At 47.2% G+C, this 230,686-nt stretch carries 190 protein-coding genes and 1 other RNA gene (2 of these 191 running past the window's edge); 94 read left to right on the top strand and 97 right to left on the bottom strand.

Annotated features, from left to right (window positions below; translation table 11 throughout):
* From htpG to ACZ5PW_RS04045, 3 genes are all read left to right on the top strand, one after another.
* Nucleotides 1–86, top strand: partial view of a molecular chaperone HtpG gene (gene htpG / locus ACZ5PW_RS04055; protein WP_464558183.1) — the 3' portion only. It extends 1,813 nt beyond the left edge of the window; only the last 86 of its 1,899 coding nucleotides appear in the window; its start codon lies beyond the left edge, outside the window; it ends in the stop codon at nucleotides 84–86.
* Between the two features lie 195 nt (nucleotides 87–281).
* Nucleotides 282–647 (top strand): Hpt domain-containing protein, encoded by a 366-nt coding sequence (locus ACZ5PW_RS04050; protein WP_464558181.1) that lies wholly within the window; start codon nucleotides 282–284, stop codon nucleotides 645–647.
* 107 nt (nucleotides 648–754) lie between these two features.
* Nucleotides 755–1,120 carry a response regulator gene (locus ACZ5PW_RS04045; protein WP_464558179.1) on the top strand — a complete coding sequence of 122 codons (366 nt, stop codon included), beginning with the start codon at nucleotides 755–757 and terminating at the stop codon, nucleotides 1,118–1,120.
* Between the two features lie 163 nt (nucleotides 1,121–1,283).
* Here the strand turns inward: ACZ5PW_RS04045 and purE are convergent, their stop codons facing one another.
* The 8 genes from purE to ACZ5PW_RS04005 form a co-directional block, all read right to left on the bottom strand.
* Nucleotides 1,284–1,778 carry a 5-(carboxyamino)imidazole ribonucleotide mutase gene (gene purE / locus ACZ5PW_RS04040; protein WP_464558177.1) on the bottom strand — a complete coding sequence of 165 codons (495 nt, stop codon included), beginning with the start codon at nucleotides 1,776–1,778 and terminating at the stop codon, nucleotides 1,284–1,286.
* Nucleotides 1,775–3,046, bottom strand: a complete 1,272-nt coding sequence (purD, locus tag ACZ5PW_RS04035; RefSeq protein ID WP_464558175.1) for a phosphoribosylamine--glycine ligase — start codon at nucleotides 3,044–3,046, stop codon at nucleotides 1,775–1,777. The genes purE and purD overlap by 4 nt, the downstream gene beginning before the upstream one ends.
* Nucleotides 3,047–3,308: 262 nt before the next feature.
* Nucleotides 3,309–4,985: a methyl-accepting chemotaxis protein gene (locus ACZ5PW_RS04030; RefSeq protein WP_464558173.1), complete on the bottom strand. Its 1,677-nt coding sequence runs from the start codon at nucleotides 4,983–4,985 to the stop codon at nucleotides 3,309–3,311.
* 80 nt (nucleotides 4,986–5,065) lie between these two features.
* On the bottom strand, nucleotides 5,066–7,600 hold the full coding sequence (locus tag ACZ5PW_RS04025) for a [protein-PII] uridylyltransferase family protein (RefSeq protein WP_464558171.1): 2,535 nt from the start codon (nucleotides 7,598–7,600) through the stop codon (nucleotides 5,066–5,068).
* Between the two features lie 121 nt (nucleotides 7,601–7,721).
* A complete protein-coding gene (locus ACZ5PW_RS04020; protein ID WP_464558169.1) occupies nucleotides 7,722–8,060 on the bottom strand; it encodes a P-II family nitrogen regulator in 339 nt (112 codons plus the stop codon).
* A 138-nt stretch (nucleotides 8,061–8,198) separates the two neighbouring features.
* Nucleotides 8,199–9,401: an ammonium transporter gene (locus ACZ5PW_RS04015; RefSeq protein WP_464558167.1), complete on the bottom strand. Its 1,203-nt coding sequence runs from the start codon at nucleotides 9,399–9,401 to the stop codon at nucleotides 8,199–8,201.
* 518 nt (nucleotides 9,402–9,919) lie between these two features.
* Nucleotides 9,920–10,678: a TIGR03943 family putative permease subunit gene (locus tag ACZ5PW_RS04010; RefSeq protein WP_464558165.1), complete on the bottom strand. Its 759-nt coding sequence runs from the start codon at nucleotides 10,676–10,678 to the stop codon at nucleotides 9,920–9,922.
* On the bottom strand, nucleotides 10,675–11,592 hold the full coding sequence (locus tag ACZ5PW_RS04005) for a permease (protein WP_464558163.1): 918 nt from the start codon (nucleotides 11,590–11,592) through the stop codon (nucleotides 10,675–10,677). Before ACZ5PW_RS04005 ends, ACZ5PW_RS04010 begins: the two co-directional genes overlap by 4 nt.
* Nucleotides 11,593–11,669: 77 nt before the next feature.
* Between ACZ5PW_RS04005 and ACZ5PW_RS04000 the strand changes: the two genes are divergently transcribed.
* Nucleotides 11,670–12,587, top strand: a complete 918-nt coding sequence (locus ACZ5PW_RS04000; RefSeq protein WP_464558161.1) for a metal ABC transporter solute-binding protein, Zn/Mn family — start codon at nucleotides 11,670–11,672, stop codon at nucleotides 12,585–12,587.
* A 98-nt stretch (nucleotides 12,588–12,685) separates the two neighbouring features.
* On the opposite strand, the gene ACZ5PW_RS03995 is transcribed toward ACZ5PW_RS04000, so the two are convergent.
* The gene (locus ACZ5PW_RS03995) at nucleotides 12,686–12,916 is read right to left on the bottom strand and encodes a hypothetical protein (RefSeq protein ID WP_464558159.1); all 231 of its coding nucleotides are present in this window, start codon (nucleotides 12,914–12,916) and stop codon (nucleotides 12,686–12,688) included.
* A gap of 305 nt (nucleotides 12,917–13,221) precedes the next feature.
* Between ACZ5PW_RS03995 and ACZ5PW_RS03990 the strand changes: the two genes are divergently transcribed.
* The 3 genes from ACZ5PW_RS03990 (at nucleotide 13,222) to ACZ5PW_RS03980 (ending at nucleotide 17,960) form a co-directional block, all read left to right on the top strand.
* Nucleotides 13,222–14,766: a sigma-54-dependent Fis family transcriptional regulator gene (locus tag ACZ5PW_RS03990; protein WP_464558157.1), complete on the top strand. Its 1,545-nt coding sequence runs from the start codon at nucleotides 13,222–13,224 to the stop codon at nucleotides 14,764–14,766.
* Nucleotides 14,767–14,963: 197 nt separating this feature from the next.
* A complete protein-coding gene (locus ACZ5PW_RS03985) occupies nucleotides 14,964–16,628 on the top strand; it encodes a hydantoinase/oxoprolinase family protein (protein ID WP_464558155.1) in 1,665 nt (554 codons plus the stop codon).
* 12 nt (nucleotides 16,629–16,640) lie between these two features.
* Nucleotides 16,641–17,960 carry a histone deacetylase family protein gene (locus ACZ5PW_RS03980; RefSeq protein WP_464558153.1) on the top strand — a complete coding sequence of 440 codons (1,320 nt, stop codon included), beginning with the start codon at nucleotides 16,641–16,643 and terminating at the stop codon, nucleotides 17,958–17,960.
* A gap of 346 nt (nucleotides 17,961–18,306) precedes the next feature.
* Here the strand turns inward: ACZ5PW_RS03980 and ACZ5PW_RS03975 are convergent, their stop codons facing one another.
* The 23 genes from ACZ5PW_RS03975 to ACZ5PW_RS03865 form a co-directional block, all read right to left on the bottom strand.
* Entirely contained in the window at nucleotides 18,307–19,884 is a 1,578-nt protein-coding gene (locus ACZ5PW_RS03975; protein WP_464558151.1) for a methyl-accepting chemotaxis protein, read from the bottom strand.
* Nucleotides 19,885–20,335: 451 nt separating this feature from the next.
* Nucleotides 20,336–21,220, bottom strand: a complete 885-nt coding sequence (locus ACZ5PW_RS03970; RefSeq protein ID WP_464558149.1) for a 4-hydroxybenzoate octaprenyltransferase — start codon at nucleotides 21,218–21,220, stop codon at nucleotides 20,336–20,338.
* Nucleotides 21,221–21,252: 32 nt separating this feature from the next.
* Nucleotides 21,253–21,696: a DMT family transporter gene (locus ACZ5PW_RS03965; protein WP_464558147.1), complete on the bottom strand. Its 444-nt coding sequence runs from the start codon at nucleotides 21,694–21,696 to the stop codon at nucleotides 21,253–21,255.
* Nucleotides 21,697–21,988: 292 nt separating this feature from the next.
* On the bottom strand, nucleotides 21,989–23,260 hold the full coding sequence (gene tyrS, locus ACZ5PW_RS03960) for a tyrosine--tRNA ligase (RefSeq protein ID WP_464558145.1): 1,272 nt from the start codon (nucleotides 23,258–23,260) through the stop codon (nucleotides 21,989–21,991).
* Nucleotides 23,261–23,366: 106 nt separating this feature from the next.
* Nucleotides 23,367–24,155, bottom strand: coding sequence for a TIGR00282 family metallophosphoesterase (locus ACZ5PW_RS03955; RefSeq protein ID WP_464558143.1), 789 nt, complete (start codon nucleotides 24,153–24,155; stop codon nucleotides 23,367–23,369).
* A 390-nt stretch (nucleotides 24,156–24,545) separates the two neighbouring features.
* Nucleotides 24,546–26,102 (bottom strand): ribonuclease Y, encoded by a 1,557-nt coding sequence (gene rny / locus ACZ5PW_RS03950; RefSeq protein WP_464558141.1) that lies wholly within the window; start codon nucleotides 26,100–26,102, stop codon nucleotides 24,546–24,548.
* Between the two features lie 197 nt (nucleotides 26,103–26,299).
* A non-coding RNA gene (ssrS, locus tag ACZ5PW_RS03945) (6S RNA) lies at nucleotides 26,300–26,483 on the bottom strand.
* 37 nt (nucleotides 26,484–26,520) lie between these two features.
* Nucleotides 26,521–26,769 (bottom strand): cell division protein ZapA, encoded by a 249-nt coding sequence (locus ACZ5PW_RS03940; RefSeq protein ID WP_464558139.1) that lies wholly within the window; start codon nucleotides 26,767–26,769, stop codon nucleotides 26,521–26,523.
* A gap of 81 nt (nucleotides 26,770–26,850) precedes the next feature.
* Nucleotides 26,851–27,027, bottom strand: a complete 177-nt coding sequence (locus tag ACZ5PW_RS03935; RefSeq protein ID WP_464558137.1) for a hypothetical protein — start codon at nucleotides 27,025–27,027, stop codon at nucleotides 26,851–26,853.
* A 31-nt stretch (nucleotides 27,028–27,058) separates the two neighbouring features.
* A complete protein-coding gene (glmU, locus tag ACZ5PW_RS03930) occupies nucleotides 27,059–28,441 on the bottom strand; it encodes a bifunctional UDP-N-acetylglucosamine diphosphorylase/glucosamine-1-phosphate N-acetyltransferase GlmU (protein WP_464558135.1) in 1,383 nt (460 codons plus the stop codon).
* A gap of 289 nt (nucleotides 28,442–28,730) precedes the next feature.
* Entirely contained in the window at nucleotides 28,731–29,159 is a 429-nt protein-coding gene (locus ACZ5PW_RS03925) for a F0F1 ATP synthase subunit epsilon (protein WP_464558133.1), read from the bottom strand.
* Nucleotides 29,160–29,173: 14 nt separating this feature from the next.
* Complete coding sequence (gene atpD / locus ACZ5PW_RS03920; RefSeq protein WP_464558131.1) at nucleotides 29,174–30,577, bottom strand: F0F1 ATP synthase subunit beta; 1,404 nt, start codon at nucleotides 30,575–30,577, stop codon at nucleotides 29,174–29,176.
* A gap of 17 nt (nucleotides 30,578–30,594) precedes the next feature.
* Nucleotides 30,595–31,473, bottom strand: coding sequence for a F0F1 ATP synthase subunit gamma (locus ACZ5PW_RS03915; protein WP_464558129.1), 879 nt, complete (start codon nucleotides 31,471–31,473; stop codon nucleotides 30,595–30,597).
* Nucleotides 31,474–31,488: 15 nt separating this feature from the next.
* Nucleotides 31,489–32,997, bottom strand: a complete 1,509-nt coding sequence (atpA, locus tag ACZ5PW_RS03910) for a F0F1 ATP synthase subunit alpha (RefSeq protein WP_464558127.1) — start codon at nucleotides 32,995–32,997, stop codon at nucleotides 31,489–31,491.
* A 4-nt stretch (nucleotides 32,998–33,001) separates the two neighbouring features.
* Nucleotides 33,002–33,553, bottom strand: a complete 552-nt coding sequence (locus tag ACZ5PW_RS03905; protein ID WP_464558125.1) for a F0F1 ATP synthase subunit delta — start codon at nucleotides 33,551–33,553, stop codon at nucleotides 33,002–33,004.
* Nucleotides 33,550–34,107, bottom strand: a complete 558-nt coding sequence (gene atpF, locus ACZ5PW_RS03900; protein ID WP_464560483.1) for a F0F1 ATP synthase subunit B — start codon at nucleotides 34,105–34,107, stop codon at nucleotides 33,550–33,552. Before atpF ends, ACZ5PW_RS03905 begins: the two co-directional genes overlap by 4 nt.
* Nucleotides 34,108–34,152: 45 nt before the next feature.
* The gene (locus ACZ5PW_RS03895) at nucleotides 34,153–34,569 is read right to left on the bottom strand and encodes an ATP synthase F0 subunit B (protein ID WP_464558123.1); all 417 of its coding nucleotides are present in this window, start codon (nucleotides 34,567–34,569) and stop codon (nucleotides 34,153–34,155) included.
* Nucleotides 34,570–34,711: 142 nt separating this feature from the next.
* Nucleotides 34,712–35,080, bottom strand: coding sequence for a bactofilin family protein (locus tag ACZ5PW_RS03890; RefSeq protein ID WP_464558121.1), 369 nt, complete (start codon nucleotides 35,078–35,080; stop codon nucleotides 34,712–34,714).
* A gap of 54 nt (nucleotides 35,081–35,134) precedes the next feature.
* Nucleotides 35,135–36,250: a rod shape-determining protein RodA gene (gene rodA, locus ACZ5PW_RS03885; protein WP_464558119.1), complete on the bottom strand. Its 1,116-nt coding sequence runs from the start codon at nucleotides 36,248–36,250 to the stop codon at nucleotides 35,135–35,137.
* Nucleotides 36,251–38,059, bottom strand: a complete 1,809-nt coding sequence (gene mrdA, locus ACZ5PW_RS03880) for a penicillin-binding protein 2 (RefSeq protein ID WP_464558117.1) — start codon at nucleotides 38,057–38,059, stop codon at nucleotides 36,251–36,253.
* Nucleotides 38,046–38,507, bottom strand: coding sequence for a hypothetical protein (locus ACZ5PW_RS03875; RefSeq protein ID WP_464558115.1), 462 nt, complete (start codon nucleotides 38,505–38,507; stop codon nucleotides 38,046–38,048). Before ACZ5PW_RS03875 ends, mrdA begins: the two co-directional genes overlap by 14 nt.
* A 2-nt stretch (nucleotides 38,508–38,509) precedes the next feature.
* Nucleotides 38,510–39,391: a rod shape-determining protein MreC gene (mreC, locus tag ACZ5PW_RS03870; RefSeq protein ID WP_464558113.1), complete on the bottom strand. Its 882-nt coding sequence runs from the start codon at nucleotides 39,389–39,391 to the stop codon at nucleotides 38,510–38,512.
* A 218-nt stretch (nucleotides 39,392–39,609) separates the two neighbouring features.
* Nucleotides 39,610–40,650 carry a rod shape-determining protein gene (locus tag ACZ5PW_RS03865; RefSeq protein WP_464558111.1) on the bottom strand — a complete coding sequence of 347 codons (1,041 nt, stop codon included), beginning with the start codon at nucleotides 40,648–40,650 and terminating at the stop codon, nucleotides 39,610–39,612.
* Nucleotides 40,651–40,945: 295 nt separating this feature from the next.
* Here ACZ5PW_RS03865 and mnmL point away from each other — a divergent pair, with 295 nt between their 5' ends.
* Nucleotides 40,946–41,905: a tRNA modification radical SAM protein MnmL/YtqA gene (gene mnmL / locus ACZ5PW_RS03860; protein WP_464558109.1), complete on the top strand. Its 960-nt coding sequence runs from the start codon at nucleotides 40,946–40,948 to the stop codon at nucleotides 41,903–41,905.
* Between the two features lie 129 nt (nucleotides 41,906–42,034).
* On the opposite strand, the gene pstA is transcribed toward mnmL, so the two are convergent.
* The 3 genes from pstA to ACZ5PW_RS03845 all read right to left on the bottom strand — a co-directional run bounded on the left by pstA (nucleotide 42,035) and on the right by ACZ5PW_RS03845 (nucleotide 45,307).
* Nucleotides 42,035–42,985: a phosphate ABC transporter permease PstA gene (pstA, locus tag ACZ5PW_RS03855; RefSeq protein ID WP_464558107.1), complete on the bottom strand. Its 951-nt coding sequence runs from the start codon at nucleotides 42,983–42,985 to the stop codon at nucleotides 42,035–42,037.
* A 36-nt stretch (nucleotides 42,986–43,021) separates the two neighbouring features.
* Nucleotides 43,022–43,885 (bottom strand): phosphate ABC transporter permease subunit PstC, encoded by an 864-nt coding sequence (pstC, locus tag ACZ5PW_RS03850; protein WP_464560481.1) that lies wholly within the window; start codon nucleotides 43,883–43,885, stop codon nucleotides 43,022–43,024.
* A 603-nt stretch (nucleotides 43,886–44,488) separates the two neighbouring features.
* On the bottom strand, nucleotides 44,489–45,307 hold the full coding sequence (locus ACZ5PW_RS03845) for a PstS family phosphate ABC transporter substrate-binding protein (protein ID WP_464558105.1): 819 nt from the start codon (nucleotides 45,305–45,307) through the stop codon (nucleotides 44,489–44,491).
* 223 nt (nucleotides 45,308–45,530) lie between these two features.
* Here ACZ5PW_RS03845 and ACZ5PW_RS03840 point away from each other — a divergent pair, with 223 nt between their 5' ends.
* The 5 genes from ACZ5PW_RS03840 to ACZ5PW_RS03820 all read left to right on the top strand — a co-directional run bounded on the left by ACZ5PW_RS03840 (nucleotide 45,531) and on the right by ACZ5PW_RS03820 (nucleotide 50,076).
* On the top strand, nucleotides 45,531–46,880 hold the full coding sequence (locus ACZ5PW_RS03840; RefSeq protein ID WP_464558103.1) for a protoporphyrinogen/coproporphyrinogen oxidase: 1,350 nt from the start codon (nucleotides 45,531–45,533) through the stop codon (nucleotides 46,878–46,880).
* Between the two features lie 10 nt (nucleotides 46,881–46,890).
* On the top strand, nucleotides 46,891–47,967 hold the full coding sequence (locus ACZ5PW_RS03835; RefSeq protein ID WP_464558101.1) for a M24 family metallopeptidase: 1,077 nt from the start codon (nucleotides 46,891–46,893) through the stop codon (nucleotides 47,965–47,967).
* Nucleotides 47,968–48,065: 98 nt separating this feature from the next.
* Nucleotides 48,066–48,341 carry a DUF4911 domain-containing protein gene (locus ACZ5PW_RS03830; protein WP_464558099.1) on the top strand — a complete coding sequence of 92 codons (276 nt, stop codon included), beginning with the start codon at nucleotides 48,066–48,068 and terminating at the stop codon, nucleotides 48,339–48,341.
* 312 nt (nucleotides 48,342–48,653) lie between these two features.
* Entirely contained in the window at nucleotides 48,654–49,463 is an 810-nt protein-coding gene (locus ACZ5PW_RS03825; RefSeq protein WP_464558097.1) for a ParA family protein, read from the top strand.
* 130 nt (nucleotides 49,464–49,593) lie between these two features.
* On the top strand, nucleotides 49,594–50,076 hold the full coding sequence (locus ACZ5PW_RS03820; RefSeq protein ID WP_464558095.1) for a methyltransferase family protein: 483 nt from the start codon (nucleotides 49,594–49,596) through the stop codon (nucleotides 50,074–50,076).
* A 106-nt stretch (nucleotides 50,077–50,182) separates the two neighbouring features.
* Here ACZ5PW_RS03820 and ACZ5PW_RS03815 read toward each other — a convergent pair whose 3' ends face one another.
* The 3 genes from ACZ5PW_RS03815 to ACZ5PW_RS03805 all read right to left on the bottom strand — a co-directional run bounded on the left by ACZ5PW_RS03815 (nucleotide 50,183) and on the right by ACZ5PW_RS03805 (nucleotide 53,490).
* Nucleotides 50,183–50,941, bottom strand: a complete 759-nt coding sequence (locus ACZ5PW_RS03815) for a class I SAM-dependent methyltransferase (RefSeq protein WP_464558093.1) — start codon at nucleotides 50,939–50,941, stop codon at nucleotides 50,183–50,185.
* A gap of 51 nt (nucleotides 50,942–50,992) precedes the next feature.
* Nucleotides 50,993–51,733, bottom strand: coding sequence for a 4Fe-4S binding protein (locus tag ACZ5PW_RS03810; RefSeq protein ID WP_464558091.1), 741 nt, complete (start codon nucleotides 51,731–51,733; stop codon nucleotides 50,993–50,995).
* A 227-nt stretch (nucleotides 51,734–51,960) separates the two neighbouring features.
* Nucleotides 51,961–53,490 carry a YifB family Mg chelatase-like AAA ATPase gene (locus ACZ5PW_RS03805; protein WP_464558089.1) on the bottom strand — a complete coding sequence of 510 codons (1,530 nt, stop codon included), beginning with the start codon at nucleotides 53,488–53,490 and terminating at the stop codon, nucleotides 51,961–51,963.
* 139 nt (nucleotides 53,491–53,629) lie between these two features.
* Between ACZ5PW_RS03805 and ACZ5PW_RS03800 the strand changes: the two genes are divergently transcribed.
* Complete coding sequence (locus ACZ5PW_RS03800; protein ID WP_464558087.1) at nucleotides 53,630–54,745, top strand: EAL domain-containing protein; 1,116 nt, start codon at nucleotides 53,630–53,632, stop codon at nucleotides 54,743–54,745.
* Nucleotides 54,746–54,868: 123 nt separating this feature from the next.
* Here ACZ5PW_RS03800 and ACZ5PW_RS03795 read toward each other — a convergent pair whose 3' ends face one another.
* A complete protein-coding gene (locus ACZ5PW_RS03795) occupies nucleotides 54,869–55,285 on the bottom strand; it encodes a bacteriohemerythrin (RefSeq protein ID WP_464558085.1) in 417 nt (138 codons plus the stop codon).
* A gap of 211 nt (nucleotides 55,286–55,496) precedes the next feature.
* Here ACZ5PW_RS03795 and ACZ5PW_RS03790 point away from each other — a divergent pair, with 211 nt between their 5' ends.
* Nucleotides 55,497–56,483 carry a glycosyltransferase gene (locus ACZ5PW_RS03790; protein ID WP_464558083.1) on the top strand — a complete coding sequence of 329 codons (987 nt, stop codon included), beginning with the start codon at nucleotides 55,497–55,499 and terminating at the stop codon, nucleotides 56,481–56,483.
* Nucleotides 56,484–56,547: 64 nt separating this feature from the next.
* Here ACZ5PW_RS03790 and lepB read toward each other — a convergent pair whose 3' ends face one another.
* The 6 genes from lepB to ACZ5PW_RS03760 all read right to left on the bottom strand — a co-directional run bounded on the left by lepB (nucleotide 56,548) and on the right by ACZ5PW_RS03760 (nucleotide 63,175).
* Complete coding sequence (gene lepB / locus ACZ5PW_RS03785) at nucleotides 56,548–57,150, bottom strand: signal peptidase I (protein ID WP_464558081.1); 603 nt, start codon at nucleotides 57,148–57,150, stop codon at nucleotides 56,548–56,550.
* 53 nt (nucleotides 57,151–57,203) lie between these two features.
* Nucleotides 57,204–59,009, bottom strand: coding sequence for a translation elongation factor 4 (gene lepA / locus ACZ5PW_RS03780; protein ID WP_464558079.1), 1,806 nt, complete (start codon nucleotides 59,007–59,009; stop codon nucleotides 57,204–57,206).
* A 257-nt stretch (nucleotides 59,010–59,266) separates the two neighbouring features.
* Nucleotides 59,267–59,662 carry a GtrA family protein gene (locus ACZ5PW_RS03775; RefSeq protein ID WP_464558078.1) on the bottom strand — a complete coding sequence of 132 codons (396 nt, stop codon included), beginning with the start codon at nucleotides 59,660–59,662 and terminating at the stop codon, nucleotides 59,267–59,269.
* 5 nt (nucleotides 59,663–59,667) lie between these two features.
* Nucleotides 59,668–61,167: a glucosyltransferase domain-containing protein gene (locus tag ACZ5PW_RS03770; RefSeq protein WP_464558077.1), complete on the bottom strand. Its 1,500-nt coding sequence runs from the start codon at nucleotides 61,165–61,167 to the stop codon at nucleotides 59,668–59,670.
* 20 nt (nucleotides 61,168–61,187) lie between these two features.
* Complete coding sequence (locus ACZ5PW_RS03765) at nucleotides 61,188–62,120, bottom strand: glycosyltransferase family 2 protein (protein WP_464558076.1); 933 nt, start codon at nucleotides 62,118–62,120, stop codon at nucleotides 61,188–61,190.
* A 635-nt stretch (nucleotides 62,121–62,755) separates the two neighbouring features.
* On the bottom strand, nucleotides 62,756–63,175 hold the full coding sequence (locus ACZ5PW_RS03760; protein ID WP_464558075.1) for a hypothetical protein: 420 nt from the start codon (nucleotides 63,173–63,175) through the stop codon (nucleotides 62,756–62,758).
* 274 nt (nucleotides 63,176–63,449) lie between these two features.
* On the opposite strand from ACZ5PW_RS03760, the gene ACZ5PW_RS03755 reads away from it, so the two are divergent.
* The 4 genes from ACZ5PW_RS03755 to ACZ5PW_RS03740 all read left to right on the top strand — a co-directional run bounded on the left by ACZ5PW_RS03755 (nucleotide 63,450) and on the right by ACZ5PW_RS03740 (nucleotide 68,538).
* Complete coding sequence (locus ACZ5PW_RS03755) at nucleotides 63,450–64,286, top strand: sulfide/dihydroorotate dehydrogenase-like FAD/NAD-binding protein (RefSeq protein WP_464558074.1); 837 nt, start codon at nucleotides 63,450–63,452, stop codon at nucleotides 64,284–64,286.
* Nucleotides 64,279–65,694 carry an NADPH-dependent glutamate synthase gene (gene gltA / locus ACZ5PW_RS03750; RefSeq protein WP_464558073.1) on the top strand — a complete coding sequence of 472 codons (1,416 nt, stop codon included), beginning with the start codon at nucleotides 64,279–64,281 and terminating at the stop codon, nucleotides 65,692–65,694. The genes ACZ5PW_RS03755 and gltA overlap by 8 nt, the downstream gene beginning before the upstream one ends.
* A 356-nt stretch (nucleotides 65,695–66,050) precedes the next feature.
* Entirely contained in the window at nucleotides 66,051–67,064 is a 1,014-nt protein-coding gene (locus tag ACZ5PW_RS03745) for a sensor domain-containing diguanylate cyclase (protein ID WP_464558072.1), read from the top strand.
* A 367-nt stretch (nucleotides 67,065–67,431) separates the two neighbouring features.
* Nucleotides 67,432–68,538 carry a tetratricopeptide repeat protein gene (locus ACZ5PW_RS03740; RefSeq protein ID WP_464558071.1) on the top strand — a complete coding sequence of 369 codons (1,107 nt, stop codon included), beginning with the start codon at nucleotides 67,432–67,434 and terminating at the stop codon, nucleotides 68,536–68,538.
* Here the strand turns inward: ACZ5PW_RS03740 and ACZ5PW_RS03735 are convergent.
* Nucleotides 68,535–68,900 carry a cupin domain-containing protein gene (locus ACZ5PW_RS03735; protein ID WP_464558070.1) on the bottom strand — a complete coding sequence of 122 codons (366 nt, stop codon included), beginning with the start codon at nucleotides 68,898–68,900 and terminating at the stop codon, nucleotides 68,535–68,537. The genes ACZ5PW_RS03740 and ACZ5PW_RS03735 overlap by 4 nt on opposite strands.
* A 193-nt stretch (nucleotides 68,901–69,093) precedes the next feature.
* Here ACZ5PW_RS03735 and ACZ5PW_RS03730 point away from each other — a divergent pair, with 193 nt between their 5' ends.
* Nucleotides 69,094–71,751: a cobyric acid synthase gene (locus ACZ5PW_RS03730; protein ID WP_464558069.1), complete on the top strand. Its 2,658-nt coding sequence runs from the start codon at nucleotides 69,094–69,096 to the stop codon at nucleotides 71,749–71,751.
* A 15-nt stretch (nucleotides 71,752–71,766) separates the two neighbouring features.
* Here ACZ5PW_RS03730 and ACZ5PW_RS03725 read toward each other — a convergent pair whose 3' ends face one another.
* The 4 genes from ACZ5PW_RS03725 to ACZ5PW_RS03710 form a co-directional block, all read right to left on the bottom strand.
* Complete coding sequence (locus tag ACZ5PW_RS03725; RefSeq protein ID WP_464558068.1) at nucleotides 71,767–72,201, bottom strand: N-acetyltransferase; 435 nt, start codon at nucleotides 72,199–72,201, stop codon at nucleotides 71,767–71,769.
* Complete coding sequence (locus ACZ5PW_RS03720) at nucleotides 72,198–72,938, bottom strand: WecB/TagA/CpsF family glycosyltransferase (RefSeq protein WP_464558067.1); 741 nt, start codon at nucleotides 72,936–72,938, stop codon at nucleotides 72,198–72,200. The genes ACZ5PW_RS03725 and ACZ5PW_RS03720 overlap by 4 nt, the downstream gene beginning before the upstream one ends.
* A gap of 30 nt (nucleotides 72,939–72,968) precedes the next feature.
* Entirely contained in the window at nucleotides 72,969–73,793 is an 825-nt protein-coding gene (locus ACZ5PW_RS03715; protein ID WP_464558066.1) for a TatD family hydrolase, read from the bottom strand.
* Nucleotides 73,794–73,885: 92 nt separating this feature from the next.
* Nucleotides 73,886–74,869, bottom strand: coding sequence for a glycosyltransferase (locus tag ACZ5PW_RS03710; RefSeq protein ID WP_464558065.1), 984 nt, complete (start codon nucleotides 74,867–74,869; stop codon nucleotides 73,886–73,888).
* Between the two features lie 137 nt (nucleotides 74,870–75,006).
* Between ACZ5PW_RS03710 and ACZ5PW_RS03705 the strand changes: the two genes are divergently transcribed.
* The 7 genes from ACZ5PW_RS03705 to nhaB all read left to right on the top strand — a co-directional run bounded on the left by ACZ5PW_RS03705 (nucleotide 75,007) and on the right by nhaB (nucleotide 82,567).
* A complete protein-coding gene (locus ACZ5PW_RS03705; RefSeq protein WP_464560479.1) occupies nucleotides 75,007–76,371 on the top strand; it encodes a sigma-54 interaction domain-containing protein in 1,365 nt (454 codons plus the stop codon).
* A gap of 2 nt (nucleotides 76,372–76,373) precedes the next feature.
* Nucleotides 76,374–76,724, top strand: a complete 351-nt coding sequence (locus ACZ5PW_RS03700) for a NifB/NifX family molybdenum-iron cluster-binding protein (RefSeq protein WP_464558064.1) — start codon at nucleotides 76,374–76,376, stop codon at nucleotides 76,722–76,724.
* 246 nt (nucleotides 76,725–76,970) lie between these two features.
* Nucleotides 76,971–77,336, top strand: coding sequence for a response regulator (locus ACZ5PW_RS03695; RefSeq protein WP_464558063.1), 366 nt, complete (start codon nucleotides 76,971–76,973; stop codon nucleotides 77,334–77,336).
* A 40-nt stretch (nucleotides 77,337–77,376) separates the two neighbouring features.
* Nucleotides 77,377–77,922, top strand: a complete 546-nt coding sequence (locus ACZ5PW_RS03690; RefSeq protein ID WP_464558062.1) for a CBS domain-containing protein — start codon at nucleotides 77,377–77,379, stop codon at nucleotides 77,920–77,922.
* Between the two features lie 28 nt (nucleotides 77,923–77,950).
* The gene (locus ACZ5PW_RS03685; RefSeq protein ID WP_464558061.1) at nucleotides 77,951–79,432 is read left to right on the top strand and encodes an SLC13 family permease; all 1,482 of its coding nucleotides are present in this window, start codon (nucleotides 77,951–77,953) and stop codon (nucleotides 79,430–79,432) included.
* Nucleotides 79,433–79,569: 137 nt separating this feature from the next.
* Nucleotides 79,570–81,009, top strand: coding sequence for a transferase (locus ACZ5PW_RS03680; RefSeq protein WP_464558060.1), 1,440 nt, complete (start codon nucleotides 79,570–79,572; stop codon nucleotides 81,007–81,009).
* Between the two features lie 67 nt (nucleotides 81,010–81,076).
* A complete protein-coding gene (gene nhaB, locus ACZ5PW_RS03675) occupies nucleotides 81,077–82,567 on the top strand; it encodes a sodium/proton antiporter NhaB (RefSeq protein WP_464558059.1) in 1,491 nt (496 codons plus the stop codon).
* Nucleotides 82,568–82,711: 144 nt separating this feature from the next.
* On the opposite strand, the gene ACZ5PW_RS03670 is transcribed toward nhaB, so the two are convergent.
* The 10 genes from ACZ5PW_RS03670 to ybaK all read right to left on the bottom strand — a co-directional run bounded on the left by ACZ5PW_RS03670 (nucleotide 82,712) and on the right by ybaK (nucleotide 97,338).
* Entirely contained in the window at nucleotides 82,712–85,024 is a 2,313-nt protein-coding gene (locus tag ACZ5PW_RS03670) for a methyl-accepting chemotaxis protein (RefSeq protein WP_464558058.1), read from the bottom strand.
* A 427-nt stretch (nucleotides 85,025–85,451) separates the two neighbouring features.
* Entirely contained in the window at nucleotides 85,452–87,767 is a 2,316-nt protein-coding gene (locus tag ACZ5PW_RS03665; RefSeq protein ID WP_464558057.1) for a methyl-accepting chemotaxis protein, read from the bottom strand.
* A 268-nt stretch (nucleotides 87,768–88,035) separates the two neighbouring features.
* Nucleotides 88,036–88,266 carry a hypothetical protein gene (locus ACZ5PW_RS03660; RefSeq protein ID WP_464558056.1) on the bottom strand — a complete coding sequence of 77 codons (231 nt, stop codon included), beginning with the start codon at nucleotides 88,264–88,266 and terminating at the stop codon, nucleotides 88,036–88,038.
* A 174-nt stretch (nucleotides 88,267–88,440) separates the two neighbouring features.
* Nucleotides 88,441–90,504, bottom strand: coding sequence for a ribonucleoside triphosphate reductase (locus tag ACZ5PW_RS03655; RefSeq protein ID WP_464558055.1), 2,064 nt, complete (start codon nucleotides 90,502–90,504; stop codon nucleotides 88,441–88,443).
* Nucleotides 90,505–91,086: 582 nt separating this feature from the next.
* Nucleotides 91,087–91,497, bottom strand: a complete 411-nt coding sequence (locus ACZ5PW_RS03650) for a MarR family winged helix-turn-helix transcriptional regulator (RefSeq protein ID WP_464558054.1) — start codon at nucleotides 91,495–91,497, stop codon at nucleotides 91,087–91,089.
* A gap of 20 nt (nucleotides 91,498–91,517) precedes the next feature.
* Nucleotides 91,518–92,261, bottom strand: coding sequence for an urease accessory protein UreH domain-containing protein (locus tag ACZ5PW_RS03645; RefSeq protein ID WP_464558053.1), 744 nt, complete (start codon nucleotides 92,259–92,261; stop codon nucleotides 91,518–91,520).
* A gap of 295 nt (nucleotides 92,262–92,556) precedes the next feature.
* Entirely contained in the window at nucleotides 92,557–93,678 is a 1,122-nt protein-coding gene (locus ACZ5PW_RS03640; RefSeq protein WP_464558052.1) for an amidohydrolase family protein, read from the bottom strand.
* A gap of 141 nt (nucleotides 93,679–93,819) precedes the next feature.
* Nucleotides 93,820–95,217 (bottom strand): outer membrane homotrimeric porin, encoded by a 1,398-nt coding sequence (locus ACZ5PW_RS03635; RefSeq protein WP_464558051.1) that lies wholly within the window; start codon nucleotides 95,215–95,217, stop codon nucleotides 93,820–93,822.
* Nucleotides 95,218–95,521: 304 nt separating this feature from the next.
* Nucleotides 95,522–96,433, bottom strand: a complete 912-nt coding sequence (locus ACZ5PW_RS03630; RefSeq protein ID WP_464558050.1) for an AraC family transcriptional regulator — start codon at nucleotides 96,431–96,433, stop codon at nucleotides 95,522–95,524.
* Between the two features lie 434 nt (nucleotides 96,434–96,867).
* Nucleotides 96,868–97,338, bottom strand: coding sequence for a Cys-tRNA(Pro) deacylase (gene ybaK, locus ACZ5PW_RS03625; protein WP_464558049.1), 471 nt, complete (start codon nucleotides 97,336–97,338; stop codon nucleotides 96,868–96,870).
* 490 nt (nucleotides 97,339–97,828) lie between these two features.
* Here ybaK and ACZ5PW_RS03620 point away from each other — a divergent pair, with 490 nt between their 5' ends.
* Together ACZ5PW_RS03620 and ACZ5PW_RS03615 are read left to right on the top strand one after the other, a co-directional pair.
* Nucleotides 97,829–99,337, top strand: a complete 1,509-nt coding sequence (locus tag ACZ5PW_RS03620) for a sodium-dependent transporter (RefSeq protein WP_464558048.1) — start codon at nucleotides 97,829–97,831, stop codon at nucleotides 99,335–99,337.
* Between the two features lie 3 nt (nucleotides 99,338–99,340).
* Entirely contained in the window at nucleotides 99,341–99,436 is a 96-nt protein-coding gene (locus ACZ5PW_RS03615; RefSeq protein ID WP_464558047.1) for a MetS family NSS transporter small subunit, read from the top strand.
* Between the two features lie 203 nt (nucleotides 99,437–99,639).
* Here the strand turns inward: ACZ5PW_RS03615 and ACZ5PW_RS03610 are convergent, their stop codons facing one another.
* From ACZ5PW_RS03610 to ACZ5PW_RS03550, 13 genes are all read right to left on the bottom strand, one after another.
* The gene (locus tag ACZ5PW_RS03610; protein ID WP_464558046.1) at nucleotides 99,640–101,616 is read right to left on the bottom strand and encodes an HD domain-containing phosphohydrolase; all 1,977 of its coding nucleotides are present in this window, start codon (nucleotides 101,614–101,616) and stop codon (nucleotides 99,640–99,642) included.
* Between the two features lie 77 nt (nucleotides 101,617–101,693).
* Nucleotides 101,694–102,938 carry an HlyD family type I secretion periplasmic adaptor subunit gene (locus tag ACZ5PW_RS03605; protein ID WP_464558045.1) on the bottom strand — a complete coding sequence of 415 codons (1,245 nt, stop codon included), beginning with the start codon at nucleotides 102,936–102,938 and terminating at the stop codon, nucleotides 101,694–101,696.
* Nucleotides 102,939–102,997: 59 nt separating this feature from the next.
* Entirely contained in the window at nucleotides 102,998–105,373 is a 2,376-nt protein-coding gene (locus tag ACZ5PW_RS03600) for an ATP-binding cassette domain-containing protein (RefSeq protein ID WP_464558044.1), read from the bottom strand.
* Between the two features lie 10 nt (nucleotides 105,374–105,383).
* Nucleotides 105,384–106,331, bottom strand: coding sequence for a hypothetical protein (locus tag ACZ5PW_RS03595; protein WP_464558043.1), 948 nt, complete (start codon nucleotides 106,329–106,331; stop codon nucleotides 105,384–105,386).
* A 38-nt stretch (nucleotides 106,332–106,369) separates the two neighbouring features.
* Nucleotides 106,370–124,957 (bottom strand): Ig-like domain-containing protein, encoded by an 18,588-nt coding sequence (locus ACZ5PW_RS03590; protein ID WP_464558042.1) that lies wholly within the window; start codon nucleotides 124,955–124,957, stop codon nucleotides 106,370–106,372.
* Between the two features lie 2 nt (nucleotides 124,958–124,959).
* On the bottom strand, nucleotides 124,960–126,459 hold the full coding sequence (locus ACZ5PW_RS03585; protein ID WP_464558041.1) for a TolC family protein: 1,500 nt from the start codon (nucleotides 126,457–126,459) through the stop codon (nucleotides 124,960–124,962).
* A 59-nt stretch (nucleotides 126,460–126,518) separates the two neighbouring features.
* The gene (locus ACZ5PW_RS03580; protein WP_464558040.1) at nucleotides 126,519–127,556 is read right to left on the bottom strand and encodes a hypothetical protein; all 1,038 of its coding nucleotides are present in this window, start codon (nucleotides 127,554–127,556) and stop codon (nucleotides 126,519–126,521) included.
* Nucleotides 127,557–128,324: 768 nt separating this feature from the next.
* Nucleotides 128,325–131,009 (bottom strand): adenosylcobalamin-dependent ribonucleoside-diphosphate reductase, encoded by a 2,685-nt coding sequence (locus ACZ5PW_RS03575; protein ID WP_464558039.1) that lies wholly within the window; start codon nucleotides 131,007–131,009, stop codon nucleotides 128,325–128,327.
* 390 nt (nucleotides 131,010–131,399) lie between these two features.
* Nucleotides 131,400–132,317, bottom strand: a complete 918-nt coding sequence (locus ACZ5PW_RS03570) for a transporter (protein WP_464558038.1) — start codon at nucleotides 132,315–132,317, stop codon at nucleotides 131,400–131,402.
* A 31-nt stretch (nucleotides 132,318–132,348) separates the two neighbouring features.
* Nucleotides 132,349–133,275 carry an NAD(P)/FAD-dependent oxidoreductase gene (locus ACZ5PW_RS03565; protein ID WP_464558037.1) on the bottom strand — a complete coding sequence of 309 codons (927 nt, stop codon included), beginning with the start codon at nucleotides 133,273–133,275 and terminating at the stop codon, nucleotides 132,349–132,351.
* Nucleotides 133,276–133,343: 68 nt separating this feature from the next.
* Nucleotides 133,344–135,227, bottom strand: coding sequence for an aryl-sulfate sulfotransferase (locus ACZ5PW_RS03560; RefSeq protein WP_464558036.1), 1,884 nt, complete (start codon nucleotides 135,225–135,227; stop codon nucleotides 133,344–133,346).
* 16 nt (nucleotides 135,228–135,243) lie between these two features.
* The gene (locus tag ACZ5PW_RS03555) at nucleotides 135,244–135,552 is read right to left on the bottom strand and encodes a thioredoxin family protein (protein ID WP_464558035.1); all 309 of its coding nucleotides are present in this window, start codon (nucleotides 135,550–135,552) and stop codon (nucleotides 135,244–135,246) included.
* A gap of 35 nt (nucleotides 135,553–135,587) precedes the next feature.
* A complete protein-coding gene (locus ACZ5PW_RS03550; protein WP_464558034.1) occupies nucleotides 135,588–137,003 on the bottom strand; it encodes an SLC13 family permease in 1,416 nt (471 codons plus the stop codon).
* Between the two features lie 290 nt (nucleotides 137,004–137,293).
* Here ACZ5PW_RS03550 and ACZ5PW_RS03545 point away from each other — a divergent pair, with 290 nt between their 5' ends.
* Nucleotides 137,294–138,199 (top strand): LysR family transcriptional regulator, encoded by a 906-nt coding sequence (locus ACZ5PW_RS03545; RefSeq protein WP_464558033.1) that lies wholly within the window; start codon nucleotides 137,294–137,296, stop codon nucleotides 138,197–138,199.
* 265 nt (nucleotides 138,200–138,464) lie between these two features.
* On the opposite strand, the gene glmS is transcribed toward ACZ5PW_RS03545, so the two are convergent.
* The 3 genes from glmS to ACZ5PW_RS03530 form a co-directional block, all read right to left on the bottom strand.
* Complete coding sequence (gene glmS, locus ACZ5PW_RS03540; protein WP_464558032.1) at nucleotides 138,465–140,288, bottom strand: glutamine--fructose-6-phosphate transaminase (isomerizing); 1,824 nt, start codon at nucleotides 140,286–140,288, stop codon at nucleotides 138,465–138,467.
* A 43-nt stretch (nucleotides 140,289–140,331) separates the two neighbouring features.
* On the bottom strand, nucleotides 140,332–140,940 hold the full coding sequence (locus tag ACZ5PW_RS03535) for an XTP/dITP diphosphatase (protein ID WP_464558031.1): 609 nt from the start codon (nucleotides 140,938–140,940) through the stop codon (nucleotides 140,332–140,334).
* 101 nt (nucleotides 140,941–141,041) lie between these two features.
* Entirely contained in the window at nucleotides 141,042–142,496 is a 1,455-nt protein-coding gene (locus ACZ5PW_RS03530) for a two-component system sensor histidine kinase NtrB (protein ID WP_464558030.1), read from the bottom strand.
* A 190-nt stretch (nucleotides 142,497–142,686) separates the two neighbouring features.
* Here ACZ5PW_RS03530 and rimO point away from each other — a divergent pair, with 190 nt between their 5' ends.
* The 5 genes from rimO (at nucleotide 142,687) to ACZ5PW_RS03505 (ending at nucleotide 146,843) form a co-directional block, all read left to right on the top strand.
* Nucleotides 142,687–143,997, top strand: a complete 1,311-nt coding sequence (gene rimO / locus ACZ5PW_RS03525; RefSeq protein ID WP_464558029.1) for a 30S ribosomal protein S12 methylthiotransferase RimO — start codon at nucleotides 142,687–142,689, stop codon at nucleotides 143,995–143,997.
* 179 nt (nucleotides 143,998–144,176) lie between these two features.
* Complete coding sequence (locus tag ACZ5PW_RS03520) at nucleotides 144,177–144,410, top strand: hypothetical protein (RefSeq protein WP_464558028.1); 234 nt, start codon at nucleotides 144,177–144,179, stop codon at nucleotides 144,408–144,410.
* A gap of 171 nt (nucleotides 144,411–144,581) precedes the next feature.
* Nucleotides 144,582–145,343 (top strand): glycosyltransferase family 2 protein, encoded by a 762-nt coding sequence (locus ACZ5PW_RS03515; RefSeq protein ID WP_464558027.1) that lies wholly within the window; start codon nucleotides 144,582–144,584, stop codon nucleotides 145,341–145,343.
* Complete coding sequence (locus ACZ5PW_RS03510) at nucleotides 145,340–145,768, top strand: sugar 3,4-ketoisomerase (protein ID WP_464558026.1); 429 nt, start codon at nucleotides 145,340–145,342, stop codon at nucleotides 145,766–145,768. Before ACZ5PW_RS03515 ends, ACZ5PW_RS03510 begins: the two co-directional genes overlap by 4 nt.
* Entirely contained in the window at nucleotides 145,746–146,843 is a 1,098-nt protein-coding gene (locus ACZ5PW_RS03505; RefSeq protein WP_464558025.1) for a DegT/DnrJ/EryC1/StrS family aminotransferase, read from the top strand. The genes ACZ5PW_RS03510 and ACZ5PW_RS03505 overlap by 23 nt, the downstream gene beginning before the upstream one ends.
* 109 nt (nucleotides 146,844–146,952) lie before the next feature.
* Here ACZ5PW_RS03505 and ACZ5PW_RS03500 read toward each other — a convergent pair whose 3' ends face one another.
* The 4 genes from ACZ5PW_RS03500 to ACZ5PW_RS03485 form a co-directional block, all read right to left on the bottom strand.
* Nucleotides 146,953–147,435: a hypothetical protein gene (locus ACZ5PW_RS03500; protein WP_464558024.1), complete on the bottom strand. Its 483-nt coding sequence runs from the start codon at nucleotides 147,433–147,435 to the stop codon at nucleotides 146,953–146,955.
* Nucleotides 147,436–147,535: 100 nt separating this feature from the next.
* On the bottom strand, nucleotides 147,536–149,383 hold the full coding sequence (locus tag ACZ5PW_RS03495; RefSeq protein ID WP_464558023.1) for a C25 family cysteine peptidase: 1,848 nt from the start codon (nucleotides 149,381–149,383) through the stop codon (nucleotides 147,536–147,538).
* Nucleotides 149,383–150,438, bottom strand: a complete 1,056-nt coding sequence (locus ACZ5PW_RS03490; protein ID WP_464558022.1) for a glycosyltransferase family 9 protein — start codon at nucleotides 150,436–150,438, stop codon at nucleotides 149,383–149,385. Before ACZ5PW_RS03490 ends, ACZ5PW_RS03495 begins: the two co-directional genes overlap by 1 nt.
* 26 nt (nucleotides 150,439–150,464) lie before the next feature.
* Nucleotides 150,465–150,863, bottom strand: a complete 399-nt coding sequence (locus tag ACZ5PW_RS03485; protein ID WP_464558021.1) for a YidH family protein — start codon at nucleotides 150,861–150,863, stop codon at nucleotides 150,465–150,467.
* 167 nt (nucleotides 150,864–151,030) lie between these two features.
* Here ACZ5PW_RS03485 and ACZ5PW_RS03480 point away from each other — a divergent pair, with 167 nt between their 5' ends.
* Entirely contained in the window at nucleotides 151,031–151,270 is a 240-nt protein-coding gene (locus ACZ5PW_RS03480; protein ID WP_464558020.1) for a hypothetical protein, read from the top strand.
* Nucleotides 151,271–151,357: 87 nt separating this feature from the next.
* On the opposite strand, the gene glpX is transcribed toward ACZ5PW_RS03480, so the two are convergent.
* Nucleotides 151,358–152,341 (bottom strand): class II fructose-bisphosphatase, encoded by a 984-nt coding sequence (gene glpX / locus ACZ5PW_RS03475; protein ID WP_464558019.1) that lies wholly within the window; start codon nucleotides 152,339–152,341, stop codon nucleotides 151,358–151,360.
* Nucleotides 152,342–152,627: 286 nt separating this feature from the next.
* On the opposite strand from glpX, the gene ACZ5PW_RS03470 reads away from it, so the two are divergent.
* On the top strand, nucleotides 152,628–154,370 hold the full coding sequence (locus ACZ5PW_RS03470) for an N-acetylmuramoyl-L-alanine amidase (RefSeq protein WP_464558018.1): 1,743 nt from the start codon (nucleotides 152,628–152,630) through the stop codon (nucleotides 154,368–154,370).
* Nucleotides 154,371–154,398: 28 nt separating this feature from the next.
* On the top strand, nucleotides 154,399–154,869 hold the full coding sequence (locus tag ACZ5PW_RS03465) for an HAD family hydrolase (protein ID WP_464558017.1): 471 nt from the start codon (nucleotides 154,399–154,401) through the stop codon (nucleotides 154,867–154,869).
* 57 nt (nucleotides 154,870–154,926) lie between these two features.
* On the opposite strand, the gene ACZ5PW_RS03460 is transcribed toward ACZ5PW_RS03465, so the two are convergent.
* The gene (locus ACZ5PW_RS03460) at nucleotides 154,927–156,183 is read right to left on the bottom strand and encodes a response regulator (RefSeq protein WP_464558016.1); all 1,257 of its coding nucleotides are present in this window, start codon (nucleotides 156,181–156,183) and stop codon (nucleotides 154,927–154,929) included.
* Between the two features lie 126 nt (nucleotides 156,184–156,309).
* Complete coding sequence (locus ACZ5PW_RS03455) at nucleotides 156,310–156,606, bottom strand: hypothetical protein (RefSeq protein ID WP_464558015.1); 297 nt, start codon at nucleotides 156,604–156,606, stop codon at nucleotides 156,310–156,312.
* Between the two features lie 788 nt (nucleotides 156,607–157,394).
* Between ACZ5PW_RS03455 and ACZ5PW_RS03450 the strand changes: the two genes are divergently transcribed.
* From ACZ5PW_RS03450 to fliM, 3 genes are all read left to right on the top strand, one after another.
* Nucleotides 157,395–157,781 (top strand): Ros/MucR family transcriptional regulator, encoded by a 387-nt coding sequence (locus tag ACZ5PW_RS03450; protein ID WP_464558014.1) that lies wholly within the window; start codon nucleotides 157,395–157,397, stop codon nucleotides 157,779–157,781.
* Between the two features lie 151 nt (nucleotides 157,782–157,932).
* Complete coding sequence (locus tag ACZ5PW_RS03445; RefSeq protein ID WP_464558013.1) at nucleotides 157,933–158,763, top strand: M15 family metallopeptidase; 831 nt, start codon at nucleotides 157,933–157,935, stop codon at nucleotides 158,761–158,763.
* A gap of 154 nt (nucleotides 158,764–158,917) precedes the next feature.
* On the top strand, nucleotides 158,918–159,898 hold the full coding sequence (gene fliM, locus ACZ5PW_RS03440) for a flagellar motor switch protein FliM (protein ID WP_464558012.1): 981 nt from the start codon (nucleotides 158,918–158,920) through the stop codon (nucleotides 159,896–159,898).
* Between the two features lie 211 nt (nucleotides 159,899–160,109).
* Here fliM and mnmM read toward each other — a convergent pair whose 3' ends face one another.
* Genes mnmM through ACZ5PW_RS03390 form a run of 10 tightly spaced genes read right to left on the bottom strand, consistent with a single transcriptional unit; the run spans nucleotide 160,110 to nucleotide 167,364 of the window.
* On the bottom strand, nucleotides 160,110–160,682 hold the full coding sequence (gene mnmM / locus ACZ5PW_RS03435) for a tRNA 5-(aminomethyl)-2-thiouridylate-methyltransferase MnmM (RefSeq protein ID WP_464558011.1): 573 nt from the start codon (nucleotides 160,680–160,682) through the stop codon (nucleotides 160,110–160,112).
* A gap of 6 nt (nucleotides 160,683–160,688) precedes the next feature.
* Entirely contained in the window at nucleotides 160,689–161,435 is a 747-nt protein-coding gene (locus ACZ5PW_RS03430) for a hypothetical protein (protein ID WP_464558010.1), read from the bottom strand.
* 8 nt (nucleotides 161,436–161,443) lie between these two features.
* Nucleotides 161,444–161,944 carry a type II secretion system protein GspM gene (gene gspM, locus ACZ5PW_RS03425; RefSeq protein ID WP_464558009.1) on the bottom strand — a complete coding sequence of 167 codons (501 nt, stop codon included), beginning with the start codon at nucleotides 161,942–161,944 and terminating at the stop codon, nucleotides 161,444–161,446.
* Between the two features lie 34 nt (nucleotides 161,945–161,978).
* Nucleotides 161,979–163,097, bottom strand: coding sequence for a hypothetical protein (locus ACZ5PW_RS03420; RefSeq protein ID WP_464558008.1), 1,119 nt, complete (start codon nucleotides 163,095–163,097; stop codon nucleotides 161,979–161,981).
* Between the two features lie 59 nt (nucleotides 163,098–163,156).
* Nucleotides 163,157–164,125: a type II secretion system minor pseudopilin gene (locus ACZ5PW_RS03415; protein ID WP_464558007.1), complete on the bottom strand. Its 969-nt coding sequence runs from the start codon at nucleotides 164,123–164,125 to the stop codon at nucleotides 163,157–163,159.
* Nucleotides 164,112–164,696 (bottom strand): PulJ/GspJ family protein, encoded by a 585-nt coding sequence (locus ACZ5PW_RS03410; protein ID WP_464558006.1) that lies wholly within the window; start codon nucleotides 164,694–164,696, stop codon nucleotides 164,112–164,114. Before ACZ5PW_RS03410 ends, ACZ5PW_RS03415 begins: the two co-directional genes overlap by 14 nt.
* Entirely contained in the window at nucleotides 164,696–165,058 is a 363-nt protein-coding gene (locus tag ACZ5PW_RS03405) for a type IV pilus modification PilV family protein (RefSeq protein WP_464558005.1), read from the bottom strand. The genes ACZ5PW_RS03410 and ACZ5PW_RS03405 overlap by 1 nt, the downstream gene beginning before the upstream one ends.
* Before the next feature lies 1 nt (nucleotide 165,059).
* Nucleotides 165,060–165,488, bottom strand: coding sequence for a pilus assembly FimT family protein (locus ACZ5PW_RS03400; RefSeq protein WP_464558004.1), 429 nt, complete (start codon nucleotides 165,486–165,488; stop codon nucleotides 165,060–165,062).
* Nucleotides 165,489–165,502: 14 nt separating this feature from the next.
* The gene (gspG, locus tag ACZ5PW_RS03395) at nucleotides 165,503–165,964 is read right to left on the bottom strand and encodes a type II secretion system major pseudopilin GspG (RefSeq protein ID WP_464558003.1); all 462 of its coding nucleotides are present in this window, start codon (nucleotides 165,962–165,964) and stop codon (nucleotides 165,503–165,505) included.
* A gap of 32 nt (nucleotides 165,965–165,996) precedes the next feature.
* Entirely contained in the window at nucleotides 165,997–167,364 is a 1,368-nt protein-coding gene (locus tag ACZ5PW_RS03390; RefSeq protein WP_464558002.1) for a WD40 repeat domain-containing protein, read from the bottom strand.
* A 195-nt stretch (nucleotides 167,365–167,559) separates the two neighbouring features.
* On the opposite strand from ACZ5PW_RS03390, the gene ACZ5PW_RS03385 reads away from it, so the two are divergent.
* From ACZ5PW_RS03385 to ACZ5PW_RS03250, 28 genes are all read left to right on the top strand, one after another.
* Complete coding sequence (locus ACZ5PW_RS03385; RefSeq protein ID WP_464558001.1) at nucleotides 167,560–168,813, top strand: ATP-binding protein; 1,254 nt, start codon at nucleotides 167,560–167,562, stop codon at nucleotides 168,811–168,813.
* Nucleotides 168,813–169,721: a response regulator gene (locus ACZ5PW_RS03380; RefSeq protein WP_464558000.1), complete on the top strand. Its 909-nt coding sequence runs from the start codon at nucleotides 168,813–168,815 to the stop codon at nucleotides 169,719–169,721. The genes ACZ5PW_RS03385 and ACZ5PW_RS03380 overlap by 1 nt, the downstream gene beginning before the upstream one ends.
* Nucleotides 169,722–169,801: 80 nt before the next feature.
* Complete coding sequence (locus ACZ5PW_RS03375) at nucleotides 169,802–170,578, top strand: PDZ domain-containing protein (protein ID WP_464557999.1); 777 nt, start codon at nucleotides 169,802–169,804, stop codon at nucleotides 170,576–170,578.
* Nucleotides 170,579–170,592: 14 nt separating this feature from the next.
* Complete coding sequence (locus tag ACZ5PW_RS03370) at nucleotides 170,593–171,804, top strand: type II secretion system F family protein (RefSeq protein ID WP_464557998.1); 1,212 nt, start codon at nucleotides 170,593–170,595, stop codon at nucleotides 171,802–171,804.
* A 7-nt stretch (nucleotides 171,805–171,811) separates the two neighbouring features.
* Entirely contained in the window at nucleotides 171,812–172,810 is a 999-nt protein-coding gene (locus tag ACZ5PW_RS03365) for a KpsF/GutQ family sugar-phosphate isomerase (protein ID WP_464557997.1), read from the top strand.
* 132 nt (nucleotides 172,811–172,942) lie between these two features.
* Complete coding sequence (gene asnB, locus ACZ5PW_RS03360; protein ID WP_464557996.1) at nucleotides 172,943–174,901, top strand: asparagine synthase (glutamine-hydrolyzing); 1,959 nt, start codon at nucleotides 172,943–172,945, stop codon at nucleotides 174,899–174,901.
* Between the two features lie 101 nt (nucleotides 174,902–175,002).
* Nucleotides 175,003–176,112, top strand: coding sequence for a glycosyltransferase family 4 protein (locus ACZ5PW_RS03355; protein WP_464557995.1), 1,110 nt, complete (start codon nucleotides 175,003–175,005; stop codon nucleotides 176,110–176,112).
* Nucleotides 176,113–176,212: 100 nt separating this feature from the next.
* On the top strand, nucleotides 176,213–176,818 hold the full coding sequence (locus tag ACZ5PW_RS03350) for a sugar transferase (protein WP_464557994.1): 606 nt from the start codon (nucleotides 176,213–176,215) through the stop codon (nucleotides 176,816–176,818).
* 111 nt (nucleotides 176,819–176,929) lie between these two features.
* On the top strand, nucleotides 176,930–177,565 hold the full coding sequence (locus ACZ5PW_RS03345) for an acetyltransferase (protein ID WP_464557993.1): 636 nt from the start codon (nucleotides 176,930–176,932) through the stop codon (nucleotides 177,563–177,565).
* Between the two features lie 212 nt (nucleotides 177,566–177,777).
* Complete coding sequence (locus tag ACZ5PW_RS03340; protein WP_464557992.1) at nucleotides 177,778–178,788, top strand: pyruvate kinase; 1,011 nt, start codon at nucleotides 177,778–177,780, stop codon at nucleotides 178,786–178,788.
* Between the two features lie 2 nt (nucleotides 178,789–178,790).
* The gene (locus ACZ5PW_RS03335) at nucleotides 178,791–179,330 is read left to right on the top strand and encodes an adenylyl-sulfate kinase (protein ID WP_464557991.1); all 540 of its coding nucleotides are present in this window, start codon (nucleotides 178,791–178,793) and stop codon (nucleotides 179,328–179,330) included.
* 7 nt (nucleotides 179,331–179,337) lie between these two features.
* The gene (locus tag ACZ5PW_RS03330; RefSeq protein ID WP_464557990.1) at nucleotides 179,338–181,062 is read left to right on the top strand and encodes a sulfatase-like hydrolase/transferase; all 1,725 of its coding nucleotides are present in this window, start codon (nucleotides 179,338–179,340) and stop codon (nucleotides 181,060–181,062) included.
* A gap of 134 nt (nucleotides 181,063–181,196) precedes the next feature.
* Nucleotides 181,197–182,336 carry a DegT/DnrJ/EryC1/StrS family aminotransferase gene (locus ACZ5PW_RS03325; RefSeq protein ID WP_464557989.1) on the top strand — a complete coding sequence of 380 codons (1,140 nt, stop codon included), beginning with the start codon at nucleotides 181,197–181,199 and terminating at the stop codon, nucleotides 182,334–182,336.
* 2 nt (nucleotides 182,337–182,338) lie between these two features.
* The gene (locus ACZ5PW_RS03320) at nucleotides 182,339–184,210 is read left to right on the top strand and encodes a polysaccharide biosynthesis protein (RefSeq protein ID WP_464557988.1); all 1,872 of its coding nucleotides are present in this window, start codon (nucleotides 182,339–182,341) and stop codon (nucleotides 184,208–184,210) included.
* 11 nt (nucleotides 184,211–184,221) lie between these two features.
* Nucleotides 184,222–185,607, top strand: coding sequence for an MBOAT family O-acyltransferase (locus ACZ5PW_RS03315; RefSeq protein WP_464557987.1), 1,386 nt, complete (start codon nucleotides 184,222–184,224; stop codon nucleotides 185,605–185,607).
* 2 nt (nucleotides 185,608–185,609) lie between these two features.
* Nucleotides 185,610–187,481, top strand: a complete 1,872-nt coding sequence (locus ACZ5PW_RS03310) for a hypothetical protein (RefSeq protein WP_464557986.1) — start codon at nucleotides 185,610–185,612, stop codon at nucleotides 187,479–187,481.
* Between the two features lie 46 nt (nucleotides 187,482–187,527).
* Complete coding sequence (locus ACZ5PW_RS03305) at nucleotides 187,528–188,055, top strand: winged helix-turn-helix domain-containing protein (protein WP_464557985.1); 528 nt, start codon at nucleotides 187,528–187,530, stop codon at nucleotides 188,053–188,055.
* A 31-nt stretch (nucleotides 188,056–188,086) separates the two neighbouring features.
* The gene (locus ACZ5PW_RS03300) at nucleotides 188,087–189,244 is read left to right on the top strand and encodes a DegT/DnrJ/EryC1/StrS family aminotransferase (protein ID WP_464557984.1); all 1,158 of its coding nucleotides are present in this window, start codon (nucleotides 188,087–188,089) and stop codon (nucleotides 189,242–189,244) included.
* A 13-nt stretch (nucleotides 189,245–189,257) separates the two neighbouring features.
* Entirely contained in the window at nucleotides 189,258–190,406 is a 1,149-nt protein-coding gene (locus tag ACZ5PW_RS03295; RefSeq protein WP_464557983.1) for a glycosyltransferase, read from the top strand.
* Nucleotides 190,406–191,575: a glycosyltransferase family 4 protein gene (locus ACZ5PW_RS03290; protein ID WP_464557982.1), complete on the top strand. Its 1,170-nt coding sequence runs from the start codon at nucleotides 190,406–190,408 to the stop codon at nucleotides 191,573–191,575. The genes ACZ5PW_RS03295 and ACZ5PW_RS03290 overlap by 1 nt, the downstream gene beginning before the upstream one ends.
* Complete coding sequence (locus ACZ5PW_RS03285; protein ID WP_464557981.1) at nucleotides 191,568–192,527, top strand: NAD-dependent epimerase/dehydratase family protein; 960 nt, start codon at nucleotides 191,568–191,570, stop codon at nucleotides 192,525–192,527. The genes ACZ5PW_RS03290 and ACZ5PW_RS03285 overlap by 8 nt, the downstream gene beginning before the upstream one ends.
* 9 nt (nucleotides 192,528–192,536) lie before the next feature.
* Nucleotides 192,537–194,300 carry an ABC transporter ATP-binding protein/permease gene (locus tag ACZ5PW_RS03280; RefSeq protein WP_464557980.1) on the top strand — a complete coding sequence of 588 codons (1,764 nt, stop codon included), beginning with the start codon at nucleotides 192,537–192,539 and terminating at the stop codon, nucleotides 194,298–194,300.
* Between the two features lie 172 nt (nucleotides 194,301–194,472).
* Nucleotides 194,473–195,144, top strand: a complete 672-nt coding sequence (locus ACZ5PW_RS03275; RefSeq protein WP_464557979.1) for a TylF/MycF/NovP-related O-methyltransferase — start codon at nucleotides 194,473–194,475, stop codon at nucleotides 195,142–195,144.
* 43 nt (nucleotides 195,145–195,187) lie between these two features.
* Nucleotides 195,188–196,186 carry an NAD-dependent epimerase/dehydratase family protein gene (locus ACZ5PW_RS03270; RefSeq protein ID WP_464557978.1) on the top strand — a complete coding sequence of 333 codons (999 nt, stop codon included), beginning with the start codon at nucleotides 195,188–195,190 and terminating at the stop codon, nucleotides 196,184–196,186.
* The gene (locus tag ACZ5PW_RS03265; protein ID WP_464557977.1) at nucleotides 196,187–197,353 is read left to right on the top strand and encodes a LegC family aminotransferase; all 1,167 of its coding nucleotides are present in this window, start codon (nucleotides 196,187–196,189) and stop codon (nucleotides 197,351–197,353) included.
* 4 nt (nucleotides 197,354–197,357) lie between these two features.
* Nucleotides 197,358–198,071 (top strand): pseudaminic acid cytidylyltransferase, encoded by a 714-nt coding sequence (gene pseF, locus ACZ5PW_RS03260; protein WP_464557976.1) that lies wholly within the window; start codon nucleotides 197,358–197,360, stop codon nucleotides 198,069–198,071.
* Nucleotides 198,068–198,964 carry a glycosyltransferase gene (locus ACZ5PW_RS03255; RefSeq protein ID WP_464557975.1) on the top strand — a complete coding sequence of 299 codons (897 nt, stop codon included), beginning with the start codon at nucleotides 198,068–198,070 and terminating at the stop codon, nucleotides 198,962–198,964. Before pseF ends, ACZ5PW_RS03255 begins: the two co-directional genes overlap by 4 nt.
* Nucleotides 198,952–200,004, top strand: coding sequence for an N-acetylneuraminate synthase family protein (locus ACZ5PW_RS03250; RefSeq protein WP_464557974.1), 1,053 nt, complete (start codon nucleotides 198,952–198,954; stop codon nucleotides 200,002–200,004). Before ACZ5PW_RS03255 ends, ACZ5PW_RS03250 begins: the two co-directional genes overlap by 13 nt.
* Here ACZ5PW_RS03250 and ACZ5PW_RS03245 read toward each other — a convergent pair whose 3' ends face one another.
* Nucleotides 200,005–200,373, bottom strand: coding sequence for a hypothetical protein (locus ACZ5PW_RS03245; protein WP_464557973.1), 369 nt, complete (start codon nucleotides 200,371–200,373; stop codon nucleotides 200,005–200,007).
* A gap of 194 nt (nucleotides 200,374–200,567) precedes the next feature.
* On the opposite strand from ACZ5PW_RS03245, the gene hisF reads away from it, so the two are divergent.
* The 25 genes from hisF (at nucleotide 200,568) to ACZ5PW_RS03120 (ending at nucleotide 225,708) form a co-directional block, all read left to right on the top strand.
* Nucleotides 200,568–201,311: an imidazole glycerol phosphate synthase subunit HisF gene (hisF, locus tag ACZ5PW_RS03240; RefSeq protein ID WP_464557972.1), complete on the top strand. Its 744-nt coding sequence runs from the start codon at nucleotides 200,568–200,570 to the stop codon at nucleotides 201,309–201,311.
* A 4-nt stretch (nucleotides 201,312–201,315) separates the two neighbouring features.
* Complete coding sequence (gene hisH, locus ACZ5PW_RS03235) at nucleotides 201,316–201,924, top strand: imidazole glycerol phosphate synthase subunit HisH (protein ID WP_464557971.1); 609 nt, start codon at nucleotides 201,316–201,318, stop codon at nucleotides 201,922–201,924.
* 12 nt (nucleotides 201,925–201,936) lie between these two features.
* A complete protein-coding gene (locus tag ACZ5PW_RS03230) occupies nucleotides 201,937–203,157 on the top strand; it encodes an N-acetyl sugar amidotransferase (protein ID WP_464557970.1) in 1,221 nt (406 codons plus the stop codon).
* 56 nt (nucleotides 203,158–203,213) lie between these two features.
* A complete protein-coding gene (locus ACZ5PW_RS03225; protein ID WP_464557969.1) occupies nucleotides 203,214–204,239 on the top strand; it encodes a nucleotidyltransferase family protein in 1,026 nt (341 codons plus the stop codon).
* Nucleotides 204,226–205,641 (top strand): capsular polysaccharide export protein, LipB/KpsS family, encoded by a 1,416-nt coding sequence (locus tag ACZ5PW_RS03220; protein ID WP_464557968.1) that lies wholly within the window; start codon nucleotides 204,226–204,228, stop codon nucleotides 205,639–205,641. The genes ACZ5PW_RS03225 and ACZ5PW_RS03220 overlap by 14 nt, the downstream gene beginning before the upstream one ends.
* Nucleotides 205,641–206,504: a polysaccharide deacetylase family protein gene (locus ACZ5PW_RS03215; protein WP_464557967.1), complete on the top strand. Its 864-nt coding sequence runs from the start codon at nucleotides 205,641–205,643 to the stop codon at nucleotides 206,502–206,504. Before ACZ5PW_RS03220 ends, ACZ5PW_RS03215 begins: the two co-directional genes overlap by 1 nt.
* A gap of 80 nt (nucleotides 206,505–206,584) precedes the next feature.
* Nucleotides 206,585–207,754 carry a pyridoxal phosphate-dependent aminotransferase gene (locus ACZ5PW_RS03210; RefSeq protein WP_464557966.1) on the top strand — a complete coding sequence of 390 codons (1,170 nt, stop codon included), beginning with the start codon at nucleotides 206,585–206,587 and terminating at the stop codon, nucleotides 207,752–207,754.
* 2 nt (nucleotides 207,755–207,756) lie between these two features.
* A complete protein-coding gene (locus tag ACZ5PW_RS03205; protein ID WP_464557965.1) occupies nucleotides 207,757–209,586 on the top strand; it encodes a beta/alpha barrel domain-containing protein in 1,830 nt (609 codons plus the stop codon).
* A 1-nt stretch (nucleotide 209,587) separates the two neighbouring features.
* Nucleotides 209,588–210,544 (top strand): aminopeptidase, encoded by a 957-nt coding sequence (locus ACZ5PW_RS03200; protein WP_464557964.1) that lies wholly within the window; start codon nucleotides 209,588–209,590, stop codon nucleotides 210,542–210,544.
* Between the two features lie 12 nt (nucleotides 210,545–210,556).
* Nucleotides 210,557–212,791 (top strand): AMP-binding protein, encoded by a 2,235-nt coding sequence (locus tag ACZ5PW_RS03195; protein WP_464557963.1) that lies wholly within the window; start codon nucleotides 210,557–210,559, stop codon nucleotides 212,789–212,791.
* A 149-nt stretch (nucleotides 212,792–212,940) separates the two neighbouring features.
* Nucleotides 212,941–213,783: an AAC(3) family N-acetyltransferase gene (locus tag ACZ5PW_RS03190; protein ID WP_464557962.1), complete on the top strand. Its 843-nt coding sequence runs from the start codon at nucleotides 212,941–212,943 to the stop codon at nucleotides 213,781–213,783.
* Nucleotides 213,764–214,978 carry a methyltransferase domain-containing protein gene (locus ACZ5PW_RS03185; protein WP_464557961.1) on the top strand — a complete coding sequence of 405 codons (1,215 nt, stop codon included), beginning with the start codon at nucleotides 213,764–213,766 and terminating at the stop codon, nucleotides 214,976–214,978. The genes ACZ5PW_RS03190 and ACZ5PW_RS03185 overlap by 20 nt, the downstream gene beginning before the upstream one ends.
* 7 nt (nucleotides 214,979–214,985) lie before the next feature.
* The gene (locus ACZ5PW_RS03180) at nucleotides 214,986–215,198 is read left to right on the top strand and encodes an acyl carrier protein (RefSeq protein WP_464557960.1); all 213 of its coding nucleotides are present in this window, start codon (nucleotides 214,986–214,988) and stop codon (nucleotides 215,196–215,198) included.
* Nucleotides 215,199–215,286: 88 nt separating this feature from the next.
* On the top strand, nucleotides 215,287–216,300 hold the full coding sequence (locus ACZ5PW_RS03175; protein ID WP_464557959.1) for a hypothetical protein: 1,014 nt from the start codon (nucleotides 215,287–215,289) through the stop codon (nucleotides 216,298–216,300).
* 25 nt (nucleotides 216,301–216,325) lie between these two features.
* On the top strand, nucleotides 216,326–217,057 hold the full coding sequence (locus ACZ5PW_RS03170) for a GDSL-type esterase/lipase family protein (protein WP_464557958.1): 732 nt from the start codon (nucleotides 216,326–216,328) through the stop codon (nucleotides 217,055–217,057).
* Between the two features lie 2 nt (nucleotides 217,058–217,059).
* Entirely contained in the window at nucleotides 217,060–217,875 is an 816-nt protein-coding gene (locus ACZ5PW_RS03165; protein WP_464557957.1) for an NAD-dependent epimerase/dehydratase family protein, read from the top strand.
* Nucleotides 217,868–218,404, top strand: a complete 537-nt coding sequence (locus ACZ5PW_RS03160; protein WP_464557956.1) for an acyltransferase — start codon at nucleotides 217,868–217,870, stop codon at nucleotides 218,402–218,404. Before ACZ5PW_RS03165 ends, ACZ5PW_RS03160 begins: the two co-directional genes overlap by 8 nt.
* Before the next feature lie 4 nt (nucleotides 218,405–218,408).
* Complete coding sequence (locus ACZ5PW_RS03155; protein ID WP_464557955.1) at nucleotides 218,409–219,155, top strand: polysaccharide deacetylase WbmS family protein; 747 nt, start codon at nucleotides 218,409–218,411, stop codon at nucleotides 219,153–219,155.
* 12 nt (nucleotides 219,156–219,167) lie between these two features.
* Complete coding sequence (locus tag ACZ5PW_RS03150) at nucleotides 219,168–220,130, top strand: hypothetical protein (RefSeq protein WP_464557954.1); 963 nt, start codon at nucleotides 219,168–219,170, stop codon at nucleotides 220,128–220,130.
* A 9-nt stretch (nucleotides 220,131–220,139) separates the two neighbouring features.
* Complete coding sequence (locus tag ACZ5PW_RS03145; protein ID WP_464557953.1) at nucleotides 220,140–221,246, top strand: glycosyltransferase family 4 protein; 1,107 nt, start codon at nucleotides 220,140–220,142, stop codon at nucleotides 221,244–221,246.
* 1 nt (nucleotide 221,247) lies between these two features.
* The gene (locus tag ACZ5PW_RS03140) at nucleotides 221,248–221,970 is read left to right on the top strand and encodes a class I SAM-dependent methyltransferase (RefSeq protein WP_464557952.1); all 723 of its coding nucleotides are present in this window, start codon (nucleotides 221,248–221,250) and stop codon (nucleotides 221,968–221,970) included.
* Nucleotides 221,971–221,982: 12 nt separating this feature from the next.
* The gene (locus ACZ5PW_RS03135) at nucleotides 221,983–222,597 is read left to right on the top strand and encodes an acyltransferase (RefSeq protein WP_464557951.1); all 615 of its coding nucleotides are present in this window, start codon (nucleotides 221,983–221,985) and stop codon (nucleotides 222,595–222,597) included.
* Nucleotides 222,598–222,600: 3 nt separating this feature from the next.
* A complete protein-coding gene (locus ACZ5PW_RS03130; protein WP_464557950.1) occupies nucleotides 222,601–223,596 on the top strand; it encodes a Gfo/Idh/MocA family oxidoreductase in 996 nt (331 codons plus the stop codon).
* A gap of 5 nt (nucleotides 223,597–223,601) precedes the next feature.
* The gene (locus ACZ5PW_RS03125; protein ID WP_464557949.1) at nucleotides 223,602–224,558 is read left to right on the top strand and encodes an NAD-dependent epimerase/dehydratase family protein; all 957 of its coding nucleotides are present in this window, start codon (nucleotides 223,602–223,604) and stop codon (nucleotides 224,556–224,558) included.
* Nucleotides 224,559–225,018: 460 nt separating this feature from the next.
* Complete coding sequence (locus tag ACZ5PW_RS03120) at nucleotides 225,019–225,708, top strand: transposase (RefSeq protein WP_464560477.1); 690 nt, start codon at nucleotides 225,019–225,021, stop codon at nucleotides 225,706–225,708.
* Between the two features lie 181 nt (nucleotides 225,709–225,889).
* On the opposite strand, the gene ACZ5PW_RS03115 is transcribed toward ACZ5PW_RS03120, so the two are convergent.
* The 3 genes from ACZ5PW_RS03115 to ACZ5PW_RS03105 form a co-directional block, all read right to left on the bottom strand.
* Nucleotides 225,890–227,896, bottom strand: a complete 2,007-nt coding sequence (locus tag ACZ5PW_RS03115; protein WP_464557948.1) for a hypothetical protein — start codon at nucleotides 227,894–227,896, stop codon at nucleotides 225,890–225,892.
* Between the two features lie 146 nt (nucleotides 227,897–228,042).
* Nucleotides 228,043–230,151, bottom strand: coding sequence for a hypothetical protein (locus ACZ5PW_RS03110; protein ID WP_464557947.1), 2,109 nt, complete (start codon nucleotides 230,149–230,151; stop codon nucleotides 228,043–228,045).
* A 43-nt stretch (nucleotides 230,152–230,194) separates the two neighbouring features.
* A protein-coding gene (locus tag ACZ5PW_RS03105) for a GspE/PulE family protein (RefSeq protein WP_464557946.1) crosses the window boundary here: on the bottom strand, nucleotides 230,195–230,686 show its 3' portion. The gene runs 990 nt beyond the window's last position; 492 of the gene's 1,482 nt are visible here — the last part of the coding sequence; its start codon lies beyond the right edge, outside the window; its stop codon occupies nucleotides 230,195–230,197.

The raw sequence follows: 230,686 nt of genomic DNA, 5'->3' as shown, positions 1-230,686 counted from the left end.
ACGATCCTCACGCCCTTGTAGGCCGCATTCAGAGCCTGCTCACCAAAGCCGGTGGCTGGTACGCAGAACTTGAAAATAAAAATTAATCATCAAAATCAAATAATAAGACAAGAAAAGCCCCGGATGTGACATTCATCCGGGGCTTTTCTTATGCTTTTTTTAAAACCATCATTGAATCAAAAGTCTCTATAGGCTAAGATGAAAATTAGCCTTGAAAGTATATGGACACCCAAAAACACAAAAACAATTTATCAGCTATTCCAAAACAATCCGGAGAAACAATGAACTTGAATGATAACTCTGCACGCTTTGACATAGCCGGGGCGCTGAAAAGGTTCTCCGGCGATGAAGAGTTACTTGAGGAGGCAATAGCTATTTTCAGAACCGAAGCTCCTATACACATTGAGAAAATAAGATACTCCTTAACGGAAGGAAGAACCGCAGACATAGTTCCCCAAGCCCATACACTCAAAGCCGAATGTGGTGCTGTCGGCGCTGTGACAGCACAATTCATAAGCGACTCTCTGGAAAAAGCGGCCCGTAACAACGATCTTGCAGCATCAAAGGAACTATTCGAAAAGGTGGAAGAAGAAGTAGGTAAAGCTATCAGCGAACTTCCCGGAAACAGTGAGGCGCAAAAAAGATAATCATAGAAGAGCTCTATAACCCCATTAATATTGCTGATTAATCCTTTTCGAGGCATCTTGGGCTAAACAAGCGGTAGAAACAACTTTAACCAGAGTAAAGATTTTATATGAAAACAGTCCTTATTGTAGATGATGATCCCAAAATGCTTGATCTGATCAAGCATTACCTGCGTAATGAGCAGTTGAACATACTTTCCGCCATGGACGGTGAGGAAGGTATGACCCTGTTTGATGACAACCCGGTTGACCTGATCATACTGGATATATTCATGCCCAACATGGACGGAATCCAGACAATAATGGAAGTAAAACAGAAACAGCCCTCAAGTAAGATTCTGGTCATTTCCGGTGGCGGAGAATTCACAGGTCTGGAATACCTCAAACAGGCCAAAGCTCTTGGTGCGGCTGAAGCCCTTGTGAAACCATTTTCGCAGCAGGATTTTCTTAACACCATAAATAATATGCTCAACTAAACCAACTCCCTGTTACCGCCCAAAAACGCCACCCGAATAAGAAAACTGTTCGCCATATTTCAGTCACAGTCCTCCTGAAAAATATTTAAAAAGCCGTGGCCGATTAAAATCGACCACGGCTGGCATTCAACATAATACAGATACAGAGAGTAGTTAGAAGACTCTAATTGCTCTCCAATTCCGCGGCTGCTTTTTCAACGGAATCAATGAACCCCTGACGGGCTTCCCTGATTTTACCCGCCACCTCTTCATTGTGAAGAGCAATAATCTGGGCCGCGAACCATGCGGCGTTCCGTGCTCCGACCTTATCAAGAGCAACTGTGCCTACAGGAAATCCAGGAGGCATCTGCACGGTTGCCAGCAGGGCATCCATCCCGCCGAGAGCGGAACCGCAGATCGGCACGCCGATTACGGGTTTGATTGTTTTAGCTGCCACAGCTCCGGCAAGATGGGCTGCAAGCCCCGCTGCGCAGATAAATATTTCACAACCTTTTTCTTCCAGTTCCTTGACCAGCTTAGCTGTGCGCTCCGGTGTACGGTGTGCGGAAGAAACAGTAAAAACGTGGGGGATACCAAGTTTGCTCAGCAGATCAGAGCAAGGCTGCATTGTGTCCTTGTCGGAAATGGACCCCATGAAGATAGCTACTTTTGCACTCATTTTTTAAGACCCTTGTCACCGATATCGCGACGGAAGTAGGCTTTATCAAAAGAGATATGAGCCACGGCTTCGTAAGCCTTTTTCTGAGCCGCTCCAAGATCCGCCCCCAGAGCAGTAATACCCAGAACACGCCCGCCGCTGGTTAATGTTTTACCCTCGTCATAAGTGGTTCCGGCCTGAAAGACTTTGACGCCTTCCACTTTTTCAGCTTCCTCAATACCTTTAATCTCCGCCCCTTTATCATAGGAACCGGGATAACCGCCGGCAGCCATGACGACACAGAGAGTAGTCTCGTCCTTAAGCTTTACTTCCACTTCGGGAAGGCGGTTTTCCACACATGCGAGCATGATCTCAACCAGATCGCAGTCCAGACGCATGAGCAGAGGTTGACACTCAGGATCGCCGAAACGAACATTATATTCAAGAACAGACGGACCGTCTGCAGTATACATCAGTCCGGCATAAAGAATACCGGTAAACGGCTCACCGCGGTCGGAAAGGAGTTTGAGGATAGGCTTGATCACAAGCTCCGCGGTCTCTTCATATTTTTCGCGAGGCAGAATCGGGGCCGGACTGTATGCGCCCATGCCTCCGGTGTTGGGTCCGGTATCGCCTTCGCCGACGGCCTTATGATCCTGGGCGGAAGGAAGAAGTGCGTAGTCTTCACCGGCACAAAAAGCCAGAAAAGAAGCTTCTTCACCTTTGAGAGCCTCTTCAACCACAACCCGCTCACCTGCGGAACCGAAAACTTTCTTAACCATCATCTCGTCAAGAGCCTCAAGAGCCTCTTCAACGGTAGAAGCAACAACCACGCCCTTGCCCGCAGCAAGACCGTCAGCCTTAACCACGATAGGAGCGCCTTTTTCTTCCACAAAAGCCCTGGCCTGCTCATATTCATCAAAAACCTGAAAAGGTGCGGTGGGAACACCGGAATCGCGCATGGTCAACTTTGAGAAAGCTTTGCTGCCCTCAAGGTTTGCCGCATAAGCTCCGGGACCGAAGCAGGGAATCCCCTCTTTCTCAAGGGCTTCCTTGATGCCCAGCACCAGAGGCAGCTCGGGTCCTGCAACAACCAGATCAATCTTATTATCCTTGGCAAAATTGACCAGTCCGGGCAGATCGTCGTCCTTTATGGGTACGTTGGTTCCCTCAAGACGGGTTCCGCCGTTACCGGGTGCAATGAAAATTTCCGAAACCTTGGGACTCTGACCGATTTTCCAGGCCAGAGCGTGTTCTCTTCCACCAGATCCAACAACAAGTATTTTCATGAGACCATCCTCTTCATAGATTAAGCTAGGCTTCCCTTAGAAAAATATCGCCATTTTGGCAAGAAAATGCGTACAGACAAGTGCTTTCCGCTACCCTGATTACAGTGTTTCCGGAAAACCAGATAAAGATATGCCCCGGTGTCAAAATGAACCGGGGATTGGAAATTTAAATGTATATCAAATACTAAATATTCTCAAACTGCGTACCATGACAATCTAAACCAAGCAGTATAGTCTGAAATATTTATAAAATATGAATGGTCTAGCCGCTGATTCTGACATCTGCCGCGATAACTCCGATCAGCCTTCCGCTGGAATTAAAAAAAGGACCGGACACGGTAATGCAATTACCCCCGGTTGCGCTGGATTTATAGACATCCGAAATAAAGATGGTCTGGTCCTCAACCACTCCCCTGAACCATTCACGGCTGCTCCAGTCATTTCCGTATGCGGACTTGTCTACCGAGTAGTTGTCCCACTGACCGCTGATATTACTCACCGTCTGCTTTCCGGTATGGTCTGTCACATAAAGCAATTCGAGAAAGCTGTTATTCCGGACGACACTGCGCATAGCCCTTTCCTGCAATTCACGGTCGAGGGAGAGAATATCCGAAGACTTTGCCAGTGAATCAATTACCTCCTGGACCTTTCCATTGCCCACAAGCTTGAAAACCCCGACCATATCATCCAGATCAGTGATCCGCGCTCCGAGATCGACAACCGCCTCATCCGCTCCATTCATGGCCTGACCGGTTTCATCCGATATCATGTGAACTTCTGTCACGGCCTCGCGCACACTGTTGCTGGCCTCGGCCTGTTCTAAAGCCTCCCGGGCGATATGCCTTACACCTTCTGAACTTTTGGCTGCAAGTTCGACAATTTCACCTAAAGCCTGCCCTGAACGAGAAGCAAGTTCCGAAGCATCACCAGCCAATCCGGTGATATGGTTGACCCCGTCAACAGTCTTGAGCACATGCTCCTGAATCCTGCCTATCTCTGTACCGACATCACGGGTGGCTTCCATAGTTTTTTCCGCAAGATTCCGAACCTCATCAGCAACAACCGCGAATCCTCGTCCGGCGTCACCGGCTCTTGCAGCCTCAATCGCGGCATTAAGAGCCAAAAGATTGGTCTGATCGGCAATGTCTGAAATTACACTCATTATGCTGCCTATCCCTTCGGCCTGCTTACCGAGGGTTTCAACACGATCATTAAGCTCATTGGTGTTATTCATTACAGAGTTAATGGATTCAATGGTCTGATCAAGTACCAGCTCTCCTTCTCTGGCCTTTTCAGCTGCCTGCTCAGCTTCCACTGCCGCGGACTCGGCACGCTCTACCGAATTGCGTATGGAAACATCTATCTGCTCCATGGAAGAAACGACTGAAGAAAGATACTCCTGCTGCCTTCCCGCCCCTTCGTTGGCCCGGGTTGAAGCTTTGTCAAGAAAAGAGGAACTGCTGCGGATTCCCTCCACTGCGTTCTCAAGTGTACCGGCCGCAGACAGAAGCCCTTTACAACGGGCCTGTTCGCCATGCATTCTTGCTTCATCAGCAAGCTTGTAGGCTTCAAGCTGTTTGGCTATTTCTATTTCGCACTGTTCACCAGCCTCACGGAGCTTTACACTCAGGGATTCCATATGCTCCTCAAGAGCGGCCGAAGCAGGAAGATGGGTTCTCAAATCTTTAATATCACCTTTGAAAGACTTTTCTGTAACAAGACTTTCAAGCCATTCGCCAGTAGCTTTGCTGAAGTTTCCGACTTTCCGGGACGCCAGAAAAGAAGAAATTCCCAGCAGCAATGCCGCAGAACCGAACAGCCCGATTATCGGAACCGGATTATTCCCCGCGAAAGTTTCAGGCATCAAAATCATGAGCAGGCACAGAAGTAAAATAACTAAAATTTCTAATACCAGATGAATCATAAGCCTCGAAGACATAAGTCGACTCCTTAAAGAAAAGCACGTTGGCAGGGAAAATTGTAATGTACTGCGTTAGACAGTACTGAATGAATCAATATTCAAGAGGATGAAAGAGTATACTCCAGCGCACTGACAATTTCAGCGGCATGGTCCTTATCAATAATTTTACCTCCTTCAGGCCCTTCAACATGGAAAACATCAAAGACGCTCTGTCCGGTGGTTGAAATTCTGGCCATTTGCAGATTCACATTCATGCGGGAAAAAAGCGCGGTTATATCATAAAGGAGCCCTGAACGATCCTGCGTAATGACTTCGATTATAGAACACGTGTCACTTGAATCATTATCCAGAGAAACTCTTGTCGGGACCCGGCTGGGGACATTACGACAATAAACTGAGCTGCGTTTTTTGTGTAAACGGTAATCCAGGGCAAGCCTTCCGGTTAGAGCATAGAGGATGGTCCTTTCGACTCTGGCCCATATATCGGAAGGAGCATTTTCAGAGGGAGCTTCTACCAGAAATGTGTTAACAGCAGTACCATCAGCCCATGAAAAAATTTCAGCAGACAGGATATTGACCGAATGCAGGGACAAAGCACCGCTTTGAGCTGCAAATAGAAAGTACTGATCACGGGCGGTGATTACCAGCTTTATACGCCTTTCATCTTCAGTGGGGAAGCTGCGGACAATATTGATCCCCATTCCGCCTCTTCCAGAAGGCTTGCGGACCAGATCCCTTTCATACAATTTGTTAAAGTCCAGAACCTGCTTCATATGCAGAACCATCTCGTCAGGGTCCTCAACAAGAAGATAGCGTTCAGGCATGACGGATATCATAGCCTCTACCTTCTGCGATTCAAACCTGTCAGACGCGGCAAGCCAGAGCTTGCGGACAGCATCGGCCAGTATATCTTCACTCTCAAGTTCCGAGTAACTATCGTCAGTCAGCACCAGTTCGAGTCCGGCATAAATTTCACGAAGCAAAGCTTCACTCCATGAATTCCAGACCCTCGGTCCCGTGGCCATGGAGTCCGCCATGGACAGGATGAAAAGCATCCGCAGACGGCGGGCGGACCTTACAGTTTCGGCAATTGCGCGCAGAGCCTCTATTGAACTTAAATCAATGGCTCTTGAAGAACGGACCAGCAAAAGATGCTCCCGCACCAGAAAAATAACATCTTCCTTGAAACGATTCGGCAATCCAGTGCGGAAAAGAATATCTTCGACCATCTTTGCTCCGCGTTCACTGTGGTTCGGCTTCCCCTTTCCGATATCGTGAAAGAGTGCGGCAAGCACCAAAGCATCGAAATCCTGCCCGGAGATGCACTTTCCTCCTTCAGCAAATTCATCACGAAAAATGTCGCAGCATTTATGAACGGTCAGGAGAGAATGCCGCCCGGGGGGGTACTGATGGTAGCCATCGTAAGGAACAAGCTCCGCGACTTCTGCGAATTCCGGCAGAAAAGATTTGAATAAACCGCTGTCAAGCATTTCCAGCGAGGCACGCCAGCCGTACTCGCCTTTCAGAATATCAATCAGGCTGATCAAAGCCTTTTCAACACTTACTCCGGCCCCGCTTTCGATCTTTGATACAGCTCTTCTGGCGTCACGGGTTAACGGTTCGCCTGTCCGGGATTTCGTTTTGAAAATCTGCAGAGCTTCTTCAATCCCTAAAGGATCTTCCCCGCCAATAAAACTTTGAGAGCCGGGAGCTATCGATTCCCTGTAAAGGGCATCCCCCATGGACCTGATGCGAACCATGGCCTTGTGTATCGAGGCAAGCAGGTCATTGCCTCTCTTGGCGGGATTATAGCCCTTCACTCCGCAGAGCGAAGCTACGTCAGGCAGAACCTCCAGAATAAGTTTATCCTGCTTACGCTTTCTGGTCAGATGAACGGCACAGCGTGCACGCATAATCAGAGATTCATCGCGGCATAGATCCACAAGATCCTCCTGATTCAAAGGATAGAACCCTCCTCTGACATCCGCGCACCACTTGATGAACTGAACATCCCGCAGCCCTCCCCAGCCGTTTTTGAGATCCGGTTCGAGAACGACGGAATCCATTCCCACGCCCATCTTGCTGCGGTTTTCCCACAGGGTGTGGCAGAAGGAATCTCCGGCTTGCGGCAGGACCTTTTCCCGAAACCCGGCAAAAAGCTTTCTGAACGGCTCTTCTTCTCCGGCAATAAACCGAAGATCAAGCAACGAGGCAAGAACCTTGCTATCCGACTTTGCCAGCTCAAGGTTGTCATTGACCGTCCGGACACCGTGACCGATATCAAACTTGAGATCCCACAGAGGATGAAAAAGAAACCCTGAAAGCTCTTCAAGCCCTGAACCGGACATATGATCAGACAGGATCAGGACATCCAGGTCGGAAAAAGGTGCAAGATGTCCCCGTCCATAACCGCCTACAGCCACTATCGAAAGCTTCTCGTCAACTGAGATGATCCTGTTATCTACGGCCTCGGCCACCCGTTCCCGGAAATAGGTGTCCACCAGTGCGGACATCTGCTGCGGGAAATCCCGCGGCATGCTCCTGGAGCATGCCGCAAGAAGGATTTCCCGTCCGGCAAGCAGGTTATCTATTGAACCTCTTAGAGAGGTTTCGGGGGCTGTGTCCTGATTCATGCTTTGAATATGATTTGCTTTCCGCTTTTATGATCTTGCAGGAGCATCCAGCGCACCGGATGCTCCCTTACGTGAAACGAAAAGCTTCATCAGTTTGAATTAACAGGTATAAACGCTGAATCTAGATCGCTTCAGGACCGGTTTCACCGGTACGAATGCGCACTACTTCTTCTACGGGAATGACAAAGATCTTACCGTCACCGACCTTACCGGTCTTTGCAGCAGCGCTGACAGCCTCAATGACTTCAGGAACACGCTCTGCATCAACAACGATTTCAACCTTGGTTTTGGCCAGAAAATCCACCTGATACTCTGCACCGCGGTAAACTTCCTTATGTCCGCCCTGACGACCGAATCCTTTGACATCGGTCACTGTCATTCCCTTTAAGCCCAGCGAAGCAATGGCTTCCTTCACATCGTCAACCTTGAAAGGTCTGATTATTATTTCAATCTTTCTCATCAGATATAAACCTCATTCTTTAAATTTTATTCTATCCAGGAGTGCAGAGAGGCCCAACCTTTCTACCACCGGAGGAAAAACATGACCAGTCAGCAGTTCCAGCAGGCTTGAATCAAATCCAGTGCCCGCCGGGACAACTTAGATCTGATACCCGGCTTCACTGTGTTCGGAAACGTCAAGACCGGCGACTTCATCCTCTTCAGAAGGTCTGAGTCCATAAAACTTGTCAATAAGTTTGAACAGTATCCAGCTTACCGCAAAGCAGTATGCCCAGGTGGCAATACAGGACTCAATCTGAATCCAGAGCTGTCCGGGGTTACCATAAAGCAGTCCCTCAGCACCGATGCTGGCAAAAACACCGGTTGCGATCGCACCGAAAGTTCCGCCGATACCGTGGATGCCGACAACGTCAAGGGAGTCATCATAGTTCAGTTTGGATTTAAGCAGCACGCCACCATAGCATATTGCTCCACCGCCGAAACCGATAACAATTGCAGCCATGGGAGTTACAAAACCCGCAGCAGGGGTGATGGCAACCAGACCGGCCACAGCACCGGAAGCAGCGCCGAGAGTTGTAGGTTTGCCGCCATGGATTGTTTCAACAAGCAGCCAGCCCAGAACAGCAGAAGCGGCAGCCATGTGGGTAGTAACAAAAGCGTTGGCAGCAAGACCGTCAGCAGCAAGGGCGCTACCGGCATTGAAACCGAACCAGCCGAACCAGAGGATACCGGCACCAAGCAGAGTCATGGGCAGGTTATGCGGGATAAAAGGTTCTTTACCATATCCTTTACGCTTACCCATAACCAGACAGGCGGCAAGAGCGGCTGAAGCAGAACTCATGTGAACAACAGCACCACCGGCAAAGTCGAGGGCTCCGTCACTTCCCATCCAACCGCCACCCCAGACCCAGTGGCACATGGGGGAGTATACAAAAATCACCCAGAGGGTGGAAAAAATCAAAAGTGCGCCGAATTTCATCCGCTCGGCAAAAGCTCCGGTGATAAGTGCCGGAGTAATTACTGCAAACATGCACTGGAAAATCATGAAAAGAAGATGGGGCAGGTTATCAGCAGGACTTCCGGCAGTATCCATCCCCACACCGTTGAGTGCGAAAAAGTCCATTCCACCGATGAGACCGCCGATGTCGGTACCAAAAGCAAGAGTGTAACCGATTACAGCCCAGACGATTGAGACCAGTCCGAGCATGATAAAGCTCTGCATGATAGTGGCAAGCACGTTTTTGCTGCGCACCATGCCGGCATAGAAAAGGGCCAGCCCCGGAGTCATGAACATGACCAGAGCCGCACAAACAAGAATGAAAGAAGTATCCGCCGCATTCATTTTATATCAACCCCCGTTGATTATCTTTTTTACAATTTTGTCGCCAACTGCAATTCTAAACCAGTTCTTTTTTGCAAATTTGCAAATTTTGTCCTTCAAAAATGAATATTCAATACCTACTAAGCACAGTTTGTGCCAAAAACGGTCAATACCTAACCCAAAACAAGGTAAAAATATACCTAAAATACATATTTGAAATTTTCATATAAATACAAAGCGCATAAATGAGACAAATAAACATTTAAATAAAAAATGCAGCACTAAATTTAGTGCTGCGTCCTTCATTATATCCTAAAAACAGAATTTTATTATCTTAAGAAGTCAACGAACAAACAAGTTCACACCAACAGACCTGCACGCCAAACAAGGCAACAGAGAAGCCGAAAACCCAAGAACAAGGCTAAGCGTGAAACAAGAAGACAAGGAAGACACTCTACTCTCTATTCCGGAACACCCTCTTAACTAAAAGTGAGAACCAAGCTTCCCTCCGGTTTGACAACTCAAAAGAGCATGCAACCTTAATAGGCGAAGGGCTCGGCATCCCGAAACTCAAAAATAAAAGGAACTGAGGGAACACCACATTTCTCGATATGATCCACTGCAAGCAGATAATCAGGTGGAACAACAGCAGCCACAACCCCGGGCAATTCAAATGAAGGATTGCCGGAAGCAGACTCAACAAGCCTGCCGTAAACTTTGACCCATTGCCCTTCCGGCACCGGCAGATTACCCTCCAGCACAATACCGGCTCCGACAGCATCAGCAAGGCAGCAGACAATGGCGACGCGGGATAAAACCACGTAAAAACTGCCATCCGGACCTTTTCCTTCAAGCAACATTCCCCGCAGAACCACATCCTTTGCAATCTGCCCTCTACCTGACTGTAATATAGAAAAAGCCTCTGCCACATTCATTCGGAGATACTCTTTTCCATCGAAACTCTCACGGGCAACCACTTCCTCGACACGGGAACTCCTTGAAACATCAGAGAAAGAAAGATCCTCCTCCATATCCACCACAGAATTACCGGACACCGACCACAGACATAGCCCCGTAAAGCACAATGCAATAAAGCTTCTGGACACCCCGTGCCCATGGCTATGCGCGAACAACCGGACACCCCCAAGAAGCAGCAGAACTGCCCCACTGAAGGCCGTCAATAATTCAAATCTGGGATTCAGATAATGCCAATAAGGACCAGAAAGCGGAAGCCAGACCATGAATCCACCAAGAAACACGAGAGCCAAAGCATCAAAAAGGCAATAAATCATACTCATATCAGCCCCAGCCCCCCTAAAACAACAGACATGGCAAAAACCGTGAGCAACGGAACAAGAATAATCCACATAGCGACCCGCCCCTTGAAGACAGCCAGAAACATCACGGCCAGCTTAATATCAAGCATGGGCCCAAGGGCAATAAATGAGACCAGCGACACCTTTGGAAACATAGAAAAAGAAGCAGCCACAAAGGCATCGGCCTCAGAACAGACACAAAGAACAACAGCCAGTCCCATCATTAATATAATAGAAGGGAGCAATTCCCCCGAAAAAGAAGTGACGACATCTGCGGGAACAAAAGTTTTGAACAATGCAGCGGCACAGGCCCCAAGAATCAGAAACTTTGACATTTCCAGAAACTCACTCCCTGCATGGGATAAAAGAGTGGACAAGCCGGAACCGGAAACACTCTCACAACCGCAGGAGCAACCAGAATCTGCAAACCCTCCTATGGGAACCAGCCCTTTCAGCAGATCATGCGCTACGACCCGCTGAAACATCAACCCCAGCACTGAAGCAGGAACAGCCACGAAAAGGACCCGCCACCCAAGCATGGCCCAATCCCCCCGAAAGGCCACATAGGTGGAAACCAACACCACCGGATTTACGACCGGAGCCGCCAACATATATGGTATGGCAACTGAAGCGGGGACTCCCTTTCCCATCATGCGCCTTACAATTGGGACCACACCGCATTCACAGGTCGGCAACAAAGCCCCGGCTGTTATACCGCAGAGAATACGCGCCGGAACAGATTTCGGGACATACTTTTCAATATTATCCCTGCTCATATAAACCTCAAAAGCGGCCCCAAGAAGAGACCCGAGCAGCAGAAAAGGAGCGGCCTCCAGAACAATTGCCACTGCAATTGAACTGAACATTATGAAATTTTCGATAAACAGTTCTGACATACTCTGTTGACTTCCGTTAATATATAATGAATAAGATGAGAATTGAATATCAATATCATCACTGCGAGGTTAGATTTATGAAACCACTACTATGTATACTGTCAGCCTTGACCTGCATAATGCTACTTGCCGATGCTGCGCTGGCCTCTCCCCTAAAGGTCACGGTATCGATTGTTCCACAAAAATATTTCGTGGAAAAAATCGGGGGAGAACTTGTAAGCGTCAATGTAATGGTCCGGCCGGGCAGTAGTCCGGCTACATACGAACCACAGCCCAAACAAATGGCCCAGCTGAGCGAGTCGGACATATACTACGCAATAGGCGTTCCTTTTGAAAGAGCCTGGCTGCCCCGATTCAAGTCCGCCAATCGCAACATGGAATTCATAGACTTAAGCGACTCCGTGACCAGAATGGCAATGGGAGCACACGCCCATCACGATGAGCACGAAGAGCATGCCGAACACCACGGACACAACCATGAAGGACATGATCACCACGAGAACTTCATTGCAGACCCGCATATATGGCTTTCTCCTCCTCTGGTCAGAATAATAGCCATGGAAATACGAGACACCCTGACAGAGAAAGACCCTGCAAACGCTCAGACATACAACGAAAACTATTTCAAGTTTGCACAGGAGATCAACAATCTTGATCAGAAAATTTTAAATCTTTTTGCAGGCAATGCAGGGAAAACAAGTTTCATGGTCTACCATCCCTCATGGGGGTATTTCGCTGAAAGCTATGGATTAAGGCAGATCCCCATAGAAGCGGAAGGGAAAGACCCCAGCCCAAGAGAACTGGCAGAACTCATCAAATTTGCCAAAGACAATTCTGTCAAAGCTATTTTCATACAACCACAATTTTCCCGCAAAAGTGCCGAAGCCATTGCCTCCTCCATAGGAGCAAAAGTACTCGTCGCTGACCCTCTTGCAGAAGACTGGATTACGAACCTCGAAAAAACTGCTGAATCATTTTCAAGCGACTCCAAATAACAGACTCAGACACATACAAGAAAACCGCCTCTCATGATGAAAGGCGGTTTTTATTCGGCAGTTATCCAACCTAATAGGCGGCAAACACAAAATTTTGATTAATAGCTCAATACTCCGAGCAGAAGAAACATAAAGGCCACAGCCCCGCGAAACACTGAGGAGGAAGTCCTTGAAGGCATTTCAGCACTCAACTGGCTTCGCAGTTCGTTAAGCGCGTGATCCAGTTCGCGTTCACTGGTTTTTCTTTCTCTGCGAGCCAGACGGGCCTGCTCCCGCAACGCACTCATCTCCTTACGATGCATAGATATTAACGATTCTACACCTGTCATTAATCTCTCTCCATGTAATATTGGATAACTGCGGCCGAAGTGTGTTAAAAATTTATGGACCGGGAGCCCGGAGGGGTCGGGGAGGTGGAGTGGGCTACCCGGTCCATACTTGACTAACAAGCTAACCTTTTCTTAGCATCAAACGTGCCAAAACAACTTTAATCCCTAACTACCTTTATTCAAAGGGCTCTTGCTGCAACCAGATCGATAAGACTCTCTTTTATTTGCTGGACTTTGTTGATTATACATAATATTAACGACATTTCATAATATATCTTAAATAGCGGTAACCTCTAATAATTATCATGACCCTATCAATAAACGACTACAAAGCACTTTCCCAGGAACTTGATCCGGAAAAACTGCAGAAGACCATACTGACCTTACTTCTAAAGCTTCAAAATGTTGAACGAGGTTCGCTCTGGCTGAAAAAGGAAGGGAAGTACGAGTGTGTTGAAGCCCTTGGCAATAAGAGCGAAAGCGTAAAGGGTGTCCGACTTTCCCCTGCCGATAAAAGTATCGTGGGCTGGGTGATTGAAAGGGGAAGAATGACCATCGCCGAAGCCGGAGATGAGAGACATCACAGTATCATCGAAGAAAACTTTAAGATTAAGAGCAAACTTATCCTGTGCTTTCCCCTGCTGGTTAAAGGAAAGGATGTCTACGGGGCGGTTCAGGTTATCGATACCAGTGCTTCGGGGGACCGGCTGAACCTCGACCCCTCATATCTTACAATGCTTCAGGACCTTGTGGATATTGGAGCAATAACTCTGAGCAACTCAATCGAATTTCAGAAGCAGCAGCGTAAATATGCACAACTGAGCCTTACCTTGAACAACATTCGAGGACAGAAAAATATTGTCGGCAAAAGTCCCTCAATAAACAAGGCATTAAAACAGGTTCAGAATTTCGGCGCAACGAATTACCCGGTACTTCTTTACGGTGAATCCGGCACTGGTAAGGAACTCTTTGCAGAAGAAATCCACGCGCAAAGCTCCCGGGCTGGCAAACCCTTTTTAACTCAAAACTGCAGCGCAATCCCCGAGAACCTGCTTGAAAGTGAATTATTCGGTTATGTCAAAGGAGCTTTCACCGGTGCGAACAGCAACAAGGCCGGGCTGTTTGAAGCAGCTGACGGGGGAACTGTATTTCTCGATGAGATCGGCGACATGGATATCAACCTTCAAGCCAAACTGCTGCGGGTTCTGCAGGAAAATGAAATCAAACCCCTCGGTGGGACACAGTCAAAAAAGATTGATGTCCGCATCATATCCGCAACCAACCGGAACCTTGAAGAGGACGTGCGCTCAGGAAGGTTTCGTGAAGACCTTTACTACCGGCTGAATGTATTGCCGCTGAAACTTCCGGCCCTGAGGGAAAGAAAGGACGACATCCCTTTGCTGACCGAATACTTCCTGAACCGTGAAGCTGCCAGCAATCACATGCTTCCCAAAAAAATGGACTTAAGGTCCATGGAGTCCATGGAAAAATACTCATGGCCGGGAAATATCCGTGAACTGGAGAATATGGTCAAACAGTTTCAGGCTATGGTCCCGGGAGACACCATTCACATAACCGATCTGCCTGCCCACATTGCAACGCCGGGTATAGTTTCGGAAAAAAGAATCAAGGACAGACAGAAATCACCCCGAAAAGCAGAGACTTCTGCCCCATTGAGTCCACTGTCTCTTACAGAGATGAGTTGGAAAGAAATGGAACATACATATATTTTACAACTGCTCGAAAAATATCGCTGGAACATAAGTCAGGCAGCCCGGGCTGCACAGGTTAACCGCTCGACTTTCGATTCGCGCATGAAAAAACTCGGCATAACCAAAACTCCAGTCTGAACCGTTCACAGGCTGGTAATGACCGCTTACGGTAAAAGCCCTTTACTCCGGCAATGACGAGGTGCTAGTTAAATGAATGTCTTAAAATCCGGATAATGCGCATTGCACTCAATTGCATTCTACCGGATTCCACCGTTTAGCACGGTCCGCTCAATACCCGGAACAATTATACCGGATAAATTTCAAGGATTTACCAGATGCTCCTTCTCGGAATTGACGTGGGAGGAACCCACACAGACGCGGTAGCCATCGGCCCGGACGGGATTGAGGCGCAGGTCAAGGTTGCCACCGAGCACGACAACCTGCTCTCATCTATAAAGAACGGTCTGGGGGCGATTGTACGCGAAACAGACTCCGCGCGAATAAAACAGCTCAACCTGAGCACCACCCTTTCAACCAACGCGATTGTTGAGGGCAACTTCGAAGACGTTGGAGTTATTGTCTCAGCAGGTCCCGGACTGGACCCTCATTCTTTCATGGTCTGCAAAGACTTCCATGTCATCCCGGGTTCACTCGACCACCGAGGCTCGGAGACAAAAAGGCTTGATAATCTGGCCCTTGAAGAAGCCATTGCTTCCTGCCGAAAATCAGGTGTCAAAGTATATGCGGCCATTACCAAATTCTCTCCACGTAACCCGGCACATGAAAAAGAGATTGAACTGGCAGTGGGAGACAATGCGGACTTCATCACTCTGGGTCATCAGCTGACCGGGAGGCTCAACTTTCCGCGCCGCATTTCCACCGCGTTCTACAACTGCGCCGTCTGGAGAATATTTAATGGATTCGCCGACGCCATTGCCGACACCCTTGAAGAGATGGGACTGGGGCATATCAAAGTAAATATTCTGAAGGCCGATGGCGGGACAATGCCGCTGCCTCTCTCACGCAAGATCCCCGTACAGTCCATTTTCTCCGGACCTGCAGCGAGTGTCATGGGTATTATCGCCCTCTGCAACATCACCCACGACTCCATAATTTTCGATATCGGCGGAACCACCACCGACATAGCAATTTTCGCTGGTGGAAGCCCCCTTATTGAACAGGAAGGAATCAACATCGGATCTCACCCTACACTGGTCAGGGCTCTTAAGGTCCACTCCATCGGTATCGGAGGGGACTCGGCTGTTTCGGTAATGGATAAAACTGTACGGGTCGGCCCCAACAGGCTGGGGCCGTCAATCGCCTTCGGCGGTGAAATCCCGACCCTTACTGATGCACTGATCTGGAAAGGATCCTGTGAATGCGGGAACATGGACAAGTCCAAAGCGGGATTCGCAGGATTTGCCGCTAAAAACGGTCTTGAAGCTGAAGAACTTGCTGACAGGGCCATTGATTATGCAGTGGAAAAAATCCATTCCTCAACCCGTGAACTGGTGGACGAAATCAACCAGCAACCGGTATACACCATCCACGAATTGCTGGAGAACAGGCGGATTATACCCCGCAAAATTTATGTAATGGGTGGTCCTGCGCAGGCCATGAAAATGAATCTTTTCCGCAAATTCCGTCTTTCAACCGAAGTACCCAAAAACTACGATGTGGCAAACGCCATCGGCGCGGCCCTGACCCGCACTACCACAGAACTGGAGCTCTTTGCCGATACCGAAAGGGGAATGATGTTCATTCCCTCACTCGGACACAGGGAAAATATACCCCGTTCCTACAAGCTTGAAGACGCTGAAAAAGACGCCATGAACCATCTGCTCGCCCACCTGGGTGAGATGCACGTGGCTTCCGACGGTTCAAACGCCCAGATCACCTCTTCCTCTTCATTCAACATGGTCAACGGCATCAGCAAGGTAGGTCGAAATATCAGGGTAAAATGTCAGATCAAACCCGGCGTGGTCCGGACATATTCTTAACACGGAGTCAACATGCTCAAGGCTGAAAACAGTCTGGGAATTATCTTTTTCCCCGCTTACGACTGGGCCATTTCCCCCACCCACCCTGAACGAGAAGAGCGGCTGCTCTACACACAGGACCAGTTGCGGGAAGAAGGCCTTTTCGACATAGAAGGTATTCGCGAATACAAGCCGGAAGTTGCTTCCACTGAAGATATAGAACGGGTGCATTTCTGTTTTCCCGAGGCCGAGTCAGTGGCCACACGTTCGCACTTCATTTCAGCCGGAGGCGCCATAAAAGCCGCCGAACTGGTAATGGAAGGAGAAAGAGACCGCTCATTTGCACTCATACGCCCGCCGGGGCATCACGCCATGAAAACAGTTCAGGGCTCCCGTGGTTTCTGCGCCATCAACATTGAAGCTATAATGTGCGAGTATATCCGCGAAAAATACGGCCCGAAACGTATTGCCATTGTGGATACAGACTGCCACCACGGAGACGGAACACAGGATGTATACTGGCATGACCCCGACACCCTTTTCATCTCAATGCATCAGGACGGGCGCACCATTTTCCCCGGAACGGGATTCCCCAAAGAGGCGGGCGGACCGAAAGCACTCGGGCGCAACATCAATATCCCCCTGCCGCCCGGTACTGCGGACGCTGGATTCATGATGGTAATGAAAGATCTGGTCATGCCTATTCTTGATGACTTCAAACCGGACCTGATCATCAACTCAGCCGGGCAGGACAATCATTTCACCGACCCCATAACAAACATGAACTTCTCAGCGCAGGGTTACGCAGCTCTGAACTCCATGCTCAAACCGGATATAGCTGTTCTTGAAGGCGGGTATGCCATTCAGGGAGCACTTCCCTATGTTAACCTCGGTATCAGTCTGGCTATGGCCGGAGTGGATTACTCCCACGTCCGGGAACCGGGATTCAATCCCGATACCCTGCGCGAATCTGATGAAATCATGGATTACATTGCCAAGATATGTGACGGAGTCAGAGATATTTATTTTAATCCGCCATCAGAAAGCAGCGAAGGGGTAATAAGCGGCAAATGGTCTGTCAGGCACCGCAATATTTTCTACGACACTGAAGGCTTCACCGAATCACAGACTGAATCCCTGCTCCTTTGTGATAACTGCCGGGGGCTGCTCAAAGTGGAAACTCAACGAGAAAACGGGCCGATGGGCTTTGGAGTCGAAATACCGGCAGCAGCCTGTGAAAAATGCCGCAACACCGGATACTCCATACTTGAAGAAGCCCAGGTAAAAAGCCGCTACCGCTACATGCAGATGATAAACCGCAAAGACAAGGATTATCTCCGTTACGGATTCTGACCCAAAAAGAAAAAAATCCTCAAGTTGTGAGGAAAAAGATCGCTCTCGGAATCTGCCGGAAACCGGAAGTGAGGGGCCTCCTATTCAAAGAACCTGAGCGGCCTTTCTATAACAAGGACAACGCAGGCTCTCCGGCAAATCTCACAAAAAGTATAGCCCGAATCAAAAAAACACAGGCCTTAACGCAATCAAGCACGTTAAGGTCTGTGTTTTTTGATGTTTATCTAAGCGTCTTCGCGGTACGTTTAAAAGAGAGACTGCTCTATAAACGGCAGTATTTCTTTAACAGATAATCTGCAGCGACAGTTTCAATATCCTGATACTATTCATTATTAACGATTAATTATCACTGCATCTCCCTGATAATCCTTGAAAGTTCATCAGCAAGACTGGTGAGTTTATCAATCGCTTCAGCAGACTGAACCATTGCCTGTTCGGTCTCACTCGAAATACGGCTGACCTCAATCGTTGACTGGTTAATCTGTTCACTTGCAGCCGCCTGCTGTTCTGCAGCTGTAGCTATTGAACGGATACGATCCGCGGTTGAGTCCGAAATTGATACAATCCCTTCCAGAGCTTCACCGGACCGTCCTGCAAGCTCGGTACTTCTCTCAACAGAAGCGACAGCTGCCTCTGTAGCAAGTACATTGGCCTTGGCCCCCTGCTGAATTCCTGAAACGGCCTTATGCACTTCAGTGGTAGCCTGCACCGTCTTCTCGGCAAGCTTACGGACTTCATCCGCCACAACGGCAAATCCCCGTCCGGCCTCACCGGCACGGGCAGCCTCAATCGCAGCGTTAAGTGCGAGAAGGTTAGTCTGGTCGGCAATATCCTCAATAACACTGAGAACATTGCCTATATCCTCAGATTTCTTATCGAGTTCTTCCATGGATTCTTTAAGAGTGGCAGCCTGTCCGGCAACCTCATCAATAGCCTTAACAACTCCAGTCACGACTTGTGCCCCGTCCTGGGCCTGATGTTTGGCGCTGTCGGCATCTCCGGCAGCTTCCTGAGCATGGCGGGCAACCTCAAGAACTGTGGCGTTCATCTCTTCCATGGCTGTTGCGGCCTGTCCGGACTGCTCGGTCTGAACAACCGCGCCGCTACGGGCTTCATTTACCAGACCGTGAAGCAGACTTGCGGCTTCACCCAGATCACTTACCACACTGTTGGCCTGCTCAGCAGCGTTAGCAATACGCTCATTCTGGCTTATAATGTGAGATTCCCGCTTTTTGAGCTCGGTAGTATTGATATAGAGGCAACATCCGCCGATCACATTGCCCACCACGTCATGCAGCGGAAACAGATTGGCAAGAATATTAATATCACTGCCATCAGTATGCTTGAAAATAACCTCACGGTTCATGACCCGGTTGTCATCATCCATACAGTATCCAATGAGGGACTTGCGGTCATCATTATAGAAAATCTGGGAGATCATGCGCCCGTAGTATGACTGCGGAGACTCACTGGAACCGATCATGTCCATACATTCCTGATTAAGAAATGTTATCTTCTCAGAAGTATCCACAATGCAGCAGGCAATAGGCAGGCCTTCCAGTATACTTCGACTGAATCCCAGCCTTTCCTTGTACCCTTCTCCTAGCTTCGTTACCGCAAGCCGCAGTTCATCAAGCCCCGGAGAAGTACACTTATCCGCTTCAGTGTATTCGCCGCTAAGAACCTTACCGGAAAATGCGGTTATGCAATTGACCGGGCGAAGCACTCTGGCATTCAACTGGTATAGCAATCCAGTGCCGAGGACAGCAAAAAAACTGATCAGAATCACTACAAAACTGCCGGCAAGTGAAAGGTCATCACCGGACATAAAAAAATAAAGACCGCAGGCCAGAGCAACTGCGATCAGACTTCCAAAATAGATCCATGCGAATAAACGCAGGAACTTTACATTTCCCCTGTTCATGACAGCTCTCCTTGGTATTCCTCATGACCGACTCAGGCCACGTCTCCTGTTCACTGCGACTTCCCATTCGATACTGCCTTGATCAATTTCATTCCGATCACTGAAAAGGACAGAGACCGGTATGAAAGGCAGAACGCCCGCAGTGAGTTCCAATTCAAGCCTCCAAACCGAAAAACCTTCTATATTAAACCTCGCGGAAAGAAGCTAAGCAGTTTGTAAAATGATGTCCACCCATTTTTAACAATCACGTAACAATGTGACACTCATGAATTAGGCTAGGCAACACAGACCACTCAATTGCATTTCATAACTGAAGTTCAACTTTATTTACTCTATTGTTCCAACAGCATAAGCTGACTCTGTTGTACGCTTAATTACTTTTGATATTCAGTAATAAAAGAGCCGCCTGAAAGGCGGCTCAAAACTTCAACTGGTAAATAGTCTCTATTTTTTACAGAAAAATATCGGCCATAGTACCAACAAAAAGAAGGACTGATATCACCCCGTTCAAAGTGAAGAAAGCCATATTGACCTTGCTCATGTCATCGGCTGAAATCACCTGATGTTCAAAAAGGAGTATTCCGCCCACAACGGCCACAGTGCTGAAGTAAACCCACCCCAGTCCAGCGGAAAGTCCTGCCAGCAAAAAGAAGATAACCGTGTTCACATGACTGAAAGTTGAAACAGTCAGTGACTTGTGCAATCCCAGACTGGCGGGAATGGAGTGAAGGTCACGGGTACGGTCGAACTTGCGGTCCTGAGTAGCGTAGAGGATATCGAAACCTGCAACCCAGAACATCACCCCGCAGAAAAAAAGCAGCGCGGTAAGTGAGAATTCTGGCTTCACGCAGAGCCAGCCTGCCACAGGAGCAAGACCGAGCACAGAACCCAACACGTAATGGCACAGATAGGAAAACCGTTTGGTCAAAGAATAAAATGCTGACCAGAAAAGCGCAAAAAAGGAAAGTTTGTAACAGAGTTCGTTCATACCTTTACAGGCAAAAACGAATACCACGGCGCAGACTACAATAAAGAAAAAGGTAAAGAGCGGGGTAAGTTCACCGGTAACTAACGGACGGGTCCGAGTCCGGGGATTTTCACTGTCTATATTGATATCAAAAAGTCTGTTTACAGCCATGGCAAAGGAGCGCACCGCAATCATCGCGACTGTCAGCAGCAGAAAAGGAACCCAGCCCGGCCAACCGCCACCGGCAAGGAACAGGCCCATATATGCAAAAGGGAGAGCGAAAATTGAGTGCTCGATCTTGATCATGCGACAGACCAGCACTGTATTGTCCCAAAGAGTTTTAAAATTATTACGCAGAATATCCAGCAAGATCCCACTCCTTCATTCTCAGATTTGTTCAACTAAAATTTTTCTATCAGCACCGCACCGACAATTACCATAAGTGCCCCTGCAATACGCACCGGGGATGCCTCACGCACGGCATAACCTATGAGTCCATAGTGGTCCAGAAGAATAGAAGCCACCATCTGTCCGGCAACCATCCAGCACATCATGGTCCCAGCTCCAAGAACCGGGGCCACGATAACGGCCGAAGCAACAAAGAAAGCCCCCATGAATCCACCGGTCCACATCCACCACGGCCCCTTGAGCACAACAGATGCTCCGGGGATCGGCACACGCATAACAAGTATATACGAAAGTAGCACCAACGCCCCGACACCGAAGGAAATCAGTGCGGCTAGAACAGGGTCTCCCACAAAACCGCGCAACTTAAAGTTGACTCCGGCCTGAGTCGGGGCAAGTGCCCCGAATAAAAAAGCCATCATTATAAAGAACAAGCGCATGAAAATCCTCCGGCAGTAAATACAATCGAAATAAAGCCTATGGCTTCATTCCTGTACTGCCCTTTCAACACCAATTTAAGAGCTTTGCTACGTTAACGGAAAACCTCCAAAAATAAAACCGCACTGTCCACAGAAGAACAGTGCGGTTTTTTAATTCGATTATGATATTTCAGTGAAAGATAAAATCAATCCTGCTAAAGAAGAACTTATCTTACCTGAAAGTTCAACGTCACTTGAATCTGGATTATGTATTTAACTGACTAATCCGGGACTAGGTGCAGGCCACAAAGAGTTACGAGGTAACACTCACCAGACCGTAATTCTTTTTACCCTTGCGGATAAGCATGCATTCGCCATCAATAAAATCGCTCTCAGCAGGAACGTAGTCAAAATCAGATACGCGTTCATTGTTAATGTAAAGCCCACCGCCCTTGATATCCTTACGGGCCTGTCCCTTGGACTTGACCATTCCGAGATCAAGGAGGATCTGCGGAAGATCGGGCAGTTCAGCTTTAGCGTATTCGATCCCCGGTGCAGCTTCCATAGCACCGCGCAGGGTCGTGGCGTCAACTGACTTAATATCACCTTTGCCGAAAAGAGCAGCTGTTGCGGCCTGAACTTTTTCAAGTTCCTCCTTGCCGTGAATCATGATGGTGGTTTCTTCAGCAAGGCGTTTGTGGGCTTCACGCAGGTGCGGAGCCTCTTCGTGCTTTTTCTCAAGCTCGGCAATTTCTTCCTGAGTAAGGAAAGTGAAATACTTCAGAAAACGAACAACATCCCGGTCATCGGTATTAATCCAGAACTGATAAAATGTGTAAGGTGAGGTCATCTCGGGATTGAGATAAACAGCATTCCCTTCACTTTTACCAAACTTCTTGCCGTCAGCGGTTGTGATCAGCGGAAAAGTAACAGCAAAGCCTTCACCATGAGCCTTGCGGCGGATGAGTTCACATCCGGCGGTGATATTACCCCACTGATCGCCGCCGCCGATCTGAAGCTGGCAGCCTTTCTCCTTATAAAGATGGTAATAATCATATCCCTGAAGGATCATGTAGCTGAATTCGGTGTAGGAAATACCCACATCATCCCGGCCGAAACGGCCTTTGACGGACTCTTTGGCCATCATCCAGTTGATGGTGAAATGCTTGCCGATATCACGCAACATTTCAAGGTAGGAGACACCTTTAGTCCAGTCGTAGTTATTTACAACCTCGGCTTTCTCTCCGGTATTTTTCTCACAGAACGCCTCGATCTGATCTTGGATATTCTGAGCCTGAGATTCAATTTTTTCTTCGGAAGAAAGTTCGCGTTCCTTATCCTTTCCGCTCGGATCACCGATGCGCCCGGTAGCCCCCCCGAGAAGGAACAGCGGATTGTGCCCTGCTCTCTTCATCCGGACGAGGCACAGCAAAGGAACAAGGTTACCGATGTGCAGGCTGTCGGCAGTGGGGTCGAAGCCGCAATACATGGTCTGACCGGGAGTATCCAGATACTCGCGTACCTTCTCTTCGTCAGAAACCTGATTGATCAGCCCTCGCCACTTCAGTTCATCGTAAATATTCATGGTTAAAACCTCTTTATAATTATTTTAGCCTGCATAGGCTTTATTGGTCTTTTTGTTTTCCCATACCCTTTCGCTATAAGAGCCTAAAGTCGGGATGAAATTTTTTCTACAAAACCATTTCGCCCGATTTCCATGCTTCAATGAACGTGGTATTTCCTGACTCTTCATCTATTTCCATGAGCACACCCTGCAGTTCAACCGGGCCTCCCGCGACTTTCCACTTCTGATGCAACCCGGTAACAAATCTCTTAATCACGGGCTTCGGAGTCAGGCCTAAACAGGAGTCTGTCGGTCCGCACATACCTGCATCGGTCATAAATCCAGTCCCTTCGGGCAAAATCCGGGCATCATTGGTCTGAACGTGCGTATGCGTTCCGATAAAAACACTGACCCGTCCATCAAGGTATCTGCCAAGGCACTGCTTCTCTGAAGTTGCCTCGGCATGAAAATCCACAAAGATTATCTTAAAGTCTGGATCAAGCTGTTCAAGAATACGGTCAGCGCATTTAAACGGGCAGTCGGACGGACTCATAAAGGTTCGCCCCTGCAGGTTCAAAACAGCAACAGGCACTTCACCATGAACTTTAAAAACAGTCCAGCCCTTTCCCGGCGCACCTTCAGGCACATTCGCCGGCCTCACAATGCGCTCGGATGTATTCATATAGGAATAAAGATTTGAATACTTCCATATATGATTACCCGAAGTAATCACATCGACTCCATACTCGTGAAGTTCACGGGCATTTTTGGCGGAAAGACCTATCCCCTGTGATGCATTCTCGCCATTGGCGATGATCATATCCAGCTTCAGTGAACGGCGCAGTTCACCAAGCCTTAAGGCAACCCCCTTGCGTCCGGGCCTGCCCACTATGTCACCAAGAAAGAGAATCCGCATAACTCACCTTATTGTTAGCCAACCTTACAGATTACCCCATCAGCGAACTGATCAAAACAGGCACATACGGTAAACCACCCGACCTATCCGTCACAAAAGCGTAAGCCCGACAGGTTGTCTTATGTACAACATCCACCCCACTCAGTACATCCGCAAGCCTCAAGCAAGGAATTCCCGGTTAACGGCTATGAACTTTCAGCCGCCGGAAGAGAAATAAAATAATCTAAAGCGCGAAGCGCATCAAAAGAAAAAAGGCTGCAAACAGCCAGCCTGTGGAGAAAGGTTCGAGTGCTATACACGATATGTCGGAGAGAGGGCAGTCGGGCCTTTATCGGCAGTCTGGCGGGGATAAGCGGCCCGGAAGGTTCCGGGCCGCAATATTATATCTATCTATTTCGCATAACCTACGGAACGGCGTTCGCGGATAACGGTTACACGGATCTGACCGGGATAGGTCATGTTGTTTTCAATCTTGGTGGCAATGTCTTTACAGAGCATATGTGTGTTGTCATCGGAAACGCGTTCCGCATCAACCATAACCCTGATCTCACGACCGGCCTGAATGGCGTATGCCTTGGACACACCATCAAACCCTGTAGCAACGTTTTCAAGTTCTTCAAGACGCTTGACATAGTTCTCCAGAAGCTCCTTACGGGCTCCGGGACGGGCTCCGGACAGTGAGTCGGCAGCCTGAACAAGCGTTGCCAGAACGGACTTGGGTGGAACGTCTTCGTGGTGAGCCTGAATAGCGTGGATGATCTCTTTAGCTTCACCGTGCTTTTTGGCCAGATCAGCACCGATAACAGCATGGGGGCCTTCTATTTCATGGTCGACAGCCTTACCGATATCGTGCAGCAGACCTGCCCGTTTTGCGATCTTCTCGTCCATACCAAGCTCAGCAGCCATGATTCCACACAGAAATGCGACTTCAAGGGAGTGCTGCAGTACATTCTGAGAAAAACTGGTACGGTACTGAAGCTGACCGATAAGCTTCACAATCTCAGGATGGATGCCATGCACACCGACATCAAAAGTAGCCTGTTCACCTATTTCACGAAGCTTTACGTCCATCTCCTGCTCCACCTTGTTGACAATGTCTTCAATGCGGGCGGGATGAATTCTACCATCGTTGATAAGACGCTCAAGAGCCTGCTTTGCCACTTCCCTTCTAAGAGGGCTGTAAGCTGAAAGAACTACAGTTTCCGGAGTGTCATCGATAATAAGGTCAACACCTGTTGCTGCTTCAAGAGCACGGATGTTACGACCCTCGCGACCGATAATGCGGCCCTTCATATCTTCTGAAGGAAGGGTCACGGCGGTTACGGTCTGTTCGTTGACATAGTCTCCGGAATAACGCTGAATAGCCAGGGCAAGAATTTTCCTGGCTTTGCGGGTTCCTTCTTCCTTGGCTTCCATTTCGATAGCACGAACCATCTTGGCAGCCTCATGGCGGGTGCGGCTTTCGATTTCAGTCATGAGCTTTTCACGAGCTTCCTCTGCGGTCAGCCCGGAGACTTCCTGAAGTTTGCGCTCATGCTCATCTTTACGTTTTTCGAGATCCTCATGAAGCCCCTCGAGCTTTTTCTCTTTCTTGATCATGCGCTTTTCAAGAGCCACAACCTCTGACTCTTTATTAGCAACTTTCTCAAGCTTCTGCTCAAGACGCTCTTCTTTTTCCTGGAGACGCTCTTCCTGTTTTTTCAGGCCGCGCTCCATTTCCTTGTACTCATTTTCCTGCTCTCTTTTAAGAGCATATACTTCGTCCTGACCCTGAAGCTTGATTTCCTTCTTCATTGCTTCAGCTTCTTTACGGGCCTCCTGAACGATCCTATCCGCCAACCCTTGCGAGTCGGCCAGGCGCTTGGAATTCACATACCGGTGCAGGGCATAGCCGCCTGCGGCACCCAGGGCCATTCCAAATAAAATCAGAAAAAAATCCCCAAACATGCCATTCTCCTTTTATAGTGACAGGCCTCTCCGGACCTGATTTTTAATTACCGATCATAACAACCGGACATGATTGCAATAATCTTCAAATGGAGAATTGAGAATAGACAGGGCTGAAGAAGAGGATAGCTGGAAAGAATGGCGGGACCAAAACCAAATAAGTTCTTTCATTTTCCTGATGGAAAATATTCCCGCCCGGGGACCCCGGAGATGCCGTGTTGCCGTACTTGTTAGAACCGAGTCTAACTAGGTGGGCGCTGCCCCCGAAGTTTCAGGCTTCCCGGTATATTCCGGGCTTGCACACCACTCCGGCGATGCTTGCTCCCTTACTTTCTATATTGGTTCAAAAGCCATATGACAACACGCACTCCCCAGGGAAATTCAGTATATCTTAAAATGTCGTGCAATGCACAACTTATCACTTCTCTAACAGCGCGTTAATTTTCTCTTCCATCGTTTCTAGCTTTCGGCTGTTCTCAAGGTAATCATCAGCCAGGCTGAGCGCCAGACATGTCAGGAGCTTTTCCTTACTCACGTCCTTGCCTCCCCGCATGAGCTCGTTGAATCTTTCTTCAAGAACATCTTTTGCGGCTTCTATTCTTTCTTTATCCGCATCGGTCTTGAAAGAAATTTCAAGACCGAGAACGGGTATTGTATAACGGGGCATGGCGCTTTAAATACCATCATCCTGTAGAATTTTACAAGTAACCTGTAGGACTTATAAGTCCGGTCAGGCTGTTAAAAACTCTTATTCGAGATTACCTTCAACCTTGCTAAGGAGAACCTCTATGCGACCACGGACTTCGTCCTTTCGCTGCTTCTCCTGTTCCAACTCTTCAAGAAGAAAGGCATTTTCTTCTTCAAGCTGCTTTATTTTCTGCAACATTTTATCGAAACGTTCTTCCAATTGAGCGATTATTTCCATAGTTTTAACCTAATACCTTATCTTTACAAAATCAAGACTTCTTAGGAGTCCGGGATATGTTGACCTGCTTGCCTCTTGCAACTCCCAGGTCTCCATCATTTACGTTTTTAGTAATGGTTGAACCGGCTCCGATCAAAGCACCCTTACCGATAGTCACAGGCGCAACCAGCGCTGTGTTGCTACCGATAAAGGCACCATCGCCTATTACAGTTTTATGTTTGTTCTTACCATCATAATTGCAGGTGATGGTTCCTGCTCCTATATTGACCCCTGCCCCGATTTCACTGTCACCGAGGTAAGTCAGATGGCTAGCCTTGGCTCCTTCGCCCAGCACAGCCTTTTTCATTTCAACAAAATTTCCAACCTTGGCGCCTTTTTCAAGAACAGCACCAGGACGCAGCCTTCCGTAAGGACCGACCATACACTGGGGCCCAACATCGGCATCTTCAAGATGACTGTAAGCCTTGATAAGGGCGTCGGCGGCAATCGAACAGTTCACCATTCGAACATGCGACTCAATAACAGCCCCTCGGCGGATTACAGTTTTTCCGTAAATTTCACAAGGACCTGTTATCTCGACCCCGGGTTCTATTTCAACACCCGGACCGACAATCACAGACTCCCAGTTATGCAATGTGACGCCGGACTTAAGCAGTTGCACGGCAGTCCGCTCGCGTAAAGCAGACTCGGCATGCGCAAGTTCGTAAGGGCTGTTTATCCCCATCAAATCGATAGAGTTACCGCAATTAACAGCCGTAACGTTCATGCCACAATCCACAGCAAGGTCAACTAAATCTGTGATATAATACTCGCCGCTCTTATTATCGTTGGTCAGCTTGCTAAGGAGTCCGTCAACTGCCGAGACTTTCAGGCAGTATATCCCGGCATTGACTTCACCGCTTACCGGACCATGAATCTCTTCATCGTAATCCTTGGCCTCGACTATAGCGGTAACCTGCCCGGCTTTGTTCCGGGTAACACGACCGAACTGACACGGATCTTCAGGTGTAATAGTAACAAAGGATATATCGGCCTGATCTTCCTTAACAGCTTCAAGAAAATCGCTTACGGCCTTATCACTTATAAGCGGGGTATCACCATTTATAACGAGACAGTATTCCCTGTCACATTTGCTGATGCTTTCCCAGCCCATCTGAAGCGCATGGCCTGTTCCCAGTTGCTCAGCCTGAAGGACAAAACGGTCCTTCATTTCAGGAAAAGCAGCTTCAACATAGTTCGCCCCGAATCCCACAATGGTGAAAATATCTTCGCCAAGTGAAGGAGTCAAAGCCTTATATACGTAGTAAAGCATTGATTCGCCGAGCAGGGTCTTGAGAACCTTGGGCTTATCTGAATGCATACGGGTTCCCTTGCCACCGGCCAGAACCAGGGCGCAGGCAAATGATTTTTCCATATCGACTAGTCTCCAAAATAAGTTGCTCGAGACTAGTTAACAGGTTGAAGCTTCTGAGTAAATGCGTAAACTTAAAAACGCCTTTTTATTTTTCCCTGTTTTTTCAGCACCCTGCTTTGGCACTTTAATAATTATTTCACATAATCCTAACCGTAATCATTTATTCTGGATCAACCCTGCCAACATGCTCTGTAAATAATTTCAAATTCGGATTTAAATAAAAAAAGGAGCAGACTGTTAAAACAGTCTGCTCCCTGATAGCCATGGGGCTTTAAGGCGAAACTAAGCTCTAGTGAGTGGTAGTCCCGGCCTTCTGGGCCGCATCTTTGCAGCTAAGGCGTGCAAGTGCTCTCTGGAGAGCGGCCTGCGCGCGAGCGGATTCAATGCGATCCTGTGCTTTAGCCAAACGAGCCTTCGCTTTTTCCTGAGCTTTTTGAGCCCGAGCGATGTCGATCTCAACGGCCTTTTCAGCAACTTCGGCGAGAATGGTCACTTTATTGTTTCCTACTTCGGCAAAGCCGCCGGAAACAAAAATGTAGTGAGTTTTGGCACCTTCTTTAAAATAGAGGTTGCCTACGCCAAGAGCCGAAAGAAAGGGTATGTGATTGGCCATAATACCAAACTCACCCTCAATCCCTGGAGCGCCGACATAGTCGACTTCCTGGGAAAGGACCTTGCGATCAGGAGTAACGATTTCCAAAAGGAGCTTACTAGCCATAATCGCGTCCTATGCTATTTGTTTTTCTCTTTTTCAATGGCTTCTTCGATTGCGCCAACCATGTAGAAAGAGTTTTCAGCCATGTCATCGTATTTACCGTCGAGGATTCCTCTGAATGCCTTGATGGTATCCTCGAGCTTTACGTAAACGCCGGGGGTACCGGTGAAAACTTCAGCAACGTGGAAAGGCTGGGAGAGGAAACGCTGGATGCGGCGAGCACGTGCAACAGTCTGTTTATCTTCATCGGACAGTTCATCCATACCGAGAATGGCGATGATGTCCTGAAGGTCTTTATATTTCTGCAGAACCATCTGTACTTCACGGGCAGTCGCGTAGTGCTCAGCACCCAGAACATCTGGAGCGAGAATACGGGAAGTGGAGTCAAGAGGGTCAACCGCAGGGTAGATACCAAGCTCTGCAATCTGACGGGAAAGAACGAGAGTACCGTCAAGGTGAGAGAAGGTGGTAGCAGGTGCGGGGTCAGTCAAGTCATCCGCAGGTACGTAAACAGCCTGAACAGAGGTAATGGAACCTTTGTTGGTGGAGGTAATACGTTCCTGGAGTCCACCAAGGTCAGTACCCAGAGTAGGCTGGTAACCAACAGCGGAAGGCATACGACCGAGAAGTGCGGATACCTCGGAACCTGCCTGGGTGAAGCGGAAGATATTATCAATAAAGAGAAGAACGTCTTCACCTTCAACATCACGGAAGTACTCAGCGATGGTCAGAGCTGTCAGTGCAACACGAGCACGCGCTCCCGGAGGTTCGTTCATCTGGCCGTATACGAGAGCAGACTTCTCCAGAACGCCTGCGTCTTTCATTTCGTGGTAGAGGTCGTTACCTTCACGGGTACGCTCACCAACACCTGCGAAGCAAGATTTACCACCGTGCTGTTTCGCAATGTTGTTGATCATTTCCATCAGAATAACGGTTTTACCAACACCTGCGCCGCCGAAGAGGCCCATTTTACCACCCTTGGGGAAGGGTACGAGTAGGTCAACAACCTTGATGCCGGTTTCGAGCAGTTCAACTTTGGTGGACTGCTCAGTGAATTCCGGAGCTGGACGGTGAATAGGCATGGAATCTTTAGCGTCAATGGGACCCATTTCATCAACGGGACGGCCAACAACGTTAAGGATACGACCCAGTACGCCTTCACCAACAGGAACGGAGATGGATTCACCGGTTGCTACAACTTCCATGCCGCGAACGAGACCTTCGGTAGCGTCCATAGCGATGGTACGAACAACGTTATCACCGAGGTGCTGTGCTACCTCACACACCAGGTCAGGTGCGTCTGTGTTGTTCGGGTTGTCAATCTCGACCGCAGTCAGAATGTTGGGCAATTGCCCTTCAGGAAATTCGACGTCAACTACCGCGCCGATAACCTGAACAATTTTACCTGTAACTTTACTCATCAGAGTAACCCCCTATATTATCCTTTCAGCGCTTCTGCGCCGCCGACAATGTCCATAAGATCCGCAGTAATAGCTGCCTGCCTGGTCTTGTTGTAAAGCAGTGTCAGAGTTTCGGTCATATCGTCGCATGCTCTGGAAGCGTTATCCATGGCAGCCATACGTGCAGCGTGTTCACTGCAGGATGTGTCGAGAAGACCGCGGTAAACCTGAACCTTTACAAAACGGGGCAGAAGCTCTGCGAGAAGACCTTCAACAGAAGGCTCGTAAATATATTCGCTGGAAGCACCGGACTCTGCTTCTTCTCCTGCTGCCTCGGAAGACATGGGCAGGATCTGAAGGGTGGTCGGGGGCTGGCTTGCGACGTTTACGAACTTACCGAATACAAGGAAAACCTCATCAAGATCTTCAGCAAGGTAAGCATCGATAACTTTGTTACCGACGTTGATGGCCAGGTTGAAGTCGAAAGAGCTCATGTCATCGTTATATGCTTCAACGAGTTCATGCTCAGTCTTCTTAACAGCGGCAGCACCTTTTTTACCTACGCAGTAGAACTTTACAGCTTTGCCTTCAGCCTTCTTTTCTGCAGCCAGTCTAAGGGCTGCATTTATCATATTCGTATTAAAACTACCGCAAAGTCCGCGATCGGAAGTCGCAAGCACGATGCCTACGCTTTTAATCTCTTCGTGGACTTCAAGCAGCGGATGGACTGAGGAGTCGGCACCTGCTGCCAGATCGCCAAGCATTTCATAGAATTTGTCAGCATAGGGGCGAAAGCGCTCAATACGATCCTGAGCACCGCGCAGCTTAGCCGACGCAACCATGTTCATGGCTTTGGTAATCTGCTTAGTCTTTTTAATACTGACTATCTGGTTCTGGACATCCTTAAGAGAAGCCATCAGTACCTCCCTGGATTAAGCTGTGAAACCTTTATTAAACTCTTCCAGAGCGGCCTTCAGCTTGCCTTCGATTTCGTCGTCAAGAGCACCTTTGGTCTTGATACCTTCCAGAATTTCAGGCTTCGCGTTAGCGATGAACTCCTGAAGTTCGTCTTCGTATTTACGTACTGCGGAAACAGGAACTTCATCCATGTAGCCGCGGGTACCGGCGTACAGAGAGATAACCTGTTCCATTACGTTCATGGGCTTGTACTGAGGCTGCTTGAGAAGCTCAACCATGCGGGCACCGCGGTTCAGTTTCTGCTGGGTGGCCTTATCAAGGTCGGAACCGAAAGCTGCGAATGCAGCCAGTTCACGATACTGAGCAAGGTCAAGACGCAGAGTACCTGCAACCTGTTTCATAGCTTTAATCTGAGCAGCACCACCAACACGGGATACGGAAAGACCTACGTTAACAGCAGGACGGATACCGGAGTTGAAGAGGTTGGGCTCAAGGTAAACCTGACCGTCGGTAATGGAAATTACGTTAGTCGGAATGTATGCGGATACGTCACCGGCCTGAGTTTCAATGATGGGCAGTGCGGTCAGAGAACCTGCACCGAGGGAATCATTAACCTTGCAGGAACGCTCAAGAAGGCGTGAGTGCAGGTAGAAAACGTCACCGGGGAATGCTTCACGTCCCGGAGGGCGACGCAGCAGGAGAGACATCTGTCTGTAAGCAACTGCCTGCTTGGAAAGGTCATCGTATGCGATAAGAGCGTGTTTGCCGTTATCACGATAGTATTCAGCCATGGTGGCACCGGTGTATGCAGAGATAAACTGCAGAGGTGCAGGCTCAGAAGCAGTTGCAGAAATGATTGTGGTGTATTCCATTGCACCGTGCTTACGGAGAATATCGGCAACCAGAGCAACAGATGCTTTTTTCTGACCGATAGCTACGTAGAAGCAGTGAATGCCGGAATCTTTCTGAGCGAGGATAGCGTCAACGCAGATAGCGGTTTTACCGACCTGACGGTCACCGATAACCAGTTCGCGCTGTCCACGTCCGATTGGGGTCATGGCGTCAATAGCCTTAAGACCGGTGTACATGGGCTCATGTACGGATTTACGAGCGATGATGCCGGGAGCTTTGAGCTCAACGGGGCGCTCTTCTTTCGCTTCGATGGGGCCGAGACCGTCAATGGGCTCACCCAGAGGGTTGACAACGCGTCCCATAACAGCGTCACCAACAGGTACGGAGAAGAGTTTGCCGGTACGTTTTACCGGGTCACCTTCTTTAATTCCGGTATCGTCACCAAGCAGTGCAACACCGACGTTATCTTCTTCGAGGTTGAGAACCATGCCCATCAGGCCGCCGGGGAACTCGAGAAGTTCCATAGCCATTGCGTTCTCAACACCATGAACACGAGCAATACCGTCACCCACGTACAGTACGGTACCGGTTTCGCTCATCTCGACCTTAGACTCATAATTCTGAATCTGATCTTCAATGATTTTGCTGATTTCTTCCGCTTTAATCTGCATGGCCCTATACACCCCTTTTAATCTGTTCTTTCATCATTTGCAGCTGTGCGCGAATGCTTGCATCAAGAACCTTGTCGCCAACCTGAAGGACAACACCGCCGAGGATGTCTTTGTCCATTGCGAACTCGAGTTCGAGCTTGCACTTCAGCTGTTCTTCAAGACGAGTCTGGATTTCTTTCTGCCGCTTGACAGCCAGTTTGACTGCAGTCACGAGCTTGCCCCGGACGACACCCTGGACGTCATCCAGCATTCCGGCGAAATCGCTTGCGATTTCAGGAAGTACCGGAAGGCGTCCCTTGTCGGCCAAAAGGCTGCAAAAGTTTTTCACCACAGGTCCTGCCGAGGTCTTCTCAAGCAGTTTTTCAAGCACGGCTTTCTTTTCATCCGCACTGAAAACAGGATTCTGGAAGAGCCTCAGGGCCTCCGGGGATTCTTCCAGGATCTGGGACAACTCGGACAGTGCCTTACCAAACGCCGCGAGGTCTTTCTCTCCCTGCTTCTGGCCAACAGAGAACAGTGCCTTGGCGTATCTGCGTGAGACTATGTTCCCGGTCAATTGAGCACCACCTTAGTTAAGTATTCATCCACGAGCTTCTCATGCTGAGCTTTGGTCAGTTTGCTCTTGACGATTTTTTCAGCTGCTTCGATAACCTGATCGGCCATTTCTGCGCGCATTTCGTCGAGTGCAACGTTGACTTCCTGTTCAGCGGAGACCTTGGCCTGAGCTTTGATCTGCTCTGCAGTCTGCTCTGCCTTCTGGATAATTGCTGCCTTCATGGCCTCGCCCTGAGTCCTGGCTTCGGAAAGGATAGCATCCTTTTCCTGCTCCAGATTGGCAATACTGGACTCAACGTCGCGGAGTTTCTGTTCTGCTGCTTCCTTACGGGACTGCAGATCATTCAACTCCTGCTTGATTCCTGCCTGACGGCCTTTAAACAGACCGGCAATTTTATCACCGGCGAATTTATAAAGGATACCGATAACAAGAATCAGGTTAAGTACACGCCAACCGAAGTTTGCCCAGGGAATCTCGTGTGCCCCTTCACCACCGCTAGCATAGGCTGCGCCTGCTGCAAGCAGTACGGAAAGAGCGGCTGTTGCCATGATCATGTTTTTCCGCTTCAAGGCTAAACCCCCCTTCGATATTGATTAGGCCTAGCCAAGAACCTTGGCTGTAACCTTCTGAGCAAATGCTTCAACTTCGCCACCAAGAACTTTCATTGCTGCACCCTTGTCGGCTGCAACTTCCGCACGAGCTTCCTTCACAGTTGCGGATGCAACTTTTCCGGCCTCTGCGAGCAGAATCTGTTCCTGAGCGGCTCCCTGTTCTTTGAAGTCATTCCGGATGTCCATGCCCTCTTTGCGGGCACCGTCCAGAGCAGCTTCGTAATCCTTGACCTTTGTGTCGGCCAGCTCGGTGAAGTTTTCAACTTTAGAGAGCTGATCGCTCATAAGCTCCGCACGCTTGCGAATGATTTCGCGGATCGGACGAAACATGAGAAGGTTGAGAACAAGAAGGGTGATGATGAAGTTCGCTAACTGGATAAAAAAGCTAATATCTAAATCAATCATGCCTGCTCCCGAAAAGGTTGTGAATTTTTGTCCAAAGTCAGTCGCGGTGTAGCTAATTTTAGAGGTTGTGTCAAAGGGTTTTTCAATTTGAACTGCTTACTTTTCCCTTTTCAACCCGCGTGAATACTGGCTTGTTATTTTTTTAACTAATTTCTTGAGTTTCTGTTTCAACTGCTTCCGGAGTCGGAGAAGTCATGGTCACACGGCCTTCAAGCACAGCTCCTTCCTCCACAACCAGCACAGGGGTAATCAGGTTCCCCTGAAGATTGGCAGTTTTATGAAGAACGGCTTTCTCACTTGCGTACACCTCACCGGTAACCTTGCCGCTCAGAACCAGTTGTCCAACCTTGAGAACACCCTCCACACGGGCTTCCTTGCCGACAACCAGAGTTCCTTCAGACTCTACTTCACCATTGAAGTTGCCATCAATGCGCACAGCTCCCTGAAAATTGAGTTTCCCCTGATAATCGGTACCACTGCCTAAAAACGCATTTATTTCATCTTTTGCCATTTGAGCTCCTTTCTCCCCTGAGCCGTTTTTTGAAAATCCGAACATACGGCTTTATTACCCCTGTTTAAATACATAACGCCTCATGGAAACGTTCAGAACGAGTCCCACGAGACAAAGATTGACTACGGTGCCGCTGCCCCCGTAACTGATGAATGGTAAAGGAATTCCCACTACGGGCATTAGTCCGAGGACCATACCCATATTGATCAGGATTTGCCAGAAGAAATAAAAGAACACGCCTGCCGCAAGGTAGCTGCCGAACAGGTCTTTGGCCTCTCTGGCAGTCACCACCATCTGGTAAAGAAAAACACAGAACATGGTCAGCAGGGACAGTGCCCCTACAAAACCCCATTCCTCGCCGAAAACGGCTATTGCGAAGTCTGTGTGTTTCTCCGGAAGAAATCTTAATTGCGACTGAGTTCCGCCCAGAAATCCCTTGCCCCATATCTGCCCTGAACCGATGGCAATTTCCGACTGGATAATGTGATAACCGGCTCCAAGCGGATCGCTTGCAGGATTCATAAACGAAATAATTCTACGCTTCTGATAATCGTGAAGGAAAAGCCAGCCGACCGGGATCAGGCAGGGGCCGACTATTGCCAAAGTTTTGAAAAGTCTGGGCGTTAGCCCTCTGTAGAGTATCATCCCTCCCAGAATAAGAAGGATGTTCAACCCCGAGCCCAGATCCGGCTGAGTTATGACCATACCTGCCGGGATAAGCCCCACCCCGACGACATAAGCCAGTTTTTTGATATCCAGTGGATCATTACTAAGTGAAAGTATTTTGGCCCCGATGACGAGGATAGTTATTTTGGCCATCTCACTGGGCTGAAAATTGAAAAAGCCCAGATCGAGCCACCTGCGGGCCCCGTAAATGGTCTTGCCAACAAAAGGAACAGCCAGCAGCAGTGCCACAGTGACCAGAAACAGGGGCCAGGCAATGGTTTCCAGATGCCGATAATCAAACAGCATGAAAGTTATCATACCGGCAAACCCCATAAGTCCCCAGATCAGCTGTTTCTGATAAAAGGAACTTACACTCATTCCCTCTTCAAGACGGAAGCCGCTTGCGGAATAAAGATTGAGAACACCAACCAGAAAAAGCATAGCCGCCAGCCCCAGCAGGAACCAGTTCATATGAGTCAGCAATCTTCTGTCTATGGGCGACATTTATTTCCTGTCCTTTTTTTCGGGCTTTTTATCTTTGAAAATATAGTCATAAATGGCTTTCACGATCGGTCCGGCTCCGGAGCCTCCGTGCAGCCCGTGCTCCACCATGCACACCACCACATAGCGCTCGGTCCCTTTTTCCGCAAAACTGGCCATCCAGGCATGGTCGCGGTATTTGTAAGGGATATCCTCATCCTTCATTTTTTTGAGTTCATCGGTGAGCTTGACAACCTGAGCGGTTCCGGTTTTTCCACCGATAACCACCCCTTTCATCCGCAGCCTGCGGGCTGTTCCACGCTGCCCGTCGACAGTTTCAATCATGGCTTTACGGATAAGCTCACGCTGAGCATCTGTAAGTGGTATCCGCCCCTGCTCTTCAGCCGGTTCACCGGCCAGAAGCTGAGGCCTCAGCAGTCTGCCCCCGTTAATCAGAGAAGCAATTGATCTTGCTACCTGCAAAGGGGTCACCAGTGTGTATCCCTGGCCGATTGAAAAGTTCAGGTTCTCCCCGGGGTGCCAGATTTCTCCGAACCTTTTGCGTTTCCACTTACGGGTTGGAATAAGACCTGATTTTTCATGGGGAAGGGAAATACCTGTAGTTTTGCCATACCCGGCTTTGAAAGCGTATTCACTGAGCCTGTCCACTCCAAGTTTCATGCCCAGCTTGTAGTAGTAGACATCACACGACTGAACCAGTGATTTCTCCAGATCTGTTTCACCGTGTCCGCCCCGCCGCCAGCAGCGGAAAGTATATTTACCGAGTTTAGTATAGCCGGGACAGTAAACAGTATCCTCAGGGGTGATAACCCCATAATGAAGCCCGGCTCCGGCAACAGTCATCTTGAAAACCGAGCCCGGAGGATAAACAGACTGGATAACCCTGTTTTGCAGCGGGGTGCGGGGATCATCCCGCAAAGCAACCCACTGCTTCTTGCTCAGACCGGTGGTAAAGGCGTTATTGTCATAAGACGGAGCACTCACAAAAGCCAGTATCTGTCCATTATCAGGGTTCATCACCAAAACCGATCCGGCCTTACCTTCCAGAAGTTTTCCGCCCAGCTCCTGAATTCCAAGATCAATAGACAGGTCAATATCCTCACCGGCAACAGGAGGAGTAAGAATGCGTTCCTTAAGCCTTCTGCCCGTGGCATCAACCTCTCCCTGCCGGCGGCCTTTGATTCCCCGGAAACGCTTCTCAAGAACATACTCAAGGCCCTGTTTGCCGACATAATCCCCCACGGCGAGATCCGGGTCTTTTTCAAGTTCCTCTTCGTCGGCCTCCGCCACATACCCCAGAACGTGGGAAAGAAGCGGCCCCTGAATGTATCTGCGGCGCGGCCTGACCACAATTTCAAGTCCCGGCCAATGCAGGGAGTTAGCCTCAATCAGGGCTACTTGTTCAAACGTAAGGTTGGGAACAAGAATCAAGGGTTCAAATGGCTTCACCCGGCGCCTCGATTTCGTAAAAGTCTTCTCAACCTTTGCCAGTTCAACACCCGTCCATTTGGAAACAGTCTTCAAGGTGGCATCAAGGTCCTTGCAGTCTTCACGAACGAGACCAAGCGCATAAGCCGGCTCATTCACCGCCAGCAACTGGCCGTTCCGGTCACGAATCAGTCCGCGGGGAGCATAGAGGCTATCCTGTCTGAGCTGGTTGTTACGGGCCTGCTCGGCAAAATAATCTCCCTTGTGAATCTGAAGATACCAGAAACGCAGGGCAAAAATGCAGAAAAGGAGAAGAATCAGCCCCTGCAAAAGCAGCAAGCCGTTTTTAGGCGGGTTCTGTTTCCTCGATTCATGAAGACTCATGCCGTACCTCTGCCGGGTAAAAAGACTTCAACAACAGCCATTCGAACGGGAAAATCACAGCCTGAAGAATTCCTTCATAAATGTACCGATCCGGGACAAAAGCCATATCCGCCAGCAAAGACATCATCATGGTCAACCCCGGATGCAGAACACCCAGCAGGCATCCGCAAAGCAATGCGAACATGATCGAGTGCACATCAAAGAACATTTCTCCTCCGCGGTAGAGGACGAGAATGGAAAGATACCAGATAATTGAATAGCCGAATGGCAGTCCGCCTATGCCGTCCTGGACAAGGGACCAGACCAGTATCAGCCAGAAAACATGAGTTTTCTTGTTCAACTGAACACACAAAAGAATCCCGGGAGCCAGAAAGTCAATTCCCGGCACCATTTTCTGGGCCCACAGCCCTGCAAAAGTGAATGCAGCCCACCAGAGGATAGAAGACATGTTTATTTTCCCTCAGGGCCTGTGGAATTAACAGATATAGTGGAATTGACTGAGACTGTGGAATTAACAGGCAAGACTCTTTGCAGGAGCAGCACCTCTTCGGTATTCTTCATGTCAACAAGAGGCAGGGCCTCCACTTTCAGGAACAGGGAAATATCGGACCGCTCTACAGAAAGTACCCGCGCGACAGGCAGACCGGGAGGGAAAATCCCAGCCAGACCGGAAGTGACAAGGATCTCTCCATCGTCTACGGGAGCGTTCAGCTTCATATATTTAACACTCAACGGCTCCCCGGCTCCATTACCGATAAGAAGCCCGGCAGATCTGTTGAGCTGTCCTCGGACCGAGATCCTGCTGTTGCGGTCGGTAAGGAGTATAGCCTGTGAAGCCGTAAATCCCGGCTCGACCACGCGCCCCATAATACCGTCAGGCGTCATCACCGGGGTATCGTAAATCACCCCGGAAAGGCTGCCCTTGGCGAGAATCACCGAATCCAGTGCCGCAGAAGGTCCCATGCGATGGCCTATTATCCTTGCACCTTCAGTCTTCCACCCCTGCACAGGCTGCATTCCTAGGAGTTTTTCAAATCGCTCGGCTTCAGCAGCCTGTTCGCGCAGCTTCATTATTTCCAGCCGCATAAGACTGTTTTGTGAACTGAGATTGTCATTAAGCTCTCTTAGGCCGACAAGATAGATATAACGATCCCAGAAAGAAACAGCCTGATCGTGAACCCACTCACCAGGCCAGAGAACCCACTTGACCACCTCCAGCCCGGTAAAGCCGGAAAGACGGTCAAGCTGTCCCGACCTGAGGTTCCACGAGTACAGGCTTAGGTAGATAAAAAGGCCGATAATTACGGCGATAGCAGCACGCTTGAGTTTCACAGTGAATCCTCTGGGTAGCAGGAATCAACAAAAAATAGCTGAGTCAGTAAATGAAAAACCATAACACACAAAAAAAGGGCCGCATGGACATATCACCAAGCCCCGCCCCCTTTTAGAACCGGACTTCTGAGGACATAGCTTTTTCCAGACAGAAAGTCCGGCAAAAACTATGCCCTCAGCCGTAACCGGTGCACTCGATTCCTCCGCGGCAAGCGGAGTTAATCAATAGTTACGTCTTTATAGATGTTTATTTCATCTAAAGCTTTACCTGAGCCGATAACGACAGCATCCAGAGGCTGATCCACCACGGTGATCGGCAGATGCGTTTCCTGACTCAAAAGCTGGTCCAGACCCTTGAGCATGGCACCGCCGCCGGTGAGGACGATTCCGCGGTCGACAATATCGGCTGCGAGTTCAGGCGGAGTCTGCTCAAGAGCAACACGGACTCCCTGCACAATGGAATCCACCTGTTCGGAAATAGCTTTCCTGATCTCCTCGGAAGTGATCAGGATATTCTGGGGAATCCCGGTAACGAGATCCCGCCCTTTGACTTCCATTTCAATTTCCTCTTCCAGCGGGAAGGCGGAACCGATCTTGATTTTAATGGATTCAGCAGTTGATTCACCGATGAGCATTGAGTATTTGCGTTTAACGTGCTGCATGATGGCTTCATCCATTTTATCTCCGCCGACACGAACCGAGCGGGCATAAACAATACCGGACAGAGAGATAACTGCGATCTCGGAAGTACCGCCGCCGATGTCAACAACCATGTTGGAGGTCGGTTCCGTAATGGGAAGATTAGCTCCGATAGCCGCAGCCATGGGCTCCTCAATGAGGTAGACCTCTCTTGCTCCTGCGCTCTGGGCACTTTCCTTGACGGCCCTTTTTTCGACCTGTGTGATTCCCGTAGGAACACAGATCATAATTCTGGGTCTTACAAGACGGCGCATATTATGGACTTTTGAGATGAAATGCCGCAACATGGCCTCAGTAACCTCAAAGTCGGCGATAACACCGTCTTTCATGGGTCTGATCGCAACGATATTGCCGGGAGTTCGGCCAAGCATTCTCTTGGCTTCCAAACCGACAGCAAGAACCTTGCTGCCCCCGTTGACATCACGCTTGACAGCAACCACAGAGGGCTCACTGAGCATAACACCTTTACCTTTCACATAGACCAGGGTGTTGGCTGTACCAAGGTCAATTGCGAGGTCACTGGAAAACGAACCGAGTATCTTATCGAAAATTGAAGCCATATTTATCCGGGAACTCCAAAAAAAAGTGATTCTGAAATAAAAACGGGCCGCGATTGGACGGACGCTTGTCTATCAAAAGAAATTACTAGGTGTTAACTAGCAGAAGAAGCAAGTACAGGCAACATATTACACGACTTGTTCAGCCACACTTTTTTAGTGGCTCCCAACATCTCCCTGGTCCGATCATGAAGCTCGTCATACTCTGCCCGGAATAGTTAGCGGGCGCAAAAGAGGTCGCCTTTCAAAGGCGGATTTACATTTTTTAATCAAACATAAATAAAATCGAAGGTAAATAATGTATCGCTTTTACGGCCTTGCAGCCCGGCTGAGACAGACATTCGGTGAACGGGTGCAGAAGATTCCCCTTGATTTCGGCTTCACCTGCCCTAACAGGGATGGTAAAATATCCCGAAGAGGCTGTATATTCTGCAGCCCTCAAGGTTCCGGTTCCGGTCTCCATGCCCTTGAAATGTCCATCCCCGAGCAATGGGGCCACTGGCAAAAAAAACTGTCCGGACTTTATAACGCCAGGCTTTACCTAGCTTATCTCCAGTCGTATTCCAACACCTACTGTTCAGCCGAGGAGCTCAAGAGTGCTCTGGACCAACTGCACGGACTTGAAGGACTTGCAGGAATATGTATAGGTACGCGCCCGGATTGTCTTGATTCTGAAAAACTGCAACTGATTCAGAATCTCAATCTCCCCGAAGTCTGGCTTGATCTGGGTCTGCAAAGCTCCGATAACCAGACTCTCAAGACAATAAACCGCGGCCATGATTCCGACTGCTTTGCCAAAGCAGTCCACCTGTCAGACAAACACAATATTCCTGTCTGTGCACATGTCATTGCCGGACTGCCGGGTGAAGGAGAGGAGGAGTTTATAAAATCGGTTGAATTTCTTAATTCACTGCCCATTCATGGAATCAAATTCCATAACCTTTTTGTCGGCAAAGGAACTCCGCTGCACTCCATATTTGAAAATGGACGTTACTCTCCCATAACTCAGGACGAGTATATTTCCATGCTCATTAGAGCCATCTCCATTTTACGCCCGGACATAGTTATTCACCGCCTGAAAGCGGATGCTGTACCCGGTGAGCTTATTGCCCCCGGGTGGGTGCAGAAAAAAAGATTGGTTCTCAACGAGATTGAAAAGGCTATGAAGGCGGGAGGCATATGGCAGGGGTGTGCAAGACCCGATGCTGGGAACTGTCCGCCGGACTGGTTCAGTCCTGATTTCCCTTCTCCGTTTTAAAAATTCCAAATAACGCACAACATGCGTTACAAAACCGGGTAACCGTTCATATCAAACAGGAAACGGCCCGCATCCGGGGTAGGAGCGGGCCGTTTCGAGCACGGTCAAGAGGGTGAGGATGTTAAATATCTACTTTGCTATTCTCTGCTGCATCTTTGCGCGGATGTAAATAGCAATCATGTTCATACCCAGAACCAGAGTAATAAGGACCAATGATGTTCCATACTGGATATGTCGTGTCTTTTCAATTTCAGTACCTGCAGTGGCAAGTACATAAATATGATAGGGAAGAGCCATAACATCGTCAAAAATGGACTGCGGCATTTCCGGAGTGAAAAATACAGCCGCGGTAAACATGATAGCAGCGGTTTCACCTGCAGCTCTGGACAATGTCAGGATGGACCCGGTGAGCATACCGGGCAGCGCAGCTGGAAGCACAACCTTATAGATGGTCTGCCACTTGGTGGCCCCAAGCCCCAGAGAAGCTTCGCGGTAAGTCTGCGGAACAGACTTGAGAGCTTCCTCAGATGCACCGATTACGAGAGGAAGTGCCAGCGCGCCGAGAGTGCAGACTCCCGCCATGATACTTACGCCCATGCCCATAACCGTAACGAACAGAGACAGCCCGAAAAGTCCGAAAACAACTGACGGAACCCCGGCAAGGTTGTTGATCCCGAGGCGGATAATACGCACCAGCTTGGGCGAGGTGGCGTACTCATTAAGATAAATAGCAGTCGCCACACCCCAGGGAAGCGCAATTAGCAACGCACCGTAACTGAGAACAACTGTTCCCACGATACAGGGCAGAATCCCACCCTCTGTCATTGAATTTCTTGGGGCCTCGGTAAGAAATTCCCAGCTCATGGCCGGAAGGCCGTAGTAAAGCACGAATCCGCAGATAATCAGCAGGGCTAAACCATTTATGGCTGCAGCCCCTTTGAACAGCAGAAAAAACAGCTTCTGTATTTTTTCCCTTGTGGAGTGGTTGCTGTGTCCCGGATCGATCAAGGTCTCAGAGACCTGCTCATTAGTTTCCATCATTGAATTTACTTGCTCTATGGTTTCAGCGGAATTGTTCATTTTCATTCCCCGGTGGTTTTACGTCCATGTACCTGGCTACAGGGTGGCAGAACCGACCTGTTTATACTTGTGGGAGACATAATCGGCCACAAGGTTGAAAGCCATTGTGAAAAGAAAGAGCACCATGCCGATGGCGAAAAGTGCGTAATAGTGTTCACTGTGGTACGGAGCCTCGCCCATTTCAGCAGCGATAGACGCGGGCATGGGGCGTACCGGATCAAAGATCGAAGTAGGCAGAAGTCCGGCTCCACCGGCGACCATGAGCACAACCATGGTTTCCCCGATCGAGCGGGCCATTCCAAGAATAACCCCGGTTGAGATACCGGACAGGGATGCGGGGACCATCACTTTGTAAATAGACTGCCAGTGGGTTGCTCCCAGTGCCAGAGAAGCTTCCTTCAATTCAGCAGGCACTGAATAAAGAGCGTCCTCTGAAATACTTGTGATAGTGGGAACCGCCATGAACGCCAACATGACAGAAGCGTTGAAAAGGTTGAGACCGACAGCGATATCAAAAGTATTCTGCAGAAAAGGAGCGACAACAACCATCCCGAAAAAACCGATAACGACTGAGGGCAATGCGGCCAGCATTTCCACAGCAGGCTTTACGATATTACGAATTTTAGGAGACGCGATTTCAGCGAGGTAAATGGCTGTCATTACGCCCAGGGGTATGGCGATGAGAGAGGAAAGAAGAGTAACGGCACCAGAACCGACAATAAGAGGCCAGATACCGAGTGCCGGGGGCTCATCAGTCGGATACCACTCAAACCCGAAAATAAAGTCGGTAAAGGAAACAGAGTGGAATACGGGAAGCCCTTCGACAAAGAGAAATACCATAATCAGGAAAAGAACCAGAACCGAAGTGAATGCCGTGACCAGAAAAAAAGAATGAATCATGCGCTCTATTGTGCGGCGGCCAAGGTCAAGTGAAGACAGAGTATAGATAATCACGCCCATAAGCCCGAGTATTCCACTGAAAACATACCAGCCTGTGGAACGGGAGGAAACCATATTCTCTGCACTGTCTTTGATGAGTTGCAGGGTTTCTTTGTCTCCTTTATTCTTACCCATGACTTCGGAGTCGGTGCGTACAAAGGTATAAATCCTGTTCAACTCGGAATTGAGCTCCTTGACCCGGAGTTCCTTTTCAGCAGCTGTAATCGAGGACTCTTCCGTGCTTTCAGCTACTTCATGAGTGGAAAGCATCATGACTTTCTTAAGAGCACCAACGGCACTCATAGAATAGTCTCCCCTCTGCTCCACCTTCTCGACAGCGGAAATAAAGATCTGTTCAGCTTCGGACCTGGTACCGAGTTTATAGGCATAAACTCCGGTAACAACTGCGAGTATGATGAGAAGTAAACAGATGTTGCGGGACGTGATCACGACTTTTCCCCTGATAAATTTTATTTTGTTCTAATTAGCGTAAAATCTCCGGGAGGCTCCAGCCTCCCGGAGTATTCTATTATATCGGACCCGGTTTTCCGTTCATCCCGGATACTATTTTACGGGAATGAAGCCGGTGTCAGCAGCAAGTTTCTGGCCTGCGGGGCTCATCATGAAATCAAGAAGAGCTTTTACTTCACCGGAAGGCTTGCCGGGGGTGTAGAGGTTCAGACCGCGGGAGATGGGGTAGGAACCGTCTTTAGCTGTGGCAACAGAAGCGGATACACCATTAACAGTAACGCTTTTGAGCTCCTTGTTCAGATAAGCGAGACCAACGTAGCCAACTGCTTTTTTGTTCTTTGCGACAGCCTGAGCTACAGCACCGTTGGAAGCCTGGAGCAGTGCACCGGGGAATACACGATGTTTCTTACCGTCTTTCTTCATGATTTTGCTTTTCCAGCAGTCGTAGGTACCGGAGGAAGTGTCACGGGAGATGACAACAACTTTTGCATCTTCGCCGCCAAGTTCTTTCCAGTTTGTGATTTTGCCGGTGTAGATGCCGAAGAGCTGGTCTTTGGTCATTGCGCCAACAGAGTTCTCGGGGTTAACAACGGGGACGATGCAGTCAAGGGCAACGATGAACTGTTCAGGAGCGCGACCGTTGTCTGTAGCTTTCTGAACTTCAGCGGCTTTCATGTCGCGGGACATCATGGCGATGTCAGTGGTACCGTCGATGAGTGCCTTGGCACCGTTGGAAGAACCACCGCCGGAAATAGAGATGGAAACGTTGGGGTTGGCTTTCATGAAGGCTTCAGCAGCTTTCTGCATAAGAGGCAGAACAGTGGTGGAACCTTTAACCTGGATGGTTCCTGCAAATGCGGAACCTGCAAATGCCATTACCATTACAGCAACAAGAGCGATAATTTTTTTCATTATTTCCTCCAAAATGTGGAATTTGATTTCAGACCCAGATTCACCGTGTCCGTTTTCTGTCACCGAGAAACTGTCTATCTGAGATTGGTTACAAACCTGTTACGAAGAGAAGAAAGGTCAGTGACATAGTCATTTTATCGCTATTTCGTGGTTAATTGAGCTGGTGGCACACCCCTTGCTTTGAATTCACAAAAGCTAATAAACGCAAGGCGGAGAATACCCCATGAAAACCAGATATGCCATTATCGGCGCAGGTCCAACGGGACTTGGCGCAGCGAGGAGACTTACCGAACTGGGTGAAAAATCTTTCATCGTACTGGAAAAAAATTCCTGGGCTGGAGGACTTGCCTCAAGCTTTACCGATGACAAAGGATTCACATGGGACATAGGCGGACATGTCGCCTTCTCACATTATGAATATTACGACAGACTTCTCGATGAACTACTGCAAGGTGACTACATAGAGCATCTGCGGGAATCATGGGTAAGATCCTGCCGCACCTGGGTCCCCTACCCCTTTCAAAACAATGTGCGCTACCTTCCGAACCAGGAACGATGGGAGTGTGTGCGAGGCCTTCTGCCCGGAGAGAGAGCCGAAGAGGAACCGGAAAACTTCGAAGAATGGATTAACAAAATATTCGGAGCGGGCATCGCCAGACATTTCATGATGCCGTACAACTATAAAGTATGGGCAACCTATCCCCGGGATATGGCCTTTTCCTGGATCGGTGAACGGGTCAGCGTCATTGACCTTCGGTCAGTGCTCAAGAACATCCTTCTTGAGCGGGACCAGCTTTCATGGGGACCTAACAATAAATTCAGATTCCCCCTGAAAGGCGGAACCGGAGCGATTTTCCGGAGGCTGGCTGAAACAGTTTCCGGACACATAAAATACGACACAGAAATTGTTTCAATCGACCAGCAGAATAAGATCATCAGGGACAGCAAAGGCACCTCCTATGAATACGATTACCTGCTCAACACCGGCCCAGTGGATATTTTGACCACGCGCTGGCTGCAAAACGCTGATCAAAAACTTATAAATGCCGCAGATATGCTCAAACACAACGGAGTTATTGTCACGGGAATAGGTCTTTCATCCTCCAAACCGGACTCCCGCTGCTGGATGTATTTCCCTGAAAACGACAGTCCGTTTTACAGAGTTACAAATTTCCACAACTACTCACCCAACAACACACCTGTTCCCGGGAAGGGACGTGCTCTGATGTGCGAAGTCTCCTACTCTAAGGATAAGAAGGTGGACGAATCAAAAGTGGTTCAGGAAGTCGAAAGCGGTTTGGTAAACACAACCATGCTTGAAGAATCAGACCGCAGGGACATTATCTCCCGCTGGTCCATAAATGTGGATTACGGCTACCCCATCCCTTGCCTGCAACGCGATGAAGCGTTACAGATTTTACAGCCTGCTCTTGAATCCATGGACATATACTCCCGGGGCCGCTTCGGTGGCTGGAAGTATGAGGTCTCCAACATGGATCATTCGGTAATGCAGGGTGTAGAATGGGCTGAAAGGATGGTTAACGGTCAGCCTGAAACCACATACAGGATCTAAAGTTACACACATGACAATTCCAGCTTCCACCTATGAAAAAAGGCGGGAGAATGTTCGCAGAATCCTCAAGGATCGCGGCCATCCCCCGCTTTTAGTCAATTTTGCAGCCAACAGGTACTACCTGAGCGGCTTTGAACTCCACGACCCCCAATGCAACGAGACTGCCGGATGGCTCATAATCAATCCGGACGGACGTGACTTCCTGCTTACCGACCCCAGATACCATGACGCGGCCCTCAGGGTCTGGAATGAAGAGGATATTTTCATATATTCCGGACGAAAATATGATGCCTTACGCGATTTTTTCAAAGCCAACGGCTTCAGCAAACTTGCATACGACCCAAAATCCATAAATATTTTTGAACACGAAAAATTAACAGAACTCTGTGAACTCAAACCGGTTTCCGGACTGGTTGAAGATCTCCGCCTGATCAAGGATGAAGACGAAATCAGACTCATGGAAGAATCCTGCGCTCTGAACCATAAGGTTTATGAACTGCTTCAGCCGAAACTCAGGGAAGGGATGACCGAGTATGAAATTTCCTGGGAAGTGGAACAGCTGTTTCGCAATAACGGAGCATCCGAGCTTTCTTTTCCTACCATTGTAGGAATCGGCCCCAACGCCGCTCTTCCCCACGCTATTCCGGGCAATGATAAGCTCAAGGAAGGGGATCTCGTTCTGATTGATATGGGTGGAAGAATGGGCGACTACTGCTCCGACCAGACCAGAACTTTCTGGATCGGCGATAAACCCTCTGAAAGGTTTCTGACCGTCCGCGAACAGGTTCAGGAAGCTCAGATGGCCGCAATCAATACCTTGCGTCCCGGCCTGCCCATCCAGCACGCCTATCATACCGCCAAGGCAGTTTTTGAAAAATACGGAGTTGAAAAATACTTCACACATTCATTGGGCCACGGCATAGGGCTTGAGACACATGAAATGCCGAGCGTAAGCCCGATTGCCAAAGGAGAACTCAAACCGGGAATGGTAATTACCATAGAACCCGGACTCTACTATCCCGATTGGGGTGGAATTCGCTGGGAATACATGGTCCTCATAACCGAAGACAGCTGCAAAATTATGTAATATTCTGTGCTGAGTCTTTTTGAGAAGCTATGCTCAGCACACCTGTGTGCCCCCTGATTATACGGGGGCACAGTTAACCCTTCAAGCCTAGAAGTATTATGGCCCGCAGAAAAAGAAAACCACGTCCGCGCCCGCTTCCCCCGCCGCCGGAACAGTCAAAGCGTATTTATATTCAGATCAAACCGTCAGACATAGCTATTTTCCGTTTTCTCATGGAGGCCGCGGATAATCTGGCACTCTTCACCATTGCAGACAGATTCAAGGGAATTCTTCTCATTCGCTACAGCCCTCATCAGGAGCGGGAATTTTTCGAATTTATCGCGGGGATGAAGGAAGAGATTGAAATAACTTTTGTTCACACACCTCTTAAGTGATCAAAGCCTGCAGGTTGCAAGACACAGCAGTTTCGAGAGCCTTAACGAACGGGATCCTGAATCTTCAGGATCCCGTTTTTTGTATTTTATCCAAAATTAACTTTAATGCACATCAACGTCTTTGAATTGTTTTGCAAATTAGGCTAAGAGTAAACTAAAGATCACAGAAGATACTTTTCAAAATGTATTCATGTGTTTTGGACATATCCATTTTCGTAAAAATATACCTGCAAAACAGATGTTACAAAATCTCACTGGTGTCCAATTCCAAACAGTAAGAAGATAACAAACATCGCAAAGTGGTGCCAAGTTATGAAAACAATAGCATGTTACAACATGAAAGGCGGAGTCGGGAAAACAACATCGGCAGTTAATCTTTCATATTTAAGTGCCGCTAACGGCTACCGGACCCTGATCTGGGACCTTGACCCGCAGGGAGCTGCGACTTTTCATCTTGGGGTTGAGCCTTTACAAAGCACTAAACTTAAGAAGATTATCAAAGATAAAAAGCTTATCAAAACTCTGGTTGAACCTACTCCTTATGAGAACCTGTCGATACTGCCCGCTGGATTCGAGTACAGAAATATGGATCTTGTGATGGATGACAGCAAAAAATCACGCAAAAAAATGGGCAAGATAATGGAAGCATTCAGTAATGATTTCGATCTTTTCATTTTTGACTGCCCGCCCAGCATATCAAACCTGTCCGATGCAGTTTTTACCACTACAGATTATATTGTCATGCCGCTTATCCCGGCTGTCCTTTCGAAACAGACTTTCCTCAAGGTGACCGAGTACATGCAGAGCCTTGCCGACTCAACCGCGGAAATCATCCCGTTTTTCAACATGGTAGACCGCCGCAAAAGCGGTCATCGTATGCTGGTGCTTAAAACAAAACAGGAATTTCCCGGAGTCTTTTGTGACAACGTCATCCCCGCCCGGGCAAATGTTGAGAGAATGGGGGTGGAACGCTCTCCGTTACACGTTTTCGACCCCAAATCCGATGCGGCAATATCCTACTCTGCCCTATGGCGGGAACTGGAACGCAAAACCGGATTAAAAACCAATACTGCTCACCAGAAAACTTCACCCAAACCTTCCAAAATTATAAGCTCAAAATGAATCTACAGTTGTTCCGCTCTCCGGTTTTTGTTGACAAAATAAGTTATCTTATTCAAATTTATATAAGTATCTGAAACATTATCAAACAAGCGACAACTGTGACTGAAGCATCAAAATACAGGGGAGTTAAATGGAAGAGAAAAAGAAGATTCTATTCGGTGTTGGTCCCAAGATATTCAAACCGACCATAATTTACTGTGTGGCCTGCCTGATTATCACACTTATATTTCCCAGGATATTCCTGATGAGATTCCTCCCGGGAGCGGCTTTCAACATCACCGGCGGTATTCTGCTTGGCATCGGTATAGCCTTTCTGTTTATATCCGGAACCGCCGTGAAGAAGGCAGTGCAGAAAAACCGCCTCGAAAAATCCGGAACTTTTGCGATAGTTCGCAACCCACTCTATTTTGCGTGGATATCGTTCATATTCCCCGGTGCCGCATTTGCCTCACAGGCATGGCTGTTATTCGGAATGAGCTTTTTGGCTTATTATAAATTTCTGCAATTCATTCCGGAAGAAGAAGAGCAGTTGGAAGAAACCTTTGGCAGGGAATATATTGATTACAAAAAAGAAGTTCCAGCCATCGTGCCCAACCTGAAAGAACTGCTCTAGCAAGACTGGATTCAAATAAAGTCAATTAGAAAGCCTCCGGCAGATCTGCCGGAGGCTTTCTAATTATTTCTTATTTTGCGCTTCAACTGAAACGGCAGAAAAATTATCATGTAGCTCCGGGACAGGGACTCGGAGCAGAAGACCGATTCCGGGCCAAAGGCTCATTACGCGCGCCGATCGAAGCAAAAGTAGGACCGAATCTATTCGAGGTCTTTTCCATAACAACGCTGAAAAGATCCCTGGGCAAAGCTCCTTCACTCATTCTTTCGATGCTGTGGATTTTAAACCCGCTGGCAAGTCCCCTGATTTTCTCTTCACTGAAAAAGTGTACAGCAAAATCCCCCACTTCAAAGAGATCCTCGCCAAGATGCTCTCCTGCCCGGTAGTGCCTGTCAAAAATATTTCTTACAGAATACACGGCTAGTCCACCGGGTTTCAGAACGCGGTGAAGCTCGCTCATGAGGCAGGATATTTCACAGTTGGTCAGTTCCATACAAAGCATCATGTGCGAAAAACAGGCATCAAAACTTTCGTTTTCAAAAGGCATGCACATGCGTACATCGAAAAACCTTGGATCAACATAGGTAGCAAGCTCTTCAGAACCGGCCCGGGACTCAATTTCAGCCAAAGCTGCTCGTGAATAATCCAAAGCCGTAACCCTGATCCCGTCCCTTGCGAAAAGAAAGGTATCACGCCCCTGACCGCATCCAGTCTCAAGCACCGAACGAACGCTATGTTCCCTGAAAAGGGCGAGTGCCTTCTCACCCAGCAGGCTGGGCTGATCACCGAAGTAAGCCTGAGATTCGGTAAAAACCTTATCCCAGAGCTCCTGCTGCTCAGTAGCGGTGTTCATGACAGACTTCATTACCCCTCCTGTTTACAACCTGTTTGGTAGGTAATATTACACTAACCGGAACTAATCAACCGCCGATACAGGGCAAACGTTGACACACTGGCCGCAAATAATACACTCCGTGGACCTTACAGGCATACCGCTACCGATCATACTCATTACATCTACATCCATAGGGCATATTTCATTGCATTTTCCGCAATTGATACAGTTATTGCCTGTAGGCTTTTTCCGGATCAGAGTAAAACAAGTTCCCGGTTTCATCACCAGCGAAACCGGACACATAATTTTGCAGAAAGCTCTTTTCTTACGATAGATAAAAGCCAGAAAAACGGCGGATGCATAGTAGAACAGATTACCGGCGATAAACCACAAAAGCTGCCCCTGCTTGCCTTGCGCGGTATCAATGTGAAGTCTTTGATAGTCATACCCTGCTATCAAAAACAGAACGGGGACAAGCAGTGAAATTAAAAGAACGGGCCAGCGGAGAAAGATCATTTTCCGAGGAATCGGCCTGTTTTCAGCAATTGGCAGCCAATCCAGAACCGCTGCAGTCCAACATGCCCATCCGCAGAAACCTCTTCCCCAGATCAGCGGGCCACCGATTTTGGCAACGGCGTAATGAATGAGCACACGGGTGAAAACTCCACTGCTCAGAAAAAAAGCCGCATAAAAAACGGTTTCCTCAATTTGAAGATTCTCTCGCTGTATCAATCCAAGAAAGATCAGAAACACCGGAGAGATGGACAGGATTGCAATTTTACGCCCCAGATCTTTATCTTTCCCCCTCAAACAGGAGGACACAATTATTCCGGCAGATATACACCCGCCGATGTAAGGAAAAATCAATAGAAATCCCCACCAACCGATTGCGAGATAAAGAACTCCACCAGCAATTGAGCCAATCACAAACGGCAGAAGGAATCTTATACTAAAATTGCAATTCTTGATTTTAAACATAAACAGAACATATCTGAGAAACTGTAAGAGACAACAAGATAAGATTCCATTTCTGTTACAACAAGGGACTTCTACCCTGTCTGACGATCCATACTGCGGTAGTTGATCGCTTCAGCCAGGTGCGGAACCTGAATATTCTCATCTCCTCCGAGATCGGCAATAGTCCGAGCGATGCGCAGGATTCTGGTATAGGCCCGGGCGGACAGGCCTAGACTGCGGACAGCCTGCTCCAGAAAAACATGCTCAGGTTCTGTCAGCCTGCAGAACTTCTCAAGTGAAGAACCTGATAGTTCACTGTTAGTCAGAATGGGCATGTCCTTATATCTTTTGGCCTGAATTTCGCGCACTCTTTCAATGTTCGCCCGCATTGTCGCGGAATCAAGTCCGGAAGAATCCCGTAAATCCTTGTAGTCCACTGCCGGGACTTCAATCTGCAGGTCAATACGGTCAAGAAGGGGGCCGGAAAGGCGGGAAGTGTATCTTGCCACTGCCTGTGCCGAACAGGAGCAGGCGTGCCTGTCATCTGTATAGTAACCGCAGGGGCAGGGATTCATGGCCGCTACCAGCATAAAGTCAGCTGGATAGGAAAGAGACATTGCTGCTCGGGAAATTGTAACCTCGCCACCCTCAAGAGGCTGACGCAGCACCTCAAGAACATTCTTCTTGAATTCAGGTAGTTCATCCAGAAAAAGAACTCCCCTGTGAGCCAGAGAAACCTCTCCGGGCTTGGGGTAGGCTCCTCCGCCGATAAGACCTGCATCGGAAATTGTATGATGGGGTGAGCGGAACGGACGTGTGACAAGCAATGATTTGTCCCGGTCCAGCTGTCCGGATACACTGTAAATTTTCGTAACTTCGAGGGCTTCCTCAAAAACAAGAGGGGGAAGCACTGTGGGAATACGCTGGGCCAACATGGTTTTTCCACTTCCGGGAGGGCCGATGAAAAGCAAATTATGATTTCCCGCAGCACCGATTTCAATGGCACGCTTGGCGTGTTCCTGCCCCTTTACTTCTGAAAAGTCCTTTGCATGGCTGCAACGTCTCTCCCAAAGAATTGAAGTATCAAGCTCTGCCGGAGCAAGCTGAATCTCTCCGGTAAGAAAATCGACCAGCTCCGCTAGAGTGGGGATACCATAAACATCAAGCCCCTCTACCACTGCCGCTTCATTCACATTTTCAGGGCTTACAATCAGCCCGTTTGCTCCCTTGCGGCGAGCTTCTATCGCCAGTGGCAGGATGCCATGCACAGGCTTTACACCGCCTGAAAGTGAAAGCTCTCCTGCCAGAAACCAGCCATCCAGTTTATCCTGATCAACAATTCCCGCCGCTCCGAGCAATGAGACGGCCAGAGGCAAGTCATAAGCTGAACCGGCCTTGCGGATATCTGCCGGAGCAAGGTTGACAGTTATCCGGGAGGGTGGAAGCCTGTAGCCGCTGTTTTTCAGTGCGGAAAAGACCCGCTCTTTACTCTCCTTTACCGCGCCCTCGGCAAGGCCCACCATGGTAAACGCAGGCATTCCCTGCCGAGTAAGATCAACCTCCAGATCAACCTTGAACGCATCAATACCCATAAGAGCTGCACAGGAAACCTTCGCTATCATAACCGGCCCACTTCCCTTGATTATTTATGAAAAGAATAAACGTGCCCTTGATATAAGTTTTATGGAACCATTGCAAGAAATTAGGTAGACGGTTACATTCCAAGTTAAAGAGGCTCAAGGTTGACCAACTGCGATATTTATGAATAATTCAAATATGATCGAAATTGATAGAATTTCCACGAATAAAGGCTGCTCAAGATGTGAAAGTCTTCCTGCACCGATACCTGAACAGGGAACCCTCTTCATTGCTCCCCCGGTTGCCCCTACCTCAAATGCAATTATGGGTTACCTCAAGCAAATGGGAATGGACTACTACACCCTGCATGAAGGTATCTTCGCAGTCAGATTCAAGTGTGAACAACTTAACCGGTTATGTAATGAGTTTCTGGTTGAAGTCAGTGAACTTGAGCTTAAAGACACAAAATGCCTCATCCTCGCTGACAAGGAAGAACTGACATTTCACCATCTCACACAAATGCAGCCCCTGCAGAGCATATTGGCCAGAGTACAGGGCAAATGGTTATTTGAAACTCTTCAGGAAAAAAGGGTATACAGTCATTTCCAGCCGATTGTCGAAGCCGGAAACCCTTCCTCTGTTTTCGCTTATGAATGCCTTGCCAGAGGAAAAAGCGCAGATGGAGAAGTGATCAGCCCTGTAATTATGTTCGATATCGCGGCCAAGGCCGATCTACTTTTCAACCTTGACCGGGCGTGCCGGATGTCTGCAATAGAAGGTTGTGTAAAATTCGGCCTGAAAGAAAATATTTTCATAAACTTCACCCCCGGAACAATCTATAATCCTGAGTATTGTCTGCAGACGACAATGAGGGCTATAAACAAAGCCGGAATCTCACCGGAACAGATTATATTTGAAGTTGTTGAAACTGAAAAAATAACAAATGTTGAACACCTGTTAAGTATACTGGAATATTACAGGAAGAATGGTTTTAAAGTAGCCTTGGACGACCTCGGTGCCGGATATTCGTCACTGAATCTGCTGACCAGACTTAAACCTGATTTTGTAAAAATAGATATGGAACTGATCCGCAATGTTGACAGCGACCCCTATAAAGCCGTGATAACTGAAAACCTTATTAACATGGCCAGAGAATTAGGGACCAGAACAATTACAGAGGGAGTTGAAACTCTTGAAGAGTGGAATTGGGTCAGGAATAAAGGAGCGGATTATGTCCAGGGATTTCTTTTCGCAAGGCCTGCTGCACCCCCGGAATCCATTCATGTTCCGGCAGAATAAGAAAAAGTATGAAGTAAAGCAGTAAAGATCTTCTGAGCACATCAAATTCCTCTAATCCAGATTCTGCAACATACAAATGCGCGAAAATTAAATAACCGCATCACTGCCACAGGCTGGAAAAATTTACTTTTTCCAGCCTCCTCCCTCAGACTTGGCATATTGGGCAACTTTATAATCTTCACGCAGAATATGCTCAATCAACCATGTGGACAGCAACTCTTTTACCTCATCCCACGAGACATCTTCTTTTCTGAACCTTGATGACTGAAAATACTTCACGCGATCCTTGAGCTGCTTGTGTATCTGTTTATGCTTCATCAATTCGGGGTAATCAATTTTCTCCATGAAACTCTCCTCCGCATTGAAATGATGCACAGCATATTCCCGCAGTTGTGCAAGCAGACTGTCAACAACAGCATCACTGCCACTTTTTTTGACCTGCTCAAGAACATCGTTAATGATTGAGATAAGTTCTTTATGCTGGCTGTCTATTTCATCAACTCCGAGATTAAGGCCGTCATGCCATTCAATCCTACCCATATGCCCCTCACCTTTAATTATAAGAACAGAGTAAAAGTGCTATGATTATGCATCATCTGCATGATTGTTACAACTTATGCCGGAACACAAGACACATACAATTTCGATTCTTCAACGCTGGTTGCTTTTAAAATATATCAGGGTTAGAAATATCAAGGAATATAAATATGTATCAAGATTATGACCCACCCATTCTTCGGAGCCCGGACTAATGCCACAATTCCTGCCCAAAGGGAAAGTATGCATCGCAGTAACCGCACATAACAGGAGTGCGCACACCCGCAGAACTATAGATACTATTTGTAAATATGCAGGATGCGACTTCACACTATGTGTAGTAGACAATGCCAGCACCGACGATACATGGGAAGTACTGACAGAACTCCTCGACCAAGGGAAAATTAATTTTGCATACAGGTTCACCAAGAACATGGGACCTGCAGTTGCGACAAACTACATCTGGTCACAGTTCGATGCTTCCAGCTATTTAAGACTAGATAACGATATCTTTTTTTCTAAAGAGGGCTGGCTCAGGACCATGTGTGAGATGATCGAGAAACACAAGGATGTCAGTGCTCTTTCATACCCCATTTTCTATACCCCTGCCCACTATAAGATAATCAGGACCGAGTTTGGTGAAGAACTGCTGGATAGAGCGGACAGGAACGGATCTCATCCGGGTGGCCTATTTATGATGGACAACCGCTCATTCAAGGAAACAGGGGGATGGAACGAAGACTATGGTTCATATGGAGCAGAAGACGGAGATTACAGTTTAAGACTGGATTTATTGGATAAAAAAAGACTCTACATTAATTGTTTCGATTGGGGCACTCATGATGACTTCACTGCAGAGGACAATGATGCATACATCAAAGCAAAGCATCTCCGCCAGAAATCGCACACCCAGTACGGAGGCTTATTTCAAATCAATACTTTGATGTATCACTACAAATTAAGATGTCTGAAAGTCGGCAGAAAATACATCCCATCCTCAGACGGACATGAAGTTTCCTTTAAATTGAACAGCGATTACACCAACCGCATAACGAAGATTCAGTCTGAAATACGAAAAGCCCTACGCAAAACAGATGAGCTGAACATCACCATCGACAGGATAAACAAGAAAATTCTTACCCAGCTGGTTAAGCTTGTAAACCCGGAATCAACCATAGACTGCCTGGACGACACTTACTGAAAAACTAAAGCCCCGGCACATGAAGTACCGGGGCTTTCTTATATCCAGATTTCAACCTGCTGAGCTAATGTATCAAATCTCCAATACGCTCCCAGCGAACGGTCTTGGGACCACCCCATGACCAATAGATTATCCACGCCTTTCCTAAGATATTCTCACGAGGCACATTGCCCCAGAACCGGGAATCATTGGAACCGTCACGGTTATCCCCCATAACGAAGTACTCGTCTTCAGGAATTACCCGCGGCGGCATATTGTCGCGCATAGTTGAAACGTGGGCATTGTCAGTATACTGCACGTAAGGCTCATTCAGCTCTTTGCCGTTCACGAAGACCTTTTTGTTCTTGATCTCCACAGTATCTCCAGGCACACCGATGACCCTTTTGATATAATCCTTACTGGGATCACCTGGGTACTTGAAAACAATAATATCCTTGTACTCTGGATCTCCCACCGGAAGTACTATCTTTCCGGTAAAAGGAATCTTAACCCCGTAGGAAAATTTGCTTACAAGCAAATGATCGCCAATCTGCAGAGTCTGCAGCATGGAACCTGAAGGGATTTTAAAAGCCTGTACAACAAAAGTTCTTATTACAAGGGCCAGCAGAAGCGCGATAAAAAGCGCTTCGATATATTCTTTGACAGTGCTCTGCCATCTGGGATTCATGATAATATCCTTCTATTCGCCTGCGTAATTTTCGCAGGGAGTAGCATTTTTATTTATTCTTCGCCAGCCTTTAATACTGCCATAAACGCTTCCTGCGGAATCTCGACATTACCCATCTTTTTCATGCGCTTTTTACCTTCTTTCTGTTTTTCAAGCAACTTGCGCTTACGGGTAATGTCACCGCCGTAACATTTGGCTGTAACGTTTTTGCGGAAAGGAGCAACCCTTTCCTTGGCGATAATCTTACGGCCTATTGCAGCCTGAATCACAATCTCGAACATCTGCCTCGGGATGGCCCTCTTAAGCTTGAGAGCAAGCGAACGCCCGAAGGGATAAGCGGAATCCTTGTGCACAATAGCCGAAAAGGCGTCCACAGGATCTGTATTGATCAGGATATCCAGTTTCACAAGATTGGACTCACGGAAGTCAATAATTTCATAGTCAAGCGAAGCGTATCCCTTGGTATGAGATTTAAGCTTATCGAAAAAGTCGTACATTATTTCCGCGAAAGGAACTTCGTAAGTAATGATAACCCTGGAAGATGTCAGATAACGCATATCCTGCTGAATACCGCGCTTCTCCTCGCAAAGCTTCAGAACGGCTCCCACGTAATCGTTGGGAACGTGGATCTCAAGACGGCAGTAGGGCTCGGCAAGGGATTCAAGATCTCCGCCTTCAGGCATCTTGCTGGGGTTGTCAATTTCAAGAACCTCACCGCTGTTCAGCTTTGCACGGTAAACAACAGATGGAGCAGTAGCAATAAGCTTAGCCTGAAATTCACGCTCCAGACGTTCCTGAATAATTTCCATATGCAGCAGACCCAGAAAACCGCAGCGGAAACCGAATCCGAGAGCAGTTGAGGTTTCAGGCTCAAAGGAAAAAGCGGTATCGTTCAGCTGCAACTTTTCCAGCGCGGCTTTAAGGGGCTCATATTCAGCCGGCTCCACGGGATAAAGACCGCAGAAAACCATCGGCTTTACTTCCTGAAAACCGGGAAAAGGTTCCTCTACCGGGTTGGAAGCAAGAGTTATGGTATCACCAACCGGAGCATCATTGAGTTCCTTCATGCTTGCGCAAAGAAATCCTACTTCCCCGGCAGCAAGCGACTTAACCTTGTTCGGTTCGGGAGTGTAGACACCAAGCGTGGTAACATCAAAAGTACGCCCGGTTGAATGAATCTGGATTCTGTCCCCTTTACTAAGGGTTCCATCCAGAATCCTGAACAACACGACCACTCCCTGATAGGAATCATACCAGGAGTCAAAAATCAGGGCCTTGAGGGGAGCCTCGGGGTCACCAGCCGGTGGAGGAAGATCGGTTACAATAGATTCAAGGACCTGATCAACGTTCAATCCGGTTTTAGCACTGATCATAAGCGGTTCAGAGCAGTCCAGACCGATAACTTCTTCGATTTCCTGAGCCACGCGCTCACAGTCCGAGCTTGGCAGATCGACTTTATTAAGCACCGGGACAATTTCAAGATCGTGATCCAGTGCCAGAAATACGTTGGCAAGAGTCTGGGCTTCAACTCCCTGAGTAGAGTCAACTACCAGAAGTGCACCTTCGGAAGCAGCCAGACTCCGGGAAACTTCATAGCTGAAGTCAACATGACCGGGGGTGTCAATGAGGTTGAGAATATACTCCTCACCATCCTGAGCTTTGTATGGAATACGGACAGTCTGGGCTTTAATGGTAATACCGCGTTCCTGCTCCAGTTCCATTTTGTCCAGATACTGGTCTTTTTTCTCACGATCGGAAACCAGCCCGGTAAGTTCAAGAATACGGTCCGCAAGTGTGGACTTCCCGTGGTCAATGTGTGCAATAATGCTGAAATTTCTTATATTTTCTAATTTTGCCATATTAATAACTGTCGGCGGACCTTAAGCGTCCGTCGGCTTATGGTTATTTGTAATTTTGGTTAACAACCCAGAACAAAGGTTAAGGGACTTCTTATTACGGTATTTGTCCGTATCTGTCTAATAGCTTTTACTCTCTACGCCAACGGATCGCTGCGGCTAAAAAACCTTGATTTAACAGCACAATCCACCAAGAAACCAGCTGCCTCAGGATAGCTTACAAAATAATCACAGCATCGGGCAGTCGGCAGAGACAGGCATCATTGCTGCTGCTTAACCCGGAACGTAAAAAAGCGGTTAACCGTGTACTGAGCGGCAACAACAATACCCAATGCAATAAATTTCGCCAAAAGACTGTTAAGCCCCAGGTAGCCGATAAGTCCCAGCAGGATAAAATTGGAAACAACAATCCCACTCAAACCGATGGCGAAGAACACAGCACACCGTCTGGCAAAATTATCGTTAACTTTGAAATTGAATTTATAATTCATGACGAAATTATTGAATATTCCGAGACACGAACTGACGGTATTCGCAGCCAGATAGTTGACCTCAAAAACTGAGTCCAGAATAAAGAAAGACCCGAAATCTACAACGGCTCCCCACAAACCAATAAGTATATATAGCCAGAAATGGCGGTCAAAGATATTTCGCATGGCAACTAACGTTTTTTGAACTCCAGCAGAAAGTCAGAGTTGTACCTGTAAAGTGTATAATAAAAGCTGTCGGCAATGACAGGCAGAGAGGCACGATCAACCGAGGAATACATGGCATCATCACTGATATCACGATAATTGTTAACCGCGCATCCGTAATAAGGGAGCTTATACTTGACGCTCCACGAACTGCCGGTATCCAGGCTGTGTATCAGCGGAAACGTGTCCTCCAGACGATAATAGTATTTTGAGTGGGAAAGACCACCGGAATAATAAACAATATTATCTCTGTGTGGGTTACTGTCATTTATCTTTTCGACAATTGATGCAAGCTGCGGCTCATGAAAGTCCGCTTCAATTTTGACCAGATTACCCATGATGTAGCTGAAACCGAAAGCTGAAATCAAAACAGGAGCCAGCACACAGTAAGTCTTTATTGAACTGCGGAACAACCACCCCGGAACCAAAAACATGAAAGCAAAAAGACCGCAAAAGGAAGTTAAAACCTGAAGATTGAGAGCAGCAGAATCTTTCAGCAGAGCCATATGCACAAAGGAGAACAGAAAAAGAATCACCGGAGCGAAAGGAACGACCAGAAGGGCCATCTTTTGCAGTGCCTTCAGATCACTGCCTAAAACCGCCCTTTTGTAAAGCATAATGCAAAAAACAATGCAGACCAGAAACAACAGCGAAAATAAAATAATCTGCTGCTGACTGAGAGCATCGAAAACCGAGGATACGATCACCACGGAATTATCTACAAGCTGCCCGAATCCTTCCGCTGAAAAGGAAACAGTCTCTGCCCCGGAAGCACGGCGCGCGATATTGGCAATAAAAAACAGCTTCAAAAACAGTTTGTAAGCCACAAAAGCTGAAATCAACTGGAGAATTCTGTGAAATAAAAATTCAATCGCCTCGACAGACCTGCCGCGACTGACATTGTGGACAAGCTCTATCACAGCTAAAGACATGAAAAATCCCAACGATGCCTGATACGAATTCAAACTCAGAAACAGGCATAAAGAACACTTCAAATAATAGTACAGAAGCTGTTTCCTGCCGCTTTCCGGCATGACGACAGCATATGGGACAAGCAGTAGAACAAGGCTCAAGGCAAGCCCGAGACTGTCCAACTGATAGGGGAACAGGCAGATCAGAAATGGATTCACAATAAATCCGAAAGAAATAATCCCGGACAGATAAGGATCACTAAGATCCACAAAAAGCCTGCGGACAAGCAGTCCGCCAAGTACGAAAATCGGAACTGACAACAACAAGGGGAGAGGGGCGGGGCTGTATATGGTTGTGGCGTGGTTCAGGAGACGCACAAGAATGGATGGCAGCAGACGCCCGTCGTCATCCCATGAATTACCTATGATGATCCTGCTGAAGTCATCGTTGTATGGAGTGTTGGATATGATGGTCGGCAGAATATATAAAAAAGTCATTCCGAACAGGATATAAACTGTTTTCTTTTCTTCAGGTGAAAGTCTCAAATTCAACATAATTTCTCCGGATATTTTCCCTATAAAATTCTTCGGACTATGTATACAGGTCTGTGTTTCGACTCCATATAAGTTCTCCCCAGATATTCCCCGATGATCCCGATCCCTATAAGCTGCAGACCACCCAGAAACGAAACCGTGACCATAAGAGAAGCATAGCCGGGAACATCAACCCCCAGAAACAAAACCTGAAACAATATCTTAAGGGTCAGGAGGAATGAGATTCCGGCAACAGCGGCCCCTATGTAAGTCCATATACGCAACGGAACCGTCCCGAAACTGGTGAGCCCTTCCAAAGCGAAATTCCAGAGCTTCCAACCATTGAACTTGGATTCTCCGGCCGCCCTCTCGGGGCGCACATAGTCGATCTGGGCTGCCTTGAACCCCACCCACGCAAAAAGGCCCTTCATGAATCTCTTGCTTTCGGGGAGACTGTTCAGAGCATCCACAACCGGACGGGACATCAACCGGTAATCACCTACATTATCCGGTATAGGCGGGTTGGAAATCATGTTGTTCACTTTATAGAAATATTTCGCGGTCAACCTTTTCAGAAAAGAATCGCTGTCCCTGTTACTTCTGCGGGCGAGCACCACGTCAAAGCCATCACGCCAGAGTGCTATCATATCGGGTATGAGTTCGGGCGGGTCCTGCAAATCAGCATCGATAGGTACGGCAATATCACCGGCAGCATGTTCAAGCCCTGCAGTAAGAGCGGCTTCCTTACCGAAATTGCGACTGAAATCTATAATCTTTATTTCAGGATGGATTTCTTTGAGCCTGAGGAGTTCCGCAAGAGTGTTATCGGTACTTCCGTCATTAATAAAAAGGTATTCCACCCTGACATCAGGGACTGTTTTCATCACCCCTGAAACCCTTTCCATAAATACATCAAGGACCTGATCTTCATTATGAACAGGTACGATAATTGACAGAAGACTGCTTTCACTCACTAAAATACTCCCGGTCTGTTCTGCTGCAAATGCCTTTGTAACCGCAGCCTGTTTTGAAACTGAATCCAAGTCAAGCCGATGGTTTTTTATAATCCAATGTCTTTAAAAAGCCAGTAACACATGCCCTTTTTTGAATTTAGCAGCAAGAAAAGACTTGAGATCCGGTTGTTGATAAAACTCCATCTGCAATATGCAGTGAAATCCCGGTGGACATTAATATATACAGCAAACTATGCCGAAAAGGATCTAACCTCACGATTTCACATACACTTCATCTAAGAATTACTTTTAATTTTTACATCGGATACTATCCCATCATTCTTCAGAGATATAATTTATCTGCAAAGCAGTATGCAGCAAAGAGCGTAAGAAACTATAATCTATCAAAAATGCCGATAAAACCTGAAAAAAATCACTTCAGAAACATTTGTTTCATTTTTATTACAAAAACGATTGATTGACCCATCAAATTATATTACGTCAAAAGGAAGATTTTATACAAATCTGCACACTACTGCACAGTTTCAGAAGTGGACTGCTAACTTTTCCCGTTAGTTACGGAGAGATAGAAGATTAAAGTCCGTGCAAGATTAAAGCTACTGCTTTGGCAGACTATTTCTGGATGTTCTTTGGAATCAGACTTTGCCCAGCGCGCTACCCGGAAGCGCATAATCAAGAGCTGCGGCCTGCTGAGAATAAGCGTTAACCGCTCTTGTTCGCATGTAGCCGGCACTCCCGGGACTGAATGTGGCGGAGTCCTCCGAAAGAGTCGCCTGCGTCAGCGCCAACTGTTGATAAACATTTTGGACGTGTCGCTCTTCGCTCTGGGTTCGAGGATAGGTTTTTGAACGGAATTTCTGTGAAGCCTTCTGGGCTTCACCCGGCTCAAATTCGAGGTCCTTTGCAGTGAAGTTTACGCCCAGCTTACCAATTCGAAAACCGAAACTGCGCGTTTTTACACGTGCGGTTACCCTTTCGACTTCCTTTTCCGTCTGCCCGGACCACATTTTCATATTTTCAGCGTATCTGCTGATACCCTGCGCCGCTATTTTCATTATTTACCCCATCGGAAAAACCGCTCCCCACGCACAAAAAAAGGCCGACCGCCACATGTGGCAATCCGCCGTATCTGCAAATGTTATGCAATCATCCCTGAAGGATACGCGGGAGTTACGGCTTCCATCCATGGAAGCTCATGAAAATAAAGAAATGTTAAGTAATGTTAAATATAATACTACTTGGCATGTTTGGCAAGTGCAGAAGACTAAGTCTTGCTTTCCGGGGGCCAAAGAATTAACTTCCCCTTAAACTTAAGCAGTGTAGGAGATTATGAGCAACAAAATTCTGACTAAAAAGGCACTTATCCCCGGCCAGACAAGCATGCTGGTCATTGACTGTCCTCAAATTGCCGTCAAGGCTAAACCGGGTAATTTCGTCATTCTGCGTATCCATGAAAAAGGTGAAAGAATCCCCCTCACAATTGCTGACACTGACCCGGAAGCAGGCACCATCACTATTGTTTACCTGGTTGTAGGTAAAAGTTCCGCCCTGCTTGAAACACTTAATGAAGGCGACACCATCCTTGATGTATGCGGTCCGCTGGGCAAGCCCACACACATTGAAAAGTCCGGCACTGTTATCTGTGTCGGCGGCGGAACCGGAATCGCAGCCATGCATCACATTGCCAAAGGCCACCACGAGGCCGGCAACCATGTCGTCGCCATTGTAGGTGCGCGCAGCAAGGACCTGCTCCTTTTCTGCGATGAACTGGGCGGCTTCTGCCCCGAACTCCTTATAGCCACCGATGACGGAAGCACCGGCCATAAAGGCTTTGTTACCGATGTTCTGCGCGACCGCCTTGAAAAAGACAAGGACGTTTCAGAAGTTGTGGCTATCGGCCCTGTTCCCATGATGGAAGCGGTGGCGAAAGTGACCAAACCTTTCAGAGTAAAAACCACTGTCAGCCTGAACTCTATCATGGTAGACGGTGTGGGTATGTGCGGAGCATGCCGCTGCAATATCGGCGGAGAAACCAAATTCGCCTGTGTGGACGGCCCTGAATTCGACGGACATGAAGTCGACTTCAATGAACTGAGAATGCGCCTCGCCCAATACAAAGAGCAGGAGAATGTCTCAATGGACCTGTTCAGGAGGGATCATGGTTAACAAACAGAACTTCACCCCCACCCGTACCCCCATGCCGGAACAACCGGCGGATGTCCGAAACAAGAACTTTCAGGAAGTTGCCCTGGGCTACTCCAAAGAAGAGGCCATGGCTGAAGCGGCCCGCTGTCTGCAGTGTAAAAAGCCGCTCTGCCAGAAAGGATGTCCTGTTGAAATCGACATCAAAAGCTTCATAAAGCATCTGGCCGACGGCGATATTCCTTCCGCCTACCGTGTAATCAAGGAAACCAACTCCCTGCCTGCTGTCTGTGGCCGGGTCTGCCCGCAGGAAACCCAGTGCGAGGGCGCCTGTATTCTCGGCAAAAAATACGAACCGGTGGCAATCGGCCGTCTGGAAAGATTTGTAGCCGACACTTTCGACAGTGATTCCGCCTGTGAAATGATCACCGGCCACACTGCATGCAGCCTGCCCAACGATCAGTTCAAAGTAGCCTGCATCGGTTCCGGACCTTCTTCACTGACTGTTGCCGGATACCTTGCAGCCAGAGGTGTTCCCGTTACTGTATACGAAGCGCTGCACGAAGTCGGGGGAGTACTTGTTTACGGTATCCCGGAATTTCGCCTTCCCAAAAACATCGTTGCCCGCGAAGTAGGCGCTTTGTGGTCCAAAGGTGTTACCTTCCTGCCCAACTATGTGGGTGGCAAGACCGTAACTGTTCAGGATCTGCTTGATGACGGTTATGACGCTGTTTTCATAGGAGTCGGAGCCGGGCTGCCATGGTTCCTCAATATTCCCGGAGAAAACCTTGTCGGTGTGTACTCATCCAATGAATACCTTACCCGTATCAATCTGGGCCGCGCATATGACTTTCCAACATACGATACTCCCGCTCCAAGACCACGCAATGTAGCCGTAATCGGTGGTGGTAACGTGGCCATGGACGCCGCCCGCACCGCTCTGCGACTGGGAGCCGAAAACGTATACATTACCTATCGGCGCACTCAGGAAGAAATGCCTGCTCGTGTCGAGGAACTGCATCACGCCATTGAAGAAGGAGTGCAGCTTGAACTGCTGACTTCCCCCATTGAGATCAATGGAGATGAAAATTCTCATGTAAAATCCATGACCCTGCAAATTATGGAACTCGGCGAGCCGGATGATTCAGGACGTCGCCGCCCGGTTGCTGTTGAAGGCAAGACCAAGGAACTGGAAGTGGACATGGTTATCCTCGCAGTAGGAACCGGAGCCAACCCCGTTCTGCTTGAAGCCACTCCAGGTCTTGAAACCAACAAATGGGGTTATATCGTTACCGATGCGGAGACCGGAGAAACTTCAATCTCCGGTGTATATGCTGGAGGTGATATTGCTGGAGGGTCCGCAACTGTTATCTCCGCCATGGGCGCAGGACGACGGGCCGCGAAAACTATTGCCGAAAAGCTTGGGGTCTAATGCATCCTTGATGCTTTATATCTTTGAAACACTCCCTGCAAGGCGACTTGTCCTTAAGGAATAATAATTCCGCGCACGGGCTGTTCCCGGACTCAGTCGCCAGTTGAGTCATGGATAGCAACACTTTCCTGAGTGTCGGCGCGAAGGGATTCAAAAATCCAGAAACCTGCTGAAAACAGTATTACATTACACGAGCTCTTTGGAATCTGCTTTTGAAATGTACGGGCGAGGTTGAACTTTTGTTCAACTTCGCCTTTTTCATGTAACAGTTTAGGCCATTCATTTTGATAGACAGATTTATTTTCTGATTTTAAAATCAAACTTTTCCACCCGATCCCTAAAAGGCATCACCCACCATGAGCATAGATAAATTCGATTTTGACGCGACCCTGCTGACTGTCAATTTTGCCACCAGACTCCTCACCATGGAAGTTGACCGGGACGTTCTCATCGACCGTGCCATTGAAGCTTTTTGCGACCTCGGCTCCTGTGAAGACGCAACTTTGATGATGTATGATGAATACAAGCAACTCAAAGGAGTTGCTGCATCATTTCAAAAGAGAAGGATGATCATCAATGAAGAAATCCCCCTCAATAAAGCCATGATCGAAGCTGCTCAGTCGCTCAAGCCGGTTGTGCGCCCGGTATGTGATGAATCCATATACCCTCTCCCCGCTGACTGCTGTGATTCTGATAAGACCTGCCTGTGCGTGCCCCTGATAGGCTCTCGCGACCGGGTCAGGGGCTTTGTAACTCTCTACCGGGAGAAGGAACGCCAATGGGAGCTGGCGGAAATTTTCCAGCTTGGTATCATTTCAGCGGTTGCAGCGATTTCTTTCGAAAACTCGGAGCTGTTCCGCCAGACCATAGAGGACAGTCTGACCGGATTGTACATGCGCCGCTACCTGTTCATCAGATTGCGGGAGGAAGTACAGCGATATAAAAGAAGGGGCGGACCGTTATCACTGATTATGCTTGATGTGGATCACTTTAAAGATGTCAATGACAAATACGGGCACGCTACCGGAGATACCGTGTTGCGTTCAGTCGGGCAGGTTTTGCAGGAATCCAGCCGCAGGGGGGTGGATATTCCGTGCAGGTACGGAGGAGAGGAATTTGTAATCCTGATGCCCGGTTCCCATAAAGATGAAGCTGAAATTGTGGCTGAAAGAATCCGTACCACGTGCGAAGAAAAGGTCATCAGCTCCCCGGAAGGTCAAATCAGAATCACCATGAGTTCAGGAGTTGCTTCCATTGAGGAATGCGGAACACCTGATGCGGATGAACTTCTTTCAAAGGCGGACAAAAGACTTTACCGGGCCAAACAGTCAGGACGTAACCGCATTGTCTGTCTTGACGGCCAGGATTAAATCAGCCCTGTTGGAAAGCCCCTTTCCCGCTCTGCCGCTTCCTGCGTGATCTTCGACTTTGCCAGAGCTCAAATTGCACCCTATCTTTTTAGGAACTTATTCAAGAAATTCGCATAATTTCCCATATTAACCCCAAGTATAAACTACAATGCCCGATCGAATCCCAATAACTTCTGGAAATTTGGTAATGCAGGAAAAAGATAGAATCGATTAACAGGAGTCCTTTTCAGGCAACAAAGATATTTAGTCAGTCTTTCATGAAAAGATTTAACTCTTGATAATACCAGAAGAAGCTTTGTATCGACCGCTGCCTATGATATTGTTCTGAGACATGCCTATAAAAGATCAAAACCAACAGAGGCACATCATGAAACAATATGAAAACAATCATCGTCTAAAATCAACCTTCTTTGTGTTTGTTTTCTCCGGCATTCTACTTTCCGCAACCATATTGGAGGCGGCTACAGCTCCAGCGGACTCCCATCAGAAATGGTTTGATGCTCTGCCCCCCGAAACAAAAACCCTGATTGCAGGGGTTGCCCTCGTTGGGATAGCTGTCCTGGTGGGCTTCGCAGCTACCCGCAAATACCGGATACCATCATCAGAAGAAGCCAGGTTTACACTCGATAAATACGAGCAGGAACTGAAACGCAAAATAAACGAGCTCAAAATTGAACTCAAAAATATTGCAGATGCAGAGTCACCTGAAAAACGCAAAGTATCCGCCGCGCTGAAAGAAGCGGAGGAACGACTTGCTTTCATTGAATCCGGCTACGAAAAGGCGGTGAAGGGAATGGCCGGTCTGGCGGGAGAGCTGGAGGTTCTTAGGGGATGGATTTCTGAAACAGAAATTGAATCGGCAGAAACCATGCTCGCCGCGGGCAGCACACAGGAAGCAAGAGCGATATGGGATAACATAGCCAGAGAATCGCGAGTCAGGAAAGAAGCCTATGCCAGAAGGGAGGCGGATGCATGGTTCCACCTGGGGCTTCTCGCCAGAGCCGATCTTGATTACAAGGAATCCATGGAGGCATTTATAAACAGCATCGAAACAGGTAAAGCCGGCATCGTCCACATTGCTGAAGCAGCACACATGGCGATCAAGATAGGGGACTACCGCAACGCGGAAGGCCTATACCGGGAAGCTTTGAGTACGGCAGTGGGCTGCGATGAATGCACCCAGGACACAATCCGCAACTGCCAGACAGGCCTCGCAGACATCTACATGCACTCAGGTAAACCAACCGAGGCACAGCCCCTTTACAAAACAGCACTTGATACATGTCTTGAGATATACGGAGAGCAAGCGACTCCGACAGCTGACATTTACGTAAAGCTAGCCCGTCTTCACAAATCACAGGGACAGGAGGAAGAGTCTGCCGAATACTGCAACAAGGCCATGAATATTTTCAGTCAGCTGCTGCCTTCCGGGCATCCCAAGGTTGTTGAGATCAATAAAATGTGCGGAAGCTAAATCCAGACATCGTTTTCGGCAGTAAGTTCACCGCCACTCGCTCCGGTATTCACAACCCCGCGCGGTTCAATGAGCATGACTTTACATTCATTCTCCGCAACGGGTTTGTGAGAGACCCCTTTGGGAATAACAAACATTTCACCGGATGATAACTCGACCTTCCCGTCCTCGAATTCAATAACCAGATTTCCCTCAAGGACTATGAAAGTCTCATCGGTATCCTTATGATCATGCCAAACGAACTCCCCTTTGAGTTTAGCAAGCTTGAACTGATAGTTATTCATTTCCGCGACTACCCGCGGAGACCAGTGTTCGTTGAATCCTGCCAGCTTATCCTTGAAATTAATCGGATCATATTTCATCGCAGTCTCCTGAATTTAAGTATTGTTTATCTCCGTAATCAGATTGCCTGAGCAGAGTCACTAATATACTTAACCACCTCTAAACTAGTATAAAGTTGCTGCCAGCTAAAATTATATCAATATTTGAATCAAATTCTATTTATCGCTATAGAGTTTGTATAAAAATTTCCTACACTCTTTGGAGAGAAAGCGTATGAAGTCCTTAAAAGAACAATCACTGCAGGATCAGCTGGCTGAGATGGCTAAGGAGAACAGCAGGTTCGCCCATGGCGGAAACCTGCGCAAACTCGCGGAAAGAGCAGGCTGCCCTTCTTCCGAAATTGTGGACTTTTCCGCAAATATCAATCCGCTCGGTCCTCCGGCATGGCTCCAGCAGGAAGTTGTCAAAGCCCTCAATGAAGTGGAGCGCTACCCTGACCCCGAATGTTCAGAGCTGACGCTGGCTGCCTGCCAGAAATACTCAGTATGGCCAACAGAGTGCGTTGCCGGGAACGGGGCCTCCGAACTCATTGCCGCTATTGCCCGCATCGGCGGATTCAAAAGAGCCGTAATACCTGTTCCATGCTATGTCGACTATGAACGCTCCTGTAAACTTGCCGGACTGAAAACCGAACAGATCCCCCTTGACCCACAGAACAATTTCGCACCGGATTTCGATACCCTCTCAACTTTTCTTGAAGCTTCCCCGGCTCTGGTCTTTCTGGCCCAGCCCAACAACCCTACCGGAACAGCCTTTGATCCGGCTGAATTGAAAGTCCTGGCCCGCCGCCATCCTGATTCACGCTTTATTGTGGATGAATCGTTTGCCGATTTCGTACCCGGCCTGGAAAGACTCACCGGAAAACGTCCTCCAAATGTCATAACTATTGTTTCATTGACCAAATTTTACGCAATACCGGGACTTAGACTCGGTCTGGCCTTTGCGTCCCCGGACATCATAATGGAGATCAGGAATGTACTTCCCTGCTGGTCGGTCAACATTCTGGCCCAGAAAGTGGGACTGCGCTGTATCCGTGATGAAGAATACGAGCTACAGACAATCGAGGAAACAACGCGGCTCCGGGAAAAACTGGTAAAAGACCTTGGACAGATTCCGGGATTACGGGTTCTCCCCTCACAGGCCAACTTCATGCTCTGTCAGGTACAGCGGGTAGGAATGGATGCTAGCGGTCTTATTGAGCACCTGCTGAGCAGAAGAGTGGCGGTGCGCCATTGCGATAATTTCGATGGACTGGATTCAACATATTTCCGCATTGCCGTTCGTACCGAGGAGGAGAACCATGCCCTCATCAACGGTTTGCGTTCTTTCACCGGAATGGAGATAAGCGAAGAAAAGCTGCCAAAAACTCCCGCCCTTATGATTCAGGGTACATGCTCCAATGCGGGGAAATCCATTCTGGCTGCCGCTTTCTGCCGTATTTTTCTGCAGGACGGTTTCAAGGTAGCCCCTTTCAAGGCCCAGAATATGTCCCTTAATTCATTTGTGACTGACGATGGACTTGAAATGGGCCGGGCACAGGTCACCCAAGCCGCGGCCTGCAAAATGTCTCCGGACGTGCGCATGAACCCTGTGCTGCTCAAGCCATCCACGGATGTCGGTTCGCAGGTGATTGTAATGGGAAAATCCGTTGGAAACATGAAGGTGCAGAACTATGTGAAATACAAACCCAAGGCTTTTGAGGCGGTGAAACATGCATACGACTCACTGAGTGCTGAAAGCGATATAATGGTTATCGAAGGCGCGGGCAGTCCGGCGGAGATAAATCTCAAACAGCACGATATCGTCAACATGGCCATGGCCAAATATGCGGAAGCAAAAGTGCTTATCACCGGAGATATTGACCGCGGAGGAGTATTCGCCTCTCTGGCCGGGACCATGGATCTTCTGGAAGCCAAAGAGCGCGAACTGGTCTGCGGATTCCTGCTCAACAAATTCCGCGGGGACGCTTCGCTGCTTACTCCGGCTCTGGATTTCACTCTCAGCCATACCGGAAAACCAGTTCTGGGAACCATACCTTATATCAATCATCTAGGCCTGCCCGATGAGGACTCTGTCTCATTCAAAGAAGATCTTGCGAAGTCCGGAAGCAGGGGCAAACGCAAAGACTGCGTGGAAATTGTCTGTATAGACCTGCCCCGTATTTCAAATTTTACTGACCTCGATGCTCTCAAAAATGAACCGGACGTTAACCTGCGGGTGGTGGACAGACCAGACGATCTGGGAACTCCGGACGCCATAATCCTGCCCGGAAGCAAGTCCACAATTTCCGATCTTGAACACCTGAAAGAAACCGGGCTGGATGATGCCGTTAAAGCACTGCGCGATAAATCAGTGATAGTCGGAATCTGCGGTGGATTTCAGATGCTGGGCCAGATCATAGCCGACCCCGATAACATCGAATCCGGGGGCACGGCTGAAGGTCTGGGGCTGCTGCCATTACAGACAAGCCTAGCACCGGAAAAGACACTCACCCGCACAGGGGGTGTCCATTCCCAGAGCAAACTGGAAGTAAGCGGTTACGAAATTCACCATGGCAAAACCGAACCGCTGCTGCCCACTGTGCGTGCGGCAATTGTCCCGCAAGGTGTCCATGGAAGTGTCCCCATTTCCAAAGTGCTAGGTTTTGGAATCAAGTCAGGCATGATATGGGGAACCTACCTGCACGGAATTTTTGACGCCGACGCTTTTAGGCGCTGGTTCATTGATTCATTACGGGAAAAGAAAGGACTGCCTAAACTTGAAAAAATCCAGACTACTTTCGGTATGGAAGAGGCTCTGGACAGGCTGGCTGATGTGGTCCGGCAGAATGTGGACATGAAAGCGATATACGAGGCTTTGGGAGTACGCTGATCAGTTCAACCGGATCTATACGCTCCACTTCATTACATATTCCTGATGAGAAGTGTGCGAATCCCTGCGCTCTTCAGTAATTGAGAATCCGTGCTTTTCATAAAAGGACACAGCCCGGAGATTCTCCCTGTATACTGTCAGTTCCAGTGCCGGCCTCAATTCTTTGGCTTTTCCAATCAGACTTGAGCCAAGGCCTCTGCCCTGCTCAAACGGATCGACAAACAGTGCTGCAAGAACATTCTCTACAAGACTTAAAAAGCCCACCGGGATGCCATTCTTTTCAATCACCCATGTTTCCGATCCGGGCAGGTAGATATCACGCATATCAGCCTTTTTGCTCCCCCAGAAACCTGGTTCGACAAAGTCATGGGCCACAATGGAGGCTTCAAGCCAGACAGTGCAAAGCTGCGGATAATCTTCAGGGGAAGCTCTTCGTATAACTGTTTTCATTTAAAAATTTTGTGTTTCATCAATTTCAAAGCAAAAAGAGTATTGGTGACGAGGTAGCGTTTCCACATACGTCCCGGCTCCTGCATCAGCCTGTAAAGCCATTCCATGCCGCATTTCTGCATAAACTGCGGTGCACGCTTCGACTTCCCGGCCACAATATCGAAAGTACCACCCACGCCCATGACGAATTTCACGCCGAGATGCTCTTTCCAACGGTTGATGAAATTTTCCTTTTTGGGGGAAGTTATAGCCACGAAAAGCATTTTAGCTCCGGACTCGGCTATCTCCTTCACCACTGCTTCTTCGTCATCCCAGAAATATCCGTGATGGTAGCCCGCTATTTTAAGTTCCGGAAATTTATGCTCAAGATTAGAAACGGCTTTTTTCACAATTTCCGGTTTGGCACCGAGCAGGAAGACAGGTTCATTCTTCTCAGCCGCCTTTTTAAGCAGTTCATGGAAAAGGTCGAATCCTGCCACTCTTTCAGGCACATCAAGCCCGAGAAATCTTGTTCCCCACACAACCCCCATACCGTCGATATTAACGATATCGCAACTCTGGACAGATTCACGCAATGAGGCATCACGGTCCATGTTGACCAGTTTCGCAACGTTGACCACTACATGCTGGGTGAACAGACCATACTTCAGGCGGCTGAAAATCTCTTCAACCGTTTCAGACATGGTCCACGCATGCATCCGCACGCCCATGAAATCAACCACCTTGCTTTCAATCATGTAAACCTCACGGGTATTCGGAGATCTGTTTTAAAGGTTGAAAAAGGCGGTTGCATTCTCAGCGCAGGCTTTCCATAACTCATTGACCTCAATCCCTTTCAGTTCAGCCACCTTGGCTGCGGTGAAAACAACAAAGGCGGGCTCATTTCTCTTGCCGCGCCAGGGTTCGGGAGTCAGGAATGGGCAATCAGTTTCAAGTACCATCCTGTCCATAGGGATCACTTTTACTGCTTCCTGTGCAAGCTCATTCTTTTTATAGGTAACAGGTCCGGGGATGGAAATATACCAACCGTGATCAATGATCTTCTTAGCTGTTTCCGCATCACCGCCAAAGCAGTGCCAGAGCAGCGGCCTGCCCGACCATCCGAAATCCTCAAGAACTTCCATTGTCCTTTCATGGGCATCGCGACTGTGAATAACCACAGGAAGATCTAACTCCTCAGCCATAACAAGCTGCTTACGGAAGACGTCTTCCTGGGCATCATAGGGAACACGGTCCCAATAAAAATCAAGTCCGATCTCACCTACGGCTTTCAGACGGGAGTCCCCTTTGAATGCTGTTTGCATCGCTTCAATATCTGCATCAACAAACTTTCCGGAATCATTGGGATGAACCCCGAGCATAAAAAATACTTCCGGATAACCGTCAAAAAGAACCTTGTTCTGCTCATAAGCCTGCGGCCCCAGAAAAACGTTACCGATTCTGCCGATTCCGCATTCCTTAGCACGAGCAATTACTTCGGGCAGGTCTTCGCGGAAATCCTCAAGGTCAAGATGGGCATGAGTTTCCACGCCAGGAATATTAATGCCGACACTCTGAGGGAGCGCCCTTACTTTTTTCTTCTTTTTCGCCATGATTATATTTTCCCGCCGGTATTGCGGATATAGATTTGATGCGCTTAAACGCTATTTGAACAAAGAGATTACTTCGAATTCTTACCGTAAGATCAAAACCTGCTCCAGATATCAAGAACAGTCTGCTCCTGAGCCTTCAAAGAATATGACCGGATGGTTTGTTGCCCCGCATCAAGTGCCGTGTCAAGGGACGGACCGCCTTCATTCCATAGATTTATTGCCTTTTCGAGGTTGAAAGAGGCGTCCAGAACATCCGCATCAGCCGACCAGAAACCGTTGCCCGACCACGGAACTTCACGCAGGGGCCACCAGGGTTTGAACACAGCCCCGTCAAGCTGACGCATGTAATCCCAGCCCCCGAAACCGGAAAAGCCCACCGGGAGACATCCCGAAGCAAGCGCTTCCAGAGGCGGCAGCGGACATCCTTCGGGAAACCCGGAAACCAGAAACACATGACAGGACCTCAAAGTCTCAGCCACACCATTCGCATCCATTCCGGCAATCTCGATCCAGCGGATATCGGACCCCGGATTTCTGGACTCGAAGATAGCCTTGATCTGACTGACCATAGCCTTGTTCTTGCGAGGCATGAACGCTATCCGAATCCTGCCTGACGGCTTTTGGTCCGGAGCATGGAAAAGTTCGGTATCAATTCCGGGCCGAAGAATGGGAGATTGTTGCCCAACGGTCTGCTGCATGAACCATTCTACCGGATGGGAAACAGCAAGAAATGAAACCGGAAGATTACGCCATGAAACGCCCTCCGGCAGAGATGAAAACAGATAAGCCCAGTTCTGGCAGTAAACCAGACATCTAGCCCCTGCATTAAGCCCCGGTGCAAGGCTGTTCACCCAGCCCTCCGGCACAAGCCAGAGATCATCCTGAGTAATCCTTACTTCATCCCAATGTAGAGGCGCGGGATAGCCTTCAGCAATCTGCGGCATCCAACTGCCCGATTCCCGCATTACAAGTTTAACATCGTAACCATTGCGTTCAAGAATGGATGCGATCTGACAAAAGACAGTAATACCGCCGGTGGGCTTACGGACAGGTGGGATGAATATATATGTTTTCATGCTGATTTCCTTTTGTTGAACATACATCCGAATAAAGAGTTTGAAAACACCGGAGACACAGCGCAATTTACCATCCTGCAAAGGCGTGTTATCGAGTGCTTGTGAAGAGTGAGCATACCTACATAGTAAACGGCCTGATGGGCCACCAGTTTTTTCTGCCGGACCTTCTGAACGAAGTTCCTGTTGGTGTCGCAGTCCTTGACCTTGACGGACGTATTCAGGTCGTCAACCGGGCATGGCAGACCGTAACAGGAGCGGAGCCGGACTCCATGCTTGGGCTGAAATGCTACCTTGGCCTGCGTTGCGACTACTGCTTCAAAGGCTGTCCCATCATGGCGGAAAAGGCCGATTTTGAAACGGTCTCAGTTGACGCGGACATAGTGGACCGCGCGAGAACGATAATCCCCATCAGGCTGACCATTGCGCCGGTTTTCAACAGCGAAGGGATTATTTCAGGTTTTGTTGAGACCATTCAGGATATCCGTCAGGTAGCGGAGCTCAGTAAAAGCGCAAGTAATGCATATTCCCTCGGCGGGCTTATCGGAACCAGTCCCCAGATGGCCAAAGTTTTCAGCATGGTTCCGTCAATTGCCGCAACGGACTCGTCTGTGCTGATCACAGGTGAAACCGGAACCGGTAAGGACGTTCTCGCTGAAGCCATTCATAACGCTTCCGACAGGGCCGGCGGACCTTTTATCAAGGTCAACTGCGGGGCACTTCCTGAAACGCTTCTGGAATCAGAACTTTTCGGCCATGTAAAAGGCGCCTTCACCGGAGCCCATGAAGACAGACCGGGCCGCATCAAGCTTGCACACAACGGTTCATTCTTTCTAACGGAAATAGGTGACCTCCCGCTGTCTCTGCAGGTCAAACTCCTCTCCTTTCTTGATGACAAGGTAGTACATCCTCTAGGGAGTTCACGAGGCTTCAATGCCGATGTGAGGGTCGTAGTGGCAACCCACAGAGACCTGAAACAAATGGTTCAGGATAAAACCTTCCGTGCCGACCTGCTTTTCAGACTCAATGTTGTCCACCTCCACCTTCCGCCACTGAGAGAAAGAGGAGAAGACATACTCCTGCTCAAGCAGCACTTTCTAAAAGAATATTGCACCAAACTGAATAAGAAAATCAGGGGCTTTACTAAAAAAGCTGCAAAAATACTCTCCGCCTACAGATATCCGGGCAATGTTCGCGAGCTCCGTAACATAGTGGAATACGCAGCCAACTTCTGCGACCGGGACCTTATAGGAACAAGCCACCTCCCGGCTTATATGACGGAACAGGACATTCTACGACCTGTTTCGGAATCTTCAAGCATTTTTCAGGAAGTCCCTGTTTCAAACGGTTACCGCCAGGCAACAAGCTGGGATGACGCTGAAAAACAGATGATCATGGACACACTGGTAAAATGCGGCGGCCGCAAAGGTGAAGCGGCGAAACTGCTTGGATGGTCCAGATCCACCTTCTGGCGCAAGCTCAAGAAACATTCCATCACAGGTTGATTATGCCACATAAGCTCCTTATCCCCCTGCTGGACGATGAAGTCGCTCCCCGCTTTGATCTGGCCACGGATGTAATGCTGATCAAAATAAGCCGCAGCGCTGAGCTGGAAGAACGCATAATAGTCCTGCCTCAACATTCTGCTGACGAACTCTGTGCCCTGGCTACTTCAGAAAAAACAAATGCCGTGATCTGCGGCGGTATTGATGAAGAGCATTATCAATATCTCAAATGGAAAGGCATTAATGTTCTTGATGATGTGATCGGTCCGGTAGATAAAGTTCTGGATTATTACAAAGCAGATCAGCTTGCCTCCGGGATGAATTTCCATACCGGCTTTTATCTTCTAAAATAATCCTTATAAATCAATAATAACTAGTCTTTTCTACTTATTTTAGTTTCATTATGTTTCATATTGTTTCTTGAGAAACTATTCACAATGGCTCATTATGTTTCAACAAAAAGAAACATATTTTCTTCCTGCAAAGTTAATAATCTGTTATCGTTGGATTAATTTTCATGTGGCACGTCATCTGCTTTTGTAAAGCGGGTGCTGCAAAAACCGAATTCCCGGCCAGCAGCAAAAGACACCTTTCTACACATGAAGATAATGATTGTTGAAAAAGATCCGGAGTTTCGTGAACACCTTGTCCTGCGTCTTGAAGATGAGGGTCTTGATATTTCCGGTGCAGGAACCCTTGAGGAAGCTGAAAGACTCATCAGGGAAAACAGGTTTGACGGCATTGTACTGGGGCTGTCCGGCTTCGGAAGAAGCTCTTTGAACCTCATGGAATTTATTTCAACAGACATTCCTGAATTGAAAGTTGTTTTAATCAACAGGCACAACAAGATCCCGCTTTCCATTGAAGCCATGAATCTTGGAGCATGTGCTGAAATTTCAGTTCCGGTCGACATCGCCGCTCTTGTAAAGACTCTGCGCAGATATTGCGAGGAATCTGCGCACTAAGCGCGGCAAGGCAAACCGGCCAACCGATACAGGGGGAAACGTGAAAAATACTCAAGTCAAAGAACTCATGATTCCGGTGGAAGAATACACCCGGGTCAAAAAAAACACCACTCTGCTTGCAGCCATGCAGGGACTGACCCAGCAGGCCGAAGACGAAAATCTGCCCCATCCTCACCGTGACCTGTTGGTGGAAGACGAGGGAGGCATGGTCATAGGCAAGGTTACCATGCTTGATATCTTCAAGCACATGGAACCCTCATATTTCAAAATGGACAACACCCGCCATCCGAATGCTCTCAGCAAGGATTTTGTCCAGAGAGTCTACCGTGATTTCAATCTCTGGTCTGAACCGTTGACCGACATCTGCCGTAGAAAAGCAGACACAAAAGTTGAAGAAATTATGCATACTCCTCAGAAAGTGGAAATTGTTAATGAGGAGGACAGCATAGACAAGGCTCTGCACGCATTCGTCCTTGGAGTTCACCAGCCCCTGCTGGTTCAGAAAGACGGGAAGATCACCGGTGTCCTGCGCCTTGGGGACGCATTCGAAAAAGTGAAAAATTCTATTCTCGCCTGCGAGATATAAACAGCCGAAATTTTCAAGGAGTGATATAATGAGTGCCGAAACTGCAACCAAACCCGGATTTGACTTCAAGAGGCTGTTCTTCATGCTTCTGGGCCTATCCCTGTTTGCAATTGTCTACTACTGCCCGGCCTGGCCGGATGCCGTTGACCCCGGAGGACAGCATTTTGTCCTTACTCCCGAAGCAAAAGGAGCTATCGGCGTTTTCCTTCTGGCAGGCATATGGTGGGTTTTTGAAGTTGTACCCATCGGTGTAACCTCTCTGGCTATCGGCGTACTGCAGGTAATGTTTTTCATCCGTCCTGCAAAAGTGGCCTTCAAAGATTTCATGGACCCCTCGGTTCTGTTCATTTTCGCCTCCATCATGATCGGTCTGGTTTTCACCAAAACTGGCCTGACCAAGCGCCTTGCCTACAAGATGCTTATGATCGTCGGCGAAAAAACCAGCCGCATATATCTTGGTGTGTTCATTGTAACGGCTCTTCTGACCCATATTATGGCTCACACCGCTGTTGCTGCAACCGTATATCCGCTGCTGCTCGCTATTTACTCCCTTTACGGAGAAGGCGACAAGCCCACCAAGTTCGGTAAAGGCCTTTTCATCGGTATGGCTTACGTTGCCGGTGCAGGCTCTATCGTAACCCTGCTTGGTGCTGCCCGTGGCGCGGTTGCAATTGGTTTTTACAACGAAATCCTTGGCAAGGATGTAACTTTCTTCGAGCTTACCTACTATATGGCCCCGATAGGCTGGGCAATGGTATTCCTGCTCTGGGGCTTCTTCATGATTTTTCTGAAGCCCGAAAAAGATGTCATCCCCGGACTGCGCGAAAAAGCCCGTGACCTGAATGCCCAGATGGGCCCCCTGACCAGAGACGAAATAGTCGCCGCAATTCTGGTCGGCGGTGTAATCCTGATCATGAGCTTGAGATCATTCATTCCTGAACTAAAAGCTATTGATAAAACAGCGATTATTCTGGTGTCCTCAATATCCTTCTTTGTCTTCAAGATCCTGGATATCAACGACCTTGAAGATATCCCCTGGAACATCATCCTGCTCTTCGCCGGCGCCATGTCTATCGGCTTCTGCCTCTGGGATACCGGAGCCGCAAAGTGGATGGCTGTCAACTGGCTGGTACTCTTCCAGGAAGCAAGCGGATTTGTATTCATACTGTCCATCGCCTTCTTCGTAATGATGATGACCAACTTCATCATGAACGTGGCGGCCATTGCCATCTCCCTTCCGGTGGCACTGGTTATCGCTCCATACCTTGGCGTTGCACCTGAAGTAATTCTCTTTGCCGCTCTGGTTGTGGCAGGTATGCCCTTCCTCCTGCTGGTAGGCGCGGCTCCCAACGCCATCGCTTACGATTCCAAGCAGTTCACCACCGGAGAATTCTTTATGTACGGTATTCCCGCCAGTATTCTGCTGATGGTTGTGACCGCAATATTCGTCAAATTCATATGGCCCCTCATGGGCATGCCGGTAGAAGTACTGAAGACCTTGCCCGGTTAGCTAGATGGGGTTATAAGTACCGAATTACAGGGGAGGATGGTCCCGGCGGGCGAGCCGGGACCATCCTGCTTTCATAACCCGCTACCGGTTTCCGCCTACGACTTCCGGTACTAAAAACAAAAAGCGAGAAGGATTTTATGAAACAGCTGGACAGATTGATTGACCATGTTGTCAGCCGTGTAAACATCAACCTGCGAGAACCTCTTGTAGATGTAGGGCCTTACATCAAGGACCTTATCCCCAAAGACAGTTTCGCGCTCTACTACGCGTTCTACGCTCTTACCAACACGCACCCTCTTATGTTCAACTTCCGCCACTCAAGCATCGGCGGAACATACTTCCTAGGAAAATGCAAAGTAAACCACTCCATTCTTTACAAGAGTGATATCCGTGGTGACGAGCTCAAAAGAAAAGGCAGTGTTGTTGAGTGCAAGGGACAGAAAATCAAACTCAGGGATGACGAAGTCATCAAAATCAGGGACAGCTTCCTCATGAAGACCCTGGTCCACAACAACTCCCACGACCCTGAGAACCTTGAATCATTTAAAATCTCAAACACTGTATCCCTGCACTATGCCAACATCCACGGAACTTCCGTAGAAGGTTGCTTTCTTGAGCCGTTTGCATCGGTAGACCTCTCCATCTGCCACGACTGCGCGGTAGGAGCATACTCCTACGTTCAGGCCGGGGAACTCTCCCACAAACGCATCAAAGCAGGAAGAATCTGGGTAAAAGCTGATGGAGCTTTTGAGTTCAACTATCAGTACCCGGAAGAAATCATTGAAAAATATATTCGCATGGAAGACAGCAGACCGAAAGGGATACTCATGGACTTCTTTGATGAACGCAAAGAAGACTTCGTGCCCATCTACTCTTCCGTCAAACCTGAGCTCCTTGTCCAAGTGCCTGAGGGAGCTTCCGTAAGCCCCTATGCAGTCTACAAGGGCGAATGCAAGGTGGATAAAAACGTTCTTGTGGCGCAGCGGGCCTATATCGAAAATTCCGATCTCGGCCCCGGGGCAAACGCCCAGGAAAACTGTTACATCATTAACTCTGTCTACGAAGGCGATGACGTAACCGCACATGGCGGCAAAGTCATTCACTGCCATCTCGGCAAGCAGGTCTTTGTAGGCTTCAACTCCTTTTTAAATGGTAAGGAGGGCTGCAAAATACAAATCGGTGCCGGTTCAATTATAATGCCTCACACTATAATCGACGCCGAAGAGCCCATTAAAATACCTGACAATTCTCTTGTTTGGGGCTACATCAGCAAACAAGAAGATCTCGAAATGCACTCGATTCCTCTCTCTGACTTCGCTGCACTCAAAGGCCAGTTCCGACTTGGAAACATGACCTTTGAAGGTATCGGAGCTAAATTTGTAGATGGTTTCAGGCACCGCATTGAACATATTCTCGAATGCAACGGTGCCTTCTGGGACGGTTCTGACGAAACCGCAGGACATGCCCAGCAAACCCAGGACATTTCCTTCAATATCCTTCAGCCTTATCCCGAAGGTGAATTGCAAGGACTCTACCCGGAACTGTCAATCGACCCGTTGGAGCCCAGTGATCTCTAGTATTGTCTAGTGATCAACTGGATTTCCCTTATGCAGGCTCCAACAAAACGGCAAAAGGAGTAACCCCGTGCCCAAAACAATGTCACAGGCACTACAGAAGAACCTTTTAGGTAATTCTCCCGACTGGTACAAACTTACCATTATCGGATTTCTCGTGCTCAACCCCGTCCTGCTCGCAGTGGCAGGACCGTTCATCACAGGCTGGGTACTGATAGGTGAGTTTATCTTCACCCTGGCCATGGCGCTTAAATGCTATCCGCTTCCCGCAGGCGGACTTCTCGCGATCGAGGCTGTAGCTCTCGGAATGACTACACCGCAGGCAGTTTATGATGAAACACTTCATAACTTCCCGGTAATCCTGCTCTTGATGTTCATGGTCGCAGGTATCTACTTCATGAAAGACATGCTGCAGTATGTTTTTACGAAGATCCTGACCAAAATCAAATCCAAGATAGTCATCTCTTTGCTGTTCTGCTTTGCAGGTGCTTTCCTGTCTGCGTTTCTTGATGCGCTTACAGTTACCGCTGTTATCATCGCAGTGGCCTATGGATTCTACGGAATCTACCACCGCTTCGCATCATCCGGTAAATGTTCTCTGTCAGATGACTCAATGCTGCGTGGAGAATGTGTCGACCATCTTGCAGAATTCCGCGGTTTCCTCAGAAACCTGCTCATGCATGGAGCTGTAGGTACAGCTCTGGGTGGTGTCTGCACCATCGTCGGTGAGCCGCAGAACCTGCTCATCGGTCACATCATGAACTGGGATTTTATCAAGTTCTTTATGGAAGTTGCCCCCGTTTCCATGCCTGTATTTGTTGTGGGTATGCTGACCTGCGTTATGCTTGAAGTAACCAAAATCTTCGGCTACGGGTTTGAACTGCCACAGAATGTTCGTGAAATTCTTGAAGAGGAAGATCGCAAGAACGACGAAGAAATGAGTCTCAAGAAAAAAGCCTCCCTGTTCATCCAAGCCTGTGCTGCGGTTTTTCTTGTTCTGGCTCTTGCGCTGCACATTGCGGAAGTTGGTCTGATCGGTCTTGCTGTTATCGTTCTGCTTACCGCTCTTAACGGCGTGACTGAAGAACACCGTATCGGGCATGCGTTTGAAGAAGCTCTGCCTTTCACCGCACTTCTGGTTGTTTTCTTCGCAATCGTTGCTGTCATTCACTCCCAGCATCTCTTTACCCCGATAATTGAGTATGTTCTCACTCTTGAAGGTAAAGTCCAGCTGGCGGCCTACTATGTTGCCAACGGTGTGCTTTCCATGATTTCGGATAACGTGTTCGTTGCAACCGTTTACATATCCGAAACCCAGCAGGCATTCCAGAACGGCGTTATTGATCAGGCACAGTTCGACCTGCTCGCAGTTGCCATCAACACCGGTACCAACATCCCCAGTGTTGCAACTCCTAACGGTCAGGCTGCATTCCTGTTCCTGCTTACCTCCGCCATTGCGCCTGTCATCAGACTTTCCTACGGCGAAATGGTTAAGCTGGCCTTCCCCTACACTATCACAATGTCACTAACAGGACTCGCCGCTATCTGGTGGATTCTATAAGACCTAAGTCATAGTACAAAAAGAAATCCCCCCGGTCAGATGCCCGACCGGGGGGATTTTTTGCTTCTTTCTACAGGTCTCTATGACCTAATAATCAGGCGACCCCGGATACTCCAGGCAGATTTCCAAACAACAAACTTCACTCTATCCCTGCATACGTGCGATTATCCGGTTCAGTTCCTGAGCAAGTTCGGACATTTTTCCTACTGCCTCAGAGGATTCATTCATGGCCTGTGAAGTCTCACTCGCTATAGAATTAATCTGTCCTGCAGAACGGCTTATCTGCTCACTGGCGGCAGACTGCTCTTCAGAAGCCGTAGCAATTGAGCGGACCTGATCACTGGTTTCCGACACACTCTCAACTATCTCTTTTAATACATCCCCGGACTGATTGATCAGATCGGTGACATCATTAATAGCCTGAGTTGACTTTTGTGTGTTGTCTATATTGGTCCGGGCACTGTTCTGAATAGTCGTTATATACTCACCGACTTCATTTGTAGCGGTCATGGTCTTTTCAGCAAGTTTACGGACTTCATCCGCAACCACGGCAAAACCACGACCCGCATCACCAGCCCGGGCCGCCTCAATGGCCGCATTCAACGCAAGGAGGTTAGTCTGGTCGGCGATATCACTGATAACGCCCATGATGCTACCGATGCCTTCAGCCTGAAGCCCCAGCTCGGACATATCCTTCTGCATCTGCTCTGACTGTTCGCGGACCAGCGAAATGGTTTCAACCGCTTTCGCTACCATTTTTTCGCCTTCGCCGGCTTTCACTTTGGACTCATAAGCTAGATCTGCAGCCGTTGATGCATTGCGGGCAACCTCAAACACTGTTGAATTCATTTCATCCATAGCGGTTGCGGCTTCACTGGCCATCATGGACTGCTCCTCCGCTCCACGGCTGGACTGCTCCACTTGAGCTGCAAGCGCTTCCGAAAAACTCGAAACCTGACTGGAAACTTCAGTTGCGCTGGCCGCGGCCTCGGAAATCATGACATTCTTTTCCTCAATCTGCTGCTGCTGCTGCCGTACTTCGGTCATGTCAAACCACAAGGCCACTGAGCCGAGTAATTCGCCGTCCATGTCATAAAAGGGAGTTGTTGATACGGAGATATGCTTTAAAGTTCCAGACTCGGTCCTGTATTCAGTTTCTTTTCTGATCTGACGCTGTTCTCGGAGAGCTATCTGGGAAAGAGTCTCCTTATTACTATCATTAAAAAAGAACTTTCCGGGATTCATTCCCACAACTTTCTCAGGACTGATCTGACGCTCGATGAGTTTGCACATATGTGTATTAACCCAGAGCATATTGTTATCAGGACCAACGATGGCACAGGGAAGAACCAAACCGTTCAACACTCCTTCTGAAAAACCAAGCTTGTTCTTAAGTTCTTCAACCATAAATCTGATATTCTCGGCCAGATCATTCAACTCACAACTGAACCTGCCGTTAAGCTCCGCCTTTAAATTACCGTGCGCGATTTCGGCGGTATAATCTTTGATCCCGGATATGGGGACAATAATCTGGCGACGGATAGTAAATACAATTATACCGACCAGAACCAGAATCATACAGATTCCCATCCCTACAAGTATGTTTCTCTGTTCTGCAGCTGCGCTGGTAAGATCAGATTCATAGGCGGTCATGCATACAATCCACCCGGTTCTTGGTACAGTCTGAAAGTACTGAACTTTATCCTGCCCATCCCACTTGTAAGAAACAAAACCCTTATGACGGGCTATGGACTCTCTGACAAATTCATGTGAAGAAATATCCTTCCCGATAAGTGCGGTATTCATTTTATGAGCAATAACAACACCTTCTGAATTCATGATATAGGCATATCCCGTTTTGCCTATGGCTATGTCTCCAATAAGTTCACTGGAATATTTATCCCAGTCCAAAGCTATGAAAACACCCCCGAAAGGCTTTCCGGTAGGGTCCTTAACAGGAACCGCCATCATCATGGAGTGGCCGTCTCCATTTTTAGCTTCAAGAATCCCCGACATAGCGAGATTGCTGCCTCCCAGTACCTCGGAGACATACCCTCTGCTGCTGACATTCATTCCGCTCAAATCCCGACCGGCTTTATCTTTGCCGAAGACAATTTTACCTTTTTTATCAAAAGCTGCTATTGCAGTAATTCCGCCGTGTTCGGCGATGCTGATTCCAAGAGAATTAGCGACCTCACTACGGGAGTAGGTATCAAAATAAGCTCTTTTGAACTCTTTGCTGTTTGCAAAGGCTTTCAACTCCCTAATGGATAAATCAAGAAACCTGTCTGTTTCGTGAACAAGCTTCCCGTTCAAGACCTCCATATTCTGCTTCTGAATCCTGAATATGGCACTATTGGTCATACTGCTGACCACAACAATAAATCCTGCAATACAGAAAAACACGATTACAGCAATGAGTATTGCAATTCTTGAATTGATACTTTTAACCAACACTTCCCTTCTCTCCTGCGATTATTTTAATCGACCCTCCCTAAGATAGACTATCCACCTATTATTAGAAAATTCAGATAGCATACTAACTCCCACTCAATTATTATAATTGAGCAACCTTAGTATCTAGTAATCGACCACACACAAACAGACCGCAGTGCATTCGCGAATGAAAGCACAGAAGACCAATGGAGATAGCAGGAAAGATGGACTTTAAAGATCGGAAGAGTTTTGGAATAGAAGTGGCAAGGTCTAACACTAAGCAAAATATAAAATCATCAAACCGTTGATAAAAGGCCAGAAGCCGCCAGCATAATCAATCGAAACTAAACCATAAGCAGAGAAAGCTCAGTATCAGCAGGCTGGGACCGCCCTGAAAGACAGCCCCAGCCTGCTTGCAAACAATAGTAGTCAGGATTTGGAGATATTATTATCCCTGCATCCGTGCGATGATAGTATCCAGCTGCTGTGCAAGATCTGCCATTTTACCTACAGCCTCGGCAGACTCATTCATGGCCTGAGAAGTTTCACTCGCTATAGAATTTATCTGCCCGGTGGAGCGGCTTATCTGCTCACTGGCGGCAGACTGCTCTTCAGAAGCCGTAGCTATGGAACGGACCTGATCACTTGTTTCGGAAATGCTTTTTACTATTTCCTTTAACACATCACCGGACTGGTTGATCATATCCGTAACATCATTGATAGCTCTGGTGGAATCTTCAGTATTTGCGATATTGGTACGGGCACTGTTCTGAATGGTCGTAATGTACTCACCGACTTCATTTGTGGCAGTCATGGTTTTTTCAGCAAGTTTACGGACTTCGTCAGCGACCACGGCAAACCCACGTCCGGCATCCCCTGCCCGGGCCGCTTCAATTGCCGCGTTTAAAGCCAGCAGATTTGTCTGGTCAGCGATATCACTGATTACATCCATGATATTGCCTATTCCTTCAGCCTGCTTACCCAATTCCGCCATGTCACTTTGCATCTGCTCTGAACGTGAACGAATCTGGGATATGGTTTCCACTGCTTTCGCTACCATCTTTTCCCCTTCACCGGCCTTTAACTGCGAATCATGGGCAAGGTCGGCAGCGGTTGAAGCATTGCGGGCTACTTCAAATACTGTGGAATTCATTTCATCCATTGCCGTTGCGGCTTCGCTGGCCATCATGGACTGCTCTTCCGCTCCACGGCTGGATTGTTCAACCTGTGCTGCAAGAGCCTCTGAGAAACTGGTAACCTGATTGGAAACTTCGGTAGCACTGGCCGCAGCCTCGGAAATCATGATGTTGTTTTCCTCAATTCTGCGCTGCTGCTCACGAATTTCGGTCATGTCGGTGATCATGATAAATGCCCCTAGCATCTGATTATCCAGATCATAAAGTGGGGAAGCATTAACCAGAGTATTTCGAACCCGATTACCAGATATAGGCAGATCCACTTCTATATTCCTCTGGGCCGACTTTTCATTCATGGCCTTTCCCGCAACAGTTCTACGAGAAGGCTCACTATAGACTATATCCCCTACCGTACGCCCGAGATACTCTTCAGGAACTCCCGGTTTACCCAGCAGATCAAGCAGTTCCTGATTCATGAAAAGAGATTTCTCATCTGCATCTGCGACAACGCAGGGAATAGAAATACCATTGAGAACCCCCTCAGAGAAACCGAGTTTGTTCTTGAGCTCATCCACCATTTCAGAAATATTGTCTGCCAGTTCTTTAAGCTCACATACGTAACGGCCTTTTAGTTCAGCCTTGAAATTTCCACTGGCGATTTCACTGGTAAAGTCTCTCATATGAGCCATTGGGCCAGTCACCTGCCTGCGAATGGTTACAACGATTGCTCCAACCAGTACCAGAATCATCAACAGCCCCATTCCTATGAGTATATTGCGCTGTTCAGTGGAAGCACGTGTAAGATCCGAATCGTATGCAGACATGCAAACCACCCATCCGGTTGAGGGCACTCTCTGGAAAAATTGAATTTTATCCCTTCCTTCCCAAGTATAGGCTGTTTTACCTTTTGGGGAAGCAAGGCTGTGCTTGATAAAGTCCAGACCCGACAGATCTTTCAAAACAATACTCTGATCGACCTTGTGGGCAATCAGCCTCCCGGAACCGTCTATTATATAGGCGTATCCGTCATCCCCTATGCTGATATCGCCGATCATGGACATTGCGTAGTGCTGCCAATCTACAGATTCGAAAAATCCGCCCAACAAATTTCCCTGACTGTCCCGCACCGGCACCGCCATAACTACGATCAACCTGCCGGTAAGGACAGATTTCAATATTTCAGATACGGCAAAATCTCTGCCATTCAATATCTGCTTCACATACTTGCGGGAACTCAGGTCCGCCCCCGCAGCAGATGAGCCGTCCGCCTGCACGCCGAAAACGACTTTTCCGTTTCGGTCAAAAGCTGCCAGAGTTGTTATCTTTTTGTTAATCCTGAGCTTTGCCCCAAGCTGTTTTGCCAGTTCATCAGCAACCGCTTTATCCTTAAAAGCCCTCTGAACATCATGACTGCTTGCGTAGTCGAGAAGATCAGTTCTGGTAAAATCCAAGAATTGTTCCACATCGTTAACAATTTTATTGTTCAGAACGGCCATGTTCTGTTCCTGAATTTTGAGAACAGCTGAATTGGTCATTGTGCTGACCACAATGACGAAACACACCACAGAAACAGATACAACAGCTGCAATCAGTATTGCCAGACTGGTGTTGATACTTTTAAATTTCACAACTTCGCCCCAATTTAACTATTACAAAAATAATTAGACATGCCAGAATCAGTGACTCCGCTATAACAATTCTTTATTTATTTTGTATTATTTTAGTAAATGGAATGCGAATTTATAATTCAATTATATAATACGCAATGAAGATATCCAGTTTGAAGTCTTAGTGATCAATCACTGCTTTACAATTTACATATATAAATAGAATCAAAAATCAAAAGACCCCGCTCTGTACTTACAGAGCGGGGTCTTTTGAACCATTATAGATTATCTATTTTGATTTATTATAATCTTCCAACAACCCTGACATTCTGTTCAACACCTCTCCGCGCTCCTGCGCCACCTTCTTCCACTTTTTTTTCTCGCTCTTCAAGGCTTCAATGGTGTGGAGAAGGTCCTGAATAGTGTTCGCCGGATAGCCATGTTTGGCAAAATTACCCTTGCGTAACTCCTCATCATTTCTCTGGCGCAAAGCGCGCAACTGGCTGGCGGATAATATCATAGTCTTTTTTTGTTACGGGTTAGCATTACCTGTGAATCTACATCCGGAACTCACCTAAAGCAAGTTCAACCCGGAAGGACAGTCCTCCAGAAACAACAGGCCCGGAGGATTGATCCTCCGGGCCTGTCTACTTTCAAAGATATGTAACTGGTCCTGATCAAATCAGGTCCGGAACTACCTGTCGCAGGAGCATGAATTGTAGCTGTACTCGGTTCTTTCGCGGTACTCTTCCTGCTTACCCTTGTTCCAGCGGTTTACAGGACGGTAGTAACCTACAATTCTGGTATAGACCTCAGCTTCCTTGCCGCACTCGGGGCAGTCAAAGTGCTCACCGTAGATATAGCCGTGGTCCTCGCAGACAGAGAAAGTCGGAGTCACCGAGATATAAGGAATCTTGGTGTTAGTCATGGCTTTGACGATGAAGTTCTTCAACGCGGTGGTGTCGGGGACAGCTTCACCGAGGAAAGTGTGGAATACTGTGCCGCCGTTGTAGAGAGTCTGCAGATCGTTCTGATGCTCAAGAGCGTAAACAACATCTTCAGTCGATCCAACAGGCAGAAGGGTGGAGTTGGTGTAGTAAGGGACACTGTCACCGGAACTGTAGATATCGGCATAAAGATTCTTGTCGATCTTCGCGAGGCGATAGCAGGTTCCTTCACCCGGTGTGGCTTCGAGGTTGAAAAGGTTTCCGGTCTCTTCCTGAAACTCGACGGTAAGATCACGCAGGTGGTGAAGAACACGCTGCATGAGTCTGGAACCTGAAGGGGTATCAATGCCTTTGCCAAGCAGGTTGTGGCATGCCTCGTTACCGCCGATCAGACCGATAGTGGAGAAGTGGCCCTTGAAGCCGTTCTTGAGGTAACGCTGGGAAAAAGGAAACATTCCGTTTTCAAAGTTGGCACTAACCAGCTTGCGTTTGTATTCAAGAGAATCTTTGGCCAGAGTGGAATACTCGGTGATCAGATCAAGGAAGTCTTCCTCGCCCTGAGCAAGGTAAGCCAGCTTGGGCAGGTTCAGGGTAACAACACCTATGGAACCGGTAAGGTCGCCGGCACCGAAAAGACCGCCGGTCTTTTTGCGGATTTCGCGCAGGTCCATCTGCAGACGGCAGCACATGGAACGCACATCTTCCGGATTCAGATCGGAATTGATGAAGTTCTGGAAGTAAGGTGCTCCGTATTTTGCGGTCATCTGCAGAAGAAGTTCGCCGACTTCGCTTTCCCAGGGGAAATCCGGAGTTACATTATAAGTGGGGATAGGAAATGAGAAAATACGGCCGTCAGAGTCGCCCTCAAGCATAACCTCAACGAAGGCCCGGTTGATCATTTCCATTTCCTCTTGGTATTCGCCGTAGGTGGTATCCTGTAACTCACCTCCGATGATAACCGGTTCGTCAGCAATATGCTTGGGAGGAACGAGGTCAAAGGTAAAGTTGGTAAACGGACTCTGTCCACCCCAGCGGGAGGTGGTATTCAGGTTGAAGATGAGCTTCTGGACAATCTGTTTCACCCGCTCGTAATCAAGGCCGTCATAGCGGATAAAGGGGGCCAGATAGGTATCAACGTTGTTGAAAGCCTGTGCTCCTGCCCACTCATTCTGGAGTGTTCCGAGGAAATTTACCATCTGCCCGGTGACAGAATCAAAATGCTTTGCCGGCGCTGAAGAGCAGCGGCCTTTAAGCCCGAAACCATCCAGCAGAAGATCACGCAGGGACCATCCTGCGCAGTATCCGGCAAGACCGAATGAAAGATCATGTATATGAAAGTAGCCGTGTTCGTGGGCAAGTCTGATCTCTTCAGGATACTTTTCCAGGCAGTAGCGAGCCTGAACTGCTCCTGACATGTGCAGCATCAACCCCTGAAAGGAGTGCCCCATATTGGAGTTCTCGTTGACCCGCCAGTCGGAACGGTCCAGATAGCTTTCGATTGTACCTGCGATATCAAGGTATGTTTCGTCCTGTCTGCGCAGTTCACGTCTCTTTTCGCGGTAAATGATGTAGCGTTCAGCTACGGAATACAAGCGGTTTTCCATGAGTACGAGCTGAACCATGTCCTGAACCATTTCCTGTTCCGGCACATCGACTTCAGCCAGCTTTTCCTCAACCTTTCTGCCGAGACGTTTACTTAAAAGAGGGTCTTTGATTCCACTTGCTTTAAGCGCTTTGAAAATAGCTTCTGAAATACGTTCAGTGGACCAGGACTCGAGACAACCGTCACGTTTGAGAATTTGTTTGGGCATTTAACTACCTGTTAGAATGTTGTCCGTACACAACCCTTCACGCCAGTCAAAAGGACGCAGTATAGCTTGACAGATCTCCGACTGCCTGAGCGGGGATTTCAAATATCCCTGAAGAATGTGTACTTAAGGCGCGGGTGCCCGGAAGGCCTTCCCGCAGGACTTTTGAAACCGGAAGATGTCAGAAACACGAATTCCGGTCAGTTTGAAATTACCTGCCTCCGATGGGCAGGCATGCTTCAGGCCGGGGTGCTGGCTTTACAGCGGCAGAACCGCCCCGGAACAAACCGGGTTCCCGCAAATTCTTTTCAAATGCTCAGAAAGCGGAAAAGAACTCCTGAAGTGCTGACGACTGAAAGCAGTCTAACAAACTTCCGTTCACGGTCAACCCTTTCTAGACTTTTTCAGGACAGACCGCCGTCATCCCTTGCGGCACTAGGCACGAGCCACAAGCTACAAAAGTTTTCCACAGATGTTCTTATCATGTTCAAAATGAGATAAGCTTATGTTTTAAAATATCATTTGGCTTACCGGATCAACAAAAAACGGGCATGATCTGCTTAGTCATACCCGTCACTTTTTTTCTTAAAATGCAGCATTCATTTTATCAATGCAACCGAGTAATATTTCCTTCTCATCTTCCGTGAACCCCGAAGTCAGTTCCTCTATCAGTCTGAGGTGCAGACGGTCATGCTCTTCAAACATTTCCTGACCTTTTTCAGTAAGCTCAACCATAATCGAACGCCGGTCTGTCTGATGCGGTTTGCGGACAACAAACCCCTTGGCTTCCAGTTTATCCACCAGAACCGTAAGTGTCCCGGTCGTGATTCCCATGCGCTGGGCCAGCTCCTTCATACGCATAGCCTCATGAATGCCCAGTACTTCAAGGGTATGCATCTGTGGAAGAGTCAATCCTTTCTCACGGACCACGTCATGTTCCCACGAAGAAAGCTTTTCATAGAATTCTATTACGGCATGATTGAGCTTGTTAAGCACTTAGACCTCACCTTTCTGAATTATAAAGTTGAATAGCTGTATACGGCAAAACCGATTGTCATCAATCCGGCAGTTCTCATCACAAGCGGCTCAACCCAATCCTGCCCAAGGGTACGCACAAAAGTGGCCGCACGGAAAATGGCATAAATTACTGCGGCAAGGGCAAGTCCAGTTCCCAAAGCGTAGGAGGCAAAAACAGCCGTGCCTTTGAAAACGCTGCCCGAATCGAGTGCATACTTATACATGATTGCTACTGTCGGGCAGGGGACAATCATATTTACAAACCCGATGGAAAACAGTCCCCAGAAGGTCACACTGCGTAGAGCCGAGTTTTTACCGCTTGCGCTGCACGCACATCCTGAACAATGGGCGTTATGCCCGTGGTCATGAGAATGATCATGGTTATGCTCATGATGATGCCCATGATCGTGACTGTGGTCATGGCTATGCAGTATCTCAGGCTTAATGATCAGCACCCCGCCAAGCAATACCAAAATCGCCATAGTGACTATATCCACGATGTATGTCAGTGATTCAGGGATGGTCAAGGAAATAGACCCGAGAGTAAGGCCAATGAGCAAACATGCCAAGGTCGTTCCCATTATAAATGCAGTAGTCAATGACAATACCCTTTTCCCATTCTTTTCCCCGTACACAAAGGGAGCAAGCACCAGCCATGAATGTCCGCAGGGATTGACACCATGAATAAGTCCCAGAAACAGGCTGGACTGAACGGCAACCCAGAAAATTGAATCTAATTCCATTTGGACCTCACATAATTTGAAATTAATATATTTTGATTTACAAATTAAATTGCAATCAAACTTCTCTCCTATAATTTAATTTGATTGTCAAACTATATTTTGAGATGAAACGAATTTATGCCAGCGGGCTTGAAGAAAAGTCAGATGAATTTTGAGGTTAGGCAGGATTAAAATGTCACGGAATGCTAAGACGTTGTTAAGTCCCCATATTTATATTTTCAGACACATAAACACAGAGTAGACCTTACCCGCAGCCTCCTGCAGGTTAAAATTCTCATCCATACTGCATACAACCCTAATTTATCTCCACACGATAGATTCTTCGGGCGTTCTTATAAGCTATCTTTTCGGCTACTTCAGAAGGTAACTGGCCAAGCACCACTCGATTCAGAAAAACCAGAACCGGATATTCGTACCAGAGCTTTTTCATGTGCGCATCAGTAGCGCTCAAGAGCCTGTCCTGATATCTGATCAATATTTCTTTCCATTCCGGCTTAAGAACCATTCCCTCCATCATTGCCGTCCCTGTCTTTTCAAGCTTGCGGTCATCCCTGAAATTATCCATAAGAACAACCTTCTTTGATATGGTCATATACACATTCGGATGGCGCTCAAGAAATTCAGCAACTTGCCCGGGAGAGCCAAAGGCCATGTGCGGTATTATAAAAATCTGATCCGGCCAACGCTCATATAATTTGTGAAATCGGTGAAAATCTCTTTCCGGGGCATAAACCTCGAAATGAGTCATTAAAGGAACATCCTTTCCGGACAACCGGGTCAGAAGTTTTTCCGTCCCCGGCAGCGAAGGGTCGGTATAGCGTTCACCGGAACGGTATGAGGCTCCACTTTTCTTATCCCCATGTGTATATAGAATTTCACCCACAAAGCGGTATCCGTATTTATCAATCCCTTTAACGGTTGCTTCGATATAATCGTCTTCAATATCAATTTTGTGTCTGAAATACTTTGGTGCTCCGGTTATTATTAAATCATGATTTGCAGAGGCTAGACGCCTGACTTCCCTTTCATTTTGACCCAGCCTTTTTCTGCTGCGGGCAAATAAAGCAATCCAATCCACGCCACTCTCTCTGACCAGCCTGACAGCCCTTTGCATGTTTACCGTTTCATCAATCTGACTCATGGCATCAAAATATAGCCCGTCATAATAAGGCAGCCCTTCAGGAATCGGCTCTCCTTCATTCAAAAGACATTTTGCATAGATCTTATCCGCTTTAAGCCACCGCCTGTTCTTTTTGGGCGTGATCCCTTTTTCAATCTTCTTTAGCAGGCCAGCCCCTAGCCGCGACTGGAGACAAGCCTTCATTTCCGGGCTGAGACCACTGTACGCAGGATACTCTGCAGCACTACAAAATGAACTGAAAACAATAATAAAGGTGACAATCAAAATAGCTCTCATAGTTTTTTCCGCCTGTTTTAAGCAAAGAATACACTTTCTGAAACAAACAGACCAGAATCCTCTCCCGGTTACTCCAAACTGAAAAGGCCGGAGACTTTCGTCTCCGGCCAAAGGTATCAGGCATGATTAAACCGGGTTTCTTTAGAAAGAATAAACCAGACCCAGTGCAAACTTGAGTGCGGGGTCGGATTCACCGGCGCGGGTGGTGTCGTAGTTTTCCCAGGTGTCCTCATCGAGGTCCATGTTGATGTAGCCGAATTCGACGATAGCAGCCAGTTCATCATAGATCTGGTAGTTGGTATTCACGTCGATTTCGAAAGCCTGATCTTCATCAGTCAGAAACATGCCGTTGGCAGAGATATTGGTAAGGGTGCCGGGGGCAGCGTTCTTGATCAGATCAGCATCGTTGGTACCTCTGATGTACAGGAAGTGAACATCGTGGGTCAGTTTGTCGAAGAAGGAAATATCTTCGAAAGAAAGACCGAGAGTCCAGAAACCTACCTGCTGGTTGCTGTCCAGATCAGTAGAGGTAAGATCGGAACCACCGAAGTAGTAAGTACCGAATGCCCAGTCATTGTTTACAACAGCCAGTCGTTCGGAACCGTTATCGGTTTCATCATCTTCACCGGAGGTGTAGGCGAAGAGAAGTTTGGGGGTTACATAATCCAGACCGGTGTAAGCCAGATTGGCATCCATGCCCCAACCGGAGCGATCGTTACGGTCCTGATCTGCATCAATGGCACCGTAAACAAAGTCAGCGTTGAAAACGATGGGATCAAACATGTTCAGGGTGAAGGAAGTACCGCCCCACCATGCAGTTGCATCGTCAGTGAAGTTAGTTGAACCGGGAGCGGTCAGGCCTTCCTGGCCGGAGATTCCGTTGTAGGTATCTTTACCGATAAGACCGTACATGAAGTAGGGGGTAGCTTCGATACCGTCAAGGGTTACCGGAACTGATGCGTAGAACAGGTCAAGTTCATCAGCGGAATTCATTCCGGTGGTGGTGAAGCCTGAGCTGTCAGTGGAGTTCTTGTCATAGGCACGGATGTAACCGACAGATACGCCCACTTCATCAGTGATGGGGGAGCTTACGACCATAGCACCGGCATCGATATCAGCCAGAACCATGTTGCCTGCAGCTGCTCCGGGCAGGTTGATAGAGAAAATACCTGCTGTAGTCATTACTTCGGTACCGGGATAGCGGTACTGAATGAACATTCTTTTGATTCCCAGATCACGATCGGAAGATTCAGAGTTCAGATCGGAATCGGAACCACCCACACGGGTTTTATATTCAACGTACAGTTCGCTCATGAGGTTTTCATTTGCAACAAAGCGGAACTGTGTACGAGCTCTAAAGTAGAAGTTAAGGTCATCTTCCTGCTGGCCGTTATTGTCGGCAGCCAGAAAATCACTGTTATCCATGAGGTTCATCTGGAACTGGAACTTTCCTTTAGCCTCAATATCAACCGCGGATGCGGTGCCGGCCAGTCCGAGCACCAAAGTGGTGAGGATGGCAAGCATTACCAATTTTTTCATGATTTTACCTTCTTTTGCTGATTTGGTTTCACACCGAAACTCCTGACACCTTCATCTGCTCCCGGGAAAACAGTTTGGAAACATGTCAGAATCAACCCGTTGACAAATCTGCTTCCATTATGCTTTCCCTGCTCCCGATTTTTAGAATCGGGATATGAGCTTTCATTTTCAATTACGCTCAGCAAAAAAAGAATGCTTGAATATTATTGTTGGAAAACCTGAACAAAATTGCTTCGTGTTAAAAATTACTCTAATTATTGCTTCTTAAGCAATATTTACCAACATAAATAACCGAAAGTAAAAATCACGATATTTTTTCAAGGTAAGCTCTGGGGTTGATTCCATATTTTTTCCTGAACACCCTGCTGAAATGACTCTGGTCGCTAAAATTGAGCTGATGGGCAATTTCAGTAATGGACCACTTCCCCTCCAACAACATTCTACGGGCCCTTTCAAGCCTTCTGGTCAGGAAAAACTGGTAGGGAGTGGAGCCGGTTTTTTCTTTAAAGACCCGTGAAAAATAGTATTTGCTCATTCCTATTTCGTCCGCCAGATCTCCCAGAGTAAGATTAGCCCCAAGATGCCCCTCCATATAATCCACAATTCTGGACAAATGGTCAGCGGACAGTCTTCCGGACTCCTTCCCGGACCTTTTATCCGGAATATCTGCATAGCCCGTCACATAGTGAACGGCCAGTGCTGTGGTCAGAGAATCTACAAACAGTGAGCCGTTCGGTCCTCCCGCTTCAGCTTCGGCAATAAGCGCCTCGGTAAGAGCTCGCAATTGAGGATCATTGACGCTGAGTGCGGCCCGGAAACCGACATTATCGCTCAATGGTTCACCGTTTACGGCATTCAACAGCCGGGACTGATCAAGACCTACCTGCACGAACTCTCTCGGCTCTTCACTCCTTGCGGACACTTTAAAATTAGCGGGCCTGATGTGCATATACCCCGGAGCGGCTGTCACCTTATGTATCTTATTATCCCGCACAACCTCCATTGAGGACGGGCCGTCCACCAGCAGGGAAAAACAATGGAACGGAGTGGAAAATTCTTTTAAGTCGAAGCAGTATACCCTTGCCCGCTGAACAGCCACCCCATTCCAGTGCAATCCCTCACTTGATGACAACTGCTCATAGCTTTCTCTCACAACGGCCTTTTTATCCGACATATCGTGTGGCCCGTGCAGTAGATTCTTATTATTTTCATTCATAATTTAATCCAGAATTATCTGTTCCTTCATTTCCCGGGAAAGCAACTCAGTAAAACACATTTCTAATCAAACGATTGTTTTTTTGTTTCTCGTGATCATCTTATGTGTCAGTACAGTTACACACTTGAACATTATTGCCTAATTTCCGGAACAATCTTGCTCAGAGCCCTCACTGAGTCAATTTGTAAACTGTAAAAAGATGTTTAAGTGTTCCGGTGAGGATTAACATCAGCAGAAAATATGAACCGGAAATTCAGAATAATAATATGTACCGTTAAAATACGTAAAAGAACTTAATAAATAACGGGAGGGAGAAAAAAGAAAGGACGAACATAGCCAACCTGAATTTATAGGCAGCAGGGAAATCATGCACCGAAGCACAGGCCTGGAGTCCGCGGTACATTTATACCTAAAACTTTAGAACGAGGCGCAAATCAACGGGATATGAGCCCAAACCCGGCCCCAAGCAATGAAGAAAGGTCCCGGGGAGAAAGCTCAATATCCAACCCCCTGCGCCCGCCACTGACGTAAATTGTCTCATAATTTTCTGCAGAGGAATCGATTATTGTCGGTAATCTTTTTTTCTGCCCCAAAGGACTAACTCCACCTACGACATAGCCGGTGGTTTTCTCAACCACTTTGATGTCTGCCATTGCAAGTTTTTTAACACCTACTGCTTTGGCAAGGCTCTTCAGATCAAGCCGTTTCATTACAGGAACTATTGCAACAAATAAATTCTTTCCGTCAGCAGTAACCAATGTTTTGTAGACAAGGTCAGGGTCGACGCCAAGCTTATCCGCAGCTTCCTTTCCGTAAGCCTCGGCAGAAGGGTCGTGGTCGTACTCATGGATTTTGAACTTAATTTTTTTCTTCTTAGCTATTTTTATTGCGGGAGTCATGGACATGGAACCTACTCCCGAACCGAAAATCTGGCAACTTCAGAATAAGTACAGAATGCTCCCCAGACTTATAACAGCGCAATTAAACATTTTCGTATTTCAAATTATTTAACCACATTTTAAGCCACATGCTCAAAAACAATCCATAATAAAACTCTATCATTAATTTATGATATATTTTTTGTCTGGACATTTATCGTGATAAATGTTTTGCATTCGCATTCTGTTCCCGCAATTGATCATCATTTAGCACCCTGAATGGTGTTAACACCTCACTCCCGGGCCTTAATTAAAACGCCCCTTCCTATCTGTGAAATCCTGCTAATGCTCTAGTTAATACCTGCTATTGCCCTGAACGGCACAGCACCCCATGAGTTGATCAGATACAAGGACTGGAACAGTCTCATAACCGGGAGTTGTTTCGATCATTTATATATAGTCGTACCGATTTCGGACAGAGTTCCGGCTTCGGATTTATCTTCAAGGAGTTTTCAACATGCAAAAGAGAGAAACATGGGGGTCCCGCACCGGCTTCATTATGGCCGCAGTCGGTTCCGCAATCGGACTGGGAAACATCTGGCGTTTTCCATATATGGTTTATGAAAACGGAGGGGGAGCTTTTCTGATCCCTTATTTCGTTGCCCTTCTGGCTGCGGGTATTCCCTTCATGATTCTTGAGTTCGGTCTTGGTCAGCGCTTTAAAGGCTCCGCCCCCAAGGTTTTCGCATCTATTTCCAAAAAATGGGAATGGCTGGGCTGGTGGCAGGTAATGGTTTCATTCATTATCACGACTTACTATGTGGTCGTCGTTGCCTGGGCCATCAACTATTTCATTCTGGCTTTGTCCCAGGGCTGGGGAGAAGTTCCCAAGGAATTCTTTTTCAAGGACTTCCTCGGACTGACCGACTCACCTATGGATATGGGCGGAATTCAGTATTCAATCCTCGCCGCAACCGCTGCGGCCTGGCTTCTCACCTATGCTGCTGTTTTCACAGGTGTAAGGAGTGGTATTGAAAGGATTAACAAGATTTTCATGCCTGTCCTTTTTCTGCTGGTGTTTGTCTTCATCGGCAGAGGCCTCATGCTCCCGGGGGCAGCCGAAGGGCTGAACTGGCTCTTCAAGCCGGACTTCGGGGCACTTGCAGACGGCAAGGTCTGGGCTGATGCCTTCGGTCAGATTTTCTACAGTCTTTCAATCGGCTTTGCCATTATGCTTTCCTACGCCAGCTACCTGCCCAAGGACTCGGATATAAACAATAACGCCTGCATGACCGTATTCATCAACTGCGGATTCAGCATCATCTCCGGGATAATGATCTTCAGTGTGCTTGGCTACATGGCTCTTCAGCAGGGAGTTCCGGTCAGCGAAGTCGCCGGATCAGGGGTCGGACTTGCATTCATCACCCTGCCCACGGCTATCAACCTGATGCCGGCGCCGGTTTTCTTCGGGACCCTGTTCTTCCTTGCACTTTGCGTAGCAGGACTCTCCTCCATGATTTCACTAAGTGAAGTTGTAGTTTCCGCACTTATCGATAAAACAAAAGTATCCCGCAAGATTGCAGCCACAATATTCTGTGCGCTCGGTTTTCTTGTCAGTGTTGCCTTCACCACAGGCAGCGGACTTCTTCTGCTTGATATAGTTGACCATTTCATCAACAACTTCGGCATTCTCATCGGCGGATTCATTGAAATCATATTTGTTGCCTGGTTCTGCAAACTTGATGACCTGCGCATTCATGTAAACATGACCTCGGAGATCAAAGTTGGCGCACTGTGGATAAACAGCCTCAGATTCATGGTTCCCGCAATGCTCGGATTCATGCTGATCTCCAACTTCATAAATGACCTTTCTAAAAACTATGGGGGCTATTCAACGGAAGCCACCATAGCTTTCGGCTGGTCTACCATGGTCATCTGCCTCATATTCGCACTTATCTGCGTCCGCAGGGATTACGGTTTTGCCAATGTAACGGGTGTAAACAGAAACTTCCTTAAAAGGAGTTAGAAAATGACCACCAGCGCACTTATCATGATGCTGTTCGGCCTGGGAATTACCTGGGGCGGCGCCATAGCATGCTTTCGTATTGCTTTCAAAAACAGCTGATTTCAAATACGGATCGAATTAACAATTGTAATCCGGTATTGATAAAAAAATACCGGATTACATTTTAATCAACACTGAAACTGAACTTACTCTGAGAAATCAGAACTTCAGTGTATCCCACAAAATATAAAGGGTGTGCTCCTTGAGGAACACACCCTTTTTGTTATTTAAGCCCTTCTGAGGAAGCCCCGTTTCAAGCCCGGCTAAAAGTCCACGTTATTGGCCTGAAGGATTTCCCTGCCTGCCTGTGTGTCAATAACCGCTCCGAGAGCATCAATCACCGAGCTGTCATATTTTTTATCAGCCATGCTCTGAAGAATTTCAACAGCCTCATGCGCTGTCTTGGCCTTTCTGTAGGAACGTTTCTGAACCAGAGCACTGAAAGTGTTTGTTACCCCCAGTATTCTGGCCAGCAGTGTAATCTCCCGGCCTTCGAGTTTGTTGGGGTAACCGCTTCCGTCAAGATTTTCCTGCATCTGCCAGATGGTCTGGGTAATCGGCAGGTCAAATTTGATTCCTTCCAGAATATTACAGGTATGCTCAATGTACTTCTGTGTCTCAAGGATTTCCTCTGGCGTAAGCTTGCCTTCCTTCTCCATTATTTCCTTGGGAACAAATGTCTTACCAACCTGCGAGAGGATTGCTGCGGCCTCAACCGTGGCAACCTCTGCATCGCTCAGAAGCAGGGCCTCGGCAATTTCAATGGCCATTGTGCGCATAAGCGAGGTGTGTCCATCGAGAAACGGAACATTTTCTACAGCTCTTACAAGGGCATCAATCACCTGCTGGCGAACTTCAATACTTTTGGTAGCCGCTGATTTTTCATCCGTCACGTCCCGATAAACTGTAAGAACCCCCTCTTCGTCACTGGAAATATTGCAGGGTACGCATTCAATCTGCATGGTCAGCTTGCGCGAGCCACGGGTCATCACCATTTCGTGGGTGTACTCCGACCCCGACATGGCCACCATCTGATCGCCATGTCCCAGAGTTTCTGCTTCATCGCTGTCAAACACACGGCTGTCGGTCAAACCTTTGATCTCGTTTGCACCTATTCTTACAAAGTCAGAAAAAGCCTGATTGCAAAAAACATATTCTCCGGTCTCACTTTTTTTCAGACTGACAGGCTCGGGCAGTGCCGAACTGACCCTTTTTAACAATGAAGCCTGTTTTTTAAGAGGCTTGAGTTCCTCTTCCAGACGGCTGCTTTTTGCATGCAGTCTGCTTGTGGAATTGAGGAATCGGAGAGTCAGCGCAAAGAAAACAAGAAGGCCGAAACCAAGCCCTATGATAATAGCGCTGTAGGTCCTGTATTCTGAAAAGATTAGATCTATCCGGTCTTTTCCGGTTTCAATCATCACCCACCAGTGAATTGCCGGGATAAGCAGAGCAGAAGAATAGACCTTGCCGTCCATATCAATTCCGGTCCTGATACCGAAAGGAACAGAACTGATATTTTTGAAGGAGGCTTTCATCGTCTGCAGTTTCAATCTGTCAGGATATGTGAATACAATCTCCTCCGCCTGCTCACCTCTTTGCTGGATTAAATGGATACGGCTGTCGTACTCAAGATAATCCTGAGAGCTGAGAAATGAACGCAAGACGCTGTTCATTGGGATAGAGAGGACCAGAACTCTTTCAGGCTCCACTGCGGCTGACTTTGCGTAAGCCGGAAACACAGGAAGATACAGGTCTGCCACCAGTGCGCCTTCACTGTTCCTAAGCGGTTTGAAAACAGATGCTCTGCTGCTCAGGACCTTATTTATTGAATCTTCATCACGGGGAGGAACAGCTACTTCAGGCAAAACAGAGGCTGCCAGCAAAGTGCCGTCCTTTTCGAAAAGATATCCGGCAATGAACCCGGAAGCTTTGACGAAGTTTTTAAAATCCTCGTGTGAATCTTCCGCTTCTTTCTTGTCCCGGGAGTTAAAACCTTCTACGGCAGAGCGAAAGATTCTGGATCGGGCAAGCTCGCTTCCCCGGGTAACATAAGCCACCAACTGTGCGGACAGGAGCTCCGCCTCATTCTGAATTACCGAGTTCTGATAATGCTTAAGCTCCGAATGGACTGTTTTTTTATTATCTTCCCACAGTTCATCAAGAGAATAAAAAGCTCCATACCCCAGCGCAAGCAAAAGCCCGGCAAGGAGCAGGTTCTTTAAAGTGAATACCTGTTTCATTTTTTTCCTGATTCTATCCCACATATTCAAATCCTGTATGTGCTAAAACGAACATCTGTGATTGCAGTCCAGACCTTTTACCTTGTCCCGTGCTCGGACAGAGCACCACGCATTCCACGGGTTATCGGGGAAAGCAGATACTCAAGAACACTTTCCTCTCCGGAAAGAATATTGACCTCGACAATCATGCCCGGCAGAAAATCCTTCGCCTTGTCCGCATCTTCCTTGATGGTGTCAAAGATCACCCTGTAATACCATGTGCGAGTCAGATCATCGTAATAGGTCTTGGCGGAGATATTGACGATTCTGGCCCGGAGCATTGTGTCATCTGAAAATTCATAGGAAGAAGGCCTTATCTTGGCCAGCATTCCATTCCAGATCTTGGTTCGGTCGCTGGGCTGGACTTTACCTTCAATACGTATTGAGGCGTCAGTAGGAACAATTTCCGCCAGAGCTTCGCCGGAACGCACAATACCGCCCACAGTATTGGCGCTCAGCTTATATATTGTTCCGTCAATAGGAGAACGGATTACGCTGCGAATTATCTGTTCATTGGCGGCTTTCAACTCTTCGCGCACTGCCTTCAGTTCAGAGCTGACCAGACTGATTTCCTCCCGTATATCGCGGTAGAAATCTAGCTGTTCCTGATTGATACGCTGTTTGAGTTCACGTATCTGCAGGGCGTATTCGTCCCGTTTATTATAAATCTCAGCTATACTGGTGGTAATTTTAGCCAGCTCTGTCTTGCGCTGAAGCAGGAGCTGCCTTGAACCGATTCCCTTCTTGACCATTGGCTCAAGAAGGTCATGCTGCTCTTTTAAAACCTCCTGTTCATCAAGAAGGTTTTCCACATGCTCCTCACTTGAAGAAAGAGCAGCCTTGGCCTGCTGGATCTGTGTTTTGAGAATATTGATCTTTTCTTCAAGAGCATCACGGCGGTAGCGGGCAAACTGCAGTTCGCTGAGTTCCTCGGGAGTCTTGGCGCCCTTCTCCAGGTCCTCCGGGGTATTATTGCTTTCTGCCAGCAAACGACTGAGCTTGGCCTGCAACTGCTTCATCTTGATCATGGATTTGTTGCGCTTCTCAGTGATATTGCTGTTGGCAATAGCCACAATCTCCTGCCCCTGCCTGACAGTATCTCCTTCCTCAACGAAAACCCTCTCGACAACTCCGCCCTCGAAATGGCCCACAATCTTATCGGTGAGATTGGTTTCCACCACTCCCTGAGCCCGCACCGTCTTCTCTATCTTGTTGTAGTGAGCCCAGAGAAGGAACACTACAATGAACAAAATGATCAGGATAATTACTAAAAAATTACCCATACTTTTTTCCAGCGACCACAACAGATTGCTTTTCCACGAACTGCCCATGAAGCGGTCCTTTAAGCCTGCTTTGGAGCAGGGCTGGAAAGTTTTTTGAGAATAGGATCACGAGGTCCGTCCGCTACTATTCGTCCCTGATCCACAACAATAATCCTGTCCACGACCTGAAGAATCTGCGGTCTGTGGGTTATCACGAATATTGACTTATCAGACATGGTCTGCCTGATCTGGTCGATGAGCATCTTTTCCTGCGCGGAATCCATGGAGCTTGTCGGCTCATCCAGCAGCAGAAGCGGCGGATCACCCACGAGAGCCCGTGCAACGGCAACAGCCTGTCTCTGTCCTCTGGACAGGTTTTTACCGCCTTCAAGGATAGGCATCTTGAGCCCCAGCGGATGCTTTGAAACAAATTTATCAATACCCGAAATGCGCAGAGCCTTACTCAGGGACTCCTGGGTCACGGTACGTGATCCCATCAGCAGGTTGAATTCGAGTGTACCGTGAAAGAGAACCGGAGACTGCGGAACGACCCCGGTAAACTGCCTGATTCTCTCGATATTAAGATGGGCCATGTTGTACCCATCCAGCATCAGTATCCCTTCACTGGGCTCAGCAAGTCCGGCAATCAGTTTTAGCAATGTACTTTTACCGCTTCCCATGGGACCGATGATTCCGACTTTTTCACCGGGCTCAGTTTTAAAGCTGACATTCTCTATGGCATAGGGAGCTTCCGGCTGATACCTGAATGAAACACTGTCAAAACTGACTCCACCACCAAGCTGCTGGATTTTAAACTGCCTTGTGTCGCTGGTCTCCTTTTCAAGCTCAATAATTCCTTTGAGATCCTTGAAAGAACGGCGCGCAAAAAGATAGGATGTAATCAGGTTGGAAACACTTGCGGATACAGCGATACACCTTCCGGAAAGAACCATGGTCGCCAGCAGTCCACCACTGCTCATACTGCCATCCTTGATCAGGAAAAATGCCACGATAAGAAGTGCGGCGGAGTTCATCTGCCCGAAAAAACCCGTTGTCATTGAACAGCGGGACTGAGCCAGACGGTACTTTGAAGCCATTTCCCCGGATTTTTCCACTTCCGAAGACCAGCGGGAAACAAACAAACGGGCCGCGTTGGTCGTCTTAATGGACTCAACACCGTTAAAGACTTCATTTAAAAAAGAAGTCTTACGGGACTGGAGAGTACTCTGAGCGGACACATTGGCATCAATGAAAAAACCGTAAACAATAGCCACAATCAGGACAAAAAAAGATGTGATTCCCGGAACGATAAAAAGCAGTCCGCTGTTCAGGTAGATGACAAAAAGGAAGAAAAACAGGAAAAAGAAATCAATTACACCCACAACAAGTTGAGTGGTGAAAAGGGACTTGATCCGGGAGAATTCCTGTACGGCATGGGCCAGATGTCCTGCCGATGAAGGTAGTCTTGAAAAAGTGGTATCCAGCACAAGAGAGAGAAGCTGCGGTTCAGCGTCCTGCTCAACCCTTAAAGCTGCTTTTTCCACAAGGGACGTTCGAACATTTTTCAGAATAAAATCAAAAGCCAGGACAATGACAGCGCCTGTAACCAGTACTCTCAGAGAATTCTCGGCCAGATTCGGCAGAATGCGGTCATAAAAAATCCCCATGAGAAGCGGTACCACTAGCGTGAAACAGTGGATTATTACCGTAGCCAGAATAACCTGCGAGTAAATGGGCCACATTCTGCTGACCTGCCCCATAAACCACATGAAACTCAAGAATGGTACACGGTCGGTTTCAAAAACCACCTTCAGCGAACAGGACCAGTTCCTAAAACAGGAAAGATCTGCCTTGCGGTTTCTGATTATCTCCTGCCTGCCGTTCCAGATAGACAGCCTGCGCCCGGCCTTCTCCTCAATTACGGCAAAGCTGCCATCGTCATATTGAACCAGCATCGGGAGTTGATCTTCATCAACTTTGTTAGGCAGAGGCTCTATGGATGATTCAAGACCCATATTGTCTGCCTGCAGGCGCAGGTATTCATTCAAAGGAGAAGAACTGCCAAGCTGCAGGGAATTGCCGCTGACAATAATACCGAAACGGTCAGCAATTTTTTTAAGGCAGGCTGCAATAGAGGTTCCCGCCTCTTCCACTGACGGTTGGGATACTTCACCTAAATCAGAAACGCCACTATCAACGCTTCCATTTTCTGCTTCACCCGTGACAGTTTTATGCTCTCCGGAGTCAGGTTCATCCTTTCGGTTGCCCAGCCCTCCTGTAGCATTGCCGGGGTTGGAAACATTTTTTCTTATTCCGGCTGCGGCATTAGCTTCGGCTTCTCCGTCAAATGTTTTCTCTCTGAAGCCCTGATTAGCAACAGAAGTTCCGGCTTTTGAACCGGCAGATTTTTGAGGCTGCTTTTCCTTACCGGATATAGATTTTTCTTTAGGGTCCAACAGGGTCACCTTAATTACCGACAGATATCTGCAGATCTTTTCCGCCACTCAATTTAGTGAATGTATCACCGACACTTACAACCACTTGGTTGGTCCCGGGAACACCATCGTTAAGCGCGCGGAACTTGATCTTTTTCTTGGGAATACGCCCTTCGGTGCTGACCAGTTTAATCAGTCCGTAAAGCCTCTTGAAGGACACGGAGTTGGACATGCTGGAAGAAACGCCATCATGATTCAAGGTCGCGGTCATCAGCAGACCTTTACTCATTATCTGGGCTTCATTGGTCTTAATCCACTGCAGAAGGTCGGTTCTGGTCTTGGCCTCAAGAGTGCTGGTAAGCTTGTTATAGAGAATAATTACCCTGTGCTGGTTGGTAATACCCTGAACCATTTTAGTAACAAAAGGCGGCGGAGCATACTCAGACTCAGTCTGAATTTTCTTTTCTTCCCCGGCCTGAGCTTCAAGTTTTTTAATCTTATCAAGGGCAGCCTGAAGCTTGGAAGCCAGCTCAGGGTCCTGACTTTTCTTCAGCTCCTGAACTTCCATATGGGCATTCCAGGCGGCACTTTCAGCCATTGCAACCCGCTTTTCGAGCATCTTCTTTTCTTCAAGGAGATCCTGCTTTTCACGCTCAAGCTTTTCGACATCCACTCTGGGAGGAGCGGGAGCAATCATGATCTCATCTTCTTTGAGTTCGGCGCTCTGGTTCATGGCTTCGGCAAGCTTGTCCATAGAAGAAGGTTTTTTCAGAAAGGAAAGATCCTGTGCGGCGGCAGCAAGAGTCTCAACCTGCTCCGTTGATGATGCCGCCCCCGGAGAGACTTCTTTTATGGCTATGATATAAGACAACGTACCTGTCACAAGCACCATGAGCAGGGTGAAAAACACCATCATCATGAGCACCGTGGAAAGTGCGTCAACAAACCCCGGCCATGGGGGACCGCTATCTACTGACATATCTGAAAATTCTCCGTAAATTTATTCTTACTTTGCAACTAGGCAATATTAAAATCAATATGGTCGTGGTGAACTTCCGCTTCGACCACGGTATTGTCAACCGAAGTAGTATCCGCGGCCTCACCGCCGTTACCGTCTTCGGTTCCGTTGAAATCCTGCTCATTGTCTTCGTTTGAAACGAATATTTCATCTCCGTCATCCCCTGAACCGAGGGAATCAAGAGTGAACCTGATATTTTCGGTTGATCCGCTGTCACCGTCAATTTTGAGAGTGTACTCAACATCCTCAGTCAATGAGGAGAAATCAAGCCTCAGGTTGTCTGTGATTGCTTCATTGCTGAAGACAGACTGCTCGCCGTTATCAAAAATGCCGTTTCCATTGGCGTCAACGAAAAGGCTTGCTGTTACATTCTGTTCCGCGTTGCCTGATTCAGCTCCGAGATTGACAGTATAATCAAGATCGCTGGCGTCAAGATCAATAAACTGGGATTCAGATTCGTTACCCGCTTTATCGGTTACTTTCACCTCAAGGTAGTCGGCATCAGTATTGGCATCACTGGCAACCTCAAGGACCGAACCACCACTGATATTGCCCACATCGGTATGAAGCGGGTCAGAACCATCCTTATCGTGATAAATAAGATTCACTTCATAGTCGGATTCAGCATAGTCGGAGACATTGTAATTGCCCTCCAGCATGGAGAACTTCCCGTAATCCACCAGCTCAAAATCTGGTGTATCCAGCGTATTGTTATCCACGGTAAAATCTACCGAACTTGCATGTTTGTTGCCGGCAAGATCACTGGCCTCAATTTCTACGGTATAGTCACCGTCTGAAATGTTGGGATCCGAGAACGTGAGACTGTAGGTATCCGCTCCATCATTCTCCACTACCGATATTTCGCTGTCCTGATTGTTCACATCTGTTGAATCATAGGTCCAGCTTTCGCCTGTGGTCGTGTTGGTAACAGTAACCAGGTAGCTGACATCTGTTGCAAACTCTGACGACTCCTGATCTATTCCCAGTTCCGCGAGGGTTCCCTCGAAAACAAAGGTATTACCGCTGGTCAGAATTTCATCACCGGGTTCCTTGTTGAACCCAAGGTCCGAATCAGGATTGATATCTATGGAAGTCTCAGGGTTCACCGTATCGACAACCAGATTTACAGTAACGTTCTGGTCCTCATCATAGTTGCCCACATCATCATAGAACTTGAGCAGATAGGCATAACTGCCGTCATTGAGAGTGGTGTTGTTTTCCGAAAGACTGAAAGTAGCCTGCTGAGAGGCTGAATTCACATTCACCCGGTCAAGTTCATTACCGTTTATATCGCAGAGAATTACGAATGATGTCCCTATCTTGGTGGCCACAGTCAGGTCAGTGGTATTGTCATCCGTATAGAGCGTCACATCCTTGGTGGAATCATCAAAATCAGCACTGGCATCGGAAACACTGACCGAATTTGCGTACTCGGGAGCGGTAAGGTCGACCTCGATAGTATAATTCTGGTTCTGGACATTACCGGCCTCATCCACCGTAACCAGTCTGTAGGTGTGTGAGCCTTCTTCAAGTGAAGCAGTTCCGGACAGATCATCCGCGCTGCCGACAGTAAACACATCGTGTCCGGATGAGCCGAACACGCCGTTACCGACCAGAACATAATTTCCGTTCACATTATGATAAAGCATGTAGGTGGAACCTGAGTCACCAAACAGATCTATTGATGGCGTGGTATCACTGGTCCTGTTGTCATTATCACTGTACAGGCTTAAATCAGCCGCCCGTGTTGCCTGGGCATCAACCTCGAAGTGCAGGGTATTCTCGCCTTCCACAAGATTGTCAGAAGTTACGTTCCCGGCCTTATCACGAACTGTGATGGTAGCGATATATTTACCGTCAACCAGATTTTCGCCAAGTCCGCTTGCGGGGTCATAGGACCAGTTACCGTCACCATCTGCGGTAATCTCAATATTATGCAGAACAGTCGAACCGTCCCGGCTTATGGTGATCAACACCAGAGCCCCGGCCTCGGCTGTTCCGGTCAGGGTAAGGTCGGTTACATTGGTGATCTTGTCGGAATCCGAACTTTCGTATGAATTGTGCAGATCTGTTGTCTTGGCGATAACCGTTCCCGAAGGATTGTTTCCGATCCTTATATTACCGTCCGCATCATTGAGCTGTGAATCATCACCGGCCGCAATACCTATTGTGGTCGGGGTGTCCAGTTCGCTGTCCAGTACAAGATTGTTCGGAGCATCAACTGTTTTGGTGTTCCCGGCAATATCGGTAGTTTTCACCGATATGGAATATTCACCGTCCTCAAGCACGGACAAATCACTGGCAACATAATGATAATTATCATCCGCATCCTTTATAAGGTCATCTGCAGGAACGGTTACAGTCATTACTTTAGTCGGGTCAGTGACATCCGTTGCGGTAATGACAACTGTGCTTCCTTTCTCCACTATCCCGGTAAGGGTCGGATTTCTGGTGATCCAGTCAGTAAGTTCCGCATCGAGGGTTCCAGTGTCATTGGACAGCTCGATTGTAGGATCGGGAGTGTCGTTATCCACCACAAGAGTAAAAGTTTCGGAAGTCTTGTTGTTGGACAGAGACTTTACTTTATAATCGTAGCTGCCTTCCGCGGGAGTTCCGGCTATGTCAAATGACCAGACTCCGTTCTCCCCGGCGGTAACAGTACCGATCACCGTGTCTGAGGAGTTAATAATCTGGACCTGGCTGAAAGCCACTGCCGTTCCGGTCAGAGTTAGTTGGCCATCCGGCTGAAGATCTTCCGACAGACTGGTGATACCATCGGTATCTATATTGGTATCATCACTGCTTTTGAGGCCAACGGTTGGAGCGGCTCCGGTATCCTGATCAATGGTAAAGGCTATTGTTTCAGAAGTGCTTATGTTTCCGGCCTGATCCTCACTGACCACCTCGGCGGTATAGGTTCCGCCGGAAAGCCATTCGGCAATTCCGCCTCCGCCCACCTGATAGGACCATTCTCCCGAGGCAGCATCCACATCCACCTTGGTGGAAATCACCTCGATACCATCAGCATCCTTTACCTTGAGATAGGTCAGGACAGTTGACTCTGTATCCGCAACACCTTCAAAACGGGGTGTAAGGTCGGTAATGCCGTCAAGCTGATCTCCGGTGTAAGCCACCCCTAGGTCGGTGGTGATTTCGAGATCCGGTGTATCGGGCGGGGTGGTATCCAGCTTGATATCAATGGACTCGGTCTGAACGTTACCGGCTCTGTCCTCAGAAATGATGGTAATGCGGTAGTAACCGTCATCTGAACTGTCCGAACCGATCGTGGGTGAAACAGTCCAGTTGCCGTTCTGGTCAACCGCTACCACTGAGAGTGCGGCAAGCTGAGCGCTTGAAAGGGAACTGAGCTCAAAACTACTCAATTCGCCAGCACTGTCGGCCCTGCCGCTTACAAAAATACGTGTCTGGCTGCCCGGTTCCGCCTTACCGCTGAGAGTCGGGGTCGCGTCCTTGGTCAGAATCACTCCGGCTTCAGGGTTGAAATCTCCGGTATCCGAAGCGTCATCAATTGAAAGGGTGAGGGATTCATCCGCATATTCGGGGTCAATGGTTACACTCTGGGTATGAGTGCTGCTCATGCCGTTTCCGTCAATGCTTTCAAAGGTGTACTCGTAAGTTCCCCCCGCAAGCCCCATATCGGTGAACGTGTGGCTTGTAGCTGTCCCCACCTCTCCTTCTACGGTAGACTCCCAGACCTGAACACCATCACGCCAGATGACCAGTCTTGTGTTTTCCTCCACTGTCACCCTGAATTCAGGATCCACATCATTGGTAACGAAATCCTGGTCCGTATCAGCTCCGAAAAACAGGGCCTCACTGTCATTTACCAATTCGACTTCCGGTTCATCCGGAGCAAAGGACAGCTGGATATCCTGTGAGGAGGAATCCACGTTACCGGCTTTGTCGGTTACATCAATACGGAAGGTATAGTCCCCCCCGGTAACAACTCCGTCCGCATTATGAAAAGTGCTTTCCGGAACCGAAACGGACCACTTACCGGAACCGTCTGCAACAACGGTTTTGACAAGGGTTGATATTCCGTCACCGTTTTCCCTGTAAAGCTGAACAACCGCTCCGCTCTCGGTTTCCCCCTTAAGAGTCGGAGTGGGATCACTGGTGATATAGTCACCGATATTACCTGTATCTGAACCGTCAGTAGAATCAATTTCAATCGGCCCGGCTTCAACTCCGCTATCCACAATGAGGGTTTCAGTGAACTCGGACTCGTTTCCGGCCTGATCCACGGCAACCACACGCACGGTGTTGGTGGACTTCGTTTCAACATAGTCCGCAAGTCCGTTACCCACGGTCAAGTCGGAAAGGTCAAAAGTCCAGCTGCCGTCTGATTCGGCTACGGTGAGATAACTGCCGGAAGGATCGGTATCAGCATTGCTGATCAGTACACCGTTCACGTAGACGAAAATACGGTTTCCGGCCTCGGCACTGCCGGACAGGGAAAGACCGCGCTCGGCCGCACCGAGATTATTTTCGATTACGGTGAAGCTATCTCCGCTGCCTACAATCTTATTAACCTGACCGTTTCCGTCCGAAAGGACCTCTCCACTGATCAACCAGTCATTATCCGCACCGGAATCAACATTGTTGGAGACTTCCACGCTGAGCTCAGGCGGGGTGGTGTCAATTGTGATGCTCTCGGAATAGATTCGAGTACTTCCGTCAGCATTTTCGATCTTGTTACCTGCGGCATCCTCAAACTCAGCCGTAACTGTGTACTCGCCATCTCCGAGCGCATCGGGAACGGCCCAGCTTCCGTCCTCACCCTTGGCAACCAGCACGGAGTAAGTCTTGACGGGATCGGCACTGCCGTCATTATCGTCATAGACCTTGACCGTCATGGTCAGTTTTTCACCGGGATCATTCCAGGCGAAAACAGGGTTCTGGTTGGAAGTGTACCCATCTGAATCGGAAAATCCGGTATCATTGTCGGCGGATGAGTCGGAAAGTCTGAAATCAACATCCGCAACAGTGGTATCGATGGTGAAAGAGTAAGCACTGGAGCCGCTTGCGGGAAAAACAGCTTCATTCCCCGCGTAATCGGTCGCGGTTCCCTCAACAGTATATCTGCCGTCCGTCAGTTCGGGATTACCGTCATAGGCGTAGCTCCACTCACCGGTCGCCGCGTCAGCCACTATGCCGCTGATGCTTTTGACAAGCGCACCATCGGAATCGAGAATGCGCAAAGTAACGATTGAACCGGGTTCGGCCTTACCTTCTATGGTCGGAGTGGTAATATTGGTCAGGTTGTCAAAATTGGTTCCGAGGGAACCGGAGTCATTGGAGTCCGAAGCATTTTCCAGCCCCACTCCACTGACTGCTTCGGCTTTGGTATCAAGCACATAGGAAAAGCTTGCTTCACCGGACTCGTTTCCGGCCTGATCCACGGAAGTCACGGTTATGGTGTATTCCTCACCGTCCGCGTCAGTGCCCAGAACACTTACGGGATCAAAAGTATAAGACCCGCTGCCATCCACCTGCGGAGCCGGAGTTACCAGCTGTCCGTTAACCTTGATATTGAGATAGGTTCCTTCCTCAAGGTTGGAGATTGTCAGAGTGCGGTCCACATCGTTGGTATAAACAACATCTTCCCCATCCAGAGTTACCGCATGGTAATCGGTCCCTTCAACACCATCCATGGCAATGGACGGAGTGGAAGGAAGGGTACGGTCAACAGTCACAGACAGGGGATTGGAACTGTTGGAGATGTTCCCCGCAAGGTCTTCATAGCGGATGAAGAAATCATGTGTCCCTTCAGCTATGTACTGGGCGGAGCCGGAGTCCGCACTGGAAGTGATGGTCCATTCGGTATCACCTTCCCCGAGGACGGCGGTTCCAACCAGAATGTCCTGACTTCCGTCATTATAATAGAGTCTTACGGTGGAGCCTGCTTCAACACCGTCGCCGGTTACACTGCCCTTGAAGACAAGAGACTCGGCATTGGTAACGTTATCTCCGCTGGAAGTATGAAAGTCACCGTCTGCTGTTTCGTTTGCGTAAGCGGAATCGGAACCTGTTGCCAGATCAATTTCATCGTTGCCGGAAAGATCGTTGGTTGTACGGTCAATTGTGACTTCAACGGGTTTGTCATCCACGTTTGTGGTGGCGGTGTTTCCGGCAGTATCAGCGGTCTCCACATAAAAGGTGTAATCACCGTCTGTGGCGATATCAGCAGTCGGGCTGAAACTGGAGTCAGGATTAATTCCCTCGCCGCTGAAAGTACCATCGGAATTGAGAGTGTAGGTCCAGCTGTCGGAGGTGGCGGTAAAGCGGCCAACTTCCACAGGCGATCCCGCACCGTTCTTCATGTAGACGGTTACCATATCGCCGACATCGGAAGTACCGCTGAAACTCAGGCTGTCATCGGCAACAGAGTTGCCGGGATCCATATCCCCGTGGGTGACCCCGTCATCATTCACACGTCCGGTATCAGTCACCAGTTCAAAAGTGGGAGTGGAGATGGAGCGGTCAATGCTTACAGTGAGTGCATCATCGCCTTTCACCTCAGTGGTGTTGCCAGCATTATCCTGAATTGTCGCGGTGAAGGTATGATCACCCTCGCCAAGATCGGCATTCTTGACCGTATATTCCCATTTGTAGCCGCCGTTGACCGCATCTTCAGTGATTGTGATATCTCCGCTGAGTTCGGTTCCATTGTCGGAGACAACCACGGTGACATCTTCATCATCAATATGGCCGCTGATAACAATCTCTTCAGCATTGGTGATGTTGTCGACAGCGGAAATTCCGTTATCATCGCTATCCGCGAGATCAATTGGTCCGGTAACCGGAGGTTCGTCATCAAGAGTAATGGAGTATTCCGTGCTGACTACGTTTTCAGCCTTGTCCGTGGCTACAGCAATAAAACTCAGGTCATTGGTTTTGCCTTCGTAATCCACACCGTAAGCGGGATCGGAAACATCAAAAGTAACCTGCGGCCAGGAACCGTTGTTAATTTCGATGCCGCCCTGAACAAGTATGCCATAGAAAGTAACTCCGTTAACGGTTACTTCCTGCGCGCCGCTGGCAGAAGAATCAACCTTGAGATAGACATCAAGAGTTGAGTCGCTGTCTCCCGAAACATTAAGCTTGATCCCGGTTACTTTATCGTCACCGTTCTTAACCAGCCCGGTGAGCTGGTCATCGGTTGTTCCGGTCGGACCGCCCGCGGTATTGCTGGACTCGTCAAGCACAATTTCAGGAGCTTCGATAGTCCGGTCGGAATTGACGGTGTAAATATCTGAACGGACGCTTACGTTACCTGCCTTGTCCTCAACTTCCGCGTAAAAGACATAAGTATCGCCATCCGCAAGATTGCCGTAATCGTAGGACCAATTGTAACTGCCGTCAGCCCCGGCACTGATGGAAACATCGCCAAGGGCCACGTTGCTGTCGGAACTGTTGGCAATTTCAGTGTATGAACCGTCCGCATTCTGCTGGTATAGACGGACAACAACATCATCGCCGCTTTCCTTGATCTCACCGGTCAGAGTGGCTGACTCATTCTGAACCGTTGCAACCTTGCCGGAACCCTCCACCTTTTCCTCACCGATAAGACCATCCATGGTGATGGACGCGGCTACTGGAGCGGTCTGGTCTACGTGGACTGTGATATTTCCGGAAGAGGTGTTACCTGCTGCATCACTGATTTCAGCACGGAAAACCAGATCTTCGGTTCCGCTTTTACCTACAGCTGTGGTGTCGTAAGTGGTGGTCCATTTACCCGCCCCGTCAGCCTTAACTCGCTCAACAAAAACCTCGCTGCCGTCACCTCGGGTAACATAAACATCGACCCAGGCATTAGCCCCGGCCGCGCTTCCGTTAAGAACAACCTGCTTTCCACCGGAACCATTGTCTTCACCCTGAGTGTAATCATCAGCATTGTCGCCGATTGTCTCCCCGGCAGTGTCACTTGAATCGGCAAGATCAAACGCCGGAGTTGTTTCAGGTGCGGTGCGATCAATTACAACGTCTTCATAGGTATTGCTGTAGAGGGCCTCAACGTTTCCGGCCACATCAGTTGCTTCAGCCATGAAACGGTAAGTTCCGTCATCAGCAATGTGTTCATTGGCGACAGTAAAAGTCCATGTTCCGTCAACCAGAGTAGCCTGTCCAAGTGAAACCCGGCTGCCGTCAGTTGTGTCCACTTTAAAGATCTCTACAGAAGCGACATCATCAAGCTCAGTCGAATTGGCCATACCGACATTGAGTTTGATCGTTTCGGCATTGGTCTCTTTGTCCGCATCAGTTCCCCCGGCATCAGTATCAAAGCTGTCCGAACCGGCATCAAGACTTAACGAAGTCATGGGAGAATCGGTTTTGACCACAACATTCTCAAGCTTGGAGGTCGCATTAGGGTCAGATTCGTTACCCGCGATATCCACCGCAGTAACCCGGAAACTGTAAGTCCCGTCCGCAAGTCCGGTCGGAACAGTGTAGCCCCACGAACCGTCACCCACTACAGTGGTTGTGCCCAGTTCGTGTTCCATACCGTCTTCACCGGTATAGTATATGGTCAGAGTGCTGCCGGGATCACCTTCCTTACCCTGCAGAGTCGGTGTCTTGTCACTTGTGTAATAAATTCCGTCAGGAACATCACCTGTGGTGGTGTTTGACCCTGAAGAAAGTTCAACCGTAGGCAGGTCGGGAGCTACAAGGTCAACAGTCAGCCCCAGTATGTCGGAGGTTGAAGTTACCGTGTCGCTGAGCTTGGCCACGGCATAGACGTTATGGTCTCCGTGGGTGAGAGCATCTAGGCCGAGGGATGCGAAATCAACAGAGAACTCGCCGTTAATATCCACATCTACATCAGCGACAACCTTTACTCCGTCCACATAAATATCGACCGTGGCATCAGGATCGGCAGTTCCCTCAAATGCGGGCCGGCTCAACTTGGTTGTATCATCTCCCTTGACTCCGGTATCGGCCTCGTCTGTCAGCTCAAGGGTCGGCTTGGCGGTTTCCGGCGGAGTGAAATCAAGTTCAACGGTTGCAGAGCTTTCGGAAACGTTACCCGCGCGGTCAGTTACTTTGACGGTAAATTCGTATTTTCCGTCAACGACAGAACCGTCCTGGGTAGGAAAGTCGGTTATGGGTGAAGAGGTCCATTCACCGCTGTTTTCATCAGCGAGTATGGTTTCGATAAGAAGACCTTCCCAGTTGAAAATCTGGACAACCGCTCCGGCCTCAGTCTCTCCGGTAAGCACTGGATTGGTAACATCAGTCACCATATCACCTGTGGAACCGCTGTTGGTTTCGTCAGTGAGGTCGATTGTGCTTGGAACAACGTCCTTATCCACCACCAGCGACTCGTTGAAGGTGGAAGTGTTACCCGCCTGGTCGGAGATTTCCACCCTGATGGTGTTGGTGGACTTTCCGCCCTGATAAGCTTCCAGCAGACCACCGTTACCCTGACCGTCATCAACTGTCAGTCCCGAAAGGTTGTAGGTCCATGTGCCGTCAGCATTAACGGTAATGGAATCCGCTCCATCGGACTGCACCAGCTGATTGTTCACGTAGACTACAACGGAGCTTCCTGCTTCCGCCTTGCCTGTCAGTTCAAGGCCGCGGTTGGCATCAAAATTATGTTCACTTACCGAGGCAGTCTGGGTTGAATCGTTGATAGTAAGATCGTTGGCATCTCCGGTCTGATTCTCAAGAACCTGACTGCTGACCATCCAGTCCCCGGCCTCACCGGTATCCGAATCGGCACTCAGTCTCGGATCTTCGTAATCATCAGCTTCAGAGGGGCTGCTGGTATCAACGGTTACATTAACACTGTCCAGAGACACAGTGTTTCCGGCCGCATCTTCAAAAGATGCGCTTACTGTGTAGTTTCCGTCTGCCAGTTCCTCGGGCAGAGGCCAGTTTCCGTAGTGGGAGTCAGCCCCGTTCACGGTAAATACTTTTGAGTAGGCATCACCGGCAGTGGTGGTTCCGGTAATGGTTATTGTGGCCGTGGGCTGCTTGTCCGCAGGTTCATCACCTACTGTCCACTCGAAAACAGGACTCGTATCGGAAGTGAAATTTGCACTGGAAGTGCCGTCAGTACCTTCGAGTTTGAAATCGGAAACATTGACCTCGGTATCAACGGTGAAAGAATACGCATCGTTTTCCGGAGTGGTATTTCCGGCATAGTCGGTTGCGGTAACCTTGACCGTGTAAGTTCCGTCAGCGAGCTCTGCTTCACCGTCCGGGATGGCGTAGTTCCAGCTGCCGTCGGCATCGGCGCTGATATTGTTGACCGTCCTAACCACAGTGCCGTCAGCGGCAACAATATTGAGGGTCACCGTAGATCCGGCCTCGGCAGTACCTCCAATATTCGGGCGGGTGTCATTGGTGTAATCATCAGAATCGGTTCCGAGATTTCCAACATCATCGGAGTCGGAAGCGGTATCGATACCGGAAACAGTCACGGCTTCGGCAGCGGTATCAAGAGTGAACTCAACTTCATCACTGGAGGTGGAGACATTACCCGCTTCATCAACAGCCCGGACAGATACGGTGTAATCACCGTCAGCACCGAAAGTATGGCTGAAGACGTAATTCCCGGCTGCTATATCGGCTTCGCTGACCTCATGGGTAGCCACCACGGTTCCGCCCACACTGAAAACCAGAGTGGTTCCGGCTTCAAGATTGTCCACCTTGAAATCCGTGGCCTGAGTGTTGGTGTAAATGTCGTTGCCGGATTCTCCGCCGAGTGTATAATCCGCGCCTTCGCTGCCGCTCATCTCGATGTTCGGGGTGACAGGAGCGGTAGTATCAACAGTTACCGCCTGAACAGCCGAAGGCTCGGAAACGTTTCCGGCCCTGTCGGTGTAGGTTATGAAAAAGTCATAATCACCCTCGGGCAGGCCGTTGGCTGAGATTGTCCAGTCAGTAGTGCTGTTGGCTCCTGCTCCGAGTGTGTACGAACCGACACTGGTTGCACTGTCCGGGTCAGCAGCCTGCCCCGAAGCAACATAATAGAGTGTTACAGTGGAGCCTGCTTCCACTCCTGTGGATTCGTTCCCCCCCACAGAACCGGTAAATTCCAGAGTGGACGAGCTGGTGTTGTTCTCATCACCGATGGTCTGCGGATTTCCGTCACTGTCCGTGTAGGAGAACTCGGTATCGGTGGCATCGGTCAGGTCCGGTGCGGTGTTGACCTCGTTGGTGGTACGGTCCAGCTCAAGCTCGGACCGCTTGCCGTCAGCATCGGTTGTAGCCGTGTTTCCGGCAGCATCTTCGGTTTCCACATAAAAAGTATAATCGCCGTCAGCCGCAATGCTGGTATTATCAAAGTCCGCACTGGTGGTGCTGTCGGTTATTCCAGTACCGGAAACTGTTCCGTCCGGGCTGATGGTGTAGGTCCAGTTATCGGAGGTGGCCTTGAAACTGCCCACCTCAATTTTAGTGCCATCGGGCCCGGTCATGAATACGGTGACGGTATCACCGGAATCGGAAGTTCCGTTGAATGTAAGACTGCCGTCAGTTACGGCATTGCCGGAATCCGCATCCCCGCTGGTTATTCCGTCAGAATCGGAAACACCTGTATCAGTAGCCAGCTCGAAAGTCGGATCGCTGATCTGGCGGTCTATGCTGATATCGTAAGCGGACAGCTCGGTCTGGTTTCCGGCATTATCTTCAATTACAGCGGTAAAAGAATGGTCACCTTCTGAAATATAGGTGGAAGAATCCGCATCATCACCAACGGTATAAGACCAGCTGTAGTTGCCGTTTCCGTCATCCACAACAGTTGCTTCACCCACTGGATTGCCATTGTCGTAAATGGTGACCTTTACATCGGCCGCGCCTTCATCGAGCTGTCCGGTAAGGGTGATCTCTCCGGCGTTGGTTTCGCTGTCAGTATCTGAGATTCCCAATCCGGCAGCATCAACCAGAGTTATACCACCGCCCACAGGATCGGCGTCATCAAGAGTGATTTTGTAACCTTCATCAGCACTGAGGTTGGTGGTGGCGTTACCAGCCTTGTCAGTGGAGACAACTACAAATTCCAGTTCATTGACATTGCCTTCATAGTCAATGCCGTATCTGGCGTCTGCCACATTGAAATCCACTTGGGGCCATGAACCGTCATACTCGACGTTTTCAATAAGGATTCCCTTGAATGTAACTCCGTTAACGGTTACTTCCTGCCCGCTGTCACTGCGCAGGTAAACACTGAGGGTGCTGTCCTGATCGCCGGAGACATTCAGTTTCATCTCTGTGATGTCACTGCCGCTGGCCTTTTTCACCAGCCCGGTCAATGAATCATCATCCGTGCCGCTCGGCCCGCCTTCGGTATTACTTCCGGAGTCAAGAACTACGGTAGGAACTTCTGGAGCATCACGGTCAACAGTCAGATCAAAACTATCTGAATCAGAGCTTACTTCCTGTCCGTCAATTGTCTGTTTCGCCTTGGCGTAAACTGAATGCGTTCCATCAATTACACCACTTACTGTTGAAGTGAAATTTCCATGCCCGTCAGCAGTTACGGTGTCTTTAAGTTCACCGCCGACATAAATTTCAACGGTCGCACCGGGATCGGCGGAACCTTCGAAAGTAAGGTCCTGCGCGTTGGTTATGTTATCTCCCAGTTCACCGGAATCAGATATATTGCTGAGTTCAATTTCCGGCTTGATTATTTCCGGCGGTGTGTAATCGATAGTGATGGTCTCGGTAGTGGAGTCCACATTACCGGCCGCGTCCGTCACTTCGATTGTGAAATTGTAGTCGCCTTCCAGAGGCTTGTCCCCGTCGTTGGGAAAAACATCCTCTGCAACCTGATAGGACCAGCTTCCGTCAGCACCTGCTTCAAAGGTTTCAACAAGGGTTCTGCTTCCATCTGCATTTTCAAGATAAAGCTGGACCACTGCCCCGGCTTCAGTCTCTCCGACAAGTTCCGGGGACTGCACACTGGTGATCAGGTCCTGCTTGGAACCGGTATTGGAATCATCATCCAGACGGATATCGCCGGCATCAACATTTTCATCCAGCTTAAGAACCTTCTCATAAGAAGATTCATTCCCGGCCGGATCAGTGACCACAACCTTGACGGTATTGACAGAAAGGCCGTTTACGTAGCTCTCAAAACCGCCATTATCCACAGTGAGGGCTGAAAGATCAAAAGTCCAGGTTCCATTGGAGTTGCCGACTGTAAGATAATCTTCGGTTCCCACCTCTACAGGCTGGCCGTTCACATAAACAGTAACCCTGCTGCCCTGCTCGGATGTCCCGGTCAGTTTCAGGCCCTGTTCATCAGCATCGAGGGTGTGTCCGGTTACAACAGTGTCTCCTGTTCCGCCATCAACCGACAGGGTATTGAAAACACCGCTTCCGTCAGTGAGCACGTCACTTGAAACCAGCCAGTCACCGTCCCTGCCGGAGTCAACACTGTCGTCTACAGCTACGTCTGTCAGAGCGGGATCACTGGTGTCCACAGTCACCGGAATGGAGTAAATCTTTTCCAGTCCGTTCTCCGTAACCGTGTTTCCGGCCTTATCCATGAAAGTCGCTTCTACGGTATAGGCCCCGTCAGCAAGGGAGTCGGACATGGTCCAGTTTCCGGAAGAACCGCCGGAAACATTGACAGTATACGGACCTACCCCGGCAACGGGATCACCGTTTTCATCATTGACGGTAATGGTCAGGGTCAGGTCTTCACCGGGATCGTCCCAACTGAACACGGGACGCTGGGTGGAAGTGTAGCCGTCACTGTCTGAAAATCCCGTATCATTACCGGCTTCAGCGGAAAGCCTGAACTCCACTTCAGTGACAGTACTGTCCACAGTGAAACTGTAGCTGCTGTCAAGCGGAGTGGTGTTTCCGGCATCGTCTGTAGCAGTAGCCTGAACTGTATAGGTATCATCAGGCAGCCCGCTTTCATTAACAGGAACGGTATAGCTCCATTTTCCGCTGGAATCGACAGCAATGTCGTTCACGGTTTTGACCACGATACCACCATCATTAACGATACTGAGCGTAACGGTAGCCCCGGCTTCGGCAGTACCTTCAATGGTCGGACGGTTTTCGCTGGTGTAATCATCCGTACCAGTACCTAGGTTTCCGGTATCATCGGTATCGGAAGCGTCATTCAGGCCGGATACATTTACGGTTCCCGGATCGGTATCAAGGGTAAATTCAACCTCATCGCTGGAGGCGGAGGCATTGCCCGCTTCATCAGCTGCCTGAACAGATACGGTGTAATCTCCGTCAGCACCGAAATTATGGCTGAAAGTATATTCCCCGGCTGTGATATCAGCCTCGGTCACTTCATGTGTAGCCACAACAGTTCCGTCCACGGTGAATACCAGAGTGGTTCCGGCTTCAAGATTGTCCACCTTGAAATCTGTTGTCTGGGTATTGGTAAAAATCCTGTTGCCGGAATCTCCGCCGAGTGTATATTCTGCGCCCTGACTGCCGCTTATTTCAATATCCGGGGTGATGGGAACGGTTTGATCAACACTTACAGCCTGCACAGTTGAAGGATCGGAAACATTCCCGGCTTTATCGGTGTAGGTTATGAAAAAGTCATAATCACCCTCGGGCAGGCCATTGGCTGAAATTGTCCAGTCAGTGGTGCTGTTGGCTCCTGCTCCGAGTGTGTATGAACCGACACTGGTTGCATTGGCCGGGTCAGCAGCCTGACCGGAAGCAACATAATAAAGGGTGACAGTGGAACCTGCTTCCACGCCCGTTGCTGCATCAGCCCCCACAGAACCGGTAAATTCCAGAGTGGACGAACTGGTGGTGTTCTCCTCACCGATGGTCTGCGCATTTCCGTCACTGTCCGTGTAGGAGAACTCGGTATCGGTGGCATCGGTCAGGTCGGGCGCGGTGCTGATCTCATTGGTGGTGCGGTCCAGCTCAAGCTCAATCCGTTTGCCGTCAGCATCAGTAGACTTGCTGTTTCCTGCGAGGTCTACAGTCTCCACATAAAAAGTATAATCGCCGTCAGCGGAAATGTCCGCAGTCGGAGTGAAGTTATTGTCAACGGTTATATTCGTTCCGGTAAAACTGCCGTCTTTGTTGAGGGTATAAGTCCAGTCATCGGAGTCTGCCTTGAAGCGTCCCACCGCAACAGGAGCACCGCTTCCCTGCTTCATATAAACAGTGACAAAGTCTCCCTCATCGGATGAACCGCTGAAAGTCAGACTGCCGTCTTCAACACTGTTGTCCGAATCAAGATCGCCACTGGTCAGGAAGTCGTGAGCATCAGCTCCTGTGTCAGTTTCAAGCTCGAATGCAGGATCGCTTATCTGGCGGTCTATGGTGATATCGTAAGCGGGAAGTTCGGTCTGGTTTCCGGCATTATCTTCAATTACAGCGGTAAAAGAATGGTCCCCCTCTGAAATATAAGTGACAAAATCAGCATCATCACCAATGGTATAAGACCAGCTGTAATTTCCACTGCCGTCATCTTTTACCTCAGCGGTCCCGAGTTTGACCCCGTTATCGTAAATGGTAACGGTTACGGCATCGGGACCTTCATTGAGCTGTCCGGCAAGGGTGATCTCTCCGGCGTTGGTCTCCCTGTCAGTATCGGAAATACCGAGGTTTGCCGCGTCAATCAGAGTTATTCCACCCCCGACAGGGTCAGCGTCATCAAGGATAATCCTGTAACCGTCACCGGATGCGTCAAGGTTGGTGCTTACGTTACCGGCTTTATCAGTGGAAGTGACAATGAATTCGAGATTATTAACCTCGCCCATTTCCACACCATAGGCGGCCTTGGTGGCATCAAATCCCACCTTGGGCCATGAGCCGTCCACTTCTTCAATTCCGCCCTGAATGAGTATTCCGTACACACCGGCAGAAATTTCAACGGCGTTTGCCGTTCCTTGAGGAACTTTGAGATAAACTGCGAGCGTTGTTTCTTCGTCCTGACTTCCGGTTATCTCGAGATCAAGAGTTGTGCGCTCTGAGCCATCCCCGTATTTGAGGAACCCGGTGACATTGTCACTGTTGGTTCCTCCCGGACCGCCGTATGTGTTGCTCGCGGATGCCAGCTTCACAGTCGGAGTATCGGAAATACTCTGATCAGCCTCGATTGTAAAAATATCTGACGCAGAGCTTACATTACCGGCCTTATCCTCAACCTCTGCGTAATACTTGTATGTCTCACCGTCAGTGAGTTCTACAGAGTCCCAGGTCCAGTAATATTTGCCGTCTGCATCCTCGGAGATTGTAACATCTCCCAAATCTCCGTTATCGGAAGCGCTGTTTGCGACCTCGACCCCATTCTCATCGTAAATCCGGACAGCTACATCATCTCCGCTTTCCTTAAGCAGTCCCTTCAAGGTTACAGAAGCATCTTTCACATAGGCAATCTGCAATCCGTCTTTGGTCGTAAGATACTCACTTTCAAGGCCGTCCACGGAAATGGAAGTTTGGTCAGGAGCGTCACGGTCAACCGTAACCGAAAGAGTGTTGGAGGTGATATTTCCCACCTCATCCATTATTTCAGCACGGAATTCAACAACTTCAGCACCGTTCAAGCCCAGATTTTCTGCGGAATAGCTGAAAGCAAGGGTCCCGGTTGAGTCTGCTTTATCTTCAGTCACCAACTCTTCAGTTCCATCAGCACGGACTGCCCATATTTTTACCCATGCTTCGGACCCGGCATCGGTAACCTGAAGATTAAGAACCCTGTTGCCCGCAAGGTCATCTTCACCGCTGGTATAGTCATCAGTATTATCACCGATAAGCTCCCCGGAAGAATCACTGTCGTCAACAAGGTCGACCACCAGATTATCTTCCGGGCCAGTACGGTCGATTTCAACACTGATTATGTTGTCACTTATTTCTTTGGTTTCCTCATTGCCCGCCACGTCCACGGCGATCGCTTTAAAATCATACTTGCCTTCGTCACTGATCTCTTCAGCAGCGACCTCGAAAGTCCAGATTCCGTCACCGTCAGCATCTGTGGCATTGCCGATGTGTTTATATTCAGCTTCACCTTCGGCTTTTTTATAGATCTTTACTGTTGAAATTTCGTCACTGCTTGTTCCATCTTCCATGGATACATTGAGTGTGATTGTCTCTTTATTCGTTTTCAGATCGGTTTGAGACCCGGGTTCATGATCGTTGTAAGAATCAGAAGCGGAATCAAGCTCAAGAGACGTCTGGGGGCCTTCGGTTTTTACAACTATATTTTCGAGGGCTACAGTAGAATCAGACTTGTTACCCGCAACATCCTCAGCAGCGACTTTGAAAGTGTACTTACCGTCAGCCAGTTCTTCCGGAATGACAAAATCCCAGGAGCCGTTGGTATACACATTCGTGGTGCCGAGAATATAATTACCGTCTTCATCCACAAGAGGGTTGCCTTCTTCATCCTTGACCACAACCGCATTGCCGTTTTCATCTTCAGCATAGATGGTCAGGGTTCCTCTGGCATCACCTTTACCGCTTAAAACCGGAGTGTTGTCATTGGTATAGACGTTTCCATCGTCAACACCTTCGGCAGTGGTATCTGAAGAATCGGCCAGATTAACAGTGGTAGACTCCGGGCCTACAAGGTCAACGGTCAGATCAAGTGTCTTCGAATTCGTGGAAGTTACGGCCTCACCGGTATCGGCATTTGTCATGGTGGAAACCGCATAGACCTCATAATCAGAATGACTGAAAGCATAGTCATCAAGATTAAGGGTAAATACTCCAAGTTCAGAATCCCCGGCAGACTGGGCAATGACAGAGCCTAATGAAAAATCTTTGCTAGGGTCCTTGGTTCCGTCATCACTGGACACAACATAAAGGGTTACAAGAGCCCCGACATCAGCAGTACCGGTAAAGGAGGGGCTTTCAAGATTTGTGGTATTGTCGTCTTCCACCCCCGTGTCGGAATCTTCGGTAAGTTTTACAGTCGGAGTGGTTACAGTCCCGTCCCCGTGAATCTGTCCGGGAATCAGCTCTTTTTCATCTTCTGTTTCATCATCATTTTCATCAGGATCATCTTTCTCAGGCTGTCTGTTCTCGGGAAAATAGTCAGGATCATCGGCTTCCGTTTCAGTATCCGAATCAGAAGACGATGACTTCTGGTTGGCAGACTCAGGAATAACTTCACTGGACAGACTGTCATTACGGGCCAGACTGCTGATCTCATCAATCATATCGGCCTGACTGTTGATTACACTGTCAGTAACACTTGAGACGACACTAGCCTGACCGGAAGCAGGGTTCTCATTACCCGGAGAAGGAAGGTCAACATTAAGGTTCTGTTCATCCGAGTTCCCTTCTCGCTGGCTTACTTCAGAAATGGATTCATCCTTGGTATCGATGACAACTTCCCATTCGGGAGCTTCATCATCCATCTTGTCCATATCCACCATTTCGGAACGGCTGAAAATATCATTGGACGCAAGAGACTGGCCATCATCAAACTCCATGTTGACCTGGCCTTCAAGACTCATGATGTTACCCACGAACAGAAACACCTGTTCCTCACCGGTGTTTTTGTCCACCAGCACAAGGTCTGCCCCCTTCAAGACGTAATCATAATCATCAGGAGAACCCTGAACTTTGAAAACCGTAGACGGGGGAACTTTATGCGCAATTTTATTTTCAGCCATAACTAATCTCCTATAGCGGAGTAGAGAGTGTCTTCAGAGGAATCAAAAGGATCGTTTCCAAGAGGCTGACCAAGCACTTCCGCAAGGCGCCCCTGTTCTAGATAAATATTGAGAGCTGCCCGGACTCTTGCATACCGAGCGTTCACTTCACGTACAGCGGCACTGGTCTGCCCTTCCCTTGCGGTAATAAGGTCCAGCAGGGTCCGGATACCGAGATCAAACTCACTGAGATAAAGACTCATCAGGTACACACTGGAGTCGTAAGCCTTTTTGGCCAACTCGAACTCTTTCTCGGATGATTTGTAAGAGCTGAAGGCATCTGAAAGAATATTCTGCACTTCAAGTTCGGTGGCTTCCTTGGTTGCGATCAGTCTTTTGAGAACCGCCTGTTCTTTTTTAACGCCATTATCGGTGGCAAAACCATTGAACAGATTCCAGTTCACTGTCAGCTGCCCATCCAGAGTGTTCTCATAGCCGTCCACTTTCTGAAACTCGCTCTTGGCCTCAACCCGGTAGCCGAAGGAAGGATAGTAATCCGCCTCCATTGTAGAGACAGCTTTTTTCTGGGAAAGGATTTCGGCATCGTAAGCCTTCAGGTTAACGTTATTTTTTTTAGCCAACTCAAAGGCCTGCTCAAGTGTCTGGTCCACATCCATTTTGAGCACCTGCACATCCATTTCCACTTCATAAACCGGGCGCTTGATAATATTTTCCAGCAGCAGCTTTGCCGTTTTGAGCTGCTGGTTCTGAACCGTAACCTGTGATTCGGTTGAACTGAGGGAAACCTCAACCTTCTGGGCATCCGCCTTGGATGATATTCCTGCGTTGTACCTTTCCCAGAAGGTGTTCAGGAGTTTCTCGTAAAATTCGAGGGAATTTTTATAGACCTCAAGAGTCTCCTGAGCCTGCATGACTGAAAGATAGGCATTGATTGCAAGGGCCGCGATATCTTCATGGGTCCTCGCAAGGCGGTATTTGGCCCCTTCAGCCTTGAAACGGGCACTCTCCACACTGTCTTCAAGCCCACCGAAATTATAGATGGTATGGGTCATGGCAACTGAAGACTGTCCGTAACTGGTTGTATGGGTATCCAGATTGTGAGAAGGACCGGCCTGACCGGTCAGGTCAATACGCGGGTAATAAACCCGTCGGGCAACACCGTAGTCAGCTTCTTTCTCCATCTTGGAATAACGGGAAGAAGCAACCAGCGGGTGATTGTCCACGGCAAGCTTACAGGCATTAAGGAGGGTAAGCACTGACTTATCGGATGAACCTGTTTCATTTTTCTGCAGGGAAGTCCCATTCCCGCCCGGATTATCAAGCTTGATAACTCCGGATTTGAAACTGTCGATATTTTCAGCACTGGTATATTCGCTGTTCTTCGCGCCGATAGCAGACAGGCTTTCCGCCTTCAGGGACTCAGTAGCATTTGCAGCAAAAGCAAAAGAACAATGGAGTGTTATGCAAATGCATACACTCCATATCAAAGATATATTTTTCAAAAAATGCCTCAACATAATTACAACTCACAATTACAGGCTAAGACGAGACTAACAGTAAACTATTTGCTTCCGGAACCATTCATGGCTTCAATGTTTCTCTCCAGTGCAGTGACCATCTGTCGCGACTCTTTGATAAGCCTTCCAGTCAGCTCGTTACCCAGGCCGATCTCCTTGGTGGTCTCAATGGCCTGATCCTGAACAGTGTGGATGGCTTCAGCCGACTTCTGTTGCAGGAGAGTCAGTTTCAACAAAAATTTATTCGTATTCTCAAGGGCTTCCACCATAGTGTCATTGTTCCGCTGCAACTGAGCGGAGATAGCCGCAAGCTGTCCTGAAAAGTCGGCATCGGCAGGAAAACCTGCAGCACCATGAACGGTTCCGTTCTGGGAGGAGAACTCAGTCTTTTCATTGAGCCAGTCCTCAAGCTTATGCTTGAGCTGGTCATGCATACGGCTCAGAAGAATGGCCAGCACGCCCACAACCGCACTTCCAGTCAGTCCGAACAATGAAGTCGAAAAAGCAGTACCCATTCCGGCCATGGGCTCCTTGAGTTCTACAATAAGCTGAATCATGACCTGCATGATTGAAGTGTCACTGGCATCGGTCAGACCTCCCGCCAGAGTGCTCAGAATTTCTCCCATGGACTGCAGGGTAATGGTCAGCCCGAGGAAAGTACCCATAAGCCCGAGCAGGACAAGAAACCCACCGAGAAAAGAAACAAGTGAAGAGCGGGAGGAGATACTCTGCTCCAGACCTTCAATAATGGAACGGCTGTCACTGGAGGAACCTACCACCAGAACCCCGCACTCCTTGATGGAACATCCTATAGGGCCGAGAGCGGTTCCAAGAATTCCGCCTTTGATGTCATCAATATCAAAAGTGCTCTCTTCAGGTGAATCGCACCACTTCGAAAACTCATCAAAATTTTCTATATCGCTGCGAACTTTGAAAATATAACGAAAGACAGTCGCGACACTAAAGAAAAAAACCGCGATGATAACCGAGTTTATGACCACAGATGTAGAAAACAGCGACTTAAGGAAAGCGAAACTGAAAACCGCACTCCCGATCAGCGTCAGCATCAGCGCTATGGACATATACAAGTAAAGCTTGAATTTATTGAAACCTGTAAACATAATATATTATACGCTCTATGTCGAGTTACTCTTTGACTAAAAACGCCTGATGGCGCAATTCAGTCCCTGCAATTAACGTAACGAACCATAACATCAGGACAAACAACCTGAAAACGGGCGTTCACAACAACAGCCTCGAAGAGAAATACATCGACTCGGTTTGAAGTTGTATTATAATATTCCCGTAACAACCGGAAACATATATGTAATTTTGAATTAAAATCTCCACCCCTGTACACAAAAATTATTTCTGCCCTAACACACATATTTATGCAAGAAAAAAGACCCCCGGAAAGATTACTAAGCTGTAATTTAACTTACTTGTCTCAAACTACTGATCGAACAATCAACCCAAATTATCAAAACCTCAACGGTCCTTGCCATATTTCAGCAATCAAGCAAATCAACACTTAGTTAAGAAGCTAAATTTTTCCAAAAATATCAAGCAAAATCAACTACACCTTAACATCGACTTCCTTCCTAATTTGACCCTGCGACCATAACCACAGCACATGAATAGAACTGTTTCAAAGCCGTAACCTGCAAAACGCTCAAGCACCGCTACAGGATGTTACTGCTTCCAAATAGTCAACTGCAACTACGGCATACCCTTAAATACAAATCCCCCGGAACGTCCGCTCCGGGGGATTTCCTTGTCCTCAGCAACGCCCTGCCGGGCGCATATCAATTCAACTGCAAAATCACTTTTTATAAAGCATGCTGCAAATATCAGCCACAGGTCGTGTAGCCGCAGGCCTTGCAGATCTTGCACCCTCCCTCGGGAACATACGCTTTCTTGCCGCATTCGGGGCAAAGAGCCCCCAGTTCTTTGGACACAATCGTCCGGTCATCCACGTCCAGAGAAATATACTGGCGCAGAATTCTGGAGATAATTGCCGCAGCATCTATTACATTATAGCTTGAGCGGTCCAGCTGGGTGAGGATACGGTCTATGGGCATGCCCACCCGCAGCAGCATGCTGGTCAGGCGGGTTATGGTTTCCCACAATGAATACTTTTCCTGAAAAACCTGCTCATTGTAGAACCCATCGCCGGTAACTCCGGCCTCCTTGGGTAATTTCACGAAGATTTCAATAGGGTTGCCTGAGTCATCAAGGGATACAATGATGTACATTTTAGATCCCTTCCACATCACCCTGTGCCTTTCCGCTTTCTCTATATCGTGAAGCTCTCTTTCAACGAGTGAAGGGTCTTCGCCTTTCATACTCGGTGATGCTTCCTTCTTGTCTTCCACTTTATCAAGAACACCTTTTTTGCAGCCGTTGCGGAAAACAGTGACCCCTTTGAGGCCGTGCCGCCATGCCTCAAGATAAATCTCAAAGACTGTTTCCTTAGGTGTTTCCTCGGGAAGATTGATTGTGGAAGAGATGGAGCTGTCCGTATACTCCTGAATTGCCGCCTGCATCCTGATGCGGTCCATATAATCCAGTTCATCCGCCTGAACGTAGTTCAGTTTCTCCTTGAGCTGGGCAGCGGTATATTTTCCGAACAGCTTTTCCTGATTGGTTTCAATCATCCATTTCAAAGGCGGCATATGGATGAATTCAAAAACCTTACCCGCCTCAAGACGAGTCTCGCGGGTGTAGCTGAACATGAAAGCGGGTTCGATACCTGAAGTGCAGTTGTCAGACATTATGGAAATGGATCCGGAAGGCCCTACAGTATTAAAAGCGGTATGCCGCAAGCCGTGCTTCATGATCCTTTTGCCCATTTTCTCGGGCAGATCCAGATTCTTTATATAGGGGCTTTCAAGAAACCGTTTACGCGCAGCTTTGTCTTCAAGGACCTCAACCGGTCCGAATCTTTCAGCAATGTCGCAGCTGATGGAAATCTCGGCAACAGCTTTATCACGCAACACATCCCTGATAAACGAGATCGATTCCTCACTGCCGTATTTTAAGCCCAGCATGGCCAGCATATCGCCAAGGCCAGTAAACTCAATACCGATTCTTTTGCCGTATTTATCAGCCTCACGGTGCTCTTTAAGTGGATGTTTATCTAGATTCAGGTCGGACATGGTGTCCATGAAAGTGACTACCCGGACAAGATCTTCACGGAAAAGCTCTGAATTAAAACGCGCTTCCGGTGTAAACGGATTGGTCACATACTTGAAAAGCACCATGGCTCCGAGCAGGCAGTTGTTCCAGTATCCAAGACCCTGCTCTCCGCATGGGTTTGTGGACATGGGCTTGAGCCTAACGGGGTCAATGAAAGTCCCCGGAGTATTGCGCTGAGTGGTATCTTGATAGAGAATACCCGGATCTCCGGACTGCCATGCGGAATTGCTGATTTCCTCCAGAAGCTCCCGGGCCTTGACTGTTTTATACTTTTTGAATGGAAGACCGAGCTCCTCCCAACGGCTGTAATCCCCATCCCATAGTTCATTGTATACGGATTTAACAGGATCAAAGATGTCCGAGGTTTTGCTGCGTTTTCTGGAAAGGGTAAATTCCATAATCTTATCACAGGTTGTATTGCCTTCTCCATCTGCAGGAAGATAAGGCTGAACTTCAATGGAGTGATTAGCCTCATCCACTCCCACAACTTTATACATAATCTCGGCCTGAAGGCGATCACCTTTCTCGGGTTTCAAAGCATCGAAGACTTCCGGCAACAGTTGCAGGGTTGAGTCAGCGCATATTTTACCTGACAATTTGAATCTATGCGGAAAGACGAATGTCCAGTCCTTGTCCTCTTCAACCGCGCGCATAAATTCATCAGTAATCTTGAGACTTATATTCGCGCCGAAAACATCCTGAACCTTGCCGGTCAGGGAATCCACTCCGAAGACCTCTTCCGGTTTACTTTTACTCCAGATAAAACGTCTGGTGTCCGGATGTCTGACATCAAGGGAGATCATCAGGGCCCCGCGCCGTCCATTCTGCCCGATGGTATTGGTCAGTTCACTGAAAAGAGGCATAAAGCTCACCGCCCCGGAAGAAGTCACCGCAGCATTATTCACCGGATCTCCGGCAGGCCTAAGGATGGTGATATCAATTCCGCTTCCGCCACGGTAAGAATATGTACGGGCCAGTTTCTTCTGAGCTTCAAAAATTCCTTCAAGTGAATCGGATTCTATTTTTGCAAGATAGCAGTTACTGAGCGAACATTTGTTATGTTCATTGCCCAGCCCGGAAAGAATAGAACCCGCAGGGATGAACCGCCCTGACTGAATCAGCTCGCAAACCTGCTCATTTTCCTGATTCTCGAAAGCTGAATGTTTCAGGAACTCCCTGCAAAGCCTGTTTTTTACGTCGCCGAAAGAATGTTCCAGCAGGCGCCCTTTGCGATCTCGAATCTGGTATTTTCTGGAGCTTACGGTTTCCTGGAACCTATGATGTTCCTCCAGAGCCATCTCTGCTGTTTCTCGTGTTATGATAGAGTGTTCAGACATTTAATATCCTTCAAAGTATTAATAATTATCATTAGTATTTTCTAGCAGGCGCATTATGCCAGAATTCTAGAATATTTCCATGATAAGTACCAACTAAACTTAACCATCTTTAATTACGGAAGAATTATTAGAATGCAGGCGTATGACCATCGCCATACTGACTGTTTTCTGTTGTGCCTGTACTTTATTGTCGACCCAAGGAGTGAAAATTACATAATTAAAATTAAACTCAGCCTTACATTGCAAATTTCGCATCATATAATAACCCCCGGCCTCAACAGAGAAGCCGGGGGTTATCACACCATAGCCAATTTTCCGGAATATCCGGATAAGAATCCTGTTCTTCTGTATCGCTTTAAGCTCTACTTCTTTATTTTTATCCTGATCCGGCTAATCAAAAAGTTTTGCCAGATCAAAAGTCTTCATCAATTTGAATTCAACACGGTAATCATCGGAGCAGACTTTATTCTTTTCATACCAGCGTTGAACTGGAGCTTTCAGTGTAAGACCTGCAAAGGTTCCCCACGGCTTGTATTTGTAGGCCACTTTAGGACCTGCGTACCATTCAAGGGATGAATCATCCTGCATGACACCATTTCTTTCGGATTCATCATAAATCTCGAGGCTTGATTCAAGACCAACATCCCAATTGTCATTAATGGCATATGCGTATGCAGCGTTCCAGCGCAGACGGTTGCCCTTCTGGTAGTTGTGGCCGCCCTCTGCAAATGTTGCGTAGTTTACTTCTGTATCAAAACGGTTTGAATACAAGAAGTAGGTTGCGCCGATACCGCCCATTAGACCCCATGCCGCGTTGCCCGCAGCATCGGATGAATGTTCGCTGACTGTCCCGGTGGGCAGTACGAAACCCGCATCAAATGCAAGAGAGAAAGGATCACCTTTCTTCTGACTCAACAGTCTCTGGTGGAAAAGGACGGTTGTATCACCGACACCGTAGACATCTTTGTCGGAACCGGTGGTTTTATCCAGATGTACATTGTAGATCGGGGTTGCAGCGCGTACATCAAGACCATCCCAGATACCATAGCGCATCTTGATAACCTGATTAAACTTGGTGCCCTTTACATTTCCATTTACCCGTTTGCTGTTGCGCCAGACACCATTGCTGTCACTGAAAACAATGTTTCCGCCGATGGCAAATTTACCTGCAGGGATGTTCAGACCGCTGGGGCCAAAGGTTGCACTGGCCGGTCCCCATGCTACGGGGTATTTTTCTTCAGCGTGAGCGGCAGTCGCCAGACACAACAATACCAATCCGGCCAGAAGTCGGACTATCTTAGAACTCATTTTTACTCCAATATATTTAGGTAGTTATATGTTATCCATTGAGGCTTTCAACGTACTTGGCTGCGCTGTTGGCGGCGATGGCTCCATCGGAACAGGCTGTGATTATCTGGCGGAGTTTTTTACTGGTGATATCACCTGCACCGTAGATGCCTTTTACGGAAGAATTCATTTCGTCATCAACTTCAATAAATCCGAAATCATTAAGAATTCCGAGACTTTTGAAATTTTCGGAAGTGGGCATAAGTCCTATGTATTCAAATACGCCGTCACATTTTACGTGACGCTCGGTTGCGTCTTCTTTGGTGGATTTAAAGCGGATGCCGTCAAGAACTCCTTCCCCAGTGAATTCAAGTACATCCTGATAGGGATAAATGGTCACGTTATCCATAGCCCGAAGCTGGTCGCAGGCTTTAGGATCGGCGGTAAGATCGAACATAGTCACAATGGTCAAGGAAGAAGCGATTCCCGCAAGGTAAATGGATTCCTCCACAGCGGAATTACCACCGCCGATAACCACAACGTCCTTGTCGCGGTACTGGGCACCATCGCAGATTGCACACCAGCTGATTCCGGTTCCGGCAAAGTTGTCTTCACCTGCGACGTTCAGTCTTCTGGGTACGGTTCCAGTGGCGATGATTACAGTACGTGTTTCAAAGCGGGCATCGTCTTCTTCACAGATAACGGTTTTGGTTTCGCCGTTATCAACGATATCCAGCACGGTTTTATAATCGAATTCCACCCCCAGCTCCTGGGTATGTTCAAACATCTGCATACTCAATTCCGCACCGTTAACCACACCTGACCCGGTGTAGTTTTCGATCTCGTTGGTGTTGACCATCTGTCCGCCGGGGGAGAGCTTGTCGATCATAAGAACCGACATGTTAGCGCGAATAGCATAGATAGCGGCAGTCATGCCGGCGGGGCCTGCACCGATAATGAGGACATCATAAGTTTTCATGATAACTCCTGAAATATGTAAGAATGATGCCCGCAGCAGCAGTCTGCTGCGGGCATGTCAATAGAGGTTTATCCGGCAAAGATAGAAACACCGAGATGATATTTCTTTTCGTTAATAATCAGCTTGAGGGTGTAGCGCCCTTTGAGGCCTTCCTTGCTGACGTTGAATTTTACGTCGCGGTCATCATCCTCAAGGAAAGCACCGGAGCACATGGCCAGATGGCGCACTGCAGCGGTGTTGATGAAGTAGTTGTGTTTGCCTTCATCACCGTCAAGGCAGAGCATGGCAAGGGTGCCGCGCTCGAATTTGCCATGGAAAACAAAGCGGTCTTCATCTTCTTCGATAATGATATTGTGCCATGAGTCGGGAAGCTCATTCACTTCTTCAACTTCGGGATCAGTGTCGAAAGTGGGGGTTACATCTAGCTTACCTAGTAACTGGCCGGGGCCGAAAGATACGTTTTCACCATCATGGTAAAGAGGCAGCTTTTCTGCACGATAGAAGTTGCCTTCGGTTTCCATTTCATAGAGGACCACGCCGTCCTTTTCTTCAATGGTAACTGAACGCAATTCAACATTCGGGTCATTTTTGTCGAGGAAAGCACCGAGTGAATCGGCGGGCAGGCCGTTTTCATAGCCGATACCGCCGGAATGGACCATGTAGTGTCCTTCTGCGTAATATTCAACGTTGCAGATATAAGGGGAGAAGAACTCTGGTCCGCGTTCTTTACCGTACTGCCAGACCTGTTCGATTTCCATTTTGTCAGTATCGATGCGGTAACGAACACCACGGGAAAAGTTCTCGGAGTTCCTGATGTAGTTTTCTTTTGACTTGGCGCGATACTGGCCGTTGTCAAAACACATGATGTCGCCTGTAGGTGTTACCAGACAGGCGTGCTGTTCATACTGCCAGTCGAAGTTTTCAACATCGCCAACCGGGGTGAAGAAGTATTTGTCCACGAGTTCCTGCGGCCAGCCTTCAGGGTCCCCGAGAATCCAGTTCAGTTTACCGGAATCGTAATCAATACTGATGATGGCATCCTGATGACGTCCGGAAAGCACGAGGGCATTGGTATTTTTATCGTACCAGACAGCGTTGTTGTGAAACCAGTCGTGAGCATCCTGAGAGCCGGAACCGGCAACATCCTGCGGCAGAACATTTTTGAAATCCCAGGTCTTGAGGATTTCACCTGTGTTGCGGTCAACCAGAACGCACTGGTCTTCCACGGTATCGGAATGCATGTCCTGAGTAAGGATAAGCAGGTTGCCGTCTTCCATTTCCCACTGGTCATGATGATAGCTTCCGGGAAGACGGTATTCTTTATATATTTTACCGAGCATATCGATTTCGATCAGGCCAGTGGCGTTGTAGGGCATGTGGCAGAAACGTGGAGAACCGGTAAGCAAGTTCCCGTTTTCAGCACGCTTGAGGTCGAACATGGTATTCACGGTCAACACCCAACGGATATTGCCTTTGTAGTCGTATGCCGCAGGGCTGTTCTTGCCAGCAGTACTCAGGAACATAAGGTTGTTTTTGAGATAATCGATGGAAGTGGAAATATGTCTACAGCGGCTGACCCGTGCAGGAAGTTTTCCGGTCTTGATGGTCAAGGTAGTGCTTGAACCGTTGGACAGTTCGATTTTAATTTTGTTGTCGAAATCTTCGTAAAGACCGAGAATGGGCAGCTTATGTACTTTTGCCGGAGCAAAAGTATGGCTAAGATCCTCACGCTGGATGCGCTTGCCGCGAATAGTAACTGTCACGGAAACTTCCTCAGCAGTGGTGAACATCACCAGAGCGCAGAGGGGGTTGATGAGGTATGGATTCTCAACAACAAGAGGATTTTCAAGAGTGTAGCTGTTCTTATCAAACTCAGCCAGAAAAGCCTTTTCAGCTTTGGCCTGACTGGTGATCAGGTGGTCTTCGCAGGTATAAGTAATGCAGTTGCTCATGATTGTGGCTCCTTGATTAAACGAGTGCTTCAATTTCTTTCACAATGGCGGGCTTCTGTTTCAGCCCCTGCAGACGACTAACTTCCACGCCGTCCTTCATAAACAGCATTGTGGGGAAGCCTTTGACTTCAAGGCGTTCCTTGAGATCCTGATTTTCATCGTAGTCTATGGTGAAAATTCTGAAGTCAGGATTCATTTTGTCGATGTCTTTAAGAACGAATGCCAACATTTTGCAGGGGCCGCAGCTTTTAGAGTAAAATTCCACCAGCATGGGGCCGGACGCATCAAGAGCATCGTATTCTTGGGTGTTAATTTCTTGAATCATTTTATATTTCCTCAGATTTATTTTGATTAACTATTTTAAACGATTCCCAGCAGGGTCCAGTAAGGAACCGCAATAAGTCCCAGAAAGGCCGGACAGAAGACCATGCGGAGGGCAAGGAACTTCATGGCGTGACGCAGTTGCAGGTGTCCGGTGGAGCAGAAAAAGAGCAGCAGGGCGAATTCGTAGGCAAAGAGATACTGGTCGGTGCCGTAGAGGAAGCTGTAAATAACCGGATAGGGCTGCACGTGCATGGAGACGGCGAGTTCGGTAAGGGGGACGGTCATCAAGGCTTGAGCCGCCAACGGGGTGAGAATGAAGTTGAAGCACACACCGAAGGCGTAAGCCAGAGTGGAAAGCCCAAAGACACTGTCCATGGACTGAGCCAGCGGCAGCATATGTGCGCTGAGCCATTTACCGATGCCTACATGTCCGGCCACAAAACCGATTGCCAGAGAACCGGCCACAAAGAAAATAATGGGGAAGGCGAGTCCGTTGAAATCCTTCTGGTTGAGGATGTTGATCTTGGGCACAAATGCAATGGCGCTGATGGCTACAAAGAGATGCATGCCCGGAAGTCCATGATATTTAGAGGTTGCAGCAAGTGCGACGGCAAACACAGCAAGGACACCGGCAATGTACTCATCGCGGGTGATGGGCCCCATTTCGCTGTACTGCTTGAGCAGTTCATCCTTGTTGAGCTTGCCTTTTCCTCGAACCATAAACAGGACGAGGCAGATGGAAAGACCGCTGTAGATAATGGCGGGGATGAAGTTGTGTATGGCGAAGTCTGCATAACCGACGGTTTCTCCTGTGACGGTTGCCATGAGTCTGGTTATGGTCAGGTTTTCCAGCGATGCTGTAAGTATACCAAAACGGGGTCCGCAGACAGAGAGGAAGGCGGCGAAAACAACTGCGGTTGATTCCTTGCTTCCTTTTTCAAGCTTCAGAGCATCGCAGGCACCAACGCCGAGAGCGAGCATGATGGCGCACTTAGCTGTAGCCGAAGGAACCAGCGGGGTCAGGATCAGACCACTTGAAAACATGGCGAAGAACAGGCCGGGATAGGTGGAGCCGGTCATAACCATGCATTTAAGAACAATGCGCTTGGCAAGTCCGGTCTTCTGAGCCATGATCCCGATCATGAGTGCACCGATTATTGCCCACGGTATAACTGTGGCGAACGGCTTTGCCAGCGCAATTGAAGCCGGGGCAATCTTGGATGCGAAATAAAAAATGGGCAGGATAATACCCACAAGCGGCGGGGGTAGAATTTCAGTCGCCCAGCAGACAACAGCCCAACTGGTGATGGCCATAAAAAGAATCATTTCGCGGGACAGGCCTTCGCCGCCGACAGTAAGCAGGATAAAAGCAGGTATTCCCAGAGACAAAATCCAACCTATTTTCTGGACCAGAGATATTCCGCTCGGGGGGGCGGTAGCACTTGTACTCATTATCATTTCCTCCATCTGTATAAACAATCGATTTTAAGCAAAGTTGGTCTGATCAGGACTTTGTGAATAATTGGATTAATGCCCGTAGTCGGGGTCGTGTACAAGACAATTAAATTGACTTGGTTTTAAGTTTTAGTTAATCCGCTGGAACAACTTGTGGCATTTTGCACAAAGGCATTCCAAGCTCCTATCTCTATACTTATTTGAAATAATTGCACAAAAATATCTTAAATTATGCTTGTTAAATCTCGCGAAAAATAGGGATCACACCTTTAGTTATAGCAAAAATTATGAAGATAAATCTAAATCAACTGCGTTGTTTTTATCTAGCGGCAAAATTCAAGGGTGTTTCCAAGGCGGCAGAGTCTCTTTTTGTGACTCCCTCCGCTGTGACCATGCAGATAAAGAAACTGGAACGTTGGGCAGGATTCAAGTTATTGATCCGAGAGGGCAATTCTCTGCGACTCACTCCGGATGCCGAGGTTATCTACAAACAGGCCGAAAAGGTTTTCCAGGAGGCGGAAATACTAGAAGACCAACTTGAAAAACTGATGCATTCCCATGCCCATAAAGTGGTCATCGGGGCACATCATGTTCTCGCCAGGTACATCCTGCCCAATCTGATTGCCGTAATTAAAAAAATGAAGCCGAATCTGAACGTGAAAATGGTATTGGATACAGTTCCCAACCTGATTGAAAAGCTACATTCCAATGAGATTGATTTTGTTCTTTCGGCAAGCTTGCCGCCTGAACCGAATTTCAAAGCTATTCCCCTATTTTCCGAGGAGCTGGTCCTAGTTGTCATGCAAGGATCAGGGTTCGTCAAAAAGAAACGCATTACTCCACAAGAAATCGCTTCAATCCCGCTGCTTTTACAGGAGCGCAATATTTATATCGTTGATGAGTATATCAAGAATAAGGTAGGAGAGCCGAATATTGCCATGGACAATCTCAGCGCAGATGTCATTAAGCCTTTTATTTATCAGGATATAGGAGGTGCTATCCTGATGAAATTTGCAGTGCAGAATGAAATTGAAAAAGGTGATTTTCTGGAAATGGAAGTAGAGGGAGGTTTGCCTAAAGCCAATTTTGTTCTGGCCTTTGATGACGAAAAAAAACTTTCACAAGAAGTGAAGGAACTAACAAAATCACTAAAAGAATATCCATTTGCCAGAAATACTCTGATTCAAGGATAATTTTCGAGCCCCCCGCTGTGTATTACAAACAGCTTGTCAAGCCTCCCATCTTGACGGTTCCCTATTCTGCCCCGGTCAAATATAAAGAAACTTGCCCTTCTTTGATCAACCTTTTGATCATAACTGCTGTTAAACTGTTACTTCTTTTTGACATAAGAAAGCCGCTCCTGTTTTAGATCATATTTTCAATCTAGCAGAAGCGGCTTTAGTTGACCGATTTATGTCTAATATAATATATTTTTGCTAATAAAATCAGATACTTAGACTATTCGACAGTGACCGACTTGGCCAAATTTCTAGGCTGGTCGACATCCTTACCAAGGTAGTCGGCTGTCTCGTAAGCAAAGAGCTGGAGCGCGGGAAGTGCTATGAAAGTATTCAGCGGTCCCCAGACTTCCGGTAATGACCAGCGGTGCTCCACGTCAAGCTCAACGCCGGGGTTGGTAAGGGCGATAATTTCACCGCCACGAGCCTGAACTTCTACGAGGTTTGATTTCACTTTTGGAAACAGATCATCGTTGAGCGCCATCGCAAAAGTGGGAAACTTGGGGTCAATCAGAGCGATCGGTCCGTGCTTCATCTCACCGGAGGCATATCCTTCAGCATGAATGTATGAAATCTCCTTGAGCTTCAAGGCTCCCTCTAAGGCCAGAGGGAAATAGAGCCCGCGTCCCAGAAAGAAAAAACTGTAGGCTTCTGAATATTCCCTGCTGAGCTCTTTGGCCTTGATGCGCATGGCGGGAAGCTCTGCTTCAAGAATAGACGGGATTTTGCACAGGTCTGCTGCGGCTCGGGCACTGGTTTCATCATCCAATGTCCCCTTCTTTTTGCCCCAATAGATAGCCAGAAGCAGAAGAGCTGTCAGCTGACTGCACATTGCTTTGGTCGACGCAACACTGATTTCCGGGCCGGCCTGAGTGTAGACTACATAGTCGGATTCTCTGGCGACACTTGACCCTACCACATTGCAAAGGCCGATTATGGGCAGCCCTTTTTCCTTGGCAAGCTTTATTCCTGCCAGAGTATCAGCTGTTTCCCCGGACTGGCTGATCGCCAGAGCCACTCCACCCTTAGGCAACAACGGATCACGATAACGGAACTCGGAGGCAATCTCCACTTCAACAGGTATCTTTGCCCACTGTTCAATGAGATACTTGCCCCAAAGTCCAGCGTGGTAGGAAGTCCCACATGCTATAATATGGAGCCTTTCCGGCGGTTCAAGATCATCAATCTCTGATAGCACAACATCATTTCTGACATGGTCAATACGCCCAGCAAGACAATCGGAAATAACTTTGGGTTGTTCAAAGATCTCCTTGATCATAAAATGCTTGTGTCCACCCTTCTGAGCGGCCTGAACATCCCAGTTGATCGTTTTGACTTCCTTTTCTACCGGCTCAAGAGTCACACTGTTGAAGACTTCCCAGCTTGAAGAGGTAACTTTGAGTAATTCTCCATCTTCAACGAACACCACTTCGCGGGTGTAGGGAAGAAAGGCGGGGATATCGGAAGCGACAAAATTTTCACCTACACCGACTCCCATAACCAACGGACTGGCAATACGGGCCGCGTACACTGTTCCCGGTTCATCAATCAGCACCAGAGCGATAGCATAGGCGCCTTCCACCTGCTTGAGTGCCCAGGAGATTGCTTCAAGCATGGTCCCGTTATGCTTGCGCCCTTCGGCAATAAGGTTAACAAGAACCTCTGAATCGGTATCAGAACGAAACTCATACCCTTTGGACTGCAGATCGTTTTTGATCTCCTGATAATTCTCGATGATACCGTTATGAATCATCGCTATCTTTTCTTCCATATCCAGATGGGGATGTGCGTTGCGCTCTACAGGCACACCGTGAGTAGCCCAACGGGTGTGTCCCACACCGAAAGTGGAATTGGTAATATTTTTCTGAGCCAGTTTTTCATCAAGGGCGGCAAGTTTTCCTTCCGCCCGCACAAGCTCTATTTCCCGGTTCTGGATGGTGGCGACACCGGCAGAGTCATAACCGCGGTATTCAAGTCTTCTCAATCCCTCTACAATAAGGGGAACAGCGGGACGGTGTCCGGCATATCCTATAATTCCACACATATTAAACTCTCCTGATTACTTTCCTGGCAGGCTGACAAAAATATTACTTGGTGATTTTCTTCTGAAATTCAGGCCATTGATCCATTAAAGCCCGCATCGCCTTGCCTCGGTGGGAACGGGCATTTTTGGTTTCCCGTGTCATTTTAGCGGCTACGCAATCAAGCTCTGGATCAAAAAAGAGAGGATCATAACCAAAACCCTGATCGCCTGAAAGTTCAAAAGCGATCCGGCCTTCCCATTCTCCCCGGCTCTGGATACGGATATTATCAGGAGTTGCCGCTACCATCACACAGACGAAACGAGCGGTCCTCTTCTCCTCTTCCACGTTCTTCAAGGCATCCAGAAGCTTGGCATTGTTCTTTTCAGGTGTGGCTTCAGCACCACTGTAGCGTGCCGAATAAACTCCGGGAGCTCCATCAAGGGCATCGACCTCAAGGCCGGAATCATCAGCAACGGCAACAAGTCCGGTCAGGTTTGCAACAGTCTGGGCCTTGATGATGGCATTCTCTAGAAAGGTTTCCCCAGGTTCGGGAATCTCACCGATTTCAGGAAATTCATCCAATCCTTTCACTTCAAGTCCAATACCTTTAAAAAGCTCATTAAACTCAGCTATTTTGCCTTTATTGCTAGTGGCAAGAACTACTGTTTTCAATTCTGTCTCCCGTACAAATATAAAAATACACGGATAAAAAATTATCCGCACCATCGGTTCCATAAAGTTATGATTGGTGAGTAATACGCTGTAGAAGATTTTTAAGCAACCGCATTGGCTATCGGCAGAAGCAAAGCCACACTTGTACCCTTACCCGGCCTGCTGGCCAGCTCGACTTCGCCACCGAACTCTTCCATGATCTTCTTAACCATGGGAAGCCCCAGTCCGTTTCCGTTTATTTTGCTGGAGTAGAACGGATCAAAAACCTGAGCCCTGATTTCATCATTGATTCCCGGCCCGTTATCCCGGACCTCCAGCCAGACATATTTTCCGCTTACCCCTGTTGAAATCTTGATTTTTCCGCCATCAGGCATCGCTTCCATGGAATTCTTGACCACATTGATCAGGCACTGCCTGATCTGTTCAGCTCCGCCCACCCCGAAAGGTGCTTCAGGATCCAGATCCAACTCAACATGAATATCCTGTAACTGACATCCAAGAGACAACAACTGCATCGCATCGGCAGCGATCCTGTTTATATCAATTTTATTTTTCTCAACATCCTTGGAGCGTACAAAACTCAATATACTTTTCAAAAGCTTATCCAGACGTTCTGATTCCTCAAAAATGATCCTGATTTTCTGCCGTCCCGCCTCATCAATGCTTTCATCTTTAAGCAGTACCTTCGCAAAGCCCCCCATGGCCATCAGGGGATTGCGAATCTCATGGGCAATATAGGCCGCCAGCTCACCGACTGTTGCCATACGTTCGGACTGCTGCAGCCGCTGCTCCATCATGGTTCGCTCGGTAATATTTCTGCGGAGGACAACCAACTGGATAACTTCATCACTTCCTTCTTCGGTGATGGGATAAACATAGATGCGAAAAAAATTAAGCCTGCCCTCCTTGTCAGTCTCAGGCATCATCAGTTCACGGTGTTTACCGCAAGGCATTCTGTCTACCTTAATAATCCCTTTTTCAACCGGACAGACAGAGGTGAGACAATCATAAAAATGGAGAGGGTTCTGCCCTCTGAGGGCCTCAACGGACTCTTCGGCTTTTATGCTGAAAGGCCGATTACAATCCATTATCATGCCATCGGCGCCGATAATCATTATATCTTCAGGCATCTGGTCTACAACAGACTTGAAAAGCACCTGAGTCTGCATGAGGTCTGCCTTACAGGCTATCCATAAGCGGTCTGTGGCGTGCAGACGCAGGAAAAAACGCGCGGCAGGCAGTTCCACCAGACCTATTTCAGGCGGTAAAACTGTTCTGAGCGACCGGACCATTTCCGGTTCTCCGGAAAGTTCGAAAACCATACTGATGTCGGGATGGGCGCCAACCATCTCATCAACGTTCCGGTAAAGTGGGAAATCAAACCCTGAGCTCAGAGGGGTTCCTCCCTCGTCAAGAAGAACTCCTGCCATGAGTTCAAATCCCGCATCTTCGCGGTTACTTTCGTGCAGAAGCATGGAGATTGAAGAGAGGGCAAATGAATACCCCACAACTCCAATACAATCCGTTTTCATATCATTTAGCAAATTATCCAGCATTTTATCTCCAATAAAGACCAGTCATCCTGACTTTGCAGTCAGGATAAACTATTTTCTATAAAATAACCAAGCAGCAATGTCATTATTTACTGCTTTGCACTCATGCGCTAATGGGATATCCATTGCTCCGGCAAGACTTCTGACCTATATAGCAACTTTACAAAGCATCAACCCGAAACGGGATTTAAATATGACTGAACAAAAAATCAGAGTTTACACCATAAGCCTCGGCTGCCCCAAAAACCGGGTCGACACTGAAAGGATGCTGGGAACATTCGGTGACAATATGTTTGCCGCGGAAACTCCCGAAGAATCCGACCTTGTACTTATCAACACCTGTGGATTCATCGGTCCCGCAACTGAAGAGTCGGTGGACACCATTCTTGAAGTGGCGGGCATGATAGGGGAACTTGAGGAAAAACCAGTACTGGCTGTTGCGGGATGCCTTGTCAGCCGATACGGAGCACTCACGGAACAGATCCCCGAGGTCGACCTGTGGCTTTCCACCCACGATCTGGACAAGTGGCCGGGACTCGCCCAGAAAGCTCTCAACCGGGAATTTCCTGTTGAACAGCGCCGCGCTGTAAGCACCGGACCGGCCTATGCCTACCTCAAAGTGAGTGAAGGATGCTCCCATTCATGTCGCTTCTGCACAATTCCATCAATTAGAGGACCACACGTGAGCCGAACCATGGACGGGCTGGTGGAAGAAGCAAAATATATTGCGGCTCAGGGGATACCGGAACTTATTCTAGTTGGGCAGGATACCACAGCCTATGGTTCTGACCTGAACGATAATGAAACGAACCTGAGAAATCTGATTGAAAAACTTCTCCCGATAAAAGGACTTGAATGGCTGCGCCTGATGTACCTCTATCCGGCCGGGCTCACCGATTCAATGCTCAGCTTTCTTGCCTCCGCCGGCAATCCACTGCTGCCCTACTTCGATATCCCCATTCAGCACGCACATTCAGAGGTACTGTCATCAATGGGCCGCCCCTTTGCACGTGATCCGCGTAAAGTAATCGACCGGGTACGCAGACACATTCCAGAAGCAGTGCTTCGCACATCCATTATTGTCGGCTATCCCGGAGAAACCGATGAGCATTTCAATACTCTTGTGGACTTCGTCAGGGATACACGTTTCCACCATCTGGGAGTATTCGCCTACCAGCCTGAAGAAGGCACTCCCGCAGGAGAAATGGAGCAACTCCCCGAAGAACTTCGTGAGGAGCGGCGCCGTATTCTAATGGAAGTGCAATCTGAAATAAGCCGTGAGATACTTGAAGAAAAAGTCGGGGATACAATCAAGGTTCTGATTGAAGAACCCAATAATGAATGGGAAGGGCTGTTCAACGGCCGGGTCTGGTTTCAGGCCCCGGAGGTTGACGGCATAACCTACATCAGCGCGCCGGAAGATTTCGAGATCAAACCGGGAATGATGGTGGAAGCCGAAATCGACAATGTAACGGATTACGATCTGGTTACTCTAGTAAAATAGTTAACCTTCCAGCATTTCGGAATCAGCCTGTTTCACCGGTGGATTCTAATTTTCACATGGGAGGCTTAATCCCGGGCTTTGTCTTAGACAGAGCCCTGCTCGGGTCCAGCTATTCGGCACGATAATTGGGATAAAAACTCAGAATTACGACACAACTTTAAACGTAGCAAGAGAGATTCATGCTTGTTTTGAAATGTGCTGCCTGCAGAAGAAAATTATGGAAATACTACAAGATAGGGCAGGGTGAAGTTCACCGCTGTCACAAAGACCGCATCAAAAAAATATGGAATGCCGAAGAGAAAGACGGAAAAGTCCACTGCCCCTGCGGTAAAGCTTTCGGTATAGATCGCGGCCCCTACTGGACAATGGACAAAAAAGCATTCACATATTCAGGAACAAAGACGAATAATTGAAGAATATCAGTTCAAAGATCTGCTGAACATGGGACTGAATATCTAAAGGTCACAAGCGCATCTGTCTGTAATGCCCTCCTGACCGCAGAAAACAACTGGAAAGACAAACGACTAAATATACAATGCCCCCGATAAGGCCCGGGAGCCTAAAATACATAGGATATCAAGCGAATGAATTCCATCACCGGACTGGTCCTGACTTTCAATGGTGAAAGACTTCTTGATGAAGCTCTGGAAAGCCTTTCCTTTTGTTCCGAAATTCTGATTGTAGATTCCGGTTCCACGGACTCCACCCTTGAAATTGCCCAAAAACACAAAGCCCGTGTAGTCCATAATGACTGGAGCGGAGCCATTGAGCAGCATAAATTCGCGCAGACTTTAATAAATACCGAATGGGTTGTAACTATCGATCAGGACGAACTTATTTCCCCGGAACTTCAAGAGAGCATACTTAACGCCATCAGCAGCCCGACCCCGGAAATTGACGGCTACTACTGCCCGCGGCGCTCATGGTATCTTGACCGTTTCATCATGCACAGCGGCTGGTATCCGGACAAACTGTACCGGGTCTTCCGCCACGGCCGCATAAGCATAGGCGGCATTCGTCCGCATGAGGAACTGCGCCCGGTTGATAAAGCGGGAGAACTTTCCGGTGACATCATCCATTACCCATACGAAAATTTTCACCAGCACATGGATAAAATAAACGAGTATACTCAGGACGCTGCTGAAGATCTTTACTCCAGAGGCCGCCGGGGCTCTCTGAAGGATTCCTTGGGGCACGGCATTGGCAAATTTTTCAAACAGTATATACTCAAAGCCGGATTTCTAGACGGACGGGCCGGATTCATAGTCGCTGTGCATGGATTCTTTTACACGTTTCAAAAGTATATCCGGTTGCTTGAAATTGAAATGAAGGAAAAAAAACAATGACCGAAGACAAACCGCATCTTATTGAGCTTCCCAAGATTCACGATAACCGAGGCAACCTGACTTTTATTGAAAACAGCCGCCATATTCCTTTTGATATCAAAAGAGTGTACTATCTGTATGACGTCCCCGGTGGAGAGAGTCGTGGCGGACATGCCCATAAGAAGCTGAGGCAGTACATAATAGCCGCTTCCGGGAGCTTTGACGTTGTGCTGGATGATGGAAAGACCAAAACCAAATTCTCGCTTAACAGGTCATATTACGGGCTTTACATACCGACCATGACCTGGCGTGAACTTGAAAATTTTTCCTCGGGTTCAGTGTGTCTGGTGCTGGCTTCGGAGTTTTATGATCCGACTGACTATTATTACACTTATGAAGATTTCCTAAAGGCGGTGGAAGAAAATGAAACAAATCAGATTTCTTGATGTCGGCTGGACTTATAAGGCACTGGCTCCCAAAATGGATGCCGCTGCGAAGCGGGTTCTTGAGTCCGGATGGTTCATCCTCGGCAAAGAGGTTGAGGCTTTTGAAAAAGAATTCGCCCTCTATACCGGGGCAAAACACTGCATCGGCTGCGGAAACGGTCTTGAAGCCCTTGAACTGGTCCTGCGGGCCGCGGACATCGGTCCCGGTGATGATGTTATTGTTCCCTCCAATACGTTCATAGCCACCTGGCTGGCGGTAACCAGAACCGGAGCGAACATCGTCCCGGTAGAACCGGTTGAATCCACATATAATATCGATCCGGATAAACTCGAAGCGGCTCTCACTCCGGCAACCAAGGCCATTATTCCCGTTCACCTCTACGGTCAGCCCGCAGACATGGACCCGATTATGGAATTTGCAGAAAAGCATGGTCTTTTCGTACTCACTGATGCTGCACAGGCCCACGGAGCAGTCTACAAAGGGCGCATGTGCGGAACACTCGGCCATGCGGCAGCTTTCAGCTTTTACCCCGGTAAGAACCTCGGCGCGTTCGGAGATGGCGGGGCAGTCACAACCATGGACGAGAACATCGCGCTCAAGGTCCGCAAGATTGCCAACTACGGATCAGTTGATAAATACGTTCATGATTCTTTCGGCTTCAACAGCCGTCTGGACGAAATGCAGGCAGCATTCTTGAGGGTGAAGCTTGATAAACTGGATAACTGGAACTGGACCCGCAAAACCATTGCCGGAATATACCTGAAAGGACTGGCGGATACTCCGCTCATTCTTCCGGTAATTCAGGATAAAAACCAGTCTGTCTGGCATCTCTTTGTAGTACGCTGCAAAAACAGAAAGGACCTGATCAGACATCTGGCTGACAACAAAATTGAAGCTTCCATCCATTATCCTGTTCCCCCGCACAAGCAGGGCGCATACAAGGATATGTCCGGTATGTCCTTTCCCATAAGCGAGGCCATACACGAAGAAGTTTTATCGCTTCCCATGGGTCCGCACATGACGGAAAACGATGCACACAGAGTGGTAGACGTTGTGAAATGCTTTTTTGATTAAAAACAAGGCCCCCGACAATCCATCGGGGGCCTTTAAATTTACCGTAAGCGCAACTGCCACTTGAAAATGATTTCAACTATTCTTAATAATTCCCTACAGCTGCAGTCAATCACATATCCATAATGTTGACATCCCTGTTTTTTAAAGCCGGATTATCCGCATACTGGGCCAGTATTCTGGCACCGTTGTCAATGTTCAGAACAAGCTCTCTTACAAGTTTGTTGCGGACGCAATAGGATGTCTCCGGGGTGAATATCATGCCGCTTTTCGATTTGATCTTCATTGAAAATTTAAGCTCAGAACTGCGATCAATCTTATCCGGATAAGGTTCAGGGTCCACTCCGGTTATTGTCAGAATGGCCTGCTCCAGCACTTCCCTATTGCGAAATAGACTTCTGTTCAGCTTTTTCACTTCATTGTCACTGAAAGCTAGTTCATCAGCGGAAATACTATTATAAAATCTGAAGGCCCCTGAAAGCTGAGGCTTGGCAGGTCTGCCGAAACCGGCGGCATAAATTGCAAGTGTGCCAAGAAGCGCAAAGACAGCCAGACCGGCAAAAAGCTTCAGCAGTTTAGTGCTTTTTTCGTTCACAAATTCACCCTTTACAAAAACTCAAAATAATACCTTTCAAAGTGAATTTATAACTAAAACAATCGCGCTCCTCAACTAATTAATCATTACAAAAAAGACATTATCCGCCGTTACAACGGACAACCTTCGAATCTGCCTGCTCCTTACGCTCATACTCAGCGGCAGCTTCCACTGCATCCGCCCATGAGTCAAAGCTGCCGAACCGGACACAATACCATTTACGCCTTCCTCTTTCAGCAACCTCCACAACATAAGCGTCATAGCCCTGCCCGCTGAGTCTCTGAAGCAACCTGTCGGCGGATGAAGGTTTCCTGTTGGAGCTGACCTGAATAGCATAGCGGACAGGTTTAAGCCCGGCTGTTACTTTCGGGGAAGCTGTTTTCTTTGCTGCAACATTTTTTGCTGTTCCCGGAGCTGTGGAATTGAAACGAACATCAAAGAACTGCCATGCCAGCGGTCCGTCAAGCGGCCTTGAATAAATGAGGTACCGACCTTCACCGTCTGCGGAGAAATTGAAAACATCATCTTCCTGCACTTTCATGGAACTGACCTGCTTGCCCGTGCTGCGATCTATTACCTGCACCTTAACAGCCGGATAAATCCCCCCCTCTTCCATAGCAAAAGAGATTGTAGAATTCACCGGGAAGACAGCTACGCCTTTGCGTTTTTCCGGCTTGGTGACTGCGATCAGTCCCGTATAGGCAGGTGATTCTGTGCGCACAGGCAAAGGCAGGGACATGACCGGATCACCGTAAAAAACCATATCATAGAGCGGTGAAGTATTCTTACCTTTGGCAAGATTCTCGGCAAACTGTGCACGGGCTTCGGTAAGAGCCTCGCCTATACGGTGCTTGCCGCTGAAATAAGCTTTATGAAATTCCATCAGCAACCGATTGATTCCGTTCGAATCAACCCGCATGACCCGTCCTTCGTCAAGTTCCACACCCAACTTCCCGGAGTCTCCACATCCGGTTATCACCGCAAGGCCGGCACCGGGAGAAAGAACCATAGCCTCGGCTGGCGTTGGCAGTGTGGAATTAAGGGAGCGTCTTTCACAGGAAGGGACCAGAACAACCGGAAGGCCCGGCTTATAATCAAGTTCCATTATTTCGGATGCGGTCAAAGTTCCGTTTCCGGCACTGAAACCATCTTCACATGAATCGACTGCCAGCCACTGCACAGAAACATCATCCTGAGACAGGCTCTGCCGCAGTCTGCGAGGGTCACATCCGCCAGCAGCTCCCAGATAACGGATAGCTTCCGGCCCGGCTATCCCCTCCTGCTGAAGTTTGAAAAAAAGAAGCTCAGGATCGGCTACGTCTTCATCACCGAATCCCCTGCCGCCCACAAAAGAAACCGGCCATGCGGGACGGAAAGCCCGGTCTTCATACCAATGGTCATATTTTTCAGCCACGGCTTCGGCCTGCCCGGGTGTTCTGGCAGGAATCCTGCCTACAGGAACAATATTTTCGGGAGCAAGCGACGCTCCGCCGTATCCGTAATCTGATACGTGAACAGCAGTTCCGTTTTCCGAACTGAATTTGACCTGAGGAATAATGGAACTGTCCCCGAGAACAAGAACCGACAAGAGATCACCATCTTTATTCAGTTCCGCCAGTTGGCTCCTGATACCGGAAGAAACCCTGAGATCAGACTCCGCCGTGCCATTGCTTGCCGGAGTGCGCAGGATCAGTGATTTAACTCCTTCGTGTTCGCGGTGCAGATAGGAAAAATATCTGGCCGCACGCATAAAGCCTTCAGTGCAGACAATAACGCTTTTCTTTTTCTCGACCACAGGAGCTGAAGAAGTTTTGACTGGCTGCACAGGCTGGACAGCTTTTACCGGAGCTTCTGATCTTTGCCCGACACCCTTGATTTTACATCCCGCAAGAACCAAAAGCAGCATAGCAGCGATAATCAACAAAAATAACTTATTTGAAATTTTCATCAGCCCGCGACTCCCTGACATCCTGTTTTTCTTAAAATCTCATTCCATACCGCATCAACGGTAATATCTTTCATACACTTATGGTGCTTCTCGGGACAGCTTTTCCCTCCATGCAGACCGCAAGGGCGGCACTTCAGAACCTCCGGGGACTCCAGCACGGTTGAACCCGGACCACGGGGAAAAAACCCGAACCTTTTGACGGTAGGTCCGAACATGGCAAGAACCGGAACATCCTGTATCCAGGCAATATGCATCGGCCCGGAATCATTGGTAAGGTACAGATCTAGCATACGCAGGTGGGCTGCAAGCTGTGGCAGATTGAGCTTGCCGGCAAGATTTGCGATAAGGTTTTCACGTCCAGACTGACGGGCAACCCGACCAGCCAGTTCCACTTCATCAGGACCACCGAAAAGAACCACAGCATATCCCGAGTCGACAGCCTTCTCGATTATGCGGGAAAAATTGTGCTCCGGCCATTTCTTGGTTTCCCAGGTTGATCCAGGATTAACTCCAAGGACCTTCCTTTCGCCGAATCCGGAAAAAAACACACGGGCTTCCTCAAGGACATCTTCATCAATATCAAGACCACATTCCGGAGCCGGACCGGAAATACCAAGCGGGCCTCCCAGAGCCATCAACCGCTCGACTTCTTCAAGTTCTTCAAAACGGCGTTTGACGGTATCAGTGTAGATCAAACCGTTATACCAGGGAGAATCATAACCGATACGGCGACTTACTCCACTGGCCATTCCGACAGCAGCCGAGCGCAGGCTTGTGTGGGTGGAAATCCATAGGTCAAAACCCTGCCGGCCTATATGGGCCCCGAAATCCAGAGCGGCCTTCATTCCTTTCTGGGCCCCGCGTTTATCAAATGCGTGGACCCCGGCCAGTTCCTTCTGTGCTTTAAAAAGAGGCTCAACCCCTTTACGGACAAACAGATGGATCTCGGCATCGGGATACCTCAGGGAAAGAGCCTTGATAAACGGCAAAGTAAGAACAACATCCCCAAGAAAAGCAGTCTGCCATACGGCTATTTTTGAATAATTATCTTTCATGTATCAAAATATACGATCAAATTAATTTATTTGAAGAACATTCTTCCGGCAATGGTGCTTATGACAAGGATCAGTCCAACGGCAAAAGTCACAAGCATTTCCGGGTAGGGGGTGATCCACCTCAGCTTTTCCCCGAAATTCTTTTGAAATAATATAAAACGCACAGCAGCACTCACAAGGATTATCAACCCCGAGACAAGAGTAAAAATACTCAGAACAGTCATTTCATCCAGAATGCGCACAGGAGTTTCCGGCATGAATTTTCTCATATAAAGAGCAATCTTTTCTATGAGGAAGCCGAATCCGAGCAGACCGAGAGAAGTCCGGCACCATGCCAGAAACGTTCTCTCGCTTGCAAGCAGTGTCCTCATTCTGGCCAGACTGTTATTATCCAGTTCTTCCCGCAGCTTGTCTTTATCTGCCATTTGCCAACTCCGAAAGTTCTGTTCTACTATCCTTGATCTCGAATATATAAGGCTATAATCTGTAACAGGATTACGGGCAACAGCCCTTGACTGTATAAAACTGAAATTTGCTCCGGAACAGACAACACCGACAATTACGGCTGTGTCCGGAAAAACAAGGACTGACCATGAAATACATCATGTTTGAAGATTTCTCCGGCGACCCACTGCCCATCATGTTCCCCAACCGAATCGGCTATCTCGAATTCAGAGAGCAGATTCCTTATACCAATGTAATATCTGCCGGGTATGTCCAGATGAGACCAGATGGCATTACCTGCCACGGAGAAGCCAAAGAACTCGGCAAAGAGGCCCGCTCAGAGGATGCCGGCATTATTGCAGAGAAACTTGAGACTCCCGAATATTGATTTTCCGGGAACAGAAAACTGAGATGGGCGGACCTGACTTGTTCAAGCCGGGCCCGCCCATTATCATTTTCAACTATGCTGAAAATACTAATCGTATTTTACAGCACTGATCTTCATCAGCTTATCCCAAGTATGTACGGCCTCGATGAGTCGCACAGTACCGGTTTTGCCGCGCATGACCAGTGAAGTGGTTTCCGCGCCGTATCCGAGATAACGAACTCCGCGCAGAAATGTTCCTCCGGAAATACCGGTTGCGGAAAAGAATATATCGTCACTCTTAACCAGATCATTCACGGTCATGACATTGCGAAGGTCATATCCCTGATCTTCAAGAGCGCTTTTTTCTGCTTCAGACTGAGGGTCAAACCGGGCGAACATCTCTCCGCCCATAATGCGGATAGCGCATGCGGAAAGCACACCCTCAGGGGTTCCGCCGGTTCCCATCATAACATCCACCGGACAGCGGGGGTCAACAACCATGAGTGCGCCGGCAACATCACCATCGGTGTGAAGCTGGATTCTCGCCCCGGCATCACGGATTTCCTGAATCAGGCCATGGTGTCTGGGTTTTTCAAGCACGAATACAACCAGATCATCCACGTCTTTATTAAGAGCCTTAGCGATCTTTTCAAGGTTATCCTTGACCGGAGCGTTTATGTCCACCATGTTTCTGGCAGCGGTAGGAACAACCAGCTTCTGCATGTAGTAGCTGGGTCCCGGATCAAGCATCATGCCTGTGGGAGCTACACCGACAACAGAAATTGCGTTGGGGCGGCCATAAGCAAGGAGATTGGTTCCTTCTACAGGATCAACAGCCACGTCCATGCCGGGGCCTTCGCCCACACCCAGCTTCTCGCCGTTGTAGAGCATAGGGGCATGGTCTTTTTCTCCTTCACCGATCACAACGGTTCCACTAATGGCAAGGCTGTTAAAGCTGAGGCGCATGGCGTCAACAGCCGCCTGGTCACCAGCGTTCTTGTCACCCCGGCCCAGCCATCTGGCAGATGCCAGAGCAGCCGCTTCGGTTACCCGTACAAGGTCAAGAGCCAAATTTCTCTGGGGAGCTTCCATTATCTGTCTCCAAATGAGTGAATTGAAATGTTCATGTTCCAAATAACAATGCACATGGCAATTACATAAAAAGGGCCGTCAGTCCAGCTTTGAGACATAGTTGTCCCGATACGCAGGCAAGAAAAACTGCCCGGCTGAAGCCCATGTTTACATCTCTATGGTTGATTTTTAAACCATGCAGGCTTATTAAGAGAACATCTAAACTTTTTTTAGAGCGGAAGGCCGATTCTACATGGATTTTCAATGGCCCCAACAACACAATTAATTCAAGCTTTATATAAATAAAATGCGCAAATTTTTCATCCCCAATTTCATCATGGCATTATTTCTGGCCAGTCTGCTGGTTTCGGCAATTCCAGCCGAAGCCTTCGGTGCCAGCATCAAGGACGATTTCACAATAGCCTGGAAACAGTTCCACGCCCTGAGCAAAGATCAGAAGCGCGGCAAATACCGTTCTGAATGGGTTAAAATCGGCAAGAAGTTCCGCAATGTATTCAAAAGATCCACTCGTGGACCATATGCTCCCAAAGCATTGTACTACATGGGCCGGACCTATGAGGAACTGGGACAGCGCAGCGGTTTGAAAAAAGATTACCGCAGTGCTGTTGATTATTACGGGCGCATGATTTCCAATTTTCCTTCTCATTCATGGACAGACGACTGCATTTTCAGAAGAGCTGAAATAAGGCTGAGCAAACTGAATGAAAAGGATCTGGCCTATTCAGATTACCTGACAATAGTACATCGGTATTCAAAGTCGGACATGTACTCAAAAGCCAGATCCAGACTGGATAAAATGGATCGGCGTGGCGCTGCAAACAAAAAGACGACTCACAAAAAACCATCTGGAACCATAATCCCTGCCCAAAAATCAACCGACAGCAATAAAAGTTCATCCAGCAGAGCTAAACTTCTCTCCGTAAGGTACACCAGTAGTGAATCCTACACCCGCGTAGTCCTGGATCTTGATGAAGAGGTCCGTTACCGCTACCAGATTCTGAATCCGAACCAGAGTGTGAACCGCCCCCATCGCCTCTATGTGGATCTTGAAAACACCTTACTTGGAAGAGGTGTCCACAAAGCCACCCACGTTGCAGACGGAATACTCAAAGATATCCGCTCCGCTCAGAGAGACCCACGGACCACCCGCGTGGTTCTGGATTTCAACTCCATGCAGGATTACAAAATCTTTCCTCTGGAAAATCCATTCAGGCTTGTAATCGACGTACAGGCCCCGGAAAAAGGCAAGACAAGCAAAAAACCGGTCAAGCATGCTTCAAAACCTCAGAAATACAAGCCGCCCAAAGAAAGCAAAAAAATGGTCGGTGACCTTCTGGAGCAGCTTGGCCTGACTTTCAAAACTATCATGATCGACCCCGGTCACGGCGGAAAAGACCCCGGAGCATCTGCCAATGGACTCAGGGAAAAAGATATAAACCTCCGTTTCGCCAAAATTCTTGCCGCCAAACTCAAGAAAGTGGGATTCCAGGTTCTCTACACCCGGACAAAAGATAAATTCATTCCGCTTGAAGAAAGAACAGCCATGGCCAATATCAAAAAGGCTGACATGTTTATTTCCGTGCACTGCAACGCACACCGCAGCTCAAGGATAAACGGAATTGAGACATACACCCTCAACCTTGCACGGAACCGCAACGCTGTTCGTGTCGCGGCAAGAGAAAACGCTGTCTCGGCCAAGAGAATCAGCGACCTTCAGGTCATTCTGACCGACCTGATGCTCAACTCTAAGGTCAAGGAGAGCAAGGATCTGGCTAAAAACATACACACAAAGTCTATTGCCAATATCCGCAGAAAGTGGTCCGTCAAAGATCAGGGAGTACGCGAAGCACCGTTTTATGTCCTCATGGGCGCCAAGATGCCCTCAGTGCTGGTAGAACTGGGCTACCTGACCAACAGGACCGAAGCCAACAGACTCAAATCCGACAGGTATCTTTCTTATCTTGCTGATGGTATTGTGAAAGGGGTTCTGGAATACAAAAAACAGATTGAAAGGTATGCAAGCCTTTAACTCCAGACAAAATCTCCGAGGGTAAACGATGATAAGCCTGAATATTCCCGGCTTCAAAAAACTTGAAATTGAGCACCTTGTTCTGGACTACAACGGGACACTCGCCCTTGATGGTAATCTGTTACCGGGGGTGGGTAAGCTCCTGAAAGAACTGGCCGAAGATGTTCAGATACACGTTCTTACAGCCGACACTCTAGGGCAATGTGAAGAAGAACTCAGCGGGCTCCCTGTCACAATTCATATAATTGCAGGCAGTCCCGAGGATCAGGCCAAGCTGGACTATATAGAATCTCTTGGATGCGATAAATGCGCATGCATTGGAAACGGGCGCAATGATCGATTGATCCTGCGATTCGCCTCACTGGGAATAATTATTTCCGGTGCGGAGTGCATGTCCATGAAGGCAGCCCGCACCGCAGATCTGGTGGCAACAGACATTACTGGAGCGCTGGGATTATTCACCCATCCCGTACGGCTGCTAACAACTCTGCGTAATTAGTGCGGGAGCAAAACATTAACCCTGACGGCTAAATACCCTAACGGTCAGGCTGCCACATTAAGCAAAGCAGAACGAATTAACACCCTTGGCCTGACTGTCCGCAAGAGCTGTTGCAACTCTGGAAAGAGTACTGTCCAGATCTCCGCCTGCTTCTCTGCTGATAGCGAATGAAGCGGAAACCATAAATCTTTCACCGCCGGACACTATATGAGAACTTGCAAGTGCGGACTTAACGGTTGAAAGATCTTTCTTCAGGCTGTCAACATCTTCAGCCAGTATGAAAAAACCCTGATCGCAGCGGGCAACCATAGTCCACCCAAAAGAGTTCTGCTCCAGCAGAGCTGCCGCTTTCTTCAGGGCCGCCGGACCGGCATCCCAACCGTACGATGAATTCACTTCCAGAAGATTATCCACGTTGAAAGCAGCCAGAACCGGAGTCCTCCCTTCACTGAGCATCTGCCTGTATACTTCGCGCCCCTCTACCATGAACGCGGTGAGAACTGAAAAACCGGTCAGCGGATCACGGCTGTATGCGTCCCTGATTGAACGTATACGCTCAAGTTCGTTGAGGTTGTTGGTGACTCTCCATGAGAATTCTTCAACCTCGAATGGTTTCTTAAGAAAATCATTGGCGCCACGCTTGAGAAATTTAGCGGTAATCGCCCCGGAATCGTGGGCGGAAACCCCGAGGATGGCCAGTTGGTCGCGGCTGTACATCCGGCGGACAGCAGAAACCAGCTCAAAACCATCCATATTGGGCATCTCGAAGTCAGTCAGCAGCATTTTAATGTCAGGGGTTGTTTTGATTATATCAAGCGCCTGAGCACCATCTTCTGCAGTCAGCACGGTAAAATAGAGCCGCTCCAGAAGGTTACGCATGATCTTTCGGGCCGTGGAATTATCCTCCGCGACAACAACCTTGATCCTGTGGTTGGAATGAATACGTCTGACCAGATCAACCATCTCTTCAAGGTCTTCCCTGCTGCTCTTGTTGAAATAGTCCAGCACATTTTTCTCAATAAACCGGTTGCGTATTTCCTCATCAAAAGTGGAAGTCAATATAATGCAGGGAATTTTACGAGAAAGCACATAATCAACCGCTTCTCCATCCGGTGCACCTTTAATGCTCAGATTCAGTACGGCTATAAAAACATCGCTTCCGTTCCCGGAAATACGTTCCTCCAGTTCATCCATGGAATGAACTACCATTACGTCAAAGGGAGTAACGGATTCAATATGTTCGGTAATAATCCTAGCCTGCGTGATACTGTTCTCAACGACCAGAACAGTATTCTTCGCTTTAATATCTGACATAACAACGGCCCATCCTTTTCTGGAACTTTTTTAAAAGAATTATCCACTGCAGAATAAGCCCCGATAAAAGATTTAAGCAAGTCAAAACAGTTATAAAAGAGACAAAATTCACGAAAGCGACAACTCTCAGTCATCCAATATACGGCCGCCGTAACTATCTATTATCTCATCAGTGTTTATTGGATCAGGACTTCTTGTGGCCGACTCATCAATGGCTTTATCCACTTCCCTTTTATGCTCAAGATGTCTTTCCAGATCCTCAGTCGCGTTGCGGGGAGTATTCGAATTGCGGTACTCTTCAACATTAGCCCCCACCACCGCAACACCAACAACAGCGGCAGTTCCCCATATACACCCGGACAAGGGTAGAGTAAGGCCGGAACACAGAAGCAGCACCACGAGATTTGAAATATTTTTTTTCATCAACAATAAGACCTTTGGCAGCGACATTGTTCACCGAAATATTTTAAACTTTTATCCATAAAGCTGCTTCCCGAGGGGGATAATTATACCGAGGATTCAATACAATGCCCCCGTACTTCTAAAGAAAACATCACATCCGGCACTGCAAGGTATACCCGACTAGCGATACACCCTCCCGCAAAGCTCTGCAAACCCCGGCAATGGGTGAACGAACCAGGATTTCAGAACGAGTTCGGTACTGAACAAAACGCAAGACAAATATAATTCATTTTTTTTAGCATTAAAATCACAAAAATCTGTTTTAGTGTCGAGAACAGAACAAAATATAATCTTAACAAAGGCAAAGGCTGAAAACACAGGCAGTAAAAAAGATATAATCAATACTGCACAAGCATAACATTCACTCACTCCCTGTGAGTGTTCTTACTTGAAATACATTTTTTTGATAAACAGGCACATACAACATTGAATGTTTTGATCATAAAAAAAACCACATATGATTATAAATGAAATCTGCTATTTTCAATGGGACAATTTACCCCGTGCACAACTTGTGCTTGTGTAAAATTGGATTTGGCCTTGTAAAAAGGCTCTGAAATTCCTGAACAGAAAAACAACTTCAGAAGAATTACTTTAATAACTCTTTTTAACTTTTTCAGTTCTACATATCTTTAATATAAAAAAAATGAAAAAACGCCTAATCTGTTTGACAGCTATACCAAACTACTTTATCCCTATCTTCTCAGACAACGAATTAGTGATGAAATAATCATTAAAGGAGATATCAAGTGGAAGATTATCTGAAAGAAGCTTTGGAGATAGTCAAAGCACAGGCCAGCGTCAGAACCATGAGCGAAGAAGAAATGACATCCATGGTGCGCAAGCTGTCCGCCGGAATTCAGGCTATTGCAGAAAATGCAGTTCCTGCACAGGAAGAAACACCAGCATGTGATCCCAAGAAATCCATCAAGGAAAAATCCATCGTTTGCTGTGAGTGCGGTAAATCATTCAAGATCATCACCAAGAAGCACCTTGCTTCCCATGGCCTGACTCCTGATGAGTATCGCGAAAAATACGGACTCAAGAAAAAAGCGCCGCTGGTTTGTAAATCCCTCCAGCGCGAACGCCGCAAAAAGATGAAAGAAATGAAACTCTGGACCAAGCGCGGCCAGTAGATTTTTATTCGCATCGTTTAAGAGGCTGTCTGCAATGCAGGCAGCCTCTTTTTTTTCGTAACCCCGGACAGCTTTTCAGGAGCGTTAATCTGTTATATTAATCCGGTAAGACTAAAATACAGTTTAAAATCAACCGGACCGGCAGTCATACATGAACAGAAGAAAATTCCTGAAAAACATCTGCAGTGCTGCAACCTCGTTTTATGTCTTCGGTATCACTGATTTAGCAAGCGCCCAGGGCAGTCTGCAGGACCTTGATGACAAAGAACTCAAGGACTACCTCCACATAATGGAGAACTTTGACACCCCCCAGTCCACCGATATTATTCTCGCCCCGGAAAAACTTGTCCTGCTTGATTCAACCCTTAACAGACTTCGCAGAGTCCAGCGCACCGTAGGTCATGGTAATTACTGCTCCATCAGCCTCGACTACGCCTTAAAAATAGCGAGCAATTATTCATCAGTAGGCAGCTTCACCAAGCCTGAAACTGATTTCATGGAGTACATTTTCAATTATGAAGCTTCGCTTTACGGGTTCTATGGAGAGAAACCGGTCAAGAAGCTGACTGCGACAATTTCAGATAAGGACCTTATCAAAATCCCCCGCACGGGAAACTATCTGTACCGGGGAGAGCCGCATAAAAAATACCTCAAAATAAAAAAAGAACTTGGACGGAATGTTTACCTTACATCAGGAGTCCGCAGCATAATGAAACAGTTCATCCTCTTTCTGTCCAAAGTGTCTGCGAACAAAGGCAACCTATCCCTCGCATCGCGCTCCCTGGCCCCTCCGGGATATTCCTTCCACGCCGTGGGGGACTTTGATGTCGGAGAAAGAGGACTCGGCGCGGCCAACTTCAGCTCCCGGTTTGCAGATACTTCTACCTGTGCCAGGCTGAGGGAACTCGGATACCTAAAGCTGCGCTACCCCAGAAACAATCTTCTGGGGGTACGTTTCGAGCCGTGGCACATCAAAGTATAACCTTAGAGTACACAGAAGGTTTTTCTAAAGTTTTTCTCCCTCTGGTACGATAGTATTTAATATGGAGAGGTTGCTCGTTTACTTTGCCGTAAAAAATAGCTAATTGTATTCTATTGGTATAACGCACGAACATTAACTGAACAGGTTTGTCAGCATGAGTAAAATTCTGCAACAGGATGAGGTTGATGCTCTGTTAAGGGGGCTTTCCGGCGGGGAAGTCGAAACAGAGCAGGACATACCGGACGATGACTCCGGCGTTGTCTCTTTTGACCTTGCCAACCAGGACCGCATCATCCGCGGCCGCATGCCTGTTCTTGAGATTGTTAACGACCGTTTTGCCCGCCTTGCCACCAACAATCTGGCCAACACCATGCGTAAAAGGGTTGATATCAACCCTATTTCCATCGACATGTCCAAATTCGGGGACTTCATGCGTTCGCTGCCGGTTCCGACCTCCCTTTCTATTTTCAAGATGGACCCTTTGAGGGGTAACGCAATCCTTGTTGTAGACTCCAGACTTGTTTTCGCGCTTGTGGAAAGTTTTTTCGGAGGGTCAGGTTCACAGCCCAAGGTTGAGGGACGAGATTTCACCCCCATTGAACAGGCCATTGTAGACCGGGTGGTAAAGATAGCTCTCGCAAACCTTGAGGACTCATGGCGTCCTGTTCATGAGGTACACCTTGAACTGGTCCGCTCCGAGGTTAACCCCCAGTTTGCCGCCATTGTTCCGCCTTCTGACGTTGTGGTTGTCATTACTTTCGAGGTGGAACTGGAGAACGCCATCGGCTCGCTTATTGTCTGTCTCCCATACTCAACCCTTGAGCCTATTCGCTCCAAGCTCCATGCATCATTCCAGTCCGAGCGCCTTGAAATTGACCATGTCTGGGTCAGCCGTTTCAAGGAAAGACTTCTTGAAACCCCGGTTGAACTGCTCGTACGGCTGGGCAAAACCAAGATAACCGGCCGCCAGCTCCTCAACCTCGAAGAAGGCGATCTGCTACTGCTGGATACAGACGAGGAAGACCTTCTTGAATGTGAAGTCGGTGGAGTGCTTAAATATCTTGGAAGCCCGGGTAGAGTGAAGGCTAACCGCGCTTTCCAGATCTCCAAGGCTATTGAACCCAAGATGAGCTAACTTCCTCCCCAAGGGGCATCCGGACTTTATAGATTTGCAAGCCCCTGCAAAAAAAAGATCAAGCCGATAAAAATATGGGCCTTAATCCCTCAGACCTATCATTTCAAGCTACGGCAGTGAGCATATAAATCTATTCCAAATTTTTATAAAAGAGAAGGCATCCCGAATAATTCAGGATGCCTTCTCTTATCGTAAATAATATATATTCAAATCAGAGTCTGGTCACAAAAATCATTCTGATAGGATGTCCGGGTTTATTGACCATTTCACTCTGGATAACCCTGTAAGAATGATAGTCCAGAGCTGAACAGAATTCCCGCACAGCCACATCCTCCTCTTCACCACCGGGATGCCCCGCGTAAATGGCAATACAGAGCATTCCACCCTTAGCCAGAATGGAAAGCGACGAATCAATGGCTTTGAGAGTTGTCTCGGACTGCGTGATCACACTTTTATCGCTGCCGGGCAGAAAGCCAAGATTGAACATCACCGCACTGACTTTACCGTGAAATTCTTCAGGGATGACCTCCAGCATGTTCTCGTGTCCAGTATGGAAAAGAGTCCAGTTTCTGGGAGCACATTCTTCATTCAATCTGGCTCTGGTCTGATGTACTGCATCCTCCTGAATATCAAAGCCGAAAACATGGCCGCTGTTCCCGGCCCGTCTGGCCAGAAAAACCGTATCATAGCCGTTGCCCACTGTGGCATCCACCGCGATACAGCCTGGTTCAAGCACGTCACTCAGAATGCTTTTAGCAAATGAAAGGATATTGTTAGCGATCATGTCAGATTAAAACCGTAAATATTTGGAAAGATTTCCTGATTTGCTGAACTGGCGTTCCGTGCTGCCGAAAGTGGCACTCCCGCTTATCTGATATGAGGACTGCGGAAGGTTGTTCCAATTAAGAGTCGCCGAGCCTTTTGCGTTTACCGGAATCGGCTGTCCGCAGCTGAACGAATTGAGCTGGAACTGGTTTCCCGCAAGCACTGCGTTAACATTAACGTCCTCGGCAATCAGCCCTCCGGGAATCTCAACCTGAGGGGAACGGACAACAAGACTTCCGGTGCGCGGAGGCTTATCCCATTCCGGGAAACCGACATCAGAAGTTATCCGGACAGTACCGCCCAATCCGTCCATACGCACTATTTTGCTCAGATCGACACCGCCGCTGAGAGTAAGAGATTTTGTCTGGAACAATCTGGCGGTAAGAGTCGGCCCGGTCTTAACACGGACCTCTACAAGAGGAGAAAAACCGACATCAAAGCCAAGCTGGGGAACTGTGATAACAATGCCTTTCTGGGTGGTAACATGAACATTTGTGACCTCGAAAGACAGAGGTCCGGCACTGACAAAGTCACCCCACTGTATTGTTGCCTTGGATATCTTTGAATCCGCCATCTTGAAAACCTGAGCCCAGACGACCTCCCAGGGCATAAACAGAAAAGCACCCAGCAACAGCCCGGCAAGGAAAAGAAAAAAGCGCCCGAGAACTTTCTTGAACGAAAAATTGAACGAAAATTTAGGAACGAATTTCATGAACCGGCCTACCTGCTGAGAATAATCTGCACATCGGCCAACTCAGGCGAGTCCAGTCTGTGGTTGATATTGAAATTTGTGACCTTCAAGCCGCCACGGACATTGAAGTCTCGCAGCATGGCTACAAGTTCAGGCAGATTTATTGATTCAAGAATGACCTGCACTCCCTGCGAGGAATTGATACCCGCTTGCAGCGGTCTCAGGGAACTCATTCTGCTGTCCAGCCCCAGATCTCGTATCACCTGCTGGGCTGCAGCCATGGGTTCGCGATCGAGAAATGCTCCTCGGGATGATTCCCCCGCCTTGAGCTCCTCCACCAGAGGAACGGTTTTGCTATACCTCTCTTTACTGGAAAGCACCACACGCATGGCCTTGGACTGAGACTCGTTCAGTCCAGACCAGACCATGAAAAGCATCAGAGCCCATCCGGCCACCAGAGCCGCAAAAAAGAGCTTCTGCTTTTCAGCAGGCCAGTCCTGCCAGATAAAAAATCTTTCCAGTTCCATCATGCCACCCGAATAGGTTCAAAAAATATGCTCATAATTATCGATTATATTCAGCCCTCAGACTGATGCTGATTCCATCCTCAACGTTATTCGCCTGTTCAAGGACAAAACGGAACTGCGAACTTGCGGAGAGTTTCTCCATCATGGAGTCAACCTCTTCATAACTGGCCAGCTTGCCTCGGATATTCCCTGATTCCGGACCGAGATTGATACCTTCAATCTGAATACCGATCGGGGCACTTTCACTCAGAACCGCAATAAGCCCGAGCACATCAACACCGCCGGCCTGATTCCCGCCGCTTTTTAGCTGGTCCAGTTTATAAAGAATCTTACCATAAGGGTCCGAACCGGGATTAGGCCCGAGGGCACTTACATACAGTTCCTTAAGCTTGCCGCGCCACTGCTCAGCCTGCTCCTGACTCTGCTGCCAGCGATGATACTGCCCTGCGATAAAAAGCAGACCTATGAATGTAACCATGACTGCGGCAGCAATGTACGGCTTGAAATCTATGGAAAACGTCTTATCGGAAACGGATTTTCTGCCGGTGGTCAGGTTAAGCCTGGCCCAGCGCACCTTCTTTTCTGCAAGGATAGAACAAGCCTTCGGCAAATCAATATATTCAGGCTCACCGTCCAGCCCCAACCGTTCAAATCGATTGCGAAATTCCTCGGAAGAACCGCGAAAATAGGTCAGATCATCCCCAGAAGCCAATATGCGCATGCCGCCCTGCCCGTTCCAGCTCCAAACAGACAGACCTTCAGCAACAGCAGCTCTCCAACAGACAGTGAAAGAAGTTGTAAGAACTGTAGCCTGCGCAAGAACTTCTCTGTGCCGTTCAAGAAACTGATCAAGAAGATCATGTGAAGTATATCCTATTACGGCGTTTCCTGATGGACGCAGCACATTGAACCCTCCTTCCGGCATTGGGAAAGAGTAGTTCATCTGCATCATAGTGGCGGATTTCGCATGCCGGGGCTTGATGGCCCCTTTGGGCTTGAAGAAAAAAAACAAAGGATCAGGCAACAGCGCAACCACGGGATTCCTGTTCTTTTCAGGCGGCCCCTGCGATTCAGATAGGTTCTGCCCGTCAAACACCATCCAGTGATGATCGTTACCCTTAAAGGTAAGTATATGTATTGTTTTCTTTGCGGCCATTTATGGCTCTTTCCTATACCTGCAAGCAGGATTTTTGTCTATTTATCCGCCTAACGCACCTACGAATCCCGTTCAGGCCGATCATCTCCTTCGAATGTAACGGAAATATCATTCTGAAAGAGGAGTGTAGGCTGCTCGGTTTCAAAAGTGCTGGGCCTTGAAATTATATATCTCTTCTCAACACGGCATCCGCCTCTCTGAGCAACTACCAGAACCTCAAAATCATCAGATCGTACAGTAAGATGCTCCATCATATCCTTGTAGAGCTGTGAGTCGGCCTGTATCCCGACCACGGAAAGCACCTGGCTCAAATCAGTAAAACCTCTGGTCCTGCGCCAATGAAGAATCTGATCAACCTTTTTGCCCAGCTTTGGAAAATATGCAAGCAGGGTTTCCCGTGATGCAAAATTAATATTGATCTTGCCGTCTTCCCCCCAGACAGTAAAAGTTTCATTGATCCATGAACGGTCCATGTCCTGCCATCCGTTAACAAGAAGAACTTCTTCCGGGCTTTTCAGCTCACTCCCCGAAGGACCGTAGGATGGATATTGGGAAGCATAAAAAAAGGTATCAAACTTCCTGAGATTCTTGTTCATCTTTTTACCGGTCCATATTCCGAGGCTGCCCACAAGTCTTTTTACATCCGCTCCGGCAGGCAGTACTCTCTGCATTATGCCAAGAATTCTGTCCAGCTCCCTCGTCCGGGCAAGCGCGTTGAGATTGATTTTGGAGTTGCAGGGGAAAATACTCATTACCCCGCCCTCGAACTCCATTTCACCGGCCCACTTTTCTGTGGAGGTATCTGAAAAGGGCGTGCGGTCATCCCGCAAAACATCGTAAGCCAGAAAAAGAGCTTCTTCAGCCAGAAAATGGGCTTCATACTCACTGCGCACCCTAGAGGCTTCCACTGCTCCTCTGGAACTCACTTCGATGGTCATCAGAGTAAGCCCGGACAGGGCCATGAACAGCACCAGAACAATTACCAGTACCACTCCTCTTGAGTTCTCTGCCCCGTTACTGGTTGGCATAGGGAATCCTCTCAACCAGAAGAAGTCTCTGGCCGTCCTCAAAAGTAAGCTGCAGACGGAGAGCCTTTATCACCGAAACTCCCTGCAATGGACGGTTCATAAACTGCGGAGATGCAATCCAGGCTCCTTTCTGCCCGTCCAGCAGTTCAAGCCGCCATGAGTTCAGCCCTCTGAGAAGCATGAAGGACGAACCATAGTTCATCTTATCATTTTCTTCATGACGCCGGATCATGTTTCCGGAAAAATCCCATTTGGCCTCAACCTGAACAGCACCGTCTATGAGAAAATTATTATTGGTGGGAATCGCAAAACCGTAATCCTCAACAGACAGGCTTTTCCCGGCCACAATATTCTGCATGTCGCGATGAAGAATCCTGCGCAGAGTGAACATTCTTGAAGAAAGTCCCGCACTGGAACGGACAACCTCATTATTGGTCACAGACTGCCCCAGAACCATAGCCACCATACTCATGAGCAGCCCGGAAAGTACGAGTCCTATCAGAACTTCAATAAGGGAGAAGCCCTTTTGCGCTTCCTTCCGGGGAAAAAATATCTTGGAAACTTCGGGCATCAAAGCTCCCTTCCCTTGTGAGAAACCCTGTAAACAATCCAGTCCAGAGTGTATTCCCCACTGCTGGTCTGCAAAGTATAAAACCCGAATCCTTTGGAAGATACGGTTTCAAGCCCCACACGGAACTGGCCCTGAGGGGGGCCCGGCCATGGAATCCATCCGGATGAGACCACGTTCAGGCCATCAGGATATTTCTGTGAAAGGATATCCTGCGAAAGATTGAGAACTTCCCAGGAATCCTTTGAAGACTGGGCCATAAGCGCACTCTGGCGCTGTACCCCGAGAAAACTCAAGGAGAGGGTGGCGGCAATGGTAAGCGCGACAATTATCTCGATCAGGGAAAAGCCGTTTTTCCTCGACATATCACATTTCTCCGAAACGGACCGACAAAGGATCAAGTATCAGTGCCATACCGTTGGACAGGACCAGTCGCACCTCATCACTGAAACCTTCAGGATATATAGTAAAATCAACCCCTTCACCGCCTATGGGTTCTTCATTGAAGTGTCCGCTGGTGACAGTGTCCGGCAACTCCGTTTCTTCACCGTTCCAGGAAACCAGCCCTTTTTCAAAATTTATGAAAACAAGCTGCCGGGTGTCTGTTTCAACTGCTTTGGTCCGGGCTTCATAAATCAGGGCATTGACCAGACTGACCTTGTCTTCCTCGTTGTTGCCCGCAAGATCAAGATTGGGCATGAGCGTAAACCAGCCCATGCCCACTATGAAAAGCACAATCAGAAGTTCGATAAAGGTCAGCCCCCCGGAACGGGAGCGGACATCCTGATCAGACATTGCAGTGACCTGACCTATTCCCAGCTCTTGATGTCAGCGTCGTAATCTTCGCCACCTTCCATGCCGTCGGCACCAAGGGAAATCAACTCGTAAGGACGGTCGTCTTCACCCGGGCTTCTGTAAATGTACTCATAACCCCAGGGATCAACGGGAGCGGTTGTGGAATCAAGATAGCCGCCTTTACGGTAGTTGCGGGGAACCGGACGACTCTGCGGCTTGGTGATCAGAGCCTGCAGCCCCTGTTCTGTGGTGGGGTATCTGCCGGTATCAAGCTTGTAAAGCTTGAGGGCAGAATCAAGGGCTTTCATATCCATCTTGCATTTGGTGACCCTTGCTTCATTCGGTCTGTCCATGATTTTGGGGACCAGCATGGAAGCCAGCAGACCGAGGATGACAATAACAATCATAAGTTCAATAAGACTGAAGCCGCGCTGTCCATCTTTGCGGTCGGCCACACGTATCTTTCTTTTCTGCATATTTTCCTCTGCTAAAACTGATGTATTCATAGTCAGTCCCTGATATCAACTTGCCCGTTATCAATGGGAGTCCACTTCAGGGGAGCCTGTAAGGAAATCCCGTTACGTCGCGGAAGCATACCCCGGGATTTGAAGTAGTCGTCGGGACGAGCAACTTTTTTCCACCAAAGAAAGTATCCTTTACTCGGTATATACCGACAATACAACCTTTGAAATTCTCTCTGGGCAACAGGTTCAGCCAGTGAGAAAGCACGCCCTCTGAATGAAAAATCATAATCCCTTTCGAGTGTTACTCTTTTCCAGTCGGCCAGATCAGGCTCGGCCTTAAGGGGTGTTCCTGTTTCTTCGGAATAAAACCTGACCTCGCCGTCCACATCCCTGACCCTTATAATCCGCGCGGAGGCGGATCTATCCACCTGCAGCTCAACAGGTTTGAAAAACACTTTACGGGTAAGCCTCGTCCTCGGAGACAGGTAGGACAGGACTCCGTTCCTGAGTCTGAAACCGCTGCTGTCCTTGTGGTATGAAGAACGGACTTTGCGTCCCACATCCCAACGGAACCTCTCGCCTTTTTCAGTAACTATATTAAGATTTGGCCCATCAACGTCAACACTGCTGAAAGGGCCACCTTTTATCTTGAATTCAAAGATGCGGGTCAGCTTCAAAGGACTCCACATATTCAGCTGCCCGGTAACATCCACAGCCATGAGAATTCCCTCACCGTCTGAAAAGGAAAGGGAAAGAGGCTTGTGCAAAAAACGGTGAATCTGAACCATCTTACCTTCCGGAGGTCCAACGAAAAGTCTTCTTGCCTCATCCACGAGCGCAACCCAGCTGCCCTTGGGAGACACCGCAAAAATATCCACGGTGCTGTTCACACTGATTCCCCGGATTCTGGCACACTGGCTGATATTGAAAACCTCAACCATGCTGTTATCTCCGGAAGAAGCGGCCAGAATATTCGACCCCGGAAACCACGAGATCTCATTAACCGGTCCGGATTCTGTCTGCACCGCACCGCACCCGGCTCCACCGTAAATATTAATTATCCCGTTCCGAAAGCCGGATGCCAGAACATCCCCTTCCTGAACGTAAGCGGTAACCCTTTCGGAAAGATTGACCAGTTCATTGCCTTCACTGAGCTGAACATAATAGTTTTCGGTCATTCCTTCCGGTGGACGGTTGTAGATACTGTCAAGCGGAGAATACTGGCGGGACGCCTGATAGCTTACAAGCTCGGCCAGAGTGGCAGGCCTTTTGCCAGCAAGCTGGGTTACATCAATACTCTCATCCGAAATCATGGAGGGTTCATCATATTCAGGGGAGACGCTCTTACCGCCACATCCTGAAACAGTGAAAACCATAAAGGCCAGAATTAAAGTCACATATTTTATATTCATAAACACCGGAAAACGTTTTATGTTTAATCTGTAGAAAGCAACACAGTTGAGATATGCCCTGATTCCTGCATATATTAGAAATTTGTTAAAGCAGTGGAGTCAAATGTCAAGTCCGATAATCACCAAGCTTGCCCATCTTTGATGTTTACGGCAAAAGAAGCCCACAGGTTTTAAAAACTTTTAAGCGGATACTTCATGAGCAGACATAATCCCCCGAAAGAAGAATCCGGCTCGGAACTGCCGGTCTGGAAAAAAATGTTATCCCAGTTGGAAGGCAGCCGATGGAGACTGCCGCTGCTGGCCATATTTTACGTTCTTGCCTACGTACTTTTCGACCTAGCGGTAGACAGTTTCGTACGCCAGTATATATTCTGTATCGTGCTTGTTGTTTCCAGCCTCTACTTTTCCTGGAGAATCGGCGGGCGGGAAACAATGACCTATGTCGGCTTCTTCAACATCTTTTTTGCATTTATATTTTCCAGACTGCTTTACATGACCGGTAGTTTTTCCTCAAAACTTCTGCTCAGCCGCTCCTTCATGACTCTGTATGTGGTGGCAATCGTCTTCATGTTCATCATGACCAAGCGCAAGTCTCCTGCAGATGAAGAGAAAAAAACCAGAGAAAAATCAATCCGCGAAGAAAGACAGCGCAGGCGGCAATTGGAGCTCATGGTTGCCACGGAAAAGCTTACTGACGACATGATAGTCAAGGCCAATATGGTTAAAGATGAACTGATGGTCCTCCAAAATTCGTGGAAATCCCAGATACACACCATCATCAACGACCTTCCGAAAGTTAAGGAAAGAGAGCTCTATGAACAGATTGTCACCCCGTTCGAGGAAAGTATAATAGACCACCTGCGCGGTCTTGAAAACAGGCTTTCATTCAAACCTCAACTGGTCGAGCTTGACGAAATCGGGCGTGAACTTACTGATAAGCTGGAACACGACAAAACTCATTTCAAAAACCGTCTTGACGCAGGCTTCGACTTCAGCGGCTGGATCGGCCGATCAGAAGAGATACTAATAGACCGCCATAAGACATGGGAAATTATTCTGAATCTGGTAAGAAACAGCCAGACGGCAATGGAACTGCACCAGATCGAACTTCTCCGGCAGGGCCCTGAGGCTTTCAGGAACTTCAAACCCCGGCTGAGCATAACCGGAGATGTAATTGACAATTATGCCCGTCTTACAGTCACCGACACAGGCGGCGGAGTAGCCGAAGACAGCCTGCCCTACCTTTTCAGAAGGGCAGTTCCTTCCGCCAAAAGACAGGGAAAGGAAATGGGACAGGGAACTGTTTTCGTAAAATTTTTTGGTGACAACATGGGCTTTGACATTTCGGCACACAACACCGAGAATCTGGGATCAAAAGGCCTCGAGGTCCGAATTCTAATCCCCCTGGGCACATTCGGTCCCGCAGGGGCTATTTCAGCAGGAGATTAATGATGACCCCGCAGCAGGAACAATACTTTTTCGTACTCGCAGATGACGACCCCAGGCTTCATGAATATACCGTTTCCATTCTTAAAGAGGGCGGCATTCTTGAAAAACACGAATCATTTTACGACCCGGTTTCATTTCTGGCTTTTCTCAAGGAATCCGAAGAAGAGCCGGACGTAATTCTGCTCGATGTCCACTTTGAGGGATCAGGGCTAAGCGGTGTTGATATACTTCCTTATATCCGTGAAGAGTATCCCTACCTGCCTGTTATCCTGCTGACCGGAATGGACGCGGAAGCGACAGATGAAGCCCAGTCAGACGTTTTTACCTACTTCATCCCCAAGCCGGTGACAGAAGACCACCTGTTGCGCATGCTTCATTTCTACCTCGGTAAAAGCAAAAAGACCGCTGAACAGGTCAACAAGCTGATGACCGAGATGGAAGACGTCAAAGGATACCACCAGCTTCTGGAAGAAGAGGTGGAACAGCTGCAGGATGAGCAGCGCAGGCTTGAAGAACAGTCCCGGGTAAGTAAGACTGACGGTAAAGGATTTGAAAAAGTAACCGAGATACTTGAATCAATGCTTACCAAAAGTGAAGCCATGCCCAGCTTCATTGCCGATCTTGAAAAAGTTTATTCGACCCAGTTCAAACTTTTCAAGAAGGTAATAGAAACCCTTATCCGCTTTGACGTTCAGGACTCCGGAACCCCCGGAATGAACATCCATAAGGTTAAGGGCACACAGAACGTTTTCAGTGCACGACTTTCAAGAAAAGTGCGCCTGTTTTATTACAGCTCAGCTAAGTCCGTACGAAAAAGGTTATTAAGATTAGATATTTACCATGACACTAAGGGTATGGACAAGTGGATTAAAAACAACTACCATTCTTACGCTGAAATAGAGGAGTAGGCTCAGTGCCTTTTCCGTTTTAAACAGAATGATTTGTCTTCCCTCGATAAACGGGAAGTTTTTTAGGATATACTATAGATATGGAGCTTAAAGCGACTAAATTTCCGGCCTGGGTTTGGCCTTTGGCCTTTGGACTGGGTGCGGCCTATCTTATCTCTTCCTTCATACCGTTGCCCAAACCCACTGCGCCCATTCTCGGTGAATCTTTCACCACCGATGCGGTTGATAAAATCTCCCGGGATTCCAAAATAGTTCTTGATAAGAATGTTCTTGCCCTGGACAACCCTGCTGAAATCCAGAAGAAGGCAACCGTCACTCCAAGCACATGGCAGCTTGTCGGTATATTTACCGGAGAAGTGGATATGGCTGTCTTCAGAATCAAAGGTGAGACCGTTATCCTTCGTGAGGGAGATGAACAGGAAGGATGGAAGCTTGAAGAGGTCAAACCGCAATACGTGATCTGGAAGTTCGGCAGGGATGAAAAGAAAATTGCCATGTGGGATCAGGTTCAGTCCTTGAATCTGGTACGCGGCAAGACCAACAAAATCATAGTTGAAAGGGCTCAGGCCAATCAAGTGCTTGAAGACCCCAACGCATTTCTCAAACAGGCTCTGTTCAAACCCAACAGCAAAAACGGCAAGACTCAGGGTTTTCGCGTAACAAACATCCGTTCCAATTCACTGCTGAAAAAAATGGGGCTTGAAAACGGTGATGTTCTGATGCGTGTAAACGGAGAAATGATAACCGGACCTACCAAACTGCTGCAGGTCTACGGGTCGCTTGCCGGAGCATCCGCTATCTATGTCGATATCGAGCGTAAAGGCCAGATGTTGTCTCTGGTTGTCGAACTGAAATAGGAACACAGTCTGTAATGCCCACTTACCAGTACCGCGCGGTTACCGCAGAAGGAAAAAAGAAAAAAGGCTATGTGGAGGCCTCTTCACAATCAAGAGCCTTTGCCACTCTGCAATCAAAAGGATTGATGCCCCTTCGCCTTGAGCAGGTCAAATCAGGGCAGAAAAAAGAAAAAACATCCGAGTCCTTTGCGTCCTCCATTTCAATGGGCGGCAAAATAAGACTCGGGGAATCCTTTTACTATCTCGGGATCCTGCTGCAAAGCGGAACCGCCCTCGCCCAGTCGCTGGATATGATGGCCCGCATGACCGGAGGCCGTGCCAGCCGCACCTGGATTGAAGTGCGTGATTCCGTTCAGTCCGGCGAAAGCTTTTCATCCTGTCTGGCAAAATATCCAAAAATTTTTCCGCAGGTCTATGTGGGTATGGTTCAAGTGGCTGAGTCTGTCGGCAAGCTCGGCGATGTTCTTGAAAACATAGCCAAGTATGAAGAAGAGCGGGCGGAAGTAAGCGGCCGTCTGATGACCGCCATGGTTTATCCAGTTGTTATCCTGCTCATCGGTATGGGAGCGGTGTATTTTCTTCTTTCCGAAGTTCTCCCCAAAATCACCGGCATTTTCAAGGCTGCCAAAGGAGAGTTGCCCACCTCCACCAAAATTGTGGTCGCATTAGGCAACACTCTGGAAAGCATGGGCCCCATGGCCCTGCTCATTCCGTTATGTATCATTCTGGCGTTGGTCAGTGCCTACAAATCAGTGCCCAAGTTCAGGGAAAAAGTTGATGAACTTTTCTGGAAAGTTCCGCTGGTGCAGAAAAGCACCCTTGCACGTTTTTCAGGTATACTCGGATTCCAGATCAATGCGGGTATTCCCCTTGTTCAGGGAATGGAAAGCTCCGCAAATGCAGTCAACTCCACATTTTTCAAAAAGAAAATAGCAGAAGCAAGAGAAGAGGTTGCAACAGGACGCTCCCTCAGCGCAGTTCTGGCCGAACAGAAAATATACCCCGACATCTACATTCTGACCCTTACTGCCGGACAGAAGTCCGGCGAACTGGGTAAATTTCTGCAACGCATGGGAACCATCTTCGAACGTGATGTGGACAACTTCATGAAACGGGTTGTCGCACTGGCCGAGCCCATGCTGCTGCTTTTCATCGGTATGCTCATAGCTTTCATTGTCGTGGCGATCATGGGACCGATCTTCGACCTCACTACTCTCGTAAAATAGGAAACAAATGACAGAGAAACAACTCTCAGATTTCATAAAAAGGGGGCGTGAAGTCCTCAAAATAGAAGAAAAAGGTCTGGCCGCAATCCGTGAGAATCTCGACCTTAATTTTGCAAGAGCAGTGGAAATCCTGGCCGGCTGCAAAGGGCGCGCGGTAATCACCGGGCTCGGTAAATCAGGTCTGGTAGGCCGCAAAATTGCCGCCACCATGTCCTCCACCGGAACACCGTCCTTTTTTCTGCATCCGGTAGAGGGAGCGCACGGGGACCTCGGTATGGTCCGGCCCGAAGACGTGGTCATAGCTATCTCCAACAGCGGTGAAACAGATGAACTGAACTCGTTGCTGCCTGCCATACGTTCATTCGGGACCAGCATTATTTCCATCACCTCAGAGACAGGGTCCACCATGGGACGACTCTCCGATGTGGTGATCAGAACCAAAGTGCCGTGTGAAGCCTGCTCTCACGGTCTGGCCCCCACAGCGTCAACGACAGCGGCTCTTGCGGTCGGCGACGCTTTAGCGGTCTGCCTGATGGACCATAAAGCCTTTGACAGCGTTGATTTCAAAAAATTTCATCCCGGCGGATCACTTGGACGCCGTCTCAACCTGTGCATCAGCGAACTCATGCATACGGACAACATCCCATCCGCTCCGGAAGACGCTCCGCTTTCCGAAGCATTGGGAGCCCTTGATAAAGGAGGTCTTGGACTGGTTGCCCTGACCAATGGGGACAAGCTTTCCGGAGTCATCACCGATGGGGATGTTCGCAGAATGGTATGCTCCGGCAAATTCAATATGGAAATTTCAGCAAGTAAGGTGATGGTTGAGAACCCTCTGCGCATAACGCCTGAAATGTCTGCCGCACAGGCACTGGACATCATGGAATCCAAAGAGATCACGGTTTTGCCCGTAGTCAGCGATGAAGGAGTGGTCACGGGGATGATTCACCTGCACGACCTTCTGGGTAAAGGACGACTTAAATTTGCTGACAATGCCCGGGGCTGAATGATCTTACCCATTGAAGCCCAGCTTCGCAGAACGAAACCTGCTGTAATATTTTTACGGGGTATTCTGGAAAAGTAACCTTTTGCACATGTTTACCTTTCTGCCCGAAAAGCCGTGGAGGCTCTGCATAAAATGTGTGGAATTGCCGGATATATTGATTTCTCCCGCTCCTCAAGCAAAGAGCAGCTTGAGCGTACTGCCTGCAGAATGGGTGATGCCCAGAACATGCGCGGCCCTGATGGTTCGGGACAGTGGAGCGATCCAGAAAGCGGCATAGCCCTTGACCATCGCCGTCTGGCCATTATCGACCTGACCGTTGAGGGTGTGCAGCCTATGCACAGCAGGTCCGGCCGTTATGTGACCGTCTACAATGGCGAAATCTACAACTACCGCGACTTGAGGGAAGAACTGGAAAAAACAGAATCCTTCGCGGGCTGGCGCGGTCATTCCGATACCGAAGTCATGCTTGAAGCGGTCGAGCAATGGGGCTTTGAAAAGGCACTTGAACGTTTCAATGGGATGTTCGCCATCGCCATCTGGGACCGGGAGGAACGCTGCCTATATCTGGCCCGAGACCGCATGGGAGAAAAACCCCTCTACTACGCGCGGCAGGCTGATACTTTCATTTTCGGCTCGGAACTCAAAGCCCTGATGCAGCATCCTTCCATGCAAAAAGAAATCGACAGGGACTCACTCTCCGCCTATCTGCGCTACAATTACATTCCGGCTCCCAAAACCATTTTCAAAAACGTATACTGCCTTCTGCCCGGGACATGGACCTGTATTCAGGCTGACGGGGAAATTATGGTTCCCCGCAATTACTGGTCCCTGCTTGACTGTGCCAGACTTGCGGGAGACAGGATTTTCACCGCACCGGATGATACGATAATAGAAACCCTTGAAGACCTGCTGCTCAAGGTTGTTGAAAGGGAAATGATTTCCGATGTCCCTCTGGGCGCATTTCTGTCAGGTGGAATTGATTCGTCACTTATCGTCGCTCTGATGCAGCAGTGTGCTCTCGCCCCGGTAAAAACTTTCACCATCGGATTTGATGACGAGGCTTACAACGAAGCCGAAGACGCCAAGCGGGTCGCCGAGCATATCGGGACCGAGCACACGGAACTGTATGTTTCCCCCAGTGATGCTCTGGATATTATACCACAGATCCCGCATATCTGGGACCAGCCCTTTGCAGATGCTTCACAGATCCCAACCCACCTTGTCTCACGGATGACCCGTGAACATGTTACCGTTGCTCTTTCCGGGGATGGCGGGGATGAACTGTTCGCAGGGTATAACCGCCATTTCAAGGGCTGTTCCATCTGGAACAGGCTCAAATCCATTCCTGTTCCGCTTCGCAGATTTGCCGCACAGGCGATTTCACGCATTTCGCCGGAAAGCTGGAACAAGGTTTTCAAAATGTACGGACCTGTCCTGCCCGCCTCCATGCAGATGCGTCTGCCCGGACAGAAAATACACAAGCTTGCCGATGTCATGGCCGCTTCTTCTGCCGTGGAATATTACCGGGACCTGACTTCGTGCTGGCTCAACCCGGATGAGGTTGTCATCGGGGCAGATGAGTTCAGAAGCACACACCTGAATCCGGAGATGCAACCAGACCAGAATAATCTCACGTCGTGGATGCAATTCATGGATGCGGCAACCTATCTGCCCGATGATATCTTGACCAAGGTGGACCGGGCAGCCATGGGGATAAGCCTCGAAACACGCGCGCCTTTTCTGGATCATGAAATTGTGGAATTTTCCCAGCGGTTGCCCATGCACCTGCGACTGCAAAACGGAAAATCCAAATACGCACTGCGGAAAATTTTATATAAATACGTCCCACAGGAATACATTGAACGTCCCAAAATGGGCTTTGGAATACCTATCGATAACTGGCTTCGTGGTCCCTTAAAAGAATGGGCGGAAGAACTGCTTTCTGTTAAACGTCTGGACAGTGACGGCTACTTTGAAAGCAGTCACATCCGTCTTGCTTGGAACGAACACATGGGCGGCGAGAAAGACAACCATTACAAGATATGGAACATATTGGTTTTCCAGTCCTGGTGTGATCACTGGAAAATTTAATTCAATGCTCCTGACCAGCAAGAAAACTGTAAAAGATCTGCTCTAGGAGTCCGTAAATTGCAGTTTGACAGATTCACCCCGGATACCGGAGACACATATAAATGAAAATTGCGGTTATTGGTGGCTACGGCCCTTCTCTCATAAATTTTCGCGGCCCGATGCTCCGGTCAATGAAACAAGCCGGACATGATGTTTACGGGATCGCACCGCTGGATTCTCCGGATGTGCCGGACAAACTCAAAGAGATGGGCATAGAATACATTGAAGCTCCCATTAAGCGAACGGGAATGAATCCTTTCCGGGACCTGATCACAATTATTAGTCTGATCAGAATCCTGTGGAAGATCAAACCTGATGCTGTGCTATCCTACACAATCAAGCCGGTTATTTACGGTTCCATCGCCGCTAAGCTTGCGGGGGTTCGAAATATTTATTCCATGATCACAGGACTCGGGTATGCTTTCGGCCGGACTTCGGGGAAGAGAGGACTCCTGTTCAAGCTGGTCAAAGCCATGTACAGGGCCGGACTGTATTTCAACAAAGGAATCATGTTCCAGAACCCGGATGACCGAGAACTGTTCGCTGATCTGAGCTTATTCAGTAGTGACAAGAAAACCGTGGTGACCAATGGTTCCGGTGTCGACATGGAGTATTTTTCGTTTACCCCTGTGAAGAAAGGAACTCCGGTCTTCCTGTGCGTATCGCGCCTGCTCAAGGAAAAAGGAGTGCGAGAATTCGCTGAAGCCTCCATCCATTTGAAAAAAAAATATCCGGAAGCAGAATTTCGCCTTGTAGGGCCTCAGGATCACGGGCCTGATTCTATAAATGAAAAAGTAATTGCCCAATGGCAGAAAAAAGGGCTTGAATACGTTGGGCCTGTTGAGGATGTCCGTCAGGAACTCAAGAACTGCACGGCTTATGTCTTGCCGTCATACCGTGAGGGAACCCCGCGCTCAGTGCTTGAAGCCATGGCAACAGGCAGACCGATAATCACTACGGACGCTGTTGGTTGCAGGGAAACTGTGATCGGGGGGCTGAACGGTTATACCGTCCCGGTAAAAGATGTGGATGCCCTTGCGGAAGCGATGGAACTTTTCATAATCCAGCCCTCACTGGCCGGACCTATGGGAGAAAGTTCCCGTGACTATGCGGCTGAAAAATATGATGTTAACAAGGTTAACAAGACCATTTTGAATTTTATGGAACTTTAAAAACTCCATCATAAATCACCAGTTACGAGGTTCAAGCTACAGCTGGGATTGTAGTTAAACTCTCCGTAAGCTTCCCGGCTGGACCACTAAAGGTAAATTAATGACAGTAAAAAGACTCTTCGACCTGATTGTATCAATCTCAGCACTGATAATTTTCTTTCCTGTTCTTGTTGTGGTCGCCATTGCCATCCACAAAAAAATGGGCGGCGGTATTTTTTTCATCCAGAGAAGACCGGGACTGTACGGCAGACCATTTAATATTATCAAGTTCAAGACCATGTCCGATGCGCGTGACGCAAACGGGAACCTGCTGCCCGACTCTGAAAGACTGAGCAGATTCGGAAGAATTCTGCGCTCAACCTCACTGGACGAATTGCCGGAACTCATAAACGTTATTTTCGGGGATATGTCACTGGTTGGTCCCCGGCCTCTGCTTATGCAGTACATAGACCGTTATAACCCGGAACAGGCCCGCAGACATGAAGTTCTGCCCGGAATTACCGGCTGGGCTCAGGTCAACGGCCGCAACGCCATTTCCTGGGAAGACAAATTCAAGCTCGATGTCTGGTATGTGGACAACCACAATCTGTGGCTGGACATCAAAATCCTTTTCATGACAATAGCCCGCGTCTTCAAGCGGGAAGGAATCAGTCAACAGGGGCAGGCTACCGCTCGGGAATTTATGGGCTCCAAAAAAGAATCCTGATTCCCGTTCGGCATCTTGAATCATTTCCAATAAGGTTGGAGAATCATAAAAACTTTAATAAGCCTGACGGCCATTACGCAATACATGTGTTGCAATTGAAACGGATTGAAAATGAAAAGAATCATCATCATGGGCGCAGGCGGACACGGGCAGGTGGTAGCAGACGCACTTCAACAAATGGACGGCGCCGAGCCGATAGCTTTTCTGGATGAAAATCCTGCTGTAATCGGTACCGAAGTTATGAATATCCCAGTTCCCGGTGGAAATGACAGTCTCGCTAAAGTTGACCATGACGGCATTGTCATCGCTTTGGGAAACAACAGTCTGCGCAGAAGAATATTTGAGGAACTCATTGCCGCTGGAGAAAAAATTTTTACTGTAATCCATCCCTCTGCCACCATTGCCCCCAATGTCAAAATCGGCAAAGGGTGTATGATACTGGCCGGAGCGGTTATCAATACTGGTGCTGAAATCAAAGACAATACAATCATAAACACCAACAGCACTGTAGAGCATCATAATATAATAGGTCCTCACGCCCACATTGCGCCGGGTTCTACCCTTGGCGGCGAGGTCATCATCGGAGAGGAATCCACGGTAGGTATCGGAGCAACAGTCCTGCCGAGAATAAGAATAGGCCAAAAGGCCTTACTCGGTGGCGGATCAACAGCAATTAACGATATCAAAGACGGGCAAACTGCCGCAGGGGTTCCGGCCAGGACTATATATTCTGACAGTTACTCGTAATGTTTAACTTGATAAAACTAGACAAAAGATATCACCTCTAGTAAAAAAGTGCACCCCAGAAACAATAGGACTTAAACATATTTAGACAGAACTTATACACACAAAACAAGTTCCTATATGGCCAATAACAACAAGCCTGTCATTCTGTAGCCTAATGGAAAATCAAATCAACATTTTTTAACTATAAAACAACAAATTCCAGAGAAGTAATTATGAAAAAGATCCTTGTCACACTTGGACCATCATCTCTTAATGCGGAGACAATTCAAAAATTTGCAAACTATAACGTCTACGTATTAAGGTTAAATCTTTCCCACATCGCTTACGAAGACATAGAACCTGCTGTAGAATTAATCCGTGAAAATAGCGATATTCCCATTTGCCTTGACAGTGAAGGAGCTCAGATCCGCAATCAGGAAATGAAGAATGAGGAGGTTTTTTACAAAGAAGGGTCACTCGTCAAAATTCACTTCAACGAAGTACTGGGCGACGAAAAAAACATTTCCTTCAAGCCAGCTGGAGTTGCAAAAAAACTGAAAGTTGGAGACACGCTCCACGTTGATTTTGATCTCGTCAGCCTTAAAATCGAAGAGGAACATGACTCCTGCTTCGTTGCAAAAGTCCTTAAATCCGGAAATGTAAAAAGCCGCAAAGCTGTATCAGTTGATAGACACATCGAAATCGACGCAGTTCTTGAAGGTGACAAAGAAGCATTTGAGCTTGGTAGAAAACTGGGCATTAAACATTTTGCTCTTTCATTTGCAAGCCATGAAAATGACGTAAAGATAGTACGTAACATCGTAGGCCCTGAGAGCAGAATCATATCCAAGATTGAAAGCATTGAAGCCCTGACAAATATCAAAGGCATCATTGAGCAATCAGATGAATTACTTATTGACCGCGGGGATCTCTCTAAATCTGTAGCACTTGAAAAAATCCCTTTCCTACAAAGAAGAATCATTTCTATCTGCAGACTTCACGGCAAACCCATCTTTGTTGCGACTAACCTGCTTGAAACTATGGTAAAAAGTGAAGTGCCAACCAGGGCTGAACTCAACGACATCACAAGCACAATCCTGATGGGTGCAGATGGACTCGTACTTGCCGCTGAAACTGCCGTTGGTAAATTCCCAATAAAAGTAGTTGAAATGGCCGATTCAATGTGCAAGCTCTGCTGGAAATGGACCCCGAATACTTCTATGAAAGAAATTTTGGAGATGTAAGAATGTCTTTTGAGCCATTTTCTTTGTGGCTGATGGGACCTACTTCTGCAGGCAAAACCACAATTGCACTTGCACTTGTTGAGTATTTGAAATGTGCAGGACACCCCGTCCTGCACGTTGACGGCGATGAGGTCCGAGCCCTTTTCGGAAAAAATATTGGATTTACGAAGGAAGACCGCCTGCGTGTTGTCAATGCCTGTATTTTCATGATGGAAAAGGCAAGACAGGCTGGAGTTTCTGCTATTTGCTCTGCTCTTACAGCAAATGATGATGCCAGAAAAATGCTACAGAATCATACTCCTCAGATATCAACAGGATATATTTTCTGTCCTATAGAAATTTGTGCTGATAGAGACCCCAAAGGTCTCTATCAAAAAGCCAAAAACGGAGAAATAGATACTCTAATTGGATACAATACGGAGTATAAAACACCTGAAAACCCAGACATCACCATCGACACTTCCCTCATGAGTATTGACGATGCCGTAGCAAAAATAGTTAATTTTATACAGAAAGAAGACCATCTGAAAAGTAGATCGTAGACATTAAATGAATTCTTTAATCGCCAAAGCCAAAAAATTTGCAACGAGTTTCTTATTTAATCAAACTCCCCGCGTGGTCCAGCTAGTTGTTGTTCATTTTAAAAGTCGCTTTAACTTAAAAAAATTACGGCGTGCTCAATCGGCAATGTTTCCAGCTACTACAGACGGGTATATGGCTTTACATAAACCTACACGCGAAGGCAGAAATGGGGAGCAGTATTTTACCCAGCTATACGAAATGTCCAAGGCTGTTTTAACTTCTGTCAGCCCTTATGAAGCATTTTTAAATAAAGTTGAAACAATTGCAGCCGTTCCTTACCCTAAAGGCGAAAAAATTAAAATCGAATTGAATCATGATTCGATTCTTCCGATTTCTATCATTAATAAAAGTGGTGATATTGTTGACATTGATCAAAACATGATCACAGCCAGCAGAGAAAACAACGAAGAATGCCTTCGATTGTTCATCCCGCAGAACAGATTCCTGTACACGCCTTTCCAAAAAGGTAGTTACACAATTAAATCAACCCACCCCCTGCTGCTCGGTTCTCCCATCAGTAAAAGGGATACCTCCCCCAGCCCTCAAAAAAAACTAGTCCTGACTATTTTTCTTGATTCATTAGCTTCAGAGGTTTTCAAAGATTCAAACCTTGCGGAACTGATGCCGCATACAAATAAGTATTTTTCATCCGGCCTCACGACATACAATTGCTGCGCCAACGGGAACTGGACGTTGCCTAGCGTACCAAGCATAATGACCGGAAAATATCCGGCTAACCACGGAGCATCCAACCCAAACATAAGTCCGGACCTCCCTTCAAAAAGCAAGATGCTCGCTGAATATTTTAAGGAAAATGGCTACTTCACATACAGTATCAATTCAAACCACCACGTCAACCCTATCAGCGGATACAATGTAGGTTTTGACCGGTTTATTCTTGCCCGCGAAGAAAACTGCAAATTTGTAATTGATGATACCATTGAAACACTCAAGGCATTCCCTGAAAGATCTACATTCGGTTTCATTTCAATTATGGAACTCCACCATGTAATTGAACATTGCCCGTCACTCAGCGTCCTGACCAGGACACACGAGCCTTTTTATAAATACCAAAAAATGGACTTGCCGAAAGAATATCACAATGCGCAGACTTCTAGGTATATGGCTGAAATGAAACGGGTAGACTTTTACCTAGAGAGACTTTACCGATATATTTCTGAAAACTATAATGATGACGAAATCGTCATAGCACTTGTGTCTGACCATGGAAAAGAATTCCTTAACTGTAACTACGCTAAATATCCCCTCAATGAAGCAAAAATAAGAGTTCCATTTTTCTTGAAAGGAAGCAAGGTCACAGGCGATATATCTGACTTCTGTATGGAAAATATTGACATTCTGCCAACAATACTGGATTCATGTAGCATCACAGACAATATCCCTGAAATAGATGGACAACTGCCTGAACCCTTTGGTGGGCAGGCGAAGCATTTCGCTTATTCAGAAGTTCGCTATCCGGGTAAGCCATTTGAAGCATCATTAAGAAATAAAGATTACATGATTAGATACAAATCAAACGGAAATATTGATGAACATGGCAATTTCGACAGTGATAAATATTCAATTTATCTTGAAGATTTTTATGGTAACAAAATTGAAGGACAAACTGACCTGATGCTTTCCTTAGAAAAAGAAATTTTAAATAAAATTGTACCTTCAACAACATCTTAAAACGATCTTTTTTTATAAATATGCATCTTGTCGGCATTACTCATTTTGCTCAGTAGTACCTCAATTTGTACTAAGTATTAAAATATAGTACCGGTCGGCTGAATTACTGAGAAGAAGAATAAGGAAGCCTGACAATGACTCAAAATAGCAATCACAGAATATACCTTTCCCCGCCGCACATGGGCGGAGCCGAACAGGAATATGTAAGGCAGGCATTTGAGAGCAATTTCATCGCCCCGCTCGGTCCTATGGTCAATGGATTTGAAGATGAATTTTCACAGCTGAGCGGTTTCAACCATTGCGCAGCCCTTTCCAGCGGGACTGCAGCTCTCCACCTTGCACTTCGCATGCTCGGAGTCGGTCCGGGGGATATAGTCATCACTTCCTCACTGACTTTTATAGGCAGTGTCAGCCCAGTCACATTCCTTGGCGCCGAGCCTGTTTTCATCGACTCGGATTACAAAAGCTGGAACATGGACCCGGAACTGCTAGCCAAGGCCGTGGATCATTATATTTCCACCGGACGCAAACCTAAAGCAGTCATACCTACTGACCTATACGGGCAGTGTGCAGACTATGACCGTATTCTTGAAATTCTGGAACCGCACGGTATTCCACTGGTTGTAGATGCTGCTGAATCCGTGGGAGCGACTTATAAAGGCCGCCACGCCGGGAAAGGTGCACTAATGGCTGCCTATTCTTTTAACGGCAATAAAATCATCACCACTTCAGGGGGAGGCCTGCTTGCATCTGATGATGAAGAGCTGATATCCCGCGCCCGCTGGCTTTCGCAGCAGGCCAAGGAACCACTTCCCCATTACGAACACAACGAAATCGGCTACAACTACCGCATGTCCAACCTTGTTGCCGCTGTTGGCAGGGGCCAACTTGAAGTCGTCCCGGAGAGGGTTAAGCAAAAAAGAGAAATCTTCAGCTTCTATGAGCGGGAACTGGGCCATCACAACGGTATAACTTTCATGCCTGAAGCAGACTACGGTAGATGTAACCGTTGGCTGACCGTTATGCTTGTCGACGAAAAGGAATTCGGTGCTGGACCTGACATTATACGCACCACCCTTGAAAGCCATAATATCGAGTCCCGTCCTGTATGGAAGCCAATGCACCTCCAGCCGGTTTTCAAAAAGAACTCTGTCTTCGGAGGCAGAGTAAGCGAGGATCTTTTTGCCCGTGGCATCTGCCTGCCCTCAGGAACGGCGATGACTCAGGATGATCTGAATAGAATCGCAGAAATAATTAAAGGGTGCGGAAAATAAAAATGATCCACAACCTGCGTAATGCAAATTTCTACCTTATGGTCCTTCTGGACCTGACTATATTCTTAGTAGCTTTCTACGGGGCCTATCTGTTCCGATTCGATTTCAATCTGCCTGAATATGCCAGTGTCCAGTTCATTGAGCTACTCAAGTACACCATGGTAATCAAGTTTTCGGTTTTTCTAGGACTGGGACTTTACCGTGGCATGTGGCGCTATACCAGCCTGCGGGACCTGTGGCACATTCTTGAAGCTACTTTTCTGCAATCGCTCATTCTGGTGACCGTGGTTCTTTACAAATTCGGATTCGGGGGCTTTTCCCGCGGAGTCTTCATAATTGACTGGATGCTCACAGTATTCTTGTGCGGCGGTATCCGCGTCATCATACGATCATTTTTCGCCTATCGTGACGGCAACTCCATACATTTCATGCCTGAATCATGTCCTGCTGACGGCAATAATGTCCTCATCATAGGTGCGGGCAGGGCTGGTGAAAAAATAGTACGTGAAATCCGCAGCAGCGGCCAACTGAGATACAACCCCATCGGGATCCTCGATAACGACAAAGGTAAACAAGGACGCACAATTCACGGAGTTCCTGTGCTAGGCCAGCTTTCCAACCTGAACGAACTCGTTGAAAACAAATGCGTTAATGAAATACTTATCGCCCTGACCGAAGCTTCCGGCAAGCAGATGCGTGAGATTGTAGATGCATGCAAGGAAACAGGACTCCCATATAAAATGCTTCCGGGCATGGATGAAATCATCAACGGCAAGGTGGGCATCAAGGCCCTTCGCGATGTCAGCTATCAGGATTTACTGGGGCGCTCCCCTGTCCAGCTCGATAACACTGCCATCAGCCAGTATATTTCAGGTAAGACTGTGCTTGTAACCGGGTGCGGAGGCTCGATCGGCTCGGAACTGGTCCGTCAGGTTGTACGTTTCAATCCCGGCCGAATGATTCTTGTTGATTCAAGCGAGGCCAACCTTTACGCCATCCAGATGGAACTCCACCATGAACTTAAATTCCATGACTATGTGACTGTCTTAGGATCGGTCCAGGAAGTGGAACTCATGGATTCAACGTTCGCCAGCTACAAACCCGATACTGTTTTTCACGCTGCGGCATACAAGCATGTCCCGATGATGGAGCGGAATCCCTGGCAGGCTGTCCACAACAACATTTGCGGGACTAAAAATGTCATGACTGCTGCAGATAAGCATGGCGTTGACCGCTTCGTGATTGTTTCCACAGACAAGGCAGTTCGCCCTACCAATATTATGGGGGCTTCAAAACGCGTAACCGAACTGCTCATGCGTCTTTTTCATAACTCTAAAACAACTTTCATGGCCGTACGCTTTGGTAACGTAGTCGGTTCCTCAGGGTCTGTAGTCCCCCTTTTTCGCAGACAGATTGAGAAAGGCGGCCCGGTTACGGTCACACATCCCGATGTTACCCGCTACTTCATGTCCATTTCTGAGGCCTCCCAGCTCATTTTACAGGCAGGTGTAATGGCCGAGGGCGGAGAAATATTCATTCTTGAAATGGGCCAGCCGGTGAAGATAGCCGATATGGCCCGAGACCTGATCCGCCTTTCCGGTAAAGAGCCGGATAAAGACATAGAAATTATTTTTACAGGGCTCCGTGAAGGCGAAAAACTTTATGAAGAGCTCATTACAGAAGGCGAAGGTATTGTTCGCACTGAGCATGATAAAATAATGGTCCTCAAAGCTTTTGAAAATGACTTTGAAGCTTATGCTGAACAATTCAAAGAAATTTTGACTAGGATGAGTTTAGCCGCAGATCACTTTGATGCTGACGGGGTTAGGAGCATTTTACATGAAGTTGTTCCCGAGTTTAATGAGGAAGGATAGGAGAGTCTTGAGTGCTCTTTAATTCTCATATATTTATCCTCTTTTTCCTCCCCATAGTTGTTGGCTTTTATTTTCTGCTACGTGGACTCAATCTCCATTCAGCAGGAAAGTTATTCTTAATCTGTGCCTCATTTGTGTTTTATGCTTGGTGGAAAACAGAATACCTTTACCTGCTAAGTAGTACTATCCTGTTTAATTTCATCATGGCTGAAGCTCTTCACCGCAATCGTCGCAAATTATTGCTTGGTCTTGCTATATCCGGAAACCTGTGCGTTCTTGGTTATTTCAAATACAAAAATTTCTTTTTCGATAATATTGCCGGACTCACCGGCGTACCGACAATTACTGAAAAAATAGTTATACCACTTGGGGTTAGCTTTTATACTTTTCAACAGATCTCATTTTTAGTCGACACTTATAGAGCTAAAGCTGCGCGATGTAATTTGCTTGATTACACACTATTTGTTTCTTTCTTCCCACAACTTGTAGCCGGCCCCATTAGTTATCAACACGAAATAACTCCTCAATTCAATGACAGGAATGCAGGAAACCTGAATTATGAAAATATAGGACGCGGTTTCTATCTCTTCAGCATGGGGCTATTCAAAAAGATTGTCATCGCCGACTCCTTATCTCCTTATGTTGAAAACGGATTTGATAAAGCTCTGGCACTGCCTTTTTGGGACTCTTGGGGAGTTAGTCTTGCTTATACCTGCCAGTTGTACTTTGATTTTAGTGGATACACAGATATGGCACTTGGACTAGGTCTTTTATTTAACATAAAGCTCCCAAACAATTTCAACTCTCCTTATCAATCCTTAAACATACAAGAATTTTGGAGACGCTGGCATATTACACTCGGAAGATTTGTTCGTGATTACCTCTACTTCCCGCTCGGAGGGAGCAGAAAAGGAGCTTACAGGACTCTTGCAAACCTAATGGCTTGTTTTGTGCTCATCGGCCTTTGGCATGGTGCTGGATGGAATTTCATTCTATGGGGAGCATTGCACGGCTTAGCAATGATCATCCAGCGTATATGGCAAAACATTGGTGGTAAACTACCCTCTTATGCAGGCTGGCTGCTAACTCTTTTATACGTTAATGGCTGCTGGGTTCTTTTTCGAACAGAAACAACATTTGATGCTGTTAAAATTTTCAAAGGAATGTGCGGCTTAGTAAATATAGGATTTTCACCGGCATTGACCACACACGAAGACTTCATAGTACTCGGCTCAAGTATTGCATTGATCGGTTTTGCAGGCCTGGCTAAAAACTCATTCAGCATAGCTGAAAACATGAAATTTTCGGCTAAAGAATCCATACTGGCGATTTCACTTTTCTTAATAGCTTTCTTACAAATGTACACTCATCAAACATTTTTATACTTTGATTTCTAACCATGAACGCAAGAAAATGGACCACAAAAACCCTAGCGACCCTAGTGCTGTTCATCGCAGCACTCGTTTTTGTAATTAACGTAGTCATTGATCCGTATGGAGAATTCAGAATCATAGAAGGGAGCCATAACAAACTAAAACTAAAAGCCAAAAAAACAACAGCTCTTGAAATCGCTTCAAAACTTTACGATGGAAAGTACTCCCTCATATTCGGAAGCAGCAGAACAATGATGCTCTCTGAAGAGCTACTGGGTACGCCAGTATTAAATTTGAGCACATCCATTTATAACAATCCAGGAGATATCCTAGCCTTCCTGGAAACCTTAGACCAAAAACAAATCGCAAATATCAATCAGGTCTACTACTTAATTGACATCAACAGTTTTCATTACACAAATTCTGCCAATGAATTGGACAGCAAAACTTCATTACGTCTAGAAACTCTGCGTAATATTAATATAAATAAGCTCGAAGATGCATGGAAGTGCTTAATAAGCAACCAAAAAGCAAACACTGAACAAAATAACTATATAGATGAGAATGGGGTCTTAAGGAAAGAGGACTCTTTATACAAAGACAGAGAAGTCATGTTCTCAAGTCACTACATTACTGACTATTATCTTGTTAAGTTTGAAAAAGTTACATCATTTTTCAAGACACATAATATAAATATAAAATATTATATGATTCCATGGAATGTACACTTTGTCAAAACTCAACAAGAAAAACTAAACTCCATAATTAATCAAATTGCCAGCAAATGCCAGCTATACAATTATCATTTATCTACCCCTATCACTGGCAACGACAACTTGTTTACAGACTATTCCCATCTTTCCAAATCAGGTTTAAAGGAGTTCGCTCCCTACCTGGTCTCTAACAATGAGACTCATCTGGTTAAAAGAGAAAGAAAAAGCGAAGGCAAGGACAAACTCAATTATCTCTCATTAGAAATGTTTGAAAAGACGTGGAAACAAGCACCTCATCAAGAACTTGCCAGAGCATTACTTGATCAAAAAAAAATCCTTATCGAAGTTTTTAAGAACGATACATATAAAAAAATCCGGAAGAGAATTATCAATGAGATTTTTTTGCTTAGCAGGTACGATTGCTTACGGACAATACTCAAAACAGGGTTCCCAATCCACAAACACTACGACATAACCTCCCAAGCTATCCAACAGGCTATCATGACAGCAACTGGCGACGGAGTGGATACGGCTCTCCTTTTAGGAGCAGACCCCAATGCAGAGCTATATTTGGGAGACAGCCCCCTTCTACTAGCCGCTAGACTCTCTCCAAACACGGAAATCGTAAAAAAGCTTCTTGATATGGGAGCTAATCCAAACTTTATCAATAAGAATACTACAGGGTACGATTACTACAACGAATCAGTTTTCACACTCGCTCTCGAGACCCCAAAATTACTGAAGTATTTACTAGCTAGATTCCCAGATAACCCACTAGCCCAGCACGCAATATTAATGCAAAAAGTTAGTGACAACAATTACACTCGACAAGAGCTTGCAAGACTTAAAGAGAAACACAGGAAATACTATTCAGCTAAAAAACCTATTTTAAAACGAATTCAACTACTTAACCCTAGCAAAAACTACCTCACAAAAGAAAACTCAAAAACAATCATGCATTGTGGAGAAAAACGATTCATCATAACTGACAACGAAGCACTTATTTTCAAAGAATTGAACATAAAAAACAAAGCGTCAGATATAATCAATAAAGTTTTTGTATACCAGGAAGGACGTTCTCCGATAACCCAAGAGTCAGACGCTAAAAAAATCACCAAGATAGTAGCTACATTCAACAATATGGTTTCATTTCTCTACAACGAGAAAGCCGTAATGATATTCTGATTCTTCAGTTGACAGTTTGTACAGAATAACCTAACAAAATTGCATCATGCTCAAGGAATTATTCACCTCAAAAACTAGAATCAAGCTGCTCTTAAAACTATTCCTCAACCCAGAAGTATCTTCTTACTTGAGAGAGCTTGCAGCAGAGTTCGATGTCTCCCCCAACGCCATGAAAGAGGAGTTGGATGGCCTCAGTGAGGCTGGCTATCTTAATAAGAAAAAAGAAGGCCGCTACATCTATTACAACGCCAACTCAACACACCCATTCTTTCCTGAAATCAGCTCTATTGTACGCAAGTACATTGGCATTGACCAAATCCTCGAATATATCCTCTCAACCATTGGTGATGTAGAGGCCGTTTATGTTTTGGATGATTATGCCAAAGGCATAGATTCTGGGATTATTGACGTCCTGATTATCGGGGATGAAACAAACTCAGACCGTATCATAGCCCTCTGCAACAAAGCAGAAGAAGCCATCAAACGCAAAATCAGGATCATGGTTCTTGATACGGATGAATTTCATAAAACCAAAAATATTTATATGAAACGACCCAACTGGAAAGTCGTATAAAATACAACGTAACACTACGGAGAATAATATTATGGGTATTCCCTTTATAGATTTAAAAAAACAATTTTCCCTCGTTGAGGAGCAAATCCGAAACAATATGGACGCTGTTCTCGAGCACGGAGCCTATGTCATGGGTCCTGAAATACCGGCTCTTGAAGAAAGACTTGCTGAATATTGCGGAACCAAACACGGCCTAGGCTGCGCTTCCGGCACCGATGCCCTGACCCTGGCACTGATGACACTGGATGTGAAGCCAGGCGATGCAGTTTTCACAACTCCTTTTACCTTCTTTGCAACAGCTGAAACTATTGCTCTGACTGGTGCAACCCCAGTGTTTGTAGACATTGACCCAGTGACATTCAACATTGACCCCGAAAAACTTGATCAAACCATCGAAGCACTCAAGGGTGCCGATAACGGCATACCTCTTCCTAAAGTTGAGGGGTTGACTGCAAAAGGTATCATTTCAGTTGATATCTTTGGTCTACCCGCCGACTACGAAGCGATCAAAGCTGTAGCTAACAAGCACGACCTCTTCCTCATCGAAGATGCAGCCCAAAGCTTCGGCGGAGAGTACAAAGGCAAAAGAGCCTGTTCACTCGGAGACATCACATGCACCTCCTTCTTCCCAGCCAAACCTCTCGGTTGCTACGGTGATGGCGGCATGTGTTTCACAGATGACGACAAGCTTATTGAACGACTGCGCTCGCATAGAATCCACGGCATGGGCCCGGACAGATACGACAACGTCCGCCTTGGAATCACCGGTCGCTTGGACACACTTCAAGCGGCAATACTTCAGGCTAAATTCGATATTTTCCCCGGTGAAGTAGACCTTCGCGACAAGGTTGCAGACATTTATGCAGAGCTTCTTGCCGGAGTAGAAGGTCTCACTGTTCCCACTGTCCCGGAAGGCTACCGTTCTGTATGGGCCCAGTATTGTCCGCTGGCAAAAGACAGCGAACACCGCTCCCGCATCCAGGCGGCTCTGCAGGAAAAGGGCATCCCCTCTCCCATCTACTACCCGATTCCCCTGCACCTTCAGACTGCATTCAAAGACCTTGGGTACAAAGCGGGTGACTGCCCGGTAAGCGAAGATGCTGCTAGCCGCATTTTTGCGATTCCCATGCACCCATATCTTGAAAGAGAACAACAGGAAATCATCGCTGAAACAATCCGCAACGCATAGGGAAGCATACACAATGTCAAAAACACTTCTCATCATCATTACTGACCGGCTTACCGATCTCTTGAAAAAAGGCGAAATTACTGATCGCTATTACAACCCTGAAAACGTTTTTGATAATGTGCATATTCTTTCACCCACAGGAGCTGCAGTCGATATGGACGTACTGCAGCGAACTGTGGGCAATGCCAAGCTGCACCTGCACTCTTTCCCTTGGGGCCCAGCACTCTTTGTCAAAACACTCTGCTGGACCCCTGCGTTACTGAAGGGCTGGGCCCAGCAGGGTGTTGAATTGGCCAAAGAAATCAAACCTGACCTTATCCGCTGTCACGGCAATTTCATCAACGGATTCATGGCCAGTGAAATTAAGAAAGAGCTGGGGATTCCATTTGTGGTCTCTATCCATATCCATCCAGATGAAATGAGACGGGAAATTCAGCATGGCTGGAAAACACTACTGTACTACAACGCCTCTAAACGGGTGGAAGACATCACCCTGGACCATGCAGACGTAGCCATACTGGTCTATAAATCCCAACTCACATACAAAGCACTCAAGCGATGCAAACGGGTTGAGCAGATTTACAACGTCATCAATCCGAAAAACATCGGTAAGAAAACTAATTACAAACAGACCGGCGAAAACCTAAAGGTTGTCACAGTGACAAGACTGGTTCCGGGACGAAATCCTGAAAACATTCTTCGGGCTGTAGACGGCGAAAAAATAGATTTGACCATCATCGGTGACGGTCCCTACCTGCAGCAGCTCAAAGATATCGCTGCGAATATTTCAGGGCCGGCCACAGTGGAATTCATCACTGCCCTGCCCAATGAAAAACTCTGTACAATGCTGCCGGAATTCGATGTATTCGCCATGCACACAGAGTACGATGGCATCCACAAGACAGCTCTTGAAGCCTCACTTGCTGGTCTACCGCTGGTTGTAAACAAGCGCAAACACGGCATTGTTCCTGAATTCAAGGGAGACTGGCTTCTCTCATGCGAAAACACACCGGAAGGATTCCGGGAGCAGCTTCGCTCATATATGGATGAAAATGTCAGGAAAAGTTATGGCCAAAAAGCTGCTGCACACTCTAAGGTCAACTGGGACCCAGAATACAGTGAAAAACGATACGCAGACGTTTATAGGGAATTTTTAAAATAATGATTCTCTTCATTACTTACGACTATCCACCAATCCTGTCGCCGGAATCAATTCAAGTGCAACGCAGAGCAATGACACTGGCTCGCAACGGGCATCAGGTCCATGTATTGACATGCTGCAACCAGCCTGATTTCGAATTCCTGGACCCAAGGCTGGTCCGCGACACAGAGAACCTAACTATCCACCGAGTTAACAAGGTTCCTGGCGAAAAATGGCTGCACTATCTTTGCGGCGGGTTAGAAATCACAGATCGAAAGTTCTGGTGGAAATCCCCCGCAGCCGGTTCAGCCATAAAGCTAATCAAAGAATTCAACATCAAGAATATTTATACACACTCCACCCCGCTAATTAACCATCTGGCGGGGTTGGCTGTGAAAAAGGCCTGCCCAACTTTAAAATGGACTGCACATTTTTCCGATCCATGGACCTTGAATCCATACATAAAATATCGCACTGGAATTCAAAAAAGAATTAACAAGTGGTATGAAAAATCGGTCATCTCCCATGCTGACACTATCACTGTCACATCAGGAAAAACCAAAGAACTTTTTGTAAAAAGACTTGGGACTACGACAAGCAAAGTACGAGTCCTGCCGCATGTTTTTGACCCGGAGCTATATACCCGTAAAAAAAAAGAGCTGCACAAAAAAATAGTGGCTCATACCGGAAATATATATGGCCTACGTTCCGTTGCTCCGTTCATCGAGGCTGTGGCAAAGGCTTCCCCTAGAAATATTGAGTTCCACTTCTACGGCCGCATGAAAGATGATGAACGCAAGATGGCCGAAGAAAAATGCCCAGACCTTATTAAAATTTTTGATCCGGTTCCGTACCTTGATTCTATTAAGGTACTTTCCGGAGCAGATATACTAATGGTCATTGATGCTCCCCTCAAAGACTCACCATTTTTCCCGTCCAAATTGGCTGATTATATTGGCGCGGGCAAGCCTGTAGTTGCGCTTACTCCGCTTTCATCCACCACAACGGAAATAATGCGCGACATTCAAAAAGACTTGCTGGTAGCTGATAGTTCTGATGTGCCTTCAATTGCCGCTCTTATCCGCCGCATGGACACATCAGAAGAGACAGATCTTATCGAAAACGGTAAAAATTTATACAATATGAACAATAATTACGATATTATTCGAGAGGCTCTTTTCAATGAATAATTCCAAAATACTTGTTACCGGCGGTGCCGGAGCCATAGGCTTGAACCTCATCGAAAGAATGCTTAATTCTGACGTTAATTCCGTGATGGTCATCGATAATCTCTCTTCAGGCTACAAGAACTATCTTCCCGATGACAAACGCATCATTTTCATTAAGGCAGATATTGGAGAAATCGACTCCTACCGCAAGGAAATGGAAGATTTCAAACCCAACTATGTCTTTCACCTGGCAGCTCATTTTGCCAACCAGAACTCGGTAGACCATCCCTTCAAAGATGTGCAGGCCAATATTATTGGCACGATGAATATCCTTGAAATATGCAAGGGTAATGATGAACTAAAAAAGTTCGTCTACACCTCATCATCCTGCGTATATGGTAATTCATCTATTATGGCTGAGCAGGACTATATCTACCCGCACGAAACACCATATGCCATAAACAAGTACACTGCTGAACTATACGTAAAATACTACTCCTCCATGTTTGAAATTCCAGCAGTATCCATAAGAGTGTTCAACACCTACGGCCCCTACGAGCCTCACGGGCCATACCGTAATGTTATTCCTAACTTTACAGTCCGCGCCATCAAGGGTGAACCGCTGTTCATCACCGGTGACGGCAGTGAAACCAGGGACTTCACCTTTGTAGGCAACACTGCACAATTGCTGACCCTTGCCGCTCTTTCCGACGTCAAAGACGGTGATATTTTTAATGGCGGAACAGGTAAAGCAACCAAAATTGCCGACCTAGCAAAACTGATCATTGAATACACTGGATCTTCATCCGAAATAGTATTCAAGGAAAGACGCAATTGGGATGCGGTTAAAGATCGCTTATCAGATATCTCCAAATCACGAGACATTCTTGGGTATGAGCCGGAAACGACTCTTGAGGATGGGCTAAGAAAAACAGTGGATTGGTACATGAATGAATACGAGATTGAAGGATAATACACAATCGTGAGTAAGCTTAAAGAAAAAAGCATGGTAGGAAAAATACTAACCCTGCTGTCTCCTAAAGATAGGCGCGGACTTATCGGGCTGATGTTTTTCACAATTGGTATTTCCGTTATGGAAACCATTGGTATTTCAGCTATAATGCCGTTCATTTCTGTGGCGAGTAACTACGATCTTGTGGAGACCAATAAGTGGTACCATCATGTCTACACCCTGTTTGAATTCAGCTCCGCCTCACAGTTTGTCATAGCTTTCGGACTATGTCTGGTCTCTTTTTACTTATTCAGAGGACTGGCTAACCTCACTTACATGTACTTCATGAATCGCTATTCACAAGGGCTGTCCTATCGTTTGGCGATAAAATTGTTCAACAATTACATACATCTTAACTATCGGGATTTCATTAAACAGGACACGTCGGATTTAACCAAAAAACTGGTTACCGAAATGCAATATATGGCTTCCTTTTTCAACTCAGTGTTGCTGCTTCTGTCCGAAGGCTTTATTGTTGTTTTCGTGTATTCTCTCCTGCTTTTCGTAGACCTGAAGATAACACTGGTATTAACTGGCTGCCTGCTTTGCACTGCCTTATTTTTTCTTCGAACTGTCACCCGCAGAATGGCAAAGGAAGGCAGTAGACGCGATCAAAGCCAGAACCAATACTACAAAGTTATCAGTGAAGCCCTTAAAAACCTGAAAATTATCAGGCTGACATCCAGCGAGCAAATCCTGGAAAAACAATTTTCAAGTGCAGGATTCGGCTACATGCGTAGTGCTGTTGTAAGTGCAGCATTATCGCATGTCCCCCGCCTTTCTCTGGAAAGTATCGGGTTTTCCATTCTCATAGGAATTATGGTCTACGTGGTCTGGTCTAAAGGCGACCCGTCATTGGTTATACCCACTATTTCCATGTACGCCATCGCCCTCTACCGACTCCTCCCCTCAGTAAACAGAATCATGTCTAGCTATAACAACCTGCAATTTTACAAGCAAAGCCTTAACCTCGTATATAAAGATTTTATTCTACCAACTGAAACATATGGAAACGAGCCGCTTTCTTTTAATTCAAAGGTGGAAATCAAAAATCTATCTTTTGCTTATGATGACATGAATGTCCTAAAAAATATAAGCCTGACAATTAACAAGGGAGACCGTATAGCCTTAATTGGACCTAGCGGTTCAGGTAAAAGTACCATTGCTGACATTCTTATTGGCATGTACTCCAATTTTGAAGGGTCAATTTTGGTAGATGGGGTGAAGGTTAGTGATTCAAACCTCAAAACATGGCGCAAAATTGTGGGATACATACCACAAAGTATGTTCCTTTTTGATTCCACTGCCGGAAAAAACGTATCTTTCGGACGCCACTACGATGAAGAAAAGGTACTGAGGGCCTTAGAAAAAGCTAACATGAACAAGTTCCTAGAAAGCAAGGAAGGAATACATACTCCAGTGGGAGAGAGTGGGGTAATGCTTTCTGGTGGTCAAAAACAAAGAATTGCAATTGCCCGTGCACTATATAGTAACCCTCCAATACTTGTACTGGATGAAGCAACCTCAGCACTTGATACTGCGACTGAATCAAGGATAATGAATCACCTTTACTCACTTGGAGATGAGACCACTCTGATTGTCATCGCTCATAGACTTTCTACAATCAGGGATTGCAACAAAATTTATAAAGTTGATAACGGGACAATTTCAATTGTAGACGACATTGAAGAGTATGAACGGGAACTTGCTGCTTCACAGTCAGAATTCAACTAGGGCAATGATTTGTTTATTTAGAACAATTCTCAGCCCTCCTCTTCTAAGTACAAAAAAGAATGAGAAAAGGGCACGACATGTCCATCTTGCCGTAGACTCACTTGGCAATTTTGAGTACGGAAGTTTTTTTCAACAAAGCAAAATTAATGTACCATTTTAAATGGAGCAATTCATGACAGAACAAATTTTTAATTTTGATATTGATAAGCAGTGGGATTATGAAAACGCTTTTTATATTACCAGCCACTCTACACGAATAGCAAAGCTGCTGGCGCATTACGAATTATATAAAACAATTACAAATCTTCCTGGGCATATTGTTGAATGTGGTGTTTTTAAAGGAACATCATTAATCCGATTTGCAACTTTCAGGGACGCGCTTGAAAGCCCCTTTTCTAGAAAAATTATCGGCTTTGATGCTTTTGGAAAATTTCCGAGGCAAACAAACGAAGGAGAAGAGGATACTGAGTTCATTGATGATTTCGAATCATCTGCAGGGATAGGTATTTCTGTAGAAGAGCTAAGTAAATCATTCAAACACAAATCGTTTGAAAACTATGAACTCGTAAAAGGCGATGTACTCGAAACTATCCCCCAATACCTTGAAAAGCACCCGGAGTTGAAAATCTCACTCCTCCATATTGATGTGGATGTCTACAAACCGACTAAGTGCATCCTTGAAAACCTGTTTGATAGAGTCGTCACTGGCGGTCTCATAGTTTTTGATGATTATGGGACAGTCCCTGGTGAGACCAAAGCTGTAGACGAATTCTTTGCCGGGGATAATATTAAAATTGAAAAATTGGAAATATCCCATATTCCTACATTTTATAGAAAGAAATAAATACAATACGTAATAAATACTACGTAAATAAGGAGTAGTAATAATGAAAAACATTCTTGTTACCGGCGGTGCCGGCTATGTGGGCTCCATCCTGCTGCGTCGCCTGCTTGACGACGGCTACGGCGTAATCTGCGTGGACACTCTCAAGTTCGGTGGCGAATCTCTCATCGATATATACGACCACCCCAACTTCACATTCCACAAGGTAGACGTTGCAGACGCTTCCGCCATGGATAAAATCATGGAAAAAGGCAACCTGCACGGTGTGATCCATCTCGCTGCAATCGTAGGTGATCCCGCTTGTAAACTATACTCTGATGAAGCAATGCGCACCAACTGGGGAGCTTCTGTTTACCTTGTTGATAAATGCAAGGAACTCGGGATTGAACGTTTCATTTTTGCTTCCACCTGCTCCAACTACGGCAAAATGCCTGACCCGGAAGGTTACGTTGTTGAGACAACACCTCTTGCCCCGGTTTCCCTGTACGCGGAACTCAAAGTTAAGTTTGAAAAATACTTTCTGGAAGAAATGGAAAAGACCGATGCACTCTGCCCCACTTCACTTCGCTTCTCCACCGTTTACGGCATGTCCCATCGCATGCGTTTTGACCTGACTGTAAACGAATTCACCAAAGACCTCGCTCTTGAAAAAGAGCTGGTTATCTTCGGCGAACAGTTCTGGCGCCCCTACTGCCACGTTGCAGATTTTACTAACGCCATGATGACTGTTCTTGAAGCACCTAAAGAAAAAGTTGCTTACGATGTATTTAACGTTGGCGATACCGCTGAGAACTACACCAAGAAGATGCTTGCAGACGAACTGACCAAGCTCTTCCCCAATGCAGACATCAAATACGTAAAAAAAGACGAGGATCCCCGCGATTACCGCGCAGACCACACCAAAATCAAAGAACAGCTTGGTTTCAAAATCACCAAGACCGTTCCTGAAGGAATGCGTGAAATCAAGGAAATCGTTGAACTCGGTATCATCAGCGATCCCGAAGGTCAGCAGTACTACAACATCCCTCACAAGAGAGATTAAATGACCCTCGCAGACAATATTCTTGAAGCAATGAAAACCGTGCTTCCGCAGGGTGGAGGATTCCTCCCCCTGCATGAGCCGGTATTTCAAGGAAACGAACAGGCCTACACTAAGGAATGCATCGATACCACCTTTGTGTCTTCCGTTGGTAAATTCGTAGACCAATTCGAAGAAATGCTTGCCGATTACACCGGAGCCAAGCGCGCTATTGCCGTGACCAACGGTACCGCAGCCCTACACATGGCCCTAATGCTGGCGGGAGTAAAAGCCGGAGATGAAGTCATCATTCCCGGTTTGACCTTCGTGGCAACTGCAAATGCAGTTGCCTATATCGGTGCCGTTCCTCATATTGCAGACTCCGAGGAAACAACCCTCGGTCTCGATGCCGCAAAACTCGACGCACGCCTCGCTGAAATCAGCGAAATGCGCGATGGAGAATGCTACAACCAGGAAACCGGACGCAGAATCGCTGCTCTGATACCCATGCATGTGTTCGGCATCCCTCTTGATGTGGACGGACTTCTTGCTGTCTGCGACAAATTTTCCATTCCCATGGTGGAAGATGCTGCCGAAGCCATCGGATCATTCTACAAAGGCATACATTGCGGAAGATTCGGCAAGATTGCTTCGCTGAGCTTCAATGGCAACAAGACCATCACCACTGGTGGCGGAGGAGCAATCCTCATCGATGATGAAGAGCTCGGAACTCTTTGCAAGCATCTGACAACTACTGCCAAGACACCCCATAAATGGGAATATTTCCATGACATGGTCGGCTACAACTATCGCATGCCCAACATCAATGCTGCCCTCGGCTGCGCGCAGATGGAAAAGCTGGATGAAATTCTGGCAAGCAAACGCAAACTTGCTGAAAAGTACGCTGAGGCTTTCAAAAGCATCGAGGGCATACGTTTCCTGACAGAACCTGAGAATTGCTCCAGCAACTACTGGTTCTGCACCTTTATCATCGAAAAAGGTTTTGAAGAAAACCGCGATGCTATCCTTGAAGCCACCAACGGCGCGGCCTACATGACCCGCCCGCTATGGACTTCAATGCATCGTCTGCCCATGTTTGAAAACTGCCCGCGCACTGATATGAGTGTTGCCGAATCTCTTGAAAAAAGAGTGATCAACATTCCCAGCGGCGCAGGAATCCTCGGGGTTTAATGTAATGGGCGATTTCAAAGCCATAGCTGTAATCCCGGCCCGGGGAGGCTCCAAGCGGATTCCCAAAAAGAACATCAAGCCTCTGCTAGGCAAGCCGATGATCGGATATACAATTGAGGCCGCGCTTGAGAGCGGCCTCTTTCAAAGAGTTATTGTATCTACCGATAGCCCGGAAATAGCCAAAGTATCAGAACAGCTTGGCGCAGAAGTCCCCTTCATGAGAGAGCCTGCAATTGCTGACGATATCACCCCTGTTTCTGCTGCAACTTTGGATGCGCTCAATAAAGTCGATCCTGAAGGCAACAAATACGATTATATCTGCCAGCTAATGGCCAACTGCCCCATGCGCGATGCAGACGACATCAGGTCCAGCTTTAGCAATCTAAAAAAGCACAAAGCAGGAGCACAGATCAGCGTCACCAAGTATGGATGGCTTAATCCCTGGTGGGCAATGGAAATGGATTCCGGCAAACCCTTGAAGCCTGTATTTGAAGCTAAACTCAAGGAAAGAAGTCAGGATCTCGCCCCTCTGTTTTGCCCAACCGGAGCCGTTTGGTGGGCGACTTGTAATACTTTGCGTCAGGAAGGTACCTTCCACACCAAGGATAAAATCGGCTTTGAGTTGAACTGGAAAAATGCCGTCGATATCGACGACTACGAAGACTGGGACATGGCTGAATTTCTCATGACCCAAAGACAGGCAGGGTCACGCTCTTGAGTTCAACAGCCCTCTATACCACAATTTATCCTGGCGAAGACCCTTACATCAAGCCATGGTACGACTCAGTTGAAGATCAGACAGACTGTGACTTTGATATCGTTATCGGGCTGGATGAGTACACTCCTGAGCAGGTCTTTAAGTACGCAGGACGGAAAATCGATGCAAAATTTATTTCCACAGACAAGGGAGCCACTCCTGCACAGGTCAGGGAAAAAGCATTCAATTACATTGTCCGTCATTATACTCAGGTGGTATTCACTGACAGCGATGATATCCTACACCCACAAAGGGTAGCTGTTGCCAAGGCAGATTTGGCAGAACATGATTTGTGCGCCTGCGCCCTGAACATCATAGACACTGACGGCAGCGACCTAAATACTCTTTTCCCTGTTATGGAGAACGAAGATCTTGAATCCCTGCTGCCCAGGGCAAATGTTTTCGGGCTTTCCAATACTGCCTATAGCTGTGACATGCTTAAAGAACTGATGCCATTCCCAGCCGAGTGCGTAATGTTGGACTGGTTTATGGTCTCTAAAGCATGGCTTGGTGGTGCAAAAATTAAAACGTCATCATCGCCGCTTATGAGCTACAGACAGCATGCAGCCAACACAGCACGGGTACTGCAGCCTTTTACTGCTGAGCAGATAATGAAAGCCTGCGAGCTGCTAACCCTGCATTACTCACTGCTCAAAAAAAACGTCCTTCCCCAATATAAAGACAAAGAAGAACTCTTTTTAGCAGCAGAACGCAATCTTAAAATTTTCATGCACTCAATGACTGTTCAGCACAAACTGGACAGTTACATAGAAGAACTTAATAAACTTGACGAAAAACATATCTGGTGGTCCTGGATAGCCCACCCTGATCTGGAGGAAATATGGAAAAGCTGAACATAAACGGCAGACTTGTAGGCCCTGGTGAACCTCCTTACTTCATCGCGGAAATCGGCTCCAACCACAACGGTGACATGGATCTTTGTAAAAGTATGATCGACTCCGCAGTTGAATGCGGTGCGGATGCTGTTAAGTTCCAGTCCTGGAGCAACAAGACCCTGATCTCCAAAGCAGAGTACGAGCGCAACACCACCTACAACGATACCCACCGCCACTTCGGAACTCTGAAAGAAATGGTAGATAAATACCAGTTCACCCATGAGCAGCACCTTGAAATCCTCGATTATTGCAAGGAAAAAGGGGTTGATTTCATGTCCTCTGCTTTCTCCCCGGAAGAAGTTGATATGCTTCTGGAAATGGGCATTGACTACATCAAGCTGGCTTCAATGGATGTCACCCATATACCGCTGCTGAGGTACATCGGAAGCAAAGGCTGTCAGGTCCTTCTTTCCACAGGAATGGCAACTATGGGTGAAATTGAAACTGCAGTGCGAACCCTTAAAGAAGCAGGCTCCGGCCCCATCGCACTTTTTCACTGCATTTCCATTTACCCCCCGGAGTATGAAGATATTCATCTTAACAACATGAAGACCCTCGAGCAGGTATTCGATCTCCCCGTTGGCTTCAGCGATCACACAATCGGAACATCCATTCCTCTTGCATCCGTGGCCCTTGGTGCTTGTATTGTTGAGAAACACTTCACCACCAACAAAGATATGGAAGGCTGGGACCACTGGATTTCTGCAGACCCTGCAGAGCTTGAAATCATCTGCAAACAGGGGATGAACATCTGGAAGGCACTGGGCTCCACTGTCCGCACCGTAAGTGAAGCTGAAATGGAAAAGCGTAAGAAATTCCGCCGCCGTTTAGTTACAACTCGCGCTGTAAAGAAAGGAGAAACCTTCAAGGCAGAAGATTTTGATTTCCTCAGACCCGGTACCGGAATTGGACCTGAAGAGCTCGAATATGCTGTCGGTCGTATAGCAGCAAGAGATCTTGCTATCGGCGATGAACTTGAATGGACCGACTTCGCTTAGTTAATCTTGGAAAAGGCTCTCGGCATCAATCTCATCAAGCCACATAAGCAGCCTAGCCTCTACACTTTCAAGATACGAGAAGAATAAATCTTTCTTCTCTTCTTGAACGAGGCAAACATAAAGCGAAGGTGGCGAGTGCAATTGGCTAGCAAAAAGGGCTGTTTTATATCCCTGAAAAGAAATACGGTGGTTTAAGGCATTTGCCAAATAGTAACCCCATTCTTTTCTAGTGAAATCGGAGTTCAATCCATTTTCATCAGTAAAAGTGATTTGTTCATTTTCTTCGAGTAGAATGTTACCACAATCACGCAGGGTTATATTGGGAGCGGGAGAAAACTCCCTTGGAATTTCCTTGGATTTTATTCTCATCTTCTGCTCATTTTAATGTAGATAATTATAGAAGTGACACTAGTCACATTCGAAAAAACACGAAAGCAATGGCAGCCACTGCCATTGACAATTCGTTCAATTTTACCTAACAAACAAAGAAAAAAGCTGCAATTTAAACCTTCATAATCCCTTTTACTTGGTAAAGGACTATGCAAGGGGTCAGGAGCAACAAAATGAACACGAGAATTATTGCAAGATTAGATGCAAAACCTCCGTATATAGCTAAACCAATTTATTTTGAAGGCTTACGTAAGGTAGGCACTCCAAAAGAATTGGCTCACAAATATAGCACCGCTGGAGCCGACGAAATCACATACATTGATATCTACTCCAGCCTCTGCGGTAGAGAAATCAAGCTGGATCCAATTATTGAAATTGCATCCAGCATTCTTATTCCATTTGCAGTCGGTGGCGGAATTAGATCCATTGATGACATGAAAGCTCTTTTCGACAGCGGAGCAGACAAGATCATTATTAACACCTATAGCCTGCTGGAAGCCCCTTCTATCATCGATAAGGCGGCCTCTTTGTTTGGCAGCCAGGCTATAACAGTCCAGATTGATGCGAAATGGAGAGAATCATGGTGGGAATGCTATGCTGAATGCGGCAAAACCCCCACAGGCAAAAATGTTCTGCACTGGGCAGAAGAAGTTGCTCAAAGAGGAGCTGGTGAAATTTTGCTCAGTTCTGTAGATCATGACGGCACCAAAGCTGGATTTGATATTCCCTTGATAAAAGCGGTTAATGAACTCACACCGATCCCTGTAATTGCCGGTAGTGGTGCAGGTTCACTTAAACATATTACCGACATGGCAGTGGAAGCCACACCATCAGCTGTAGCCCTGGCCTCTGTTCTTCATGATGACATTCTGTCCATCGATCAGGTCAAAGACGAGCTCAAAAAGGTAAGAGGATAAAGATATGAAACAGACTATCGGTGTCGTTAACATTGGATCGTGCTGCAATATTTTTAACATCCTCAAGTCACTTAATTTTATTACAGCCAATGCAATTGTAGTGGACAAACCAGAGGATTTACAAAAAGTTGACAAAATCCTTCTACCTGGAGTCGGAAATTTCAAGAATGCCATGAAAGACCTTAAAGACAGACAACTGCTCGCTCCTCTCGCAGAAGCTGTGAAAAGTAAGCACACTCTCGGGATCTGTCTTGGAATGCAAATTCTGGCTGAAATGGGGTATGAAGATGGTAAATGTAAAGGTTTGGGGGCGATTAAAGGCGATGTAAAAAGAATGGGTTCCAGCTTGGAACTCCCCCATCTAGGATGGAAAAAAATGGCATTCAATGGCCCCGCTTCCCCCATATTCGAAGGAATCACTCCTGACGATGAATTTTACTTCATGCACTCTTTTGAATTCAAAAATGATGACGTGGCTATTGCCACTGCAGAATACAGTGGGCAGAAGTTCATTTCGGCAATATCTAAAGACAACATATACGGACTTCAGTTTCATCCTGAAAAAAGCCGTTCTCAGGGTATACGTATCCTGGTCAACTTTTACAATCTCTAGGGGATCTTAGATATGCAACACAAAGAGACCAAAAAAAGATTTAATCTTCCTGATGAAATAAAATTCTGCAAGCGCTGCATCATGTCTAACCAGCGCCCCAGGATCACATTTGACGAAGAAGGTATTTGCTCAGCCTGCCGCTTCGCTGAATATAAAAATTTTGTTGTCGACTGGGATGCCAGAGAAAAAGAATTAAGGGATTTATGCGATAAACACCGCTCCAAAGACGGTAGCTTTGATGTAATAGTTCCTTCTAGTGGCGGTAAAGACAGTGGATTTGTTGCCCACAAGCTGCGGAACGAATATGGAATGCATCCGCTCACCGTCACCTGGGCTCCTGCTTTGTGGACTCCTGACGGTATGAAAAACTATGAAAATCACATAGTTGAAGGAGGCCTGGACAACATCATGCTCAAACCAAGCGGTGTAGTCCACAGAAAATTGACCAAGCTTTCCTTTGAACTTCAGGGCGACCCTTTCATGCCTTTTACTTTCGGACAGTATAATGCTCCCCTGAAAATGGCCGTACAGCACAATGTTAAACTTGTTATGTACGGAGAGAACTCCGAAGTCGAATACGGCGGATCCATGAAACACGCATATCATCCAGATGTCCCCATTCAGGATGTTGAGCTGATGAATATGCATGGCTTCACCCTAGATGTAATGCGTAAATACGGCATCAAGGAATCCGACCTGCAGATTTACAGGAGACCTCCTCAGAAAGAACTCGACCGAGTAGGCGTACAGTTGCACTACATGGGGCACTACACTAAATGGCTACCCCAGAAAAACTTTTACTATTGTGCTGAAAATACAGGGTTCAAACCTTACTACAAACGCAGTGAAGGCACATACTCAAAGTATGCCTCAATCGATGACAGACTTGATGGATTCCACTACTACCTGATGTTCATTAAATTTGGCATAGGCCGTGCGACTTCAGATGCTGCACACGAAGTAAGAGATGGACATATCACCCGTGAAGAAGCCGTCGGCCTCGTCAAGCGTTTTGACGGCGAATTCCCATATGACAACTATCAGACCTTCCTTGACTATTGCGACATAGATGATGATTTTTTCTGGAAAGTAGTCAATAGCTGGCGTTCTCCCCATGTCTGGAAAGAAGAAAAGGGAGAATGGATTCTGAAAAAGGCAGTATGGCATGAGGAAGCATTGAAGGAAGCTCTTGAACCTTCCCCCGTACTGAAAGGATGTAAGATAAAAAAATAATATCTGTACAGCCCTTGTCTTAAAGACAAGGGCTGTACATTATCCTCGGGATTTTTATGTTATTCAAGTTAGTACTATCCAAAGACACTACATTTGAGCAGGCCATTGAATCTGTTGATCGCCACGGATATGGATTTGTACCTGTAGTTGATCAGGACAATCGTCTTTTGGGCATCATTGCAGACGGTGATATCAGACGTGCTGTGCTGGCAGGGAAAAGAGACCTTAAAGCGATTATCAATTCTAACCCACACACACTTCCTGAAGGAGTTTCTCCCAAAAAAGCATTCCAAACTCTGAGAAGCATTGAACGACGCCACGCGCCTATTGTTGACAGCGACAACAAGCTCATCGACATCATTACTCTTGACGACCTAGACTACAATGCCAAGCCCAATGTAGCAGTAATTATGGCCGGAGGATTAGGCTCAAGGCTCGGTGACTTAACTAAAACAACACCAAAACCAATGCTGCCCATCGGGAATAAGCCTGTGTTGGAGTATATTATTGAAGCCTTATTCAAAAACGGCTTCACAAATTTAATGATTAGCGTGAACTACAAATCCGAAGTCATTAAAGATTATTTTGGCGATGGCTCTGATTTTGGCGTTGGAATTGAATACATAGAAGAAACCAAAAGAATGGGCACAGCCGGCTCCCTGGGATTAATCAGCAGAGAAATGAAAGAGCCTTTTCTGGTTATGAACGGGGACATCCTCACAAACCTTAATTTCGGGTCCCTGCTCAGACATCATATTTCCAGTGAAGCAGCACTCACAATCTGCTCAAGAGATTTCAACTACCAACTACAGTATGGAATCATTGAACAAGACAATGGCAGCGTAACAGGATTCAAGGAAAAACCCTCGCTAAACTTCCAAATTAGTGCTGGAATTTATGCTCTTTCTCCAGAAATACTATCCCTGATCCCTGAAGAAACTTTCTACGATATGACCACCGCAATATCAGACGCATGTAAAAACAATATGAGCGTAAGTACATTTCCTTTAGATGGCTACTGGATTGATATTGGACAAAAACAAGATTACCACAACGCAATAAACGACTATGCCCCAAGATAAAAAAGACGCTGTTTTACTTATAGGTAGAGGAATTTTATTTACATCCTACATTCAAGGTATGATCAATGAGTATAGTAAACATTATACTGTACTTGTCGTTGACAACCCTTCCATGGAATACACGGGAGATTACATACGAATTGAAAATGACTACTACCGCCAGAATGTGTCCTTCTCCGATTCCGATGTAAAAAACGCTGAAGAAGAACTGGGCATAAACGCGATCTATTCATACTCAAATTATCTCTATTATGGCCGACTTGCTCAGGAAGCGAATATAGATCACTCTTCATATTGGCTCTCAAAAGAGAAGATCACCAACGATTTTTACTCATCATATATCTATTTCAAACAAATATTTGACGGATACAATATTGTCTTTGCATTCCATGACACAATTGACCAAGTTTATTCTTTTGTGCTTGAAGCATTTTCCCAAAAAATGGGCTTCGGATTCTATCATACATATATCATACCGGGAATATTCAATAACAGACTGCTGAACGGCACAACACAGCAGATTATCAATCCCCAGTTCAAATACGAATTACTATTTGGCGAACCTCCGTCCAATGAAGAAAATAATTTCATTGAAGAGATCATGGCATCTTTTTCAAAAGAAAAGCCGACAATGGATTATATGAAAGTCCGCCCGACTTCCTTGTTCAACCGCTATGAAGTTACAAGCCTGATCAAAAATTTCAGCAACATCAAATATGCTGTAAAAAGAGTCCGCAATCGAATGTACCTGCAAAAAAAATGTAAAGACTTTGATCTCGGCAGTGCTGGAAAATACATTCTGTTCTTTTTTTCCCACCAGCCGGAATCTGTAACAACCTCAGCCGCCCAGCAGTATGCCGACCAGTGGAAGATTGTTGAAGAACTGGCGATACACGCACCATCAGATATAAACATCGTGATCAAGGATCACCCTTTCGGCTTTGGTTGGCGGGGTAAGGACTATTTCGAAAGACTAATCCGCTTGCCCAACGTCCATATGGCACCGGTAAACTATCCTAGCAAAGAGCTTATCCAGAACGCGCAAGCAGTCCTAACCATCAACGGCTCCGTCGGCCTTGAAGCACTTATGTACGGGGTAAAATCCTACAGTCTGGGCAATGCTTGGTATTCACATCCGGAATTCATTCCGAACCTGTCTTGCCCTGTAGAAGTCTATTCCAGACTTTCTGAGCCTAAGCTGACAGAAGAGCAAAGAAAACGCATTCTTCTTGCATCCTATAGATCAAGCGTTGATTTTAAGGTGGAATACCAACCCACTATAACCAGAGAAAAGATTGAATCAGGCGAAAGAATGGCCGCACACATGGTGGCAAACAAAAATATCTATTTCAATAGGTATGAAAATATTACTGACATGGTATATGGCAACCAGGCAGATTAATGTACCACGACTTACTTATACGTTCTTATTCAAACAAATTTCTGGCTAAAGCCGCCAGAGAAATGGTTCATCGCTTTCATCCTCAAGATTTTTTTATAAAATTCATGCGCAAGCAGGAAAATCCTTTGGCTGAAGCTGCTTACACACTCACTTTTGATTTTGACTTTGAAAAGGATATAGAAGCTTTTCCTTTCCTTCTGGACCAGCTAAAACAACACAATATCAAAGCCGGCTTTGCGGTTATCGGAAAGTTTGTAGAAAAATACCCCGATATCCACAAGCGGGCGGTTGATGAAGGCCATGAGATCATCAACCACACATACACACATCCTGATAATCCGCACTGGGCCCCAAACAGATTTTTCAACCGACTCTCTTATGCTGAGCAAAAAGAAGAAATAGAAAAAACACACGAAGTTTATCAAAAAATACTCGGTGTTGAATGCATCGGTTTTCGTACTCCCCATTACGGCAATCTACATACCGAAAGTGTGTACCCCATACTAGCAGAATTGGGCTACAAATACAGCAGCTCCACCGCCGCTTGCGGATACAAAGGCTACGGAGCTCCTTCTGTTCATTCGCACGGAATAGTCGAAATTCCCACCGGGTGCAGTCTTAACTTTCCACTAGCAATATTTGACTCCTGGAACATGCTGCGCAAGAATAATCCTTTTCTCGGTGATGACGAACTGTTCATAGAAGAGTTCAAAAACACAATTGATGCCATAAGACGCAACAATCTTTACCTGACCCACTATTTCGACCCTTATGATGTGGTGGAGGGCAACAAGCTTGAACGCATGCTTGGCTGCCTTCAGCAACTCAAGACCCCCTTATACAAAGATATCATCACTCGTTGACAAAATCTGATTTTTTGATGTATTTATTGTTCAGTTTTTCCTCACAAACTAGATAAAAAAACGTATGGCGGAGTAGAAGGATGAACATTGCACGTAGTCTGCCAGGATCTGGAATTCGTAAATTCTTTGAAATGGCGAATTCGCTCAAAGCTCAGGGCCACGATGTCCTCCGTATGGAAATTGGAAGGCCGGACTGGAAAATTAACAATAAAGTTCAAACCTTGCTCAGCGATGCCATGAATCATGGGGCATATCATTATATGTCTAACCGTGGCGATATAAAGCTCAGAAAAGTGCTAAGTGATCAAATTTTCCAGAAAACAGGCAAACGCTACGCACCTGAAACAGAAATGATCCTTACCACTGGGGCCAGCGAAGGTCTGGCAATGTGTGCCCTTGCCCTCCTTGCTCCCGGTGATGAAATCATCATTCCAGAGCCTGCATGGCCTCACTACAAAGCCGTAGCACAACTGGCTGGTGCCAAAGCTATGACTGTGGATGTTTCACCTGAAAATGATTTCATCATTGACCCGAAACAGATAAAGAAAGCAATTTCTCCTAAAACTAAAATTTTAGTGGTTAATACCCCCGGCAATCCTACAGGTGCTATTCAGCCCACCGAGGTATTAAAGGAGCTTGCTTCCCTCGCTGAGAAACATGGTTTCTTCATTCTTGCCGACGAAGTTTATGACCATTTTGTCTATGGTGAGAATAGACACGTTTCCATGGCCTCCATCATGGGCGAAAGTGACCGCCTCATCTATCTCAACAGCCTATCCAAGACATATAGCATTACCGGGTGGCGTATTGGATACGTGTGCGCCTTTCCTGAAATATCGGACGCTTTAAACAGGATTCACCAATATCTCACTGTGTGCGGAGTATCTACTGTCCACCATGCTGCAGCAAGATTTCTGAATTCCAAGGAAAGTTCTGAAGACCTTACATCCATGATTGAAGAATTTTCTCATCGCAGGGCAGTGTGGACTGAAGCTGAGCCCATTGACAATTTTTCTTTCCCTTCTCCGTCCGGGGCCTTTTACATTTTTCCCAAGTTTTCGTTCAGGGGCATGAGATCAGAAGAATTCTGCGAATACATGCTGGCAAATGAGCATATCTGCATGGTACCGGGGTCCGTATTCGGAGAGGGCTTTGATGACCATGTCAGGATTTCTTTCAGTGGCACGGTTGAAACCCAGCTGAAAGCCAAAGAAAAGCTTAGCAATTTTTTTAACTCCTGCAGGGGGTAATTATGAAAGAGTTGAGACAAGTTGAAATACTGGAATGCAGCCTTCGTGACGGCAGCTATGCAATCGACTTTAACTTTACTTCTGCAGACACTGAACTGCTGGTTGAAAAACTGACAGGCATCGGTTTCAACTGGATTGAAATCGGACACGGCCTGGGCATGGGCGCAGAACTCGTGGGTAAAGGCGAAATGCCCAACAACGACCTGGCCCTCCTTAAAGCAGCCAGGCAATGCACGTCCGCAAATATCGGAATGTTTTATCTTCCAGAATTATCCTCCAAAAAACAGCTTGTAGCTGCGGCTGACAACGGCCTCGATTTTGTAAGAATCGGTGCCAATGCCACTGAAGCAGAAAGTGCATTCAGCCACCTGACTTACGCAAAAAGCCTCGGCTTGACCGTTGGAATGAATTTCATGAAAAGCTACGCCATCTCTGCTGACGAATTCGGCGTACTCTCCAAACAGGCTGTCGAGGCCGGAGCTGACATTATCTATCTTGTTGATTCCGTGGGTGGAATGACTCCCGCAGAAGTTGAACAATACCTTTCAGCAACCAAAAAAAATTGTAAGTGTGAGCTTGGCTTCCACGGACACGACAACCTGAAGATGGCAGTTGCCAATACCCTGAAAGCGCATGAGTGCGGGGCAAGATTTCTTGATGCCACTATCATGGGAATCGGCAGAGGAGCCGGCAATGCTGCTTCAGAAGCTTTGGCCTGCCTGCTGGAGGACAGCGGCATCCCCACAGGGGTTGATATCGGGTCTCTTCTTAAACTGGCCGATACATATGTATGGCCACTTCTGAGCAATCTGACAATGTATAGCACTCAGGAAGTTGCCATGGGATATGGTAAGTTCCACTCCAGCCACCTGCCCAAAGTAAAGTCTGCCAGTAAAAAATATAATGCCGATCTCAAAGAGTTGATCATCAAGATGGGCCGGATCGACCCGGTTGATATTGATGACCGGACCCTTGAGCAGACAGCCCTCGAAATGAAGAACACCCAGAGTGATTTCGAATCGCTGGCCCTTACTTCCTACCCCGGCCTGAAGGATCTTCAGGACAAAATCTCCTTAAACGACGATGCTGTTACCGAGTTGATCAAAGGTATTGCCGTTACCTGTGCAAAACGAAGAAAATCTACCCCTGTGCTTGAACTGGAGATCATTGATTCCGGATCAGACGAACTTCTGGTTGCTGAACATATATGGGACAGCGAAAGGGTTGTAGTAGGAAGAATCACTGCCGGAAATGTATCCAAAATCATTTCAATGGTGGAATTCCTAGCAGGAAGTCCATTTCATTTTGTGGTCAACCCCCGAAAATCAGCTTTGTCCGAAGACGAAATAACACTTCTACGTAGCAAACTCGGATATCATAATGTTTTTTCCGTCGATACCGGACAATTGAAGAAAAATTATATTTTCAATGCTCTTACATATCTCGGCAATCAGCTGGAGAATAAAAGCATCATGATCTTCGGTGAAGGTGAGCAGTTGAAATCTCACCTGCTACAATTTTCTTCCTTCGAACAGATCATTGTAGTGGACAAAGATGCCGGAGACTCAGAAACCAGCAGCACAATAACCAATATTGATGACTGGGCACTCTTGGATATGAAAGTAGATATTATTTATACTACCATGATCCCCGATACACGGACAGAAGAAAAACTGCAGAAATGCCTTGGCCCCAAAAGCAGGCTGATAAGCCCTTTTGCATCCCATGCTGACAATAGAGCCTATTACCTACTTAATCTTGATGCTGCTTATGAAGGCATAAAAGAGTATATCGAGGTTCCGGATTTTACTATACAGGGGGCAGAAGATTAACATGCAGAAAGCAATCGACAACCTCCTTATAAACTGCGCAGGACTGCAAAAGCATGAATCTCTGCTCATTGTGACAGACAAAGGAACTCTAAAAGTGGGCGAAGCAATTGCCGGGCGGGCAAAGGAAATAGCCAAGGTCAGACTGATTAATATTCCAGCCATGACCATGCACGGACAGGAACCCACTGAAGAAGTCGCTGAAGCCATGCTTGAGCATGATGTAACTTTCGGGCTTACCAAGAAATCCCTTGCGCACACGAAGGCAAGATTCAATGCCACCCTGAAAGGTCGCCGCTACCTGAGCCTTCCGGACTATTCATTGGAACTCCTTGAGAGCAAAGCCCTGGAATACGACTTTTCGTCCCTTTGCAGTGAAGCTGACTATCTTTCAGCGAAACTGGATGTGGCAACATTTTGTAGGGTGACATCCAAGCTGGGGACAGATATTTCATTCAGACTGAATGGTCGTGCAGCCAATTCATGCCCGGGACTAGCCAGAAATCCCGGAGAACTGGCCTCACCTCCGGATGCTGAAGTCAATATCGCTCCCCTTGAATTAGAAACCAATGGCAGGATTGTTGTCGATGGCAGTATCCCCTGCGATGAAATCGGTGTTTTAAAAACTCCAGTAACCGTGAATGTTACTAATGGCAGCATAAATGAATTCAAAGGTGATGCAGGCCCGGCGCTGGAAAAAATTTTTAAAGATTCAGGTAGTGACAGTTCGCTCATTCTAGGCGAACTCGGTATCGGCCTAAACCCCGAAGCAAATTTATGCGGTGTAATGCTCGTTGACGAAGGATGCAGAGGAACTGTCCACTTCGGTTTCGGCTCAAACAGCACCATCGGTGGAACGAACTCAGCCCCCATGCATCTGGATATGGTTATAAAAGACCCAACACTCATCATTGATAATAAAACGGTCATTGAAGACGGCCGCATACTTGAACTCTCATAGCCGGAGGAAATAATGGACGCCATTCAAAGAATAAAAAATATTTTCGACCGCCAGTCAGAAAAAGTATTCCTCATCGACTCAACTGATTCCCGGGAATATTCTTATGCTGAAATATACAACGACTCTCTTCTCATGTGTGAAGAACTCAGCAGAATAGGGCTCAAGCGCGGAGACCGGATAGCCATAATACTACCCAACTCCATCGATCATGCCGTACTTCTTTTTGCCTGTATGTTTTCAGGCGTGACAACCATCCCCATAAACCAGAGCCAGACTGTGAATGAAATTTCGGTCATCCTTTCCGAATCAAAAACAGACCGGGTTATCTGCGAGGAAGAATCCCTCGACAAAGTATCTCGGGCAAAGGAAGAGCTCTCCACACATATTTTCAATGCAATGCTGGAGAACAAGAAAAACAGCCAAACCGATCCCCAATCTATATCACCTTTCGAAGGTGTCAGTGAAGATGACATCCTGACCATCGTATTTACCTCTGGAACAACCGGAACTCCTAAAGGAGTCATCCACAAGATCAAAACCCTGATCAACAATGGTAACCTGTTTTGCACAGAAATGGGCATCGATGACAGCTGCCGCTTCTACAACCTCCTTTCCATGTCCTACCTCGGGGGCTACTACAACCTGCTGTTGCTCCCCTTTGTGGCCGGGGGGTCTGTGGTTGTAGCGGAGGCTTTCAGCCCACATTCCGCTATGGATTTCTGGCCGCCGATTATCAAGCATAAAGTAAACACTCTCTGGCTGGTTCCCACCATTATTTCCATCATTCTCGAATTCGACCGCCGGGAAGATGGCGAAAAGTACTGCAAGGACAATATTAAACATACAATCGCCGGTACTGCTCCTCTTACCGATTCAGTAAAGAATGCCTTTGAAAGCAGATACGGGGTTGAAATTTTCCAGAACTACGGTTTGTCAGAAACTCTCTTTATTTCGATTCAGACCCCTAACAAAAAGGCTGCTAAAGGAGTTGGTGAAATCGTCCCCGGTGTTCAGGTTGAAATCCGCAAACTGGCTGATCGGAGCATGGAAAAAGGAGATGAAGGCGAAATTTACGTAAAAACCCCATACTTAATGACCGGTTATTTCAATCAGGAAACAGAGCTTGATGATGAAGGCTTTTTCCCAACTGGAGATATCGGGCACATAAGGGACGGGCAATTACGCATTTCAGGGCGCAAAAAAGACCTTATTATCAGATCAGGTCTAAATATCAGCCCGCTGGCGATTGAGAATTTGCTCCTGAAGCATGACCAAGTAAGTAAATGCGCTGTAATAGGTGTTCCTCACAGAATCAATGGTGAAGACATCGTTGCTGTTGTTTCAGTGAACTCTGAAACAGATTTTTCAGCGGTCAAAAAAGAACTTTTGGAAATGTGTGACAGGAGCCTGTCGTCCACTAAAAGGCCCTCTTTGTTCTTCCAAGCTGACTCATTTCCCATGAGCAGTAGTGGTAAGATACAGAAGAATGTTCTTAAGGATATCGTTTTACAGCGTATTTCCAATGCTGACTTCAGCCTGATCAAAAATCAGGCAGCATCTGATAAATTTTCCTTGGGAATGAAGGTAAAAAGGAAGATCAACCGTCCCGATCAAGATTTAGTTAAACAGATTTCCGAGTTCCCCACAACGGTGGTATCCGATGCTTTAAACCGACTAGGCTCCGTATCCGGAGACATCCAGGCTGTATGCAAGGACCGTCCCTTCTGCGGCCCGGCCTTTACCGTTGAAGAAGCTGAAGGCAGCAACATGATGAATCACATCGCCCTTGATTTAATAAAAGATGGCGATGTGTTAGTAATCAACGGCAAAGGAGCGACGAGTCGATCCTGCTGGGGTGGTCTGCAAACTCTGAGGGCCACCAAAGTCGGAGCTGCTGCTGTAATCGTAGACGGCAGTGTTCGGGATTATGATGACATTGCAAACTCCGACCTTCCGGTATACTCAAAAGCTCTGGTTCCCGGCGGACCGGTTAAAGAACCTTTCGGCCGAATCAACTATCCCACTGCATTCGGCGGCGTGGCTGTCTGCCCGGGAGATGTAGTCATGGGTGACAATGACGGCATCATCGTCATCCCCCATCACCTGCTCGAAGAAGTTATCCCTGTTTGCCGTAATAAGATTGAACAGGAAAAAAAATGGTTTGCAGGAGTTGAAGCAGGGGAATCCGCCATGAAAGTTGTGGGCATCGATAATTTCCTGAAAAAACAAGTTATTGATTACGAATAAAAATGATTAATAAGATTTATAACAAATACCATCAGATAGTCTGTAAGCGGGAAACTTCCAGATTAAAAGCAAAAGGCCGAAAACATTCTCACTTGTTTCAGCCTAAAGGCAACATCAATTTCAGTGATTTCACTTCCACGCTCAAAGAGATGGGAGTCACAAGCTCTGACACGCTACTTATCCGTCTGTCATCACAAGCCATGCCTTATCTGGACGGAGGACTGCTGGGATTCTACAATAACCTATTTGATTATGTAGATAGCGGCAAAGGTAACGTCATGAGCCTGTCTTATTCATTCGACAGAAGTCCTTTGATGTACCTAGCGATGGATCCAACATTCAACGCAGAAGGAACCCCTACAACCATCGGGATGTGTAGCGAGATATTTCGCAGGATGCCTGGTGTGATCCGCAGCATCCACCCTACACATTCTGTTTCGGTATACGGCGCAGACAAAAAAGAGATAGCCGGAGCTCATCATTGTGATCCTAATGCTTACTCTGAAATGTCCCCATTCGGACATCTTTATAAGCACAAGCCCGGCAAGGAAATCATCATAGGCTTAAACCATTCATCTGTGGGACAGCATTTCATTGAAAATAAAACAACTGTAACCGGGAAGATCAGCAAGCCTATCCTTTCGAAAGTAACAGTTGACGGCAACGTGCAGAGGCTTCCATTCTATGTCGACAACCCGTTTGTCAAACACATTAACGCGTTCCAGAAGCCTCCGTTCCTGCATTTATTGAAGGAAATGAATGTATTAAAGCAGTCCTACATAAACGGAATTTCCGTATATGTTTATGATTCAAGAGCTTTTTACAAAAAACTAGGGCCCATATATAACTCACACATGAGGCCTTTTACATATGAAAAGACAAAAACATTCATACTGAATAATTTTGCCAAGCCTATAGTTTTAAACCACTTTTTCAAGTCAGAGCAAGGAAGTCTTGTTCCAAGGAAAGAAAATGAAAAAACTAACCTTTAATGAGGATGTAATCCTTCACCGCAGGGCTGAGGTCTGGTCACTGATGAATGTAAGAGCATTAACACATGTGGAAGTATCAACTGAGACATTGACTGCCCTTGAATCCATGATCAGTTCTGGTGCACCCGCAGATGGTGACTTCCACGCTTGTGACAGGACCTACTTTTCTAATCTATACTGCTTGATGGGAGACCCCACAAGGTTCCTTGACGATTTAACCAAAAACTATTCCGAGAGAAACAGCTCCGCGCTCACAATGCAGGACTACACACCAGAAGCAAGTGAACTGACCGATATGGATCAGATCGTGGACATTCTGGAAAAACGCCTGATCCTGACCGCTGCAGACGATGATTACTCCCCATACTTCTCTGCCAAGGAATCCCTGTTCGATGCAGAACACATAGGCACATTTCACCAGCAGGTCGGACTGCAGTTACTGGAACAACTACGAACCACATCTGACAAATGGTGGCCGACCCAAAAATTTGGAGCAGATGGTGATCTTCTGGAAAACGCCTATCGTTTTGTACAATATGATTTTTTCAAAAAGTTTTTCACCCGGGAACGGGTAAGCGGTAAAAAGATACTCGATCTCGGATGCGGAACCGGATTTTATAGCAGACACTTTCTTGAAAACGGAGCAAAGGTCACAGGTGTTGACCCGAACAGTGATTACATTTCAATCGCAGATAAAGCATGTGCAGATTTCAAGAATGCTGAATTCAAAGTTGGTATTGTCGAAGAAGGTTCAGATTGCCTAAGAGATGATGACAAATTTGATATCATCTATATCAGCGACATGTTTTTATTCTATACCAAAGGAATAAAACCCAATGAGCCGCTCAATCCCGGGAAACTGCTTAATACTGTAAAAAAACACCTTAGCCCCACCGGCGTTGTGTACCTCACAGAACCGCACGGAATTTTCTGGCAGACACCATGGATGGGTAGTGAAAATCGGCCCTACACCATTGTTACAGAATACCTGAACAAAAAAATCGGAGTAACCCCGACCCTGTCGGAACTATCGTCCTTTTTCTCTGAATCCGGGCTCTCCATCGTGGAGATACACGAACCAACCCCGGAAGCTGCAAGCAAACAGGCCTTCGGAGAAAGAGCGTTCGGTTACTCTACGGAATTCCCCCTATGGTGGACATTTATACTCACCCACAAACCTGAAGTCATTATCTGAGGTAGATATGCAAGATAACATAATGAATATACTTGGCAAATACGCAACTCTCGATTCCTCTTTCACTGTTGCAACAGAATTCACTGAAATTGACGGCTGGGATTCGCTTAAACACGTGCAGTTCATTTTGGATGTGGAAAAGGAAATGAATCTCAAAATGACTCCTGAACAACTAATTTCATGCACATCAATCGATAAAATCATCGAAGCTGTGAAGTAGTTTAGGTTTTGCCGTCTTTCCCGGACAACAATCACCCTCCGGGAAAGACGATCAATTCCCACTTAAGATCAAATAATTGGTAAAATTAATGCAGAATCTGGACGTTTTCATCCATATAGGATTCCCTAAAACAGCAACATCTTTGCTGCAGGAAAGATATTTTCCAAACCTGACCGAAGCCCTTTATCTGGGCAAAAGGGCAGAAATATCCGAGGAATATCGCAAGGCCATCGCCAATCTGAGTACCACAAATATCTCAGCGGTGACCCAGGATACAATCGACAGAGTCTTCAATTATATTTCAAAACGGAATTCCGACAGACAGGCGGACAAAGTCATCATTAGCGATGAATGTTTCGCAGGTGGGGAAAATGACAATTTCCTGTACCTGATCAATGGAGTTCTGGCCTTGAGGAAGGTCTTTGGAAACCCCAAAATAATTTTCACCTTCAGGAAACAGGATGAATTCCTTGAGGAAGTTTACAGACAAAATATCCGTGGTGGATACTCTTCTTCTGTCTCGTACTTCCTGAACTACCAGAATGGCGAATTCGGCCAATTTTATCGTAGTGCCAGAAACAATGTTGATGTGCACAGTGTCAGTTGGATGGGGTTTCATAAATTCTTGTGTGAACAGCTTGGTGCCGAAAATGTACTCGCTGTCCCGTATGAGATGCTCAAATTTGATCCTGAATTGTTTTTCGACAGGATCGGGACCTTCCTCGGCACCTCTCCGATAGCCTTGGACACCACTGAATATGTCAACAAAATGGACAGCTATTACGCACTGAAGACTCTTAATTTTTTGAATAAATTTGTCAACAATCAGCGTAACGGAGCTCCTTTGATAATTCAAAATCCTTTGCTGCCATTCCTTCCTCCACCCACGGATTCTGAAGGAAAGATGATTCGAGGCTTGCGCAAACTTTCCCATAAAATGACTTTCAGGCATGGGGTCAAGGTACTGAATCATATCTTCAAACAAGATCACAACTTTTTCTCCGACGACCTTCGCCGCAAAATAATGGATGTCCATAAAGCTGAGAATATGGAGCTCGCAGAACTTCTGGAAATTGACCTAAAGGAATACGGATACTTCTAGCATTCGAGGGAGCACACTTACTGACATGGAAATACTTTTCTATACATCCCTGCTTATGAATGCTGCAATTTTAGCTGCAGCAATTCTTTTTGTACGTTCAAGAGGCGGCTTTAATTACCTAAAAACCAAATACAGGCATGTTTTCCACAAAGAACATTTTGATGCAGCCAATGCCCGGTTGATAGCAAACCGAGTTGACTGCATTGTAAACTCTTCCGGAAAACCGCAGGACATATATTTTCTGGGCGACAGCATCGTTGAATACGGCTTCTGGCATGACGGACTGGATAAAGTCGTTAACTACGGCATAGGTGGACAGACCAGTTCTGAACTTGCAAAGTGGTGTCCAAGAATGAAGGATCACAATCCGTCCGCGATAATACTGTTGGTAGGGATCAATAATTTCAAGGCTGGAGTAACAGCTGAACTGATTAGCACCTATCTTGAAGATATTAAAAAGATACGTAGCTGTTTTTCCGAAAATTCCCAATATATTGTACTTGGAATTCTGCCAGTGAATGAAGATATGGCCAAGGAATTCATAGCCTGCCAGAATATAGAACTGCGTGATATCAACAGCAAACTCCAAAATCTTTGCGCCAATATCCCCAACACGACATTTGTTGATGTTTCAAATGAGTTGGTTGACAACGCCAAGCAGCTTAACTCCCAATTTACCGTTGATGGGGTCCATTTGTCGCACCAAGGCTATAAGACTCTTACTGAATCACTTAAAAAAAGTACCGGGCTGCTTTAAACATGATTACTATCCTTGGAGCAACAGGATTTGTGGGGTCTGCACTTGTAACGGCACTTCAAGAAACAGGAGACGAGGTCTGTGGATTGTCACGGCCGGAATTTGTCCTTGAAGACAGCTCTACATTTTCTTCCATACCCGACAAAACAGAAATCCTTATCCATTCGGCCGGCCCGGCCGGCACTGAGCATTCCGAAGAAAAATACTGGAAAGAGTGCGTTCAGTCAGCTCATAAACTGGTGGAATTCATCAACCGAGAAAGAACCGGTATTAAGCTGATCCTCTATATTTCAAGTGGGGCCGTATACAAACCAACTCAAAACATACTCACTGAAACCAGTGAACTGGGACCGACAAACTTATATGGCCTGAGCCGAATGCTCTGCGAAAATATCCTGATGCACACAGCGGGATGCATAACGGCAATTGCCCGTCTATTTTTCCCTTATGGCCCGGGCCAGCGTATACCACGACTCATTCCATCTCTGACACAACGGATTCGCGAGAATGAAATTGTCACCCTGAATGATGAGCAGGGTTCACCGTTGATTAATCCAATTTACATTAAAGACCTAACAGACAGCCTAATTAAAATCATGCGCAACCCCGACCCCAAAATATACAATGTCGGTGGCTGTGAAAATGTAAGCATTAAACAACTGGCTCAAACTATAGGTGACGAGCTTGGAATCAGCCCTGTCTTTTCAATTAATAACACTCAATCATCCAATGTATACTGCTCCCCCAGGTTCAAATGCAAAACAGTGCTGACAGAAGGAATAAGGGCGACAATAATAAACGAGGATCCAAATGGATAATTTTACACCCAAACTGTTTAAGAGCGAAGGCCCGGGAACCCCGGATCTTTCACTCCTGAAAAAATGCGGTAAGAATGTCATCATTGAAGACGGCGTAAGAATATTCCACCCTGAAAATATCACAATCGGGGACAATGTATACATCGGTCACGACACAATTCTAAAAGGCTATTATACCACAGAAATGATTATTGGGAGTAATGTCTGGATTGGTCAACAGTGCTTCATCATGGGGGCAGGTGGACTAACTATCGGCGACTATGTAGGAATCGGTCCACAAGTCAAAATCCACCCATGCCTGCATAAAAACGATCGCCTGGACATCCCTACTTCATTTCAGAAAATTGTTTTTGATCCCATTGAAATAGAAACGGATGTGAACATCGGAATCGGTGCCATGATCATGCATGGGGTGACACTTCGTACAGGCAGTATTGTGGGTACTAATGCAGTGGTAACTAAATCTTTCCCTGAATATTCAATTCTGGCCGGAATACCGGCAAAATTGATAAGAACAAGAAACGAGTAATATAATGGCGGTAAAAGAATTTGCCATAACCCTTGATGTGGACTGGGCTCCTGACTGGTGTATTGAAATTTGCGCAGAGATTCTGGACAAAAACAATTGTAAGGCAACCTTTTTCATCACTCACCAATCCCCTATCCTGGAGAGTCTTGAATCCAACTCCCTTTTTGAACTCGGTATCCACCCAAATTTTCTGTCCAATTCTTCGCACGGCGATGACGAAGACTCCATTCTGGATCATGTTCTGTCCGTTGTGCCTGAAGCGAAATCCATGCGCACCCATGCCTTGGTTATGTCTACCCCCTTGCTGGCTAAAATAGGGGATAACTACGAACAAATTAAGACTGATGTGTCTGCACTGTTTTTCGGACAGCAAAACTTACAGCCTCAGCATGAATACTTTGGAGCAAAACGACGGAAACTGACCCGACTTCCCTACCGCTGGGAAGACGGAGTCAATGCCGACCACCCAAACCGCTCATGGGAACTCCCCACTGTTGCTGATTTTGGTACCGGATTGAATATTTTCAATTTTCATCCAGTGATCATAGCCCTGAACACTACCACTTTGGATAGCTATATCCGCCTCAAATCAAATTTAAATGGAATCCCTCTCGATCAAGCTCCTGAATCATTCTTTGATGTGGAAAAAGATCCTAAGGGCTGCAAGGCCTATTTTGAAGCCCTATGCAGGCTTAGCGATAATGCTCAAGCACTTACAATTGATGAGCTGTCTGCTTCAGTTCAAATATAAACGGACATCCTTATGAGTAACCCCGAAATAACTGTATTAGCCGTTGATGATGATTGGGACGGACGCATAAATAATTTTACCGGCAAAACTTTTTTCGATTCCGGCAAATGGCTGGATACATTTTCATGGAAAGCTGACCAGATACACAAACTTCTTTTCAAGAAAGGTAAAAAAGTCGTTGCTGCCTTAAGTTTTAGTTCAACAGCTCAATCTGAAGGAAGCATAGCTCTTAACATCCCTCATTCGGCATCACATGGTGGTCTCCTTTTCAAGGACAATCTTGCTCTGGTCTCAGTTCTGGAGATAGTACAAGTTTTCATTCGATATGTAGAAGAAAAATTTGGCCCGGACTTTACAATCAACTACATCCAGCGGCTTGAATATATATCAGGACATCCCCAATATGCTTACGAAGAATTCGCATTATTGAAAAACGGCTTTGTACCTAAGGAACAGCTGCTCGAGCAATACATTTCGCTGGAGAGCATGTCTCTGCCCAGCCAAACCATGCGCAACCAGATTCGCAATAACGCCGATGTTCTAACTATTTCCACAGCAAGAATGGATGAATTCGTCGTGTTCAGAAATATGATAATAGAACAGCAGGATAAGATAAGAACACTTCCTGATGAAGAATTGGTTCTTTCTCCTGAAGCCAGCAATGGCAATATTACGGTTTATAAATGCACCTACGAAGGTGCTACTATCTCCATGCTGCTGTCTGACCAACTTAACAAATCAAGCGCCGTTGCCAGAAACTGGTATCAGGATTCTGAATACAAACATCTGAATTCCACTGGTTCTCTAATTTGGGAATGGCTGAACATCCTCAAGGAATCAGGTGTTAAATATGCTGGATTCGGTGCATCTGCGGGCCTTAATTTCGACCTTGACCCAGGATTGGTGTTTTTTAAAGAAAGGTTCAAGCCTCAGGCCGCTTTCAGAAGAATTTTCAGCTACGATTCTAAAAATTAAGGAGTTGCTATGCGAATCGCCCACATAGGAAACCTTGCAAACCTTGGAGCACTTTCGTGCGTATTCCTGCGCAGGATGGGGGTAGACGCACACCTATACGTTAACGCTAATCAAGGGTTCAAACCCGTTCCATGCGCTGACAAAAGCGAGACATACGACTGGGTACATCTATACCCCAGGAAAAACAATTTTCACTACGCATGCGTACATACCGGACTTAGTTTTAAACTTGCAAATTACGATTTAGTTCATTCGTGGACTGCGTCATTGTCCCCTTTAGCTGAATCGATGCTTAAACTTAAGGGCAAGCATTATTTCGCCAGCGCAACAGGAAGCGACCTTAGAGAAGCAGCCCGTGAAAAGTCATTCAACGGATACCGGGTCAGAAGGCATTTTAAAAATGCAGCCTGGGTCGCACATACATTTGACGCTCAAACAAATGAAGTCGCGGATAAACTGGAGCTTAAAAATTGTGAACTTTTCAAAATACCAGTGGACAATCTCGTTGACGATAGAATGGAAAGAATGTTTACCGAAAATGTGCCGATCTTTTTCTGCCCCAGCAGATTGCAAATAAGAAAAAACGCAGCTCATGAACGTGTAAGCAAAAACAATGACCGTTTTATCAAAGCATTCGCAAGATTTATCAATGGTGGTGGTAAAGCGAGGCTTGTACTTGTCAAACATGGAGATAACAAGGATGAAGTAATCAAGCTTACTCATGAACTCAATATTTCAGAATATATCACTTGGATAGATTACCTGACCCCTAAAGAACTGGTGGATATGTGCAATAGGTGTGATGTTGTTGTTGACCAATTCAATGACCTCTCTTACCCTGCCCCTGGAGGCGGAATCGCTTTCGAAGCTATGTCTTGTGCAAGGCCAATACTGACCTACTCTGATGCAGAAGCAACAATAAGGGAATACGGTGAAGCTCCACCAATGCTCATAGGCAAAACAGAGAATGATATTTTAGCCCAGATTGAATCCTGTACAGACTTATCAATGCTAAAAGATCGCGGCAGGGGATGTCTGGAATGGGCTATGAAACACCATGGTTGGGAGCAACTGACCAGCCACATGATTGATCAATATAAAAAGTATATATACTAAGATGAAAAACAATCAGGAAGCCTTGGATAGAACGGCAGATTTATATTTGGAAAAAGATGCATGTCTAATTTTAAACGGCAAGATTCAGCATCTCATTGCAGATTACATTGTTAACAGCATGCCTAAAGAACAGAGTTCTGTTCTGGAAATGGGAATTGGCGAAAACATCTGGCCTCCTCTAATCCTAAACAAATTTAAAAAATATGCTGTAGTAGATGCTTCCCCAAAACTTATTGCCCACTACAGTTCTGTTTATAAAGACATCACATATTACGAATCATTTTTTGAAGATTTTAAGCCTACCCAAAAATATGATCAGGTGCTTTGCTCTAACGTTCTTGATTTCGTTGATGATCCTAAAAAAGTTTTGACATTGATGAAAGATTGGATGCATGAGAATTCACTCTTACATATTGCATTACCAAATGCGGACTCAATTCACCGCAGGCTGGCTGTTGCAATGAAAATGCAAGAGAAAACAAGTGATAAGGGTGAAACAAATGTTAAAATTAATCATACTTTTGTCTTCACAATTTATGAAATTAAAAACCTTCTTCAAGAATGTGGTTATAAAATCAATTCAATAGAAGGCCTTTTCTATAAGCCTTTCCCTAACAACCTGATGGTCGACTTAAACGACAGGCAACTAAACGGACTCTTTGATTTAGCTTTTAGTTTTCCTCCAGAAGACAGTGCTGTCATGTATATTGTAGCAACCCTTTAACAATTAACCAATATGAAACCAAAATATTATGCACATCCAACATCAGATATAGCTCATGATGCGACCATTGGAGAAGGGACATCCATATGGCAGCACACACAAATTCGAGAGCAGGCATCTATTGGGCAGGAATGTATCATAGGAAAGGGTGCTTTTATTGATTTTCAGGCTGTCGTTGGCAACCGAGTAAAAATCCAGAACTACGCAAACATTTTTCGGGGAGTAACAATTGAAGATGGTGTCTTCATCGGACCATCTGTCTGCTTTACAAACGATATGTTTCCCCGTGCTATTAACGTTGACGGATCTCTTCAAGATTACCGGGATTGGAAATGCTATGAAACCCGCGTCAAAACAGGTGCCGGTATCGGTGCTGGATCTGTTATCGTTTGCAATACAACCATAGGAAAATGGGCCATTATCGGCTCAGGAAGCGTAGTAACCAAAGACATACCAGACTATGCACTGGCTTTTGGAAACCCTGCCAGAATAAGAGGTTTTGTATGTCCTTGCGGACACAAACTTCCAGAACGTACTAACGTTGCAGAAACAGAAGATGCAATCTGTCCTGCCTGTAATACTAAAATTACTCTTCCGGCCTGCCCGGAATTAGCTAGAAAGGATTAAAAAATGAAAACAGCTGTAATCGGCACCGGGGCGATGGGCCAGCACCATGTCCGCCTTTATTCAGATATTGCAGAGTCCGAACTTGTCGGCGTCGTTGACCAGAACACCAAGCAGACTGAACGTCTTTGTAGTCTTTATGGCGGAAATCCGTACACTGACTATAGAGAAATGCTTGAAAAAGAGAAGCCGGATGCAGTAACAATTGCTCTACCGACTTCTTTACACCGTCAAGCGACAATGGATTGCCTTGATGCCGGCATCGATGTCCTTGTTGAAAAACCAATTGCAAAAACAGTAGCTGAAGCGACAGAAATGATAGCAGAGGCCAAACGTTTAAATAGAGTCCTTCAGGTTGGCCATATTGAAAGATTCAACCCAGCTGTTACCCAACTCAAGGAACGCCTCGCAGACGGGCAGCTAGGACGTATTTTCACTATTCATTCCAGACGCCAGTCTCCTTACCCCGGCCGTATTACTGATGTAGGTGTTGCGAGTGATTTAGCTACACATGAATTAGACATGATGCGCTTCATTTCTCAGGCTGAAGTTAATTCTATGACTGCAGAAGTGTCCAAAGTTATGAATACCGGCAACGAAGATATTGTATTTGGTCTACTGCGCTTCGACAACGATATTCTCGGCATTTTAGATGTAAACTGGATCACCCCGACCAAAGTTCGTGAAGTTTCAGTTACTGGTGAAAACGGCATGTTTACTGTTGATTATTTGAACCAGAACCTGACCTTCAACTCTAACTATGCTGCTGAGCAAAATGAAAACAAGAGCGAATGGTTTAACACTAAATTCGGTGTTTCCGAAGGAGATTTCACCAGTTTCAGAGTTGAAAAGAAAGAGCCTCTTCGTGTTGAGATCGAATCATTTCTTGAGTGTTGCCTTAACCAATCCACCCCGCTTGTAACTGGTGAAGACGGAATGGAAGCACTTGCTCTGGCTTTAAAAATTGTTGAATGCGGCAATAACTGCAAATGCAAAAGGTAAAATCAATGAGACCTTCTATCAAAGGAAGTTCTATCCTTGTAACGGGCGGTGCCGGTTTTATCGGCAGCCATCTGGTAGACCGTCTGTTAGATATTGGTGCAAAAGAGGTTGTCGTTATCGACAACCTCTTTTTGGGTTATGAAAGCAACCTTAAATCAGCAATTAGCCGAGGCGCAGTTCTTTACCGGGACGATGCGGAATTTGCTACTTCTCTGGAATATATCTTCGAACGCCATAATATTGATATAGTTTTCAACTGCGCGACTAAAGCATTGAACTATTCATTTATGAACCCATCTAACTCCTTTGAGACTAATACCAAAGTTGTTTTAAACTTGCTTGAACTTCAACGAAAAAATAAGTTTAAAACCCTTTGCCATTTTTCTACATCTGAAGTCTATGGAACTGCTGTGTATGAGCCAATGGATGAGCTTCATCCAAGAAATCCGACTACTCTTTACGCTGCAGGCAAAGCAGCTGCAGACCTTGCTGTTGAAACTTATGTTCGGATGTACGATCTCGACTCTTTCATTGTTCGCCCTTTCAATAACTATGGGCCACGCCAGAATTTTAAGGGTGAACTTGCAGGAGTAATTCCTATCACCGTATATCGCATATTAAATGATATTCCTCTTGAAATTCACGGCACCGGTGAACAAAGCCGAGACTTCATTTATGTTAAAGATACTGTTGACGCTATAATCAATGTCTACGACAAGCTTAAAAAAGCTGAATCCGTCAACATATCCACACACAATCAGGTCAGCATCAAAGAGGTTATAGAAACAGTTGCCGAGTTGATGGAATTTAAGGGTGAGATACTTCGAAAGCCCGCCCGCAACTCTGATGTTTATTGCCATAATGCAAGTAATGACAAACTTCTTGCTATGACTGAATTTAACCTCACTCCTTTTAAGGATGGGCTTGAGAAGTCAATTAAGTGGTATATTGAAGCCATGTAAAACGATTAATAGCTTTCTAACCTAGGCTAACTTTCAACCCTATTTCCGGTAGCAATACCTAAAGTAGGTTTTTTTATTATCTACCATTTACTTAGTCAGTCCTGAAAAAAGCATAGCAACCTGAAATAAATTAACAAATGCCTCCAAGTGATGTAGTATTTACGACCAGTAAATGTTGTTTTTCTACGAAAACCCGGTCGAAATGATGCAGCATAAGGCGGGCAAAAATGAAGGCAAAACCCAAGAAGCAACCACAAGGAACTTTCCTCTATCCAGACCTTCTGGATCAACTTAAACCGAATCATCCACTTCTTCGGTGTAGTAGCCCCCATTTCGCCCGGACACCTCCAATAATTTAGGAGGTAGGTCTATACCTATGACCAGACTTAGTGCTAAGGAAGTTCAAACGGTAGAGATGGTGAATCAGGTTCAGCGTCGCCGCTGGTCTGTGGCTGAGAAGATGCGGACCATGGCCGGAACATTGATCCGTGAGCTTCGGCGCAAACTGCCAGCCCAGACTCTGAAGCGTTATCAGAAACAGTTTGATCTGTTTGAACGCGTCAGAAATCAAAAGCGCAGCGACAAGGATAAAGTCTACAGCCTGCATCAGCCGGATGTGCTGTGCATCTCCAAAGGCAAGGCGCATAAACAATACGAGATTGGGCGCAAGGCTTCAGTCGTCGTGACGAAAAGCACCGGTATCATTGTCGGCGCGATGAGTTTCGATAAAAACATTTACGATGGACACTCGCTGCCGCAAGTGCTGAACCAATGCTGGACTATCACCGGAACTTGTCCATCGGTAGCGATCTGTGACCGTGGCTACAGAGGCTTTAAGCAAGTTGGCGATGTGCAAATACTGATTCCAGGTCGACCCAAGAAAAGCGAATCACAATATCAGCGACAGAAAGCCCAAAACCGTTTTCGTCGCCGTGCCGCCATTGAACCTGTCATAGGTCATCTCAAGCACGATCACAGAATGGCCCGTTGCTATCTCAAAGGCGTGGTTGGCGATGCTATAAATTTGTTCATGGCGAGTGCTGCATTCAACTTCAAGAAATGGATGCAGCAGTTGGGAGAATTTTTTGCGCTCTTTTCACTCGTCACCATGTTTGGAGACTCAAGACAGCGACTCGCTGCAAATTTTTGATAGACTATGAAACGGCTTTTTCAGGGCTGACTACTTAGCCTTCAGCTTTTTAAATCTTCTAACAAAAGCATTCTCTTATTACTCACTTCTTTTAGAAATAAAAAAGGAGCCACCCAAAAGGGTGGCTCCTATAATAGCCTTTACATAAAGCTCAGGCATCTGGCTAAGAAGTATAATTAAATTACTTCTTGAAGCGGCTACGGAGAACTGCAACCAGAGGTGCAGCCATCAGCAGCAGCCATTCCAGACCGAAGCCAGCTGCGGGGTTGAATACACAACCGGAAGAGCTGGAGCTGCTGGACTCGGGAGTAGTACCGAGAACAACGGGGTCACCAAACTCACGAGACTGGCCTCTGTAGTCGTAGTTTCCGTTATCTTTCAGAACATAGTTCAGGTAGTAAGTGGTAGCAGGTACGAGGTAAGACTGGTTGTTCAGGTAACCGTCACCAACTGCAGTAGAGATCCACCATGCACCATCAGTGGTAGTGGTAGGAGCAGCAGCGTAAGAGAAGCTTCTTACAGTCTTATCGGAGTTGGGGAAGATCTTGTACAGATTAAGAGTAGAGATCTTGTTACCAATACCGGAGAAAGGTACCTGGAAGGTGTAGTAGATGTCGCCTTTCTGTGCGCCCATGCCAGGAGCAGTGGAGTTAAAACCAATTGCGCCGGTGAGTGCTACGAAGTTGGAAGGCAGGCCAGTCCAACGAGCTTTCAGCTCTGCATCAGAGTATGCAGTGTTGTTGTTAGCGAAAACGTAGGAAGCAACCATGGTGGAGTTGCTCTGGTAACCGCTACCGGAAGAAGTCAGAGCACCAACCTGTGCAGAGTTGGGGAACATGAGAACGAGGTTGAAGTCGCTTTCAGAACCGCCACGGGTATTCTTGTAGATACCAGCTGCGAAGGTCTTGGTAGCGTCCTGCTTACCGTAGAATGCACCAGTTACGGTGGAACCGTCAGAGCTGGTGATAGTCATGTTAGACTGAGTCAGGCTCTTGAAGTAGTTGGTGTTAGCAACAGCGATGCTGTAATCGTCAATGCTTGCGGTAACAGCTTTGAAGTCTTTACCACCAGAGTATTCAGTCATGTCACCAGTCAGAGCAAGGTTGCTGTTAGCCTGGAAGGACATGAGACCTGCTGTTGCGTTGTTCAGGTATTTAGCGGTGGTACCGTAACCAGCGTAAGCAAGTTTGTAACCGCGGTTTTTAACATCGTTGGTGGAGATGGTCTGACCATTCTTCACGAAAACAACGAAGTGGCTGTAGGTGGACTCTGCAGTGTAACCACTGAAGAAGTTTTTATCGGAGTTGATAGTAGCGTTCTCAACGAGAGTCAGGCTGTCAGGGCGAGCGATGGTCAGCTTGGTGTTGGAGTTACCGGTGGTTGCGTTGTAGTTGTACCACTGGGTGGAACGGTCAAGGGTAGCACCATCGTAACCGTAAGCTACGTACTTAGCCTGAACGTTGTTGTCGCTGATAGGAGCAGCAGTCAGTTTAACCTGACCGATGATGTAGTAACCCATGTTGTCGTTGTAGTCATAACCTACACCGTACATGTCCCAAACATCGGAAGTGGAGTAAACACCAGCGAAGGAGCTGGAGTTGTACAGCAGTGCGAAGTTAGCACCGTTTACGTTGTTGTCACGAATAGAACCGTTAAAGGTAGCGTTGTTCAGACCTGCCATAAGCTGGTAAGAACCGGTTCCAACCATGTAGAAAGGAGTAGTCAAAGGATCAGATCCAGCTGCGATACTGCTAGAACCGTTAACCTGGCCGATCATGGTGAGGCCGGACATGCTGTTGTAGGTATTGTTAACTTTGATCTGTGAAGAGTTGTCTTCGGAACCAGCAACAGTAGCAGTACCGTTGAACTGGCTCAGAGTCAGGTAAGAACCTGTGGTGGAGTTCAGAACACCAATAGCACCGCCGCTACTCAGAGTGGTGTTACCTTTACTGTTACCTGCGTTTGCAACTTTAAGAGTGTGAGCTACAAGCTTGGAAGAGTTCCAGGGGTTGAAGGTCGCGTTGTGAGCCTTCAGGGTAGTTTTAGTTGAAGATGCGTTAACCTGGAAGCCTGTAAAGAACTGTGCGTTAGAGCCGTTCAGTGCACCGGGGAAAACAGCATCTACAGCCCATGCGCTGGAGGCAGCCAGCATCATGATTACTGTAAACAGTACTGTAATCTTTTTCATCGAAAAGATCTCCTGTTAAGAAGGTTAATAAAAAATGCATAAAATCATTATGCATATAAAAACTTACAAGGTCAATAGCACAAAGACCACAGAGCTTTCAAGTCAATTTTCGTCATTCTGTGAAGATTCTTCATCAAAATGAAAAATTATAAAACTTCATACACACGAACGTTAGGAAAGCCTTCGTAGATTAGCCTGAAATTTTCTTTGAGTTCCGGAACATCAGGTCTCATAATCAATAATTTTAGCAAAATACTCGTATAAACCTGGTTGTCAACCAAGTACCCTTGAGTGACATCTTGATTATAAATAAGATGTGGACCCACCGAATCAGGAAAGGATCTCTGTTTTACGGCACTATTGGATAAAAGTTGATAAGACCCTAAACTTAGGGGCTGTTCACCTTCAACTTGAATAATACCATTATCGTAGTCTATGTTGAACTGCTTTGTGATTGTGCTTACCAGCGGATGGAGTCCTACTCCTGTAGTCAATTTCCAAGAACCATAATACAAAATCCAATATGCAAGCCGTATATTTTCCCAACTAACGACGATATAATTCTTTTTGGATTTAGGAATTGAATGTTTTACAGCGGCGAAAGAATTGATCATTTTCTCTGAATTAACCGCCCCCATTCTATCCCAGGCTTTGGAGGGATTGTTCTTATTGTAACTACAAAAATCGATCAACTGCTTAGACTGCAAAAACGAAGGTGTGGCAAAGGCCAACCCTAAGGGAAACAGTTCTTTGCCACTATGGTGGCCACCATTAGCGAAAACATTAACACCGGAGTAATACATTGTTGCATACCCCCAATCCCACCAAGTCCAGACAGTCCCATCTTTATCCATCTTCTTTCCGGATTCGATGAGAGCCTTCGCATGAGAGTCACCCATGATAGGGGTTGCCGGAGCATCCTTGATGCCCGGAATAATGCCAGAAAACAAAATTGTAATTAACAGCGCAGCCTGTAAGCCAGCAAAGGAAAACCTTTGTGCTGGTGACTTTACAAATTTATTGATCAGCCACACAGAAACGACTCCAAGCCCAATTCCAATCGGCATTCCGCCAAACATTAAAAAGCGTCCGCCCATCATAGTTGTTGCAATGATCATTGCAGCAAAGGGAAGTATAAAAAGCAACAGAGGCCTAAGATAAACTGCGAAAGCAAAGCACGCCAGCCCGATCCATCCGAGTACAGGATATCCAGTCAGGCTTGCAAACAATTGAGAAAAATTAATATTCTGGGCTTCAATAACACTTTGCGCAATTCCCGGATAAACAGGTGCAGTGCCAACTTTAGCATTATCAGCAACTGGTTTTGCATAAGCTGCTACCTTGGACAAAAGAGTAAAGACTACACCTTGTCCTACACCACTTCCACCCACAACAAGTATCAGCAATCCTACTAGTGCATAAACATTACTTGAATATTTGATTGAAAATATTATTTCCTTCAGGTGCAAAACAATTAGAATTGACGCAATAGCTATTCCGATCAGACCAAAAAATGAAGCAAGGGCATAAACTAGGATTCCATGCAACAGCAAAGGGCGATTTTGCTTATCCGAACACAGAAGTGTTAAGAAGACAGCAATTGCTAACGCAGCTAACCCAAATGTACGGACATCACCATGCCACAGGGTACCCCAAGATGTTATTGATCCTGCAACCAATGGCAGCAACCACACCCATAAACCTGGCTTGAACTCTGCTTGCTCGCGTTTAATAAACCAGCTTTCTCTGATTCCAAATTTGAGCCACTTTGCCAGCAACAACGAGATGAGAAGGGGAAAAAAAAGAGTCACAATATCAGTATCGTAATAAGACAAACGAGTCCTAAAAAGATATGGCATTACAGAGGTTGCGTAGGTCGCGCTGACAACTCCTGCCCAAGCCCCACTAACAAGCACCCCCCACGCAAAAGCTGCTACAGCACAAAATCCGGCAAAAACAGCAGGGAGCCAGAATGCAATGTTTCCATATGGCGCATCAATAAAACTTCCCAACCATTTAATCATAATAGCCATTGGGTTATTAACAGCACTACCGACTCCCTTGGCTCCTGCGAGCCAATAGTAGGCGTCATGTGTCCCCATTATGAACTCACCATTAACCATCTGCGAAGGGTCTTCCCATTTAGGAAGTTCCATGGCCCTTAGACCGAAAGCAATGGCGAAAGCCAGTATAGAAAACAAAAAAAGATACATCCTGTCCTGTGTTAGGACAGGTCTATTATTTACAGGACTCATTAAAATGGCTCCCAAATTTAATTATGCCGAAGTGCCAATTTACTCACTGTTTAGTAACCCTGACGACTTCCTCAAGAGTAGTAACTCCATCACCCACAAGGCGGATACCATGATCCACCATAGTTTCGCACCCCATCTCTATTGCATGAGCTTTAATCTTATCCGAAGAGGCAACGCCCATAATCAGCCCTCGAATTTCATCAGAGATCGGGATAAGCTCATAAATTCCCCGACGACCACTGAAACCAGTAAAGTTGCAATGCTCACAGCCAGCCCCGGCAATCTGCTTCTGAGGTATAGCAGTCATTTTGCCAAAAATCTTTAAAGTATTCTCTGAAACTTCAATCTCACGAGAACAATGCTCGCAGTTCACACGAACAAGCCGCTGCCCTAGCACGAGTGAAAGAGAGGACGCCAATAAAAACGGTTCTATCCCCATATCAAGCATTCTTGTTACTGCAGTTGCTGCGTCATTAGTATGAAGGGTGGAAAGCACAAGGTGTCCGGTAAGTGATGCCTGAACGGCAGTACTTGC

This window comes from Maridesulfovibrio salinus, assembly GCF_055394525.1.
Note: the sequence above shows the minus strand (reverse complement) of the source record. Positions and strands in the feature narration are given on the sequence as shown.

Coding starts and splice junctions, on each gene's coding strand:
- ACZ5PW_RS04050 (WP_464558181.1), top strand. CDS start 282: ATGAACTTGAATGATAACTCTGCACGCTTTGACATAGCCGGGGCGCTG.
- ACZ5PW_RS04045 (WP_464558179.1), top strand. CDS start 755: ATGAAAACAGTCCTTATTGTAGATGATGATCCCAAAATGCTTGATCTG.
- purE (WP_464558177.1), bottom strand. CDS start 1,778: ATGAGTGCAAAAGTAGCTATCTTCATGGGGTCCATTTCCGACAAGGAC.
- purD (WP_464558175.1), bottom strand. CDS start 3,046: ATGAAAATACTTGTTGTTGGATCTGGTGGAAGAGAACACGCTCTGGCC.
- ACZ5PW_RS04030 (WP_464558173.1), bottom strand. CDS start 4,985: ATGTCTTCGAGGCTTATGATTCATCTGGTATTAGAAATTTTAGTTATT.
- ACZ5PW_RS04025 (WP_464558171.1), bottom strand. CDS start 7,600: ATGAATCAGGACACAGCCCCCGAAACCTCTCTAAGAGGTTCAATAGAT.
- ACZ5PW_RS04020 (WP_464558169.1), bottom strand. CDS start 8,060: ATGAGAAAGATTGAAATAATAATCAGACCTTTCAAGGTTGACGATGTG.
- ACZ5PW_RS04015 (WP_464558167.1), bottom strand. CDS start 9,401: ATGAATGCGGCGGATACTTCTTTCATTCTTGTTTGTGCGGCTCTGGTC.
- ACZ5PW_RS04010 (WP_464558165.1), bottom strand. CDS start 10,678: ATGAGTATGATTTATTGCCTTTTTGATGCTTTGGCTCTCGTGTTTCTT.
- ACZ5PW_RS04005 (WP_464558163.1), bottom strand. CDS start 11,592: ATGTCAGAACTGTTTATCGAAAATTTCATAATGTTCAGTTCAATTGCA.
- ACZ5PW_RS04000 (WP_464558161.1), top strand. CDS start 11,670: ATGAAACCACTACTATGTATACTGTCAGCCTTGACCTGCATAATGCTA.
- ACZ5PW_RS03995 (WP_464558159.1), bottom strand. CDS start 12,916: ATGACAGGTGTAGAATCGTTAATATCTATGCATCGTAAGGAGATGAGT.
- ACZ5PW_RS03990 (WP_464558157.1), top strand. CDS start 13,222: ATGACCCTATCAATAAACGACTACAAAGCACTTTCCCAGGAACTTGAT.
- ACZ5PW_RS03985 (WP_464558155.1), top strand. CDS start 14,964: ATGCTCCTTCTCGGAATTGACGTGGGAGGAACCCACACAGACGCGGTA.
- ACZ5PW_RS03980 (WP_464558153.1), top strand. CDS start 16,641: ATGCTCAAGGCTGAAAACAGTCTGGGAATTATCTTTTTCCCCGCTTAC.
- ACZ5PW_RS03975 (WP_464558151.1), bottom strand. CDS start 19,884: ATGAACAGGGGAAATGTAAAGTTCCTGCGTTTATTCGCATGGATCTAT.
- ACZ5PW_RS03965 (WP_464558147.1), bottom strand. CDS start 21,696: ATGCGCTTGTTCTTTATAATGATGGCTTTTTTATTCGGGGCACTTGCC.
- tyrS (WP_464558145.1), bottom strand. CDS start 23,260: ATGAATATTTACGATGAACTGAAGTGGCGAGGGCTGATCAATCAGGTT.
- ACZ5PW_RS03955 (WP_464558143.1), bottom strand. CDS start 24,155: ATGCGGATTCTCTTTCTTGGTGACATAGTGGGCAGGCCCGGACGCAAG.
- rny (WP_464558141.1), bottom strand. CDS start 26,102: ATGTTTGGGGATTTTTTTCTGATTTTATTTGGAATGGCCCTGGGTGCC.
- ACZ5PW_RS03940 (WP_464558139.1), bottom strand. CDS start 26,769: ATGCCCCGTTATACAATACCCGTTCTCGGTCTTGAAATTTCTTTCAAG.
- ACZ5PW_RS03935 (WP_464558137.1), bottom strand. CDS start 27,027: ATGGAAATAATCGCTCAATTGGAAGAACGTTTCGATAAAATGTTGCAG.
- glmU (WP_464558135.1), bottom strand. CDS start 28,441: ATGGAAAAATCATTTGCCTGCGCCCTGGTTCTGGCCGGTGGCAAGGGA.
- ACZ5PW_RS03925 (WP_464558133.1), bottom strand. CDS start 29,159: ATGGCTAGTAAGCTCCTTTTGGAAATCGTTACTCCTGATCGCAAGGTC.
- atpD (WP_464558131.1), bottom strand. CDS start 30,577: ATGAGTAAAGTTACAGGTAAAATTGTTCAGGTTATCGGCGCGGTAGTT.
- ACZ5PW_RS03915 (WP_464558129.1), bottom strand. CDS start 31,473: ATGGCTTCTCTTAAGGATGTCCAGAACCAGATAGTCAGTATTAAAAAG.
- atpA (WP_464558127.1), bottom strand. CDS start 32,997: ATGCAGATTAAAGCGGAAGAAATCAGCAAAATCATTGAAGATCAGATT.
- atpF (WP_464560483.1), bottom strand. CDS start 34,107: ATGATCATGGCAACAGCCGCTCTTTCCGTACTGCTTGCAGCAGGCGCA.
- ACZ5PW_RS03895 (WP_464558123.1), bottom strand. CDS start 34,569: ATGATTGATTTAGATATTAGCTTTTTTATCCAGTTAGCGAACTTCATC.
- ACZ5PW_RS03890 (WP_464558121.1), bottom strand. CDS start 35,080: ATGGCAAAAGATGAAATAAATGCGTTTTTAGGCAGTGGTACCGATTAT.
- rodA (WP_464558119.1), bottom strand. CDS start 36,250: ATGTCGCCCATAGACAGAAGATTGCTGACTCATATGAACTGGTTCCTG.
- mrdA (WP_464558117.1), bottom strand. CDS start 38,059: ATGAGTCTTCATGAATCGAGGAAACAGAACCCGCCTAAAAACGGCTTG.
- ACZ5PW_RS03875 (WP_464558115.1), bottom strand. CDS start 38,507: ATGTCTTCTATCCTCTGGTGGGCTGCATTCACTTTTGCAGGGCTGTGG.
- ACZ5PW_RS03865 (WP_464558111.1), bottom strand. CDS start 40,650: ATGGCTTCAATTTTCGATAAGATACTCGGTTCGTTTTCCAGTGACCTC.
- mnmL (WP_464558109.1), top strand. CDS start 40,946: ATGTATCGCTTTTACGGCCTTGCAGCCCGGCTGAGACAGACATTCGGT.
- pstA (WP_464558107.1), bottom strand. CDS start 42,985: ATGAACAATTCCGCTGAAACCATAGAGCAAGTAAATTCAATGATGGAA.
- pstC (WP_464560481.1), bottom strand. CDS start 43,885: ATGATTCATTCTTTTTTTCTGGTCACGGCATTCACTTCGGTTCTGGTT.
- ACZ5PW_RS03845 (WP_464558105.1), bottom strand. CDS start 45,307: ATGAAAAAAATTATCGCTCTTGTTGCTGTAATGGTAATGGCATTTGCA.
- ACZ5PW_RS03840 (WP_464558103.1), top strand. CDS start 45,531: ATGAAAACCAGATATGCCATTATCGGCGCAGGTCCAACGGGACTTGGC.
- ACZ5PW_RS03835 (WP_464558101.1), top strand. CDS start 46,891: ATGACAATTCCAGCTTCCACCTATGAAAAAAGGCGGGAGAATGTTCGC.
- ACZ5PW_RS03830 (WP_464558099.1), top strand. CDS start 48,066: ATGGCCCGCAGAAAAAGAAAACCACGTCCGCGCCCGCTTCCCCCGCCG.
- ACZ5PW_RS03825 (WP_464558097.1), top strand. CDS start 48,654: ATGAAAACAATAGCATGTTACAACATGAAAGGCGGAGTCGGGAAAACA.
- ACZ5PW_RS03820 (WP_464558095.1), top strand. CDS start 49,594: ATGGAAGAGAAAAAGAAGATTCTATTCGGTGTTGGTCCCAAGATATTC.
- ACZ5PW_RS03815 (WP_464558093.1), bottom strand. CDS start 50,941: ATGAAGTCTGTCATGAACACCGCTACTGAGCAGCAGGAGCTCTGGGAT.
- ACZ5PW_RS03805 (WP_464558089.1), bottom strand. CDS start 53,490: ATGATAGCGAAGGTTTCCTGTGCAGCTCTTATGGGTATTGATGCGTTC.
- ACZ5PW_RS03800 (WP_464558087.1), top strand. CDS start 53,630: ATGAATAATTCAAATATGATCGAAATTGATAGAATTTCCACGAATAAA.
- ACZ5PW_RS03795 (WP_464558085.1), bottom strand. CDS start 55,285: ATGGGTAGGATTGAATGGCATGACGGCCTTAATCTCGGAGTTGATGAA.
- ACZ5PW_RS03790 (WP_464558083.1), top strand. CDS start 55,497: ATGCCACAATTCCTGCCCAAAGGGAAAGTATGCATCGCAGTAACCGCA.
- lepB (WP_464558081.1), bottom strand. CDS start 57,150: ATGAATCCCAGATGGCAGAGCACTGTCAAAGAATATATCGAAGCGCTT.
- lepA (WP_464558079.1), bottom strand. CDS start 59,009: ATGGCAAAATTAGAAAATATAAGAAATTTCAGCATTATTGCACACATT.
- ACZ5PW_RS03775 (WP_464558078.1), bottom strand. CDS start 59,662: ATGCGAAATATCTTTGACCGCCATTTCTGGCTATATATACTTATTGGT.
- ACZ5PW_RS03770 (WP_464558077.1), bottom strand. CDS start 61,167: ATGTTGAATTTGAGACTTTCACCTGAAGAAAAGAAAACAGTTTATATC.
- ACZ5PW_RS03760 (WP_464558075.1), bottom strand. CDS start 63,175: ATGAAAATAGCGGCGCAGGGTATCAGCAGATACGCTGAAAATATGAAA.
- ACZ5PW_RS03755 (WP_464558074.1), top strand. CDS start 63,450: ATGAGCAACAAAATTCTGACTAAAAAGGCACTTATCCCCGGCCAGACA.
- gltA (WP_464558073.1), top strand. CDS start 64,279: ATGGTTAACAAACAGAACTTCACCCCCACCCGTACCCCCATGCCGGAA.
- ACZ5PW_RS03745 (WP_464558072.1), top strand. CDS start 66,051: ATGAGCATAGATAAATTCGATTTTGACGCGACCCTGCTGACTGTCAAT.
- ACZ5PW_RS03740 (WP_464558071.1), top strand. CDS start 67,432: ATGAAACAATATGAAAACAATCATCGTCTAAAATCAACCTTCTTTGTG.
- ACZ5PW_RS03735 (WP_464558070.1), bottom strand. CDS start 68,900: ATGAAATATGATCCGATTAATTTCAAGGATAAGCTGGCAGGATTCAAC.
- ACZ5PW_RS03730 (WP_464558069.1), top strand. CDS start 69,094: ATGAAGTCCTTAAAAGAACAATCACTGCAGGATCAGCTGGCTGAGATG.
- ACZ5PW_RS03725 (WP_464558068.1), bottom strand. CDS start 72,201: ATGAAAACAGTTATACGAAGAGCTTCCCCTGAAGATTATCCGCAGCTT.
- ACZ5PW_RS03720 (WP_464558067.1), bottom strand. CDS start 72,938: ATGATTGAAAGCAAGGTGGTTGATTTCATGGGCGTGCGGATGCATGCG.
- ACZ5PW_RS03715 (WP_464558066.1), bottom strand. CDS start 73,793: ATGGCGAAAAAGAAGAAAAAAGTAAGGGCGCTCCCTCAGAGTGTCGGC.
- ACZ5PW_RS03710 (WP_464558065.1), bottom strand. CDS start 74,869: ATGAAAACATATATATTCATCCCACCTGTCCGTAAGCCCACCGGCGGT.
- ACZ5PW_RS03705 (WP_464560479.1), top strand. CDS start 75,007: ATGGGCCACCAGTTTTTTCTGCCGGACCTTCTGAACGAAGTTCCTGTT.
- ACZ5PW_RS03700 (WP_464558064.1), top strand. CDS start 76,374: ATGCCACATAAGCTCCTTATCCCCCTGCTGGACGATGAAGTCGCTCCC.
- ACZ5PW_RS03695 (WP_464558063.1), top strand. CDS start 76,971: ATGAAGATAATGATTGTTGAAAAAGATCCGGAGTTTCGTGAACACCTT.
- ACZ5PW_RS03685 (WP_464558061.1), top strand. CDS start 77,951: ATGAGTGCCGAAACTGCAACCAAACCCGGATTTGACTTCAAGAGGCTG.
- ACZ5PW_RS03680 (WP_464558060.1), top strand. CDS start 79,570: ATGAAACAGCTGGACAGATTGATTGACCATGTTGTCAGCCGTGTAAAC.
- ACZ5PW_RS03660 (WP_464558056.1), bottom strand. CDS start 88,266: ATGATATTATCCGCCAGCCAGTTGCGCGCTTTGCGCCAGAGAAATGAT.
- ACZ5PW_RS03655 (WP_464558055.1), bottom strand. CDS start 90,504: ATGCCCAAACAAATTCTCAAACGTGACGGTTGTCTCGAGTCCTGGTCC.
- ACZ5PW_RS03645 (WP_464558053.1), bottom strand. CDS start 92,261: ATGGAATTAGATTCAATTTTCTGGGTTGCCGTTCAGTCCAGCCTGTTT.
- ACZ5PW_RS03640 (WP_464558052.1), bottom strand. CDS start 93,678: ATGAGAGCTATTTTGATTGTCACCTTTATTATTGTTTTCAGTTCATTT.
- ACZ5PW_RS03635 (WP_464558051.1), bottom strand. CDS start 95,217: ATGAAAAAATTGGTAATGCTTGCCATCCTCACCACTTTGGTGCTCGGA.
- ACZ5PW_RS03630 (WP_464558050.1), bottom strand. CDS start 96,433: ATGAATGAAAATAATAAGAATCTACTGCACGGGCCACACGATATGTCG.
- ybaK (WP_464558049.1), bottom strand. CDS start 97,338: ATGTCCATGACTCCCGCAATAAAAATAGCTAAGAAGAAAAAAATTAAG.
- ACZ5PW_RS03620 (WP_464558048.1), top strand. CDS start 97,829: ATGCAAAAGAGAGAAACATGGGGGTCCCGCACCGGCTTCATTATGGCC.
- ACZ5PW_RS03615 (WP_464558047.1), top strand. CDS start 99,341: ATGACCACCAGCGCACTTATCATGATGCTGTTCGGCCTGGGAATTACC.
- ACZ5PW_RS03610 (WP_464558046.1), bottom strand. CDS start 101,616: ATGAAACAGGTATTCACTTTAAAGAACCTGCTCCTTGCCGGGCTTTTG.
- ACZ5PW_RS03605 (WP_464558045.1), bottom strand. CDS start 102,938: ATGGGTAATTTTTTAGTAATTATCCTGATCATTTTGTTCATTGTAGTG.
- ACZ5PW_RS03595 (WP_464558043.1), bottom strand. CDS start 106,331: ATGTCAGTAGATAGCGGTCCCCCATGGCCGGGGTTTGTTGACGCACTT.
- ACZ5PW_RS03590 (WP_464558042.1), bottom strand. CDS start 124,957: ATGGCTGAAAATAAAATTGCGCATAAAGTTCCCCCGTCTACGGTTTTC.
- ACZ5PW_RS03580 (WP_464558040.1), bottom strand. CDS start 127,556: ATGTCCATAGCGCTGATGCTGACGCTGATCGGGAGTGCGGTTTTCAGT.
- ACZ5PW_RS03575 (WP_464558039.1), bottom strand. CDS start 131,009: ATGTCTGAACACTCTATCATAACACGAGAAACAGCAGAGATGGCTCTG.
- ACZ5PW_RS03570 (WP_464558038.1), bottom strand. CDS start 132,317: ATGAGTTCTAAGATAGTCCGACTTCTGGCCGGATTGGTATTGTTGTGT.
- ACZ5PW_RS03565 (WP_464558037.1), bottom strand. CDS start 133,275: ATGAAAACTTATGATGTCCTCATTATCGGTGCAGGCCCCGCCGGCATG.
- ACZ5PW_RS03560 (WP_464558036.1), bottom strand. CDS start 135,227: ATGAGCAACTGCATTACTTATACCTGCGAAGACCACCTGATCACCAGT.
- ACZ5PW_RS03555 (WP_464558035.1), bottom strand. CDS start 135,552: ATGATTCAAGAAATTAACACCCAAGAATACGATGCTCTTGATGCGTCC.
- ACZ5PW_RS03550 (WP_464558034.1), bottom strand. CDS start 137,003: ATGAGTACAAGTGCTACCGCCCCCCCGAGCGGAATATCTCTGGTCCAG.
- ACZ5PW_RS03545 (WP_464558033.1), top strand. CDS start 137,294: ATGAAGATAAATCTAAATCAACTGCGTTGTTTTTATCTAGCGGCAAAA.
- glmS (WP_464558032.1), bottom strand. CDS start 140,288: ATGTGTGGAATTATAGGATATGCCGGACACCGTCCCGCTGTTCCCCTT.
- ACZ5PW_RS03530 (WP_464558030.1), bottom strand. CDS start 142,496: ATGCTGGATAATTTGCTAAATGATATGAAAACGGATTGTATTGGAGTT.
- rimO (WP_464558029.1), top strand. CDS start 142,687: ATGACTGAACAAAAAATCAGAGTTTACACCATAAGCCTCGGCTGCCCC.
- ACZ5PW_RS03520 (WP_464558028.1), top strand. CDS start 144,177: ATGCTTGTTTTGAAATGTGCTGCCTGCAGAAGAAAATTATGGAAATAC.
- ACZ5PW_RS03515 (WP_464558027.1), top strand. CDS start 144,582: ATGAATTCCATCACCGGACTGGTCCTGACTTTCAATGGTGAAAGACTT.
- ACZ5PW_RS03510 (WP_464558026.1), top strand. CDS start 145,340: ATGACCGAAGACAAACCGCATCTTATTGAGCTTCCCAAGATTCACGAT.
- ACZ5PW_RS03505 (WP_464558025.1), top strand. CDS start 145,746: ATGAAACAAATCAGATTTCTTGATGTCGGCTGGACTTATAAGGCACTG.
- ACZ5PW_RS03495 (WP_464558023.1), bottom strand. CDS start 149,383: ATGAAAATTTCAAATAAGTTATTTTTGTTGATTATCGCTGCTATGCTG.
- ACZ5PW_RS03490 (WP_464558022.1), bottom strand. CDS start 150,438: ATGAAAGATAATTATTCAAAAATAGCCGTATGGCAGACTGCTTTTCTT.
- ACZ5PW_RS03485 (WP_464558021.1), bottom strand. CDS start 150,863: ATGGCAGATAAAGACAAGCTGCGGGAAGAACTGGATAATAACAGTCTG.
- ACZ5PW_RS03480 (WP_464558020.1), top strand. CDS start 151,031: ATGAAATACATCATGTTTGAAGATTTCTCCGGCGACCCACTGCCCATC.
- glpX (WP_464558019.1), bottom strand. CDS start 152,341: ATGGAAGCTCCCCAGAGAAATTTGGCTCTTGACCTTGTACGGGTAACC.
- ACZ5PW_RS03470 (WP_464558018.1), top strand. CDS start 152,628: ATGCGCAAATTTTTCATCCCCAATTTCATCATGGCATTATTTCTGGCC.
- ACZ5PW_RS03465 (WP_464558017.1), top strand. CDS start 154,399: ATGATAAGCCTGAATATTCCCGGCTTCAAAAAACTTGAAATTGAGCAC.
- ACZ5PW_RS03460 (WP_464558016.1), bottom strand. CDS start 156,183: ATGTCAGATATTAAAGCGAAGAATACTGTTCTGGTCGTTGAGAACAGT.
- ACZ5PW_RS03455 (WP_464558015.1), bottom strand. CDS start 156,606: ATGAAAAAAAATATTTCAAATCTCGTGGTGCTGCTTCTGTGTTCCGGC.
- ACZ5PW_RS03445 (WP_464558013.1), top strand. CDS start 157,933: ATGAACAGAAGAAAATTCCTGAAAAACATCTGCAGTGCTGCAACCTCG.
- fliM (WP_464558012.1), top strand. CDS start 158,918: ATGAGTAAAATTCTGCAACAGGATGAGGTTGATGCTCTGTTAAGGGGG.
- mnmM (WP_464558011.1), bottom strand. CDS start 160,682: ATGATCGCTAACAATATCCTTTCATTTGCTAAAAGCATTCTGAGTGAC.
- ACZ5PW_RS03430 (WP_464558010.1), bottom strand. CDS start 161,435: ATGAAATTCGTTCCTAAATTTTCGTTCAATTTTTCGTTCAAGAAAGTT.
- gspM (WP_464558009.1), bottom strand. CDS start 161,944: ATGATGGAACTGGAAAGATTTTTTATCTGGCAGGACTGGCCTGCTGAA.
- ACZ5PW_RS03420 (WP_464558008.1), bottom strand. CDS start 163,097: ATGGCCGCAAAGAAAACAATACATATACTTACCTTTAAGGGTAACGAT.
- ACZ5PW_RS03415 (WP_464558007.1), bottom strand. CDS start 164,125: ATGCCAACCAGTAACGGGGCAGAGAACTCAAGAGGAGTGGTACTGGTA.
- ACZ5PW_RS03410 (WP_464558006.1), bottom strand. CDS start 164,696: ATGCCCGAAGTTTCCAAGATATTTTTTCCCCGGAAGGAAGCGCAAAAG.
- ACZ5PW_RS03405 (WP_464558005.1), bottom strand. CDS start 165,058: ATGTCGAGGAAAAACGGCTTTTCCCTGATCGAGATAATTGTCGCGCTT.
- ACZ5PW_RS03400 (WP_464558004.1), bottom strand. CDS start 165,488: ATGTCTGATCAGGATGTCCGCTCCCGTTCCGGGGGGCTGACCTTTATC.
- gspG (WP_464558003.1), bottom strand. CDS start 165,964: ATGCAGAAAAGAAAGATACGTGTGGCCGACCGCAAAGATGGACAGCGC.
- ACZ5PW_RS03390 (WP_464558002.1), bottom strand. CDS start 167,364: ATGAATATAAAATATGTGACTTTAATTCTGGCCTTTATGGTTTTCACT.
- ACZ5PW_RS03385 (WP_464558001.1), top strand. CDS start 167,560: ATGAGCAGACATAATCCCCCGAAAGAAGAATCCGGCTCGGAACTGCCG.
- ACZ5PW_RS03380 (WP_464558000.1), top strand. CDS start 168,813: ATGATGACCCCGCAGCAGGAACAATACTTTTTCGTACTCGCAGATGAC.
- ACZ5PW_RS03375 (WP_464557999.1), top strand. CDS start 169,802: ATGGAGCTTAAAGCGACTAAATTTCCGGCCTGGGTTTGGCCTTTGGCC.
- ACZ5PW_RS03370 (WP_464557998.1), top strand. CDS start 170,593: ATGCCCACTTACCAGTACCGCGCGGTTACCGCAGAAGGAAAAAAGAAA.
- ACZ5PW_RS03365 (WP_464557997.1), top strand. CDS start 171,812: ATGACAGAGAAACAACTCTCAGATTTCATAAAAAGGGGGCGTGAAGTC.
- asnB (WP_464557996.1), top strand. CDS start 172,943: ATGTGTGGAATTGCCGGATATATTGATTTCTCCCGCTCCTCAAGCAAA.
- ACZ5PW_RS03355 (WP_464557995.1), top strand. CDS start 175,003: ATGAAAATTGCGGTTATTGGTGGCTACGGCCCTTCTCTCATAAATTTT.
- ACZ5PW_RS03350 (WP_464557994.1), top strand. CDS start 176,213: ATGACAGTAAAAAGACTCTTCGACCTGATTGTATCAATCTCAGCACTG.
- ACZ5PW_RS03345 (WP_464557993.1), top strand. CDS start 176,930: ATGAAAAGAATCATCATCATGGGCGCAGGCGGACACGGGCAGGTGGTA.
- ACZ5PW_RS03340 (WP_464557992.1), top strand. CDS start 177,778: ATGAAAAAGATCCTTGTCACACTTGGACCATCATCTCTTAATGCGGAG.
- ACZ5PW_RS03335 (WP_464557991.1), top strand. CDS start 178,791: ATGTCTTTTGAGCCATTTTCTTTGTGGCTGATGGGACCTACTTCTGCA.
- ACZ5PW_RS03330 (WP_464557990.1), top strand. CDS start 179,338: ATGAATTCTTTAATCGCCAAAGCCAAAAAATTTGCAACGAGTTTCTTA.
- ACZ5PW_RS03325 (WP_464557989.1), top strand. CDS start 181,197: ATGACTCAAAATAGCAATCACAGAATATACCTTTCCCCGCCGCACATG.
- ACZ5PW_RS03320 (WP_464557988.1), top strand. CDS start 182,339: ATGATCCACAACCTGCGTAATGCAAATTTCTACCTTATGGTCCTTCTG.
- ACZ5PW_RS03310 (WP_464557986.1), top strand. CDS start 185,610: ATGAACGCAAGAAAATGGACCACAAAAACCCTAGCGACCCTAGTGCTG.
- ACZ5PW_RS03305 (WP_464557985.1), top strand. CDS start 187,528: ATGCTCAAGGAATTATTCACCTCAAAAACTAGAATCAAGCTGCTCTTA.
- ACZ5PW_RS03300 (WP_464557984.1), top strand. CDS start 188,087: ATGGGTATTCCCTTTATAGATTTAAAAAAACAATTTTCCCTCGTTGAG.
- ACZ5PW_RS03295 (WP_464557983.1), top strand. CDS start 189,258: ATGTCAAAAACACTTCTCATCATCATTACTGACCGGCTTACCGATCTC.
- ACZ5PW_RS03290 (WP_464557982.1), top strand. CDS start 190,406: ATGATTCTCTTCATTACTTACGACTATCCACCAATCCTGTCGCCGGAA.
- ACZ5PW_RS03285 (WP_464557981.1), top strand. CDS start 191,568: ATGAATAATTCCAAAATACTTGTTACCGGCGGTGCCGGAGCCATAGGC.
- ACZ5PW_RS03275 (WP_464557979.1), top strand. CDS start 194,473: ATGACAGAACAAATTTTTAATTTTGATATTGATAAGCAGTGGGATTAT.
- ACZ5PW_RS03270 (WP_464557978.1), top strand. CDS start 195,188: ATGAAAAACATTCTTGTTACCGGCGGTGCCGGCTATGTGGGCTCCATC.
- ACZ5PW_RS03265 (WP_464557977.1), top strand. CDS start 196,187: ATGACCCTCGCAGACAATATTCTTGAAGCAATGAAAACCGTGCTTCCG.
- pseF (WP_464557976.1), top strand. CDS start 197,358: ATGGGCGATTTCAAAGCCATAGCTGTAATCCCGGCCCGGGGAGGCTCC.
- ACZ5PW_RS03250 (WP_464557974.1), top strand. CDS start 198,952: ATGGAAAAGCTGAACATAAACGGCAGACTTGTAGGCCCTGGTGAACCT.
- ACZ5PW_RS03245 (WP_464557973.1), bottom strand. CDS start 200,373: ATGAGAATAAAATCCAAGGAAATTCCAAGGGAGTTTTCTCCCGCTCCC.
- hisF (WP_464557972.1), top strand. CDS start 200,568: ATGAACACGAGAATTATTGCAAGATTAGATGCAAAACCTCCGTATATA.
- hisH (WP_464557971.1), top strand. CDS start 201,316: ATGAAACAGACTATCGGTGTCGTTAACATTGGATCGTGCTGCAATATT.
- ACZ5PW_RS03230 (WP_464557970.1), top strand. CDS start 201,937: ATGCAACACAAAGAGACCAAAAAAAGATTTAATCTTCCTGATGAAATA.
- ACZ5PW_RS03225 (WP_464557969.1), top strand. CDS start 203,214: ATGTTATTCAAGTTAGTACTATCCAAAGACACTACATTTGAGCAGGCC.
- ACZ5PW_RS03220 (WP_464557968.1), top strand. CDS start 204,226: ATGCCCCAAGATAAAAAAGACGCTGTTTTACTTATAGGTAGAGGAATT.
- ACZ5PW_RS03215 (WP_464557967.1), top strand. CDS start 205,641: ATGTACCACGACTTACTTATACGTTCTTATTCAAACAAATTTCTGGCT.
- ACZ5PW_RS03210 (WP_464557966.1), top strand. CDS start 206,585: ATGAACATTGCACGTAGTCTGCCAGGATCTGGAATTCGTAAATTCTTT.
- ACZ5PW_RS03205 (WP_464557965.1), top strand. CDS start 207,757: ATGAAAGAGTTGAGACAAGTTGAAATACTGGAATGCAGCCTTCGTGAC.
- ACZ5PW_RS03200 (WP_464557964.1), top strand. CDS start 209,588: ATGCAGAAAGCAATCGACAACCTCCTTATAAACTGCGCAGGACTGCAA.
- ACZ5PW_RS03195 (WP_464557963.1), top strand. CDS start 210,557: ATGGACGCCATTCAAAGAATAAAAAATATTTTCGACCGCCAGTCAGAA.
- ACZ5PW_RS03190 (WP_464557962.1), top strand. CDS start 212,941: ATGGGAGTCACAAGCTCTGACACGCTACTTATCCGTCTGTCATCACAA.
- ACZ5PW_RS03185 (WP_464557961.1), top strand. CDS start 213,764: ATGAAAAAACTAACCTTTAATGAGGATGTAATCCTTCACCGCAGGGCT.
- ACZ5PW_RS03180 (WP_464557960.1), top strand. CDS start 214,986: ATGCAAGATAACATAATGAATATACTTGGCAAATACGCAACTCTCGAT.
- ACZ5PW_RS03175 (WP_464557959.1), top strand. CDS start 215,287: ATGCAGAATCTGGACGTTTTCATCCATATAGGATTCCCTAAAACAGCA.
- ACZ5PW_RS03170 (WP_464557958.1), top strand. CDS start 216,326: ATGGAAATACTTTTCTATACATCCCTGCTTATGAATGCTGCAATTTTA.
- ACZ5PW_RS03165 (WP_464557957.1), top strand. CDS start 217,060: ATGATTACTATCCTTGGAGCAACAGGATTTGTGGGGTCTGCACTTGTA.
- ACZ5PW_RS03160 (WP_464557956.1), top strand. CDS start 217,868: ATGGATAATTTTACACCCAAACTGTTTAAGAGCGAAGGCCCGGGAACC.
- ACZ5PW_RS03155 (WP_464557955.1), top strand. CDS start 218,409: ATGGCGGTAAAAGAATTTGCCATAACCCTTGATGTGGACTGGGCTCCT.
- ACZ5PW_RS03150 (WP_464557954.1), top strand. CDS start 219,168: ATGAGTAACCCCGAAATAACTGTATTAGCCGTTGATGATGATTGGGAC.
- ACZ5PW_RS03145 (WP_464557953.1), top strand. CDS start 220,140: ATGCGAATCGCCCACATAGGAAACCTTGCAAACCTTGGAGCACTTTCG.
- ACZ5PW_RS03140 (WP_464557952.1), top strand. CDS start 221,248: ATGAAAAACAATCAGGAAGCCTTGGATAGAACGGCAGATTTATATTTG.
- ACZ5PW_RS03135 (WP_464557951.1), top strand. CDS start 221,983: ATGAAACCAAAATATTATGCACATCCAACATCAGATATAGCTCATGAT.
- ACZ5PW_RS03130 (WP_464557950.1), top strand. CDS start 222,601: ATGAAAACAGCTGTAATCGGCACCGGGGCGATGGGCCAGCACCATGTC.
- ACZ5PW_RS03125 (WP_464557949.1), top strand. CDS start 223,602: ATGAGACCTTCTATCAAAGGAAGTTCTATCCTTGTAACGGGCGGTGCC.
- ACZ5PW_RS03120 (WP_464560477.1), top strand. CDS start 225,019: ATGCGGACCATGGCCGGAACATTGATCCGTGAGCTTCGGCGCAAACTG.
- ACZ5PW_RS03115 (WP_464557948.1), bottom strand. CDS start 227,896: ATGAAAAAGATTACAGTACTGTTTACAGTAATCATGATGCTGGCTGCC.
- ACZ5PW_RS03110 (WP_464557947.1), bottom strand. CDS start 230,151: ATGAGTCCTGTAAATAATAGACCTGTCCTAACACAGGACAGGATGTAT.